The organism is Pseudomonas macauensis, from assembly GCF_047902425.1.
Lineage (GTDB): Bacteria > Pseudomonadota > Gammaproteobacteria > Pseudomonadales > Pseudomonadaceae > Pseudomonas.
Map to the genome: position 1 here is coordinate 620,511 of NZ_CP138377.1, position 221,261 is coordinate 841,771.

General features: G+C 64.8%; 218 protein-coding genes, 6 tRNA genes, 3 rRNA genes and 5 riboswitches (2 of these 232 cut by a window edge). Of the genes, 143 read left to right on the top strand and 84 right to left on the bottom strand.

Annotated elements, in window-relative coordinates:
• The 3 genes from SD196_RS02870 to erpA all read left to right on the top strand — a co-directional run.
• A protein-coding gene (locus SD196_RS02870) for a chloride channel protein (protein WP_416311045.1) crosses the window boundary here: on the top strand, nucleotides 1-1,224 show its 3' portion. It extends 150 nt beyond the left edge of the window; 1,224 of the gene's 1,374 nt are visible here — the last part of the coding sequence; its start codon lies beyond the left edge, outside the window; its stop codon occupies nucleotides 1,222-1,224.
• 83 nt (nucleotides 1,225-1,307) lie between these two features.
• Nucleotides 1,308-2,342: an N-acetyl-gamma-glutamyl-phosphate reductase gene (gene argC / locus SD196_RS02875; RefSeq protein WP_275609969.1), complete on the top strand. Its 1,035-nt coding sequence runs from the start codon at nucleotides 1,308-1,310 to the stop codon at nucleotides 2,340-2,342.
• Nucleotides 2,343-2,477: 135 nt separating this feature from the next.
• Entirely contained in the window at nucleotides 2,478-2,828 is a 351-nt protein-coding gene (gene erpA, locus SD196_RS02880) for an iron-sulfur cluster insertion protein ErpA (RefSeq protein ID WP_275609970.1), read from the top strand.
• Nucleotides 2,829-2,885: 57 nt separating this feature from the next.
• On the opposite strand, the gene SD196_RS02885 is transcribed toward erpA, so the two are convergent.
• Nucleotides 2,886-3,977: an anhydro-N-acetylmuramic acid kinase gene (locus SD196_RS02885; RefSeq protein ID WP_275609971.1), complete on the bottom strand. Its 1,092-nt coding sequence runs from the start codon at nucleotides 3,975-3,977 to the stop codon at nucleotides 2,886-2,888.
• Between the two features lie 3 nt (nucleotides 3,978-3,980).
• The gene (locus SD196_RS02890; RefSeq protein ID WP_331319956.1) at nucleotides 3,981-5,426 is read right to left on the bottom strand and encodes a peptidoglycan DD-metalloendopeptidase family protein; all 1,446 of its coding nucleotides are present in this window, start codon (nucleotides 5,424-5,426) and stop codon (nucleotides 3,981-3,983) included.
• Nucleotides 5,427-5,608: 182 nt separating this feature from the next.
• On the opposite strand from SD196_RS02890, the gene tyrS reads away from it, so the two are divergent.
• From tyrS to bfr, 56 genes are all read left to right on the top strand, one after another.
• Nucleotides 5,609-6,808, top strand: coding sequence for a tyrosine--tRNA ligase (gene tyrS, locus SD196_RS02895; protein WP_370600610.1), 1,200 nt, complete (start codon nucleotides 5,609-5,611; stop codon nucleotides 6,806-6,808).
• A gap of 545 nt (nucleotides 6,809-7,353) precedes the next feature.
• Nucleotides 7,354-8,889, top strand: a 16S ribosomal RNA gene (locus SD196_RS02900).
• A gap of 64 nt (nucleotides 8,890-8,953) precedes the next feature.
• Nucleotides 8,954-9,030: transfer RNA gene (locus tag SD196_RS02905), tRNA-Ile, on the top strand.
• 27 nt (nucleotides 9,031-9,057) lie between these two features.
• Nucleotides 9,058-9,133, top strand: a tRNA-Ala gene (locus SD196_RS02910).
• Nucleotides 9,134-9,365: 232 nt separating this feature from the next.
• A 23S ribosomal RNA gene (locus SD196_RS02915) occupies nucleotides 9,366-12,257 on the top strand.
• Between the two features lie 131 nt (nucleotides 12,258-12,388).
• Nucleotides 12,389-12,504: ribosomal RNA gene (gene rrf, locus SD196_RS02920) — 5S ribosomal RNA — on the top strand.
• The 16S, 23S and 5S rRNA genes sit together here with 2 tRNA genes alongside, the layout of an rRNA operon.
• A 135-nt stretch (nucleotides 12,505-12,639) precedes the next feature.
• Entirely contained in the window at nucleotides 12,640-13,584 is a 945-nt protein-coding gene (gene birA, locus SD196_RS02925; RefSeq protein ID WP_331320200.1) for a bifunctional biotin--[acetyl-CoA-carboxylase] ligase/biotin operon repressor BirA, read from the top strand.
• On the top strand, nucleotides 13,574-14,323 hold the full coding sequence (locus SD196_RS02930) for a pantothenate kinase (protein ID WP_275609975.1): 750 nt from the start codon (nucleotides 13,574-13,576) through the stop codon (nucleotides 14,321-14,323). Before birA ends, SD196_RS02930 begins: the two co-directional genes overlap by 11 nt.
• A 9-nt stretch (nucleotides 14,324-14,332) precedes the next feature.
• Nucleotides 14,333-15,010, top strand: coding sequence for an SPOR domain-containing protein (locus SD196_RS02935; RefSeq protein ID WP_275609976.1), 678 nt, complete (start codon nucleotides 14,333-14,335; stop codon nucleotides 15,008-15,010).
• A 141-nt stretch (nucleotides 15,011-15,151) separates the two neighbouring features.
• Nucleotides 15,152-15,236, top strand: a tRNA-Tyr gene (locus tag SD196_RS02940).
• A 25-nt stretch (nucleotides 15,237-15,261) separates the two neighbouring features.
• A tRNA-Gly gene (locus SD196_RS02945) sits at nucleotides 15,262-15,335 on the top strand.
• A gap of 19 nt (nucleotides 15,336-15,354) precedes the next feature.
• Nucleotides 15,355-15,430: transfer RNA gene (locus tag SD196_RS02950), tRNA-Thr, on the top strand.
• An 83-nt stretch (nucleotides 15,431-15,513) separates the two neighbouring features.
• On the top strand, nucleotides 15,514-16,707 hold the full coding sequence (gene tuf, locus SD196_RS02955; protein ID WP_152219891.1) for an elongation factor Tu: 1,194 nt from the start codon (nucleotides 15,514-15,516) through the stop codon (nucleotides 16,705-16,707).
• Nucleotides 16,708-16,760: 53 nt separating this feature from the next.
• Nucleotides 16,761-16,836: transfer RNA gene (locus tag SD196_RS02960), tRNA-Trp, on the top strand.
• Nucleotides 16,837-16,880: 44 nt separating this feature from the next.
• A complete protein-coding gene (secE, locus tag SD196_RS02965; protein WP_275609977.1) occupies nucleotides 16,881-17,249 on the top strand; it encodes a preprotein translocase subunit SecE in 369 nt (122 codons plus the stop codon).
• Nucleotides 17,250-17,258: 9 nt separating this feature from the next.
• Nucleotides 17,259-17,792 (top strand): transcription termination/antitermination protein NusG, encoded by a 534-nt coding sequence (nusG, locus tag SD196_RS02970; RefSeq protein ID WP_015475310.1) that lies wholly within the window; start codon nucleotides 17,259-17,261, stop codon nucleotides 17,790-17,792.
• 119 nt (nucleotides 17,793-17,911) lie between these two features.
• Nucleotides 17,912-18,343 carry a 50S ribosomal protein L11 gene (gene rplK / locus SD196_RS02975; protein WP_275609978.1) on the top strand — a complete coding sequence of 144 codons (432 nt, stop codon included), beginning with the start codon at nucleotides 17,912-17,914 and terminating at the stop codon, nucleotides 18,341-18,343.
• Nucleotides 18,343-19,038 (top strand): 50S ribosomal protein L1, encoded by a 696-nt coding sequence (rplA, locus tag SD196_RS02980; RefSeq protein WP_275609979.1) that lies wholly within the window; start codon nucleotides 18,343-18,345, stop codon nucleotides 19,036-19,038. Before rplK ends, rplA begins: the two co-directional genes overlap by 1 nt.
• Before the next feature lie 202 nt (nucleotides 19,039-19,240).
• On the top strand, nucleotides 19,241-19,741 hold the full coding sequence (rplJ, locus tag SD196_RS02985) for a 50S ribosomal protein L10 (protein ID WP_015475313.1): 501 nt from the start codon (nucleotides 19,241-19,243) through the stop codon (nucleotides 19,739-19,741).
• A 76-nt stretch (nucleotides 19,742-19,817) separates the two neighbouring features.
• Complete coding sequence (gene rplL / locus SD196_RS02990; protein WP_275609980.1) at nucleotides 19,818-20,189, top strand: 50S ribosomal protein L7/L12; 372 nt, start codon at nucleotides 19,818-19,820, stop codon at nucleotides 20,187-20,189.
• Nucleotides 20,190-20,411: 222 nt separating this feature from the next.
• Entirely contained in the window at nucleotides 20,412-24,485 is a 4,074-nt protein-coding gene (gene rpoB / locus SD196_RS02995) for a DNA-directed RNA polymerase subunit beta (RefSeq protein ID WP_275609981.1), read from the top strand.
• A gap of 66 nt (nucleotides 24,486-24,551) precedes the next feature.
• Entirely contained in the window at nucleotides 24,552-28,751 is a 4,200-nt protein-coding gene (gene rpoC, locus SD196_RS03000; protein WP_275609982.1) for a DNA-directed RNA polymerase subunit beta', read from the top strand.
• 154 nt (nucleotides 28,752-28,905) lie between these two features.
• Complete coding sequence (rpsL, locus tag SD196_RS03005) at nucleotides 28,906-29,277, top strand: 30S ribosomal protein S12 (protein ID WP_015475317.1); 372 nt, start codon at nucleotides 28,906-28,908, stop codon at nucleotides 29,275-29,277.
• 84 nt (nucleotides 29,278-29,361) lie between these two features.
• On the top strand, nucleotides 29,362-29,832 hold the full coding sequence (gene rpsG, locus SD196_RS03010; protein ID WP_275609983.1) for a 30S ribosomal protein S7: 471 nt from the start codon (nucleotides 29,362-29,364) through the stop codon (nucleotides 29,830-29,832).
• Between the two features lie 30 nt (nucleotides 29,833-29,862).
• Nucleotides 29,863-31,992 carry an elongation factor G gene (fusA, locus tag SD196_RS03015; RefSeq protein ID WP_275609984.1) on the top strand — a complete coding sequence of 710 codons (2,130 nt, stop codon included), beginning with the start codon at nucleotides 29,863-29,865 and terminating at the stop codon, nucleotides 31,990-31,992.
• A 30-nt stretch (nucleotides 31,993-32,022) separates the two neighbouring features.
• Complete coding sequence (gene tuf / locus SD196_RS03020; protein WP_152219891.1) at nucleotides 32,023-33,216, top strand: elongation factor Tu; 1,194 nt, start codon at nucleotides 32,023-32,025, stop codon at nucleotides 33,214-33,216.
• Between the two features lie 155 nt (nucleotides 33,217-33,371).
• Complete coding sequence (gene rpsJ, locus SD196_RS03025; protein ID WP_003243886.1) at nucleotides 33,372-33,683, top strand: 30S ribosomal protein S10; 312 nt, start codon at nucleotides 33,372-33,374, stop codon at nucleotides 33,681-33,683.
• An 82-nt stretch (nucleotides 33,684-33,765) separates the two neighbouring features.
• The gene (gene rplC, locus SD196_RS03030; RefSeq protein ID WP_275609985.1) at nucleotides 33,766-34,401 is read left to right on the top strand and encodes a 50S ribosomal protein L3; all 636 of its coding nucleotides are present in this window, start codon (nucleotides 33,766-33,768) and stop codon (nucleotides 34,399-34,401) included.
• Between the two features lie 14 nt (nucleotides 34,402-34,415).
• Nucleotides 34,416-35,018 (top strand): 50S ribosomal protein L4, encoded by a 603-nt coding sequence (rplD, locus tag SD196_RS03035; RefSeq protein WP_017521904.1) that lies wholly within the window; start codon nucleotides 34,416-34,418, stop codon nucleotides 35,016-35,018.
• Nucleotides 35,015-35,314: a 50S ribosomal protein L23 gene (gene rplW, locus SD196_RS03040; protein WP_015475322.1), complete on the top strand. Its 300-nt coding sequence runs from the start codon at nucleotides 35,015-35,017 to the stop codon at nucleotides 35,312-35,314. Before rplD ends, rplW begins: the two co-directional genes overlap by 4 nt.
• 11 nt (nucleotides 35,315-35,325) lie before the next feature.
• Nucleotides 35,326-36,147 (top strand): 50S ribosomal protein L2, encoded by an 822-nt coding sequence (gene rplB / locus SD196_RS03045; RefSeq protein ID WP_416311046.1) that lies wholly within the window; start codon nucleotides 35,326-35,328, stop codon nucleotides 36,145-36,147.
• Between the two features lie 16 nt (nucleotides 36,148-36,163).
• The gene (gene rpsS / locus SD196_RS03050) at nucleotides 36,164-36,439 is read left to right on the top strand and encodes a 30S ribosomal protein S19 (protein WP_015475324.1); all 276 of its coding nucleotides are present in this window, start codon (nucleotides 36,164-36,166) and stop codon (nucleotides 36,437-36,439) included.
• Between the two features lie 12 nt (nucleotides 36,440-36,451).
• On the top strand, nucleotides 36,452-36,784 hold the full coding sequence (gene rplV, locus SD196_RS03055; RefSeq protein ID WP_015475325.1) for a 50S ribosomal protein L22: 333 nt from the start codon (nucleotides 36,452-36,454) through the stop codon (nucleotides 36,782-36,784).
• 13 nt (nucleotides 36,785-36,797) lie between these two features.
• Nucleotides 36,798-37,484, top strand: a complete 687-nt coding sequence (rpsC, locus tag SD196_RS03060) for a 30S ribosomal protein S3 (RefSeq protein WP_015475326.1) — start codon at nucleotides 36,798-36,800, stop codon at nucleotides 37,482-37,484.
• Between the two features lie 11 nt (nucleotides 37,485-37,495).
• Nucleotides 37,496-37,909 carry a 50S ribosomal protein L16 gene (gene rplP / locus SD196_RS03065; protein ID WP_009617163.1) on the top strand — a complete coding sequence of 138 codons (414 nt, stop codon included), beginning with the start codon at nucleotides 37,496-37,498 and terminating at the stop codon, nucleotides 37,907-37,909.
• Complete coding sequence (gene rpmC, locus SD196_RS03070; RefSeq protein WP_003093720.1) at nucleotides 37,909-38,100, top strand: 50S ribosomal protein L29; 192 nt, start codon at nucleotides 37,909-37,911, stop codon at nucleotides 38,098-38,100. The genes rplP and rpmC overlap by 1 nt, the downstream gene beginning before the upstream one ends.
• Before the next feature lie 2 nt (nucleotides 38,101-38,102).
• The gene (rpsQ, locus tag SD196_RS03075) at nucleotides 38,103-38,369 is read left to right on the top strand and encodes a 30S ribosomal protein S17 (RefSeq protein WP_152219907.1); all 267 of its coding nucleotides are present in this window, start codon (nucleotides 38,103-38,105) and stop codon (nucleotides 38,367-38,369) included.
• 16 nt (nucleotides 38,370-38,385) lie between these two features.
• Nucleotides 38,386-38,754 carry a 50S ribosomal protein L14 gene (rplN, locus tag SD196_RS03080; protein ID WP_003093714.1) on the top strand — a complete coding sequence of 123 codons (369 nt, stop codon included), beginning with the start codon at nucleotides 38,386-38,388 and terminating at the stop codon, nucleotides 38,752-38,754.
• A gap of 12 nt (nucleotides 38,755-38,766) precedes the next feature.
• Nucleotides 38,767-39,081, top strand: a complete 315-nt coding sequence (gene rplX / locus SD196_RS03085; RefSeq protein ID WP_015475328.1) for a 50S ribosomal protein L24 — start codon at nucleotides 38,767-38,769, stop codon at nucleotides 39,079-39,081.
• A 19-nt stretch (nucleotides 39,082-39,100) separates the two neighbouring features.
• The gene (gene rplE / locus SD196_RS03090; protein WP_275609986.1) at nucleotides 39,101-39,640 is read left to right on the top strand and encodes a 50S ribosomal protein L5; all 540 of its coding nucleotides are present in this window, start codon (nucleotides 39,101-39,103) and stop codon (nucleotides 39,638-39,640) included.
• Nucleotides 39,641-39,653: 13 nt separating this feature from the next.
• Entirely contained in the window at nucleotides 39,654-39,959 is a 306-nt protein-coding gene (gene rpsN, locus SD196_RS03095; RefSeq protein WP_152219911.1) for a 30S ribosomal protein S14, read from the top strand.
• Nucleotides 39,960-40,148: 189 nt separating this feature from the next.
• Nucleotides 40,149-40,541, top strand: a complete 393-nt coding sequence (gene rpsH, locus SD196_RS03100) for a 30S ribosomal protein S8 (protein WP_084313379.1) — start codon at nucleotides 40,149-40,151, stop codon at nucleotides 40,539-40,541.
• An 11-nt stretch (nucleotides 40,542-40,552) separates the two neighbouring features.
• Nucleotides 40,553-41,086: a 50S ribosomal protein L6 gene (rplF, locus tag SD196_RS03105; protein ID WP_275609987.1), complete on the top strand. Its 534-nt coding sequence runs from the start codon at nucleotides 40,553-40,555 to the stop codon at nucleotides 41,084-41,086.
• Between the two features lie 10 nt (nucleotides 41,087-41,096).
• Nucleotides 41,097-41,447, top strand: coding sequence for a 50S ribosomal protein L18 (rplR, locus tag SD196_RS03110; protein ID WP_152219916.1), 351 nt, complete (start codon nucleotides 41,097-41,099; stop codon nucleotides 41,445-41,447).
• 3 nt (nucleotides 41,448-41,450) lie between these two features.
• Nucleotides 41,451-41,951, top strand: a complete 501-nt coding sequence (rpsE, locus tag SD196_RS03115; RefSeq protein WP_009617173.1) for a 30S ribosomal protein S5 — start codon at nucleotides 41,451-41,453, stop codon at nucleotides 41,949-41,951.
• Nucleotides 41,952-41,953: 2 nt separating this feature from the next.
• Complete coding sequence (rpmD, locus tag SD196_RS03120; RefSeq protein ID WP_016490545.1) at nucleotides 41,954-42,130, top strand: 50S ribosomal protein L30; 177 nt, start codon at nucleotides 41,954-41,956, stop codon at nucleotides 42,128-42,130.
• Between the two features lie 3 nt (nucleotides 42,131-42,133).
• Nucleotides 42,134-42,568 carry a 50S ribosomal protein L15 gene (rplO, locus tag SD196_RS03125; RefSeq protein WP_152219918.1) on the top strand — a complete coding sequence of 145 codons (435 nt, stop codon included), beginning with the start codon at nucleotides 42,134-42,136 and terminating at the stop codon, nucleotides 42,566-42,568.
• The gene (gene secY / locus SD196_RS03130; RefSeq protein ID WP_207884734.1) at nucleotides 42,569-43,900 is read left to right on the top strand and encodes a preprotein translocase subunit SecY; all 1,332 of its coding nucleotides are present in this window, start codon (nucleotides 42,569-42,571) and stop codon (nucleotides 43,898-43,900) included.
• 24 nt (nucleotides 43,901-43,924) lie between these two features.
• Nucleotides 43,925-44,041 carry a 50S ribosomal protein L36 gene (rpmJ, locus tag SD196_RS03135; RefSeq protein WP_002555468.1) on the top strand — a complete coding sequence of 39 codons (117 nt, stop codon included), beginning with the start codon at nucleotides 43,925-43,927 and terminating at the stop codon, nucleotides 44,039-44,041.
• 130 nt (nucleotides 44,042-44,171) lie between these two features.
• Nucleotides 44,172-44,528, top strand: coding sequence for a 30S ribosomal protein S13 (gene rpsM, locus SD196_RS03140; RefSeq protein WP_017521894.1), 357 nt, complete (start codon nucleotides 44,172-44,174; stop codon nucleotides 44,526-44,528).
• 18 nt (nucleotides 44,529-44,546) lie between these two features.
• Nucleotides 44,547-44,936 (top strand): 30S ribosomal protein S11, encoded by a 390-nt coding sequence (gene rpsK, locus SD196_RS03145; RefSeq protein WP_003093689.1) that lies wholly within the window; start codon nucleotides 44,547-44,549, stop codon nucleotides 44,934-44,936.
• Between the two features lie 16 nt (nucleotides 44,937-44,952).
• Nucleotides 44,953-45,573, top strand: a complete 621-nt coding sequence (gene rpsD, locus SD196_RS03150) for a 30S ribosomal protein S4 (RefSeq protein ID WP_275609988.1) — start codon at nucleotides 44,953-44,955, stop codon at nucleotides 45,571-45,573.
• A gap of 22 nt (nucleotides 45,574-45,595) precedes the next feature.
• Nucleotides 45,596-46,597 carry a DNA-directed RNA polymerase subunit alpha gene (locus tag SD196_RS03155; protein WP_009617182.1) on the top strand — a complete coding sequence of 334 codons (1,002 nt, stop codon included), beginning with the start codon at nucleotides 45,596-45,598 and terminating at the stop codon, nucleotides 46,595-46,597.
• Between the two features lie 43 nt (nucleotides 46,598-46,640).
• Nucleotides 46,641-47,030 carry a 50S ribosomal protein L17 gene (rplQ, locus tag SD196_RS03160; RefSeq protein ID WP_015475338.1) on the top strand — a complete coding sequence of 130 codons (390 nt, stop codon included), beginning with the start codon at nucleotides 46,641-46,643 and terminating at the stop codon, nucleotides 47,028-47,030.
• Between the two features lie 275 nt (nucleotides 47,031-47,305).
• On the top strand, nucleotides 47,306-48,754 hold the full coding sequence (katA, locus tag SD196_RS03165) for a catalase KatA (protein ID WP_343575486.1): 1,449 nt from the start codon (nucleotides 47,306-47,308) through the stop codon (nucleotides 48,752-48,754).
• Between the two features lie 133 nt (nucleotides 48,755-48,887).
• Complete coding sequence (gene bfr / locus SD196_RS03170; RefSeq protein ID WP_015475340.1) at nucleotides 48,888-49,352, top strand: bacterioferritin; 465 nt, start codon at nucleotides 48,888-48,890, stop codon at nucleotides 49,350-49,352.
• 217 nt (nucleotides 49,353-49,569) lie between these two features.
• Here bfr and uvrA read toward each other — a convergent pair whose 3' ends face one another.
• Nucleotides 49,570-52,404, bottom strand: coding sequence for an excinuclease ABC subunit UvrA (uvrA, locus tag SD196_RS03175; protein WP_275609990.1), 2,835 nt, complete (start codon nucleotides 52,402-52,404; stop codon nucleotides 49,570-49,572).
• 214 nt (nucleotides 52,405-52,618) lie between these two features.
• Here uvrA and SD196_RS03180 point away from each other — a divergent pair, with 214 nt between their 5' ends.
• The 3 genes from SD196_RS03180 (at nucleotide 52,619) to SD196_RS03190 (ending at nucleotide 54,889) form a co-directional block, all read left to right on the top strand.
• The gene (locus SD196_RS03180) at nucleotides 52,619-54,007 is read left to right on the top strand and encodes an MFS transporter (protein ID WP_343575479.1); all 1,389 of its coding nucleotides are present in this window, start codon (nucleotides 52,619-52,621) and stop codon (nucleotides 54,005-54,007) included.
• An 18-nt stretch (nucleotides 54,008-54,025) separates the two neighbouring features.
• Nucleotides 54,026-54,523, top strand: a complete 498-nt coding sequence (ssb, locus tag SD196_RS03185; RefSeq protein ID WP_207884728.1) for a single-stranded DNA-binding protein — start codon at nucleotides 54,026-54,028, stop codon at nucleotides 54,521-54,523.
• A 177-nt stretch (nucleotides 54,524-54,700) separates the two neighbouring features.
• Nucleotides 54,701-54,889, top strand: a complete 189-nt coding sequence (locus tag SD196_RS03190; protein WP_275609992.1) for a hypothetical protein — start codon at nucleotides 54,701-54,703, stop codon at nucleotides 54,887-54,889.
• 52 nt (nucleotides 54,890-54,941) lie between these two features.
• Here the strand turns inward: SD196_RS03190 and SD196_RS03195 are convergent, their stop codons facing one another.
• From SD196_RS03195 to cobG, 8 genes are all read right to left on the bottom strand, one after another.
• Nucleotides 54,942-56,270, bottom strand: coding sequence for an MFS transporter (locus tag SD196_RS03195; protein WP_275609993.1), 1,329 nt, complete (start codon nucleotides 56,268-56,270; stop codon nucleotides 54,942-54,944).
• Between the two features lie 173 nt (nucleotides 56,271-56,443).
• Complete coding sequence (locus SD196_RS03200; RefSeq protein ID WP_416311047.1) at nucleotides 56,444-58,888, bottom strand: TonB-dependent siderophore receptor; 2,445 nt, start codon at nucleotides 58,886-58,888, stop codon at nucleotides 56,444-56,446.
• 189 nt (nucleotides 58,889-59,077) lie between these two features.
• Nucleotides 59,078-60,043, bottom strand: coding sequence for a FecR family protein (locus SD196_RS03205; RefSeq protein WP_331319845.1), 966 nt, complete (start codon nucleotides 60,041-60,043; stop codon nucleotides 59,078-59,080).
• On the bottom strand, nucleotides 60,040-60,537 hold the full coding sequence (locus SD196_RS03210; RefSeq protein WP_275609996.1) for a sigma-70 family RNA polymerase sigma factor: 498 nt from the start codon (nucleotides 60,535-60,537) through the stop codon (nucleotides 60,040-60,042). Before SD196_RS03210 ends, SD196_RS03205 begins: the two co-directional genes overlap by 4 nt.
• A gap of 148 nt (nucleotides 60,538-60,685) precedes the next feature.
• On the bottom strand, nucleotides 60,686-62,335 hold the full coding sequence (gene cobJ, locus SD196_RS03215) for a precorrin-3B C(17)-methyltransferase (RefSeq protein WP_343575470.1): 1,650 nt from the start codon (nucleotides 62,333-62,335) through the stop codon (nucleotides 60,686-60,688).
• Complete coding sequence (locus SD196_RS03220) at nucleotides 62,335-63,078, bottom strand: precorrin-2 C(20)-methyltransferase (protein WP_331319843.1); 744 nt, start codon at nucleotides 63,076-63,078, stop codon at nucleotides 62,335-62,337. The genes cobJ and SD196_RS03220 overlap by 1 nt, the downstream gene beginning before the upstream one ends.
• Complete coding sequence (locus SD196_RS03225) at nucleotides 63,075-63,701, bottom strand: precorrin-8X methylmutase (RefSeq protein ID WP_416311048.1); 627 nt, start codon at nucleotides 63,699-63,701, stop codon at nucleotides 63,075-63,077. Before SD196_RS03225 ends, SD196_RS03220 begins: the two co-directional genes overlap by 4 nt.
• Nucleotides 63,694-65,034 (bottom strand): precorrin-3B synthase, encoded by a 1,341-nt coding sequence (gene cobG / locus SD196_RS03230; protein ID WP_416311049.1) that lies wholly within the window; start codon nucleotides 65,032-65,034, stop codon nucleotides 63,694-63,696. The genes SD196_RS03225 and cobG overlap by 8 nt, the downstream gene beginning before the upstream one ends.
• An 86-nt stretch (nucleotides 65,035-65,120) precedes the next feature.
• A riboswitch (cobalamin riboswitch) is annotated at nucleotides 65,121-65,362 on the bottom strand.
• 70 nt (nucleotides 65,363-65,432) lie between these two features.
• Between cobG and cbiE the strand changes: the two genes are divergently transcribed.
• From cbiE to SD196_RS03250, 4 genes are all read left to right on the top strand, one after another.
• Nucleotides 65,433-66,644, top strand: coding sequence for a precorrin-6y C5,15-methyltransferase (decarboxylating) subunit CbiE (gene cbiE / locus SD196_RS03235; protein WP_416311050.1), 1,212 nt, complete (start codon nucleotides 65,433-65,435; stop codon nucleotides 66,642-66,644).
• Between the two features lie 3 nt (nucleotides 66,645-66,647).
• Nucleotides 66,648-67,745: a cobalt-precorrin-5B (C(1))-methyltransferase gene (locus tag SD196_RS03240; RefSeq protein WP_343575465.1), complete on the top strand. Its 1,098-nt coding sequence runs from the start codon at nucleotides 66,648-66,650 to the stop codon at nucleotides 67,743-67,745.
• On the top strand, nucleotides 67,742-68,464 hold the full coding sequence (locus SD196_RS03245; protein WP_370600619.1) for a cobalt-precorrin-6A reductase: 723 nt from the start codon (nucleotides 67,742-67,744) through the stop codon (nucleotides 68,462-68,464). Before SD196_RS03240 ends, SD196_RS03245 begins: the two co-directional genes overlap by 4 nt.
• Nucleotides 68,465-68,530: 66 nt before the next feature.
• Nucleotides 68,531-69,154, top strand: a complete 624-nt coding sequence (locus tag SD196_RS03250; RefSeq protein ID WP_275610004.1) for a glutathione S-transferase family protein — start codon at nucleotides 68,531-68,533, stop codon at nucleotides 69,152-69,154.
• A 26-nt stretch (nucleotides 69,155-69,180) separates the two neighbouring features.
• Here SD196_RS03250 and SD196_RS03255 read toward each other — a convergent pair whose 3' ends face one another.
• Entirely contained in the window at nucleotides 69,181-69,864 is a 684-nt protein-coding gene (locus SD196_RS03255; protein ID WP_416311711.1) for a vWA domain-containing protein, read from the bottom strand.
• Nucleotides 69,846-70,853, bottom strand: coding sequence for an ATP-binding protein (locus tag SD196_RS03260; RefSeq protein WP_416311051.1), 1,008 nt, complete (start codon nucleotides 70,851-70,853; stop codon nucleotides 69,846-69,848). The genes SD196_RS03255 and SD196_RS03260 overlap by 19 nt, the downstream gene beginning before the upstream one ends.
• 143 nt (nucleotides 70,854-70,996) lie before the next feature.
• On the opposite strand from SD196_RS03260, the gene SD196_RS03265 reads away from it, so the two are divergent.
• Nucleotides 70,997-71,131: a hypothetical protein gene (locus tag SD196_RS03265; RefSeq protein WP_263866027.1), complete on the top strand. Its 135-nt coding sequence runs from the start codon at nucleotides 70,997-70,999 to the stop codon at nucleotides 71,129-71,131.
• 295 nt (nucleotides 71,132-71,426) lie between these two features.
• Nucleotides 71,427-72,524, top strand: coding sequence for a 3-deoxy-7-phosphoheptulonate synthase (locus tag SD196_RS03270; protein ID WP_343575457.1), 1,098 nt, complete (start codon nucleotides 71,427-71,429; stop codon nucleotides 72,522-72,524).
• Between the two features lie 158 nt (nucleotides 72,525-72,682).
• On the opposite strand, the gene cobN is transcribed toward SD196_RS03270, so the two are convergent.
• Together cobN and cobW are read right to left on the bottom strand one after the other, a co-directional pair.
• The gene (gene cobN, locus SD196_RS03275) at nucleotides 72,683-76,414 is read right to left on the bottom strand and encodes a cobaltochelatase subunit CobN (RefSeq protein ID WP_416311052.1); all 3,732 of its coding nucleotides are present in this window, start codon (nucleotides 76,412-76,414) and stop codon (nucleotides 72,683-72,685) included.
• A gap of 108 nt (nucleotides 76,415-76,522) precedes the next feature.
• Nucleotides 76,523-77,575, bottom strand: coding sequence for a cobalamin biosynthesis protein CobW (cobW, locus tag SD196_RS03280; protein ID WP_331319834.1), 1,053 nt, complete (start codon nucleotides 77,573-77,575; stop codon nucleotides 76,523-76,525).
• 234 nt (nucleotides 77,576-77,809) lie between these two features.
• Nucleotides 77,810-78,005: riboswitch (cobalamin riboswitch) on the bottom strand.
• Nucleotides 78,006-78,076: 71 nt separating this feature from the next.
• Nucleotides 78,077-78,290: riboswitch (cobalamin riboswitch) on the top strand.
• Between the two features lie 104 nt (nucleotides 78,291-78,394).
• Here cobW and SD196_RS03285 point away from each other — a divergent pair.
• From SD196_RS03285 to cobM, 4 genes are all read left to right on the top strand, one after another.
• Nucleotides 78,395-78,583, top strand: coding sequence for a CbtB domain-containing protein (locus tag SD196_RS03285; RefSeq protein ID WP_275610010.1), 189 nt, complete (start codon nucleotides 78,395-78,397; stop codon nucleotides 78,581-78,583).
• A gap of 115 nt (nucleotides 78,584-78,698) precedes the next feature.
• Nucleotides 78,699-79,403 (top strand): CbtA family protein, encoded by a 705-nt coding sequence (locus SD196_RS03290; protein ID WP_331319833.1) that lies wholly within the window; start codon nucleotides 78,699-78,701, stop codon nucleotides 79,401-79,403.
• A gap of 71 nt (nucleotides 79,404-79,474) precedes the next feature.
• Nucleotides 79,475-79,888 carry a cobalamin biosynthesis protein gene (locus tag SD196_RS03295; protein WP_331319832.1) on the top strand — a complete coding sequence of 138 codons (414 nt, stop codon included), beginning with the start codon at nucleotides 79,475-79,477 and terminating at the stop codon, nucleotides 79,886-79,888.
• Nucleotides 79,885-80,640: a precorrin-4 C(11)-methyltransferase gene (cobM, locus tag SD196_RS03300; RefSeq protein ID WP_331319831.1), complete on the top strand. Its 756-nt coding sequence runs from the start codon at nucleotides 79,885-79,887 to the stop codon at nucleotides 80,638-80,640. The genes SD196_RS03295 and cobM overlap by 4 nt, the downstream gene beginning before the upstream one ends.
• Nucleotides 80,641-80,729: 89 nt before the next feature.
• Here cobM and SD196_RS03305 read toward each other — a convergent pair whose 3' ends face one another.
• From SD196_RS03305 to ccoG, 3 genes are all read right to left on the bottom strand, one after another.
• Nucleotides 80,730-82,508, bottom strand: coding sequence for a hybrid sensor histidine kinase/response regulator (locus SD196_RS03305; RefSeq protein WP_416311053.1), 1,779 nt, complete (start codon nucleotides 82,506-82,508; stop codon nucleotides 80,730-80,732).
• 291 nt (nucleotides 82,509-82,799) lie between these two features.
• Nucleotides 82,800-84,215 (bottom strand): GntR family transcriptional regulator MpaR, encoded by a 1,416-nt coding sequence (gene mapR, locus SD196_RS03310; RefSeq protein WP_275611874.1) that lies wholly within the window; start codon nucleotides 84,213-84,215, stop codon nucleotides 82,800-82,802.
• An 86-nt stretch (nucleotides 84,216-84,301) separates the two neighbouring features.
• Nucleotides 84,302-85,711: a cytochrome c oxidase accessory protein CcoG gene (gene ccoG, locus SD196_RS03315; RefSeq protein WP_416311054.1), complete on the bottom strand. Its 1,410-nt coding sequence runs from the start codon at nucleotides 85,709-85,711 to the stop codon at nucleotides 84,302-84,304.
• Nucleotides 85,712-86,056: 345 nt separating this feature from the next.
• Here ccoG and SD196_RS03320 point away from each other — a divergent pair, with 345 nt between their 5' ends.
• The 4 genes from SD196_RS03320 to SD196_RS03335 all read left to right on the top strand — a co-directional run bounded on the left by SD196_RS03320 (nucleotide 86,057) and on the right by SD196_RS03335 (nucleotide 90,226).
• The gene (locus SD196_RS03320) at nucleotides 86,057-87,721 is read left to right on the top strand and encodes a nitrite/sulfite reductase (protein ID WP_416311055.1); all 1,665 of its coding nucleotides are present in this window, start codon (nucleotides 86,057-86,059) and stop codon (nucleotides 87,719-87,721) included.
• Nucleotides 87,718-88,281, top strand: coding sequence for a DUF934 domain-containing protein (locus tag SD196_RS03325; RefSeq protein ID WP_416311056.1), 564 nt, complete (start codon nucleotides 87,718-87,720; stop codon nucleotides 88,279-88,281). The genes SD196_RS03320 and SD196_RS03325 overlap by 4 nt, the downstream gene beginning before the upstream one ends.
• 120 nt (nucleotides 88,282-88,401) lie before the next feature.
• Nucleotides 88,402-89,286 carry a sugar nucleotide-binding protein gene (locus SD196_RS03330; RefSeq protein ID WP_275610018.1) on the top strand — a complete coding sequence of 295 codons (885 nt, stop codon included), beginning with the start codon at nucleotides 88,402-88,404 and terminating at the stop codon, nucleotides 89,284-89,286.
• Nucleotides 89,279-90,226 carry an NAD-dependent epimerase/dehydratase family protein gene (locus tag SD196_RS03335; protein WP_370600629.1) on the top strand — a complete coding sequence of 316 codons (948 nt, stop codon included), beginning with the start codon at nucleotides 89,279-89,281 and terminating at the stop codon, nucleotides 90,224-90,226. Before SD196_RS03330 ends, SD196_RS03335 begins: the two co-directional genes overlap by 8 nt.
• Here the strand turns inward: SD196_RS03335 and SD196_RS03340 are convergent.
• The 6 genes from SD196_RS03340 to SD196_RS03365 form a co-directional block, all read right to left on the bottom strand.
• Complete coding sequence (locus SD196_RS03340; protein WP_275610020.1) at nucleotides 90,207-90,563, bottom strand: SirB2 family protein; 357 nt, start codon at nucleotides 90,561-90,563, stop codon at nucleotides 90,207-90,209. The two genes, SD196_RS03335 and SD196_RS03340, sit on opposite strands and share 20 nt — an antisense overlap.
• A gap of 57 nt (nucleotides 90,564-90,620) precedes the next feature.
• Nucleotides 90,621-91,340 carry an OmpW/AlkL family protein gene (locus SD196_RS03345; protein WP_275610021.1) on the bottom strand — a complete coding sequence of 240 codons (720 nt, stop codon included), beginning with the start codon at nucleotides 91,338-91,340 and terminating at the stop codon, nucleotides 90,621-90,623.
• Nucleotides 91,341-91,473: 133 nt separating this feature from the next.
• The gene (locus SD196_RS03350) at nucleotides 91,474-91,992 is read right to left on the bottom strand and encodes a DUF3299 domain-containing protein (protein WP_416311057.1); all 519 of its coding nucleotides are present in this window, start codon (nucleotides 91,990-91,992) and stop codon (nucleotides 91,474-91,476) included.
• A 9-nt stretch (nucleotides 91,993-92,001) separates the two neighbouring features.
• Nucleotides 92,002-93,267, bottom strand: a complete 1,266-nt coding sequence (locus SD196_RS03355; RefSeq protein WP_416311058.1) for an ABC transporter permease — start codon at nucleotides 93,265-93,267, stop codon at nucleotides 92,002-92,004.
• A 2-nt stretch (nucleotides 93,268-93,269) separates the two neighbouring features.
• Entirely contained in the window at nucleotides 93,270-93,977 is a 708-nt protein-coding gene (locus tag SD196_RS03360; RefSeq protein ID WP_416311059.1) for an ABC transporter ATP-binding protein, read from the bottom strand.
• A 9-nt stretch (nucleotides 93,978-93,986) separates the two neighbouring features.
• A complete protein-coding gene (locus SD196_RS03365) occupies nucleotides 93,987-94,541 on the bottom strand; it encodes a DUF2796 domain-containing protein (protein WP_331319824.1) in 555 nt (184 codons plus the stop codon).
• Between the two features lie 128 nt (nucleotides 94,542-94,669).
• On the opposite strand from SD196_RS03365, the gene SD196_RS03370 reads away from it, so the two are divergent.
• Entirely contained in the window at nucleotides 94,670-95,014 is a 345-nt protein-coding gene (locus tag SD196_RS03370; RefSeq protein WP_416311060.1) for a hypothetical protein, read from the top strand.
• A 113-nt stretch (nucleotides 95,015-95,127) separates the two neighbouring features.
• Here SD196_RS03370 and trxA read toward each other — a convergent pair whose 3' ends face one another.
• From trxA to SD196_RS03385, 3 genes are all read right to left on the bottom strand, one after another.
• A complete protein-coding gene (gene trxA, locus SD196_RS03375; RefSeq protein ID WP_275610027.1) occupies nucleotides 95,128-95,997 on the bottom strand; it encodes a thioredoxin in 870 nt (289 codons plus the stop codon).
• A 204-nt stretch (nucleotides 95,998-96,201) separates the two neighbouring features.
• Nucleotides 96,202-96,858: a class I SAM-dependent methyltransferase gene (locus SD196_RS03380; RefSeq protein ID WP_275610028.1), complete on the bottom strand. Its 657-nt coding sequence runs from the start codon at nucleotides 96,856-96,858 to the stop codon at nucleotides 96,202-96,204.
• Complete coding sequence (locus SD196_RS03385) at nucleotides 96,855-97,310, bottom strand: YbaY family lipoprotein (RefSeq protein ID WP_416311061.1); 456 nt, start codon at nucleotides 97,308-97,310, stop codon at nucleotides 96,855-96,857. The genes SD196_RS03380 and SD196_RS03385 overlap by 4 nt, the downstream gene beginning before the upstream one ends.
• A gap of 139 nt (nucleotides 97,311-97,449) precedes the next feature.
• Between SD196_RS03385 and nrdR the strand changes: the two genes are divergently transcribed.
• The 13 genes from nrdR (at nucleotide 97,450) to SD196_RS03450 (ending at nucleotide 107,168) form a co-directional block, all read left to right on the top strand.
• Nucleotides 97,450-97,914, top strand: a complete 465-nt coding sequence (nrdR, locus tag SD196_RS03390) for a transcriptional regulator NrdR (RefSeq protein WP_207884752.1) — start codon at nucleotides 97,450-97,452, stop codon at nucleotides 97,912-97,914.
• A gap of 14 nt (nucleotides 97,915-97,928) precedes the next feature.
• Nucleotides 97,929-99,029 carry a bifunctional diaminohydroxyphosphoribosylaminopyrimidine deaminase/5-amino-6-(5-phosphoribosylamino)uracil reductase RibD gene (ribD, locus tag SD196_RS03395; protein ID WP_331319860.1) on the top strand — a complete coding sequence of 367 codons (1,101 nt, stop codon included), beginning with the start codon at nucleotides 97,929-97,931 and terminating at the stop codon, nucleotides 99,027-99,029.
• Nucleotides 99,030-99,141: 112 nt separating this feature from the next.
• Nucleotides 99,142-99,304, top strand: a riboswitch (FMN riboswitch).
• A 156-nt stretch (nucleotides 99,305-99,460) separates the two neighbouring features.
• Nucleotides 99,461-100,129 (top strand): riboflavin synthase, encoded by a 669-nt coding sequence (locus SD196_RS03400; protein WP_275610030.1) that lies wholly within the window; start codon nucleotides 99,461-99,463, stop codon nucleotides 100,127-100,129.
• A 16-nt stretch (nucleotides 100,130-100,145) separates the two neighbouring features.
• A complete protein-coding gene (gene ribBA / locus SD196_RS03405) occupies nucleotides 100,146-101,243 on the top strand; it encodes a bifunctional 3,4-dihydroxy-2-butanone-4-phosphate synthase/GTP cyclohydrolase II (RefSeq protein ID WP_275610031.1) in 1,098 nt (365 codons plus the stop codon).
• 97 nt (nucleotides 101,244-101,340) lie between these two features.
• Nucleotides 101,341-101,817, top strand: coding sequence for a 6,7-dimethyl-8-ribityllumazine synthase (gene ribE, locus SD196_RS03410; RefSeq protein ID WP_081517125.1), 477 nt, complete (start codon nucleotides 101,341-101,343; stop codon nucleotides 101,815-101,817).
• A 50-nt stretch (nucleotides 101,818-101,867) separates the two neighbouring features.
• Nucleotides 101,868-102,290 (top strand): transcription antitermination factor NusB, encoded by a 423-nt coding sequence (gene nusB / locus SD196_RS03415; protein ID WP_275611876.1) that lies wholly within the window; start codon nucleotides 101,868-101,870, stop codon nucleotides 102,288-102,290.
• A 3-nt stretch (nucleotides 102,291-102,293) separates the two neighbouring features.
• A complete protein-coding gene (gene thiL, locus SD196_RS03420; RefSeq protein ID WP_331319820.1) occupies nucleotides 102,294-103,253 on the top strand; it encodes a thiamine-phosphate kinase in 960 nt (319 codons plus the stop codon).
• A 2-nt stretch (nucleotides 103,254-103,255) separates the two neighbouring features.
• The gene (locus tag SD196_RS03425; RefSeq protein WP_331319819.1) at nucleotides 103,256-103,771 is read left to right on the top strand and encodes a phosphatidylglycerophosphatase A; all 516 of its coding nucleotides are present in this window, start codon (nucleotides 103,256-103,258) and stop codon (nucleotides 103,769-103,771) included.
• A 9-nt stretch (nucleotides 103,772-103,780) separates the two neighbouring features.
• Nucleotides 103,781-104,524: a transporter substrate-binding domain-containing protein gene (locus SD196_RS03430; protein WP_343575409.1), complete on the top strand. Its 744-nt coding sequence runs from the start codon at nucleotides 103,781-103,783 to the stop codon at nucleotides 104,522-104,524.
• A 5-nt stretch (nucleotides 104,525-104,529) separates the two neighbouring features.
• Entirely contained in the window at nucleotides 104,530-105,177 is a 648-nt protein-coding gene (locus SD196_RS03435; RefSeq protein ID WP_275610035.1) for a retropepsin-like aspartic protease family protein, read from the top strand.
• Between the two features lie 141 nt (nucleotides 105,178-105,318).
• Nucleotides 105,319-105,948: a GTP cyclohydrolase II gene (ribA, locus tag SD196_RS03440; RefSeq protein ID WP_275610036.1), complete on the top strand. Its 630-nt coding sequence runs from the start codon at nucleotides 105,319-105,321 to the stop codon at nucleotides 105,946-105,948.
• Nucleotides 105,945-106,361, top strand: a complete 417-nt coding sequence (locus SD196_RS03445) for an MFS transporter (RefSeq protein ID WP_275610037.1) — start codon at nucleotides 105,945-105,947, stop codon at nucleotides 106,359-106,361. Before ribA ends, SD196_RS03445 begins: the two co-directional genes overlap by 4 nt.
• Complete coding sequence (locus tag SD196_RS03450) at nucleotides 106,362-107,168, top strand: cobalamin-binding protein (protein WP_275610038.1); 807 nt, start codon at nucleotides 106,362-106,364, stop codon at nucleotides 107,166-107,168. It abuts the gene before it with no gap.
• A 109-nt stretch (nucleotides 107,169-107,277) separates the two neighbouring features.
• On the opposite strand, the gene SD196_RS03455 is transcribed toward SD196_RS03450, so the two are convergent.
• Complete coding sequence (locus SD196_RS03455; protein ID WP_343575404.1) at nucleotides 107,278-108,291, bottom strand: zinc-binding alcohol dehydrogenase family protein; 1,014 nt, start codon at nucleotides 108,289-108,291, stop codon at nucleotides 107,278-107,280.
• A gap of 11 nt (nucleotides 108,292-108,302) precedes the next feature.
• The gene (locus tag SD196_RS03460) at nucleotides 108,303-108,590 is read right to left on the bottom strand and encodes a putative quinol monooxygenase (protein WP_275610040.1); all 288 of its coding nucleotides are present in this window, start codon (nucleotides 108,588-108,590) and stop codon (nucleotides 108,303-108,305) included.
• Nucleotides 108,591-108,692: 102 nt separating this feature from the next.
• Here SD196_RS03460 and SD196_RS03465 point away from each other — a divergent pair, with 102 nt between their 5' ends.
• The gene (locus SD196_RS03465; protein ID WP_275610041.1) at nucleotides 108,693-109,607 is read left to right on the top strand and encodes a LysR family transcriptional regulator; all 915 of its coding nucleotides are present in this window, start codon (nucleotides 108,693-108,695) and stop codon (nucleotides 109,605-109,607) included.
• Between the two features lie 3 nt (nucleotides 109,608-109,610).
• Here the strand turns inward: SD196_RS03465 and SD196_RS03470 are convergent, their stop codons facing one another.
• Together SD196_RS03470 and SD196_RS03475 are read right to left on the bottom strand one after the other, a co-directional pair.
• Entirely contained in the window at nucleotides 109,611-110,927 is a 1,317-nt protein-coding gene (locus SD196_RS03470; protein WP_343575400.1) for a bifunctional DedA family/phosphatase PAP2 family protein, read from the bottom strand.
• Nucleotides 110,924-111,643, bottom strand: a complete 720-nt coding sequence (locus SD196_RS03475) for a DNA-3-methyladenine glycosylase (protein WP_275610043.1) — start codon at nucleotides 111,641-111,643, stop codon at nucleotides 110,924-110,926. Before SD196_RS03475 ends, SD196_RS03470 begins: the two co-directional genes overlap by 4 nt.
• 63 nt (nucleotides 111,644-111,706) lie before the next feature.
• On the opposite strand from SD196_RS03475, the gene SD196_RS03480 reads away from it, so the two are divergent.
• Entirely contained in the window at nucleotides 111,707-112,561 is an 855-nt protein-coding gene (locus SD196_RS03480) for a class I SAM-dependent methyltransferase (RefSeq protein ID WP_416311062.1), read from the top strand.
• 208 nt (nucleotides 112,562-112,769) lie between these two features.
• On the opposite strand, the gene SD196_RS03485 is transcribed toward SD196_RS03480, so the two are convergent.
• Nucleotides 112,770-113,996, bottom strand: coding sequence for an alpha/beta hydrolase (locus SD196_RS03485; protein ID WP_343575393.1), 1,227 nt, complete (start codon nucleotides 113,994-113,996; stop codon nucleotides 112,770-112,772).
• A gap of 360 nt (nucleotides 113,997-114,356) precedes the next feature.
• Between SD196_RS03485 and SD196_RS03490 the strand changes: the two genes are divergently transcribed.
• The 17 genes from SD196_RS03490 (at nucleotide 114,357) to SD196_RS03570 (ending at nucleotide 131,856) form a co-directional block, all read left to right on the top strand.
• Nucleotides 114,357-115,622, top strand: coding sequence for a glutamate-5-semialdehyde dehydrogenase (locus SD196_RS03490; protein ID WP_343575390.1), 1,266 nt, complete (start codon nucleotides 114,357-114,359; stop codon nucleotides 115,620-115,622).
• Nucleotides 115,622-116,278, top strand: coding sequence for a nicotinate-nucleotide adenylyltransferase (nadD, locus tag SD196_RS03495; RefSeq protein ID WP_275610047.1), 657 nt, complete (start codon nucleotides 115,622-115,624; stop codon nucleotides 116,276-116,278). The genes SD196_RS03490 and nadD overlap by 1 nt, the downstream gene beginning before the upstream one ends.
• 20 nt (nucleotides 116,279-116,298) lie before the next feature.
• A complete protein-coding gene (gene rsfS / locus SD196_RS03500) occupies nucleotides 116,299-116,652 on the top strand; it encodes a ribosome silencing factor (RefSeq protein WP_275610048.1) in 354 nt (117 codons plus the stop codon).
• A 7-nt stretch (nucleotides 116,653-116,659) separates the two neighbouring features.
• Nucleotides 116,660-117,127, top strand: a complete 468-nt coding sequence (gene rlmH / locus SD196_RS03505) for a 23S rRNA (pseudouridine(1915)-N(3))-methyltransferase RlmH (RefSeq protein WP_205338922.1) — start codon at nucleotides 116,660-116,662, stop codon at nucleotides 117,125-117,127.
• 15 nt (nucleotides 117,128-117,142) lie between these two features.
• The gene (gene mrdA / locus SD196_RS03510; protein WP_331319811.1) at nucleotides 117,143-119,032 is read left to right on the top strand and encodes a penicillin-binding protein 2; all 1,890 of its coding nucleotides are present in this window, start codon (nucleotides 117,143-117,145) and stop codon (nucleotides 119,030-119,032) included.
• A 44-nt stretch (nucleotides 119,033-119,076) separates the two neighbouring features.
• On the top strand, nucleotides 119,077-120,180 hold the full coding sequence (rodA, locus tag SD196_RS03515) for a rod shape-determining protein RodA (RefSeq protein ID WP_275611877.1): 1,104 nt from the start codon (nucleotides 119,077-119,079) through the stop codon (nucleotides 120,178-120,180).
• Between the two features lie 8 nt (nucleotides 120,181-120,188).
• On the top strand, nucleotides 120,189-121,211 hold the full coding sequence (gene mltB, locus SD196_RS03520; RefSeq protein WP_275611878.1) for a lytic murein transglycosylase B: 1,023 nt from the start codon (nucleotides 120,189-120,191) through the stop codon (nucleotides 121,209-121,211).
• On the top strand, nucleotides 121,208-122,236 hold the full coding sequence (locus SD196_RS03525; RefSeq protein ID WP_331319810.1) for a septal ring lytic transglycosylase RlpA family protein: 1,029 nt from the start codon (nucleotides 121,208-121,210) through the stop codon (nucleotides 122,234-122,236). The genes mltB and SD196_RS03525 overlap by 4 nt, the downstream gene beginning before the upstream one ends.
• Before the next feature lie 100 nt (nucleotides 122,237-122,336).
• Entirely contained in the window at nucleotides 122,337-123,494 is a 1,158-nt protein-coding gene (locus SD196_RS03530; RefSeq protein ID WP_275610051.1) for a D-alanyl-D-alanine carboxypeptidase family protein, read from the top strand.
• A 190-nt stretch (nucleotides 123,495-123,684) separates the two neighbouring features.
• The gene (locus SD196_RS03535; protein ID WP_275610052.1) at nucleotides 123,685-123,996 is read left to right on the top strand and encodes a DUF493 domain-containing protein; all 312 of its coding nucleotides are present in this window, start codon (nucleotides 123,685-123,687) and stop codon (nucleotides 123,994-123,996) included.
• Nucleotides 123,996-124,649 carry a lipoyl(octanoyl) transferase LipB gene (lipB, locus tag SD196_RS03540; protein WP_343575375.1) on the top strand — a complete coding sequence of 218 codons (654 nt, stop codon included), beginning with the start codon at nucleotides 123,996-123,998 and terminating at the stop codon, nucleotides 124,647-124,649. The genes SD196_RS03535 and lipB overlap by 1 nt, the downstream gene beginning before the upstream one ends.
• Nucleotides 124,646-125,641, top strand: coding sequence for a lipoyl synthase (gene lipA, locus SD196_RS03545; RefSeq protein WP_275610054.1), 996 nt, complete (start codon nucleotides 124,646-124,648; stop codon nucleotides 125,639-125,641). Before lipB ends, lipA begins: the two co-directional genes overlap by 4 nt.
• Before the next feature lie 383 nt (nucleotides 125,642-126,024).
• Nucleotides 126,025-126,531: a fimbrial protein gene (locus SD196_RS03550; RefSeq protein WP_331318500.1), complete on the top strand. Its 507-nt coding sequence runs from the start codon at nucleotides 126,025-126,027 to the stop codon at nucleotides 126,529-126,531.
• Nucleotides 126,532-126,621: 90 nt separating this feature from the next.
• Nucleotides 126,622-127,371: a molecular chaperone gene (locus SD196_RS03555; protein ID WP_331318498.1), complete on the top strand. Its 750-nt coding sequence runs from the start codon at nucleotides 126,622-126,624 to the stop codon at nucleotides 127,369-127,371.
• A 139-nt stretch (nucleotides 127,372-127,510) separates the two neighbouring features.
• Nucleotides 127,511-130,183, top strand: a complete 2,673-nt coding sequence (locus SD196_RS03560; RefSeq protein WP_275610057.1) for a fimbria/pilus outer membrane usher protein — start codon at nucleotides 127,511-127,513, stop codon at nucleotides 130,181-130,183.
• Between the two features lie 134 nt (nucleotides 130,184-130,317).
• The gene (locus SD196_RS03565; RefSeq protein WP_275610058.1) at nucleotides 130,318-131,307 is read left to right on the top strand and encodes a fimbrial protein; all 990 of its coding nucleotides are present in this window, start codon (nucleotides 130,318-130,320) and stop codon (nucleotides 131,305-131,307) included.
• A gap of 30 nt (nucleotides 131,308-131,337) precedes the next feature.
• Complete coding sequence (locus SD196_RS03570; RefSeq protein WP_275610059.1) at nucleotides 131,338-131,856, top strand: fimbrial protein; 519 nt, start codon at nucleotides 131,338-131,340, stop codon at nucleotides 131,854-131,856.
• 65 nt (nucleotides 131,857-131,921) lie between these two features.
• On the opposite strand, the gene SD196_RS03575 is transcribed toward SD196_RS03570, so the two are convergent.
• From SD196_RS03575 to arfA, 3 genes are all read right to left on the bottom strand, one after another.
• Nucleotides 131,922-133,181 (bottom strand): lytic murein transglycosylase, encoded by a 1,260-nt coding sequence (locus tag SD196_RS03575; protein ID WP_416311063.1) that lies wholly within the window; start codon nucleotides 133,179-133,181, stop codon nucleotides 131,922-131,924.
• A gap of 164 nt (nucleotides 133,182-133,345) precedes the next feature.
• Nucleotides 133,346-133,645, bottom strand: a complete 300-nt coding sequence (locus SD196_RS03580; RefSeq protein ID WP_275610061.1) for a hypothetical protein — start codon at nucleotides 133,643-133,645, stop codon at nucleotides 133,346-133,348.
• A 72-nt stretch (nucleotides 133,646-133,717) separates the two neighbouring features.
• Nucleotides 133,718-133,870: an alternative ribosome rescue factor ArfA gene (arfA, locus tag SD196_RS03585; RefSeq protein ID WP_275610062.1), complete on the bottom strand. Its 153-nt coding sequence runs from the start codon at nucleotides 133,868-133,870 to the stop codon at nucleotides 133,718-133,720.
• A 178-nt stretch (nucleotides 133,871-134,048) separates the two neighbouring features.
• Here arfA and SD196_RS03590 point away from each other — a divergent pair, with 178 nt between their 5' ends.
• On the top strand, nucleotides 134,049-134,399 hold the full coding sequence (locus SD196_RS03590) for a YciI family protein (RefSeq protein WP_275610063.1): 351 nt from the start codon (nucleotides 134,049-134,051) through the stop codon (nucleotides 134,397-134,399).
• Nucleotides 134,400-134,654: 255 nt separating this feature from the next.
• Nucleotides 134,655-135,884 (top strand): MFS transporter, encoded by a 1,230-nt coding sequence (locus SD196_RS03595; protein ID WP_416311064.1) that lies wholly within the window; start codon nucleotides 134,655-134,657, stop codon nucleotides 135,882-135,884.
• Between the two features lie 94 nt (nucleotides 135,885-135,978).
• On the opposite strand, the gene holA is transcribed toward SD196_RS03595, so the two are convergent.
• The 3 genes from holA to leuS form a co-directional block, all read right to left on the bottom strand.
• Nucleotides 135,979-137,016, bottom strand: coding sequence for a DNA polymerase III subunit delta (gene holA, locus SD196_RS03600; RefSeq protein ID WP_275610065.1), 1,038 nt, complete (start codon nucleotides 137,014-137,016; stop codon nucleotides 135,979-135,981).
• Nucleotides 137,017-137,051: 35 nt separating this feature from the next.
• Nucleotides 137,052-137,666 carry an LPS assembly lipoprotein LptE gene (gene lptE, locus SD196_RS03605; protein ID WP_275610066.1) on the bottom strand — a complete coding sequence of 205 codons (615 nt, stop codon included), beginning with the start codon at nucleotides 137,664-137,666 and terminating at the stop codon, nucleotides 137,052-137,054.
• An 80-nt stretch (nucleotides 137,667-137,746) separates the two neighbouring features.
• Complete coding sequence (gene leuS, locus SD196_RS03610) at nucleotides 137,747-140,368, bottom strand: leucine--tRNA ligase (protein WP_370600647.1); 2,622 nt, start codon at nucleotides 140,366-140,368, stop codon at nucleotides 137,747-137,749.
• Between the two features lie 234 nt (nucleotides 140,369-140,602).
• Here leuS and SD196_RS03615 point away from each other — a divergent pair, with 234 nt between their 5' ends.
• Together SD196_RS03615 and SD196_RS03620 are read left to right on the top strand one after the other, a co-directional pair.
• Nucleotides 140,603-141,043 (top strand): hypothetical protein, encoded by a 441-nt coding sequence (locus tag SD196_RS03615; RefSeq protein WP_275610068.1) that lies wholly within the window; start codon nucleotides 140,603-140,605, stop codon nucleotides 141,041-141,043.
• 45 nt (nucleotides 141,044-141,088) lie between these two features.
• Nucleotides 141,089-141,850 (top strand): YdcF family protein, encoded by a 762-nt coding sequence (locus SD196_RS03620; protein ID WP_275610069.1) that lies wholly within the window; start codon nucleotides 141,089-141,091, stop codon nucleotides 141,848-141,850.
• A 169-nt stretch (nucleotides 141,851-142,019) separates the two neighbouring features.
• Here the strand turns inward: SD196_RS03620 and lnt are convergent, their stop codons facing one another.
• The 5 genes from lnt to miaB form a co-directional block, all read right to left on the bottom strand.
• The gene (gene lnt, locus SD196_RS03625; protein WP_416311065.1) at nucleotides 142,020-143,552 is read right to left on the bottom strand and encodes an apolipoprotein N-acyltransferase; all 1,533 of its coding nucleotides are present in this window, start codon (nucleotides 143,550-143,552) and stop codon (nucleotides 142,020-142,022) included.
• Nucleotides 143,553-143,770: 218 nt separating this feature from the next.
• Nucleotides 143,771-144,610 carry an HlyC/CorC family transporter gene (locus SD196_RS03630; RefSeq protein ID WP_275610071.1) on the bottom strand — a complete coding sequence of 280 codons (840 nt, stop codon included), beginning with the start codon at nucleotides 144,608-144,610 and terminating at the stop codon, nucleotides 143,771-143,773.
• 20 nt (nucleotides 144,611-144,630) lie between these two features.
• The gene (gene ybeY, locus SD196_RS03635) at nucleotides 144,631-145,092 is read right to left on the bottom strand and encodes an rRNA maturation RNase YbeY (protein WP_275610072.1); all 462 of its coding nucleotides are present in this window, start codon (nucleotides 145,090-145,092) and stop codon (nucleotides 144,631-144,633) included.
• Entirely contained in the window at nucleotides 145,085-146,086 is a 1,002-nt protein-coding gene (locus SD196_RS03640) for a PhoH family protein (protein ID WP_275610073.1), read from the bottom strand. Before SD196_RS03640 ends, ybeY begins: the two co-directional genes overlap by 8 nt.
• A gap of 106 nt (nucleotides 146,087-146,192) precedes the next feature.
• Nucleotides 146,193-147,530 (bottom strand): tRNA (N6-isopentenyl adenosine(37)-C2)-methylthiotransferase MiaB, encoded by a 1,338-nt coding sequence (miaB, locus tag SD196_RS03645; RefSeq protein WP_275610074.1) that lies wholly within the window; start codon nucleotides 147,528-147,530, stop codon nucleotides 146,193-146,195.
• Between the two features lie 138 nt (nucleotides 147,531-147,668).
• Between miaB and SD196_RS03650 the strand changes: the two genes are divergently transcribed.
• Both SD196_RS03650 and SD196_RS03655 read left to right on the top strand, forming a co-directional pair.
• A complete protein-coding gene (locus tag SD196_RS03650; RefSeq protein WP_416311066.1) occupies nucleotides 147,669-148,001 on the top strand; it encodes a DUF1820 family protein in 333 nt (110 codons plus the stop codon).
• 47 nt (nucleotides 148,002-148,048) lie between these two features.
• Nucleotides 148,049-148,489, top strand: coding sequence for a hypothetical protein (locus tag SD196_RS03655; protein WP_416311067.1), 441 nt, complete (start codon nucleotides 148,049-148,051; stop codon nucleotides 148,487-148,489).
• On the opposite strand, the gene SD196_RS03660 is transcribed toward SD196_RS03655, so the two are convergent.
• From SD196_RS03660 to SD196_RS03675, 4 genes are all read right to left on the bottom strand, one after another.
• Nucleotides 148,486-149,031, bottom strand: coding sequence for a tetratricopeptide repeat protein (locus SD196_RS03660; protein WP_207884645.1), 546 nt, complete (start codon nucleotides 149,029-149,031; stop codon nucleotides 148,486-148,488). The two genes, SD196_RS03655 and SD196_RS03660, sit on opposite strands and share 4 nt — an antisense overlap.
• A 215-nt stretch (nucleotides 149,032-149,246) precedes the next feature.
• A complete protein-coding gene (gene hemL, locus SD196_RS03665) occupies nucleotides 149,247-150,533 on the bottom strand; it encodes a glutamate-1-semialdehyde 2,1-aminomutase (RefSeq protein ID WP_343575347.1) in 1,287 nt (428 codons plus the stop codon).
• Between the two features lie 46 nt (nucleotides 150,534-150,579).
• Nucleotides 150,580-151,209: a thiamine phosphate synthase gene (gene thiE, locus SD196_RS03670; RefSeq protein ID WP_343575345.1), complete on the bottom strand. Its 630-nt coding sequence runs from the start codon at nucleotides 151,207-151,209 to the stop codon at nucleotides 150,580-150,582.
• A 28-nt stretch (nucleotides 151,210-151,237) separates the two neighbouring features.
• The gene (locus tag SD196_RS03675) at nucleotides 151,238-152,035 is read right to left on the bottom strand and encodes a hydroxymethylpyrimidine/phosphomethylpyrimidine kinase (protein ID WP_275610078.1); all 798 of its coding nucleotides are present in this window, start codon (nucleotides 152,033-152,035) and stop codon (nucleotides 151,238-151,240) included.
• A 208-nt stretch (nucleotides 152,036-152,243) separates the two neighbouring features.
• Between SD196_RS03675 and SD196_RS03680 the strand changes: the two genes are divergently transcribed.
• Nucleotides 152,244-154,634, top strand: coding sequence for a 7TM diverse intracellular signaling domain-containing protein (locus SD196_RS03680; protein WP_416311068.1), 2,391 nt, complete (start codon nucleotides 152,244-152,246; stop codon nucleotides 154,632-154,634).
• 263 nt (nucleotides 154,635-154,897) lie between these two features.
• On the opposite strand, the gene SD196_RS03685 is transcribed toward SD196_RS03680, so the two are convergent.
• Entirely contained in the window at nucleotides 154,898-155,917 is a 1,020-nt protein-coding gene (locus SD196_RS03685) for a branched-chain amino acid aminotransferase (protein WP_275610080.1), read from the bottom strand.
• A gap of 382 nt (nucleotides 155,918-156,299) precedes the next feature.
• On the opposite strand from SD196_RS03685, the gene SD196_RS03690 reads away from it, so the two are divergent.
• The 7 genes from SD196_RS03690 (at nucleotide 156,300) to SD196_RS03720 (ending at nucleotide 162,923) form a co-directional block, all read left to right on the top strand.
• Nucleotides 156,300-156,968, top strand: a complete 669-nt coding sequence (locus SD196_RS03690) for a TetR/AcrR family transcriptional regulator (protein ID WP_416311069.1) — start codon at nucleotides 156,300-156,302, stop codon at nucleotides 156,966-156,968.
• Nucleotides 156,965-158,614 (top strand): acyl-CoA dehydrogenase family protein, encoded by a 1,650-nt coding sequence (locus tag SD196_RS03695; protein WP_416311070.1) that lies wholly within the window; start codon nucleotides 156,965-156,967, stop codon nucleotides 158,612-158,614. The genes SD196_RS03690 and SD196_RS03695 overlap by 4 nt, the downstream gene beginning before the upstream one ends.
• Before the next feature lie 182 nt (nucleotides 158,615-158,796).
• A complete protein-coding gene (locus tag SD196_RS03700) occupies nucleotides 158,797-159,048 on the top strand; it encodes a type II toxin-antitoxin system HicA family toxin (protein ID WP_416311071.1) in 252 nt (83 codons plus the stop codon).
• The gene (locus SD196_RS03705) at nucleotides 159,045-159,386 is read left to right on the top strand and encodes a type II toxin-antitoxin system HicB family antitoxin (protein ID WP_275610084.1); all 342 of its coding nucleotides are present in this window, start codon (nucleotides 159,045-159,047) and stop codon (nucleotides 159,384-159,386) included. The genes SD196_RS03700 and SD196_RS03705 overlap by 4 nt, the downstream gene beginning before the upstream one ends.
• A gap of 537 nt (nucleotides 159,387-159,923) precedes the next feature.
• A complete protein-coding gene (gene amn, locus SD196_RS03710) occupies nucleotides 159,924-161,408 on the top strand; it encodes an AMP nucleosidase (RefSeq protein ID WP_370600657.1) in 1,485 nt (494 codons plus the stop codon).
• A gap of 58 nt (nucleotides 161,409-161,466) precedes the next feature.
• Nucleotides 161,467-162,243 (top strand): deoxyribose-phosphate aldolase, encoded by a 777-nt coding sequence (deoC, locus tag SD196_RS03715; protein WP_343575328.1) that lies wholly within the window; start codon nucleotides 161,467-161,469, stop codon nucleotides 162,241-162,243.
• A gap of 116 nt (nucleotides 162,244-162,359) precedes the next feature.
• Nucleotides 162,360-162,923 carry a hypothetical protein gene (locus SD196_RS03720; RefSeq protein WP_275610087.1) on the top strand — a complete coding sequence of 188 codons (564 nt, stop codon included), beginning with the start codon at nucleotides 162,360-162,362 and terminating at the stop codon, nucleotides 162,921-162,923.
• Between the two features lie 84 nt (nucleotides 162,924-163,007).
• Here SD196_RS03720 and SD196_RS03725 read toward each other — a convergent pair whose 3' ends face one another.
• Nucleotides 163,008-164,054 (bottom strand): MBL fold metallo-hydrolase, encoded by a 1,047-nt coding sequence (locus tag SD196_RS03725; protein ID WP_343575325.1) that lies wholly within the window; start codon nucleotides 164,052-164,054, stop codon nucleotides 163,008-163,010.
• A 147-nt stretch (nucleotides 164,055-164,201) separates the two neighbouring features.
• Between SD196_RS03725 and SD196_RS03730 the strand changes: the two genes are divergently transcribed.
• Nucleotides 164,202-164,768 (top strand): pseudouridine synthase, encoded by a 567-nt coding sequence (locus SD196_RS03730; protein ID WP_343575616.1) that lies wholly within the window; start codon nucleotides 164,202-164,204, stop codon nucleotides 164,766-164,768.
• Nucleotides 164,769-164,795: 27 nt separating this feature from the next.
• Here the strand turns inward: SD196_RS03730 and SD196_RS03735 are convergent, their stop codons facing one another.
• Complete coding sequence (locus tag SD196_RS03735) at nucleotides 164,796-164,999, bottom strand: DUF2788 domain-containing protein (RefSeq protein ID WP_015475469.1); 204 nt, start codon at nucleotides 164,997-164,999, stop codon at nucleotides 164,796-164,798.
• A 936-nt stretch (nucleotides 165,000-165,935) separates the two neighbouring features.
• Nucleotides 165,936-166,415: an Lrp/AsnC family transcriptional regulator gene (locus SD196_RS03740; RefSeq protein WP_152220126.1), complete on the bottom strand. Its 480-nt coding sequence runs from the start codon at nucleotides 166,413-166,415 to the stop codon at nucleotides 165,936-165,938.
• A gap of 439 nt (nucleotides 166,416-166,854) precedes the next feature.
• Here SD196_RS03740 and SD196_RS03745 point away from each other — a divergent pair, with 439 nt between their 5' ends.
• Nucleotides 166,855-167,976 carry a DUF6515 family protein gene (locus SD196_RS03745; RefSeq protein ID WP_343575317.1) on the top strand — a complete coding sequence of 374 codons (1,122 nt, stop codon included), beginning with the start codon at nucleotides 166,855-166,857 and terminating at the stop codon, nucleotides 167,974-167,976.
• Here the strand turns inward: SD196_RS03745 and SD196_RS03750 are convergent.
• The 3 genes from SD196_RS03750 to SD196_RS03760 are packed head-to-tail and all read right to left on the bottom strand — an operon-like array spanning nucleotide 167,969 to nucleotide 169,792.
• Nucleotides 167,969-168,865, bottom strand: a complete 897-nt coding sequence (locus SD196_RS03750; RefSeq protein ID WP_275610090.1) for a cation diffusion facilitator family transporter — start codon at nucleotides 168,863-168,865, stop codon at nucleotides 167,969-167,971. The genes SD196_RS03745 and SD196_RS03750 overlap by 8 nt on opposite strands.
• Nucleotides 168,862-169,374, bottom strand: a complete 513-nt coding sequence (locus SD196_RS03755) for a DinB family protein (protein WP_343575314.1) — start codon at nucleotides 169,372-169,374, stop codon at nucleotides 168,862-168,864. Before SD196_RS03755 ends, SD196_RS03750 begins: the two co-directional genes overlap by 4 nt.
• A 1-nt stretch (nucleotide 169,375) precedes the next feature.
• A complete protein-coding gene (locus SD196_RS03760; RefSeq protein WP_275610092.1) occupies nucleotides 169,376-169,792 on the bottom strand; it encodes a polyribonucleotide nucleotidyltransferase in 417 nt (138 codons plus the stop codon).
• 191 nt (nucleotides 169,793-169,983) lie between these two features.
• On the opposite strand from SD196_RS03760, the gene hrpB reads away from it, so the two are divergent.
• Nucleotides 169,984-172,515, top strand: coding sequence for an ATP-dependent helicase HrpB (gene hrpB / locus SD196_RS03765; protein ID WP_343575311.1), 2,532 nt, complete (start codon nucleotides 169,984-169,986; stop codon nucleotides 172,513-172,515).
• Nucleotides 172,516-172,724: 209 nt separating this feature from the next.
• Here hrpB and SD196_RS03770 read toward each other — a convergent pair whose 3' ends face one another.
• Together SD196_RS03770 and SD196_RS03775 are read right to left on the bottom strand one after the other, a co-directional pair.
• Nucleotides 172,725-173,489: a bifunctional lytic transglycosylase/amino acid ABC transporter substrate-binding protein gene (locus SD196_RS03770; protein WP_343575308.1), complete on the bottom strand. Its 765-nt coding sequence runs from the start codon at nucleotides 173,487-173,489 to the stop codon at nucleotides 172,725-172,727.
• A gap of 103 nt (nucleotides 173,490-173,592) precedes the next feature.
• Nucleotides 173,593-174,675, bottom strand: coding sequence for an endonuclease/exonuclease/phosphatase family protein (locus tag SD196_RS03775; RefSeq protein WP_275610095.1), 1,083 nt, complete (start codon nucleotides 174,673-174,675; stop codon nucleotides 173,593-173,595).
• Nucleotides 174,676-174,799: 124 nt separating this feature from the next.
• Between SD196_RS03775 and SD196_RS03780 the strand changes: the two genes are divergently transcribed.
• Both SD196_RS03780 and SD196_RS03785 read left to right on the top strand, forming a co-directional pair.
• A complete protein-coding gene (locus SD196_RS03780) occupies nucleotides 174,800-175,039 on the top strand; it encodes a CDGSH iron-sulfur domain-containing protein (protein ID WP_275610096.1) in 240 nt (79 codons plus the stop codon).
• Nucleotides 175,040-175,049: 10 nt separating this feature from the next.
• Entirely contained in the window at nucleotides 175,050-175,886 is an 837-nt protein-coding gene (locus SD196_RS03785) for an SDR family oxidoreductase (RefSeq protein ID WP_275610097.1), read from the top strand.
• A gap of 106 nt (nucleotides 175,887-175,992) precedes the next feature.
• Here the strand turns inward: SD196_RS03785 and SD196_RS03790 are convergent, their stop codons facing one another.
• Entirely contained in the window at nucleotides 175,993-176,433 is a 441-nt protein-coding gene (locus tag SD196_RS03790; RefSeq protein ID WP_343575303.1) for a VOC family protein, read from the bottom strand.
• A gap of 87 nt (nucleotides 176,434-176,520) precedes the next feature.
• Complete coding sequence (locus tag SD196_RS03795; protein WP_331318525.1) at nucleotides 176,521-177,189, bottom strand: YciC family protein; 669 nt, start codon at nucleotides 177,187-177,189, stop codon at nucleotides 176,521-176,523.
• Between the two features lie 143 nt (nucleotides 177,190-177,332).
• Between SD196_RS03795 and SD196_RS03800 the strand changes: the two genes are divergently transcribed.
• The 9 genes from SD196_RS03800 to SD196_RS03840 all read left to right on the top strand — a co-directional run bounded on the left by SD196_RS03800 (nucleotide 177,333) and on the right by SD196_RS03840 (nucleotide 187,009).
• Entirely contained in the window at nucleotides 177,333-178,019 is a 687-nt protein-coding gene (locus tag SD196_RS03800; RefSeq protein ID WP_416311072.1) for a DUF2076 domain-containing protein, read from the top strand.
• Nucleotides 178,020-178,110: 91 nt separating this feature from the next.
• Nucleotides 178,111-178,587, top strand: a complete 477-nt coding sequence (locus SD196_RS03805) for an NYN domain-containing protein (protein ID WP_331318437.1) — start codon at nucleotides 178,111-178,113, stop codon at nucleotides 178,585-178,587.
• 50 nt (nucleotides 178,588-178,637) lie between these two features.
• Nucleotides 178,638-180,023, top strand: coding sequence for a DEAD/DEAH box helicase (locus SD196_RS03810; RefSeq protein WP_416311073.1), 1,386 nt, complete (start codon nucleotides 178,638-178,640; stop codon nucleotides 180,021-180,023).
• A gap of 158 nt (nucleotides 180,024-180,181) precedes the next feature.
• Nucleotides 180,182-181,000, top strand: coding sequence for a LuxR C-terminal-related transcriptional regulator (locus tag SD196_RS03815; RefSeq protein ID WP_331318432.1), 819 nt, complete (start codon nucleotides 180,182-180,184; stop codon nucleotides 180,998-181,000).
• Between the two features lie 334 nt (nucleotides 181,001-181,334).
• Nucleotides 181,335-182,450, top strand: a complete 1,116-nt coding sequence (locus SD196_RS03820; RefSeq protein WP_331318430.1) for an ABC transporter ATP-binding protein — start codon at nucleotides 181,335-181,337, stop codon at nucleotides 182,448-182,450.
• A gap of 54 nt (nucleotides 182,451-182,504) precedes the next feature.
• A complete protein-coding gene (locus SD196_RS03825; protein WP_275610105.1) occupies nucleotides 182,505-183,647 on the top strand; it encodes an ABC transporter substrate-binding protein in 1,143 nt (380 codons plus the stop codon).
• Nucleotides 183,648-183,779: 132 nt separating this feature from the next.
• A complete protein-coding gene (locus SD196_RS03830) occupies nucleotides 183,780-184,691 on the top strand; it encodes an ABC transporter permease (protein ID WP_275610106.1) in 912 nt (303 codons plus the stop codon).
• A gap of 1 nt (nucleotide 184,692) precedes the next feature.
• Nucleotides 184,693-185,511, top strand: a complete 819-nt coding sequence (locus SD196_RS03835) for an ABC transporter permease (RefSeq protein ID WP_275610107.1) — start codon at nucleotides 184,693-184,695, stop codon at nucleotides 185,509-185,511.
• Nucleotides 185,512-185,536: 25 nt separating this feature from the next.
• On the top strand, nucleotides 185,537-187,009 hold the full coding sequence (locus SD196_RS03840; RefSeq protein WP_343575287.1) for an aldehyde dehydrogenase family protein: 1,473 nt from the start codon (nucleotides 185,537-185,539) through the stop codon (nucleotides 187,007-187,009).
• Nucleotides 187,010-187,461: 452 nt separating this feature from the next.
• Here SD196_RS03840 and SD196_RS03845 read toward each other — a convergent pair whose 3' ends face one another.
• On the bottom strand, nucleotides 187,462-188,067 hold the full coding sequence (locus SD196_RS03845; protein WP_331318421.1) for a GNAT family N-acetyltransferase: 606 nt from the start codon (nucleotides 188,065-188,067) through the stop codon (nucleotides 187,462-187,464).
• A gap of 59 nt (nucleotides 188,068-188,126) precedes the next feature.
• Complete coding sequence (locus tag SD196_RS03850) at nucleotides 188,127-189,302, bottom strand: TIGR03862 family flavoprotein (protein WP_416311712.1); 1,176 nt, start codon at nucleotides 189,300-189,302, stop codon at nucleotides 188,127-188,129.
• 409 nt (nucleotides 189,303-189,711) lie between these two features.
• Here SD196_RS03850 and SD196_RS03855 point away from each other — a divergent pair, with 409 nt between their 5' ends.
• Nucleotides 189,712-190,212, top strand: coding sequence for a hypothetical protein (locus SD196_RS03855; protein ID WP_343575281.1), 501 nt, complete (start codon nucleotides 189,712-189,714; stop codon nucleotides 190,210-190,212).
• Here the strand turns inward: SD196_RS03855 and SD196_RS03860 are convergent.
• The gene (locus SD196_RS03860) at nucleotides 190,197-191,120 is read right to left on the bottom strand and encodes a histone deacetylase (RefSeq protein ID WP_416311074.1); all 924 of its coding nucleotides are present in this window, start codon (nucleotides 191,118-191,120) and stop codon (nucleotides 190,197-190,199) included. The two genes, SD196_RS03855 and SD196_RS03860, sit on opposite strands and share 16 nt — an antisense overlap.
• 87 nt (nucleotides 191,121-191,207) lie before the next feature.
• Nucleotides 191,208-192,413 (bottom strand): MFS transporter, encoded by a 1,206-nt coding sequence (locus tag SD196_RS03865; protein WP_370600666.1) that lies wholly within the window; start codon nucleotides 192,411-192,413, stop codon nucleotides 191,208-191,210.
• A gap of 211 nt (nucleotides 192,414-192,624) precedes the next feature.
• On the opposite strand from SD196_RS03865, the gene SD196_RS03870 reads away from it, so the two are divergent.
• The 4 genes from SD196_RS03870 to SD196_RS03885 are packed head-to-tail and all read left to right on the top strand — an operon-like array spanning nucleotide 192,625 to nucleotide 196,280.
• A complete protein-coding gene (locus tag SD196_RS03870) occupies nucleotides 192,625-193,176 on the top strand; it encodes a GNAT family N-acetyltransferase (RefSeq protein ID WP_416311075.1) in 552 nt (183 codons plus the stop codon).
• Nucleotides 193,173-194,789 carry a nitroreductase family protein gene (locus SD196_RS03875; RefSeq protein WP_416311076.1) on the top strand — a complete coding sequence of 539 codons (1,617 nt, stop codon included), beginning with the start codon at nucleotides 193,173-193,175 and terminating at the stop codon, nucleotides 194,787-194,789. The genes SD196_RS03870 and SD196_RS03875 overlap by 4 nt, the downstream gene beginning before the upstream one ends.
• 13 nt (nucleotides 194,790-194,802) lie before the next feature.
• Nucleotides 194,803-195,672 (top strand): acyl-CoA thioesterase II, encoded by an 870-nt coding sequence (gene tesB, locus SD196_RS03880; protein WP_275610116.1) that lies wholly within the window; start codon nucleotides 194,803-194,805, stop codon nucleotides 195,670-195,672.
• Entirely contained in the window at nucleotides 195,669-196,280 is a 612-nt protein-coding gene (locus tag SD196_RS03885) for an HAD family hydrolase (RefSeq protein ID WP_343575266.1), read from the top strand. The genes tesB and SD196_RS03885 overlap by 4 nt, the downstream gene beginning before the upstream one ends.
• A gap of 175 nt (nucleotides 196,281-196,455) precedes the next feature.
• Here SD196_RS03885 and SD196_RS03890 read toward each other — a convergent pair whose 3' ends face one another.
• Entirely contained in the window at nucleotides 196,456-198,327 is a 1,872-nt protein-coding gene (locus tag SD196_RS03890) for a TonB-dependent receptor domain-containing protein (protein ID WP_416311077.1), read from the bottom strand.
• A gap of 87 nt (nucleotides 198,328-198,414) precedes the next feature.
• Nucleotides 198,415-198,615: riboswitch (cobalamin riboswitch) on the bottom strand.
• A 28-nt stretch (nucleotides 198,616-198,643) separates the two neighbouring features.
• Nucleotides 198,644-200,548: a 1-deoxy-D-xylulose-5-phosphate synthase gene (dxs, locus tag SD196_RS03895; RefSeq protein ID WP_416311078.1), complete on the bottom strand. Its 1,905-nt coding sequence runs from the start codon at nucleotides 200,546-200,548 to the stop codon at nucleotides 198,644-198,646.
• Between the two features lie 254 nt (nucleotides 200,549-200,802).
• Between dxs and SD196_RS03900 the strand changes: the two genes are divergently transcribed.
• Nucleotides 200,803-201,807: an Ldh family oxidoreductase gene (locus SD196_RS03900; protein ID WP_343575258.1), complete on the top strand. Its 1,005-nt coding sequence runs from the start codon at nucleotides 200,803-200,805 to the stop codon at nucleotides 201,805-201,807.
• Between the two features lie 193 nt (nucleotides 201,808-202,000).
• On the opposite strand, the gene SD196_RS03905 is transcribed toward SD196_RS03900, so the two are convergent.
• The 20 genes from SD196_RS03905 to SD196_RS04000 all read right to left on the bottom strand — a co-directional run.
• Complete coding sequence (locus SD196_RS03905; RefSeq protein WP_416311079.1) at nucleotides 202,001-203,587, bottom strand: aldehyde dehydrogenase (NADP(+)); 1,587 nt, start codon at nucleotides 203,585-203,587, stop codon at nucleotides 202,001-202,003.
• 13 nt (nucleotides 203,588-203,600) lie between these two features.
• Nucleotides 203,601-204,974, bottom strand: coding sequence for a fosfomycin efflux MFS transporter AbaF (gene abaF, locus SD196_RS03910; RefSeq protein ID WP_416311080.1), 1,374 nt, complete (start codon nucleotides 204,972-204,974; stop codon nucleotides 203,601-203,603).
• A gap of 158 nt (nucleotides 204,975-205,132) precedes the next feature.
• Entirely contained in the window at nucleotides 205,133-206,050 is a 918-nt protein-coding gene (locus SD196_RS03915) for a dihydrodipicolinate synthase family protein (protein WP_343575251.1), read from the bottom strand.
• A 116-nt stretch (nucleotides 206,051-206,166) separates the two neighbouring features.
• Complete coding sequence (locus tag SD196_RS03920) at nucleotides 206,167-207,198, bottom strand: trans-3-hydroxy-L-proline dehydratase (protein ID WP_275610124.1); 1,032 nt, start codon at nucleotides 207,196-207,198, stop codon at nucleotides 206,167-206,169.
• A gap of 159 nt (nucleotides 207,199-207,357) precedes the next feature.
• Complete coding sequence (locus tag SD196_RS03925; RefSeq protein ID WP_275610125.1) at nucleotides 207,358-208,080, bottom strand: amino acid ABC transporter ATP-binding protein; 723 nt, start codon at nucleotides 208,078-208,080, stop codon at nucleotides 207,358-207,360.
• Nucleotides 208,073-208,723, bottom strand: a complete 651-nt coding sequence (locus tag SD196_RS03930; protein ID WP_275610126.1) for an amino acid ABC transporter permease — start codon at nucleotides 208,721-208,723, stop codon at nucleotides 208,073-208,075. Before SD196_RS03930 ends, SD196_RS03925 begins: the two co-directional genes overlap by 8 nt.
• 12 nt (nucleotides 208,724-208,735) lie before the next feature.
• Nucleotides 208,736-209,401 carry an amino acid ABC transporter permease gene (locus SD196_RS03935; protein WP_331318390.1) on the bottom strand — a complete coding sequence of 222 codons (666 nt, stop codon included), beginning with the start codon at nucleotides 209,399-209,401 and terminating at the stop codon, nucleotides 208,736-208,738.
• Nucleotides 209,401-211,167, bottom strand: coding sequence for an aconitase X (locus SD196_RS03940; protein ID WP_416311081.1), 1,767 nt, complete (start codon nucleotides 211,165-211,167; stop codon nucleotides 209,401-209,403). The genes SD196_RS03935 and SD196_RS03940 overlap by 1 nt, the downstream gene beginning before the upstream one ends.
• Nucleotides 211,168-211,189: 22 nt before the next feature.
• Nucleotides 211,190-212,002 (bottom strand): transporter substrate-binding domain-containing protein, encoded by an 813-nt coding sequence (locus SD196_RS03945; protein WP_275610129.1) that lies wholly within the window; start codon nucleotides 212,000-212,002, stop codon nucleotides 211,190-211,192.
• Between the two features lie 240 nt (nucleotides 212,003-212,242).
• Nucleotides 212,243-213,022 carry a helix-turn-helix domain-containing protein gene (locus SD196_RS03950; RefSeq protein ID WP_416311082.1) on the bottom strand — a complete coding sequence of 260 codons (780 nt, stop codon included), beginning with the start codon at nucleotides 213,020-213,022 and terminating at the stop codon, nucleotides 212,243-212,245.
• Between the two features lie 158 nt (nucleotides 213,023-213,180).
• On the bottom strand, nucleotides 213,181-214,428 hold the full coding sequence (locus SD196_RS03955; RefSeq protein WP_416311083.1) for an FAD-dependent oxidoreductase: 1,248 nt from the start codon (nucleotides 214,426-214,428) through the stop codon (nucleotides 213,181-213,183).
• A complete protein-coding gene (locus tag SD196_RS03960; RefSeq protein ID WP_343575238.1) occupies nucleotides 214,425-214,661 on the bottom strand; it encodes a 2Fe-2S iron-sulfur cluster-binding protein in 237 nt (78 codons plus the stop codon). The genes SD196_RS03955 and SD196_RS03960 overlap by 4 nt, the downstream gene beginning before the upstream one ends.
• Entirely contained in the window at nucleotides 214,654-215,766 is a 1,113-nt protein-coding gene (locus SD196_RS03965; RefSeq protein WP_343575236.1) for an FAD-dependent oxidoreductase, read from the bottom strand. The genes SD196_RS03960 and SD196_RS03965 overlap by 8 nt, the downstream gene beginning before the upstream one ends.
• Entirely contained in the window at nucleotides 215,763-216,707 is a 945-nt protein-coding gene (locus SD196_RS03970; protein WP_343575233.1) for a 4-hydroxyproline epimerase, read from the bottom strand. The genes SD196_RS03965 and SD196_RS03970 overlap by 4 nt, the downstream gene beginning before the upstream one ends.
• Before the next feature lie 112 nt (nucleotides 216,708-216,819).
• Nucleotides 216,820-217,488: a GntR family transcriptional regulator gene (locus SD196_RS03975; RefSeq protein ID WP_275611880.1), complete on the bottom strand. Its 669-nt coding sequence runs from the start codon at nucleotides 217,486-217,488 to the stop codon at nucleotides 216,820-216,822.
• Nucleotides 217,489-217,624: 136 nt separating this feature from the next.
• A complete protein-coding gene (ispA, locus tag SD196_RS03980) occupies nucleotides 217,625-218,512 on the bottom strand; it encodes a (2E,6E)-farnesyl diphosphate synthase (protein WP_343575230.1) in 888 nt (295 codons plus the stop codon).
• Nucleotides 218,509-218,754 (bottom strand): exodeoxyribonuclease VII small subunit, encoded by a 246-nt coding sequence (locus SD196_RS03985; RefSeq protein ID WP_024764669.1) that lies wholly within the window; start codon nucleotides 218,752-218,754, stop codon nucleotides 218,509-218,511. The genes ispA and SD196_RS03985 overlap by 4 nt, the downstream gene beginning before the upstream one ends.
• A 438-nt stretch (nucleotides 218,755-219,192) precedes the next feature.
• Complete coding sequence (gene ppa / locus SD196_RS03990; protein ID WP_254471204.1) at nucleotides 219,193-219,723, bottom strand: inorganic diphosphatase; 531 nt, start codon at nucleotides 219,721-219,723, stop codon at nucleotides 219,193-219,195.
• Nucleotides 219,724-219,803: 80 nt separating this feature from the next.
• Nucleotides 219,804-220,622: a zinc-dependent peptidase gene (locus tag SD196_RS03995; protein WP_275610158.1), complete on the bottom strand. Its 819-nt coding sequence runs from the start codon at nucleotides 220,620-220,622 to the stop codon at nucleotides 219,804-219,806.
• Nucleotides 220,623-220,629: 7 nt separating this feature from the next.
• Nucleotides 220,630-221,261 carry the 3' portion of a DedA family protein gene (locus SD196_RS04000; RefSeq protein ID WP_275610159.1) on the bottom strand. 28 nt of this gene lie beyond the right edge of the window, so only the last 632 of its 660 coding nucleotides appear in the window; its start codon lies beyond the right edge, outside the window; its stop codon occupies nucleotides 220,630-220,632.

Genomic DNA, 221,261 nt, shown 5'->3' on the forward strand with positions numbered 1-221,261 from the left:
TTGGTGGCGCTGGTCTTCGCGCATCTGGCGGACCTCGCCAGTGCGACGTTTCGCGGTGTGGTCGCGCACAGCCAGTGGTGGCCGTGGCTGGTCTGTCCGCTGGGTTTCGCCGGATTGGTCTGGCTGACCCAGGGGGCGCTGAAAAATACCCGTGGCAGCGGCATTCCGCAGGTCATCGTGGCCCTGGAACAGCGCAGCAGCCGGACCCGCAATGCCCTGCTGTCGTTGCCGATCGCCGTGGGCAAACTGTTCCTCACCCTGTTGGCACTGCTGGTAGGTGCCTCGGCCGGGCGCGAGGGGCCTACGGTGCACATCGGCGCCGCGCTGATGTATTCCCTCGGCAGACGGCTCGGTCTCTATGGCAAGCGTACGGTTTCCGGGCTGATCATCGCCGGTGGCGCGGCAGGCATCGCGGCGGCTTTCAATACGCCGTTGGGCGGTGTGGTGTTCGCCATCGAGGAGATGAGCCGCAGCTTCGAGCAGCGCTTCAGCGGCCTGGTGCTGACTGCGGTCCTGCTTGGCGGCATGGTTACGCTCGGCCTGATGGGCAGCTACAGCTATTTCGGTCGGCTATCCGAGAGCATGCCGTTGGGGCCCGCCTGGATTGCCGTGGTGGCCTGCGGTGTTCTGGGCGGGCTGCTCGGCGCTCTGTACTGTCGCTTGGTCCTGCCTGCCCAGCAGGGACCCCTGAGCTTCATCAGCCGCTGGCGCGGGCGCTGGCCGCTCCGTTTCGCTTTCGTTTGCGGTCTGCTGCTGGCGCTCCTGGGCCTGCTGTCGGGGCAGCACGTGTTCGGCACCGGCTACGCCGAGACCCGCTCCATTCTGGATGGCCAGCCGGTGGTGGGGCATGACTTCCTGCTGTGGAAGTTCACCGCCAACGTGGTGTCCTTCATTGCGGGGATTCCCGGTGGCTTGTTCTCGCCTTCGCTCACCGTTGGTGCCAGCCTTGCCCCCTGGCTTACGCCATTGATTCCCGGCGCGAGCCTGTCGGCGGTGGGGCTGCTGGGAATGTCCGCGTACCTTGCCGGTGTGACGCGCACGCCCCTGACCGCCACAGTCATCACGGTGGAAATGTCCCACAGCCCGGACATGCTGATTCCAATCCTCGCTGCGACCCTCCTGGCCAGCGGCATTTCCGGTCGGTTTACCCCGTTGCCCATTTACCACGCACTCGCCCGTCAGATGCAGGAAACCCTGGCCCCGACCAAAGGGTCTGCCTCCTAGGCACATTCGCTCTGTTCAGCGGGGGCAGCGGCTCATATCATGACTGCCCCTGAATTTGGCCCCATAGGTGGAGTGACAGGTAGATGATCAAGGTCGGTATCGTAGGTGGTACGGGTTATACGGGCGTGGAACTGCTGCGCCTGCTGGCACAGCATCCCCAGGCGCACGTCGAGGTGATTACCTCGCGTTCCGAGGAGGGCGTGAAAGTCGCCGATATGTACCCGAACCTGCGAGGCCACTATGACGGCCTGGCGTTCAGCGTGCCGGACGTGAAGCGCCTGGGCGAGTGTGACGTGGTGTTCTTCGCCACGCCTCATGGCGTCGCTCATGCCCTGGCCGGCGAGCTGCTGGCCACCGGCACCCGGGTGATCGACCTGTCCGCGGACTTCCGCCTGCAGGACGCCGAAGAGTGGGCCAAGTGGTACGGCCAGCCTCATGGCGCGCCCGAACTGCTGCCCGAAGCCGTCTACGGCCTGCCGGAAGTGAATCGCGAGGCCATCAAGTCAGCGCGCCTGATCGCCGTGCCCGGCTGCTATCCGACCGCCACCCAGCTCGGTTTCATCCCGCTGCTGGAAAACGGTCTGGCCGATGCCAGCCAGCTGATCGCCGACTGCAAGTCCGGCGTCAGTGGCGCCGGCCGTGGCGCCAAGGTCGGCTCGCTGTTCTGCGAGGCCGGCGAGAGCATGATGGCCTACTCGGTCAAGGGCCACCGTCACCTGCCGGAGATCAGCCAGGGCCTGCGTCGTGCAGCGAAAGGCGATGTCGGCCTGACCTTCGTACCGCACCTGACCCCGATGATCCGTGGTATCCACGCGACCCTGTATGCCCGCGTCGCCGACCGTGGCGTGGACCTGCAGAAGCTCTATGAAGAGCGCTACGCCAACGAGCCGTTCGTCGACGTGATGCCGGCCGGCAGCCATCCGGAAACCCGCAGCGTGCGCGGCGCCAACGTTTGCCGCATCGCCGTGCACCGTCCGCAGGGTGGCGACCTGGTGGTGATCCTGTCGGTGATCGACAACCTGGTGAAGGGCGCATCCGGCCAGGCGATCCAGAACATGAACATCCTGTTCGGCCTGGACGAGCACATGGGCCTGTCCAACGTCGCGCTGCTGCCGTAAGGACGGATTGCCCCGGAAAGCAGCCGATTGATCTGGACCAAAGGATGAGTTGGATTAGTTGACCGTTTTTCTGGGGTAAGCGGATAATAGCCCGCAATGTTGTAACGTACGGCCTCGGCCGGGAGAGTTGTCACCATGACCATCGAAACCTTCACCCCCACCCCGCTGGTGTTTTCCCACGGCGCTGCAAACAAGGTGAAGAACCTGATCGACGAAGAAGGCAATCCGCGTCTGAAGCTGCGGGTGTTCGTCACGGGCGGTGGCTGCTCGGGCTTCCAGTACGGGTTCACCTTCGATGAGGACACCGCGGACGACGACACCATCGTCGAGCGCGACGGCGTCAGCCTCGTGGTCGATCCGATGAGCTTCCAGTACCTCGCCGGTGCGGAAGTGGACTACCAGGAAGGCCTCGAAGGTTCGCGGTTCGTTATCAAGAACCCGAACGCAGCGACCACCTGTGGCTGCGGCCAGTCCTTCTCGATCTGATGCCGTAGTAATGAAAACGCCGCGCAATAGCGCGGCGTTTTTGTTTGTGCAGTCGGTTCAGGCAGGGTAGAGCGCGCCTAGAATGCGAGGCCCCCGGGCGGCGGTGACCTCCGGGCAGTTGCCGGGCAGGCGCTCGAGGAATCGATGGGCCAGCCAGGCGAAGGCCATGGCTTCCATCCACTCCGGCGGCACGCCGCGGTCGATGCTGCTGATCACGTCTGCGCCAGGCATATGCGCGGCCAGGCGTTGCATAAGGGTGGTGTTGAACGCTCCACCACCACAGACCACCACTTCCTCGCAGCCCGGCTGCGCATCCAGAAGCGCGGCAGCAATGCTGTGTGCCGTCAGCTCCAGCAGGGTCGCCTGCACATCTTCGGCTTTTACCGGGCCGTGATTGGCCAGCAGCGATGTCAGCCAGTTCAGGTTGAAGCGTTCGCGGCCGGTGCTCTTCGGGCCCTTCGCGGCAAAGAAGTCGTCCGCCAGCATCACCCGTAGCAGAGACTGGTCGATACTGCCGCTGGCTGCCCACGCGCCATCACGATCGTAGGCTTCGCCGCGTTGTTCCTGAATCCAGGCATCCAGCAGCACATTGCCCGGGCCGCAGTCGAACCCACGGACGGGCTTGCCGGGGCTGAGCAGGGAGACGTTGCTGAAGCCGCCGACATTGAGGATCGCGCACTCGCGGCTGTCGCTGCCGAACAAGGCCTGGTGGAAGGCCGGGACCAAGGGCGCACCCTGGCCGCCGGCAGCGACATCGCGACGACGGAAGTCAGCCACCACATCGATACCGGTCAGCTCGGCGAGCAGTGCCGGATTGCCGATCTGTACGGTGAAGCCCAGATGCGGCTCGTGGCGAATGGTCTGGCCGTGGCTGCCGATGGCGCGAATCGCACTGGCATCCAGCGTTTCGCGGGCCAGGAGTTCGTTGATGCCTTGGGCCGCCAGGCGAACCCAGTTGTTTTCCGCGAGGGCGGAGCGGGCGACTTCGTCAGGGCCGGAGGAGCAGAGCGACAGGAGGTCGGCGCGAAGAGCTGGCGGCATGGGGAGGTAATGGGACGCGAGCAGCGTGGTCTGCTCGCCTTGCTCGATCAGGGCGATGTCCAGTCCGTCGAGACTGGTGCCGGACATCACCCCAAGATAGAGCGGCATGGCTCAGCGCTTGTTCAGGGCCAGGAAGGTTGCCTTCTCCTGGTCCATGCGAGCGATCAGCGGTTGGGTCTGAGCGAGGAAGCGCTTGCGTTCCGGACCACTCAGCGGGTCGGCCGTCGGCAGTTTGGCGCTCAGCGGATCGACGTGCTGGCCGTTGACCTGGAACTCGTAATGCAGGTGCGGGCCGGTGGCCAGGCCGGTCATGCCAACGTAACCGATGATCTGGCCCTGCTTCACCGCTACACCGGAGCGGATGCCCTTGGCGAAGCGGCTCATGTGGCCGTACACGGTGCGATAGCGCTGGCCGTGCTGGATCACGACGGCGTTGCCGTAACCGCCCTTGCGGCCGGCTTCGAGGATCTTGCCGTCGCCGGTAGCCTTGATCGGCGTGCCGATGGGCGCCGCGTAGTCCACGCCCTTGTGTGCACGAATCTTGTTCAGGATGGGGTGGAAACGCCCGATCGAGAAGCGCGAACTGATGCGGGCGAAGTCCACCGGAGTTCGGATGAACGCCTTGCGCATGCTGCTGCCGTCGGCGCGCAGGTAGCTGGTGTTGCCCTGCTTGGTGGTGTAGCGCACCGCGGTGTATTCCTTGCCGCGGTTGACGAAGCGGACAGCGAGGATGCTTCCGGTGTTGACCTGCTTACCGTTCACCTGCTGGGATTCGTAGATCACATCGAACTCGTCGCCTTCGCGAATATCCTGGGCGAAGTCGATGTCGTAGCCGAGGATGTTGGCCATCGACATGATCAGGTCGTGGGACAGGCCTGCGTTCTTGCCGGCGGCGAACAGCGAACTGTCGATGCGGCCGTGGGCGTAGTTGGCGTGCACCGACGGTTTGACCAGGTCGCGCTTGAAGTCATACCCCTTGGCGGACTTGCTCAGGCTGATGGTCTCCATGTCGCTGCGCTTGACCTTCAGGCCCTGCAGGTCGCCCTTGGCGTCAATGAGGAAATCCACGTCCTGGCCGACATCGAGACGAGTGAACTGCTTGGCGTCCTTGTTGGCGGCAAGCATGTCGTGCACGACGTTCGCCGGCAGGCCGGCCTTCGCGAACACGTTGGAAAGAGTGTCGCCCTTGCCCACGGTCACGCTCTTCCACGCAGGCTCTGCGGGGGCGGAGGGGGAGGCTTGTTTACTCGAGTCGGCGAGATCGTTCTTCTTTTCCGCGTCTTTTCCGGCGCTGTTCTGGTTATCGGACGAACCTTCTATCTGTGCAAAGGGAGAAGAGCCGTCGTCTTCCGTGACCGGGTTGGGTCGAAGATCGTCTTTTTCCTGAATGATGCGGTCTGTGCCGCTCTCCAGCTCCAGATTGAGCGTGGTCTTCTTCGCCTCGACCTCGGCCGAGGGGAACACCAGCAGAGCCAGGCTGAGGAGCGCTGCTACACCGCTTGCGGCCAGTAGATGGCTCTTCGGGTAGTACGGCGCTTTCTGATCGGATTGCGTCATGGCGTGAGTGGTGTTTTGGGAATGTGAAATAACTGCCTAAAATATAACCAAATTCCTTCAGAGGCAACCCTGCTGACGGGCTTCTGACGTCCTGTCCTCTGGCGCCGGGCAAAACTTGTTTTTAGTGCCTGTTCTTGTATCGTTGGTTCCCTTTCGCAATTCGCAACGTACAGGAAACTGCAATGAAGTCGGTCGAAGAGCAGCTGGCGCTGATCAAGCGCGGAGCGGACGAAATTCTCGTGGAGGCCGAGCTGATCGAAAAGCTCAAGCGCGGCCAGCCCCTGCGTATCAAGGCCGGCTTCGACCCGACCGCCCCCGATCTGCACCTCGGTCACACCGTTCTAATTAATAAGCTGCGCCAGTTCCAGGATCTGGGGCATCAGGTGATCTTCCTGATCGGTGACTTCACTGGGATGATCGGTGACCCCAGTGGGAAAAGTGTTACCCGTCCTCCCCTCACTCGCGAGCAGGTTCTCGAGAACGCCGAGACCTACAAGGCACAGGTTTTCAAGATCCTCGACCCCGCGAAGACCGAAGTGGCCTTCAATTCCACCTGGATGGACCAGCTTTCCCCCGCTGACTTCATTCGCCTGGCTTCCCAGTACACTGTTGCCCGTATGCTGGAACGCGATGATTTCAGCAAGCGCTATGCCAACAACCAGTCCATCGCCATTCACGAGTTCCTTTATCCGCTGGTTCAGGGCTACGACTCGGTAGCGCTGCGCGCGGACGTGGAGCTTGGCGGCACCGACCAGAAGTTCAACCTGCTGATGGGGCGTGAGCTGCAACGTGCGTACGATCAGGAGCCGCAGTGCATCCTGACCATGCCGCTGCTGGAAGGTCTGGATGGCGTGAAGAAGATGTCCAAGTCCCTGGGCAACTACATCGGCATCCAGGAAGCGCCGGGCGTCATGTACAGCAAGCTGGTCTCCATCCCGGACACCCTGATGTGGCGTTACTTCGAGCTGCTGAGCTTCCGCTCCATGGAAGAGATCGAAGGCTTCAGGAAGGATGTAGAGGCAGGCGCCAACCCGCGCGACATCAAGATCAAGCTGGCCGAGGAAATCGTTGCTCGCTTCCATGGCGAAGAGGCTGCCGCTTCGGCGCACAAGTCCGCCGGTAACCGTCTGAAGGAGGGCGAGCTGCCGGAAGACCTGCCGGAAGTGGAAGTCGCTGCGGCCGAAGACCTGCCGATCGGCGCAGTCCTTAATAAGGCTGGCCTGGTGAAGAACTCCGCAGTCGCTCGCGATCTGCTGTCTTCCAGCGGCGTGCGTGTGGACGGCGAAGTCGTGGATCGCAGCTTTGTCTTCAAGATCGGCGCTACCCACGTTCTGCAGGCCGGCAAGAAGGCCTTCGCACGTGTCACCCTGGTCGCCGAGTAAAGAAAGTTTAAAAAAGTCGTTGACGGGTCTTTTTAAGTCCCTATAATGCGCACCACTCCCAGCGACGAAGCGCTGAAAGAGCTTGAAAATCAAGCACTTACAAAGATTCGAAGCTGAGAGTGGTGGTCCGGCAGGTGAATCACTTGCCACTGTTCATTCGCTGCTCCGGCAGTGAGTCGAAAAGAAGATCATCGAGGTGCTTGACAGTGAGTTTGATCACTGTAGAATGCGCCTCCCGCTGGTGAGAAGGTTTCCTTCTCCGAAGCGCAAGCGGTTGAGTAGAAAAGAAAATTTTCGAAAACAACGCTTGACAAGATGAGGTGCTGCTGTAGAATGCGCGCCTCGGTTGAGACGAAAGCCTTGACCAACTGCTCTTTAACAAGTCGAATCAAGCAATTCGTGTGGGTGCTTGTGATGTAAGACTGATGATCGACTGATTATCAGCAACGCAAGTAACACTCGTGAATTCGAGAGTTTTAGCTCTTTAAATAGAGCATGCGATTGCTGAGCCAAGTTTAGGGTTTTCGCAAAACCCAAGCAGTATTGAACTGAAGAGTTTGATCATGGCTCAGATTGAACGCTGGCGGCAGGCCTAACACATGCAAGTCGAGCGGATGAGTGGAGCTTGCTCCATGATTCAGCGGCGGACGGGTGAGTAATGCCTAGGAATCTGCCTGGTAGTGGGGGACAACGTTTCGAAAGGAACGCTAATACCGCATACGTCCTACGGGAGAAAGCAGGGGACCTTCGGGCCTTGCGCTATCAGATGAGCCTAGGTCGGATTAGCTAGTTGGTGGGGTAAAGGCCTACCAAGGCGACGATCCGTAACTGGTCTGAGAGGATGATCAGTCACACTGGAACTGAGACACGGTCCAGACTCCTACGGGAGGCAGCAGTGGGGAATATTGGACAATGGGCGAAAGCCTGATCCAGCCATGCCGCGTGTGTGAAGAAGGTCTTCGGATTGTAAAGCACTTTAAGTTGGGAGGAAGGGCAGTAAGTTAATACCTTGCTGTTTTGACGTTACCAACAGAATAAGCACCGGCTAACTTCGTGCCAGCAGCCGCGGTAATACGAAGGGTGCAAGCGTTAATCGGAATTACTGGGCGTAAAGCGCGCGTAGGTGGTTTGGTAAGATGGATGTGAAATCCCCGGGCTCAACCTGGGAACTGCATCCATAACTGCCTGACTAGAGTACGGTAGAGGGTGGTGGAATTTCCTGTGTAGCGGTGAAATGCGTAGATATAGGAAGGAACACCAGTGGCGAAGGCGACCACCTGGACTGATACTGACACTGAGGTGCGAAAGCGTGGGGAGCAAACAGGATTAGATACCCTGGTAGTCCACGCCGTAAACGATGTCGACTAGCCGTTGGAATCCTTGAGATTTTAGTGGCGCAGCTAACGCGATAAGTCGACCGCCTGGGGAGTACGGCCGCAAGGTTAAAACTCAAATGAATTGACGGGGGCCCGCACAAGCGGTGGAGCATGTGGTTTAATTCGAAGCAACGCGAAGAACCTTACCTGGCCTTGACATGTCCGGAACCTTGCAGAGATGCGAGGGTGCCTTCGGGAATCGGAACACAGGTGCTGCATGGCTGTCGTCAGCTCGTGTCGTGAGATGTTGGGTTAAGTCCCGTAACGAGCGCAACCCTTGTCCTTAGTTACCAGCACCTCGGGTGGGCACTCTAAGGAGACTGCCGGTGACAAACCGGAGGAAGGTGGGGATGACGTCAAGTCATCATGGCCCTTACGGCCAGGGCTACACACGTGCTACAATGGTCGGTACAGAGGGTTGCCAAGCCGCGAGGTGGAGCTAATCCCACAAAACCGATCGTAGTCCGGATCGCAGTCTGCAACTCGACTGCGTGAAGTCGGAATCGCTAGTAATCGTGAATCAGAATGTCACGGTGAATACGTTCCCGGGCCTTGTACACACCGCCCGTCACACCATGGGAGTGGGTTGCTCCAGAAGTAGCTAGTCTAACCGCAAGGGGGACGGTTACCACGGAGTGATTCATGACTGGGGTGAAGTCGTAACAAGGTAGCCGTAGGGGAACCTGCGGCTGGATCACCTCCTTAATCGAAGATCGCAGCTTCTTCATAAGCTCCCACACGAATTGCTTGATTCACTGGTTAGACGATTGGGTCTGTAGCTCAGTTGGTTAGAGCGCACCCCTGATAAGGGTGAGGTCGGCAGTTCGAATCTGCCCAGACCCACCAATTGTTGTGGTGTGCTGCTGATCCGATGGGGCCATAGCTCAGCTGGGAGAGCGCCTGCTTTGCACGCAGGAGGTCAGGAGTTCGATCCTCCTTGGCTCCACCATCTCTAAATCGTCGAAAGCTCAGACAGGAATGTTCGGTGTAACGAACCTTGCTGTCTGGACTTTGTGCCAGAACTGTTCTTTAAAAATTTGGGTATGTGATAGAAGTAGACTGAATAATCTCTTTCACTGGTGATTATTCAAGTCAAGGTAAAATTTGCGAGTTCAAGCGCGAATTTTCGGCGAATGTCGTCTTCACGTTCGAGACAATAACCAGATTGCTTGGGGTTATATGGTCAAGTGAAGAAGCGCATACGGTGGATGCCTTGGCAGTCAGAGGCGATGAAAGACGTGGTAGCCTGCGATAAGCTTCGGGGAGTCGGCAAACAGACTTTGATCCGGAGATCTCTGAATGGGGGAACCCACCTAGGATAACCTAGGTATCTTGTACTGAATCCATAGGTGCAAGAGGCGAACCAGGGGAACTGAAACATCTAAGTACCCTGAGGAAAAGAAATCAACCGAGATTCCCTTAGTAGTGGCGAGCGAACGGGGACTAGCCCTTAAGCTTCTTTGAATCTAACAGAACGCTCTGGAAAGTGCGGCCATAGTGGGTGATAGCCCCGTATGTGAAAGGTTCTTTGAAGTGAAATCGAGTAGGACGGAGCACGAGAAACTTTGTCTGAATATGGGGGGACCATCCTCCAAGGCTAAATACTACTGACTGACCGATAGTGAACCAGTACCGTGAGGGAAAGGCGAAAAGAACCCCGGAGAGGGGAGTGAAATAGAACCTGAAACCGTATGCGTACAAGCAGTGGGAGCCTACTTTGTTAGGTGACTGCGTACCTTTTGTATAATGGGTCAGCGACTTATATTCAGTGGCGAGCTTAACCGTATAGGGAAGGCGTAGCGAAAGCGAGTCTTAATAGGGCGATTTAGTCGCTGGGTATAGACCCGAAACCGGGCGATCTATCCATGAGCAGGTTGAAGGTTAGGTAACACTGACTGGAGGACCGAACCCACTCCCGTTGAAAAGGTAGGGGATGACTTGTGGATCGGAGTGAAAGGCTAATCAAGCTCGGAGATAGCTGGTTCTCCTCGAAAGCTATTTAGGTAGCGCCTCACGTATCACTCCAGGGGGTAGAGCACTGTTTCGGCTAGGGGGTCATCCCGACTTACCAAACCGATGCAAACTCCGAATACCTGGAAGTGTCAGCGTGGGAGACACACGGCGGGTGCTAACGTCCGTCGTGAAAAGGGAAACAACCCAGACCGTCAGCTAAGGTCCCAAAGTTGTGGTTAAGTGGTAAACGATGTGGGAAGGCTTAGACAGCTAGGAGGTTGGCTTAGAAGCAGCCACCCTTTAAAGAAAGCGTAATAGCTCACTAGTCGAGTCGGCCTGCGCGGAAGATGTAACGGGGCTCAAACCACACACCGAAGCTACGGGTGCATCGCAAGATGCGCGGTAGAGGAGCGTTCTGTAAGCCTGTGAAGGTGAGTTGAGAAGCTTGCTGGAGGTATCAGAAGTGCGAATGCTGACATGAGTAACGACAATGGGTGTGAAAAACATCCACGCCGAAAGACCAAGGGTTCCTGCGCAACGTTAATCGACGCAGGGTTAGTCGGTCCCTAAGGCGAGGCTGAAGAGCGTAGTCGATGGGAAACAGGTTAATATTCCTGTACTTCTAGTTACTGCGATGGAGGGACGGAGAAGGCTAGGCCAGCTTGGCGTTGGTTGTCCAAGTTTAAGGTGGTAGGCCGAACACTTAGGCAAATCCGGGTGTTCAAGGCCGAGAGCTGATGACGAGTCGTCTTTTAGATGATGAAGTGGTTGATGCCATGCTTCCAGGAAAAGCTTCTAAGCTTCAGGTAACTAGGAACCGTACCCCAAACCGACACAGGTGGTCGGGTAGAGAATACCAAGGCGCTTGAGAGAACTCGGGTGAAGGAACTAGGCAAAATGGCACCGTAACTTCGGGAGAAGGTGCGCCGATGAGGGTGAAGCATTTACTGCGTAAGCCCATGTCGGTCGAAGATACCAGGCCGCTGCGACTGTTTATTAAAAACACAGCACTCTGCAAACACGAAAGTGGACGTATAGGGTGTGACGCCTGCCCGGTGCCGGAAGGTTAATTGATGGGGTTAGCGAAAGCGAAGCTCTTGATCGAAGCCCCGGTAAACGGCGGCCGTAACTATAACGGTCCTAAGGTAGCGAAATTCCTTGTCGGGTAAGTTCCGACCTGCACGAATGGCGTAACGATGGCGGCGCTGTCTCCACCCGAGACTCAGTGAAATTGAAATCGCTGTGAAGATGCAGTGTATCCGCGGCTAGACGGAAAGACCCCGTGAACCTTTACTGTAGCTTTGCACTGGACTTTGAGCCTGCTTGTGTAGGATAGGTGGGAGGCTTTGAAGCGTGGACGCCAGTCTGCGTGGAGCCAACCTTGAAATACCACCCTGGCATGCTTGAGGTTCTAACTCTGGTCCGTCATCCGGATCGAGGACAGTGTATGGTGGGCAGTTTGACTGGGGCGGTCTCCTCCTAAAGAGTAACGGAGGAGTACGAAGGTGCGCTCAGACCGGTCGGAAATCGGTCGCAGAGTATAAAGGCAAAAGCGCGCTTGACTGCGAGACAGACACGTCGAGCAGGTACGAAAGTAGGTCTTAGTGATCCGGTGGTTCTGTATGGAAGGGCCATCGCTCAACGGATAAAAGGTACTCCGGGGATAACAGGCTGATACCGCCCAAGAGTTCATATCGACGGCGGTGTTTGGCACCTCGATGTCGGCTCATCACATCCTGGGGCTGAAGCCGGTCCCAAGGGTATGGCTGTTCGCCATTTAAAGTGGTACGCGAGCTGGGTTTAGAACGTCGTGAGACAGTTCGGTCCCTATCTGCCGTGGACGTTTGAGATTTGAGAGGGGCTGCTCCTAGTACGAGAGGACCGGAGTGGACGAACCTCTGGTGTTCCGGTTGTCACGCCAGTGGCATTGCCGGGTAGCTATGTTCGGAATAGATAACCGCTGAAAGCATCTAAGCGGGAAACTAGCCTCAAGATGAGATCTCACTGGGAACTTGATTCCCCTGAAGGGCCGTCGAAGACTACGACGTTGATAGGTCGGGTGTGTAAGCGCTGTGAGGCGTTGAGCTAACCGATACTAATTGCCCGTGAGGCTTGACCATATAACACCCAAACAATTTGTGTGTTCGATGGTGAAGTCGACGAACCGAAAGTTCGTGTGAACCGCAAATGACTGTCACATACCCGAATCTGGATGAGCGTGTGCGAATGCCACGAGCGTCCTAAAGAATTGCTTGACGACCATAGAGCGTTGGAACCACCTGATCCCATCCCGAACTCAGCAGTGAAACGACGCATCGCCGATGGTAGTGTGGGGTTTCCCCATGTGAGAGTAGGTCATCGTCAAGCGCCTATCCCAAAGCCCCTGGTTAGCGAAAGCTGGCCGGGGGCTTTGCTTTTGCGCGCGGGAAAACCGGTGTTTTGCTGCATAGGCAAGTCCGGCATGCCTCTATATGATGCGTGCCTGAATATTGCGGGGGTGATATGCAGACCTTGCTGACATTGCTGAGCGATGGCCGCTTCCATTCAGGAGAAGAGCTCGGTGCTCTGCTCGGGGTAAGCCGAAGTGCCGTCTGGAAACGCCTCGAAGGTCTCGAGCGCGACTACGGGATGGTCGTGCAGAGAGTGCGCGGTCGTGGCTATCGCCTGGAAGAGCCACTGAGCATCATCGCGCCCAGGCAGGGCTTCGGCCCCTGGCCGCTGGATGTGCTTTTCTCCATCGACTCCACCAACGCTGAAGTGCTGCGGCGCCTAGCCGCGGGCGCGGCTGCGCCGTTCGCTATTCTGGCGGAGCGCCAAACCGCCGGCCGCGGCCGGCGTGGGCGTCAGTGGGAAAGCCCATTCGGTGCCAACATCTATTACACCCTTGGCATTGCTGTTCGAGGTGGCGCGAAGGAGCTCGAAGGGCTGAGCCTTGTGGTAGGGCTTGCTGTTGCGCGCGCCATTCGCTCCCTGGGTGTTGCCGATGTCGGGCTCAAGTGGCCCAACGACGTCCTGGTCGGCGGCAGGAAGATCGCCGGCATACTGCTGGAGCTCACGGGAGATCCCGCCGATATCTGCAGCGTCGCCATTGGTATCGGCATCAATGTGAATATGCGCAAAGCCGAGACTATTGATCAGCCCTGGACGTCGCTGCGTGAGGCGCTGGGTGTGTTGCTCGATCGTAATGCGCTGCTCGCAGAGTTGGAGTTGGAGCTTGCCCAGGTGCTTTCCCGCCACCGCGAGCAAGGTTTCTCTGCCAGCCTCGAGGAGTGGGAGTCTCTTCATCTTTGGCAGGGGAAGCAGGTCATGCTATCCACTGCCGCCAATAATATCGTTGGGCGCGCGTTGGGCATCGATGAGCGAGGCGCTTTGCGCCTTCTGGTCGATGGGCAGGAGCAGCGTTACAGCGGAGGCGAGCTGAGCCTGAGGTTGTCTGATGATTCTTGAATTGGATTGCGGTAATAGCCTGATCAAGTGGCGTGTGGTCAGAAAACACGATCTGGTGACTGTTGCCGGGGGCGTGGCCGATTCTGATCCGGCGCTGCTTGCACAGTTGCAGGCAAACGGCGCTCTGGATATTCGCTATTGCCGCATGGTGAGTGTGCGCAGTGAGCAGGAAACCGAGGCGCTGCGCAGCTCGCTCGAAAATGCGTTTCCCGTCTCAGTCCAGGTTGCCGCGCCGGCGAAAGAGCTCGCTGGCGTCGTGAACGGCTATCGCGAATACCAGCGTCTGGGTATGGATCGTTGGCTTGCACTGGTGGCAGGGCATTGTCTGGCGGGGCGTGGTTGTCTGGTGATCGATCTGGGCACCGCGGTGACTTCCGATCTGGTTGATGCCTCCGGGCGCCACATGGGCGGTTACATCGCCCCTGGGATGCCGCTGATGCGTAGCCAGTTGCGGACGCATACACGCCGTATTCGCTATGACGATGAGGCGGCCCATGAGGCGTTGCAGAATCTGTTGCCGGGTCAGGAAACCTCTGAAGCGGTGGAGCGTGGTTGCGTTCTGATGCTTCGGGGTTTCGTGCGCGAACAATGCGCCCTGGCCAGCCAACTGCTGGGCGACGAATGTGCGGTGTACCTCACCGGGGGGGATGCCGAGCTGGTGAAGGACGAGCTTGCGCGCGCCGTGGTGCTTCCGGATCTGGTGTTTCTCGGCCTGGCGCTCGCCTGCCCGATTGAGTGAGTCTGATTGATGCGTTGGTTCTTTCTGTTCCTGTTGGCATTGAACGTCTTTTATTACGTATGGCATCAGCAGCAGGCGCCGCTCCGTCCCAAGGAAGTTGCGCCCCTGAGTCTGTTCCATAGTGAGCAGAAGAATATTCGCCTGCTGAGCGAGTCGAGCGAGGCGCCCCAGCGCCGGCAGGCTGATGAAAAGCCGGCGGCCCCGGCGTCGGCCTGCCTGTTCCTGGGGAGCTTCCCGGCCGAGGAGCGCGCCCGGCTGCTGGCGCAGCGACTTATCAGTCTGGATGTGCAGGCGTCGGTGCAGACGGTGGATGCGGCTGCCGGTATGGATTATTGGGTATATCTGCCGCCCCTGGCTTCACGTCAGGCATCGCTGTGGCAGCTGCGCGAGCTGCAGGCGCGAAAGATCGACAGCTACATCATTACTGAGGGTGACCTGGCGGATGGCATCTCGCTAGGGATCTTTCAACGCAAGGACTCCGCGGACAGTATCGTGGAGCGCCTGAAGTCGGCAGGCTATGACGCGCTGATCCGCGAACTGGCGCGCTCGCAGCACGATTATTGGGTGCAGGTCGCCCCCGATAGCAGTCGCCTGGTGGACGATTCCCTGGTGCGCCAATTGGCTCCGGATTTCCCTGAACTGCAAAAACAAACAATGCCATGCAAAAGCGTTGCAAGCCCTCAATAGTTTGAATAGAATGGCGCCCGCTTCACAGGGGTGACCTGAAAAGGGAAAACACTGGAAGCCGTTGTCGAAGAGCTAAGCTCAAGTTTTTTAAAGAAAAACAGTTGACAACGCGGTGGCAGGCTGTAGAATGCCGCCTCACTCGGAGGGGTTCCCGAGCGGCCAAAGGGATCAGACTGTAAATCTGACGTCTCAGACTTCGAAGGTTCGAATCCTTCCCCCTCCACCAGTTTCAAGCGTGAGCCTCAAGCTCCGCGGGTATAGTTCAGTGGTAGAACCTCAGCCTTCCAAGCTGATGATGCGGGTTCGATTCCCGCTACCCGCTCCAAGTTTGTTGCTTATGTCTTGCTCATGTAGCTCAGCTGGTAGAGCACACCCTTGGTAAGGGTGAGGTCAGCGGTTCAAATCCGCTCATGAGCTCCATCTCGCAAAGGCAGATATGAAAATATCTGCCTTTGTTTTAATGGTGGCGTGACTTTCTCAATTCCTTACGGGAGGCGGTCAAGATGGCTAAAGAAAAGTTTGAGCGTAACAAGCCGCACGTAAACGTCGGCACCATCGGTCACGTTGACCACGGTAAAACCACTCTGACCGCTGCTCTGACCAAGGTCTGCTCCGAGACCTGGGGCGGCTCCGCTCGCGCTTTCGACCAGATCGACAATGCGCCGGAAGAGAAGGCTCGTGGTATCACCATCAACACCTCTCACGTTGAATACGACTCGCCCGTTCGCCACTACGCGCACGTAGACTGCCCGGGCCACGCCGACTACGTGAAGAACATGATCACCGGTGCTGCCCAGATGGACGGCGCGATCCTGGTTTGCTCCGCTGCTGACGGCCCCATGCCGCAGACCCGTGAGCACATCCTGCTGTCCCGTCAGGTAGGCGTTCCTTACATTGTCGTGTTCCTGAACAAGGCCGACATGGTTGACGACGCCGAGCTGCTGGAACTGGTCGAGATGGAAGTTCGCGACCTGCTGAACACCTACGACTTCCCGGGCGATGACACCCCGATCGTCGTGGGTTCCGCTCTGATGGCTCTGAACGGCCAGGACGACAACGAGATGGGCGTTTCCGCCGTGCGCAAGCTGGTAGAGACCCTGGACTCCTACATCCCCGAGCCGGTTCGTGCAATCGACCAGCCGTTCCTGATGCCGATCGAAGACGTGTTCTCGATCTCCGGTCGTGGCACCGTGGTAACTGGCCGTGTTGAGCGTGGCATCGTCAAGGTTCAGGAAGAAGTGGAAATCGTCGGCATCAAGGCGACCACCAAGACCACCTGCACCGGCGTTGAAATGTTCCGCAAGCTGCTCGACGAAGGTCGTGCTGGTGAGAACGTCGGCGTCCTGCTGCGCGGCACCAAGCGTGAAGACGTAGAGCGTGGCCAGGTTCTGGCCAAGCCGGGCACCATCAAGCCGCACACCAAGTTCGAGTGCGAAGTGTACGTGCTGTCCAAGGAAGAAGGTGGTCGTCACACCCCGTTCTTCAAGGGCTACCGTCCGCAGTTCTACTTCCGTACCACCGACGTAACCGGCAACTGCGAACTGCCGGAAGGCGTTGAGATGGTAATGCCGGGCGACAACGTGAAAATGGTTGTCACCCTGATCGCTCCGATCGCCATGGAAGATGGCCTGCGCTTCGCGATCCGCGAAGGCGGCCGTACCGTTGGTGCCGGCGTGGTTGCCAAGATCATCGAATAATCGATTGATCTTTTCCCCTCAGGCCGGCATAATGGTCGGCCTGACTTTGTTCTAGGCCAGTAGCTCAATTGGCAGAGCGGCGGTCTCCAAAACCGCAGGTTGGGGGTTCGATTCCCTCCTGGCCTGCCAGATTCCTCAAGATCTGGCACTTCTTTAAACGGGATTCCTAGCAGATGAATGCGAAGGTAGAAGCCAAAGAGTCGCGTCTTGATCTCTTGAAGTGGCTTGTGGTTGCGGTGCTGGTTGTGGTGGCGGTGGTTGCCAACCAGTATTACTCGGCGCAACCGATCTTCTATCGCGTTCTCGGTATTCTCGTAATGGCTGCTGCTGCAGGTTTCACTGCGCTGCAGACCGTCAAGGGGCGTGCATTCTTTACTCTCGCTAAAGAAGCTCGCGCCGAGATTCGCAAGGTTGTATGGCCGTCTCGTCAAGAGACAACTCAGACCACGCTGATCGTAGTGGCAGTAGTGCTGGTAATGGCGCTGGTGCTTTGGGGGCTCGACTCCCTGCTGGGTTGGCTGGTTTCCATGATCGTAGGTTAAGGGTGTTCCGTGGCTAAGCGTTGGTACGTTGTGCATGCTTACTCGGGTTACGAGAAGCATGTCATGCGCTCGCTGATCGAGCGGGTCAAACTGGCCGGCATGGAAGACGGGTTTGGTGAGATTCTCGTCCCCACCGAAGAAGTCGTGGAGATGCGGAACGGCCAGAAGCGCAAGAGTGAGCGCAAGTTCTTCCCCGGCTATGTCCTGGTGCAGATGGAAATGAACGAGGGTACTTGGCACCTGGTCAAGGATACTCCTCGCGTCATGGGCTTCATTGGTGGTACTGCCGACAAGCCGGCTCCGATCACCGATAAGGAAGCTGACGCCATCCTGCGTCGCGTTGCCGATAGCGGTGACAAGCCGAAGCCGAAGACCCTGTTCGAGCCGGGCGAGACCGTTCGTGTGATCGATGGTCCGTTCGCTGATTTCAACGGCGTCGTCGAAGAGGTTAACTACGAAAAGAGCCGCATCCAGGTCGCTGTGCTCATTTTCGGTCGCTCTACCCCGGTAGAGCTGGAGTTCAGCCAGGTAGAGAAAGTTTAACTGGCACAATGAATCCCACACCCCGCAGCCCTAGGCTGCGGGGTTTTGTCGTCATTGGGATAAACGCGAAAGCAACCGGGGAGCCCGTCAGGGCGCTTGACCCGAATTTGGAGTAGCAAATGGCTAAGAAAATCCAGGCTTACATCAAGCTGCAAGTAAAGGCCGGCCAGGCCAACCCGTCGCCGCCCGTCGGCCCGGCTCTGGGTCAGCACGGCGTGAACATCATGGAATTCTGCAAGGCGTTCAACGCCAAGACCCAGGGCATGGAACCTGGTCTGCCGACTCCTGTGATCATCACCGTTTACAGCGACCGCAGCTTCACCTTTGAAACCAAGAGCACCCCGGCATCCGTTCTGCTGAAAAAAGCAGCCGGCATCTCCAGCGGCTCCGCTCGTCCGAACTCCCAGAAAGTGGGCACTGTTACCCGTGCTCAGCTGGAAGAGATCGCCAAGGCCAAGCAGGCTGACCTGACCGCTGCTGACCTGGACGCTGCCGTACGTACCATCGCTGGCTCCGCGCGCAGCATGGGCCTGAACGTGGAGGGTGTGTAATGGCTAAGCTGACCAAGCGTCAAAAGGCTATCGCCGAGAAGGTTGAAGCTGGCAAGCAATACGGCTTCGAAGATGCCGCCAAACTGCTGGCCGAACTGTCGACCATCAAGTTCAAGGAATCCGTAGACATCGCCATCAATCTGGGCGTTGATCCGCGTAAATCCGACCAGGTCGTACGTGGCGCCACCGTTCTGCCGAACGGTACCGGCAAATCCGTACGCGTTGCCGTCTTCACCCAGGGTCCGGGCGCTGAAGCTGCTCTGGCTGCCGGTGCTGACAAGGTCGGTATGGACGAACTGGCTGCCGAAATGAAGGCCGGTGACCTGAACTACGACGTCGTCATCGCTTCCCCGGACGCCATGCGCGTTGTTGGCCAGCTGGGTCAGGTACTCGGCCCGCGCGGTCTGATGCCGAACCCGAAAGTCGGCACCGTGACTCCGGACGTCGCCACCGCCGTCAAGAACGCCAAGGCCGGTCAGGTACGTTTCCGTACCGACAAGAACGGCATCATCCACGCTTCTGTTGGCAAGATCGACTTCGAGCCGGCCAAGCTGAAGCAGAACGTGGAAGCGCTGCTGAGCGATCTGAAGCGTCTGAAGCCGTCCTCCTCGAAGGGCGTGTACGTTCAGCGCGTAACCCTGAGCACCACCATGGGCCCGGGTCTGCAGATCGATCAGGCTTCGCTGGAAGGCTGATGAACTAAGTCGAACAGTGGGTTCGCCCACTGTTCGCAGGTATTGGGGTCCCTGCCTGGCGGGGGCTGTCCAAGACCGTAGGCGGCGCAAGCCTTAAACCTCAAGCCTACGCAGATGGTGCTCCCGATTCGTTAACCGAATCAGACACCAAAACGCCGTCCGGCTCCGGCTGGACGAATCGGTAACATCCAGGAGTAAACCCGTGGCAATTAAACTCGAAGACAAGAAGGCCATCGTCGCTGAAGTCAACGAGGCTGCCAAAGCCGGTCTGTCCGCTGTCGTGGTTGATGCACGCGGCGTGACTGTCGGCGCAATGACCGGACTCCGTAAAGAGGCCCGCGCAGCTGGTGTGTACGTGAAAGTCGTACGTAACACCCTGCTCAAGCGCGCCGTTGAAGGCACTCAGTTTGAAGTGCTCAACGACGTGTTCAAGGGCCCGACCCTGATTGCTTTCTCCAACGAACATCCGGGCGCTGCCGCTCGTATCTTCAAGGAGTTTGCCAAGGGTCAGGACAAGTTCGAGATCAAGGCGGCCGCGTTCGAGGGTCAGTTCCTCGCAGCCAACCAGATCGACGTGCTGGCGACCCTGCCGACCTACAACGAAGCTGTTGCGCAGCTGATGAGCGTCATTCAGGGCGCTACCAGCAAGCTGGCTCGTACTCTGGCGGCAATTCGCGATCAGAAAGAAGCTACCGCAGCCTAAGGCTCGGCAACTCCTTTCAACCTTTTTTGTTTAATTCGATGGCCTTAGGCCGTCACCCAATACAGGAATTAGAGTCATGGCTCTGACCAACGAAGACATCATCAACGCCGTATCCGAAATGTCCGTCATGCAGATCGTTGAACTGATCAAGGCGATGGAAGAGAAGTTCGGCGTTACCGCTGCTGCTGCTGTTGCTGCTGGCCCGGCTGCTGGCCCGGCTGCTGCTGCTGAAGAGCAGACCGAGTTCACCATCGTCCTGGCCGAAGCTGGCGACAAGAAAGTGAACGTGATCAAGGTCGTTCGTGAACTGACCGGCCTGGGCCTGAAAGAAGCCAAGGCTGTCGTTGACGGCGCCCCGGGCGTGGTCAAGGAAGGCGCTTCGAAAGAAGAAGCCGAAGCTGCCAAGAAAGCCCTGGAAGAAGCAGGCGCCAAGGTCGAGCTCAAGTAAGTTCGGACCTTGCGTCTACAGCCCGAGCGTTAAGCGACAGGCTGATGGCTGGTGGCAATTGCCACCGGCCTTTTTCCGTTATGGGTGGGGTGCCGTAGGTGCCCCTCCATAACGCGAAAATCCCGCCCGAGTGGCGGCGCAAACCTAGGGTTTGCACGATTTTTGGGCTGCTCCCTGCGAGGGAGAGGCCAAACAAGCAGGTGACCAAGCTGGGGAACGCTGATGGCTTACTCATACACTGAGAAAAAACGTATCCGCAAGGACTTTAGCAAGTTGCCGGACGTCATGGATGTGCCGTATTTGCTGGCCATCCAGCTGGATTCCTATCGCGAATTCCTGCAGGCCGGCGCGAGCAAGGACCAGGTTCGAGACATCGGCCTGCATGCGGCCTTCAAGTCCGTTTTCCCGATTATCAGCTATTCCGGCAATGCTGCCCTGGAATACGTCGGCTACCGTCTGGGTGAGCCGGCATTCGACGTCAAGGAATGCGTGCTGCGCGGTGTGACCTTCGCCGTCCCGCTGCGTGTGAAAGTGCGCCTGATCATTTTCGACAAAGAATCGTCGAACAAAGCGATCAAGGACATCAAGGAACAGGAAGTCTACATGGGGGAAATCCCCCTGATGACCGAGAACGGTACCTTCATCATCAACGGTACCGAGCGCGTCATCGTTTCCCAGCTGCACCGTTCCCCGGGTGTGTTCTTCGACCACGACCGTGGCAAGACCCACAGCTCCGGCAAGCTGCTGTACTCCGCTCGCATCATCCCCTACCGCGGCTCCTGGCTGGACTTCGAGTTCGATCCGAAGGACTGCGTGTTCGTCCGTATCGACCGTCGCCGCAAGCTGCCGGCGTCCGTCCTGCTGCGCGCGCTGAACTACAGCACCGAGGAAATCCTCAACGCGTTCTATGACACCAACGTCTTCCAGATCAAGGGCGAGACCCTGAACCTGGAGCTGGTGCCGTCGCGTCTGCGTGGCGAGATCGCCAGCTTCGACATCAAGGATGCCAGCGGCAAGGTCATCGTCGAAGCGGGTCGTCGTATCACTGCGCGCCACATCAACCAGCTCGAGAAGGCGGGTATCACCCAGCTGGAAGTGCCGTTCGACTACCTGATTGGCCGTACCGTGGCCAAGGCCGTCGTGCACCCGGCTACCGGCGAGATCATCGCCGAGTGCAACACCGAGCTGACCGTCGACGCCCTGGCCAAGATCGCCAAGGCCCAGGTCGTGCGTCTGGAAACCCTGTACACCAACGACATCGACTGCGGTCCGTTCATCTCCGACACGCTGAAGATCGACTCCACCAGCAACCAACTGGAAGCGCTGGTCGAGATCTATCGCATGATGCGTCCTGGTGAGCCGCCGACCAAGGAAGCTGCCGAGACCCTGTTCGGCAACCTGTTCTTCAGCGCCGAGCGTTACGACCTGTCGGCCGTTGGCCGCATGAAGTTCAACCGTCGTATCGGTCGCACCGAGATCGAAGGCCCGGGCGTACTGAGCAAGGAAGACATCGTCGAGGTCCTCAAGACCTTGGTTGCCATCCGTAACGGTAAAGGCATCGTCGACGACATCGACCACCTGGGTAACCGTCGTGTCCGTTGCGTCGGCGAAATGGCCGAGAACCAGTTCCGCGTTGGCCTGGTGCGTGTAGAGCGCGCGGTCAAGGAACGCCTGTCGATGGCCGAAAGCGAAGGCCTGATGCCGCAGGACCTGATCAACGCCAAGCCGGTGGCTGCTGCGATCAAGGAATTCTTCGGTTCCAGCCAGCTGTCGCAGTTCATGGACCAGAACAACCCGCTCTCCGAGATCACCCACAAGCGCCGCGTCTCCGCACTCGGCCCAGGTGGTCTGACCCGTGAGCGCGCAGGCTTCGAGGTTCGTGACGTACACCCGACCCATTACGGCCGCGTGTGCCCGATCGAAACCCCTGAAGGTCCGAACATCGGTCTGATCAACTCCCTGGCTACCTACGCCCGCACCAACAAGTACGGCTTCCTGGAAAGCCCGTACCGCGTGGTGAAGGAAGGTCTGGTCACCGACGACATCGTCTTCCTCTCCGCGATCGAAGAAGCTGACCACGTCATCGCTCAGGCGTCCGCGACCCTGAACGAAAAAGGTCAGCTGATCGACGAACTGGTAGCCGTACGTCACCTGAACGAATTCACCGTGAAGGCGCCGGAAGACGTCACCCTCATGGACGTTTCGCCGAAGCAGGTTGTTTCCGTCGCTGCCTCGCTGATTCCGTTCCTCGAGCACGACGACGCCAACCGTGCGCTCATGGGTTCGAACATGCAGCGTCAGGCTGTACCGACCCTGCGCGCTGACAAGCCGCTGGTAGGTACCGGCATGGAGCGCAACGTCGCCCGTGACTCCGGTGTCTGCGTGGTTGCTCGCCGGGGCGGCGTGATCGACTCCGTCGATGCCAGCCGTATCGTGGTGCGCGTGAACGACGACGAAGTCGAGACTGGCGAAGCCGGCGTCGACATCTACAACCTGACCAAGTACACCCGTTCCAACCAGAACACCTGCATCAACCAGCGTCCGCTGGTGCAGAAGGGTGACAAGGTTTCGCGCAGCGACATCCTGGCCGACGGTCCGTCCACCGACATGGGTGAACTGGCTCTGGGTCAGAACATGCGCGTAGCGTTCATGCCCTGGAACGGCTTCAACTTCGAAGACTCCATCTGCCTGTCCGAGCGCGTGGTCCAGGAAGATCGTTTCACCACGATCCACATTCAGGAACTGACCTGCGTTGCCCGTGACACCAAGCTCGGCCCAGAAGAAATCACCGCGGACATCCCGAACGTGGGTGAGGCTGCGCTGAACAAGCTGGACGAAGCCGGTATCGTCTACGTCGGCGCCGAAGTGCAGGCCGGCGACATCCTGGTCGGCAAGGTCACCCCGAAAGGCGAGACCCAGCTGACTCCGGAAGAGAAGCTGCTGCGCGCGATCTTCGGTGAGAAGGCGTCCGACGTGAAGGACACCTCCCTGCGCGTGCCGACCGGCACCAAGGGTACCGTCATCGACGTACAGGTCTTCACTCGTGATGGCGTAGAGCGCGACAGCCGCGCCCTGTCCATCGAGAAGATGCAGCTGGACGAGATCCGCAAGGATCTGAACGAAGAGTTCCGCATCGTCGAAGGCGCGACCTTCGAGCGTCTGCGTTCCGCTCTGGTCGGTGCCAAGGCCGACGGCGGTCCTGCCCTGAAGAAAGGCGCAGAGATCACCGACGAGTACCTGGACGGCCTCGAGCGCGGCCAGTGGTTCAAGCTGCGCATGGCGGAAGACGCTCTGAACGAGCAGCTGGAGAAGGCCCAGGCCTACATCAGCGACCGCCGTCAGATGCTGGACGACAAGTTCGAAGACAAGAAGCGCAAGCTGCAGCAGGGCGACGACCTGGCTCCGGGCGTACTGAAGATCGTCAAGGTCTACCTGGCCATCAAGCGCCGCATCCAGCCGGGCGACAAGATGGCGGGCCGCCACGGTAACAAGGGTGTGGTCTCGGTGATCATGCCGGTCGAAGACATGCCGCACGACGCCAACGGTACTCCGGTCGATATCGTCCTGAACCCGCTGGGCGTACCGTCGCGTATGAACGTCGGTCAGATCCTCGAAACCCACCTGGGCCTCGCGGCCAAGGGTCTGGGCGAGAAGATCAACCGCATGCTCGAAGAGCAGCGCAAGATCGCCGAACTGCGTGCCTTCCTGAACGAGATCTACAACGAGATCGGCGGCCGCCAGGAGAACCTGGACGAGCTGAACGATAACGAGATCATCGCTCTGGCCAACAACCTCAAGGGCGGCGTGCCCATGGCTACCCCGGTGTTCGACGGTGCCAAGGAACGCGAGATCAAGGCCATGCTGAAGCTGGCCGATCTGCCGGAGAGCGGCCAGATGCGTCTGTTCGATGGCCGCACCGGCAACCAGTTCGAGCGTACGACCACCGTTGGTTACATGTACATGCTCAAGCTGAACCACCTGGTCGATGACAAGATGCACGCGCGTTCCACCGGCTCCTACAGCCTGGTTACCCAGCAGCCGCTGGGTGGTAAGGCGCAGTTCGGTGGCCAGCGTTTCGGGGAGATGGAGGTCTGGGCTCTGGAAGCCTACGGTGCCGCCTACACCCTGCAGGAAATGCTGACCGTGAAGTCGGACGACGTGAACGGCCGTACCAAGATGTACAAGAACATCGTGGACGGGGATCACCGCATGGAGGCCGGCATGCCCGAGTCCTTCAACGTGCTGATCAAAGAGATACGCTCGCTCGGCATCGATATCGAACTGGAAACCGAATAACACGTGACGTCAGAACGGTGCGGCTGGTCAAGGCCAGTCGCACCGGGTCCGTGAGGAGGAAAGGCCTTGAAAGACTTGCTCAATCTGTTGAAAAACCAGGGTCAAATCGAGGAGTTCGATGCCATCCGTATTGGTCTGGCCTCGCCCGAGATGATTCGTTCCTGGTCCTTCGGCGAAGTTAAGAAGCCGGAGACCATCAACTACCGTACCTTCAAGCCGGAGCGCGATGGCCTGTTCTGCGCCAAGATCTTCGGCCCGGTGAAGGACTACGAGTGCCTGTGCGGTAAGTACAAGCGCCTCAAGCACCGCGGTGTGATCTGCGAGAAGTGCGGCGTTGAAGTCGCCCTGGCCAAGGTGCGCCGTGAGCGCATGGGCCACATCGAACTGGCCTCGCCGGTCGCCCACATCTGGTTCCTGAAGTCCCTGCCGTCCCGTATCGGCCTGCTGCTGGACATGACCCTGCGTGACATCGAGCGCGTGCTCTACTTCGAGAGCTACGTGGTGATCGATCCGGGCATGACCACCCTGGAGAAGGGCCAGCTGCTGAACGACGAGCAGTACTTCGAAGCCCTCGAAGAGTTCGGTGACGACTTCGACGCCCGCATGGGTGCGGAAGCCGTTCGCGAGCTGCTCAACGCTATCGATCTGGAGCACGAGATCGGCCGCCTGCGCGAAGAGATTCCGCAGACCAACTCGGAAACCAAGATCAAGAAGCTGTCCAAGCGCCTGAAGCTGATGGAAGCCTTCCAGGGCTCCGGCAACCATCCGGAGTGGATGGTGCTGACCGTCCTGCCGGTGCTGCCGCCGGACCTGCGTCCGCTGGTTCCGCTGGATGGCGGCCGCTTCGCGACTTCGGATCTGAACGATCTGTATCGTCGCGTGATCAACCGTAACAACCGTCTGAAGCGTCTGCTCGACCTGGCCGCTCCGGACATCATCGTGCGCAACGAAAAGCGCATGCTGCAGGAAGCCGTCGACGCCCTGCTGGACAACGGCCGTCGAGGCCGTGCCATCACCGGCTCGAACAAGCGCCCGCTGAAGTCCCTGGCTGACATGATCAAGGGTAAGCAGGGGCGCTTCCGTCAGAACCTGCTCGGTAAGCGCGTGGACTACTCCGGCCGTTCGGTAATTACCGTAGGTCCGACCCTGCGTCTGCACCAGTGCGGTCTGCCGAAGAAAATGGCCCTGGAGCTGTTCAAGCCGTTCATCTTCGGCAAGCTGGAGGGTCGTGGCATGGCCACCACCATCAAGGCCGCCAAGAAGATGGTCGAGCGCGAGCTGCCGGAAGTATGGGACGTTCTCGCTGAAGTCATCCGCGAACACCCCGTACTGCTGAACCGTGCGCCGACTCTGCACCGTCTGGGCATCCAAGCGTTCGAGCCGGTACTGATCGAAGGTAAAGCCATCCAGCTGCACCCGCTGGTCTGCGCCGCATACAACGCCGACTTCGACGGTGACCAGATGGCCGTGCACGTTCCGCTGACCCTCGAGGCTCAGCTGGAAGCGCGCGCGCTGATGATGTCCACCAACAACATTCTGTCGCCCGCCAACGGCGAGCCGATCATCGTTCCGTCGCAGGACGTGGTAATGGGTCTGTACTACATGACCCGTGAAGCGATCAACGCGAAGGGCGAGGGCATGGCTTTCGCAGACCTGCAGGAAGTTGACCGCGCGTACCGCAGCGGCCAGGTGTCCCTGCACGCCCGCGTGAAAGTGCGCATCAACGAGAAGATCAAGAACGAAGACGGCTCCCTGACCGCCAACACCCGCATCGTCGACTCCACCGTCGGCCGTGCGCTGCTGTTCCAGGTTGTCCCGGCCGGCCTGCCCTTCGACGTGGTCAACCAGTCGATGAAGAAGAAGGCGATCTCCAAGCTGATCAACCACTGCTACCGCGTGGTGGGTCTGAAGGACACCGTCATCTTCGCTGACCAGCTGATGTACACCGGCTTCGCCTACTCGACCATCTCCGGTGTGTCGATCGGCGTGAACGACTTCGTCATCCCGGACGAAAAGGCCCGCATCATCGATGCCGCCACCGAGGAAGTGAAGGAGATCGAGAGCCAGTACGCCTCCGGCCTGGTAACCCAGGGCGAGAAGTACAACAAGGTGATCGACCTCTGGTCCAAGGCCAACGACGAAGTGTCCAAGGCGATGATGGCCAACCTCTCGAAAGAGAAGGTGACCGATCGCGAAGGCAAGCAGGTCGACCAGGAGTCCTTCAACTCCATGTACATGATGGCGGACTCCGGTGCGCGGGGTTCCGCGGCCCAGATCCGTCAGCTGGCCGGTATGCGTGGCCTGATGGCCAAGCCGGACGGCTCCATCATCGAGACCCCGATCACCGCGAACTTCCGTGAAGGCCTGAACGTACTCCAGTACTTCATCTCCACTCACGGTGCTCGTAAAGGTCTGGCGGATACCGCACTGAAGACCGCGAACTCCGGTTACCTGACCCGTCGTCTCGTCGACGTGGCCCAGGACCTGGTCGTGACCGAGATCGATTGCGGCACCGAGCATGGCCTGGTCATGTCTCCGCACATCGAAGGTGGCGACGTGGTTGAGCCGCTGGGTGAGCGTGTACTCGGCCGTGTGATTGCACGCGACGTGTTCAAGCCGGGCAGCGACGACGTCATCGTCGAAGCTGGCACCCTGATCGACGAGAAGTGGGTCGATTTCCTCGAGCAGATGAGCGTCGACGAAGTTGTTGTGCGCTCGCCGATCACCTGCGAAACCCGTCACGGCATCTGCGCCATGTGCTACGGCCGCGATCTGGCCCGTGGTCACCGCGTGAACATCGGTGAAGCTGTCGGCGTTATCGCCGCCCAGTCGATCGGTGAGCCGGGTACCCAGCTGACCATGCGTACCTTCCACATTGGTGGTGCGGCCAGCCGTACTTCCGCCGTGGACAACGTACAGGTCAAGAACGGCGGCACCATTCGCCTGCACAACCTGAAGCACGTAGAGCGTGCCGACGGCGCCCTGGTAGCGGTTTCCCGTTCCGGTGAGCTGGCGGTAGCCGACGACTTCGGTCGTGAGCGCGAGCGCTACAAGCTGCCGTACGGTGCGGTGATTTCCGTGAAGGAAGGTGACAAGGTCGATCCGGGCGCCATCGTCGCCAAGTGGGACCCGCACACCCACCCGATCGTCACCGAGATGGACGGCACCGTGGCCTTCGTGGGCATGGAAGAGGGCATCACCATCAAGCGCCAGACCGACGAACTGACCGGTCTGACCAACATTGAAGTGATGGATCCGAAGGATCGTCCGGCTGCCGGCAAGGACATCCGTCCGGCCGTGAAGCTGATCGACGCCGCAGGCAAGGATCTGCTGCTGCCGGGTACCGACGTACCGGCCCAGTACTTCCTGCCGGCAAACGCACTGGTCAACCTCAACGATGGCGCGAAGGTGCGTATCGGTGACGTTATCGCGCGTATCCCGCAGGAAACCTCGAAGACCCGTGACATCACCGGTGGTCTGCCGCGCGTTGCCGACCTGTTCGAAGCTCGTCGTCCGAAAGAGCCTTCGATCCTGGCGGAAATCAGCGGCACCATTTCCTTCGGCAAGGAAACCAAGGGCAAGCGCCGCCTGGTCATCACTCCCACCGACGGTAGCGATCCGTACGAGGAGCTGATTCCGAAGTGGCGTCACCTGAACGTGTTCGAAGGTGAACAGGTAAGCCGTGGTGAAGTGATCTCCGACGGCCCGAGCAACCCGCACGACATTCTGCGTCTGCTGGGTGTCAGCTCGCTGGCCAAGTACATCGTCAACGAGATCCAGGACGTTTACCGTCTGCAGGGCGTGAAGATCAACGACAAGCACATCGAGACCATCCTGCGTCAGATGCTGCGCAAGGTCGAAGTGGCCGAGTCGGGCGATTCGTCCTTCATCAAGGGCGACCAGGTCGAGCTGGTACACGTGCTGGAAGAGAACGAAGTACTGGGTACCCAGGACAAGTTCCCGGCCAAGTACGAGCGCGTCCTGCTGGGTATCACCAAGGCCTCGCTGTCCACCGAGTCGTTCATCTCGGCGGCATCCTTCCAGGAGACCACCCGCGTTCTCACCGAAGCGGCGGTCACCGGCAAGCGCGACTTCCTGCGCGGCCTGAAGGAAAACGTGGTCGTGGGTCGTCTGATCCCGGCAGGTACCGGCCTTGCTTACCACAGCGAGCGCAAGCGTCAGCGCGATCTCGGCAAACCGCAGCGCGTCAGCGCGAGCGAAGCCGAAGCTGCACTGGCCGAAGCGCTCAACCTGAGCGGTAACTAAGCCTCAAACGAAGCCCCGGTTGTCTTGACAACCGGGGCTTCGTCTTGACGGTGTACAGGAAGCTCTTTAGTATCTTGTACCCCGAAAATTGGCAGGGCTCACGCTCTGCCCATTTTCGTTTTTAAGTGTCGTAAGACAATCAGTGGAGCTATAGATGGCAACTATCAACCAGCTGGTGCGCAAACCGCGCAAGCGCCTGGTAGACAAGAGCGGCGTTCCTGCCCTGCAGAACTGCCCTCAGCGTCGCGGCGTATGCACCCGCGTATACACCACCACCCCGAAGAAGCCGAACTCCGCACTGCGTAAAGTGTGCCGTGTTCGTCTGACCAACGGTTTCGAGGTTTCCTCGTACATCGGTGGTGAAGGTCACAACCTGCAAGAGCACAGCGTAGTGCTGATCCGTGGCGGTCGTGTAAAGGACCTCCCGGGTGTGCGTTACCACACCGTGCGCGGTTCGCTGGATACCTCCGGCGTTAAAGACCGTAAGCAGGGTCGTTCCAAGTACGGCGCCAAGCGTCCGAAGTAATTTTGTTTTCCTATTTGCTGAGTCGATAAGAGTAAGGTCGGGCCTGGTCCCGAGCTAACCTGAAGACCGTTTGAGGGCTTATCAATGCCAAGACGTCGTGTAGCGGCCAAACGTGAGATCCTGGCCGATCCGAAATACGGAAGCCAGATTCTGGCCAAGTTCATGAACCACGTGATGGAAAGCGGCAAGAAAGCCGTTGCCGAGCGTATCGTTTACGGTGCTCTGGACAAGGTCAAAGAGCGCAGTAAAGGTGACCCCCTGGAACTCTTCGAAAAAGCACTCGACGCCATCGCTCCGCTGGTCGAAGTGAAGTCCCGCCGTGTTGGCGGTGCTACCTACCAGGTTCCGGTCGAAGTACGTCCGTCCCGTCGTAATGCACTGGCCATGCGTTGGCTGGTGGACTTCGCCCGCAAGCGTGGCGAGAAGTCCATGGCCCTGCGCCTGGCTGGCGAGCTGCTGGATGCCGCTGAAGGCAAAGGCGCTGCCGTCAAGAAGCGTGAAGACGTGCACCGTATGGCTGAAGCCAACAAAGCGTTCTCGCACTACCGCTTCTAATTACGGCATCAATACTTCTGCGAGGGCTTTATGGCTCGTAATACAGCAATCAACCGCTACCGGAACATTGGTATCTGCGCCCACGTTGACGCGGGCAAGACCACCACTACCGAGCGGATCCTGTTCTACACAGGTCTCAGCCACAAGATGGGTGAGGTACACGACGGCGCTGCTACCACCGACTGGATGGTGCAGGAGCAGGAGCGTGGTATCACCATTACTTCCGCTGCGATCACCACCTTCTGGGAAGGTTCGCGCGGCCAGTACGACAAGTACCGCGTAAACGTCATCGACACCCCCGGCCACGTAGACTTCACCATTGAAGTTGAGCGCTCCCTGCGCGTACTGGACGGCGCCGTCGTTGTGTTCTGCGGCACCTCCGGCGTTGAGCCGCAGTCCGAAACCGTATGGCGTCAGGCCAACAAGTACGGTGTTCCGCGTATCGTTTACGTGAACAAGATGGACCGCGCTGGCGCCAACTTCCTGCGCGTCGTCGGTCAGATCAAGAACCGTCTGGGCCACACCCCGGTTCCGGTTCAGCTGGCCATCGGTGCAGAAGATGACTTCCAGGGTCAGATCGACCTGATGAAGATGAAGGCCATCTACTGGAACGAAGACGACAAGGGCACCTCTTACCGTGAGGAAGAGATCCCTGCCGAGCTGGTCGATCTGGCCAACGAGTGGCGCAACAACATGGTCGAGGCTGCTGCCGAAGCCAACGAAGAGCTGATGAACAAGTACCTGGAAGAGGGCGAGCTGTCGATCGAAGACATCAAGGCCGGCCTGCGTCAGCGTACTATCGCCTGCGAAATCGTTCCGGCTGTCTGCGGCTCCTCCTTCAAGAACAAGGGCGTGCCCCTGGTTCTCGACGCCGTTATCGACTTCCTGCCTGCTCCGACCGAGATTCCGGCGATTCAGGGCGTCCACCCGGACAGCACTGATGACAACGAAATCCACGACGAGCGTCCGGCTGACGACAACGCTCCGTTCTCCGCTCTGGCGTTCAAGATCGCTACCGACCCGTTCGTAGGTACTCTGACCTTCGTTCGCGTCTACTCGGGCGTTCTGGAGTCCGGCCAGTCGGTCGTCAACTCCGTCAAGGGCAAGAAAGAGCGCGTTGGTCGTATGGTGCAGATGCACGCCAACCAGCGTGACGAGATCAAAGAAGTACGCGCTGGCGACATCGCGGCTCTGATCGGCATGAAGGACGTCACCACCGGTGACACCCTGTGCGACATCGAGAAGCCGATCATCCTCGAGCGTATGGACTTCCCGGAGCCGGTAATCTCGGTAGCTGTAGAGCCGAAGACCAAGGCTGACCAGGAGAAGATGGGTATCGCCCTTGGCAAGCTGGCCCAGGAAGACCCGTCGTTCCGCGTCAAGACCGACGAAGAAACCGGCCAGACCATCATCTCCGGTATGGGTGAGCTGCACCTGGACATCCTCGTCGACCGCATGAAGCGCGAGTTCGGCGTCGAGGCCAACATCGGCAAGCCGCAGGTTTCCTACCGTGAAACCATCTCCAAGGACAACGTAGAGATCGAAGGCAAGTTCGTTCGCCAGTCCGGCGGTCGCGGCCAGTTCGGTCACTGCTGGATCCGCTTCTCGACTCCGGATGTGGACGAGAAGGGCAACATCACCGAAGGTCTGGTATTCACCAACGAAGTCGTGGGCGGTGTGGTTCCGAAGGAATACATCCCGGCGATCCAGAAGGGTATCGAAGAGCAGATGAAGAACGGCGTTGTTGCCGGCTATCCGCTCATCGGCCTGAAGGCTACCGTGTTCGATGGTTCCTACCACGACGTCGACTCCAATGAGATGGCGTTCAAGATCGCTGCTTCCATGGCGACCAAGCAACTGGCCCAGAAGGGTGGTGGTAAGGTGCTTGAGCCGATCATGAAGGTAGAGGTGGTGACTCCTGAGGACTACATGGGCGATGTGATGGGTGACCTGAACCGTCGTCGTGGTCTGATTCAGGGGATGGAAGACTCGGTCTCCGGTAAGGTGATTCGTGCCGAGGTTCCGCTGGGCGAAATGTTCGGTTACGCAACCGACGTGCGTTCCATGTCCCAGGGTCGCGCAAGCTACTCTATGGAATTCTCCAAGTACGCCGAGGCTCCGTCGAACATCGTCGAAGCTCTCGTTAAAAAACAAGCTTGATTCAGCCCTTTAAGTACGAGGTTTACTGTCGTGGCTAAGGAAAAATTCGAACGTAACAAACCGCACGTCAACGTTGGCACCATCGGTCACGTTGACCACGGTAAAACCACTCTGACCGCTGCTCTGACCAAGGTCTGCTCCGAGACCTGGGGCGGCTCCGCTCGCGCTTTCGACCAGATCGACAATGCGCCGGAAGAGAAGGCTCGTGGTATCACCATCAACACCTCTCACGTTGAATACGACTCGCCCGTTCGCCACTACGCGCACGTAGACTGCCCGGGCCACGCCGACTACGTGAAGAACATGATCACCGGTGCTGCCCAGATGGACGGCGCGATCCTGGTTTGCTCCGCTGCTGACGGCCCCATGCCGCAGACCCGTGAGCACATCCTGCTGTCCCGTCAGGTAGGCGTTCCTTACATTGTCGTGTTCCTGAACAAGGCCGACATGGTTGACGACGCCGAGCTGCTGGAACTGGTCGAGATGGAAGTTCGCGACCTGCTGAACACCTACGACTTCCCGGGCGATGACACCCCGATCGTCGTGGGTTCCGCTCTGATGGCTCTGAACGGCCAGGACGACAACGAGATGGGCGTTTCCGCCGTGCGCAAGCTGGTAGAGACCCTGGACTCCTACATCCCCGAGCCGGTTCGTGCAATCGACCAGCCGTTCCTGATGCCGATCGAAGACGTGTTCTCGATCTCCGGTCGTGGCACCGTGGTAACTGGCCGTGTTGAGCGTGGCATCGTCAAGGTTCAGGAAGAAGTGGAAATCGTCGGCATCAAGGCGACCACCAAGACCACCTGCACCGGCGTTGAAATGTTCCGCAAGCTGCTCGACGAAGGTCGTGCTGGTGAGAACGTCGGCGTCCTGCTGCGCGGCACCAAGCGTGAAGACGTAGAGCGTGGCCAGGTTCTGGCCAAGCCGGGCACCATCAAGCCGCACACCAAGTTCGAGTGCGAAGTGTACGTGCTGTCCAAGGAAGAAGGTGGTCGTCACACCCCGTTCTTCAAGGGCTACCGTCCGCAGTTCTACTTCCGTACCACCGACGTAACCGGCAACTGCGAACTGCCGGAAGGCGTTGAGATGGTAATGCCGGGCGACAACGTGAAAATGGTTGTCACCCTGATCGCTCCGATCGCCATGGAAGATGGCCTGCGCTTCGCGATCCGCGAAGGCGGCCGTACCGTTGGCGCCGGCGTGGTTGCCAAGATCATCGAGTAATCGCTGATCCGCTCCAGAAAAAGGGACCCTTCGGGGTCCCTTTTTCGTTGAGTTGGTTAAATATTGACACCCCCAAGGTGCATCCGTACAATTGCGCCTCCTTTTAACGGGCGGAGTCCGTCCGTTGGGAATGGCAACTTGGAGTCTGAGGTCAAATGCAAAATCAACAAATCCGTATTCGGTTGAAGGCTTTTGACCATCGCCTGATCGACCAATCTACCCAGGAAATCGTGGAAACCGCGAAACGTACTGGCGCTCAGGTGCGTGGTCCGATTCCTCTGCCGACCCGCAAGGAACGTTACACCGTGCTGATTTCCCCGCACGTCAACAAGGACGCTCGTGACCAGTACGAAATTCGTACCCACAAGCGTGTTCTCGACATCGTTCAGCCGACCGACAAAACCGTCGACGCGCTGATGAAGCTCGACCTTGCTGCTGGCGTCGAAGTACAGATCAGCCTCGGCTAATGCCTTCGGCATTGGTCGTGTAACGCTCTGAAATGGGCGGCCATAGCGGGTGAAAGCCCCGTACACTAAAGAGGTTCTAAAGATGACAATTGGTGTTGTCGGTCGTAAGTGCGGCATGACCCGCATTTTCACCGAAGATGGTGTCTCCATTCCGGTCACGGTCATTGAGGTCGAGCCGAATCGCGTCACCCAGTTCAAGAACGAAGAGAGCGATGGCTACCGTGCGGTCCAGGTGACTGTCGGTGAGCGTCGTGCTTCCCGTGTGACCAAGGCGCAAGCCGGTCACTTCGCCAAGGCGAATGTCGCCGCCGGTCGCGGCGTGTGGGAATTCCGTCTGGACGAGGAAGCCTACAACGCCGGTGATGCAATCACCGTCGAGCTGTTCCAGGCTGGCCAGCTGGTAGACGTTACCGGCGAGTCCAAGGGTAAAGGCTTTGCCGGTACCATCAAGCGCTGGAACTTCCGTGGTCAAGATAACACCCACGGTAACTCCGTTTCCCACCGCGTCCCGGGTTCTATCGGCCAGTGCCAGACTCCTGGTCGAGTGTTCAAGGGCAAGAAAATGTCCGGCCACCTGGGTGCTGAGCGTGTAACCGTTCAATCCCTGGAAGTCGTACGTGTCGATGCAGAGCGCAATCTGCTGCTGGTCAAAGGTGCCGTTCCCGGCGCTACCGGTGGTGATGTGCTGGTGCGTCCGGCAGCCAAGGCTCGCGGTTAAGAGAGGAAGCTGAGATGCAACTGAATGTAAATGGCGCTCAGGCGATCGAAGTTTCCGAGCGTACCTTTGGCAGCGAATTCAACGAGACTCTGGTTCACCAGGCTGTCGTCGCCTACATGGCTGGCGGTCGTCAGGGCACCAAGGCTCAGAAGACTCGTTCCGAAGTCTCCGGCGGTGGCAAGAAGCCGTGGCGTCAGAAGGGCACCGGTCGTGCTCGTGCTGGCACCATTCGCAGCCCCATCTGGCGTGGCGGCGGCGCGACCTTCGCAGCCAAGCCCCAGGATCACTCCCAGAAGCTCAACAAGAAGATGTACCGCGCTGCTCTGCGCTCCATCCTCTCTGAGCTGGTTCGTCTGGATCGTCTGGTTGTCGTTGCCGACTTCGCTGTCGATGCGCCGAAGACCAAAGGTCTGGTCAGCAAGCTGGAAGGCCTGGGCCTGAAAGATGTACTGATCGTCACCGAAGGCGTCGATGAGAACCTGTACCTGGCAGCTCGCAACCTGGCCCACGTCGATGTACGTGACGTCCAGGCTTCCGATCCGGTCAGCCTCATTGCCTACGACAAGGTGCTGGTCACCGTGTCTGCCGTGAAGAAGTTCGAGGAGCTGCTGGCATGAACCAGGAACGCGTATTCAAGGTGCTGCTGGGCCCGCATATCTCCGAGAAGGCCACTGGCCTGGCGGACGGCAACAGCCAATTCGTTTTCAAGGTTGCCACTGATGCAACCAAGCTGGAAATCAAGAAGGCCGTAGAAAGCCTGTTCGGCGTGAAAGTACGTCGCGTCACCACCCTGAACGTTCAGGGCAAGACCAAGCGTACCGTTCGCGGCCTGGGCAAGCGTAACGACTGGAAAAAAGCGTACATCGCTCTCCAGCCGGGCCAGGATCTCGATTTCGCAGCTGGCGCTGAGTAAAGGGGTGCATCATGGCAATCGTTAAATGCAAACCGACTTCCGCTGGTCGTCGTTTCGTCGTCAAGGTAGTGAACCAGGACCTGCACAAAGGTGCTCCGTTCACTCCCCTGCTCGAGAAGAAGTCCAAGTCGGGCGGCCGTAACAACAACGGTCGTATCACCACCCGTCATATCGGTGGTGGCCACAAGCAGCACTATCGTCTGGTCGACTTCCGCCGCAACAAGGATGGCATCCCTGCCATCGTTGAGCGCGTTGAATACGATCCGAACCGTACTGCTCACATCGCTCTGCTGAAATATGCGGACGGCGAGCGTCGCTACATCATCGCTCCGAAAGGCGTGGTGGCTGGTGATCAACTGATCTCCGGTATCGGCGCTCCGATCAAGGCCGGCAACAACATGCCGCTGCGCAACATCCCGGTGGGTAGCACCATCCACGGTATCGAACTGAAGCCTGGTAAAGGCGCTCAGATCGCTCGCTCCGCTGGCGCTTCGGCTCAGCTGGTTGCCCGTGAAGGTGCATACGTAACCGTACGTCTGCGTTCCGGCGAAATGCGCAAAGTCCTGGCTGACTGCCGTGCGACCCTGGGTGAAGTCTCGAACTCCGAGCACAGCCTGCGTTCGCTGGGTAAAGCTGGTGCCAAGCGCTGGCGTGGCGTTCGCCCGACCGTTCGTGGTGTTGCCATGAACCCGGTCGACCACCCGCATGGTGGTGGTGAAGGTCGTACCTCTGCTGGTCGTCATCCGGTATCGCCGTGGGGTCTTCAGACCAAGGGTAAGAAGACTCGCGCGAACAAGCGTACCGACAACATGATCGTCCGTCGCCGCAAGTAAATAGAGGGATACGACAGTGCCACGTTCTCTGAAAAAAGGTCCTTTTATCGATCTTCACCTGCTGAAGAAGATCGAAGTGGCGGTGGAAAAGAACGACCGCAAGCCGATCAAGACCTGGTCGCGCCGTTCGATGATCCTGCCGCACATGGTTGGTCTGACCATCGCTGTCCACAACGGCCGTCAACACGTGCCGGTCCTGGTCAACGAAGACATGGTCGGTCACAAACTCGGCGAGTTCGCTGCTACCCGCACTTATCGTGGGCACGCTGCGGACAAGAAAGCCAAGCGTTAAGGGGTAAGGAAGATGGAAGTAGCCGCTAAGCTCTCGGGCGCTCGTATCTCCGCCCAGAAAGCCCGCTTGGTCGCCGACCAGATCCGCGGGAAGAAGGTGGGCGATGCGCTCAACCTCCTGGCTTTCAGCAACAAGAAAGCCGCCGAGATCATGAAGAAAGTGCTGGAGTCGGCCGTGGCCAACGCCGAGCACAACGAAGGCGCCGATGTGGATGACCTGAAGGTCTCCACCGTCTTCGTCAACGAAGGTCGTTCGCTCAAGCGCATCATGCCGCGTGCCAAAGGCCGTGCTGATCGCATCGTCAAGCGGTCTTGCCATATCACTGTCAAGGTTGCGGACAAGTAACGGAGTCGATCAGATGGGTCAGAAAGTACATCCCAATGGCATCCGCCTGGGTATCGTCAAGGAGCACACCTCCGTTTGGTACGCAGATAAGCGCACTTACGCCGATTATCTGTTCGCCGACCTGAAGGTACGTGAGTATCTCCAAGACAAACTAAAAAGCGCGTCCGTAAGCCGTATCGATATCCATCGTCCGGCTCAAACTGCACGCATCACCATCCACACCGCTCGTCCCGGCATCGTGATCGGCAAGAAAGGTGAAGATGTTGAGAAGCTGCGTCAGGACCTGACCAAGCAAATGGGTGTGCCTGTGCACATCAACATCGAAGAGATCCGCAAGCCGGAACTCGACGGTATGCTGGTTGCGCAGAGCGTAGCTCAGCAGCTGGAGCGTCGCGTTATGTTCCGTCGTGCCATGAAGCGCGCTGTACAGAACGCCATGCGCATTGGTGCCAAAGGCATCAAGATCCAGGTAAGCGGTCGTCTGGGCGGCGCTGAAATCGCTCGTACCGAGTGGTATCGCGAAGGTCGTGTGCCCCTGCACACCCTGCGTGCCGACATCGACTACGCAACCTACGAAGCGCACACCACCTACGGTGTGATCGGTGTGAAGGTTTGGATCTTCAAAGGCGAGGTCATTGGTGGCCGCCAGGAAGAGCTGAAGCCTGTAGCGCCCGCTCCTCGTAAAAAAGCTGCTAAGTAAGGAGTACGCAAATGCTGCAACCTAAGCGTACGAAGTTCCGCAAGCAAATGACCGGTCACAACCGTGGCCTGGCTCATCGCGGTTCCAAAGTCAGCTTCGGCGAGTTCGCCCTCAAGGCAACCAGCCGTGGCCGTCTCACCGCGCGTCAGATCGAGTCCGCACGTCGTGCGCTGACCCGTCACGTTAAGCGTGGCGGCAAGATCTGGATTCGCGTATTCCCCGACAAGCCTGTTACCAAGAAGCCCCTGGAAGTACGTATGGGTAAAGGTAAGGGCGGCGTCGAGTACTGGGTAGCCCAGATTCAACCGGGCAAGGTCCTGTACGAGATCGAGGGTGTATCCGAAGAGCTGGCGCGTGAGGCATTCGCCCTGGCTGCTGCAAAGCTGCCGCTCGCCACCTCCTTTGTTAAGCGGACGGTGATGTGATGAAAGCGAATGAACTTCGTGAAAAATCCGTTGAGCAGCTGAACGAGCAACTGCTCGGCCTGCTGCGCGACCAGTTCAATCTGCGCATGCAGAAAGCAACTGGCCAGTTGGGGCAGTCTCACCTGCTCTCGCAAGTGAAGCGCGACATCGCTCGCGTTAAAACTGTGCTCAACCAGCAAGCAGGTAAGTAATCATGGCTGAAGCTCAGAACACCGTCCGTACGCTGACTGGCCGCGTCGTCAGCGACAAGATGGACAAGACCGTTACCGTTCTGATCGAGCGTCGCGTAAAGCACCCGATCTACGGCAAATACGTGAAGCGTTCGACCAAACTGCACGCCCACGACGAAACCAATCAGTGCCGCGTTGGTGACCTGGTCACCATCCGCGAGACCCGTCCGCTGGCCAAGACCAAGGCCTGGACCCTGGTTGATATCGTCGAGCGCGCGGTTGAAGTCTAAGGGTCGGAGATAGAAGATGATTCAGACTCAATCCATGCTCGATGTCGCTGACAACAGCGGCGCGCGTCGCGTAATGTGCATCAAGGTACTCGGCGGTTCCCACCGTCGTTACGCCGGCATTGGCGACATCATCAAGGTCACCGTCAAGGAAGCGATTCCGCGTGGCAAGGTGAAGAAGGGCCAGGTAATGACTGCCGTGGTCGTTCGCACCAAGCACGGCGTACGTCGTACCGACGGTTCCATCATTCGCTTCGACGGCAACGCCGCCGTCCTGCTGAACAACAAGCAGGAGCCGATCGGCACCCGTATCTTCGGGCCGGTGACTCGTGAACTTCGTACCGAGAAGTTCATGAAGATCGTCTCCCTTGCCCCTGAAGTGCTGTAAGGAGTAGCCGTCATGCAAAAAATTCGTCGTGACGACGAAGTCATCGTCATTGCCGGCAAGGACAAGGGCAAGCGTGGCAAGGTGCTGAAAGTTCTCGCTGACGACCGTCTGGTCGTTGGCGGTGTGAACCTGATCAAGCGCCACACCAAGCCCAACCCCATGCTCAACCAGCAAGGCGGGATCGTCGAGAAGGAGGCGCCTCTGCACGTCTCCAACGTCGCCATCTTCAACGCTGAAACCAACAAGGCTGACCGCGTTGGCTTCAAGGTCGAAGACGGTAAGAAGATTCGTGTCTTCAAGTCGACCCAGAAACCGGTTCAGGCTTGAGGGAGCTAGGTAGATCACCATGGCACGATTGAAAGAAATTTATCGGAAGGAAATCGCTCCCAAGCTGAAGCAAGAGCTTCAGCTGGCGAACGTGATGGAAGTTCCGCGCGTTACCAAAATCACCCTGAACATGGGTCTTGGCGAAGCTGTTGGTGACAAGAAAGTCATCGAGAGCGCCGTAGCCGATCTGGAAAAGATCGCGGGTCAAAAGCCGGTCGTGACTTACGCTCGTAAGTCCATCGCTGGCTTCAAGATCCGTGAAGGCTGGCCGATTGGCGTGAAAGTCACCCTGCGTGGCGACCGCATGTACGAGTTCCTGGACCGTCTGCTGTCGATCTCCCTGCCGCGCGTACGTGACTTCCGCGGTCTGAACGCCAAGTCCTTCGACGGTCGTGGCAACTACAGCATGGGCGTCAAAGAGCAGATCATCTTCCCGGAAATCGATTACGACAAGATCGATGCCCTCCGCGGTATGGATATCACTCTGACCACCACCGCTCGTACGGATGATGAAGGTCGTGCCCTGCTGCGCGCCTTCAACTTCCCGTTCCGCAACTGATTGGAGTAGGACCATGGCTAAAGAGAGCATGAAGAACCGTGAGCTGAAGCGTCAGCAAACGGTAGCCAAGTACGCCAAAAAGCGTGCCGAGCTGAAAGCGATCATCGCTAATCCGAACTCCTCCGCGGAAGAGCGTTGGAATGCCCAGGTCGCCCTGCAGAAGCAGCCCCGTGACGCGAGCGCCAGCCGCCTGCGTAACCGCTGCCGTCTGACCGGTCGTCCGCACGGCTTCTACCGCAAGTTCGGTCTGAGCCGTAACAAGCTGCGCGAAGCTGCAATGCGCGGCGACGTACCGGGTCTGGTGAAAGCCAGCTGGTAAGTCGTTAGCGGAGCCGGCAACGGCTCCGTTGATCGCTTAACGAATCAAGCCCCCTCGTGGGGCTTGATTCGTTTTTGAGCGATCTCTAGAATACCCGGCTCCCCCGAGCCAGGGTTTTTGTGCGCCTGGTGTTTTGAGGGCGAGTAAAGAAGTTGAAGGCTTATCTTTTGTATCAGGAGCATTAAGCCCATGAGTATGCAGGACCCGTTAGCAGACATGCTAACTCGCATCCGTAATGCCCAGATGGCTGAGAAGACCGTCGTGAGCATGCCGTCTTCCAAGCTGAAAGCGGCAGTCGCCAAAGTCCTCAAGGACGAAGGTTATATTGCGGATTTCCAAGTCAGCGCCGAGGCCAAGCCTCTGCTGTCGATCGAGCTGAAGTACTTCGAAGGCAAGCCTGTCATCGAAGAAGTGAAGCGAATCAGCCGTCCTGGCCTGCGCCAGTACAAATCCGTAGACCAGCTGCCGAAAGTACGCGGTGGCCTGGGTGTGTCGATCGTCTCCACCAACAAGGGTGTGATGACTGATCGTGCTGCCCGTGCCGCTGGTGTTGGTGGCGAAGTGCTCTGCACTGTGTTCTAAGGGGAATCAGCATGTCTCGCGTTGCTAAGAACCCCGTCAAGCTGCCCGCCGGCGTTGAAATCAAGCTGGCTGGCCAGGAGCTTTCGATCAAGGGTGCCAAAGGCGCTCTCGAGCTGAAAGTCCATCCGTCCGTCGAAGTCATTCAGGACAACGGTGAGCTGCGTTTCGCTGCGCGTAACGGCGACCAGCAGACCCGTGCCATGGCCGGTACCACCCGCGCTCTGGTCAACAACATGGTGATCGGCGTCAGCCAGGGCTTCGAGCGCAAGCTCCAGCTGGTCGGCGTTGGTTACAAGGCGCAGGCCAAAGGCCAAGTGCTGTCCCTGGCTCTCGGCTTCTCCCACCCGGTTGATTACGAACTGCCTGCCGGCATCGTAGCGGAAACCCCCAGCCAGACCGATATCCTGATCAAGGGCATCGACAAGCAGCTGGTGGGTCAGGTAGCTGCGGAAATCCGCGACTTCCGTCCGCCGGAGCCGTACAAAGGCAAGGGCGTGCGTTACGCCGACGAAGTCGTCCTTCGTAAAGAAGCCAAGAAGAAGTAGGGCATAGCAAATGAGCGTCAAGAAAGAAACCCGTCTGCGCCGCGCTCGCAAGGCACGCCTGAAGATGCGCGAACTGGAAGCCGTACGCCTCTGTGTGTACCGCTCCGCCCAGCACATCTACGCCCAGGTCATTGCGGCCGATGGCGGCAAGGTCCTGGCCAGCGCCTCGACCCTGGACAAGGAACTGCGCGAAGGTGCCACCGGCAACATCGACGCAGCCAAGAAAGTTGGTCAACTGGTCGCCGAACGCGCCAAGGCTGCCGGCGTCACTCAGGTGGCGTTCGACCGTTCTGGCTTCAAGTACCACGGCCGTATCAAGGCCCTGGCTGATGCCGCTCGCGAAGGCGGTCTGGAGTTCTAAGTTATGGCAAACAACGATCAAAAGCGCGACGAAGGCTACATCGAGAAGCTGGTTCAAGTTAACCGCGTCGCCAAAACCGTTAAAGGTGGCCGTATCTTCGCCTTCACCGCGCTGACCGTGGTTGGCGATGGCAAGGGCCGTGTTGGCTTCGGTCGTGGCAAGGCGCGTGAAGTGCCGGCCGCCATCCAGAAAGCCATGGAAGCTGCTCGCCGCAACATGATCCAGGTTGATCTGAACGGCACCACTCTGCAGTACCCGACCAAGTCCGCCCATGGCGCCTCCAAGGTGTACATGCAGCCGGCTTCCGAAGGTACCGGTATCATCGCCGGCGGCGCCATGCGTGCTGTCCTGGAAGTGGCCGGTGTGCAGAACGTTCTGGCGAAGTGCTACGGCTCCACCAACCCGGTGAACGTGGTCTACGCAACCTTCAAGGGCCTGAAGAACATGCAGTCCCCTGAGTCGGTAGCGGCCAAGCGTGGCAAGAGCGTCGAGGAGATTCTCTAACCATGGCAACTGTCAAAGTTACCCTGATCAAGAGCGTGAACGGCCGTCTGGCCAATCACAAGGCTTGCGTCAAAGGCCTGGGCCTGCGTCGCATTGGTCACACCGTTGAGGTTCAGGACACTCCTGAAAACCGCGGCATGATCAACAAGGCCTACTACCTGCTGCGTGTGGAGGGTTAATCCATGCAACTGAACGATCTGCGTTCCGCGCCGGGTGCCCGTCGCGAAAAGCACCGTCCGGGCCGTGGCATCGGTAGCGGTCTGGGCAAGACCGGTGGCCGTGGTCACAAAGGTCAGACCTCCCGCTCCGGTGGCTCCATCGCTCCGGGCTTCGAGGGTGGTCAGCAGCCGCTGCACCGTCGTCTGCCGAAGTTCGGCTTCAACTCGCTGAAGGCCCTGGATCGCGCAGAAGTGCGTACCTCCGAGCTGGCCAAGGTCGAGGGTGATGTCGTAACCGTGCAGGCCCTGAAGGATGCCAACGTGATTAACCAGAACGTACAGCGTGTGAAAGTCATGCTGTCCGGCGAAGTTACTCGCGCAGTCACCCTGAAAGGCATCGGCGCCACCAAAGGCGCTCGTGCGGCTATCGAAGCAGCTGGCGGCAAAATCGAGGACTAAATGGCTAAGCAAGGTGCTCTCTCTGCGCTGAGCAACGGTGGTGGTTTGTCCGAGCTCTGGGCACGTCTGCGTTTCCTGTTCCTGGCGATCATCGTCTATCGGATCGGCGCGCACATCCCAGTCCCGGGCATCAACCCCGATCGCTTGGCGGCACTGTTCCGGCAGAACGAGGGGACCATTCTTAGCCTCTTCAACATGTTTTCCGGCGGCGCGCTGGAGCGCATGAGTATCTTTGCACTGGGGATCATGCCGTACATCTCGGCATCGATCATCATGCAGCTCATGACCGCTATCAGCCCGCAGCTGGAGCAGTTGAAGAAAGAGGGTGAGTCTGGGCGTCGCAAGATCAGCCAGTACACCCGCTACGCAACTCTCGCTCTGGCACTCGTCCAGGCCATCGGCATGTCCGTTGGTCTGGGCAGCCAGGGTGTGGCCTTCTCCAACGACTTCGGCTTCTACTTCGTGTCGGTCACCACCTTCGTGGCGGGTGCACTGTTCATGATGTGGCTGGGTGAGCAGATCACCGAGCGGGGTGTCGGCAACGGCATCTCCATGTTGATCTTCTCCGGTATCGTCGCAGGCCTGCCCCGAGCAATCGGTCAGTCCTTCGAGTCTGCGCGTCAAGGTGACATCAACATCTTCGCCCTGATCGCCATCGGCCTGCTGGCCGTGGCCATCATCGCGTTCGTTGTATTCATCGAGCGTGGTCAGCGCCGTATCGCCGTGCATTACGCCAAGCGCCAACAAGGCCGCAAGGTGTTTGCCGCCCAGACCAGCCATCTGCCGCTGAAAGTGAACATGGCGGGTGTAATCCCCGCGATCTTCGCCAGCAGCATCCTGCTGTTCCCGGCATCCCTGGGTGCCTGGTTCGGCCAGTCGGAAGGCCTGGGTTGGCTGCAGGACGTCGCGCAAGCGATCGCGCCTGGTCAGCCGCTGAACATTCTGCTGTTTAGTGCAGGGATCGTCTTCTTCTGCTTCTTCTACACAGCGCTGATGTTCAACCCGAAGGACGTGGCGGAAAACCTCAAGAAGTCCGGTGCATTTATTCCGGGTATTCGTCCGGGCGAACAATCGGCTCGCTACATCGATGGCGTGTTGACTCGTTTGACCATGTTCGGTGCCCTGTACATGACGGCTGTGTGCCTGCTGCCCCAGTTCCTGGTCGTAGCTGCCCACGTACCGTTCTACCTTGGCGGGACCTCGTTGCTGATCGTGGTCGTGGTTGTGATGGACTTTATGGCCCAAGTACAATCGCACCTCGTTTCTCACCAGTACGAATCCCTCATGAAGAAAGCCAACCTGAAGGGCTATGGCAGCGGCCTGCTGCGCTGACCCGTAAGGTTCGAGGAGTCACTGATGAAAGTTCGTGCATCGGTAAAGAAGCTGTGCCGTAACTGCAAGATCATCCGTCGCGAAGGCGTCGTTCGTGTGATCTGCAGCGCGGAGCCGCGTCACAAGCAGCGCCAAGGCTGAGTGTGAACCACGCGTTATAACCCGGCAGCTAGTGTGCTGCCGGGTTGATTATTTGTTTTTACAGCGCTAATATCCGCGCCCTTTCTTGGCTTCCTGGGCGCCGGGTAGCTGTCAATTGGAGTTTTTCTGAATGGCCCGTATTGCAGGCGTAAACATTCCGGATAACAAGCACACTGTTATCTCGCTGACCTACATCTATGGTGTCGGTCGCACTACCGCACAGAGCATCTGTGCAGCCACCGGCATCAGCCCGGCTGCAAAGATCAAGGACCTGAGCGAAGAGCAGATTGATTCGCTGCGTACCGAGGTGGCCAAGCTGACCACCGAAGGTGACCTGCGTCGCGAAATCAACATGAACATCAAGCGTCTGATGGACCTCGGTTGCTACCGCGGTCTGCGTCATCGTCGCGGTCTGCCGGTTCGCGGTCAGCGTACCAAGACCAACGCGCGTACCCGTAAGGGCCCGCGTAAGCCGATCCGCAAGTAATCGCTTAGGAATTTAGTCATGGCAAAACCTGCTGCTCGTCCTCGTAAGAAAGTCAAAAAGACGGTGGTTGACGGGATCGCGCATATCCACGCGTCCTTCAACAACACCATCGTTACCATCACCGACCGTCAGGGCAACGCCCTGTCCTGGGCTACCTCCGGTGGTTCGGGTTTCCGCGGCTCGCGTAAGAGCACTCCGTTCGCTGCCCAGGTAGCGGCCGAGCGTGCCGGCCAGGCTGCTCTGGAATACGGTCTGAAGAACCTCGACGTCAACGTCAAGGGCCCGGGCCCGGGCCGCGAATCGGCTGTACGTGCGCTGAATGCCTGCGGTTACAAGATCGCCAGCATCACCGACGTAACCCCGATCCCGCACAACGGCTGCCGTCCGCCGAAAAAGCGTCGCGTGTAATAGGAGACAGTGAGAAATGGCTCGTTACATTGGTCCCAAGTGCAAACTGTCTCGCCGCGAAGGCACTGATCTGTTCCTGAAGAGCGGCGTTCGTGCCCTCGACTCGAAGTGCAAGGCAGAAAACGTTCCTGGCCAGCATGGTCAGCGTCGTGGTCGTCTGTCCGACTACGGTCTGCAGCTGCGCGAGAAGCAGAAAGTCCGCCGCATCTACGGCGTTCTGGAACGTCAATTCCGTGGCTACTATCAGGAAGCGTCCCGCCGCAAGGGCTCCACTGGTGAGAACCTGCTGCAGCTGCTCGAGTGCCGTCTGGACAACGTCGTCTACCGTATGGGCTTCGGTTCCACTCGTTCCGAATCCCGTCAGCTGGTGTCCCACAAGACCATCAGCGTGAACGGTCAGACCGTTAACATCCCGTCCTACCAGGTCAAGGCTGGTGACGTCGTTGCTGTTCGCGAGAAGTCGAAGAACCAGCTGCGTATCGCCCAAGCCCTGGAACTGTGCGCCCAGCGCGGTCGCGTTGAGTGGGTCGAAGTGGATAGCGACAAGAAGTCCGGCACCTTCAAGAGTGTCCCGGCTCGTGCCGATCTGTCCGCCGACATCAACGAAAACCTGATTGTCGAGCTCTACTCCAAGTAAGGGCTAGAAAATAGGTGCATCCATGCAGAGTTCGGTAAATGAGTTCCTGACCCCCCGCCACATCGATGTGCAGGTGGTCAGCCAAACCCGCGCCAAGATCACCCTCGAGCCCCTCGAGCGTGGTTTCGGCCATACCCTGGGCAACGCGCTGCGTCGCATCCTGTTGTCCTCCATGCCTGGCTGTGCAGTGGTCGAGGCCGAGATCGACGGCGTACTCCATGAGTACTCCGCCATCGAAGGTGTGCAGGAAGATGTCATCGAGATCCTGCTCAACCTGAAAGGCCTGGCCATCAAGCTGCACGGCCGTGACGAAGTGACGCTGACCCTGGCGAAAAAGGGCTCGGGTGTGGTGACCGCTGCCGATATTCAGCTGGATCATGATGTCGAGATCGTCAACGGTGACCATGTTATCGCCCACCTGGCCGATAACGGCGCGCTGAACATGAAGCTGAAAGTCGCTCGTGGCCGTGGCTACGAGCCGGCTGATGCCCGTTCGAGCGATGAAGACGAAAGCCGTAGCATCGGCCGTCTGCAGCTCGACGCCTCGTTCAGCCCCGTACGTCGTGTTGCCTACGTGGTCGAGAACGCCCGTGTCGAACAGCGTACCAACCTGGACAAGCTGGTCCTCGATCTGGAAACCAACGGCACCCTGGACCCTGAAGAGGCTATCCGTCGCGCCGCTACCATCCTGCAACAGCAGCTGGCAGCGTTCGTGGACCTCAAAGGCGACAGCGAGCCCGTCGTTGAAGAGCAGGAAGACGAGATCGATCCGATCCTGCTGCGTCCGGTCGATGACCTGGAGCTGACCGTCCGTTCGGCTAACTGCCTGAAGGCAGAGAACATCTACTACATCGGTGACCTGATTCAGCGCACCGAAGTAGAGCTGCTCAAAACGCCGAACCTGGGCAAGAAGTCCCTGACCGAAATCAAGGACGTTCTGGCCTCTCGCGGTCTGTCCCTCGGTATGCGCCTCGACAACTGGCCGCCGGCAAGTCTCAAGAAAGACGACAAGGCTACTGCCTGATCGTCGTAGCTACCGAACGTAAAGTTTGGAAAGGAATTGAACCATGCGCCATCGTAAAAGTGGTCGTCACCTGAGCCGCACCAGCGCGCACCGCAAGGCTATGTTCCAGAACATGGCTGTGTCGCTCTTCGAACACGAACTGATCAAAACCACCCTGCCCAAGGCCAAGGAACTGCGTCGCGTTGCCGAGCCGCTGATCACCCTGGCTAAAGTGGATAGCGTTGCCAACCGTCGTCTCGCTTTCGATCGCACCCGTTCGAAAGAAGCCGTAGGCAAGCTGTTCAACGAACTGGGCAAGCGCTACGCCAACCGTCCGGGCGGCTACCTGCGCATCCTGAAGTGCGGCTTCCGCGCTGGCGACAATGCCCCCATGGCATACGTCGAACTGATTGACCGTGCTGTTGGCGGCCAAGCAGTAGAAGCTGCAGAGTAAGGTTTACGCCTTACTTATAAGAAACCGGGCCTTGTGCCCGGTTTTTTATCGCCTATCGAAAAGTATTTCTCTATCGACGGGCTCGAATCAATAAATTGGCTCATTACCCCTCTCCTCGACGATCCTGACTTCGCCGACTTCCACCGCTAGCTGAGCTGGATCAACAGCCGCAACGCCGGTGGAGGCGCTTAATTGTCCGATCGGGATGTCGGGCAGCGCTCACCCTTCCGGTGACGCATTGGCTGCCGCACAGACCGCCGTTTAGGAGAGTAACGATGAGCGACAAAACCCGCCTGACGACCGCTGCCGGAGCGCCGGTCGCCGATAACCAGAACGTCCAGACCGCCGGCCCGCGGGGTCCGATGCTGCTGCAGGACGTCTGGTTCCTGGAGAAACTGGCGCACTTCGACCGCGAAGTGATCCCTGAGCGCCGCATGCACGCCAAAGGCTCGGCCGCCTATGGCACCTTCACCGTCACCCACGACATCACTCGCTTCACTCGTGCCAAGCTGTTCTCCCAGGTCGGCAAGCAGACTCCGCTGTTCCTGCGCTTCTCCACCGTGGCCGGCGAGCGCGGCGCGGCGGATGCCGAGCGGGATATCCGTGGCTTCGCCCTGAAGTTCTACACCGAGGAAGGCAACTGGGACCTGGTGGGCAACAACACCCCGGTCTTCTACTTCCGCGACCCGCTGAAATTCCCTGATCTGAACCACGTGGTGAAGCGTGACCCGCGCACCAACCTGCGCAACGCCACCATGAAGTGGGACTTCTTCTCGCATCTGCCTGAAGCACTGCACCAACTGACCATCGACTTCAGCGACCGCGGCTTGCCGCGCAGCTACCGTCACGTTCACGGCTTCGGCAGCCACACCTTCAGCTTCATCAACGCCAGCAACGAGCGCTTCTGGGTGAAGTTCCACTTCAAGACCCAGCAGGGCATCGAGAACCTGAGCAACGAGGAAGCGGCGAAGCTGGTCGGGGCCGACCGCGAGAGCTCGCAGCGTGACCTGTACGACGCCATCGAGCGTGGTGACTTCCCGCGCTGGACCATGTACGTGCAGGTGATGCCGGAGAAGGAAGCGGCGACCTACCGCTACAACCCGTTTGACCTGACCAAGGTCTGGCCGCATGGTGATTATCCGCTCATCGAGGTGGGCTACTTCGAGCTGAATCGCAACCCGGCGAACTACTTCGCCGAGGTCGAGCAGTCCGCGTTCAGCCCGGCGAATATCGTCCCCGGGATCGGCTTCTCGCCGGACAAGATGCTCCAGGGGCGCCTGTTCTCCTACGGCGATGCGCACCGCTACCGTCTGGGCGTGAACCACCACCAGATCCCGGTTAACGCCGCGCGCAACAATCCGCGCATCTACCACCGCGACGGCGCCATGCGGGTGGACGGCAACAATGGTGACATGACCGTCACCTACGAGCCGAATAGCTTCAGCCAGTGGCAGGAGCAGCCGGACTACTCCGAACCGCCGCTGACCCTGGAAGGCACCGCCGATCACTGGAACCACCGCGTCGATGACGATTACTACAGCCAGCCGGCCGCGCTGTTCCGCCTGTTCGACGAGGCTCAGCGGCAGCGGCTGTACGCCAACATCGCCGGTGACATGGCAGGCGTGCCGGAAGCCATCCAGCGTCGTCAGCTCGCGCTGTTCTTCAAGATCGACCCGGCCTACGGCGAAGGTGTCGCCAAGGCGCTCGGTCTGAAGCTGGACTAAGCTCAGGCATCGGAACACGCCGCCCTCTTCGGAGGGCGGCTTTGTTTCCGGCCAATTACGGGCTTGACCCCGGTCATCCCCAGCCGGACCATAGCGCCGTTTAATTTGCTGTCACGTTCCAGGGAGAAGGCTGATGCAAGGCCACGCCGAGGTTATCGACTATCTGAACACGCTGCTGACCGGTGAGCTGGCCGCTCGCGACCAGTACTTCATCCACTCGCGCATGTACGAGGACTGGGGCTTCACCAAGCTCTACGAACGCCTCAACCACGAGATGGAAGAGGAAACCCAGCACGCCGATGCCTTGCTGCGCCGCATCCTGCTGCTCGAAGGCACGCCGCGCATGCGTCCGGACGACATCCACCCAGGCAAGACCGTACCGGAGATGCTCGAAGCTGACCTCAAACTGGAGCGCCATGTGCGCGCCGCCCTGGCCAAGGGCATCGCCCTGTGCGAGAAGCACAAGGACTTCGTTACCCGCGACATCCTCCGCGTGCAGCTGACCGACACCGAGGAAGACCACGCCTACTGGCTGGAGCAGCAGCTTGGGCTGATCCAGAAAATGGGGCTGGAAAATTACCTGCAGTCGCAGATCTGATCCGCAGCTTCGGTTCGACAAAAGCCCCCGGCGCTCAGGCTCCGGGGGCTTTTTTATTTGCGCGCGGAGCACGCTTTTGTAGGAGCGAGCTTGCTCGCGAACAGAGCTTCCCGGCGACTCCGTTGTTGGGCGGTTCGCGAGCAAGCTCGCTCCTACGAAGAGCAGAAAAAAGCCCCTGCGCCGATTGGCAGCAGGGGCTTTTTCATGCCGGCGCGGATCAGGCCCGATCGCGCTCCAGCAGCGGTTTGAGGAAGCGTCCGGTGTGCGACGCCTCCATGTCCGCGACCTGCTCCGGCGTGCCAACGGCGATGATCTGGCCGCCCTTGGAGCCGCCCTCCGGGCCGAGGTCGACCAGCCAGTCGGCGGTCTTGATCACGTCCAGGTTGTGCTCGATCACCACCACGGTGTTGCCGTGGTCGCGCAGGCGGTGCAGCACGTCGAGCAACTGCTGGATATCCGCGAAGTGCAGGCCGGTGGTCGGCTCGTCGAGGATGTACAGGGTCTTGCCGGTATCGCGCTTGGACAGCTCGCGGGACAGCTTCACCCGCTGCGCCTCACCGCCGGACAGCGTGGTCGCGCTCTGGCCCAGCTTGATGTACGACAGGCCGACGTCCATCAGCGTCTGCAGCTTGCGGGCGATGGCCGGGACGGCGTCGAAGAACTCGCGCGCGTCCTCGATGGTCATGTCCAGCACCTCGGTGATGCTCTTGCCCTTGTAGCGGACTTCCAGGGTCTCGCGGTTGTAGCGCTTGCCCTTGCAGACGTCGCAGGGGACGTAGATGTCCGGCAGGAAGTGCATCTCCACCTTGATCACGCCGTCGCCCTGGCAGGCTTCGCAGCGGCCGCCCTTCACGTTGAAGGAGAAGCGCCCCGGGCCGTAGCCGCGCGAACGGGCTTCCGGTACGCCAGCGAACAGCTCGCGGATCGGTGTGAACAGGCCGGTGTAGGTCGCGGGGTTGGAGCGTGGCGTGCGACCGATCGGGCTCTGGTCGATGTCCACCACCTTGTCCAGGTGCTGCAGGCCGTCGAAGGAGTCGTGCGGCGCGACCTCCAGGCTGGTGGCGCCGTTGAGCGCGGTGGCGGTGATCGGGAACAGGGTGTTGTTGATCAGCGTCGACTTGCCGGAGCCGGACACCCCGGTAACGCAGGTGAACAGGCCGACCGGGATTTCCAGGTTGACGTTCTGCAGGTTGTTGCCGCGCGCGCCCTTGAGCTTGAGCAACTGCTTCTTGTTGCGCGGTGTGCGCTCGGCCGGAACCAGGATCTTGGTGCGGCCGGACAGGTATTTGCCGGTGACCGAGTCCGGGTGATCCATGACCTCCTGCGGTGTCCCCTCTGCAACGATCTGCCCACCGTGCACGCCGGCGCCGGGGCCGATGTCCACCACGTAGTCGGCCAGGCGAATCGCGTCCTCGTCATGCTCGACCACGATCACCGTGTTGCCCAGGTTGCGTAGGTGGGTGAGGGTGCCCAGCAGGCGTTCGTTGTCGCGCTGATGCAGGCCGATGGAGGGTTCGTCGAGGATGTACATGACGCCCACCAGGCCCGCGCCGATCTGGCTGGCCAGGCGGATGCGCTGGGCCTCGCCGCCGGACAGGGTGTCGGCGCTGCGATCCAGGGTCAGGTAGTCGAGGCCGACGTTGACCAGGAACTGCAGGCGCTCGCGAATCTCCTTGAGGATCTTCGAGGCGATCTCGCCACGGCGGCCGGTCAGGGTCAGGCTCTCGGCGTATTCACAGGCGGTGCCCACCGGCATCGAGGTGATCGCCGGCAGCGTCTTGTCGCCCACCCACACGTGGCGCGCCTCGCGGCGCAGGCGGGTGCCGTGGCAGTCCGGGCAGGGCTGGGTGCTGAGGAACTTGGCCAGTTCCTCGCGCACGGTGGCCGACTCGGTCTCGCGGTAGCGGCGCTCCAGGTTGGGCAGGATGCCTTCGAACGGGTGCGCGCGTTTGACGATGTCGCCGCGGTCGTTGAGGTAGCGGAATTCGACGTTCTCGCGCCCCGAGCCGTTGAGGATGAACTTCTGGTGCTCCGGGTCGAGGTCCTGGAAGGGCTCTTCCAGGCTGAAGCCGAAGTGCCCGGCCAGGGAGCCGAGCATCTGGAAGTAGTAGACGTTGCGCCGGTCCCAGCCGCGGATCGCGCCTTCGGCCAGGGTCAGTTCGCCATTGACTACCCGGCGCGCGTCGAAGAACTGCTTCACGCCTAGGCCGTCGCAGGTCGGGCAGGCGCCGGCCGGGTTGTTGAAGGAGAACAGCTTGGGTTCCAGCTCGCTGATCGAGTGGCCGCAGATCGGGCAGGCGAAGCGGGCGGAGAAGATGATTTCCTCACCTTCTTCATCATCCATGGGCGCAACCAGGGCGATGCCGTCGGCCAGGTTGATCGCCGTCTCGAAGGATTCCGCCAGGCGCTGCTGCAGGTCGCCGCGCACCTTGAAGCGGTCCACCACCACGTCGATGGAGTGCTTGAGCTTCTTGTCCAGCTTGGGCAGCTCGTCCAGCTCGTAGAGCTTGCCGTTGACGCGGGCGCGGACGAAGCCCTGGGCGCGCATTTCCTCGAACACCGCCAGGTGCTCGCCCTTGCGCTCACGGATCACCGGGGCCAGCAGCATCAGCTTGCGGCCTTCGGGCAGCGCCAGCACCTGGTCGACCATCTGGCTGACGGTCTGCGCCTCCAGCGGGATGTCGTGGTCCGGGCAGCGCGGAATACCGACGCGCGCATAGAGCAGGCGCAGGTAGTCGTAGATCTCGGTGATGGTGCCCACGGTGGAGCGCGGGTTGTGCGAAGTGGATTTCTGCTCGATGGAAATGGCCGGCGACAGACCTTCGATGGTGTCGACGTCAGGCTTTTCCATCATCGAGAGGAACTGCCGGGCATAGGCCGACAGGGATTCCACGTAGCGGCGCTGGCCCTCGGCATAGAGCGTGTCGAAGGCCAGGGAAGACTTGCCGGAGCCGGACAGGCCAGTGATCACGATCAGCTTGTCGCGGGGCAGAGTCAGGTCGATGTTCTTCAGGTTGTGGGTACGTGCCCCACGGATGAGGATCTTGTCCACAGCGGCCTCGCATGGCGGGCGAAAACCGCTGAGTATACGGCCGGCCATCCGTGTGCGGCAAAGTCGCGCGAGTGTGCTGGCAGGCGGCAGGACTGGTAGAATGCGCGGCTATTTTTCGGCGTTGGCGACAGCCGGCCCTTCGCGGAGTGGAAGGGCACGCCGTCACGGGGGCACTGAAGCGCAACCCCGACATCCGTCTTCCCATGAGGGGCTTATGCACGATTCCCACACTGAGCGCATGAGTGGCACCGAAACCCGCGCGGCCGCCGGCCTGTCCCTGGTCTTCGCGTTCCGCATGCTCGGCATGTTCATGGTCCTGCCGGTCCTGGCGACCTATGGCCAGGATCTCGCTGGAGCGACCCCGGCCCTGATCGGCCTGGCCATCGGCGCCTACGGCCTGACCCAGGCCATCCTGCAGATTCCCCTGGGCACCTTGTCCGACCGCATCGGCCGCCGGCCGATCATCGTCGTCGGCCTGCTGGTATTCGCCGCCGGCGCCGCGCTGGCGGCCAACGCCGACTCCATCTGGGGCATCATCGCCGGCCGTGTGCTGCAGGGCGCCGGGGCGATCTCCGCCGCCGTGATGGCGATGCTTTCCGACTTGACCCGCGAGCAGCACCGTACCAAGGCCATGGCGATGATCGGCATGAGCATCGGTGTGTCCTTCGCCGTGGCCATGGTCGCCGGCCCGGTGCTGACCCACTGGTTCGGCCTGCACGGCCTGTTCTGGTTCACCGCCGGCATGGCCCTGGTGGGCATGCTGATCATCCTGTTCGTCGTGCCGACCCCGGACCATCGCATGCAGCACCGCGAATCCAGCGTGGCCAAGCAGTCGCTGATCCCGACCCTGAAGAACGGCGAACTGCTGCGCCTGGACGCCGGCATCCTGGTCCTGCATGCCATCCTCATGGCCAGCTTCGTGGCCCTGCCGCTGGCGCTGGTAGAGCGCGCCGGGCTGCCCAAGGAGCAGCACTGGTGGGTGTACCTGACCGCGCTACTGGTGGGCTTCTTCGGCATGGTGCCGTTCATCATCTACGCCGAGAAGAAGCGCCAGATGAAGCGCGTGCTGAGCGGTGCGGTGGCGACCCTGATGCTCTGCGAGCTGTACTTCTGGGCGTTCGGCGACAGCCTGCAGGAACTGGTGTTCGGCATCATCGTCTACTTCACCGCGTTCAACCTGCTGGAGGCCTCGCTGCCGTCCCTGGTGAGCAAGGTTTCGCCCGCCGGCGGCAAGGGCACGGCGATGGGCGTGTACTCCACCAGCCAGTTCCTCGGTGCCGCAGTGGGCGGCATTCTGGGCGGCTGGATGTTCCAGCACGGCGGCCTGAACGGGGTATTCATCGGCTGCGCGGTCCTTGCTGCCATCTGGCTGGCGATTGCTGTTACCATGCGTGAACCGCCGTATGTAACGAGCATTCGTCTGCCTCTTTCCGATGAGGCGCTGCGCGATGCCTCGTTGGCCGAGCGTTTCAAGGCATTGCCCGGTGTGAGCGATGTGATGGTGGTCATCGAAGAGGCCGCCGCTTATGTCAAAGTAGATTCCCAACAAGTGGATCGCACGTCCCTCGAGCGCCTGGCTGGCGCCGAGCCGGCGACGTGCTGAAGCCTTTAGGAGAGCGTCATGGCCCGTGGGGTTAACAAAGTCATTCTGGTGGGTAACGTCGGTGGCGATCCGGAAACCCGTTACATGCCCAACGGCAACGCGGTGACCAACGTCACCCTGGCCACCAGCGAGAGCTGGAAGGACAAGCAGACCGGCCAGCAGCAGGAACGTACCGAGTGGCACCGCGTGGTGTTCTTCGGTCGCCTGGCGGAAATCGTCGCCGAGTACGTGCGCAAGGGTTCGCAGATCTACGTCGAAGGCAGCCTGCGCACTCGCAAGTGGCAGGGCCAGGACGGTCAGGACCGCTACACCACCGAGATCGTGGTCGACATCAACGGCAACATGCAGCTGCTCGGCGGCCGTCCGGGTGCCGGTGGCGACGACGCTCCGCGCGCCCCGCGTGAGCCTCAGCAGCGTCCGCAGCAGGCGCCGCGTCCGGCCCCGCAGCAGCAGTCCCAGCCCGCTCCGCAGCCGGCCCCGGACTACGACAGCTTCGACGACGACATTCCGTTCTAAACCCAACGGTTGGAGTCACCAAGAGCGCAGCCTTCGAGCTGCGCTTTTGCGCTTCTGGGACGCTCGTTTTGGCGAAGGTCCGCAACAGTCTTTCTCGAAAGCGACTATTTAATTAGCTAGCTAATTAAATGATTCTGGAATTGCCTTGATGTGTGGCAAAACCGGAGAAGAAAAGACATGAGCATTACAGTGACCGAGCGTGACGACGACCATAAATCCCGCGAGTTCCGCGCCCTGGGCGGGCGTTGCTGGGATGTGTACCAGGAAGGCCAGTTGGTCGGCATCTTCCATACCGAGCGTGAGGCGCACGCCTACCGCACCTCTCTGGAATTGGAGACACGCCACCGCCAGGCGGCAGAGTTCTAGTCAGACCGGAGCAGAAGGCCCCGCCAAAGCGGGGCCTTCTGCCGTCGGTGGATCAGTGCGGGCGTTTTCGCAGTTGATGCGCCGGAATGCCGAGCAGCAGGATCAGCGCGCCGATTGCCAGGGTTACGCCGATCACGTCGAAGGCCAGGTACAGGCTGCCGGTGGCGGTCTTGATCGCCCCGACCACGATCTGGCTGATCACCCCCGCCAGGCCGCCGATGGCGCTGATCACCGCGATGCCGCCGGCTGCCCGTGTCGGGCTGAGCAGCGCCGGTGGGATGGTCCAGAACAGCGAGAGGGCGGACATCGCCGTCGCTGCGCCGACGGTCATCAGGATCACCGAGAGCAGCAGGTGGCCCTGGACGAGGCCGAGCAGGAAGAAGCTGCTGGCGCTGACCAGCATGGTCGCGCCGACGTGCCAGCGGCGCTCCTGGCGTTTGTCCGAGCTGCGGCCGAGCAGGTACATGCCGACGATGCCCACCGCGTAGGGCAGGCTGGCGAGCAGCCCGATGGACCTCAAGTCCTCCACGCCGAAGCCGCGGATCAGTGTCGGCATCCAGTACGACACGGTGTTCGAGCCGCTGTAGACGCAGAAGAACACCAGCCCGGCGATGTACACCCGCGGATCGCGCAGCACGTCGAGCAAGCGACCGTGGTCGCCGGATTTTTCCGGCTCGGTGGCCAGTGCGGCTTCCAGGCGGTCCTTCTCCTCGTCGCTCAGCCATTTCGCGTCGCGTGGGCGATCCGCCAGCCAGTACCAGCCGAACACCCCCAGCAGCATGGCGGGGATGCCTTCCAGGACAAACAGCACCTGCCAGTCGCGCAGACCCATCCAGCCGTGGAAGTGGGTCATGATCCAGCCGGCCAGTGGTCCGCTGGTGATGCCGGCGACCATCGCCGACATGATGAACACGGCGGTGATCCGGCCGCGCAGTTCGCTGGGGAACCAGTAGGTGAGGTAGAGAATGACGCCCGGGAAGAACCCGGCTTCGGCGACCCCGAGGAAGAACCGCGCGACGATCAGTTGGTTGGCGGTGGTGACGAAGGCGGTGGCGACGGTGACCATGCCCCACAGCACCATGATCCGTGTGAGCGTGGCGCGGGCGCCGACGCGCTGCATGTACAGGTTGCTGGGCACCTCGAAGAGGATATAGCCCAGGTAGAAGATGCCGGCGCCGATCCCGTAGGCGGCCTCGCTCAGGGCGATATCTTCGGCCATGCGCAATTTGGCGAAGGAGATGTTGAGGCGGTCGATGGCGTTGATCGCGTAGGCGACGACCAGGAATGGCAGCAGGCGCCAGATCACCTTGCGGTAAAGCGCCCGGGGCGAGGCAGGCGAGTTGGTCGTGGGCGACGCGGTCGTCTCGAACGTTTGACTCATGGTTGCTCCTGCTGGCGTGGCCAGATTGTTCTTGTTGTGTTCGCAAGCGGACAGGAGCGTCGAGGATAGGAGGGTGGTCTCGCGGCAGAACTCACCCGAAGGGGGGGTATAGGGGGGGTATTTGTAAGAGGAAGTTGCAGGGGCCGTGCCCCTGCAACGACTGGGCGGTGCGATCAGAACTGGTAGTTCACCGTTGCGGTGACGTTGCGTTTTTCGCCGAAGTAGCAGAAGTCCAGGCTGTAGCAGGACGCCACGTAGTCCTTGTCCAGCAGGTTGTTGGCGTTGAGGCTGACGTCCAGCCCCTTCAGGCCGACGCGGGACAGGTCGTAGCCGATGCGCGCATCCACCAGGGTGTAGTCCGGCACGCGCAGGGTGTTCTCCTTGTCCGCCCAGGTCTCGCCGACGTAACGGGCGCCGCCTCCAAGGGAGAGGCCATCCAGCGGGCCTGCGTCGAAGCCGTAATCGGCCCACAGCGAGGCCATGTGCTTGGGCGCCTGGTTCGGGGTGTGGCCTTGGTTGCCGTCCAGAGACTTCGCGTAGGTGATGTCGGTGTAGGTGTAGCTGCCGAGCACCTTGAGGTTGTCGGTGACCTGGGTGTGGGCTTCCAGCTCGAAGCCCTGGGAGCGCACTTCGCCCACGGAGGTGTAGAAGTTGTCCTGCGGCTCCTTGGAGGCAACGTTCTCCTGGGTGATGTGGAAGATCGAGGCGGTGTACAGGCTGCGGCTGCCCTCGGGCTGGAACTTCAAGCCGGCTTCCCACTGTTTGCCCTCGGTCGGCTCCAGCGGCGTGCCGGACTGGTCGGAGTAGGCGTTGGGGTTGAACGACTCGGAGTAGCTGATGTACGGCGCGACGCCATTGTCGAACAGGTACAGCGCACCGACGCGTCCGGTGAATTTCTTCCAGTCGTCGTCGGCCTTGCTGCCGGTGCTGCGGTTCTTGTCCTCGACCGTCACCCAGTCCTCGCGCATGCCGAGGGAGAAGCGCCAGTTGTCGATGTCGATCAGGTCCTGCAGGTAGACGCCGGTCTGTTCCAGGCGACGTGTGTGGTTGTCGTCCGGGTAGTAGCTGATGGCGTCGTTGCCATAGTGCGGATTGAACGCATCCAGCGGGGCGGCTTGGCCGGAGGACCAGTCCACGCTGGTGCGGCGGCGCTGGTAATCCAGGCCCATCAGCAAGGTGTGTCTGGCGGCGCCGGTGTCGAACTCGGCCTGGGCCATGTTATCCACGATGTACGCCTGCAGGTGCTCACGGGCGCCGGAGAAGTAGCGGTTCAGGGTGTTCTCGTCCGGCGCGCTCCAGCCGTAGGCATAGACCTGCGAGAGGTCCACGTCGGAGTCCAGATAGCGGAAGTTCTGCCGCGCGGTCCAGACGTCGTCGAAGCGGTGCTCCAGCTGGTAGCCGAACAGGCGCTGGGTGCGGTCGAAGTCGTCCTGGCTCGGCTCGCCGTCGAAGAACTCGCGGGAGATCTTCTGGCCGTTGTGGTGGAACAGCGTGCCGTCCGCCGGCACGCCGCCGTGGTAGCCACCGTTCGGGTCGTGCTGCAGGTAGCCCTGCAGGGTCAGGGTGGTGTCCTCGGTGAAGTCGATGGCCAGGGTCGGGGCGATGGCGTAGCGCTCCTCCTTGACGTGGTCGAACTGAGTGTCCGAACCCTTGCCCAGGCCGACCAGGCGGTAGGCGATGCGCTTCTCCTCATCCAGCGGGCCGCTGAAGTCGAAGCCCAGCTCCTTCTGGCCCATGTTGCCGACGGTACCGGTGATCTGGTGGTAGTCCTCGTACAGCGGCTTCTTGCTGGTCAGCGCCACCAGCCCGCCCGGCAGGCTGCGGCCGTAGAGCACTGAGGACGGGCCTTTGACCACGTCGATGCGTTCGAGGAAGTACGGGTCGATCTGCATCGAGCTGAAGGTGCCGCTGTCGCCCATGGCCTTCAGGCCGTCGAGGTAGATGTTGTCCACGCTGTTGTCGGCGAAGCCGCGCATCACCACGTAGTCGTAGCGGTTCGATGCGCCGACCTGGCCGGTGAAGATGCCGGGGGTGTAGCGCATGGCCTGTTGCACGGTCTTGGAGGCGGTGTCGTCGATCTGCTCGCGAGTGATCACCGAGACGCTCTGGCTGGTTTCCAGCAAGGACTTGGAGGTCTTGGTGGCGATCTGGCTGTGGGTCGCCAGGTAGCCGTCTTCCTCGCCCAGCGCGTTGCCCAGGGCGAACACGTCGCTGGAGGGCATGGCCAGCACGTCGGTCGGTGCGGCGGGGCGCAGTACGTAGTTGCCGTTGCCCTGGTCCGCGGCCTCCAGCGGCGTATCCACCAGCAGGCGCGACAGGCCCTGGTCTACCGAATAGGTGCCGTTCAGGCCGGCCGAGTTCAGCCCGCGCGTCTGCTCCGGGGTGGCCGACAAGGTGATCCCCGCCTTGCGGGCGAAGCTGTTCAGCACCTCGCCCAAGGGCCCGGCCGGAATGGCGTAGGCGCGGCTGTTGGTGATGGCGGCAGCGTCGGCGGCCAAGGCGGTCAGCGGCAGGCTGGCGCCCAGGCTCGCACAGAGCAGGGCGCCGCGTACGGCATGGGCCAGGCGGTTGGCGCTGGACAGGGTGGGGGACGGCATCGGGACGTGAACGGCTCGCATGGATGGGGTTCCGGAGAGGAAGGGAAATGAACGGGTTATTCCTCCTTGCCGGCCGACGCGGCGAAACCCGACAAAAATAATTCTCGATTGCGAAGAAATGTTACCCAAGGCCGAACTCGACGTGCTTTGCTACCCCGGCTAAACGGCGGATAACGTCGAACGTTATCCGCCCTACGTTCCAGCGCGGGCTCAGCTCCGTGCGCTCACCGTCACCCACCAGTCCGTACGCTTCTCCACCCGCACGGGAAGCGTCTGCGGCAGCAGGGCCAGCAATTGATCGGTGTCGTCCAGGCGGAACACCCCGGAGAGGCGCAGGTCGGCCACGCTCGCGTCGCAATGCAGATGCCCATGGCGATAGCGACCGATCTCGCCGAGGAAGTCCGCCAGGCGCATGTCGCGGGTGACGATCAGGCCTTCGGCCCAGGCGCCGCTGTCCATGTTGCTGTGCTCGGCCAGCAGGGCGCTGTCGCCGTTGATCTCGTAGGTCTGCCCGGCCTTGGCGATGGCGGTGGTCTGGCCGCGCACGCGTGGGGCGATGGCCACCGAACCGTCCGCGATGCTCAGGCGCGTGGAGCGCTTGTCCTGACGGAGCACGAAGCGCGTGCCCAGTGCTTCGAACAGGCCGTCGCGGCTGCTCACCCGCAGTGGCCGCGCGGTGTCCTTCGCCGTGCTCAGCAGCATCTCGCCGCGCTCCAGAAGCAGCAGGCGCTGGTGTGAGTCGAAGTGCACATTCACCGCGCTGTCGGTGTTCAGTTGCAGCACGCTGCCGTCGGCCAGGGTGAAGCGCTTGCGCTCGCCGGTGGCGGTGCTGTAGTCGGCCATCCAGCGTTGCCAGGGGGCGACCTCGCGGGCCAGCCACAACGCTGAGGCACCGATCGCGAGGGAGGAGAGCAGCTTCAGCGCCTGGCGCCGCTGCAAGCGCTGGGTGGTGTTCTCCAGCGCCATGCGGGCGCCCGGCACGGCCTGGTAACCGGCTGCCAGTTCGCTGTTCAGCGCCTGCACCCGCAGCCAGGCGGTTTCGTGTTCGGGGTTGGCCTGGCGCCAGTGCTGGCAGGCGCTGAGCAACTCAGGGGCGGGATCGCCGTTCAGGCGCAGGGTCCACTGGATCGCCTGTTTCACCACCCGTGGATCGGGCGCGAGGCTGGCGCCGTTCATTCGGCGTACCGCAGCTGGTAGCAGTGGAACAGCGCTTCGGCGACGTAGCGCTCCACCGAGCGCACGGAGACGCCGAGCTGCTTGGCGATCTGCGCATGGGGCAGGCCCTCGCATTGGGCCAGCAGGAAGGCGCTGCGCACCTTGGGCTTGAGGCCGTCGAGCAGGCGGGCGATGTTTTCCAGCAACTGCAGGATGCTCTGCCGTGCCTCTGCCGAGGGCACTTCCGCTTGAGGCAGATGGGCGATGGCGTCGAGGTAGGCGCGCTCGAGTTCCTCGCGCCGCCAGTGGTCGATCACCAGGCCGCGAGCGATGACCCGCAGGAAGGCGCGCGGCGTGTGCAGTTCGATGCGCTCGGGCTTGAGCAGCACGCGCACGAAGGTGTCCTGGGCCAGGTCTGCGGCATCGGCGGCATTGCCCAGCCGGCTGCGCAACCAGTTGTGCAGCCAGCCGTGGTGGTCACTGTAGAGCGCGTGGACATCGAACGTGGATGACATGGGCGAGCGAAATGCTGCAAATGATAATTTGTCGCATTTTCAATAAGCCATTGGCCATTTGCAAGCGTGCTCGCCGGATCGGTGTTGTTGCAGGAGCGAGCTTGCTCGCGAGCAAGCTCGCTCCTGCGAAAAGCGGCCATGCCGGCCTTCAGCGGTACCAGCGCGGCGTATACACCCAATCGCCGCCCCCTGCGCGGGGGAAGCGGCGGGTCAGGGACGAGCCGACGATTACCAGGGTGCGCATATCCACCATCTCCGGCACCAGCTCGCCGAGCGTCAGCACCCGCAGTGCCTCGGCTGGGCGGCCGATATCGCGGCCGAGCACCACCAGGGTTTCCGGCGCGCGGTGCTGGCGGACGATCTCCAGTGCGCGCCCCAGTTGCCATGGGCGTGCCTTGGAGATGGGGTTGTAGAAGGCCATGGCCAGGTCGGCGGCGCCGGCATGGTCGAGTCGCTTCTCGATCGTCTCCCAGGGCTTGAGGTTGTCCGACAGCGAGATCAGACAGAAATCATGCCCCAGCGGCGCGCCGGCCTTGGCGGCGGCGGCCAGGGCGGCGGATACACCCGGCAGCACCTCCAGCTCCACGCCGTGCCAGTGCGGATCGCTGCTTTCATGCAGTGCTTCCATCACCGCAGCGGCCATGGCGAACACGCCGGGGTCGCCGGATGAAATCACCACCACCCGCCGTCCGCTGGCGGCCAGCTCGAAGGCGTGGCGGGCGCGCTGCATTTCTTCGCGGTTGTCGGTGCAGTGGCGTACCTGGTCGTCGCGCAGTGGCTCGGCCATGTTCACGTAGGTTTCGTAGCCGAGCAGGTCCTGCGCCTCGTCCAGTGCGCGCCGCACGGCGGGGATCATGAAGTCGCTGGCGCCGGGGCCGAGGCCGATCACGCTGAGCCGCCCGCGCGGCTGGCCGATGCGCTCGGCTTCGGCGGGCGTCGCGGCGCGGAGCAGATGGAAGGAGTCGCCGTGCAGCACGTCCGGCGGCAGTGCTTCATCTTCGTGGATAAAGCGCAGTGGAACGCCCAGCTCGGCGGCGGCACCAGCCAGGGCGGGATCGGCCATGCGGCAGCGCGGCGCCACCAGCGCGGCCAGTGATGCCTCGGCCAACCCGGCTTGCACCATACCCTGGCGGATGCGCTGGGGTAACTGCGAATCCACCAGCGTGACGTGGGCGAGCACGATGCGCGGATGGATACGCAGCTCATTCTGTGCAATGCCAGTGGCGCGCGCGTCGATGCGCAGGGTGTGCGCGGCGTCCTCGGCCAGCGGCAGGTCCAGCTCGTCCAGCCAGGGCGCGTCGCCTTCGATGCGCAGGGTATCGCCGCCCAGCAGGTCGGAGACGAAGCGTTTGCCTTGCTCGATATCGGCCAGGGCATAGCCTTGGGGCGGGTCGAGCAGGCAGGCGCCGAAGCGCAGTTCGCCGCTGGTAGTGATCGCTGGCGCCACATCCAGCGCGGCGGCGATCTCGCGGGCCATGCGGTTCACCCCGCCCAGGCCGCCGAGCAACGGCACCACGGCGCTGCCGTCTTCGGCGACGGCCAGCACGGGAGGCTCCGCGCCCTTTTCGACGAGCAATGGGGCGAGGGTGCGGATGACGATGCCGGCGGCGCACAGGGCGATGATCGGGGTGTTGTCGCGGTACAGCTGGCGCAGGGTATCGCCGAAGTTTGCGTAGGACTCGTCGGCGCCTTTGACGCGGTCCTTCAGGCCCAGCACGCGCGCCTGCGGATAAACGCCCTGGAGGCGTCGCGCGGTGGCCAGCGCTCCCTGGCCGAGAATAACGATGGCGGCGCGCATCAGCCGTTCCACCGCTGGCCGGGGATGACGATCATCGAGAAGTAGGGCGAGGCCATCGGGTCCACGTCATCCAGCGCGACGATGCGCTGCTCGCGCATGGTGGCCCGCTCGACGTAATGGGCGCCGCCGTCGCGGCCCAGTTCGCGCAGCACGCGGCGGACCTTGTCGAAGTTGCGCCCGAGCTTCATTACCACTGCCGCATCGGCGTCAGCCAGGCGGCGCTTGAGCTCGTCTTCGGGCAGCACGCCGGACAGCACCGAAAGGCTCTGGTTGCGGTATACCAGCGGCACGCCGAGCACCGCTGCGCTGCCGAGCATGGAGCAGACACCGGGTACGACTTCGGTGTCATACCGCTCCGAAAGACGGTCGTGCAGGTACATGTAGGAGCCGTAGAAGAACGGGTCGCCCTCGCAGATCACTGCCACGTCGCGACCGGCGTCCAGGTGCATCGCCACCTGCTCGGCAGCGGTGTCATAGAAGTCGCTGATCACCCCCTCGTAGGTTAGCGGCGGCTCCAGCTTCTCGGTGGTCACCGGGTAGACCAGCGGCAGGCGTTGCTGCGTTTCCAGCAGGTGCTCCTCGATGATGGCAAAGGCATTGCCGCCCTGGCCGGCATGGTGCTTGGCCTTGGCCACGAAGTAGCCGATCACCGGGGACGCGCGCAGCAGGCGCAAGGCCTTGAGGGTCAGCAGTTCCGGGTCGCCCGGGCCGACGCCCAGGCCGATGAGACGGCCAGCCATCATTCCACCTCCGTGGCCAGGGCGTTCACCGCGGCGGCTGCCATCGCGCTGCCGCCGCGGCGACCGCGGACGATCACGTAGGGCACGCCACGGCTGTCGGCGGCGAGGGCGTCCTTGGACTCCATGGCGCCGACGAAGCCCACCGGGAAGCCGAGGATCAGCGCCGGTTTCGGCGCGCCCGCATCGAGCATTTCCAGCAGGTAGAAGAGGGCGGTCGGCGCGTTGCCGATCACCACCACGCTGCCTTCCAGGTGCTCGCGCCAGTGCTCCAGCGCCACCGCCGAGCGGGTGTTGCCCAGCTCGCGGGCGAGCGTCGGAACGTCCGGATCGTTGAGCGTGCAGATCACTTCGTTGTGGGCCGGCAGGCGCGCGCGGGTGATGCCCTCGGCGACCATCCGCGCATCGCAGAGGATCGGTGCGCCGTTGGCCAGGGCTGCACGGCCGATGGCACCGGCACCTTCGGAGAAGCGCAGGTCCTGCACCACATCGACCATGCCGCAGGCGTGGATCACCCGGACGGCGAGCTTTTCCAGATCGGCGGGAATGCCGGACAGGTCGGCTTCGGCGCGGATGGTGGCGAAGGATTGGCGATAGATCGCCTGGCCGTCGCGGATGTAATCAAGCATCGGTGGGGACTCCGGGCGCGGCGAGCAGGTCGCCGGCGGCATCGAGGGAAAGGTTGCGCGCCAGCGGCTGGCCGAAGCCGGCCACGCCATCGGCGCGACGGAACAGGTCATAGCGGCCGTCGGCGACGGCCAGCAGGGTGTAGGGCGCGACGTGGGCGGCGGCGCAGGAACGTGGGCAACCGCACAGGTGCACGCCGGCCGGAGGCGCGTGGCGCAAACGCTCGGCCAGGCGCAGGGCATCGGCCTTGGTGTCGGCCAGTCCGCGCGCGCAGCCGCTGGAACCGCTGCAGGCGACGATGCGCGACAGCGGCTGTGCGGCTTCGGTCATCAGCCCGAGGTTCGCCAGCGCAGCGAGCACGACGGCAGCGTCGGACTGGGCCACATCGGGGAGGATCAGACTTTGCCAGGGCGTCAGACGCAGTTGTCCGCCACTGAAGCGCTCGGCGAGATCGGCCAGGCCGAGCAGCAGGGTGCTGTCGAGCCGTCCGAGGACGAATCCTGCGCCGACCATGGCGCGGTCCGGCTGGCGCTGCGGATGAATCCCGAGGTGCGCGAAGGCTGTCGGCGCAGGACGACGCCAGTTATCCACAACCGGGCCGAGTTGCAGGGCGAAGGGCAGGCGTTGCTGCAGGTGCTCCAGCAGCGTCTTGTCGCCGAGCGTTTCGCGCAGATGGCGCATGCGCGTCTGGCCATCGCCGGCGAGATCGAGGAACAGGTGCAACAGGGTTTCCACCAGCAGTGGCACCTGCTCGGCGGTGACAGCGGCGAGGGCGGGGCGATCCGTCTCGTTTCGTGGTGGGCAACCGGCCAGGCCGAAGGCGAACAGCGGCGCCGCAGCGTCGGAAATCGCCGACAGCCAGATATCGTTGGGATGCTCCAGCATTGCCAGCGCTTCGCCGCCGTCCAGCTGGATGCCGAACTTGGGTGACAGGCTGTGGAAGCGCGGGGTGTCTTCCAGCAGATCGAGCAACTGGTGAGCCAGTCGCCTGGCGTCGAATGCCATGTCCAAGCCGAGGGCCGGGCTGACCAGCAGGTTGCGCACGTCGTCGGCCGCCAGCTCGCGCGGGCCGAGGCCAGCGGCCAGCAGCTCGCGGCTCAGCGTGTTCTCGATACCGGCGTGTATGCCACGGATCTGCAGGTTGGCGCGGTTGGTCGCTTCCAGCATGCCGTCGGCATGGCGCTTGGCTGCCTGGGCGATGGCGCGCGCGGCGCGGGCATCGAGTTGTCCACAGGGCAGCTTGATGCGGCAGATGCCGCCATCGCGGGAGGGCACGATGCGCAGCAGGCCGGGGCAGGCTGACGGACGGACGGGCAGAACGGAGGATTCGTGCACTGAGGTCACCAGGGCTGGGTCGCGGTGACCTGCGAATCCCCCACTGGGGACTTCACGACACCGATACACCCCGCTCGATGTCCGCACGCGCGACTGGTCTCGTCGGCAGGTCTCCTGGCTGACAGGTCGTCATCCTGCGCGGCCTTCCCGGTTACCCAGTGGCCTGATCGACTGCATGAAAAAGATCATCATGCGGTCGGATTGCGCGGACTCGCTGCTTACAGTTGCGGGGGCAGCCACGGTTCAACCGTGTTCCCTCTTCGGCTCTCGGATGCATCGCCTTCAAACAGCGAAGCGTCCTACGAGCACCGACGATGCGGGTATTATGCCTGCTTTGCCCGAGGGCGGGACAAGCCTGCCCGTCGGATCGATCGCCGCACCCCTTCAGAGGAATTCCCATGACGCCTTGGCTGACCATCGTCGGCATCGGCGAGGACGGTTACGCCGGCCTCGGCAAGGCCGCGCGCCGTGCGCTGCTCGGCGCCAGCGAGGTGATCGGCGCGCCGCGCCAGCTGGAGCTGCTGCCGCACTGCCTGCGGGCCAATCGCCAGGCCTGGCCGAGCCCGTTCAGCCTGGAGCCGGTGCTGCGCCGGCGTGGCCAGCCGACCTGCGTGCTGGCCAGCGGCGACCCGATGTGGTTCGGGGTTGGCGCGAGTCTCGCCCGTCAGATTCCGGCTGAGGAGGTGCTTGTGCTTTCCGCGCCGTCCTCCGCTTCGCTGGCCGCCGCGCGGCTGGGCTGGGCGCTACAGGAGTGCACCTTGCTGTCCCTGGTGGCTCGCCCCTTGGCGGCGCTCAATGCGCAGATTCATGATGGTGCGAAGCTGCTGGTCCTCAGTAACGACGGCAACAGCCCGGCCGCCATTGCCGCGCTGCTGCGCGAACGCGGTTTCGGCCCGAGCCGGATCAGTGTGCTGGAACACCTGGGTGGCGAATCCGAGCGGCGTATCGATGGCCTGGCCAGCGATTGGTCGCTGAACAGCAGCGCCGCCCTGAACCTGGTGGCGGTGGAATGCGTGGCTGGCGCCGATGCCGTTCGCCTGCCGCTGACCACCGGCCTGCCGGATGACGCCTTCCGCCACGACGGCCAACTGACCAAGCGCGACGTGCGCGCCGTGACCCTGGCGCGCCTGGCGCCCAGGCCGGGCGAGCTGCTCTGGGACGTCGGCGCCGGCTGCGGCTCCATCGGTATCGAATGGATGCGCGCCCATCCGAGTTGCCGCGCCCTGGCCATCGAGGCGAACGATGGGCGCCAGGAGCACATCCGCTTCAACCGCGACGCCCTCGGCGTGCCGGCGTTGCAGCTGGTCTGCGGCGCGGCGCCGGAGGCGCTGCAAGGGCTGGAACGCCCCGACGCGATCTTCATCGGCGGCGGCGTGACCGTGCCGGGCGTCCTCGAACATTGCTGGGAGCAGCTAAAGCCGGGCGGCCGTCTGGTCGCCAACGCCGTCACCCTGCAAAGCGAGGCGCTGTTGGTGAGCTGGCGCGAGCGCATCGGTGGCGAACTGACTCGTCTTGCCGTGGCCCAGGCCCTTCCGCTGGGTGGTTTCGATACCTGGCGCGCGGCATTGCCGATTACCCTGTTGGAAGTCTGGAAACCGCTGGCCGACTGAACCATGCGTGACGAAACCCCCGAGGAACCCCGCCCACTACGCAGCGGCTACACCACCGGCAGCTGCGCCACCGCCACCAGCCTTGCTGCGGCGCGCCTGCTGCTGACCGGCGAAGCCAGCGACGCGGCGCAGATCGCCTTGCCCAAGGAACGTCTCGCCACCCTGCGCCTGGAGTTCTGCCGGTTGACTGCCGAGGGGGCGGAGGCGGGCACCCTGAAGGATGCTGGAGACGACCCTGATGTCACCCACGGCGCGCTGGTCTTCGCCCGCGTTGCTCTGAGCGCCGAAGCGGGAGTGCGCTTCCATGCCGGAGAAGGCGTCGGCACGGTGACCAAACCCGGCCTGGTGCTGGCGGTGGGCGAACCGGCGATCAACCCGGTGCCGCGTCAGATGATGCACGACAACCTCGCGGCCCTGGCCGCCGAATGTGGCTACACGGGCGGCTTCGAGGTCACCCTCGGCGTCGAGGGCGGCGCCGAGCTGGCGCTGAAGACCATGAACCCGCGCCTGGGCATTCTCGGCGGGCTGTCCATCCTCGGTACCACCGGGATCGTCCGGCCGTTTTCCTGCTCGGCCTACATTGCCTCGATCCAGCAGGGTATCGACGTCGCCCGCGCCAACGGCTTCCGCCATCTCGCCGCCTGTACCGGCAACGCCAGCGAGGACGCCATGCGCCGCCGCTATGGTTTCGACGACACCGCGCTGATCGAGATGGGCGACTTCGCCGGCGCCGCCCTCAAGCACCTGCGCAAGGCGCCGGTGGAGCGCTTCAGCGTCTGCGGCGGCTTCGGCAAGATCAGCAAGCTCGCGGCCGGCCACATGGACCTGCACAGCCGACACTCCAGCATCGACCTGCCACAGCTGGCGGAGTGGGCGGCGGAGATTGGCGCGTCGGCGGACCTGCAACAGCGCATGCGCGAGGCCAACACCAGCCAGCAGGCGCTGGCGCTGTGCCGCGAAGAAGGAATTGCCCTGGGGGACGCCGTTTGCGCCCGCGCACTGGCGTTCGCACGGCGTATCGTGCCGGCCGAAGTACGGCTGGAAGTCTTCGCCATCGACCGCCAGGGCAACCTGGTCGGCGAGTCCCTGGAGGCTCGATGAAGCGTGTCCTGCTGCTGGGTGGCATCGGCGAGGCGCTGGCCGTTGCGCGTCGGCTGGGACCGCGACACCTGTACAGCCTCGCCGGGCTGGGCAAGGTACCGGACGACCTGGCCTGTGAAGTGCGCGTCGGCGGCTACGGCGGCGCGGAAGGATTGGCTGCGTTCATCCGTGAACAGGGCTTCGACCTGCTGCTCGACGCGACCCATCCCTATGCCGCGCAAATCAGCGCCAACGCCGCCCGCGCCGCACAACTTGCCGACGTGCCCTGCTGGGCGTTGCGCCGTCCCGGTTGGCAAGCCGGTGCCGGAGATGACTGGCGCGAGGTGGCCGGCTGGCCGGCGCTGATTGCCGCGCTGGAGCGCTTCCGCCGGCCGCTGTTGACGATGGGCCGCGAGCCCCTTGAGCACCTCGACGAGATTCCCGTGCACCAGCACTGGACCGTACGTTGCCTGCAAAGCCTGCCGGGCAACGGGCGCGCCGAGGTGCTGGGTGCGCGCGGGCCCTTTACCCTCGACGGCGAGCGCGAACTTTTCGAGCGTCTGGGCACCGACGTGCTGGTCAGCAAGAACAGCGGCAGCCAGGCCACCGAGCCGAAGCTGCAGGTCGCCCGCGAGCGGGGAGTGCCGGTGTTGATCCTGGCGCGGCCGCCGTTGCCGGAGGTGGATCGGACATTCGAGAGCGTCGATGCGCTGTGGGCTGCGCTGGAGCCGTTCGCCTAGCGCCGGGTTTCGCCGGCATTACGTCGCGCTCTATGCTGTCTGCCATTTTCACAGGGAGTGACGATCATGCTGCGAATCCTCGGACGCGCCTCTTCGATCAACGTGCGCAAGGTGCTCTGGACCTGCGCCGAGCTGGATCTGCCCTACGAGCGGGAAGACTGGGGCACGGGCTTTCGCTCCACCGCCTCGGCGGAATTCCTTGCGCTCAATCCCAACGCCATGGTGCCGGTGATCGTCGACGGCGACTTCGTGCTCTGGGAGTCCAATGCCATCTGCACCTACCTGGCCGGCCAGTACCCGCGCAACGACCTGCTGCCGACCTCGCCGCGCGAGCGGGCGCGGGTGGAGCAATGGATGGGTTGGCAGGCCACCGAGCTGAACAACGCCTGGCGCTATGTATTCATGGCCAAGGTGCGCAACAGCCCGAGCCACACCGACGAATCCGCCGTCGCCCTGAGCGAGGCGCAGTGGAACCACTGCATGTCGATCCTCGACCAGCAGTTGCAGAACACCGGTGCTTTCGTGGCCGGTGAGCGCTTCACGCTTGCCGACATCGTGCTCGGTTTGTCGGTGAACCGTTGGTACCTGACGCCCATGCAGCGTCCTGACCTGCCTGCCGTGGCCGCGTACTACGAGCGGCTCAGCGAGCGACCGGGGTTTCTTCTGTATGGGCGGAATGGGGAGCCTTGAGGGCTGGGGAGAGGCGGCTCTCAGCGCTAGACCGCTGATGCTTCGTCGATGCGCCGATACTCCGCCCCCAGCTCGTCCGCCAGCTTCCGCGCGCGTCCGAGCCGCACCGCGCCACCTTCGATATCCACCAACAGACTCGGGCAGGGCAGGGGCTGCAACGCCGGCCAATCCCGCAAGCGGCCATCGGTGAGCACCAGCAGCCGCTGATGCTCGCCCGGCTTCTGCCGCTGGCGCTTTTCCAGCCAGTCGCGGGCCTGCTGCAGTGCTTCGATCAACGGAGTGCCGCCGCCGGCACCGAGCTGTTCCAGCCAGGTCTGCAATTGCGCCGAAGCTTTCTGACCTTGCCACAGCCAGCGCGGCTGAGCGCCCGTGGCGTGGAGTACGGCGAGGCGGGCGCGTTGGCGGTAGGCTTGTTCGAAGGTCTCGGCGAGCAAGCCTTTGGCCTGTGCCAATGCGCCGTGGCGGCGGGTGCTGGCGGAGGCGTCGACTATCACCAGCCAGAGTTCGGCGGGCTTGCGGCTGCGGGCGCGCAGCACCAGGTCGGCGCGATGTTGCGGGCGGCCGTTACGCAGAGTGGCGGGCCAGTCGATGCAGCCGAGCGCGCCCTGTTGGCGGGCGCCGCTGCGGCCGCCGGCGAGCTGGCCGGGTCGGGGGGGGGCATCCGCGCCTGGGGCCGGGCGCGGGCGGATGCTCAGGGCTTTTTTGGCCAGCCCGTCAGTTGCCGGCGTTCGCCCATGGCGACGCTCTGGGCAGGCATTTCGCCCCACTGGCCTTCGCCGTTGGAGGCGCTGGACGGCGCCTGGGCCTGGCTGGAAGAGGACTGCGGCGGCGTAGTCGATTGCGGCGGTGCATGGCGACGGCGGTGGGCGAGGGCGAAGTGCTCGACCGCGTCGATGTCCTGCGCCTCGATGGCGTTGGCACCGCGCCAGGCGGCATGGGCACGGGCGGCGCGCAGCCAGACCAGGTCGGCACGCAGGCCGTCGACGCCGGCGGCGTGGCAGCGCTCGGCGATCTCGTTCAGCGCAGCGTCATCCAGGGCAATCGCGGCAAGGCGTTGGCGTGCCTCGACGCAGCGCTGTTGCAGTGCCTGCTGGGCTTCCTGCCATTGATCGAGAAAGGCCTGCGAATCGCCATCGAAGGCTAGTCGGCGACGGACGATCTCGGCGCGCTCGCTCGGCGCCGGCATACCTTGCAGCTGCACCTTGAGACCGAAGCGATCCAGCAGTTGCGGGCGCAGTTCGCCTTCCTCGGGGTTCATGGTACCAATCAGCACGAAGCGCGCCGGGTGGCTGTGGGACAGGCCGTCGCGCTCGATCAGGTTGATGCCGCTGGCGGCCACGTCGAGCAGCAGGTCGACGAGGTGGTCGGGCAGCAGGTTCACTTCATCCACATAGAGCACGCCGCCATGGGCGTGGGCCAGCACGCCGGGGGAGAACTGTGCGCGGCCTTCACCCAGCGCGGCGTCCAGGTCGAGGGTGCCGACGATGCGCTCCTCGCTGGCGCCCAGCGGCAGGGTGACGAAGTGCCCGCCGTCCAGCAGGTCGGCCACGCCACGCGCCAGGGTGGACTTGGCCATGCCGCGCGGCCCTTCGATCAGCACACCGCCGATGGCCGGATCGATGGCTGCCAGGCACAGGGCCAGCTTCAGCTCATCGGCGCCGACGACGGCAGCCAGTGGGAAATGGGGAAGGGCGATCATGGGGATTTCCTGCGGATTTCGTCCGTGCATGGTAGCGAACCGGGCGTACGACGCGCGACTCATGTCCATCGCCTTCATAGAGACAAGTCATTGATCGGCGCGCCGCGATGCAGTAAGTTGAGTCCCATTCCACGGAGAACATCATGCCGTCCAGCCTGTCCATCCAGTCCCTCGCCCGCCTCGGTGCCATCGGCTCCGCGGTCGCTCGTGCGCAGGTTCTGGCCGCGGCTGCCGGCTATTTCTTCTATGGGTATTGGTTTAGCCAAAGGCGCGCCTGATACCCCACAGGCGCCCTAGCAAGCAGGGTCGCCAACCAGACAGATTCACGAAACCCCGGTCGGCAACCCGACCGGGGTTTTTGTTTTTCCGGCCCACAAGGCCCACCGCATCGAAACGAGCGAAAACGCTCAGACAGAGGATCGACACATGAACACCACTTATTACCGCTATTACCGCAACTCCGACTGGCGATTTAGCAGCGCGCTGCGTGCCACCCAACGAGCCTTGCCACGAACACTTAGATAGAGCGCCGAGCGCGGAAAGAACACCGCGCCGGCCAAGGATGCCAGTCAGATGAACGCTTCCACCTCCACCCTGATCCGCCACGATATCCAGCAGTCCGCCGAAGTCCTGGACCTGCCCTTGCCCTCCGCTCGCCGCCGCGAACAACCGCTGCCGAGCCCCGTCGAACTGCGCCAGCGCCTGCCGCTGTCCGCCGCCATGGCCCACCGCGTCCGCGAAGGCCGGGAGGCGATCCGCGCCGTACTCGACGGCCGCGACCCGCGCCTGCTCGTCGTCATCGGCCCCTGCTCGCTGCACGACCCCGTTTCCGCCCTCGAATACGCCGACCGCCTCGCCGAACTGGCGCCACAGGTGAGCGACCAGCTGCTGCTGGTAATGCGCGCCTACGTCGAGAAACCACGCACCACCATCGGCTGGAAAGGCCTGGTCTACGACCCGCAGCTGGACGGCACGGGCGACATGGCCGGCGGCCTGGAACTGTCGCGCCGGCTGATGCTGGGCATGCTCGAACGTGGTCTGCCGATCGCCACCGAACTGCTGCAACCGCTGGTGGCTGGCTACTTCGACGACCTGCTGGGCTGGGCCGCCATCGGCGCGCGCACCAGCGAATCCCAGGTGCACCGCGAGATGGTCAGCGGCCTCGACCTGCCGGTGGGCTTCAAGAACGGCACAGACGGCAGCATCGGCATCGCCACCGATGCCATGCGCTCGGCCGCTCACCCGCACCAGCACTTCGGCATCGACGCGCTGGGCCGGCCTTCACTGGTGCAGACCCAGGGCAACCCGGACACCCATCTGGTGCTGCGCGGCGGCCACGCCGGGCCGAACTTCGATGCGCAGAGCGTGCAGCAGATTCGCCAGGGGCTGGAGAAGCTCGGCATCGAGCCGAGCATCATGGTGGATTGCAGCCACGCCAACAGCGGCAAGGACCCGCTGCGCCAGCCGGCGGTGCTGGACAGTGTGCTCGACCAGCGCCTGGCCGGCGATGCATCGCTGCGCGGAGTGATGCTGGAGAGTCATCTGTTCGACGGTTGCCAGCCGCTGTCCGGTGAGTTGCGTTACGGGGTGTCGATCACCGACGGTTGCCTGGGTTGGAGTGGCACGGAGGCGCTGTTGTTGAACGCGGCCGAGCGCCTGCGTCGCGGCTGAGGCTTTTCCTGTAGGAGCGAGCTTGCTCGCGAACCAGTTTTCCGGCAGCACTGAAGCCGGGCGGGTTCGCGAGCAAGCTCGCTCCTACACGTCAATGCGCCACACCGCGCTGGAGGTAGGCTTTAACGAAATCCGCTCCTACGAAAGCCGGAAATCCCTCACTGCTCCTCGCTATCCACCAGCAGGTTCTCCAGCGTCTCGCGATACTCCCCCGGCTCCTCCCACAACCCGCGCTGCTGCGCTTCCACCAGGCGTTCGGCGATGTCGCGCAGGGCTTCGGGGTTGTGCTGTCGGATGAATTCGCGGGTGTCGTCGTCCAGCAGGTAGGCGTCGGCCAGCAGGCGGTACTGGTGGTCGTCGACCAGCTCGCTGGTGGCGTCGAAGGCGAACAGGTAGTCCACCGTCGCGGCCAGTTCGAAGGCGCCCTTGTAGCCGTGGCGCTTCATGCCGGCGATCCATTTCGGGTTCACCGCGCGCGCGCGCACCACTCGGCCGAGTTCTTCCTTCAGGGTGCGGATGCGCGGGTTGTCCGGCTGGCTGTGGTCGCCGTGGTAGCTGGCCAGCGCCTGGCCCTGGATGACCTCGGCGGCGGCGAGCATGCCGCCCTGGAACTGGTAGTAGTCGTTGGAATCGAGGATGTCGTGCTCGCGGTTGTCCTGGTTGTGCAGCACCGCCTGCAGGCCGGACAGGCGCTGGGCGAAGCGCTCGCGCGCCGGGGTGCCGTCGTCGCCGCTGCCGTAGGCGTAGCCGCCCCAGTTCAGGTAGGCCTCGGCAAGGTCGGCGCGGCTGTCCCACTGGCGCGATTCGATCACGCCCTGCACGCCGGCACCGTAGGCGCCGGGTTGGGCGCCGAAGATGCGCCAGCCGGCCTGGCGGCGGGCTTCATCAAGCGCCAATCCCTCGGCTTGCAGGCGTGCCTGATCGGCCCGCACGCGAGCGGCCAGTGGGTTCAGGTCGTCCGGCTCGTTCAGCGCGGCGACGGCCTGCACGGCGGCGTCGAACAGGCGGATCAGGTTGGCGAAGGCGTCGCGGAAGAAACCCGAGACGCGCAGCGTCACGTCGACCCGCGGGCGGTCGAGCAGGCTGATCGGCAGGATCTCGAAATCCTCCACGCGCTGGCTGCCGGCCTGCCACACCGGACGCACGCCGAGCAGTGCGAGGGCCTGGGCTATGTCGTCGCCACCGGTGCGCATGGTCGCCGTGCCCCACACCGACAGGCCGAGCTGGCGCAGGTGATCGCCGTGATCCTGCAGGTGGCGTTCGAGCAGGCGGCTGGCGGACTGGAAGCCCAGGCGGAAGGCGGTCGGCGTGGGCAGGTTGCGCACGTCCACGGTGAAGAAGTTGCGCCCGGTGGGCAGCACATCGACGCGCCCGCGACTGGGTGCGCCGCTGGGGCCGGGCGGGACGAAGCGGCCGGCGAGACCGGCGAGCAGGTGGCCGATTTCACTGGCGCCGCAGGCGTCGAGCGTCGGCGCGATCTGCTGCTGAAGTTGCGTGAGGACCGCCGCGCTGGCGCTGCCGGGCGCGCTGACCGAGCCGTCGATCAGGCGCAGGGCGAACAGCTCCAGGCGCTCGCGGGTGTCACCGTTGCTGCGCCAGGGCTCGTCGCTGACGGCGGTCAACAAGTCAGGGCGCAGACCTTCCCACGGCTCGGCGAAAGCTTCGTCCAGCGGGTCGCGACCCAGCTGCAAATCCTCGCTCAGTGCGCGCAGCAGGCTGGCGTTGCCGCCGCGTCCGTCGCCGCGCGGAATGCGTACCAGCGACAGCAGCGTGTCGCGGCGCAACTCGCCCACGGGCGATTCGCCGAACACATGCAGACCGTCGCGAATCTGCGATTCCTTGAGGTCGCAGAGGTAGGCGTCCAACTGCGGCAGCCAGCTTTCCGGGTCGTCGCTCAGTTGCAGGCCCAGCTCGCGGTCCAGCGCGGTCTCGCGCACCAGCGTGAGGATGTCGCCACGCAGCTCGCTGGCGCGGCGTGGGTCGAGCAGGGAGGCGTCGTAGTATTCGTCGGCCAGGCGTTCGAGGTCGCGCAGCGGGCCGTAGTTTTCCGCGCGGGTCAGTGGCGGCATCAGGTGGTCGATGATCACCGCCTGGGCACGGCGCTTGGCCTGCGCGCCTTCGCCGGGGTCGTTGACGATGAAGGGGTAGAGGTTGGGGAGCGGGCCGAGGATCGCGTCCGGCCAGCACTCTTCCGAGAGCCCGACGCCCTTGCCCGGCAGCCATTCCAGGTTGCCGTGCTTGCCGACGTGGATCACAGCATCGGCGCCGAACACTTCACGCAGCCAGAAGTAGAAGGCGAGGTAGCCGTGGGGCGGCACCAGTGACGGGTCGTGGTAGATCGCTGCCGCGTCGAGCTGGTAGCCGCGCGCTGGCTGGATGCCGACAAAGCCCAGGCCGAAGCGCAGGCCAGCGACCATCATCCGGCCGCTGCGGAACATCGGGTCCTGTTGCGGCTCGCCCCAGCGCTCGCGCACGGCTTGCTGGTTGGCCGCGGGCAGGCGCGCGAAGCAGGCGAGGTAGTCGTCCAGCGCCAGGCTCTGCGCGCAGGGGCGCAGGTCGAGGCTGTCGAGGTCGTTGCTGACGCCGCCGAGCAGTTGCTGGATCAGCGCCGTGCCGGAATCGGGCAAACCGGCGACCGGATAACCCTGAGCCTCCAGCGCACTCAGGATGTTCAATGCGGCGGCCGGCGTGTCGAGGCCGACGCCGTTGCCGATGCGGCCATCGCGGGTTGGATAGTTGGCCAGGATCAGCGCCACGCGCTTGTCGGCATTGGCCTTGCGCGCCAGCAGCATCCAGCGCCGCGCCAGCTCGGCGACGAAGTCCATGCCTGGCAGGTGCGGCAGGTAGCAGACCACGTCGCTCTGGCTGCGCTCGCTGCGCCAGGCCAGGCCCTTGAAGCTGATCGGCCGGGTGATGAGGCGGCCATCCAGTTCCGGCAGCGCGATGTGCATGGCCAGGTCGCGCGGGCCGAGGCCCTGCGGGTTGGCGCGCCAGAGGTCGAGGTTATCCAGCGAGCAGATGGCTTGCAGCACTGGCACATCGCGCCGGAAAGGACGCTCCTGTGGGGCTTCCGGGTTCGACTGGGCGAAGCCGGTGGTGTTGATGATCAGCTCGGCGTCGGCGCTATCGAGCAGGCTTTCTACCGTCGCCAGGCACGCGGCTTCCTTGAGGCTGGCCACGGCGATGGGCAGTGGGTTGATGCCCTGGGCCTGCAGGCGTTCGCAGAAGGTGTCGATAAAACCGGTGTTCGCCGCTTGCAGGTGCGTGCGATAGAACAACAAGGCGGCCACCGGGGACTCGGGGTGCCAGTCGACCTGCCAGTGGGCGAGGTCGCTGCTGCCAATCTGCGGGTGATAGACCGCCACGCGCGGCAGGGTTTGTGGCTCGCTCCAGGCGTAATCGCGTTGCAGGTGACGGTTGGCGAGGCAGGCGAAGAACTGCCGGGCGTTATCCATGCCGCCCTGGCGCAGGTACTGCCAGAGGCGTTCGGCATCCTGCGGCGGGACGCTGCACAGGGCGCTGAGCTCGGGGTCGGGTTTGTCGTCGCCGGGTACCGCGATCAGCGTGACGCCGCGCTCGGCCAGCGCCACCAACTGCTCCATGCCGTAGCGCCAGTAACCGACTCCACCGTGCACGGAAATCAGGATCACCTTGGCGTGCTGCAGCACCTCGTCGACGTAGAGGTCCACCGAGGCGTGGTTCTGCAACTGCATGGGGTTGGCCAGGCGCAGGCTCGGGTAATCCTCCGGCAGTTCGCGGGCGGCCTCGGCGAGCAGCGCCAGGTGCGAGTCGCCGCTGCAGAGGATCACCAGGTCGGCGGGCGTCTGGGCCAGGTCGGCGATGCCGTCGTCGGGGACGAAGCCGCCGGGTTGGGTGCGCAGCAGGTGCATGGAACTCGCTCTGTGGTGGCTATCTGTAGGAGCGAGCTTGCTCGCGAACCAGCCCGGCTTTGGTATCGCCGGGTAACGCTGTTCGCGAGCAAGCTCGCTCCTACAAGATCAGGAGAGGGCGGTACGCAGCTCGTTGGCGATGGTGGCCTGGTCCAGTTCCTGGCCGATCACTACCAGGCGCGTGGCGCGGTTTTCATCGCTGCGCCAGGCGCGGTCGAAGTGCTTGTCGAAGCGCTTGCCGACACCTTGCACCAGCAGGCGCATGGGTTTGCCGGGGATGGCGACGAAGCCCTTGATGCGCAGCACGGCGTGGCGTTCGACCAGCGCGTTCAGTGCATCCAGCAGGGCGCGCTCTTCTACTTCCGGGAGGTCGACGTGGAAGGAGTCGAACTCGTCATGGTCATGATCTTCATGGCCCTCGTGGTCGTGATGCGTCGGGCGGCTGTCGATGTGCAGCTCGGCCTCGGCATTCAGACCCAGCAGCACGGAGAGCGGCAGTTGGCCGGAATTGGCTTCGACGATCTTCACTGCCGGCGGCAGTTCCTCGGCGACTTCGGCGCGCACGCGGGCCAGGGCGTCGGCGTCCAGCAGGTCGGCCTTGTTCAGCACCACCAGGTCGGCGCTGGCCAACTGGTCTTCGAAGAGTTCGTGCAGCGGCGATTCGTGGTCCAGGTTCGGGTCCTGCTTGCGCTGCTCGTCGACCTGCTCGGGATGGGCGGCGAAGGTGCCAGCGGCCACTGCCGGGCTGTCGACCACGGTGATCACCGCATCCACGGTGCAGGCGTTGCGGATTTCCGGCCACTGGAAGGCTTGCACCAGCGGCTTGGGCAGGGCGAGGCCCGAGGTCTCGATGAGGATCTGGTCGAGGTCGCCGCGGCGCGCCACCAGCTCGCGCATCACCGGGAAGAATTCTTCCTGCACGGTGCAGCACAGGCAGCCGTTGGCCAGTTCGAAGACGCGGCCGACCGCTTCTTCTTCGCTGCAACCGATGGAGCACTGCTTGAGGATTTCACCGTCGATGCCCAGCTCGCCGAATTCGTTGACGATCACCGCGATGCGGCGGCCTTCGGCATTGTCGAGCATGTGGCGGAGAAGGGTGGTCTTACCGGCACCGAGGAAGCCGGTGACGATGGTGACGGGGAGTTTGGCCAGGGTTTTCATGCGCGCCTCGCAAGCGGAAGTTGGAAGGCGGATGAAGGGCGCGAGCGCGGGTTCGCCGCGCAACGAAGGTCGCCACCGGATCACCCCGCCCGGTTGTCTGTTGATAACGAACCGGTTCTGGATCTCGCGAGCTAGAGCCAGGCAAGGCGGAGGATCGCCGGGGACGCGGAGTTGACTGTAGTCAATGAGCAGTCCACGGCGATCCTCCAACGCAGCATGGCCGACGCGCAGCAGATCGAAAACCAGTCACGAGGCAGGTCTCCTGGCTCACAGCCCTCTGTCGTCCCTTCGCCTTCCCGCCCGAATCGGCAGTGGCGCGTGAAGAGACAGGCTGTTCACAGTTGCGGGGGCAGCCGTGGCGCATCCGAAGATTTCCACGTTCCCTCTTAGCTCCGGCCAGCGCCGGAGAACCTCGAAGGGCAGAAGGCTACGCAGCGATGACGGGGCGGTCAATCGCCGGGGATCGGTTGCCGCGCGGTTGACGCTCGCGGGGCTTCGTGGTCAGCTAGCGCGGTTTCAGGTGTCTCGCGCCGTCGCGCGCGAGGTGAAACGGGAAGCCGGTGCGTCCACAAGGACCAGTCCGGCGCTGCCCCCGCAACGGTAGGCGATCGTAGGGTCATCAGTAGTCACTGTGCGCACGCATGGGAAGACTGACCCGCTTGGCCACGAGCCAACGTCGCAAGCCCGGAGACCGGCCTGGAATGCTTCGTTTTTTGGCAAACCCGCGGTGGGCGGGCGCAGGCCGTGGCGCGACCTTTTGGCGCGTTCGAATGCGTTCAACCTCTGCGTTCTCTACTTTGATTTCTAGAGGGAACGTTCATGTCCAGCAGTATCCTGACGCAACAGGCGTCGAGCACTTCCATCCCCCTTTCCAAGCGCATCGCCCTGGCCGTCGGCGCCAGCCTGCTCGGTGCGCTGCTGGTGTATTTCGCCGGTTTCTCGCATCTGGAAGCGGTGCACAACGCTGCCCACGATACCCGTCATAGCGCGGGCTTCCCCTGCCACTGATCTGTGTGGGCTGCGTGTAGACGCGGCTGAGTTGAAGCGTCCCTGACTGCTCGTTCGATGCGGTCACGGACATGCTTTGCCTGCCATACGCGGCCCGAGAGTCCGGAGAACTGCAATGATCAAACGTATCGCCCAGACCGCCGGTTTCGCCGGTCTGATCGCGGCGCTGGTGCTGACTGTCGTCCAGTTGCTGTGGGTATCCCCGCTGATCCTCAAGGCGGAGACCTATGAGAAATCCGAGCCGGTAGCGATGGCCGAACACAGTCATGAGCACGCCGACGGTGCCGCCGCTGGCCACCATCACGACGCGGAAGCCTGGGAGCCGGAAGACGGCTGGCAGCGCATCCTCTCCACCACCGGCGGCAACCTGGTGGTCGCCGTGGGCTTCGCCCTGATGCTGGCCGGCCTGTTCACCCTGCGCGAACCGGGCAAGACCTCCGAAGGCCTGCTCTGGGGCCTGGGCGGTTTCGCCGTGTTCACCCTGGCGCCGTCGTTGGGGCTGCCGCCGGAGGTTCCGGGCACCGCCGCCGCTGAGCTGACCCTGCGCCAGACCTGGTGGATCGGCACCGCCGCGTCCACCGCCGCCGGCCTCGCACTGTTGGTGTTCGGCCGCAACTGGGCACTGAAGATCGTCGGTGCCGCGCTGTTGGTGGTACCACATGTGATCGGCGCGCCCCAGCCGGACGTGCATTCCAGCCTCGCGCCGGAAAGCCTCGCCCATGAGTTCATCATTGCCTCGCTGGTCACCAACGCGGTGTTCTGGGTGGCGCTCGGCCTCGTTGCGGCCTGGCTGTTCCGCCGCTTCGCGCCGTCGGCCTGATCCACGCGCTATGCTCGACCCCGCAGCCGGCCCAGCCGACTGCGGGGTTTTTCATTTGGAGGAGAGTGACGATGACGCTGGTTGCTGGCCTCGGTTGCCGCCGGGGCTGCCCGCTCGATGAACTGCGTGCCTTGCTGCGGGAGACGCTGGCCGAGGCCGGGCTCGACGAGTCGAACCTCACCGCGCTGGCCAGCGCCACGCTGAAGGCCGACGAGGAAGGACTGGCCGCCCTGGCCGCCGCGCTCGACCTGCCGCTGGCGCTGTTCACGCCGCAACAACTGGCCGCTTGCGAGAAACACCTGGGCGAGCCCTCCGACGTGGTGCGCGCGGCGACAGGCAGCGCCAGCGTGGCCGAGGCCGCGGCACTGCTGCAGGCCGAAGCCCAGGGCGGTGCCTCGGCACGCTTGCTGGTGGGCAAGCGCCGCAGCGAGCAGGCCACCTGTGCGCTGGCCTTTGTCCCCGTTGAGCCCCAGGAGCAACCATGACGGTCTACTTCATCGGCGCCGGTCCGGGCGATCCGGAACTCATCACGGTCAAGGGCCAGCGCTTGATCCGCGCCTGCCCGGTGATCCTCTACGCAGGCTCCCTGGTGCCGCCGGCGGTACTGGAAGGGCACAACGCCGAGCGCGTGGTGAACACCGCCGAGCTGAATCTGGAGGAGATCGTCGCGCTACTGGCGCAGGCCCACGCCGAGGGCAAGGATGTGGCGCGCGTGCACTCCGGCGACCCGTCGCTGTACGGCGCCATCGGCGAGCAGATTCGCCAGCTGCGCGAGCTGGATGTTCCCTACGAGATCATCCCCGGCGTCACCGCCACCTCCGCCTGTGCGGCGATTCTCGGCTGCGAGCTGACTCTGCCGGACATTTCCCAGACGCTGATCCTTACCCGCTATGCCAGCAAGACGCGCATGCCCGAAGGCGAATCCCTCGCCGAGCTGGCGCAACATCGCGCAACCCTGGCGATTCACCTGGGCGTCGGCCAGCTGGAATCCATCGTGGCCGAACTGCTGCCGCACTACGGCGCGGATTGCCCGATCGCGGTGATCCATCGCGCCAGTTGGCCGGATCAGGACCAGGTCACCGGTACTCTGGGCGACATCCTGCCCAAGGCTGCCGCCAAGGGCTTCCGTCGCACGGCGCTGATTCTGGTCGGCAAGGTGCTGGGGGCAGAGGGCTTTGCCGATTCGTCGCTGTACAGCGCAGGGCATGCGCATCTGTATCGAGGCGGCTCTTTGTAGGAGCGAGCTTGCTCGCGAACCTGCCCAGCGTTGGTATCGCCGGGTAACGCTGTTCGCGAGCAAGCTCTCTCCCTCAGAGGCCATCAGGTTCAATCGTCCAGCGGCTCCAGCTCGCTGAGCTGTTCGTCAATCATCGCCTTCAACTGTTCTGCCGCCAGCGGCTTGTGCAGCAACGGCCAGCCGTGGGCGGCGGCCTGGGCGAGCAGGTGCGGGTCGGTGTCGCCGGTGACCAGCACGGCGGCGATCCAGTCGTCGTCATAGTGGGCATGCAGACGGGTGATGGCGTCGATGCCGGTCTGGTGGTCGCGCAGGCGATAGTCGCTGATGATCAGGTCCGGTTTCTCCCGCGCCGCCGGGTCGTCCAGCAGGTCGGCGACGTCGGCGACGATGACGTGGCGGTAGTCCCAGCTCTGGAACAGCAGACGCAGGCCTTCGCGGTTTTCCGCGTCGTCCTCGATCACGTAGATCAGCTTGTCCGTGCCGACCACCGTGCGTGGCGGTGGGATTTCCTCTTTGCGCGGCTGCACGGCGGTGGCGCGGGGCAGGCTGATCATGAAGACGCTGCCGTGGCCTTCGCGCGAATGCAGCGCCAGCGGGTGATCGAGCAGGCGAGCGGTGCGCTGGACGATCGCCAGGCCCAGACCGAGGCCCTTGCTGCGGTCGCGCTCGGGGTTGTTGAGCTGGTGGAATTCCCAGAACACCTTCTGTCGCTCGCGCTCGGGAATCCCCGGCCCGCTGTCCCAGACCTCCACACGCACCAGGCGGCCACGGCTACGCCAGCCGATCAGCACGCCGCCGCGGTCGGTGTAACGGATGGCATTTTCCACCAGGTTGCGCAGGATGCGTTCGAACAGCGCAGGGTCCGACTGTACGAACGGCGCGCCCGGCCGCACGCGCAGGCTCAGGCCCTTGTCGGCGGCCTGCACGCTGCATTCCTGCTGGATGCGTTCGAGCAGTTCGGCGAGGGAGAACGTCTGCAGGCTGGGCTGGACGATGCCGGCATCCAGGCGCGAGATGTTCAGCAGCGCGTCGAACAGCGAGCCCTGCGCGGCGAGGGCACGGGAGATGTGGTCGACGAGGTGCTCGCTGGCCTCGTTCAGTGGCTGTTTCTTCAGCGCGCCCAGGTACAGGCCCAGGGCGTAGGTCGGCTGGCGCAGGTCGTGGCTGGCGCTGGCGAGGAAGCGGGTCTTGGCCTGATCGCTACGTTCGGCGGCCTCTTTTTCGATGCTCAGTTTCTGCAGCAGTTCGATGTTCTCGAAGCGCAGCAGCAGCGAGTCCACCAGGGTCGCGTGGAAGCGGTAGGCGAAGGCGATGATGGTGAAGGCGTAGAGCAACGCCGCCGCGCCAAGGGTCTTGCTCAGGGCGTCGGGCAGCAGCACCAGCAGGCTGGCGAAGGGCAGGGCGAAGGCCGGCAGGATGAACAGGTAGAACAGCGGCAGGACGATGCTGTAGGCGTTCATCACGCCGGTGCCCAGGCCCAGCAGGACGACCACCACATACATCTGCATCGACGGCGGCAGCACGGTCATCCAGTAGGCGGCGGGCAGGCCCCAGAGCAGGCCGGACAGCCCGGTGGTGATCATCACCTGGATCAGCCAGCGGCGCCGGGGTTCGGTGCCGCTGTCGCGCAACTGGTCGTAGCGCCGCAGCAGCCACAGGCGGGCGCCGCCGAGCAGGGTTTGTGCAGCGAACCAGGCCAGCAGCGACTCCAGCGGCAGAGCGCCCTTGAGCACCCAGGTGGTGAGGCCGGCGACCAGGTAGGCAGCGATGATGGAGAAGGGCGAGTTGCGCCGCAGCACGTCGAACTGTTCGGCGCGCACCGCTTCGGCGTAGGGGGATTGGCTGAGATCGCGCTGCCAGAGGTTCATCGGGCCGTCCGTGGACTGTCAGTGGGCACTGACTGTATAGCAACGACGGTCGGGCAAGCCCAGCGCTTTCAGGCCCGCCAGTGGTCGCCGCGCGACGCCATTCCCCGCCGCAGGTACCAGCGCACGCCCCAATGCACGCCAAGGGCGGCGCACACCGTCAACAGTATCGTCAGAGTTTCCGCATCCATGACCGTTTCCCTCGTCCGGGTTCCTGCCTGACAGGGTATTCCTGCGACAAACCGCCGCACAGGTACAGATTCTTTCCGAATGTGCGGAGCAGTCCTGCAACGATCAGCCTTGCAGCGAGTGAATGATCCGTCCGAGGGTTTCCATCGCCTGCTCGCTACGGGCTGTCCACGGGTGGCCGTAGTTCAGCCGCAGGCAGTGGCCGAAGCGTCTGGTGGCCGAGAAGATCGGCCCCGGCGCGAGGCTGATGCCCTGGGCGAGGGCGAGCTGGAACAGCTTGAGCGCGTCGATCTGCTCGGGCAGCTCCAGCCACAGGAAATAGCCGCCGCTGGGGCGGGTGACCCGGGTGGCGGCGGGGAAGTGCCGGGCCACGGCGGCGAGCATTGCGTGCTGCTGGCTTTCCAGGGCGTGGCGCAGCTTGCGCAGGTGACGGTCATAGCCGCCGTGCTGGAGGTAGTCGGCGATGGCGGCCTGGGCCGGCACCGAAGCTGACAGGCTGGTCATCAGCTTGAGCCGTTCGATCTGCTCGGCGTAGCGCCCGCCGGCCACCCAGCCGACCCTGTAACCCGGCGCCAGGCTCTTGGAAAACGAGCTGCAATGCATGAACAGGCCTTCGCTGTCGAAGGCCTTCACCGGCTTGGGCGCCTGGGCGGCGAAGTACAGTTCGGCGTAGACGTCGTCCTCGATCAGCGGCACCTGGTGCTTTGTCAGCAGGGCGGCGAGGGCGCGTTTCTTGTCCTCGGCCATGCTGGCGCCCAGCGGATTCTGGAAGTTGCTCATGAACCAGCAGGCCTTGATCGGCAGGCGCTCCAGGCTGTCGGCGAGCACGTCGAGGTCGATGCCCTCGCGCGGGTGCACGGGAATTTCCACCGCCTTCAGTTTCAACCGCTCCAGCACCTGCAGGCTGGCGTAGAAGGCCGGCGCCTCGATGGCCACCAGGTCGCCCGGCTGGGTCACCACTTGCAGGCACAGGTTCAGCGCTTCCAGTGCGCCGTTGGTGACCACCAGCTCCTCCACCGGCAGCGGCATGCCGCCGACCATGTAGCGCAGGGCGATCTGCCGGCGCAGCGCGTGGCTGCCCGGCGCGAGGTCGGCGACCACCGAGCGCGGGTCCATGTCGCGCACGGCGTGGGCCATGGAGCGCGCCAGGCGCGGCAGGGGGAAGAGTTCCGGTGCGGGGAAGGCCGAGCCGAAAGGCACGGTGTCCGGGTCCTTGATGGAACTGAGTACCGAGAATACCAGTTCGCTGACGTCCACTTCGGTGGTCTGCGCGTCGTGGCGGGCGATTTCCGGCTCGGCCAGGGCGCGCTGCACGTGCTCGCGAACGAAGTAGCCCGAGCGCGCGCGGGCGACGATCAGGCCGCGATCCTCCAGCAGGTAGTAGGCCTGGAACACGGTGGAAGCGCTGACCCCGTAGGTGCGGCTGGCGTGCCGCACCGAGGGGACTTTCTGGCCGGGGGCGAGCACACCGCTGCGGATCAGGCCGGCGATCTCGTCGGCGAATTTCTCGTAGCGCTTCATCTTGTCCTGCACGGCGGCCTGAGGGGCGGAAGAATCCGCCCACTCTAGGCGCTGTGCCGAGGTCACGCCAAGCTCCCGCGCCATCTTCAGCGCCTCGGTGAGACGAAGGTGCTGGCGGCGTCGATCACCTCATTGCCGTCGCTGACCCTGAAGTGCAGCGGCACCGAGCCGCCGGTGCTGCTCTGCGCCAGGCTTGCCACCGAGATGGCGAAGTCACGGATCTCGCCCGGCTGCAGCGTCAGCTCGGGCACGCCCTGCAGTCGGTAGCCGGCGCCGTCGGCGAGGCTCAGCTGGTAGTGCTGCGGCTGCTGGGTCTTGTTGATCAGCTTGAGGTTGTAGATGTTCTCGATCTCGCCGGCGGCGTTCTCGCGGAACAGGCCACGGTCGCGGGCGATGTCGAGGTTGATCAGCGGCCGCGCTTCCAGCGCCCAGACGAACGCGCCGATCATCACCAGCAGCACCGCCGCGTAGCCGATCAGGCGCGGGCGCAGCAGGTGGGTCTTGCCGCCTTCCAGCGCGCGCTCGGAGGTGTAGCGCACCAGGCCGCGGTCGTAGCCCATCTTGTCCATCACCGAGTCGCAGGCGTCGATGCACGCGGCGCAGCCGATGCAGGCGATCTGCAGGCCGTCGCGGATGTCGATGCCAGTGGGGCAGACCTGCACGCACTGCTGGCAGTCGATGCAGTCGCCCAGGCCGAGGGCCTTGGGATCGGCGTCCTTCTTGCGTGCGCCGCGGGATTCACCGCGTGCCGCGTCGTAGGAAATGATCAGGGTGTCCTTGTCGAACATCACGCTCTGGAAGCGCGAGTACGGACACATGTGGATGCACACCTGCTCGCGCAGCCAGCCGGCGTTGGCGTAGGTGGCGGCAGCGAAGAAGGCGACCCAGAAGGTGCTTTCCAGGTCGAGCCTGAGGGTGAACAGGTCTGCCACCAGCGGCCGCACCGGCGTGAAGTAGCCGATGAAGGTGATCGCCGTGACCAGGCTGATCAGCAACCAGAGGCCGTGCTTGGCGCCCTTGCGCAGGACCTTCTCGGCGCTGACCGGGCCCTTGTCGAGCTTCATGCGCTGGTTGCGGTCGCCTTCGGTGACCTGCTCGGCCCACATGAAGATCCAGGTCCACACGCTCTGCGGGCAGGTGTAGCCGCACCAGACGCGGCCGGCGAACACCGTGATGAAGAACAGGCCGAAGGCGGCGATGATCAGGATCGCCGAGAGCAGGATGAAATCCTGCGGCCAGAAGGTCGCGCCGAAGATGTAGAACTTGCGCTCGGGCAGGTCCCAGAGCACCGCCTGGCGGCCGTTCCATTGCAGCCACAGGGTGCCGAAGAACAGCAGGAACAGCAGCGCGCCGCCCAGCCGGCGCAGGTCGCGGAAGCGTCCGGCGAAGCGCTTGGTGTAGACCGTCGGGGTGACGGCCGACAGTGGTTTCGGCGGCGGGGTGAAACGTTGCGGTGCGTCGATCTCGATGACCTTCGCGGGGATTCTTTCGCTCATTGTCGTGGCCCATCAGGCAGAAGAGGCGCCGCGACTGTACGAACCGTTCTGCACCCGAAACAGATTCAGGTTCGCCGGAAAAAACCATATCAGATGGCGAAATCCGCCCTGTGCCGCGTCGCTGCGGGGTTGGCGCCATACGTGATAAAGCGCCTGATCGGGCCTGTTGCGGCAACTGGTCGCAGGCCCGTCGGGGCAAGCATCGCTCGCATCTGATCCGGTTTTTCCCGTTCGATCTGCCGCTGTTTTGCACAACAGGCGCCGGCCATAGTTCGGTCAACCGAAAAGTGGCGCGTCCGACGACAGAAGCAGGCCGCCACGCAACGATCCGAAGGTGGCCTGGCGATGTACCGATACGACGATTACGACCGCGCCCTGGTGCGCGAACGGGTGGCGCAGTTCCGCGATCAGGTGCAGCGGCGCCTGAGCGATGAGCTGAGCGAAGAGGAATTCCTGCCACTGCGCTTGCAGAACGGCCTGTACCTGCAGAAACATGCCTACATGCTGCGGGTGGCGATTCCCTACGGCACTCTGTCCAGCGAGCAGATGCGTACCCTGGCCTGGATCGCCCGCGAGCACGACCGTGGCTATGGCCACTTCACCACGCGGCAGAACATCCAGTTCAACTGGGTGGAACTGGCGCGTGTGCCGGACATCCTCGAACGCCTCGCCGATGTCGAGATGCATGCCATCCAGACCTCCGGCAACTGTGTGCGCAACATCACCACCGAGGCTTTTGCCGGGGTTGCCGCCGACGAGTTCCTCGATCCGCGCCCGCTGGCGGAAATCCTTCGCCAGTGGTCCACGGTGAACCCCGAATTCCTGTTCCTGCCGCGCAAGTTCAAGATCGCGATCTGCGCCGCCGAGGAGGACCGCGCGGCGGTGATGATGCATGACATCGGCCTCTACCTGCGCCGCGCAGAGGACGGCGAGCTGCGTCTGAAGGTGCTGGTCGGCGGCGGGCTGGGGCGCACGCCGATGCTCGGCCAGGTGATCCGCGACGACCTGCCCTGGCAGCACCTGCTGTCCTACGTCGAAGCCATCCTGCGCGTGTACAACCGCCACGGCCGGCGCGACAACAAGTACAAGGCGCGGATCAAGATCCTGGTGAAGGCGCTGGGCATCGAGGCGTTCTCCCGTGAAGTGGAGGAGGAGTGGCAGCACCTGCGCGACGGCGAGGCGCAACTCACCCTCGACGAATACGAGCGCGTGGCGGCCGCATTCGATCCGCCGGTCTACGCTCCTGCCGACGAACTTGCCTACGGCACGGCGCTGGCCGCCGACGCCGCATTCGCCCGCTGGGTTTCGCGCAATGTGCGCCCGCATCGCGTGCCGGGTTATGCCAGCGTGGTGCTGTCCACCAAACCGGGCGCCGAGGCGCCGCCGGGGGATGTCACCGCCTCGCAGATGGAGCGCGTGGCCGACTGGGCCGAGCACTTCGGCTTCGGCGAAATCCGCGTCGCCCACGAACAGAACCTGGTGCTGCCGGACGTGCGCAAGGCAGACCTTTACGCACTCTGGCGCGAGGCCTGCGACGCCGGGTTGGGCACGCCGAACCAGGGCCTGCTCACCGACATCATCGCCTGCCCCGGCGGCGACTTCTGCGCACTGGCCAACGCCAAGTCGATCCCCATCGCCCAGGGCATCCAGCAGCGCTTCGAGGACCTCGACTACTTGCACGACCTGGGCGACCTCAGCCTGAACATCTCCGGCTGCATGAACGCCTGCGGACACCACCATATCGGCAACATCGGCATCCTCGGCGTCGATAAGAACGGCAGCGAGTGGTACCAGATCACCCTCGGTGGCGCGCAGGGCGTGAACAGCGCACTGGGCAAGGTGATCGGCCCGTCCTTCAGCGCCGCCGAGGTGCCGGACGTGATCGAGGCGCTGGTCCAGACTTACGTGGCGCAGCGCGGTGCTGGTGAGCGCTTCGTCGAGACGGTGGAGCGCATCGGCCTGGAGCCGTTCAAGGCGCGGGTCTACCGCCAGACGGAGGTGCCGGCATGAAGAACCTGATTCGCTTGCAGGATGGCGTGGCGCAAATCGATGCCGAGGATGCCTGGACTCTGCTGCGCGAGGTTCCCGAGGCATTGCCCGAGGGCCAACTGATCCTGCCACTGGAGCAGTGGCTGGCTGGAACACCCTGTAGGAGCGAGCTTGCTCGCGAACAGAAAATCCCGGGTGCACCGGAGCTGGGCGGTTCGCGAGCAAGCTCGCTCCTACCAACTCATGGCGTCTGGCTGTCGCCGGACGATGATCCACAAAGACTGATCGGCCGGCTGGACGAGCTTGCGCTGATCGCCATCGACTTCCCCAGCTTCCGCGATGGCCGCGGCTACAGCCTGGCCTATCTGCTGCGCAGCCGGCTGGGCTGGCGCGGCGAACTACGCGCCGTGGGCGACGTACTGCGCGACCAGTTGGCGCACATGCGCCAGTGCGGTTTCGACGCCTTTGCCGTGCGTGAGGACAAGTCCGTGGAGGACGCCCTGAAGGGTCTTGCCGGCCTCAGCGTCCTCTATGGGCGCTCGGTCATCGAGCCGCGCCCGCTGTTCCGGCGCCGCTCCTGACGAGGCGCAGCGGGTCGGCCACGCTTGACGCTATGCCGGGGCACAGGAAAAATGCGGGCATCACCCTCCGGCGCCCGTGCGTGCCGGCGGTAACCCACGGATTCGAGTGACCCCCAGAATATGCGCATGCGCCTGATGCTGTTGGGTGGCGGTAATGCCCTTGGACAGGCGCTGATCCGCCTTGGCGCCGAGGAGGACATCGGCTTCCTCGCCCCCCGGCCGCCCGAAGGGGGCTGGGACGCTTCCAGCCTCACCGTCCTGCTGGATGAGACCCGCCCCGACGCGGTGATCAACCTTGCCTACTACTTCGACTGGTTCCAGGCCGAGAGCGTCAGCGATGCCCGCCTGGCCAGCCAGGAGCGCGCGGTGGAGCGCCTGGCCGAACTCTGCCAGCATCACGAAATCCTGCTGATCCAGCCCTCCAGCTACCGCGTATTCGATGGCGCCCGCGCCACCGCCTACAGCGAGAAGGACGAGCCGCTGCCGCTGGGCCCTCGCGGCCAGGCGCTGTGGCGCATGGAGCAGTGGGTCCGGGCGACCTGCCCGCGCCACGTACTGCTGCGCTTCGGTTGGCTGATCGACGATAGCCGCGAAGGTTCGCTCGGTCGTTTCCTCGAGCGCGCCGAAAAGGAGCAGGTGCTGTTCCTCGCCGACGACCGCCGTGGCAACCCGACGCCGGTGGACGACGCCGCCCGGGTGATCCTCTCGGTGCTCAAGCAGCTCGATTGCCAGGCGCCGCTCTGGGGCACCTACCACTACGGCGGCCTGGAGGCCACCACCACCCTGTCCCTGGGCCAGGTGGTGCTGGGCGAAGCCCGCGCTTTCCATGCCCTGGCCGTACAGGAACCGAGCCCGCAGGCCCACGCCGCGCGCCCGGACGCCAGCGACGAGCCGCAGCACGCGGTGCTCGCCTGCAAGAAGATTCTTCATACCTTCGGCATCAAGCCGCGCGCCTGGCGCGCCGGCCTGCCGGCCCTGCTGGATCGATACTATCGCCATGTCTGAACGTCTTTCCCCTTCCGCGCAGCCGATCCTCATCACCGGCGGTGCGGGGTTCATCGGTTCCCACCTGGCGGACGCGCTGCTGGCGCGGGGCTTCGCCGTGCGGGTGCTGGACGACCTGTCCACCGGCAAGCGTGAGAACCTGGATGCGCGCGTCGAGCTGGTGGTCGGCAACGTCGCCGACGAAGAGCAGCTTCGTCGCGCGGTGAGCGGGTGCCAGGCCGTGGCGCATCTGGCGGCCGTTGCCTCGGTGCAGGCGTCGGTGGACGACCCGGTGGCGACCCACCGCAGCAATTTCATCGGTACCCTGAACCTCTGCGAGGCCATGCGCCTGGAAGGCATCCAGCGCGTGCTGTTCGCCTCCAGCGCCGCTGTCTACGGGCAGAACGGCGAAGGCGCGGCCATCGACGAGGACACCGCCAAGGCGCCGCTGACGCCCTACGCCTCGGACAAGCTGGCCAGCGAGTATTACCTGGACTTCTATCGCCGCCAGCATGGCCTGGAGCCGGCGATCTTCCGCTTCTTCAACGTCTACGGGCCGCGCCAGGACCCGTCGTCGCCCTACTCGGGGGTGATCAGCATTTTCGCCCAGCGCGCCGAGCAGGGCCTGCCGATCACCGTGTTCGGCGATGGCGAGCAGACTCGTGATTTCATCTATGTGGGCGACCTGGTCAAGCTGCTGGTGCAGGCGCTGCTGGCCGATGATGTGGCCGAGTCGGCGATCAACGTCGGGCTGGATCAATCCACCAGCCTGAACCAGCTGCTGGCCGAGATCGGCAAGCTCACCGGCGGCCTGCCGCAGGTCACCTACGCAGCTCCGCGTGCCGGCGATATCCGCCATTCCCGTGCGAACAACCGCCGTCTGCGTGAACGCTTCCAGTTGGACGAGCCCACGCCGCTGGCGGAAGGTCTCGCCCAACTGATCACCACCAGGGTTTGTTGATCGCCAGCACGAAGATGCCGGCCAGCGAGCCCAGCGCCAGAACACTGAGCGCCGCCTTGCGCGGTCTCGATGCGCTGCGCAGGGCGAATGCCGCCAGCACGATGTAGAACACCAGCAGGCCGATCTTGGCCTGCAGCCACACCGGCAATGGCCAGGGCATCGCCAGATGCACCAGGCCCAAGGCGCTGAGCAGCAGCAGGGTATCGATCAGGTGCGGCAGGCCGCGCTGCCAGCCCGAGGGGCGCTTGCCCCACCAGCTCAGCCCCAGGCGCAGGACGAAGAGCAGGCTGCTGATGATCGCAAGGCTGACGTGCAGTGCTTTGAGTTCGAGGTACATGGCAATTCCCTGAAGACGAAAAAGGCGCCCTTGGGCGCCTTTTTCATGTTTGCTCCGTCAGAAACGGTAGCCGAAACCGACCATGTAAACCCAGGGGTCGACGTCAACATCGACCTTGGTTTTCTTCACACCCAGAGCGGACGGGCCGTCGACGCTGGCCTTGGTGTCGATGTCCATGTACCAGACCGCGGCGTTGACGAAGGCGTGCTCGTTGAGCATGTAGTCCATGCCCAGTTCGGCGGCCAGGCCCCAGGAGTCCTGCAGCTTCAGGTTGCTGAAGCCCTGGTCCTTGCGGTTGCTGGCCAGGTCTTCGTCGAAGAAGGTGGTGTAGTTCACGCCCAGGCCGCCGTAGGGCTGGAAGGCGGAGTTGGTGCCGCCCATGGGGTAATACTGCAGCAGCACGGTCGGCGGCAGCTGCTTGATGTCGGCCAGCTTGCCGTCCAGGCCGGAGAGGCCGGTAGCCTTGTTCAGGCCCTTGACGTCGACCTGGTGCTTGAACGGAGTGGCGGCGACCAGCTCGACGCCGATCTTGTCGGTGAGCAGGTAGGCGAAGGTCAGGCCCAGCTGGGTGTCGCTGTCGACGGTGGCCTTGGTGCCGCTGACCTTGGCGCCGTCGAGCTTGATGTCGGAACTGCTGTCGTCCGGGGCTACGGTGGCGATACCGCCGCGAACGAGGAAGTCGCCCGCCTTGTGGCCGCGGATGGTGTCAGCCTGGGCCACGACGGGGGCTGCGACGGCGAGTGCAAGAAGCGAGGTGGTGAGCCAGGACTTACGCATGATGAGCTCCATATCTCTTTGGTATAAGTGTTGGTGCCCAGAATAGTAGAGAGTGCTAAAAGCGCACTTTTGATTTGGCTCAATAAAGCCCGCAGGCTTCGCAGGATATAGGGGTGCGGCGAAGTGTCGCGCCCTATTCTCCGGTGTATTCGTAGGGCTCGATGAGGCTCGCCTGCATCTGGTAGCCCGCCTCGGCCAGGTCGCTTTCCACGGCCTTCACGCTGAGCTTGCCGATGACCCAGAAGGGCTGGTACAGCTCGTCGACTTTTACGCCCTTGCCGCCTCGAACATAGACGATCTGGTTGGACGGAGGCGGCGGCACGTGGATACAGGCGCCGTAGTAAGGCACCAGCAGGAAGTCGCGCACGCTCTGGCCGTCCTCTTCCACTTCCAGCGGCACGATGTAGCCCGGCATCTTCACCTCCTGGCCGTCGAGGGCCTGTACCACCGGGGCGTTGGGCGTCTGCTGCTTCACCGCCGGGCCGCTCTCCGAATTGAGTACATCGGAGAGCTTGGACAGGTCGTGCAGCGGCACGGGCGGCGGGGGCGGCGGCGCGCCCTCGGGGATCAGCTCGGGCCAGGTCAGCTCGCGCGGCGCCGCCCACACGGCGGCGCTGGTCAGCATCAGCAGCAGGAACAACAGGCGGCGCATGGGGCTTCCTCAGAGGCGGATCGAGAGGCCATCGGCCAGCGACTGCCGATAGGCGCGCCACGCCGGCACACAGCCGATCAGCAGCGCGGCCAGGAGTATGCCGCCCAGCAGGGTCCATTCATAGGCGCTGGGCAGCGCCAGTGGCAGGAAAATGCCGTAGTTCGCCTGTACATATGCCTGGCTGCCGGCGATGCCGGCGTAGAGCAGCCCGACGCCCAGTGCCACGCCCGCCAGCGCCAGGGCGAAGGCTTCGGCCACCAGCAGGCTGAAGATGTGCCAGGGCCGCGCGCCCACCGAGCGCAAAATGGCCATTTCGCGGCGGCGCTCGTTGAGGCTGGTGAGGATCGCCGTGAGCATGCCGATCAGGCCGGTCAGCACCACGAACAGCGAGACCACGAACAGCGCCTTCTCCGCCGTACCCATCAGGCCCCAGAGCTCCTGCAGCGCCACGCCCGGGAGGATCGCCATCAGCGGCTCGCCGTCGTATTCGTTGATCTGCCGCTGCAAGGTGAAGGTGGCGACCTTGCTCTTCAGGCCGAGCAGGAAGGCAGTGATCGCCTTGGGCTGCAGGTCCATGCTGCGTGCCTGGTCTTCACTGATGCGCGCCGCGCCGCGTGCGGGGACGCCGTTCTTCCAGTCGACGTGCAGCGCCTCCATGCCCTGCAGCGAGATGTGCAGGGTGCGGTCCACCGGCGTGCCGGTGCGTTTGAGGATACCGACCACGGTGAACGGCTTGTCGTCGTGCTGCACCAGGGCGATGGTGCTGACGCCGTGGGCCAGCACGATCTTGTCGCCCAGCTTGTAATGCAGCGCTTCGGCCACTTCGGCGCCGAGCACCACGTCGAACAGGTCCTGGCCGAACGCCCGGCCCTCGGCCATCTCAAGCGTTTGCCCACGGCCGAAGCGGTAATGCTCGAAATAGCCGGTGTCGGTGCCCATCACCCGGTAGCCGCGGTGGGAGTCGCCCAGCGAAATCGGGATCGCCCACTTCACCAGCGGGCTGTGGGTGACCGTCTCGTAGCTTTCCCAGCGGATGTTGTTGGTGGCGTTGCCGATGCGGAACACCGAGTACAGCAGCAGGTTCACCGAGCCGGAGCGTGCGCCGACGATCAGGTCGGTGCCGGAAATGGTGCTGGCGAAGCTGGCCTTGGCCTCGGTGCGCACGCGCTCCACCGCCAGCAGCAGGCAGGCGGAGAGGGCGATGGCGAAGATGGTCAGCAGCGCGGTGAAGCGGCGGTTGGAAAGGCTGGCGAGGGCCAGGCGCAACAGGTACATGCTCAGATTCCCGGAGCGCGGGCGGCGCGGTTGAGGTCGGCGAGGGAGACACTGCGGTTGAACAGCGGCGCCAGGCTCTGGTCATGGCTGACGAACAGCAGGCTGGCGCCAGCCTCGCGGCATTCGGCGAACAGCAACTGGAGGAAGGCTTCGCGGGCGTCCGCATCCAGGGCGGAGGTCGGCTCGTCGGCGATCACCAGCTCCGGCTGGCCGATCAGTGCGCGCGCTGCGGCAACGCGTTGCTGCTGGCCGATGGAGAGGCTATCGGCGCGGCGCTCGATCAACGCCGCGTCGCCCAGGCCCAGGTGCTTGAGCAGCGTTTGCGCCGCCTTGGCCACGCTGCCGTGGCGCAAGGTGGCACGTTCGGCCCGACTGCGTGAGAAGTGACAGGGCAGCTCGACGTTCTCCCGCACCGAGAGGAACGGCAGCAGGTTGAACTGCTGGAAGATGTAGCCGGTGTGGTCGACGCGAAAATGATCCCGGCGCGCCGACTTCATCTGCGCAATGTCCTCGCCCAGCAGCTTCACGCTGCCGCGTTGGGGGCGCTGCACGCCGCCGAGCAGGCCGAGCAGGGTGGTCTTGCCGCTGCCTGACGGGCCCTTGAGGAACAGGGTTTCGCCAGGGGCCAACTGGAAGGCGGGGATATCCAGCAGCTCCACCTGGCCGGGCCAGGCGAAGCCGAGGTTGTCGAGTTCGAGCAATGCGGTCATTTCGGCGATTCAGAAGTTCAGGGTCGGGTTGGCAGCGGTCAATTCTGCACCTTGCTGGCCGCTCGGGCCGATCAGTTGTACCTGAATTTTCTGGGTCGTCGGGAAGCGCTTGAACAGCGGGGCGAAGTCGAGGGTGGCGAGCTCCTGCGGTTGGGCGCAGGTCAGTTGGTAGTGGGCGTGGATATCGGCGTGCTGATGGCCGTCGTGCTCGTCGTGGTCATGATCATCGGCCTCCGGTGCATTGCCGAACAGCGGGCTCGACAGCTCCACCGACTGCACGCTGCATTGAGCCGAAGCGGGGAGCTTGACCAGTTGCAGCGGTTGTTTGAGCTGGGCTTGTGTCGTAGCGACGGTGGCCTTGTCGGCATCGCTGGCGGCGGCGTGCTCGAAGCCAACGAGGTTCATTGCCGGGCTGTCCAGTTCCAGCTCCAGGGTCTTGCCGTCGAGGGCGGCGTTGAGCTGGGCTACGCCATGCTCGTGCTTGCCGAGGCTGCCGTGTTCATGTTCGTCGTGGGCTTGTGCGGCAAAAGGCAGCAGGGCGACAGCGAGGAGCAGGGGGCGCATGGGAGAACTCCACAGATGAATGATTTCGTTACGTTATAACAGATGAATTATTAACGCCAGCTTAGCGTGGGTTTGGCGTGGCGCCGATGCCGTGGGAGCATGCGCGAAAGGCCGCGAGGAGAAGGGCGATGCTGAAAATCAAAGGCACCATCGGCGATTGGCCGGTGGACCTGACCGTGGAGATGGACGATGCCGATTGGGCGCGTCTGGCGCAGAACCTGCCGACAGCGGCCGTTGCGCCCGCCGCACCGGCAACGGTGTCGAGCGGTCCGGCTGATCAGCTGTGGCTGGCCGCGCAGGACCTGCTGCGTCGCAGTGGCAGCAGCGAAGGTCCGCAGTTGATGAATGAGCTGGAAGCGCTGGCCGGCAGCGCGGGGGCGGCGAAGGGCTTGCTGGTGCGCCTGCGGCATAGCCCGAAGGTGAAGATCGAGGTGCGCGAGGGCGTGCAGGTCTTCAACTGGGCGGAGGAGTAGAAGCTTTTCGTAGGAGCGAGCTTGCTCGCGAACAGCCCCGCTGCGGGTTTGGTTCGCGAGCAAGCTCGCTCCTACAAGGTCGATTTCCCGCCGCGAACGCGGCGGCGGATCGATCAATACAACACGTTCGCCAGTTTGCGGCGGTAGGCGATCACCAGCGGGTGGTCGTTGCCCAGCAGGTCGAACACCTGGACCAGCGTCTTGCGCGGCAGGTCTTCGCCGTAGCTGCGGTTGCGCACGAACAGCTTGAGCAGGGCGTCCATGGCCGCCTCGTACTGCTGGCGGGCCAGTTGCTGGATGGCCAACTGGTAGGTGGCCTCGTCGTCGTTGGCGTCGGCGGCCAGGCGGGTCTTCAGCGCGGCGGCGTCGGGGAGGTCGGCGGCCTGGCGCAGGAAGGTCAGCTGCGCCTTGGCAGCGGCCAGTGCCTGCTTGTGGTCGTCGCTCTTCACCGCGTTGAGCACGGTTTCGGCTTCACCCAGCTCGCCGCGCTCGGCGAGGCAGCGGGCGTACAGGATCAGTGCGGCGGCGTTGGTGTTGTCTTCGCCCAGCAGAGCCTTGAGCTGGGCTTCGGACTCGGCGAAACGGCCTTCGTTGAAGGCGGTCTGTGCGGCCTCCAGCGGATCGGCGGCGGCCGGCGCCGGGGGCTGCACGTGCTGTTCGAGCATCTGGCGGATTGCCGACTCGGGCTGCGCGCCGGCGAAACCGTCCACCGGCTGGCCGTCCTTGAACAGCACCACGGTGGGCAGGCTGCGGATACCGAAGCGCATCACGATGTCCTGCTCGACGTCGCAGTTGACCTTGGCCAGCAGCAGCTCGCCCTGGTAGGACTCGGTGATCTGCGCCAGCAGCGGCATCAGCGCCTTGCACGGCGCGCACCAGTCGGCCCAGAAGTCCACCAGGACCGGCTTGACGAAGGAGTTCTCGATGACGACCTGATCGAAGTTGGCGATGCTGGCGTCGAAGATGTAGGGCGTATCGCTCATGGGGGATCTCGGGCGAGTGGGGCGATGAAGAGGTTGCCACTATAAGTGGGGGCGGTGGGGAACGGAAACAAGCTCCCGGTTAGCGCCCGGCATGAATCAACGCACCAACGTGGATGGGTGGAGCCTAGGCGATACCCATGCTGTCGGAGCGCTAATTGATGGTTATCGCTTCGCTCCACGCCATCCTACAGAAGCGTTCCCGGTTCAGCCGCGCCGCGCGTGATACAGGCTGACGTGCCTGAACTCCGCCGGTTCCGCCAGGTCCGGCCAGGTGCAGCCTTCGAGGATTCCCAGGCGCTGGTACAGCGGATGGCTGAAGTCGCGCACCCGAGAGTCGGCCACCAGGGCTTCGCGGCCACGGCTGAGGAATTCGTCCAGTAGCGGCAGGTTGGCGCGGTCGTAGAGCACATCGGCAACGATGATCAGGTCGAAGCGGTCGGCTTCCTTGAAGAAGTCGTCCGAATAGCTCAGCTCAACGCCGTTCAGCTCGGCATTGGCGCGGCAGGCTTGCAGCGCCAGCGGGTCGAGGTCGCAGGCCACCACTTCGGCGGCACCTGCCTTGGCGGCGGCGATGGCGGCGATGCCGGAGCCGGCGCCGAAGTCCAGCACGCGCTTGCCCCTCACCCATTCCGGCTGTTCCGCCAGCCAGTGCGCCAGCACCAAGCCGCTGGCCCAGCAGAAGCACCAGTAGGGCGGTTCTTCGAGGATGCGCCGGGTTTCGTCCGGGCTGAAGGCACGATCCATGTTCTGCGCGTCGATCAGCCAGAGGTCGATGTCGGTGCCGGGCAGACGCTCGGCCGCCAGGCGGGCGTCGCCCAGCAGGTCGCTCAGCGCTTGCTGTAGTGGCAGCGGCGCGGTCACGGCGCGCGCTCCAGGCGCAGCTCACCGAGGGCCTGGGTTTCCGGCTGGGTGATGCGCACCGGCGGCAGGCGCCAGGCGAGCTGGCCGGACTGCGAGACGCGGGCGTGCAGTTCGACACGGGCGCCGGTCGGGAAGGATTGCGGGTTGAATACCAGGCGGAAGGGCAGGGCCTGGCCGGTGGCAATCAGCTTCTCGCTGGAGAGCAATTGTTGCGGGCGGTCGCGCTCATCGATCACCAGCAGGGCCAGTTCCACTTCGCCTCCGGCGGGCAGGTAGCCCTGGCGGCTGCTGAGCAGGCCGGTCAGCGCGCGCATGTTGGCCGGCACCGGGGCTTCGGCCGCGGCGGCACGGGCGGGCGCGGATTGCGGGGCCTGCGACGGGGGCGCCGGCTTGTCGCTGGAACAGGCAGCGAGCAGGGTAACGAGGGACAGGCAGAGAAGACGGGCGGACATGGGCGGACTCCATCGCGGCACATTTCCAGGCGGGCGCCTGTATAGCCTAAAGCGTCCGGCTTGTCTCGGGGAGGCCAGGGTTTCATTGGCAGAGCGATGCGCTACCATGAGCCTTTCCCTCATTCGTACAAGACCCGCCATGCATTGTCCCTTCTGCGGCGCCCACGACACCAAAGTCATCGATTCGCGCCTGGTCGCCGAAGGCGATCAGGTCCGCCGGCGCCGTGAGTGCCTGAACTGCGGCGAGCGCTTCACCACCTTCGAGACCGCCGAACTGGTCATGCCACGCCTGATCAAGCAGGACGGCAGTCGCCAGCCGTTCGACGAGGACAAGCTGCGCGCCGGCATGCAGCGCGCGCTGGAGAAGCGTCCGGTGAGCATCGAGCGGCTGGAGGAGGCGCTGGCGCACATCAAGCACAAGCTGCGCGCCACCGGCGAGCGCGAAGTGAAGTCGCGGGTGCTGGGGGAACTGGTGATGGCCGAGCTGCAGAAGCTCGACGAAGTCGCCTACATCCGTTTTGCCTCGGTCTATCGCCGCTTCCAGGACCTCAACGAGTTCCGCGAGGAGATCGAACGCCTGGCCCGCGAGCCCTCGAAAGAATGAGCGATCTTGACCCGATGAACACCCTGGACGAGACCTGGATGGCCCGTGCCATCGAACTGGCGCGCAAGGGCTGGTATTCCACCCATCCCAACCCCCGGGTCGGCTGCGTCATCGTGCGTGACGGCGAAGTGGTCGGCGAGGGCTGGCACGTGCGCGCGGGCGAGCCGCATGCCGAGGTCCACGCACTGCGCCAGGCCGGCGACAAGGCCCGTGGCGCCACCGCCTACGTCACCCTGGAGCCGTGCAGCCACTTCGGCCGCACGCCGCCCTGCGCGGATGCGCTGGTGAAGGCCGGCGTGGCGCGGGTGGTGGCGGCCATGCAGGACCCTAATCCGCAGGTTGCCGGCAACGGCATGCGGCGCATCGCCGACGCGGGCATCGCGGTGCGTTCCGGCGTGCTGGAGAGCGAAGCCCGTGTGCTGAACCCCGGCTTCCTCAAGCGCATGGAAACCGGCTTGCCCTTTGTGCGGGTGAAGCTGGCGATGAGCCTGGATGGCCGCACCGCGATGGCCAGCGGCGAGAGTCAATGGATCACCGGCCCGGCGGCGCGACGGGCCGTGCAGCGGTTGCGCGCGCAGTCGAGCGTGGTGCTGTCCGGCGCCGATACCGTGCTGATGGACGATGCGCGACTGACCGTCCGCCCCGGCGAGCTCGGGCTGGATGCCGAGCAGACCGAACTGGCGACGCGCCGTCCGCCGTTGCGGGTGCTGATCGACGGGTGCCTGCGCGTGCCGTTGACTGCCGCGTTCTTCCAGGCGGGGCCGGCACTGGTGGTCAGCACGCGGGAAGCCTCGGACTATGCCCTCGCCGGTCACGAACAGCTGGTGCTGGCCGGTGATGACGGTCGGGTCGACCTGCCTGCCCTGATGGCCGAGCTGGGCCGCCGTGGCGTCAATGAAGTGCTGGTGGAAGCCGGCCCGCGCCTGGCCGGAGCATTCGCCCGCCTGGGTCTGGTCGACGAATACTGCATCTTTATGGCGCCCAAGCTGCTCGGTTCGTCCGCGCGCCCGTTGCTGGAGCTGCCGCTGGAGCGCATGGCCGAATCCCGCGAGCTGAAGATCAGCGACATCCGCGCGGTGGGCGACGACTGGTTGGTCACGGCCCGCCCGCGCTGACGGCCGCATTCGTCGCCCGGCGAATGCGGGTGACTGAATAAACAGAACCTTCCGACTTGTGCCGGCCTGTGGTAAAACGCCACACGCGGTTGACGTTGTAAACGACCGCGATTGACGTTCTCAGGGCGGGGTGCAAGTCCCCACCGGCGGTAATGGCGTGCAATACGCCTAGCCCGCGAGCGCTTGTCACGACCGGTTCGCCGGATGTGCAAGGTCAGCAGACCCGGTGTGATTCCGGGGCCGACGGTAACAGTCCGGATGAAGAGAGAACGGGATGAGCCAACGGGGCGTGCCTGTGCACGTCCGCGAAATCCCTTCGATCCGATACGCCCTGTTTTCTAACCAAAACAGGAGTTCGCCACTATGCAACATCTTTCCCAGTTGGCTTCGCGGGCCTGCCGGCCAGCCGCCTTCGTCGTGCGGGAGGCAACATGTTCACCGGCATAATCGAATCCATCGGCAGCATCGCCTCCATCACCCCCAAGGGCGGTGACGTCCGGCTGTACGTGAAGACCGGCAAGCTCGACCTCGCCGACGTCAAGCTCGGCGACAGCATCGCGGTCAACGGCATCTGCCTGACCGCGGTGGACCTGCCCGGCGACGGCTTCTGGGCCGACGTCAGCCGCGAGACCCTGGCGCGCACCGCTTTCGCGCAGCTCAAGGTCGGCAGCCGGGTGAACCTGGAAAAGGCCCTGACCCCGACCACCCGCCTGGGCGGCCACCTGGTCAGCGGTCACGTCGACGGCGTCGGCGAGATCGTCAAGCGCGAGGAAAACGCCCGCGCCATCCAGTTCACCGTGCGCGCGCCGCGCGAGCTGGCCAAGTACATCGCGCTCAAGGGCTCGATCACCGTGGATGGCACCAGCCTGACGGTGAACGCGGTCAATGGCGCCGAGTTCGAGCTGACCATCGTTCCGCACACCGTGCAGGAAACCATCATGGCCGACTACCGCCCCGGGCGCCTGGTCAACCTGGAGGTCGACCTGCTGGCGCGCTACCTGGAGCGCCTGCTGCTGGGCGACAAGGCCGCCGAACCCGCTGCCGGCTCGACCGGCATCACCGAAGCATTCCTGGCCGAAAACGGCTTTCTGAAACACTGATAAGGCTTGTCCCCGTATGGCACTCAACAGCATTGAAGAACTGCTCGACGACATGCGTCAGGGCAAGATGGTCATCCTCATGGATGACGAGGACCGCGAGAACGAAGGCGACCTGATCATCGCCTCCGAGTGCGTCCGCACCGAAGACATCAACTTCATGGCGCGCTTCGCCCGTGGGCTGATCTGCATGCCGATGACCCGCGAACGCTGCGAACGCCTCGGCCTGCCGCTGATGGTGCAGCGCAACGGTTCCGGCTTCGGCACCAAGTTCACCGTCTCCATCGAGGCCGCCGAGGGCGTCACCACCGGCATCTCCGCCGCTGACCGCGCCCGCACCGTGCAGGCCGCCGCGGCGAAGAACGCTGTCGCCGCCGACATCGTCAGCCCCGGCCACATCTTCCCGCTGATGGCCCAGCCTGGCGGCGTGCTGGCGCGCGCCGGCCACACCGAGGCGGCCTGCGACCTGGCGCGCATGGCCGGTTTCGAGCCCTCCGGCGTGATCTGCGAGATCATGAACGACGATGGCACCATGGCCCGCCGCCCGGAACTGGAAGAGTTTGCCCAGCAGCACGGCATCAAGATCGGCACCATCGCCGACCTGATCCACTACCGCCTGATCCACGAGCGCACCGTCGAGCGCCTCGCGGAACAGCCGCTGGACACCGAACTGGGCCAGTTCAAGCTGATCACCTACCGCGACTCAGTGGAAGGCGACGTGCACCTGGCACTGACCCTGGGCAATGTCTGCGCGGAAGAGCCGACCCTGGTTCGCGTGCACAACCCCGACCCGCTGCGCGACCTGCTGATGGTCAACCAGGCGGGCCGCTGGAGCCTGCGTGCAGCCATGGCCAAGGTGGCCGAGGCCGGCACCGGCGTAGTCCTGCTGCTGGGCCACCAGGTTGGCGGCGAGGACCTGCTGGCGCACGTCCGCGAGATCACCAACGCCCATGCTCCGGTGCAGAAACCGACCACCACCTACAGCACCGTGGGCGCCGGTTCGCAGATCCTGCGCGACCTGGGTGTACGCAAGATGCGCCTGATGTCGGCACCGATGCGCTTCAACGCGATATCCGGTTTCGACCTCGAAGTAGTAGAATACCTGCCCGCTGAATGAACCCTACCGCCGTGCCCTGGCACGGCGGTGCCGTTCTTCTACCCTATTTGCGGAGCGTCACGAGACGCTCCGGCTCTTTAACAGACGAGACCTGCCCATGACCCTGAAGACCATCGAAGGTACCTTCATCGCCCCCAAAGGCCGCTTCGCCCTGGTGGTTGGCCGCTTCAACAGCTTCGTGGTGGAAAGCCTGGTGGAAGGCGCCATCGACGCGCTGGTGCGCCATGGCGTCGCCCAGAGCGAAATCACCGTGATCCGCGCTCCGGGCGCCTTCGAAATCCCGCTGGTAGCGCAGAAAGTTGCCCAGCGCGGTGAGTTCGACGCCATCATCGCCCTCGGCGCGGTGATCCGTGGCGGCACCCCGCACTTCGAATACGTAGCCGGCGAATGCACCAAGGGCCTGGCGCAGGTTTCCCTGCAGTTCGGCGTGCCGGTCGCCTTCGGCGTGCTGACCGTAGACTCCATCGAACAAGCTATCGAGCGCTCCGGCACCAAGGCCGGCAACAAGGGCGCCGAAGCTGCCCTGTCCGCCCTGGAAATGGTGAGCCTGCTGTCGCAGCTGGAGGCCAAGTGAGCCAGGACAGCGGTACTCCGGCAAAGCCCGCCAAGCCCAACAAGATCGCCATGCGTCGCAAGGCTCGCAGCCTCGCGGTGCAGGCCCTGTATTCCTGGCAGATGGCGGGCCAGCCGCTCAACGAGATCGAGGCGGCCTTCCGTGTCGATAACGACTTCAGCGATGTCGACGGCGCCTATTTCCACGAAATCCTCCACGGCGTGCCGCGCCTGAAGGGCGAGCTGGACAAGGAGTTCACCCCTTGCCTGGACCGCGCGCTGGAAGAGATCGACCCGGTCGAGTTGGCGATCCTGCGCCTTTCCACCTACGAGCTGCGCAACCGCCTGGACGTACCCTACAAGGTCGTCATCAACGAAGGGATCGAGCTGGCCAAGACCTTCGGCGCCACCGACGGACACAAGTTCGTCAACGGCGTGCTGGACAAGCTGGCCCCGCGTCTGCGCGCGGCGGAACTGCGCGGCGCCAAGCGCTGAGGCATGGGTGAGTTCGAGCTGATCCGTCGCTACTTCGCCTCGGCCGCCTGTGCGGCCGGCGGCGAGGCAGTGGCATTGGGGATCGGCGACGACTGTGCGCTTCTTGCGCCCAAAGCCGGCGAACAGCTGGCGATTTCCACCGATACCCTGGTCGCTGGCGTGCATTTTCCCGCCGTCTGCGATGCCTTCCTGCTCGGCCAGCGCGCCCTGGCGGTGTCCGCCAGCGACCTGGCCGCGATGGGCGCTTCGCCCATCGGCTTCACCCTGGCGCTGACCCTGCCCGAGGCTGACCCGGCCTGGCTCGAGGGTTTCGCCCGTGGCCTGAACCTGAAGGCTCAGGAGTGCGCCATGGCGCTGATCGGCGGCGATACCACCCGTGGCCCGTTGTCCATGACCATCACCGTGTTCGGCGCCGTGCCCGCCGGGCAGGCGATCACCCGTGCCGGCGCCCGGCCGGGCGACCTGCTCTGTGTCGGCGGTGCGTTGGGCGAAGCGGGCGGCGCGCTGCCGCTGGTGCTGGGGGAGCTTTCGGCCGAGCCGGCCATCGCCGAGCCGCTGCTGGCGCGCTACTGGTCGCCCCAACCGCAACTGGCGTTCGGCCAGGCGCTGCGGGGCATGGCCAGTGCGGCGCTGGATGTTTCCGACGGACTGCTGGCCGACTGTGGGCATATCGCCCGAGCTTCCGGTGTGGCGCTGGTCATCGAGGCCGAGCGTTTGCCCGCGAGCGCGCCGCTGGAGGCGCTGCTGGGTGCCGAGCGCGCACGACAACTGAAGCTCGGCGCGGGGGATGATTACGTACTGGCCTTCACGCTGCCGCCCGAGCACTTGCCCGTTCTTTCCGCGAACTGGCCGCAGCTCTGTGTGGTCGGTAGGGTGGAGGCCGGCTCCGGCGTTCGCGTGCTGGACGCGCAGGGGGCCGATATCACGCCGCGCCAGGGCGGCTACCTGCATTTCATGGAGTGACCGTGACAGAACACCCCGACCAGGCTCCCGCACAGCCCGTGCCCCATTCGGTATGGAGCAATCCCTGGCATTTCCTGGCCTTCGGCTTCGGTTCCGGCACCCTGCCCAAGGCGCCCGGCACCTGGGGCTCGCTGGTTGCGCTACCCTTCATGCCACTGTGGCAGATGCTCCCGGACTGGGGGTATTGGCTGATGCTGGGCGTGACCATGCTGTTCGGCTTCTGGCTATGCGGCAAAGTGGCGGACGACCTGCGGGTGCATGACCACGAAGGGATTGTCTGGGACGAGATGGTCGGCATGTGGATCACCCTCTGGCTGGTGCCGGAAGGCTGGTGGTGGCTGCTGGTCGGGTTCGTGGTGTTTCGCATCGTCGATATTTCCAAGCCCTGGCCGATCAGTTGGGTCGACCGCAACGTCCATGGCGGCGTGGGCATCATGCTCGATGACGTGCTGGCCGGCGTGTTCGCCTGGCTGGTGATGCAGGGGCTGACCTGGGGTTGGGCCCGCTGGCTGATCTGAGGAAGATCGATGCGCCGACTGCTGTACCTGCTTTGCGTACTGTGGTGGCTGCCGGCATGGGCGGATGGCCCGCCCACTGAAATCCGTGTCGCCAGCGAAGCCTGGGTCAACTACACCCAGGCCGATGGCCGTGGGTTGGCCTGGGATCTCCTGCGTGCCTTGTACGAGCCGCAGGGCGTGCGCCTGGTCCCGCGCAGCGAGCCTTATGTGCGCTCGGTCGGCCTGGTGCAGCGCGGCGAGGCGGACGCCTGGGTTGGCTCCTATCGTGACGAAATCAGCAACGTCATCTACCCGCGCTGGCCCTACGACGTCGACCCCATCGGCGCGCTGGGGCGCAAGGATTCCCCGGCGCCGACGTTGGCCGACCTGGCCCGCTTCCGCCTGGCCTGGATGCGCGGCTACGCCTTCGACCGCTACCTGGATCACCTGACACAGCGCAACGAATTGCAACGCCGCAGCTCGGCATTGCCGATGCTCGCTAGCCGGCGAATCGACTATTTCATCGATGCCCGCCCCGAGTTGGAGGAAATGCTCCAGGGCAAGGGCGTCGATGCCAGCGTCTACCGGATCACCGATATCGCCTCGATTCCGCTGTATCTTGGCTTTGCCAACAACGAACGCGGCCGCGCGCTGGCGCAGCTGTTCGATGCGCGTATGCAGGTGCTCTATCGGAGTGGCGAACTGGAGCGCCTGTTCAAGCGCTGGCATTGGCCCTATGCCCCGTTGAAGCCGCTGCTGCCACCCAAGGAGTGATCGTGATGCCGCGCCTGTTCCTGCTGTTCTGCCTGTCCTTCTGCTCCGCGCTGGCGCTGGCTGCGCCCCAGGTGCGCGTGGTGGGGCTGTTCCCCGGAGCGGCGGTGCTCAACATCGATGGCCAGCGCAAGCTGCTCAAGGTGGGCCAGACCGGTCCGGAAGGCATCCAGTTGATCAGTGCCGACGCCCACAAGGCCGTGCTGCGCGTCGGCGGCATGGAGCAGAGCTACGCGCTGGAGCGCGAGTACAACGACGGCGGTTATTCGGCGCCGGCGGCGCGCACCGAGATGAGCATCGCCCGCGGCAACGGAGGCCACTACTGGGTCTCCGGGACCATCAACAACCAGAGCGCGCAGTTCCTGGTGGACACCGGCGCCACCTCGGTGGCGATGAACGAAGGCCAGGCACGCCGCCTGGGTATCGACTACCGCGCCGTTGGCACACCCATGATGGCCTCCACCGCGAGCGGCACAGCCAGGGGCTGGAAGGTTTCGCTCAACAGCGTGAAGCTCGGTGGCGTCGAGGTGCTGGGCGTGGAAGCGGTGGTGCTGGAAGGCGAATTCCCCACCGAAATCCTGCTCGGCATGAGCTACCTCAACCGCGTGGGTTGGCGTGAGGATCAAGGGATGATGTACATCCAGGCCAAGCATTGAGAGCTTGCCCAGAATCTGCTGCGCGCCGCTTCCATCGATAGCGTCGATGCTTATCTTGCAGAATTCGCAATGACGGTGCGGCCGGCGCTGCTGCTACAATGCCGGTCCTCCTTCCTTAGATAAATCTTTCAGGAGTTTCCGGTGTCTGTCGTTTTCGTCGCCGCCTCCAAGCTGCCCACTCCCTTCGGCGAGTTCACCATGCATGGCTTCCTCGATGAGGAAACTGGCAAGGAACACGTCGCCCTGACCATGGGCCAGCTCGACGACGGCCTGCCGGTGCTGGGACGTCTGCACTCCGAGTGCCTGACCGGCGATGCGCTGTTCAGCCTGCGCTGCGACTGCGGTTTCCAGCTCGAAGGCGCACTCTCGGCCATCGCCAAAGAAGGTCGCGGCGTGCTGCTGTACCTGCGTCAGGAAGGCCGTGGCATCGGCCTGCTCAACAAGATTCGCGCCTACGCCCTGCAGGATGAGGGTGCGGACACCGTGGAAGCCAACCTGGCCCTGGGTTTCGGCGCCGACCAGCGCGACTACGCCATGTGCCTGCCGATGCTCAAGCACCTGGGCGTCTGCTCGCTGAAGCTGATGACCAACAACCCGCGCAAGGTGAAGGCGCTGGAAGGCTACGGCCTGACCGTTGCCGAGCGGGTGCCGCTGCAGAAGGGCCTGAACCCGCACAACAAGCGCTACCTGGCGACCAAGGCCGGCAAGCTCGGCCACATGCTGGGCAACATGCATCAGGGCGAAGCCGAGGCCGAGGTCGAAGCTTCGTGAACCGCGCCGTCGCGCGGCGCCGGCTGAATCTGATCTGGTGGCTGCTGCTGGCCCTCGCGCTGGCGCCGCAGCATCTGCTGCTGGCGCTGGTGGGTGAAACGGGCTGGTCCGAACAGCTGGCCACGCCGGTTTTTGTCGCCGGGCTGATCTCGATGTTCTTCACCCTGCCGCTGTTCCGTGGCTACAAGCGCGCGCTGGTCGCCGCGCAGAACGCCCGTGACTCCGCCGAAGAGCCCGCGGCCTGGCAGGCGCTCGGCGCCGCGCAACGCCGTGGCGTGCTGGTCGGCAGCCTGCCGGCCTGGCTCGGTGCTCTGGCGGTGCTGGTCGACCTGAGTGGCGTCGCCGTCCTGCTGCTGGGGCTGGCCAGCCTGGTCATCCTCTGGCTGTACCGCATTCCCCGCCAGCTCGTCTGAATGCGTCGTCTCCTCTGCCTGCTTTCACTGCTGCTGGCGCTGCCGTTGGCGGCGGCGGAGCGGGTGGTCAGCCTGGCGCCGTCCCTCACCGACATGGTGCTCGAACTCGGCGCGGCCGACCGGCTGGTCGGCGTGCTCGATGGTGGGCCGCGTCCGCCGGGGCTGGATGGCCTGGCGTCGGTGGGGCGTTATGGGCAGGTGAATCTGGAGCAGGTGCTCAACCTGCGCCCCGATCTGCTGCTGGTGTGGCCCGGCGCCGTGCCGGAAGCGCAGTTGGCGCGGCTGAAATCCTTCGGTATTCCCCTCTACATCGCTGATCCCCATCGCCTGGAGGACGTCGCGCGGCAACTGCGCGAGCTGGGCGAGCGCCTGGGCCGGCAGGAACAGGGACAGGTGCTGGCGAAGCATTTCGAAGAGCGTTTGCAGACGCTGCGTAGCCAGTTCCACCGGGAGCGGCCGCTGAAGGTGTTCTATCAGGTCTGGAATCGCCCGCTCTACACGCTGGGCGGCAACCAGATCATCAGCGATGCGCTGGGCGTCTGCGGCGGCCGCAACCTGTTCGCCGACCTCAGCCTGCCGGCGCCGCAGGTCAGCCAGGAGGCCGTGCTGGCGCGCGATCCGGAGGTGATCCTGGGGGGCAGCCATGCCGAGCTGCAATCCTGGACACAGATGCCGCAGCTCACCGCCACGCGCCTGGGCCAGCTCTGGCCCATCCCCGACAAGAATCTGGAGCGACCGAGCTACGCGATGCTCGATGCCACCGAGAAGCTCTGCCGGTTGTTGGCGGGGGCCAAGGTCACGGACTGAGTGGGGTGGGTTCGCGAGCAAGCTCGCTCCTACGAAGAGCGACTCCGGTGTATCCGGGAGCCTGTAGGAGCGAGCTTGCTCGCGAACCATGCGGATCAGAGTGCCTGTATCAGAACCCCTCCAGCACGATCTTGCCCTTGGCCGTATTGCTCTCCAGCAGCGCGTGGGCGCGGCGCAGGTTGCCCGCGTCGATCCGGCCGAAGTGCTCGCCCAGGGTGGTCTTCAGCACGCCGCTGTCGATCAGCCCGGCCACGCGTTGCAGCAGTTTGTGCTGCTCGATCATGTCGTCGGTGTGGAACATCGAGCGGGTGTACATGAACTCCCAGTGCAGCGACAGGCTCTTCTGCTTGAGCAGGCGCACGTCGAGGTTCTCCGGGTCGTCGATCAGCGCCAGGCGGCCTTGCGGGCGCAGGCTGGCGACGATCTCGGCCAGGTGCTGCTCGGTCTGGTTCAGGCTGGCCACGTGGGTAACTTCGCCGATGCCGATGCGTTTGAGCTCCTCGCTCAGCGGTTTGCGGTGATCGATCACGTGGTGCGCGCCGAGGTTGCGCACCCATTCCTGGGTTTCCGGCCGCGACGCGGTGCCGATCACGGTCATGCCGGTGAGCTGGCGCGCCAGTTGGGTGAGGATCGAGCCAACGCCGCCGGCGGCGCCGACGATCAGCAAGCTCTGGCCCTTGCTGGCGCTGCCCTCGGCCACCTGCAGGCGGTCGAACAGCAGTTCCCACGCAGTGATGGTGGTCAGCGGCAGGGCGGCCGCATGGGCGAAGTCGAGGTTCTGCGGCATGTGGCCGACGATGCGTTCATCCACCAGCTGCAGCTCGGCGTTGCTGCCGGGGCGGGTCAGGTCGCCGGCGTACCAGACCTTGTCGCCCGGCTTGAACAGGCTGACTTCGCTGCCCACCGCGCGGACCACGCCGCTGGCGTCCCAGCCGAGCACCTTGTACTGGCCTTCGGCGGGCTGGGCGCGCAGGCGCACCTTGGTGTCCACCGGGTTGACGGAAATGGCGCGGACCTCCACCAGCAGGTCGCGCGGGCCGGGCGTGGGCTCCGGCAACTGGATGTCGATCAGGGCGTTCGGGTCGCTGCTGGGCAGGCTCTGGGTGTAGCCGATGGCTTTCATGGGCGTTCCTTTCAGTCGATGCGGTTCATCAGGCGAATGTCGAGTTCCGCCAGGTCAGGTTCGGAGGCCTTCAGCAGGGCCTGGAAGTGCGGGCTCGCCTCGTGTTCGGCGAGGGCGTCTTCATCACGCCACTGCTCGATCATGTAGATCAGATCGGCGTCCTTGATGTCGCGGTGCAGGTCGTACTGCAGGCAACCGGCTTCGGCGCGGGACGGCGCGAGCATGTCGTGCAGGTGCTGCTGCAGGCTGTCCGCGCGGCCGGGCTTGGCGCGAATGATGGCGATCAGGGTCAGGCTCATCCGTAAGGTCTCCAGGTGCGTTGAAGGTGAAGGCATGCTGCTCTCTTTCGCCATCAAGAAAAACCGCGTAAGTAGAGAGTCTCTTTCAAAGGAATTTTGAAAATGTTGCGTTTCGACGACCTGCAGATCTTCGTCCGCACCGCCGAACACGGCAGTCTCTCGGCCGCGGCCCGCGAGCTGGAACTATCGCCGGCGGTGGCCAGCGCGGCGCTCAAGCGCCTGGAAAGCGAGTTGGACGTGCGGCTGTTCGCCCGCTCCACCCGCAGCCTGCGCCTGACCGCCGAGGGCGAGCTGTACCTGGCCCATGCCCGCGCGGCGTTACAGAGCCTGGATGATGGCCGCCAGTTGCTGGCCGGCGGCAAGAGCGAGATCGCCGGCAACTTCCAGGTCTCAGCGCCTTCGGATTTCGGCCGCAACGTGCTGCTGCCCTGGCTCGACGAGTTCCAGACACTGCATCCACGGATGAACCTGCGCCTGCTGATCAGCGACCGCCAGGCCGATCTCTACCGCCAGCCGGTGGACGTGGCGTTCCGCCTGGGCTTGCCGGGGGATTCGAACCTGGTGGCGCTGCCGCTGGCCCCGGACAACCGCCGGGTACTCTGCGCCGCGCCGGACTACTTCACCCGCCACGGCAAACCCAGGCATCCGGACGAGCTGCAAAAGCACAACTGCCTGCTCTACATGCTCGGCGGCCGCGCCCATGAACGCTGGCGCTTCAGCGACAGCCGCAAACAGCACGAGGTGACGGTGCGCGGTGACCGCCTCTGTGATGACGCGGACGTGGTGCGCCGCTGGGCGGTCTCGGGGCAGGGCCTGGTGTACAAGTCCTGGCTGGACGTGGCGGCCGACGTGCGCGCCGGTCGCCTGGAAGTGGCGTTGGCGGACTACCTGGGCGAAGCCACGCCGATGAACCTGTTCTGCACCCACCGCGCGCAGCTCAGCCGGGCGGTGACTCAGCTGCGCGAGTTCATCCAGTTGCGCTGCGCCGAGCTGATGCGGGATCGGCCCTGGGCGTAAACCCTAGAGGGGCTGGTAGCGATGAATGGCGCTGCCCAGGCCCCAGATGCTGGCGAAGGCCAGCAACATCAGGATGGTTGGCAGCAGGCTCCACCAGAGGCGTGGCGCAAGGGCCGACAGCTCCAGGCGGCGCTGGCTTATCCACAGGCTGGCGGCGCACACCGAGGCGCCGAGCAGCGCGCCGGCCGTGATGTCGCTGGGCCAATGGGCGCCCAGGTAGACCCGCGAAATGGAGATGAAGGCCGCCGGGATGACTGCCAGCAGCATCCAGGTCAGGCGCACGCGCGGGCTTTTCTCGCGGCTGGCCAGCACGCCGAGCACCAGGAAGAAGGCGAAGGAGGCCGATGCGTGGCCGCTGGGCATGCTGAAGGCCGACAGCGGGTCGGCGATCACCTCGGGGCGGGCGCGGCCGAAGAGATGCTTGAGCGTCGTGTTGAGCAGCGCCGTGCCGACCAGGGTGCCGGCGGCGAAGATGGCGTGGCGCCACAGGCGCAGCACGGCGAGGAGCAGGGCGAGGAGGGCGCCGGCGATGAACTGGGTGCGGAAGTCGCCGACTCGGGTGACGGCCACCATCACCTCATCCAGCCAGCCCTGGCGATGCTCCTGCACCAGCGCCATCAGGCCGTGGTCAAGGGCGTCCAGGTGCGGCCAGCCGACCAGCATGGCGATCAGCAGGGCGAAGCAGCCAATGGCGCCGATCAGCGGTGCGTTGCGTTCCTTGCGCAGTTCGGCGTGGATGATCAGCGCCAGCACCGCCGCGATGCACGCGGCAACCACCCCGGCCTCCGCCCAGAAACCTTCCGGCAGCGGCAGCCGCATGGCGGCGCCGGTTGCCCAGCCGGGCACCAGGTAGGCGATGGACCAGCCGGCAGCGGCGACGATCGAGACGGCGAGGAAGCGGCCGAAGGGCATGTCGAGCATGCCGGCGATCATCGGCAGGAACGGCCGCAGCGCGCCGATGAAGCGGCCGACCAGCAGGCTGGCGACGCCGTAGCGGGCGAAGAAGCCCTCGGCGCCGGCCAGCCATTCCGGGCGATGGCGCAGCACAGGCAGGCGGCGGATGTCCTGGTGGAAGTGGCGGCCGATCCAGTAGGACGAGATATCGCCCAGCAGGCCGCCGAAGAACGCCAGCGCCAGGGTTTCGCCCAGGCCCAGGATGCCGCTGCCGGCCAGCACGGCGATGGCGAAGAGCATCACCACGCCGGGCAGGAGGATGCCGATGATGGCGGCGCATTCGAGGAAGGCGACCAGGAACAGGACCCCGGCAAGCCATTGCGGGTGGGTGGCCATCCAGGTGTTGAAGGCAGCGAGGTCGATCATCGCAGTGGGGCGTCCTGAGTTTCGAGCAGGTGGTAGTCGCGTCCTTCGACCTGTCCGCGACGCAGCGGGTTGCGCGTGCAGAAGGGGGCGAAGGCGGCATCGACGAAGCGGTATTGCAGGTGTTCGTCGCGGCCGTGGGGAATGCCCAGGCGCGCGGCCTGGATGACTTGCGCGGGGTGCTCGCCGAGGTCGTCGACGAACAGTCGCTGCGGATCGAAGCGCTGGGCGTCCCAGTCCGGCACCTTCAGGCCCATGGCGCGGCAGAGCAGGGTCTGGCCGGCGCAAAGCTTGCCGATGGGGCGCTCGCTGCCGTCGGCGGCCGGGTTGAGCTGGCGCATGCAAGCCAGAGCGGCGTCGCCGGAGATGCGGTCCATCCAGGGGTGTCCGGACTTGATCAGCACCGCGTTGCCGGCGCCGCCGGCGCTGAAGTTGAGCGAATCGCCGCCGCGCGCGTAGTACATATAGATGTGCCCGCCGTCGAGGAACAGCGCCTTGCGCTTCTCGGTGTAGCCGAGGGATGCGTGGCTGCCTTTCTCGGCCAGGTAGTAGGCTTCGGTCTCGATGATCCGCGCCGACAGCCAGAGGTCGCCGACCCGGTGGCGGATCACCTTGCCCAGCAGTTCCCGGGCGACGGTGAGCGCATCGCGGTTGAAGAAGGTATCCGGCAGGGGATTGGCGTCGGGCCAGGGCAAACTTAGGTTGGGTTCGTCGGGCATCGGATTGTCGGGCCAGGAGAGCCGGTCTTAGGCTGGCGAATCATAACAACAAGAATCTTAACCATGGCTGAACGCGTCCGGGCCGACAGCGCCCACATCACTCCAAGCGCGCACTACACCGGTTACGTGTGGTTCCGCCATCAACTGGCCGAACCGGCCTTCGCCACGACCTTCGGCCGCTGGGTGCATGGCTGCGTGGCGCCGATCAACTGGGGCGCGCGCATCGGCTTCGGCCTGAATATCGAAGACTTCCTGCTGCAGCGTCATTTGCTGATCGACGCCCGGCTCTCCCAGGCCATCGAGCAGTGCGGGGTCACCCAGGTTGTGGAGATCGCCTGCGGGCTGTCGCCCCGTGGTCGGCGCTTCCGCCAGCGCTATCCGCAGCTCACTTACCTCGAGGCCGACCTGCCGCCCATGGCTGCGCGCAAGTCGGAGCTGCTGCAGGCGCAGGGCTGGCTCGACGGCAAGCACCGCGTGCGGCCCGTGGATATCCTCGCCGAGCACGGCGAGCAGAGCCTCGGCGCCCTGCTGGCCGGGCTCGACCCGAGCCGTCCGGTGGTGGTGATCACCGAAGGGCTGGTGAACTACTTCCAGCGGCCGGTGATCGAGGGCTTCTGGCGACGGCTGGCGGAGGCGCTGCGGGTATTCCCGGAGGCGACCTACCTGACCGAGCTCTATCCTGACCTGCGCGAGCATCCGCGCTACCGGCAGATTCGCTGGGGTGTGGGGCTGATCGGGCGGCTGACGCGGGGCGGGTATCCGCTGCATTACCGCAGTGCCGGGGAGATCGGCGAAGCATTCCGCGGCTGCGGGTTCGGCCGGGTGTCGGTGCTCGATCCGCAGGTGGATGGCGCGGGGTTGGGCTTGCCGAAGGGGCGGATGCCGAGTCTGGTGCGGGTGATCGAGGCGCGGGTTTAGATTCTGGGCCGGGCGGTTCGCGAGCAAGCTCGCTCCTACAGGGTCCCGGATGCACCGGAGCCGCTTTTTGTAGGAGCGAGCTTGCTCGCGAACGGTGCCAGGTCGTAGGGCGGATAAAGCGGAACGCTTTATCCGCCACCTCTCTTCGATTGACCCGGCTGATGGCGGATAACTCCCGAGGCGTCATGCGCCCTACGGGGATTATTTATCAGGCTGCGAAGGCCCCCTGCTGCATCGGCACGACCATCGCCGCCAGCGCTGCGCTGGCCTGTGGGTCGCCGTGGGCGAAGATGAAGGCCAGGCCGTCGCCGCTGTAGCGCAGCGGCAGGATATCCAGCTCGGGCAGGCCGGCGGAGGCCAGCTTCCATCCCCGTGCCGGGCGCTCGGCTGGCAGTTGGACGCGAATCAGCCCGCCGAAATACCCCAGCTCCGCCAGCTCGCAGCGCCATTCGCCGCCTTCGCCATTGCGCAGCACGGCACGGGTGTCGGACGGCGCCAGGCGCGCTTCGAAACGGCGCTCCAGATGCAGCAGTTGCTGACGCTGGAAGCGTGTGCTGCCCGCCGCGCTGCGGGGCAGGGCTTCACCTCGCAGGAAGGGGTTGTACAGCCGGGCGCAGGCGTCGCGGCGTTCGAACTGGGCCAGGTGGTCGGCGTTGTGGATCAGGGCGAATTGCGCGTCCGCACAGGCGTGGGCGAACTCGGCGTGCTCCCACGGCTGGGTGAAGTGATCGTATTCGCCGGCCAGCACCAGGGTCGGGCACTGCGGATGGCGGTCGAAGCCGCCGAAGGCCAGCAGGCGCTGGCTGTTCTGTCGGTAGCGCTCGATTTCCGCCGGGGTCAGGCGCTGCAACTGCCGCAGCAGGGCCTTGCGAAATACCGGGGAGACACCGGTATCGGCCAGGCGCAGCGGGTTGATCAGGCCGGTCAGCACGCCGTAGGCGAAGGGCTCCTGCTCGCCCAGCTCCAGGCGGGCCAGGGCCTCTTCCAGCAAGGCGCGGGCGCCGGGACGGCCGAAGGCGGTGATGCCGGCCAGCAGCAGGCGCGCGCAACGCCGTGGGTGGCGGGCGGCGAACAGCGCCGCCAACGCAGAGCCGTAGGACAGCCCGATGGGCATCAGCGGCGGCAACTGCAGGGTCTCGGCGAAGGCGGCGATCAGGTCAGCCAGGTCTTCCAGGCTCAGCTCTGGCGCCAGTTGCAGGTTGCCGCCCTGGCTGGGCAGGTCGAGCAGGATCACCGGATGCCCGGCGAGCAGCTCGGAGACCTCGCTGGCGAAGGAGCGGAAGCTCTGGAACGCGCCCCCCAGCAGCAGTACCGGCGGCCTGGGGTCGTCTTCCCGCGAGGAGAAGGCCTGGTAATGCAGTTGCCAACCGTCCAGATCGAGCACCGCGGGAGCGGCGCTCAGCGTCTGGGCGCTGTAATCGGTGCGATAGCGCATGGCAGTTCTCCGGCGGTGGGCCGCCTCTTGTTGTTCTTCCCTGGCGCCGTGTGATGGAGGCACGGGGGCATTTCGCACCAGGGCCTGCAGCCGTTCAGGCGAGGCCGATGCGAAACGACTGCAGGCCCTGAGCAAAGTAAACAGTGGATACGAATTTGTTTACCCAACCTTCGGGGGGCGATGTGCGAGGGGAACGGCCTGGGTGTCACCGTTTCGCCGCCGGGCGCCTGGGTGTGCGCAGGGATGGCGTTACCCGGATGGGCGTGAAACGGCCTGTCTACCGGCCGGCTGCTGTGGCTGGCCGGTAAGGGCGCGGTCCCGCTATAATCGCGCATTTCCCTCACGCAGACGCGTTAGATCATGACCGAGTCCGTTCTCGACTATATGAGCCGCCTGGGCCGCGCCGCCCGTGAAGCGTCGCGCGTTGTCGCGCGCGCCACGACCGCGCAGAAGAACCAAGCCCTGCTGGCCGCTGCCGATGCCCTGGACGCCGCCCGCGCCCAACTGACCGAAGCCAACGAAAAGGACTTGGCCAACGGCCGCGCCAATGGCCTGGAACCAGCCATGCTGGACCGCCTGGCCCTGACCCCGGCGCGCATCGACGACATGATCGAGGGCCTGCGCCAGGTCGCGTCGCTGCCGGACCCCATCGGTGAGATCCGCGACATGCGCTACGTGCCGTCCGGCATCCAGATCGGCAAGATGCGCGTGCCGCTGGGCGTGGTGGGGATCATCTACGAATCCCGTCCGAACGTGACCATCGACGCCGCCAGCCTGTGCCTGAAGTCGGGCAACGCGACCATCCTGCGCGGAGGCTCCGAGGCGATCCATTCCAACCAGGCCATCGCCGCCTGCATCCAGCAGGGCCTGGCCGCCGCCGGTCTGCCGGCGAGCGCCGTGCAGGTGGTGGAAACCACCGACCGCGCTGCCGTCGGCGCGCTCATCACCATGCCCGAGTTCGTCGACGTGATCGTTCCGCGCGGCGGCAAGGGCCTGATCGAGCGCATCAGCCGCGACGCCAAGGTCCCTGTGATCAAGCACCTGGACGGCATCTGCCACGTCTACATCGACGTTGCCGCCGACCTGGACAAGGCGATCCGCGTCGCCGACAACGCCAAGACCCAGCGCTACGCGCCGTGCAACACCATGGAGACGCTGCTGGTCCACTCCGGCATCGCCGACCGCGTGCTGCCGCCGCTGGCCGCCATCTACCGCGACAAGGGCGTGGAGCTGCGCGGCGACGCCGCCACCCGCGCGCTGCTGGGCAACGACGTGCTGGAAGCCACCGAGGAAGACTGGCGCACCGAGTACAACGCGCCGATCCTGTCGATCCGCATAGTCGATGGCTTGGACCAGGCCATCGAGCACATCAACACCTACGGCTCGCAGCACACCGACGCGATCATCACCGAGAACTTCACCGACGCCCGCCGCTTCCTCACCGAAGTGGATTCGGCCTCGGTCATGGTCAACGCCTCGACCCGCTTCGCCGATGGTTTCGAGTACGGCCTGGGCGCGGAGATCGGCATTTCCACCGACAAGCTGCACGCCCGCGGCCCGGTCGGCCTGGAAGGCCTGACCAGCGAGAAGTACGTGGTGTTCGGCGACGGGCACGTGCGCACCTGATGAAGAAGGCGCGTCCCCGGCGGATCGGCCTGTTCGGCGGCACCTTCGATCCGGTGCACATCGGCCACCTGCGCAGCGCGGTGGAGATGGCAGAGCAGTTCGAGTTCGACGAACTGCGCCTGATGCCCAACGCTCGTCCGCCGCACCGCGACACCCCGCAGGTGAAGCCGGCGCAGCGGCTGGCGATGGTCGAGCTGGCGGTGGCCGGCGTGGCCCCGCTGGTGGTCGACGACCGCGAGCTCAAACGTGACAAACCCTCCTACACCATCGACACCCTGGAGTCGCTGCGTGGGGAGCTGGATGAGCAGGACCAGTTGTTCCTGCTGGTCGGCTGGGACGCATTTTGCGGTCTGCCGACCTGGCATCGCTGGGAAGAGTTGCTGGAGCACTGCCATGTCGTCGTGCTGCAGCGCCCGGATGCCGACAGCGAGCCGCCGGAAGACCTGCGCGACCTGCTGGCGGCGCGCAGTGTTGCCGACCCGAAGGCGATGACCGGCCCGGCCGGGCAGATCACCTTCGTCTGGCAGACGCCGCTGGCAGTTTCCGCCACCCAGATTCGCCAACTCCTGTCGCAAGGGCGCTCGGCGCGCTTCCTGGTGCCGGACGCGGTGTTGAACTATATCGAGGCACACGGCCTGTACCAGGCGCCTCACTGATCAAGTTAGAGAGTCATTCAATGCAAACCGAACAACTGGTCGAGCTGGCCATCGCCGCTCTGGAAGATCTCAAGGCGCAGGACATCACCGTCATCGATGTGCGCGAGAAAACCAGCATCACCGACGTCATGGTCATCGCCACCGGCAGCTCCGGCCGCCAGGTCAAGTCGCTGGCCGACAACGTGCTGGAGAAGGTCAAGGAACAGGGCGTCAAGCCGATTGGCAGCGAAGGCCAGGAAGGCGGCGAGTGGGTTCTGATCGACCTCGCCAACGTCGTGGTCCACGTCATGCAGCCGGCCACCCGCCAGTTCTACGACCTGGAGCGCCTGTGGCAGGGCGCCGAGCAGAGCCGCGCACACCACAGCGCCGAGTAAGTCCGCCGTGCGTCTGCGTCTGATCGCGGTCGGCTCGCGCATGCCGCGCTGGGTGGAAGAGGGCTGGCAGGAGTACGTCAAGCGCCTGCCCTCGGAGCTGTCCCTGGAACTGGTGGAAATCCCGCTCAACACGCGTGGCAAGAATGCCGACGTGGCGCGGCTGATCCGCCAGGAAGGCGAGGCCATGCTGAGCAAGGTCCAGCCCGGGGAACGCATCGTCACCCTGGAAGTCGAAGGCAAGCCCTGGAGCACCCCCCAGCTGGCGCAGGAGCTCGACCGCTGGCGCCTGGACGCGCGCACCGTCAACCTCATGGTCGGCGGGCCGGAAGGCCTGGCGCCGGAGGTCTGCGCGCGCAGCGAACAGCGCTGGTCGCTGTCGCCGCTGACCCTGCCGCATCCGCTGGTGCGCATCCTGGTTGGCGAGCAGATCTACCGCGCCTGGACGGTTCTGTCCGGGCACCCTTACCACAAGTAGTCGTAGCCGTTTTCGATGCCGCAGCCGATACAGCTCAAGGACCACGAGAAGGACGCCCGCCTGGTCCGCGCCCGCGTCATCGTCGGCGGGGTGGCGATCTTCCTGCTGGCGCTGGTGCTGGTGGCGCGCATGTATCACCTGCAGGTGACGCAGTACGACTACCACTCGACGCTGTCGGAAAACAACCGCGTCCACGTCCAGCCGATTCCGCCCAACCGCGGGCTGATCTTCGACCGCAACGGCGTGATCATCGCCGACAACCGTCCCAGCTTCAGCCTGACCATCACCCGCGAGCGCACCGAGAACCTCAAGGACACGCTCAAGACCCTGGTGGACATCCTCGGCCTCACCGAGGAAGACCAGGCCATCTTCGAGAAGCGCATGAAGCAGGGCCGCAGGCCGTTCGAGCCGGTGCCGATCATGTTCGAGCTGTCCGAAGAGCAGATCGCCCGCATCGCGGTGAACCAGTACCGCCTGCCCGGCGTCGATGTGGCCGCGCAGTTCGTCCGCCATTACCCGCTGGGCGAGCACTTCGCCCACTCGGTCGGCTACGTCGGGCGGATCAACGAGGCGGAGCTCAAGAAGCTCGACCCGGTGGCCTATTCCGGCACCCACCACATCGGCAAGACCGGCGTGGAGAAGTTCTACGAGAACGAACTGCACGGCACCGTGGGTTACGAGGAAGTAGAGACCAACGCCCGTGGCCGCGTGCTGCGCGTGCTCAAGCGCACCGAGCCGGTGTCCGGCCGCGACATCGTACTGAGCATCGACAGCAAGCTGCAGGCCAAGGCCGAGGAGGCACTGGCCGGCCGTCGTGGCGCCATCGTGGCGATCCAGCCGTCCACCGGCGACGTGCTGGCGATGGTCAGCCAGCCGAGCTACGACCCCAACCTGTTCGTCACCGGCATCAGCTTCAAGGACTATTCCGCCCTGCGCGATTCCGAGGACCGCCCGCTGTACAACCGCGTGCTGCGCGGCCTCTATCCGCCGGGCTCGACGGTGAAACCGGCGGTGGCCATCGCAGGCCTCGACGCCGGCGTGGTGACGCCCGCCACCCGTGTGTTCGACCCCGGCTACTACCAACTGCCGAACTATGACCACAAGTACCGCAACTGGAACCGCTCGGGCGATGGCTGGGTGAACCTGGAAACCGCGATCATGCGGTCCAACGACACCTACTTCTACGACCTGGCCCACAAGCTGGGGATCGACCGCCTGCACGACTACATGAGCGAGTTCGGCTTCGGCCAGCGCGTGGCCCTGGACATGTTCGGCGAGGCCGAGGGCCTGATGCCCTCGCGCCAGTGGAAGCGCGCCCTTCGCCGCCAGGCCTGGTTCCCCGGCGAGACGCTGATCCTCGGTATCGGCCAGGGCTACATGCAGGCCACGCCGCTGCAGCTGGCGCAGATGACCTCGCTGATCGCCAACAAGGGCAAGTGGATCCGTCCGCACCTGGCCAAGACCATCGACGGCCAGCCGCCGGTGGACCCCGAACCGATGCCGGACATCCTGCTCAAGGACCCGAACAACTGGAGCCTGGTCGACAATGGCATGCAGCAGGTGGTCCACGGTGCCCGTGGCACCGCGCACAAGGTCGGCGCCACCGCCGTCTATCGCATCGCCGGCAAGTCCGGTACGGCGCAGGTGGTGGCGATCAAGCAGGGCGAGAAGTACGACCGCTCCAAGCTCCTCGAACGGCACCGTGACCACGCCCTGTTCGTCGGCTTCGCCCCGGCGGACAACCCGCAGATCGCCGTGGCAGTGATGGTGGAGAACGGCGAGTCCGGCTCCGGCGTCGCCGCACCCGTGCTCAAGCAGGTGATGGACGCCTGGCTGCTCGACGAGAACGGCAAGCTCAAGCCTGAATACGCGCCCCAGGCCACGGCGGAGGCCGCCAAGCCATGACCAAGAACGGCAATTTCGACCGCACCTTGTCCAACGAAGACGTGATGAAGCGGCGCTCCAGCCTGTTGCAGCGCCTGCACATCGACGGCCTGCTGCTCCTGCTGCTGGTGACCCTGGTCTCCGTCGGCCTGTTCGTCCTCTATTCGGCCAGCGGCAAGAGCTGGGACCTGCTGATCAAGCAGGCGTCATCCTTCGGCCTGGGCCTGGGGGCTATGTTCGTACTGGCGCAGATCGAGCCGCGCTTCCTCGCCCGCTGGGTGCCGCTGGGCTACCTGATCGGCGTGGCGCTGCTGGTGGTAGTGGACGTGATGGGCCACAACGCCATGGGCGCGACCCGCTGGATCAACATCCCGGGGGTGATCCGCTTCCAGCCGGCGGAGTTCATGAAGCTGCTGATGCCCATGACCATCGCCTGGTACCTGTCCAAGCGCTCGCTGCCGCCGGGCTTCAAGCACAGCGTGGTGGGCCTGGCGCTGATCGTGGTGCCCTTCGTGCTGATCCTCAAGCAGCCGGACCTGGGTACCGCCATGCTGGTGCTAGCCTCCGGCGCCTTCGTGCTGTTCGTCGGCGGCCTGCGCTGGCGCTGGATCATCATGGCCGTGTCGGCGGCGGTGCCGGTGGCGGTGGCCATGTGGTACTTCGTCATGCACGACTACCAGAAGCAGCGCGTACTGACCTTCCTCGACCCGGAAAGCGACCCGCTGGGCACCGGCTGGAACATCATCCAGTCCAAGGCCGCCATCGGCTCGGGCGGGGTCTTCGGCAAGGGCTGGCTGCTGGGTACGCAGTCCCATCTGGATTTTTTGCCCGAAAGCCACACGGACTTTATCATTGCCGTGCTCGGCGAAGAGTTCGGCCTGGTCGGGGTGTGCCTCCTGCTGGTGCTGTACCTGCTGGTGATCTACCGGGGGCTGTGGATCACCGCCCAGGCGCAGACGCTGTTCGGCAAGCTGCTCGCCGGCAGTATCACCATGACCTTCTTCGTGTATGTGTTCGTCAACATTGGTATGGTCAGCGGGTTGTTGCCAGTGGTGGGGGTTCCGCTGCCCTTCATTAGTTACGGCGGAACTTCACTGGTGACCCTGATGTCAGGGTTCGGGGTTTTGATGTCGATCCATACCCATCGCAAGTGGATCGCCCAGGTTTGATGACAAGAGTGAAGAAAGGGATGCAAGTATTGCGCGCCTGGGCTGCCAGGGGAGTGCATTGGGTCGGAATCGCGGGGGCGATCGGCATGTCCGGTGCCGCTGCCGCGGGCGACTACGATGGCTCGCCGCAAGTGGCCGAGTTCGTCAGCGAAATGACCCGTGAGTACGGCTTCGCCGGCGAACAGCTCATGGCGTTGTTCCATGACGTGGAACGCAAGCAATCGATCCTCGACGCCATCTCCCGCCCTGCCGAACGGGTCAAGACCTGGAAGGAATACCGCCCGATCTTCGTCACCGACGCGCGCATCAACCGTGGCGTGGACTTCTGGAACCAGAACGCCGAGGCCCTGGCTCGCGCCGAGCAGGAATACGGCGTGCCGGCCCAGTACATCGTCGCCATCATCGGCGTAGAGACCTTCTTCGGCCGCAACACCGGCAACTTCAAGGTGATGGACGCCCTGTCCACCCTGGGCTTCGACTACCCGCCGCGCGCCGACTTCTTCCGCAAGGAACTCAAGCAGTTCCTGCTCCTGGCCCGCGAACAGCAGGTCGACCCGCTCAGCCTGACCGGCTCCTACGCGGGCGCCATGGGCCTGCCGCAGTTCATGCCAAGCAGCTTCCGCGCCTATGCCGTGGACTTCGACGGCGACGGCCACATCAACATCTGGAGCGACCCGACCGATGCCATCGGTAGCGTCGCCAACTACTTCAAGCAGCACGGCTGGCACACCGGCGAACCGGTGGTGTCGCAGGCCGAGCTGGGCACCTCCACCGCCGAGGATGCCATCACCCAGGGCCTGGAGCCGCAGTTGAACCTCGGTCAGCTACGCTCTCAGGGCTGGCGCACCCATGACGTACTGCGCGACGACCTGATGGTCACCGCCATGCGCCTGGAAGGCGACCAGGGCTCCGAATACTGGGTCGGGCTGCCGAACTTCTATGTGATCACCCGTTACAACCGCAGCGCCATGTATGCCATGGCGGTCCATCAGCTGGCTGGCGAGATCGCCAAGGCGCGAGGTGTCCATTGAGCAAGCGAATCGCAAGTCCCGGCCTCTGGTCGCTGGCCGCCTGCGTTGGCCTGAGCACTGTGTTCCTCGCCAGTTGTACGGGTAACCGCGCGCCGCAGCAGCAGCCAGTCGCCAGCAGCGGCATTTCCGGCCCTTACGACTACAACCGCCCGCATCGCGACGGCGCGCCCTGGTGGGACGTCGACGTTTCGCGCATCCCTGATGCCGTGCCGATGCGCCACAACGGGCCGGTGAAGAACAACCCCTACACCGTGCTGGGCAAGACCTACTACCCGATGAACGACGCACGTACTTACAACGTGGTAGGCACCGCGTCCTGGTACGGCACCAAGTTCCACGGCCAGGCCACCGCCAACGGTGAGCAGTACGACCTGTACGGCATGACCGCCGCGCACAAGACCCTGCCGCTGCCCAGCTACGTGCGCGTCACCAACCTGGACAACGGCAAGAGCGTGATCGTCCGGGTCAACGACCGTGGTCCGTTCTATTCCGACCGGGTGATCGACCTGTCCTTCGCCGCGGCGAAGAAGCTCGGTTACGCCGAAACCGGCACCGCGCGGGTCAAGGTCGAGGGTATCGACCCGGATCGCTGGTGGGCCTCCCAGGGCAAGTCGCAGCCGATGATCATGGCGCTGCCGAAAATGGCCCCGCAGCAGCCGGCCGCCGCGCAGCCACAGGCCGTGGCCATGGCGCAACCGATCGAAACCTACACCCCGCCGCCCACGCAGCACGCAGCGCCCGTGGCGCCGGTTCAGATCGACTCAAAAAAAAACGCTTCATTACCAGCCGATGGCCTGTATCTCCAGGTGGGTGCCTTCGCCAACCCGGACGCTGCGGAGCTTCTCAAGGAGAAGGTCGGCAGCCTGACGGGGGCGAAATCCTTTATCAGCTCGGTCGTGGTCAACCAGCAGACCTTGTACCGAGTGCGCCTGGGGCCGATCAACACGCAGGATGAAGCAAGCCGGATGCAGGACAGCATCCGCGTGGCCAATCTTGGCCAACCCAAGCTCGTGCATCTGGACTGAGTCTCCACGGCACGAGCCGCAGTGGTCCGTAGAGGCCGCGGCATGAGTTCCCCCACGAGGGGATTGTTTGTTTGACCATTAGTGAACCCCAGAGAAACGGATGAACATCTTCAACATCGCCAAACGCCTGTCATTGCTTGTGCTGCTCAGCGCCCCCGTGGCCAGCTGGGCCGCTGAAGTCGTTCCCGCCGCGCCGCAACTGGCGGCCAAGGCCTGGGTCCTGATGGACGGCGCCAGCGGCCAGATTCTCGTCGAGAACGCCGGCGACGAGCGCCTGCCCCCGGCCAGCCTGACCAAGCTGATGACCGCCTACATCGCCACCAAGGAAATCGAAGGCGGCCGCATCGCCGAATCCGACATGGTCACCGTCAGCGAGCATGCCTGGCGCACCGGCGGTTCGCGCATGTTCATCAAGGTCGGCTCCCAAGTTTCGGTGAGTGACCTGCTGCACGGCATCATTATCCAGTCGGGTAACGACGCCTCTGTCGCCCTGGCCGAGCACATCGCCGGCAGCGAAGACGCCTTCGCCGACATGATGAACACCACCGCGCAGAAGCTGGGCATGACCAACTCCCACTTCATGGACGCCACCGGCCTGCCCAACCCGGACCACTACTCGTCCGCCAAGGACATGGCCGTCCTGGCCCGCGCCATCATCTACGGCGAGCCGACCCACTACGCCATCTACGCGCAGAAAGAGTTCTTCTGGAACAACATCAAGCAGCCCAACCGCAACCTGCTGCTGTGGCGCGACAAGACCGTCGACGGCCTGAAGACCGGCCACACCGACGAAGCCGGCTACTGCCTCGTGGCCTCCGCCGTGCGTGACGGCCAGCGCATGATCGCCGTGGTGTTCGGCACCAACAGCGAACAGGCCCGCGCCGCCGAGACCCAGAAGCTGCTGACCTACGGCTTCCGCTTCTTCGAATCGCAGACCTTCTACAAGAAGGGCGCCGAGCTGACCAAGGCCATGGTCTGGAAGGGCTCCGAGCACGAAGTCAAAGCCGGCCTGGCCGAAGACCTGACCATGACCGTACCGCGCGGCCAGCTCAAGCAGCTGCAGGCCAACATGGTTGTCGAGCCGAGCCTGATGGCCCCGATCCAGCAGGGTCAGGTGATCGGCAAGGTCGAGGTCAAGCTGGGTGACAAGGTCGTCCGTACCTCCGACCTGGTCGCACTGAACGCCGTTGAAGAAGGCGGCTTCTTCCGCCGCATTTGGGACAGCCTGCGCCTGTTCTTCTACGGCCTGTTCAACTGACCGCCCGTCCCGGCCTTGTACTTTTGTATACAAAGCCGGGATTGATCCTCACGCGCAGTCGCAAACTCGGGTAAAATGCCCGCCTGCGACTGCGCGGTCCCCCCGTGGCCCGGCAGCCGTCGTCCGATCCACCCGGAGCGACCTCATCCAGGGCGCTCATGCGGAGGCGGGCCACCCGCCCGCGAGTGCCATGACTGATACCACCAATACCGTCGACCCCCTCAATTCCGGGAACGAGCAGCCCGCGCCGAAGATCGAGTTCCCCTGCGAACGCTATCCGATCAAGGTCATCGGCGATGCCGGCGAAGGCTTCTCCGACCTGGTCGTCGAAATCATCCAGCGCCACGCGCCTGACCTCGACGTCACCACCCTGGTCACCCGTGACAGCCGCAACGGCCGCTTCCTGTCCGTGCAGGTGTTGATCACCGCCACGGGCGTCGACCAACTGCAGAACATCCATAAAGACCTGCGCGCCACCGGTCGCGTCCACATGGTGCTCTGATGGGCGAAACGCTGGGATTTCGTGAGTTGGGCATGTTGCCCTACGAGCCGACCTGGCACGCCATGCAGCGCTTCACCGCCGAGCGCGGGCCCGCTACGCCCGACGAAGTCTGGCTGCTCGAACACGAGCGCGTCTTCACCCAGGGGCAGGCCGGCAAGGCCGAACATGTGCTGTTCCCCGGCGATATCCCGGTCGTTCAGGTCGACCGCGGCGGCCAGGTCACCTACCACGGCCCCGGCCAATTGGTGGCTTACCTGCTCCTCGACGTGCGCCGTTCCGGCATCGGCGTGCGCGATCTGGTCTCTCGCATCGAACAGAGCCTCATCGGTCTGCTGGACAGCTACGGCGTGAACGCTGTGTCCAAACCCGATGCTCCGGGCGTCTATGTCGACGGTGCGAAGATCGCATCCCTCGGCCTGCGCATCCGCAACGGCCGCTCCTTCCATGGCCTGGCGCTGAACGTGGACATGGACCTGGAACCCTTTCGACGCATCAATCCCTGCGGTTACGCAGGCATGGCCATGACCCAGCTGCGAGAGCTGGCGGGCCCCATCGCATTGGCCGATGTGCGCGAGCGCCTGCGTGGCGAACTCGTCCAGCGCCTTGGCTACGCAGCACAGAAGACCCTAACGGGCGGGATCGAACCTAGATGAGCACTGTTGTGGACAACCCAGGTCAGGCTGCCCCGGCCGCCAAGCCGGGCAAGGTGGAAGTCGGCGTGAAGCTGCGCGGCGCGGAAAAGGTCGCGCGCATTCCGGTGAAGATCATCCCCACCGAGGAACTGCCGAAGAAGCCCGACTGGATTCGCGTGCGCATCCCCGTTTCCCCCGAGGTCGACCGTATCAAGCAACTGCTGCGCAAGCACAAGCTGCACAGCGTCTGCGAGGAAGCCTCCTGCCCGAACCTCGGCGAGTGCTTCTCCGGCGGCACCGCCACCTTCATGATCATGGGCGACATCTGCACTCGACGCTGCCCCTTCTGCGACGTCGGCCACGGCCGGCCGAAGCCGCTGGACGTCGACGAGCCGAAGAACCTCGCCATCGCCATCGCCGACCTGCGCCTGAAATACGTGGTGATCACCTCGGTGGACCGCGACGACCTGCGTGACGGCGGCGCCCAGCACTTCGCCGACTGCCTGCGCGAGATCCGCAAGCTGTCCCCGGGCATCCAGCTGGAAACCCTGGTCCCGGACTACCGCGGCCGCATGGATATCGCCCTGGAAATCACCGCCAACGAGCCGCCGGATGTGTTCAACCACAACCTGGAAACCGTGCCGCGCCTGTACAAGTCCTCCCGTCCGGGGTCCGACTTCGAGTGGTCGCTGGACCTGCTGCAGAAGTTCAAGCAGATGGTCCCCCACGTACCGACCAAGTCCGGCCTGATGCTCGGCCTGGGCGAAACCGACGAGGAAGTCATCGAAGTCATGCAGCGTATGCGTGAGCACGACATCGACATGCTCACCCTCGGCCAGTACCTGCAGCCCTCGCGCAACCACCTGCCGGTGCAGCGCTTCGTCCACCCGGATACCTTCGCCTGGTTCGCCGAGGAAGGCGCGAAGATGGGCTTCAAGAACGTCGCTTCCGGCCCGCTGGTGCGTTCCTCGTACCATGCCGACCAGCAGGCGCACGGGCACAAGATCGGCTGATCGAGCCTGTTCCAAACAAGGCCGCCTCCCGCCAGGGACGCGGCCTTTTGTTTTATCTCAGCCCAGCATCGGCATCGCTGAACTGCCCGCCGCGCTTCGCCCCTCCACATAACGGTTCATATCACGCGAGGCCATCGCTAATCATCAATGCCCCCGGAAATACTGAAATCTTTGAATTTCAGCTCGATTCGCTTCGAACAAGAAAATTCTGATAGGCCATGAAGAGTGAGCCGACATCGCCCAGGTTCTCCAGTCCGGAAAATGGCCCGTGTCGCGAGCCCCCATCCAACGGGGAGCGACATGTGCCACGGGGGAACAACGATGTGGCTCGACTCCCTGGAAGGAGCACCCCCGGCCTCCCAGAACACTGCTGAGAAATTCAAATGAAAAAGCTGCTCGTAGCTGCCCTGGTCTCCGCTGCTTCCATCAGTGCTTACGCCGCTGACGTCAAAGTCACCTTCGACGGCGAAGTGGTTGACCAGACCTGCAAGATCAATGGTTCCGACCCGATGGTCGACGTCGCTGTCACCCTGCCGAAGGTCGGTGCGACCTCCTTCTCTGTCAACTCCCGAGTTTCCGGCGCGAAGAAGTTCGACCTGACCCTGACCGACTGCACCGCTGCCCCGACTCTGCGTTGGGAGCCGCTGCCGAACGTTGACCTGACCACTGGCGCCCTGAAGAACCTGTCCACTGGCGGTTCCAACGTCCAGGTCCAGGTTCTGAACCAGGACCAGCAGGTGATCGACCTGAACAACGACGCTGGCTTCCCAGTGACGCTGGACGCTTCCAACAGCGCCACCGTGAGCTACTACGGCCAGTACTACGCCAACGTGCTGCCGGCCACTACCGGTCTGGTCAACACCTACGGCTACATCACCCTGACCTACTAAGGTCGTGCGGCCGCTGTGCCGCATCGGGTGGCTGCAATACCCGTCGGGAGCGCTTCGCTCCCGACGTCCCTTCTCAAAGGTTGGTGTGTGATGTTCAAGCTCTCTTCCAGATCCCTGTGGTTTGCCGGCTGCATGGGCGCAGTCGTCCTGTGGTCCAGCATGGTCAGTGCTGGCATCGTGATCACTGGCTCCCGCGTTGTTTACCCCGCCAAGGACAGAGAAGTGACGGTCAAGATGACCAATAACGCAGAAGAGCCGTCACTCGTTCAAGCCTGGGTCGACAAAGGCAATTCCAAGCTGACGCCCGACAAGGCCGATGGCCCGTTCCTCATCACGCCACCCATTACCCGGGTGGAGCCGAAGAAAGGGCAGGCGCTGCGCCTGGTCTACACCGGCGATGACGCTGCTTCCAAGAAGCAGGAAACCGTTTTCTGGCTGAACGTGCTCGACGTTCCGCCCATGCCCAAGGACAAGGAAGCCAACTTCCTCCAGGTGGCAGTCCGTTCGCGCCTCAAGATCTTCTATCGCCCTGACGGCCTACCCGGCTCCCCGGCTGAATCGGCCCAGGGCCTGAAATGGTCAGTGGTCCAGACAGGCGGCGGCTATGCCGTGCGCGCCACGAACGGCGGTGCCTTCCACGTCTCGCTCTCGACCATCACTGTGCAGACCAATGGCAGGTCGTATCAGGTCAAGCCTGAGGACGTGAAGATGGTCGCTCCCGGTGCCAGCGAGACCTTCCCGGTTCAAGGGCTGAATACCGCACCCGGTGCTGGAACCCAAGTCGACTACCAATGGGTGAACGACTGGGGTTCCCCGCAGAAGGTTGAAGCCAAGCTCTGACCGCCTGATTCCGCCAGTTGAGCCAAGCGCCGGCTGGCGGCCCTAGCGAACCAAATGCGTTTCCACCCTGCACACCCAGCCTTCGTCCGGGTGTGGACTTGCTCGTCCGCAAGAAGACGGATCAACAGAGAAAACGATTATGGATATCACGCAAGGCCCCTTCACCCAGCAACGTACCCCATTGGCGGCAGCGATCGCCATGGGGTCGACTTGGCTCCCTGTCGCCATGGGATGTTGTCTGCTGTACGGAGTCTTGCTCGCTTTTGGCGTGGCCTCCGCCCTGGCGGATGACGCGCCTGCCGTAAAGCGGAGTTCCAGCTCCCTGGAGGTCGCTGAATTCAACCCGAGCTTCTTCGACCATGGCGGCAGCGTGCCGAGCGTGGACGTTTCCCGTTTCGAGAAAGGGACACCCGTCGAGCCCGGCGTCTATCGCCTGGACATCTACGTCAACCAGTCCTGGGTGGGACGGATGCCGGTACGCGCGGTGTCTGAAGGTAGCGGCCGGGACGCCACCTCGACCTATTGCATCAAGAGCTCCCAGTTCGCCGAACTGGGCGTCGATGTCAGCAAGCTTCCGCCAGAAAAGCAGAAGTTGATTACCGGTGACTGCGTTGATTTCAATGCGGTCGTCCCTTCGGGCAAGCTCGATGTGGACCTCTCCGAACTCTCCGCCAGCATCTCCGTGCCGCAACTGTATCTGGGCCGGCAAGTCCACGGTTACGTCGACCCATCAGAGTGGGACAGTGGCGTAACCGCCGGCTTCCTCATGTACGACACCAACGTCTACAAGAGCGATAGCCAGGGTTCCGACTCGACCAACTATTACGCGGGCATCAACGCGGGTGTGAACCTGGGCGAATGGCGTGCCCGCTATAACGGTAGTTACAGTCGCAACGAAACGGATAAAAGCAAGACCACAAGCAACTACAACTCCATCAGTACCTACGTCCAACGTGACGTTACACCGTTGAAGGCGCAGTTCACCGCCGGTCAGTATTACACCGACAGTGCCGTGTTCGACTCCGTGCCCTACACCGGCGTGCAGCTCGCCAGCGACGATCGCATGTTGCCGGATTCTCAGCGGGGCTTCGCGCCCAACATCCGTGGCGTGGCGGATACCAATGCGCGGGTGCGGGTAAAGCAGGGCGACAACGTCATTTATGAAACCAGCGTCGCTCCCGGTCCGTTCGAGATCAACGACCTTTACAACACGGGATATTCCGGCGACCTGACGGTGGAAATCACCGAGGCCGATGGACGCGTGAAATCGTTCCTGGTGCCGTTCGCGTCGATCAACCAGCTCGTCCGCCCAGGTATATCCCGGTACAGCGTAACGGCGGGCAAGTATCGCGATGACAACCTGGATCGTGAGCCCAACTTCGCTCAGGGCACGTACCAGTACGGTATCAGTAACTACTTGACTGCCTATACCGGCGGCATCGTTGCTGAGGACTACGCGGCGGCCCAGGGTGGCTTGGCGTTGAGTACTTCGCTGGGGGCCCTGGCGGCGGACGTAACACAGTCCAAGGCCAAAGACCTGAATGACAGCCAGTACGGCCTGAAAAAGGACATGAGCGGCCAGAGCTACCGCGTGACCTACAGCAAGCTGCTGGAACCGACGAATACCAACTTCACTATCGCTGCCTATCGCTTCAACAGCGAAAACTACCTGAGCTTCCAGGACTTTGCCCAGGCTTGGGGTACTGACCACCAGAACAACTACAACCTGTATCGCCAGCGTAACCGTTATCAGCTAGGTATCAACCAGCCGCTTACGGATCGCAGCTCCTTGTACTTCAGTGGTTCGAAGCAGAACTACTGGAACAAGGGCAGCAGTGATGCCAGTTTCCAGGGTGGCGTCAACACGGGCTTTAACTGGGGATCGATGTCGCTATCGGCCTCACGTACCAGCAACCAGGACGGTGAATACGACAACACCTATATGCTGAGTGTGACCGTTCCCATTGGTTTGGGTAATCGCCATCCGATGTCGCTGACGAGTAACGTCAACTTTACCAACGGCAAGAACAACAGCATTCAGACCAGCCTGAACGGCTCGGCAGGTGACGACAACCAGATTGCCTACGGTGTTTACGGGTCCGGTAACAAGTATGACGGCGACCGCACCTACAACAGCGGCGCAAACATTTCCTACAGCGCGCCGGAAGCTATTTACAACGCCAACTTCAGTACAGGTGACGGATACAAGCAAGTAGGACTTGGCGCTCGCGGATCGGTCGTCGCACACCCTGGTGGCATCAACTTCTCGCAGAACCAGAGCGAAACCATGGCCGTGGTCGAGGCCAAGGGGGCTGAAGGTGCGTCCATCAGCACCAACGTCGGTGCCAAGGTTGCCAAAAACGGCTATGCCGTCGTTGGCGGGCTGACACCCTACCGTCGTAATGACATTGACTTGGATCCTAAGGGTACTTCCAAGGATGTTGAGCTTGAGGTGACCTCCCAGCAGACAGCGCCGCGCTATGGCTCGGTGGTCATGCTGAAGTATTCCACCATCACCGGTGCCCCTGTCCTCATGCAGGTGGTGCGGGATAGTGGGGAGGCCATCCCCATGGGCGCCGAAGTGTTGGATGCGAAAGGCAACAATCTGTCCATGGTTGGTCAAGGCGGCAGGATATTCCTGCGGGGCCTGGAGCCGAAGGGCCGTTTGTTCGTCAAGTGGGGGGATGGCTCCGGGCAAACTTGCCAGATCGATTACTCGTTGCCAGCTCAGAGCGATGACAAGCTCCCCTTCATGAAGGTGAGTTCGACCTGCCGGGCGATTCTGGATGCACCTAAAGTTGCCGGGCGCTAATTACTGATCGTAATTGTCTGAATTGTTAATTCGGAAGTAGGTGTTCAATGGGTTTGCATGAGATATATGGGAAGAGGTGGTGGTTCAGCGATACGCTGCTGCGGGTAATCCTTGTCTGTTCGATTGTGGCTCTCATGTCGGGCAAGGCAGTGGCTGCAGCCACCTGTAGTGGCAATCCAGCACCGGATACGTTCAATTTTCCATCGGCAATCTCCGTGCCTCGTGATAGTACACAAGTGACGGCCCTTACCGGTTGGGTTGCGGGCCCATCCGCTACAAACTGGTGGAATTGTAATACTTCTAATAACTCTAATACCGGTTCTGCTGTTTTTAAGCCTGCCAGCGCAAATGCTTCCTACTCGGATGGCAGCGGTACGTACACAGTCTGGAAAACCAGCAAGGATGGGGTTGGCTTTGTACTTAAATATAATGTCTATGCGAATGGTTGCGGGTGGGCTGGCTGGAATGGGCTGGTTTCAAGTACGTATCCCTATGGATATAACGCCTGTAACGCTGATGGAGCTATAACCAACGGTGGCCAAGTACAGATTCGTCTCGTTCAATATGGACAAATCACTGCGGGGATGCTCGTTGGCGGCGAGTTAACACGTGCGGTGGTTTATGTGGATGGAAGTTATGGGGCGCAAGGCGGCCCAAAACAATTTATGACATCTCCGGTACAGTTCAACGTACTGATGTGCCAAGTGGACTCTGTGGATCTGCAATTGGCCGACTCGTATGTGTGGGACTACGCCTCGACGACAGAGGTTAAGAAGAAGCCGCTACAGATCCAGGTCAAGAATTGCCCATCGGGCATGAATGTTATTCGCTACGAACTGGAGCCCATTGGAGCGAGCATCATCAGTTCTACAAACGGTACTTTCAGCAACCAATCCGGCCCAGGAATGGCTGGTGGAGTGGGAATTAGGATCACCGATAGTACCGGAACCAACCCGATCAGGTTTGCAGACTCCAGCTATACGTTGGCGGGCTACAGTCCGACCAGCGGAAACTCAATGTTGCCGATCAACCTGAATGTGGCTTATTACAGAACTGGTACTGCGGCGCAAGTAACGCCCGGGCAAGTGGTCGGGCTTGTCCAATTGACGATGCTTTATCTTTAATACGTAAAATTCAAGAAAGGTGAGGTTGATATGAAAAAAATTCTTGCTGCTGCTGGGATATTTTCCTGCGCCGCCAACGTATACGCGGCAATACCGGACGCGCAAATCAATATTACTGGTAAGGTTATCGACGGAACTTGCACTATCGCAGGCACTGGAAGCGCCCCGACTCAGATCAACGTACCGCTGAGTTCGGTCATGAGCAGTGATTTTGCGGCAGTGGGCGCGCTGAGCAAGAATCAGAAGTCGTTCGATATCGTATTGACCAACTGCCCGACGGCCACCACCACAATGAAGTGGGACGCGGCCGTGAACGTCGATGCCGCTGCCGGTACGCTGAAGAACACCAACTCGAGCGGCACCAGTGCACAGATTCAGTTGTTCAAGAGTGATGGCACTACCGCCATCAACCTGGTGAACGATCCGGGCGTCAGCTTCACTACCACCAGCCAGACGTTCACCTATGTAGCCAAGTACTATGCCAAGGCGCTGCCGGTGACTGGCGGGGATCTCTCGACATTTACCTACCTGTACCTTACGTACAATTGACCTATCGGCGTGCGTCGATAAGCCAGGTGAAAAAGGGCCCTTTCAGGGCCCTTTTTCTGCGCCTTTCAATCGCGCAGACGGTCCAGCAGTGCTTGGGTCGGATAACCGTCTGCCGGCCAACTGATGGTTTTCTGGAAGGCGCGAATCGCCTGCCGGGTATTGGCGCCGATAATGCCGTCTACGGAACCGGGGTTGAAGCCGCGATCCATCAGCTTCTGTTGAAGTTCGATACGCTCGCTCCGGCTGAGTGGCGCCTCATCGACTGGCCATTGTCCCGCCAACTGTCCGCCGCCCTTGAAGCTGTCAGCCAGCAGACCGACAGCCAGGGCGTAGGAGGTTGAATTGTTGTACTTGAGGATGGCGCGGAAATTGTCCGTGACCAGGAAGGCCGGGCCGCGATGGCCTGCCGGCAGTAGCAGCGAGGCGTTGGTGGCCGCGATGGGCTGATTGGCGCTCACTGGCCGCACTCCCAGGCGCTGCCATTCGGCGATGGGTTTGCGGATGCCCATGTCCGCTTCGGCGTAGTCGAAGCCTTGGGGCAGGCTTACTTCGAAGCCCCAGGTCTGGCCACGCTGCCAGCCCGAAGCGTGCAGGTAGTTAGCAGTCGAAGCCAGGGCGTCGCTGGATGAGCCCCAGATGTCGCGTCGGCCGTCCCCGTCGAAATCCACCGCGTAGCGGTTGTAGGTGGTGGGGATGAACTGGGTCTGGCCCATTGCGCCGGCCCAGGAGCCAATCATGTTGCTCGCCGGCACGTCGCCGTGCTGGAGAATCTGCAGGGCGGCGATCAGCTGGTCGCGGCCGAATTCCGGGCGGCGACCTTCGTAGGCCAGGGTGGCCAGCGAGCGGATCACGTTCTTGCTGCCCATCTGCTGGCCGAAGTTGCTCTCCATGCCCCAGATGGCCATTACCGCTTCGCGGTCGACACCGTAGGTGCTGTCGATGCGTTGTAGCGCATCGGTGTTCTGCAGAAGCCGGTCCTGGCCGTTACGCACCCGCGCCGCTGAAACGGCACCTTCCAGGTATTGCCAGATCGGGCGGGTGAACTCGGGCTGGCTGCGGTCGGCGGTAATCACGGAATCATCCGGCTCGATGCCAGCGAAGGCCGTATCGAAGGTGTGGGCGCTGATGCCGGCGGCCATGGCCTGGCTGCGGAAATCGTCGCGCCACTGGGCGAAGCTTTGTGTCGGTTGCGTGGCGGATGGGGTGCCAGGCGTGCCTTGGGGTGGCGCCTCGGCACAGGATGACAGCAGGCCGAAGGTGGCCAGGGACAGAGCGGCGACGAGCAGGCAGCGTTGGCCGACAACAGATGGAACGGGCTTGCGCATTGCTCTCCTCGAGTACTGGCAGGGGAGCGGCCACCATAGCATGGCCACTGTGAAGCGTCTGCGCTGGGCAGAAGCAACGGGTCTGCAGGCTTCGATGGCAACGGTAAAGGAAAATTCCCGAGGTCGCGCAGTGCCCGCCGGGCGGCACGGGGGTGGCCAAGCCGCTATTGCTTGGGCTGGGTTCCGTTTTCCTGATCGACCTTGGGCGCACTCTGGTCCAGTTCCTTGAGCATATCGTCATAGGCGGCGCAGTCGTCCGGGCGTTGCTCGCTGGAGCGAGATTTCTTCATTTCCGCGAGTTTTTCGTTGAGCTTCTGCGCACGCTGGGGATCGCTGCGGGTGACTTCGGTGACCTTGGCGGCGACTTGCCTGCCCTTGGCTTCGGCTTCCTGATCGGAGCAGAACGCATGGGCGGATAGGCTGAAGGGTAGGGCGAGGATGGCGACGATCAGGGGCGCTTTCATGTGCGGACCTCCTTGGCTTGGCTGTCCGGTTGAAAGCTAAAGGGTGCGGAGGGTTCAGGTTTTCTGACGTTTTCAGGCCGCCAGAAGCGAAGAAGCCTCCCAATTGTGGGAGGCTTCGCGGCGGTAGCTGCCTTTGCCTTTGAGGGGCTTTTCCTGGCGGCTGCGGAACAGCGGTTGCGCGACCAGGGATTTGGCCTTGTTCGGCCGTTTGGAGTGCTTTGCCATCATGATGTCCTCATCGAGACCGGCCTCTTGCCGGCGCGCGAATGTTCTGCCTATTTGGCACGTATGTCCAACGCCTTTGGTCAGTCGATGGGCAGACCAAGGCCGGCAGGTGGCATTTGGGGCTACTCTGGCAGCGGCGTACCTTTTGACGTAATGGACAAGAACGAGGACAAGGGCGATGAAGTTTCTCTGCATGATCTACTTCGACGAGCGCAAGGCGGCTGAATTGCCGGAGGCCGAGCTGCGCGGCATCGTCGATGAATGCATGACCTACAGCGAGCAATTGCGACGCAGCGGCAACTACATCGCCGCCAACGCGCTGCTACCCACGCCCACGGGCCGGACCCTGCGCGGTCAGGGCGAGCGGCTGGCAATCACTGACGGTCCCTTCGCGGAGACCAAGGAACAGCTCGGCGGCTTTTACCTGATCGAGGCTACCGATATGGAAGAGGCCCAGCGCATCGCTGCGAAGATTCCGCCAGGGCGACTGGGCTGCGTGGAGGTTCGGCAGGTGCGGGAATGGGAATGACGCTGATTGGCCGGCCGGCTTAGCGCACTACGGGGGCGATTCGGGGGCATCGGCTGGAAACGAAAAACTCCAGGCGTTTGCTGTGCAGGCAACAGCGAGCGCATGGCGAAGGAGGCTGTGGGATTGTCGCCAACGTTGTAACAGTCCTTTTCGGGCGCACGGCTATGGGCGAGCCAAGGGCTGAGCTAGGTTAATAGCTAGCCAACTATCGCCACGGCGCGCAGGGACTGCCTCGCCATCGGCTGGAGATGTCTCATGCAGCAATGGTCCCCGACCCAGCGCAATGTGGTGATCGCTTCGGTGCTCGCCTGGACGCTGGATGCTTTCGATTTCTTCCTGCTGGTCTTCGTTCTCACCGACATCGCCCAGACCTTTCACGTCGATCTGCCGCAGGTCTCGCTGGCGATCCTGCTGACCCTGGCGGTGCGGCCTATCGGCGCGCTGCTATTCGGCCGCTCCGCCGAGCGATACGGCCGACGGCCGGTGCTGATGATCAACATCCTGATCTACTCGCTGCTGGAGTTGGCTTCGGCTTTCTCACCAAACCTGACGACTTTCCTCATCCTGCGCGTGGTTTACGGCGTGGCGATGGGGGGGATCTGGGGCGTGGCGTCGTCACTGGCGATGGAGACCATCCCAGAGCGCTCCCGCGGCATGGTGTCAGGGTTGTTCCAGGCCGGTTACCCGGCCGGCTACCTGATTGCCTCGATCGTCTACGGTCTGTTCTTCGTAGTCCTGGGGTGGCGCGGGATGTTCATTCTCGGCTGTCTGCCGGTGGTGCTGGTAGCGTTCATTTGGTTCAAGGTGCCGGAGTCACCAATCTGGCAGGCGGCGCGTGAGCGCAAGGAGTCGACGCCGTTGTGGCCGGTACTGCGCAAGCAATGGAAGCTGTGCCTGTACGCGGTGCTGCTGATGGCGTGCTTCAACTTCTTCAGCCATGGCACCCAAGACTTGTACCCGACCTTCCTGAAGGTGCAGCACGGGTTCGATCCGCACACGGTCAGCCTGATCGCGGTGGCCTATAACATCGCTGCAATCCTGGGCGGTATCCTGTTTGGCAGCCTGTCCGAGCGTATCGGGCGGAAGAAGGCGATCATCTGTGGCTCGCTGCTGGCGCTGCCAGTCCTGCCGCTGTGGGCCTTCAGCCATGGCGCGGTGGCGCTGGGTCTGGGCGCCTTCCTCATGCAGTTCATGGTGCAGGGAGCTTGGGGTGTGATTCCCGCGTACCTCAACGAGCTCGCTCCGGTGGGTACGCGGGCAGTATTGCCGGGGTTCGTCTACCAACTAGGCAATCTGGTCGCTTCGGTGAACGCCCCGCTGCAGGCGGAGATTGCAAAGAGCTACAGCTATGGCACGGCAATGGCCATTGTGGCCGGAGTCGTGGCGGTGTTGATCTGCATGCTGATCAGCACCGGGCGCGATACACGGGGAGTGGCGCTGGATCGGGGCGGGGAGTCGCGTCGGGCGCCGCTGGTACATTCTTGATGGATGGGCGGTGCGAGCAAGCTCGCTCCTACGATGAGCCTGTACGCATTCCTTTAGAAGTGAGCTTGCTCGCGAACCCGTCGTAGACCGGATATCAGGCCGATGGCAGGCTGATGCGCTGTCCGGCGACCAGCAGCGCGAGGCGGGCGAGACCGCTCCAGGGATCGCCCTGTGCCTGCCCCTTGATCTGCGCATCGATCAGCTGAGCATCCTGCAGCATCTGGTTCCAGCGGCTGCCGGTGTGGCGCTGCAGGGCGCGGGTCATCAGTGGGCGGCGTTTGTCCCAGATGGGGGGGCGGGCCTGGCTGAAGGCCTTGTCCAGCGGCACACCCTGGCTGAATTGTTGCGCCAGGGCCGCGAGCACGCGGATTTCCCGGGCCAGGGCCCAGAGAATCACCGGGGGCTCCACGCCCTCGCCGCGCAGGCCCTCGAGCATGCGCAAGCAATGTGCCGCTTCGCCGCCGAGGGCTGCATCGATCAGGCCGAAGACGTCGAAGCGCGCACTATCGGCCACCGCCGCCTGGACGGTGGCGGCATCGATCTGCTGACCTTCGGCCAGCAGCTTGAGCTTTTCGATTTCCTGGGCGGCGGCCAGCAGGTTGCCTTCCACCCGGGCGGCGATCAGGTCTACCGCTTCCTGGCTGGCGGCCAGTCCCGCCTGGGACAGGCGCTGGCGAATCCACTGCGGCAGCTGGTGCACGTCGATCGGCCAGATCTGGATGAACTGGGCGCCGTCGCCATCGATCAGTGCCTTGGCCCACTTGGTCTTCTGCGTGCTGCCGTCGAGCTTGGGCAGGCTGACCAGCAGGACGGTGTCCTCCGGCGGGCGTTGCAGGTATTCCAGCAGGATAGCCGCGCCCTTGTCGCCGGGCTTGCCGGATGGCAGGCGCAGCTCGATCAGGCGCTTTTCAGCGAACAGCGAGAGGCTGGCGCCGGCTTCGAGCAGCTGGCCCCAGTCGAAGTTGGCTTCGGCGTTGAATACCTGGCGCTCGCCGAAGTCACGCTGGCGGCAGGCCGCGCGAATGGCGTCGCAGGCTTCCTGGCAGAGCAGCGGTTCGTCGCCGCTGACCACATAGACGGGGGCCAGGTTGCCTTGTAGGTGCTTGGCGAGTTGTCCGGGATTGAGCTTCATGATGAAAAAGGGGCCGGTTGTCCGGCCCCTGTCTGTCACTCGGCTTTCGGGAATTCGATCGGCGACTGCTGCGGCTGGGCCTTGGCGGCATCCTCCGCGGCTTTCTGCGCGTCCGCTTCGGCCTTGGCCTTGGCATCGGCCTTGCGTTGCAGCTCATCCAGCTGGGCCGGGGTGATCATCTGCAGGCGCATGGCCATCTGCTGGACCAGGTCGCGGCGCATTTCTTCGCGGATCTGCGCGGCTTCCTGATCGGAGCCGACCAGGTTGTTCTCGTCCTGTACGTAGACCTTGCGCACCTGCACCTGGCCATTCATCAGCAGCAGGTTGTTGGTACCGCGGATTTCATAGTCCAGGGTGTTGGTCAGCTGGTTTTCCGCGCTACGTGCCGAGCTGGTGTAGCTGACGGTACGATTGGTCACGTCTTCGCGCGCGAGGATGACGTGGTAAGGCGCGCGGGAGACGACTTTCACGCCGCTGCCTTCGAGCACTTGCTGGAGCTGCTTGACCGTTTCGCCATAGGCATTGCGGGCGGTCAGGTCGACTTCCTTGAGCGCAAAGTTCGTATCGCCCATGCCGCGCAGGTGGAAACCGCAGGCGGTCAGCACGCTGGCCAGGCCGATCAGCGCGAGGCTGGTCAGGATACGTTTCATCAAGCTTCCCTCACTCCTGTTGATCCGGGGTGCCCGTGGCCAAGGTGCCACGGGCGAATAGGTCTTTTCCAGCGTTGGTGTTAGTTGGCCACGATGTTGACCAGCTTACCCGGAACCACGATCACCTTGCGGATGGTCAGGCCGTCAGTGAAGCGCAGTACGTTCTCGTTGGCACGCGCCGAGGCTTCCACCTCTTCGCGGCTGGCGCTGGCGGGCACTTCGATGTGGCCGCGCAGTTTGCCGTTGACCTGCACCACCAGTTGCAGGCTGTCCTGCACCAGGGCGGCTTCGTCGACCTGCGGCCAGCTGGCGTCGATCACTGCGCCGTCCTTGCCCAGCTCCTGCCAGATCACGTGGCAGATGTGCGGGGTGATCGGGGCGAGCAGCAGGGTGACGCTTTCCAGGCCTTCCTGCAGCAGAGCGCGGTCGGCGTCGGTGGCGGTGGGGGCCTTTTCCAGTACGTTCATCAGGGTCATCACGGCGGCGATGGCGGTGTTGAACTTGTGGTTCTGGCCCACGTCCTGGCTGGCCTGGCGGATGGCTAGGTGGATGGAGCGGTGGATGGCCTTCTGCGCGTCGTCCAGGACGGATTTGTCTACGGCGCCGGCGGGGCCTGCGTTGACGTGGGCCTGGGCCAGGCGCCAGACGCGGCGCAGGAAGCGGCTCGCGCCTTCGACGCCGGAGTCGGACCACTCCAGGCTCATGTCCGGCGGCGAGGCGAACATCATGAACAGGCGGCAGGTGTCGGCGCCATAGGCGTCGATCATGGCCTGCGGGTCCACGCCGTTGTTCTTGGACTTGGACATCTTCTCGGTGCCGCCGATTTCCACCGGCTGGCCGTCGGTCTTCAGGCGCGCGCCGATGACCTTGGCCTTGGCGTCACGCTCGACTTCCACGTCGGCCGGGTTGAACCAGTCCTTGCTGCCGTTCGGGTTGGTGCGGTAGTAGGTCTCGGCGACGACCATGCCCTGGGTCAGCAGGTTCTTGAACGGCTCGTCGGAGTCGATCAGGCCTTCGTCGCGCATCAGCTTGTGGAAGAAGCGCGCGTAGAGCAGGTGGAGGATGGCGTGCTCGATGCCGCCGATGTACTGGTCAACCGGCAGCCAGTAGTTCGCGGCCTTCTTGTCCAGCATGCCGTCTTCGAACTGCGGGCAGGCGTAGCGGGCGAAGTACCAGGACGACTCGACGAAGGTGTCCATGGTGTCGGTTTCGCGCTTGGCCGGCTGGCCACATTTCGGGCAGCTGCAGGAGTAGAACTCGGGCATCTTGGCCAGGGGCGAGCCGGCGCCGTCCGGCACCACGTCTTCAGGCAGGACGACCGGCAGCTGGTCGGCCGGGACCGGTACGTCGCCGCAGGCGTCGCAGTGGATGATCGGGATCGGGCAGCCCCAGTAGCGCTGGCGGCTGATGCCCCAGTCGCGCAGGCGGAACTGGGTGCGCGCCTGGCCCAGGCCCTTGGCGGCGAGGTCGGCGCCGATGGCGTCGAATGCGGCCTGGTAGCCGAGGCTGTCGTACTTGCCAGAGTTGACAGTGACGACGGTGTCGTCCTTCAGGCCGTACCACTCTTTCCAGACGGTCGGCTCGAAATCATTGTCGGCGCCAACCTGGGCGATCACCTGCTTGATCGGCAGGGCGTACTTGTTGGCGAATTCGAAGTCGCGCTCGTCGTGGCCCGGCACGGCCATCACGGCGCCTTCGCCGTAGGTCATCAGGACGTAGTTGGCGATCCAGACCGGCAGCTTCTCGCCGGTCAGCGGGTGCTCGACGAACAGGGAAGTGGCGACGCCTTTCTTCTCCTGGGTGGCGATGTCGGCTTCGGCGACGCCGCCGCGCTTGCACTCGTCGATGAACGCCTGCAGCGACGGATCGCGCTGGGCGGCGAGGGTGGCCAGGTGGTGCTCGGCGGCCACGGCGACGTAGGTGGCGCCCATCAGGGTGTCCGGACGGGTGGTGAAGACCTTCATCTGGCCGGCTTCGCCGATGGAAGCCTGGTCATAGGGGAAGGCGATCTCCATGCCGCGGGACTTGCCGATCCAGTTGCGCTGCATGGTCTTGACCTGTTCCGGCCAGCCCGGCAGGTGGTCGAGGCTTTCCAGCAGCTCTTCGGCGTAAGCGGTGATCTTGAAGTAGTACATCGGGATTTCGCGCTTCTCGATCAGCGCGCCCGAACGCCAGCCACGGCCGTCGATGACCTGCTCGTTGGCCAGCACGGTCTGGTCCACCGGGTCCCAGTTCACGGTGCCGTTCTTGCGGTAGATCACGCCTTTCTCGAACAGGCGGGTGAACAGCCACTGTTCCCAGCGGTAGTAGTCCGGCTTGCAGGTGGTGACTTCGCGGGACCAGTCGATCGCCAGACCCAGGCTGTTGAGCTGGGACTTCATGTAGGCGATGTTGTCGTAGGTCCAGGCCGCCGGCGCGACGTTGTTCTTCATCGCGGCGTTTTCCGCCGGCATGCCGAACGCGTCCCAGCCCATCGGCTGCAGGACGTTCTTGCCCTGCATACGGTGATAGCGGCTGATCACGTCACCGATGGTGTAGTTGCGCACGTGCCCCATGTGTAGCTTGCCGCTCGGATACGGGAACATCGACAGGCAGTAGAACTTCTCCTTGCCGGCGACTTCGTCGACGCGGAAGGAGTTGTGTTCGTTCCAGAACTTCTGGGCCTGGGATTCGATCTCGAGAGGCTGATATTGCTCGTGCATGGCGCGATTTGAACCTGTACGGAAAAGAAGTGTGCGGCCGGGGAGGTCGAGTGGCCCTCCGCTCACCGACCCCTGAGAAGACATGGGCCGGGTGGCTACAGAAAGCCTCGTAGCATACATGACCCCCACCCGAGCCGGTAGCCCGCGCCGTTTGTCGCACGCTCGGTGTGGCGCAGGGTGGGCCGCTAAGCTTTGGCTGAGGGCGGGAGGTTTCCGCCTGTCTTGAGGTGACTGATGGCTGAGTTGCATCGCGCAAGTGCTTCGGGTTCCGGTCTGTATGAACGGTTGTTGCAACGACTGGCGCTGGCTCTGGATGAGGCCGATACCGCTGAACGTTTACGAGACGAATGCCCGGTCGAGCTGGAGCTGCGCGGCCTGAGCAGTGCGGAAATGCAGCTGATCCGTGCCTATCTCGATCAGGATGTGAACTGGCTGCGCGGCTGGCATGCCGCCGCAGAGGAGTTGGCGCTACTGGAACAGGGTCCGGCACGGACATCCCGCCCGCCGCGCCACGTCACGCCGCCCAGCAGCCGCCCACGGCTGATAGGGCGTCCGCATCCGCAGCAGCTGCAATGCGCGTTGTGCGGCACGCCGGTGGCCTGGAGTCGTAGCCAGGGCGTGCTGCCTTGCACGTCCTGCGGTTCCCAGTTGTTCCGCAACGCAAAGGCGCGCTGATCGCGCGGTGATCCGTTAGGCTTGGCGCTCGACAAGGAGTCGCCAATGCCGCTTCGCTACGTTCTCAAACAGATTCTGATGCCGCCAGGACTGCTGCTTCTGCTGCTGCTCCTGGCCTTTGTCCTGCGCCGACGTTTTCCCCGTTTCTCGGTCCTGTGCTTCTTCACCGGCTTTCTTGGCCTGTTGGCGATGAGCCTGCCGGTGACCGTGGAGTGGGGCGCGCGCCAGCTGGAGCAGCAGGCGCCGCTGAAACAGGCGGACTGGGCGGGGCTGGCGCAGCGCGCCGACGCCATCGTGGTGCTGGGGGCCGGCCGGGTGCGCGGCGACCGCGCCTGGGACGAGGACCAGCCCGGCCTGATGGCCCGCGAACGGTTGCGCTACGCCGCCCGCCTGGCCAAGGCCAGCGGCTTGCCGGTGCTGACTTCTGGCGGCCTGCACTACGGCACGCCGCCCACGGAGGCCGACATCATGGCCCGCAGCCTGAGCGACGACTACGGCGTCGAGGTGCGTTGGCAGGAAGGGGCGAGCCGCACGACCTGGGAGAATGCCCAGCTCAGCGCGCCTATCCTGCGGGAGGCCGGCATCCGGCGCGTGGTTCTGGTGACCCAGGCGGCGCACATGCCGCGCGCGATGTGGAGCTTCGAGAAGGCGGGTTTCGAGGTGGTTCCGGCGCCGGTTGGCTATATCGGCGTGGACAACGCCCGGCCGCTGGGCGGCTGGCTGCCGGAAGGGCGCGCCATCTGGCAGAGCGAGCAGTTGCTCAACGAGGCGATCGGGTTGGTGGGTTACCGGGTGTTTTATCGGTAGGGCACGCCGATTGGCCTTGGTTTCAGATCGCTCCGGGCTCAGCCACGGAGCCGGTCGAGGGGCCGGGTGTATCGGCGAACAACCGCGAACGGTTGTTCGCCCTGCGTTCGGGTGAGCTTCTGACTTCACTAAGGAAAAGGGCCTCTCACGAGGCCCTTTCTTTGTGCGGTCAGCGGAACAGGCGGCGCTCTTCCGGATGCGTCTTCCGCCGCACCAGTGCCCATACCAGCAGCACCGAACCCAGGATCACCAGCGGCCAGACGCGCCACTTGAGATAGGGCGTCAGGCCCTGCATCGGTACCACTTCGCCGTGCAGCACGCCTTGCTGGAACTGCGGGATCTGCACCGCCAGCTTGCCGAACGGGTCGATCAGCGCGGTCACGCCGTTGTTGGTGCCGCGCACCATCCAGCGGCCGGCTTCGAGGGCGCGCATCTGTGCCATCTGCAGGTGTTGCAGCGGGCCGATGGAGGTGCCGAACCAGGCGTCGTTACTGATGGTCAGCAGCAGCTGGCTCTGCGCCGCCAGTTCAGCGGCGAACTCCGGATAGACCACTTCGTAGCAGATGTAGGGCGCGATGCTGTAACCCTTGGCCTTGAGCAGCGGCTGGTCGGCCGGCCCACGGGCGAAGTCGGACATCGGCAGGTCGAAGAAGGCGATCAGGCCGCGCAGCAGGTCCTGCAGGGGCACGTATTCGCCGAAGGGCACCAGCTTCTGCTTGAGGTAGTCGCCGCTGCCGTCGCCAACCACGGTGATGCCGTTGTAGTAGCGCACGCCCTCGGCCGCCTTCTGGCGTACGGGCACGCCGGTGATGAGCGCGGCCTTCTTGGCGGTGGCAACTTCGTTGATCATTGCCAGGTAGCCGGTGGCCTGGTCCTTGAGCACGGGCACGGCGGTTTCCGGCCAGATGATCAGGTCGAAGCCGTTCTGCTCGGCGGTCAGGTCGCGGTACAGCTCCAGCTGATGGGTTACGGCCTTCGGATCCCACTTCATTTCCTGGGCGATGTTGCCCTGTAGGGCGGCGACCTTCAGAGGGGCGCCGGCCGGGGTGGTCCAGGCGTGGCCCTTGTAGGCAATGCCGACGGCCCAGGGGGCGATCAGCAGGATCAGGCCGGCGACTAGGCGTGCGGGGCGCTGGGTGAGTGCTGGGATGTTGATGATCAGCGCGCCGGTGAGGGCGATGCTGAACGACACCAGCCACACGCCGCCGATGGGCGCGAGCCCTGCCAGCGGGCCTTGCAGCTGGCTGTAGCCGGCGTAGAGCCAGGGGAAACCGGTGAGGAACCAGCTGCGGAACAGCTCCAGCACCACCCATAGCGCGGCGAAGGCCAGCGCGTCGCTGACTGGCGCGTTGTTGCGGCGGAACAGGCGCGCCCAGGCCCAGGCGGGCAGGGAGAAGAAGAAGGCAACGCCAGCACTGAAGCCGATCACCAGGAAGGCGGCCAGGGGCCCTGAGGCGCCACCGAAGTCGTGGATGCTGAAGTATATCCAGCTGGTGCCGGCGATGAACGCGCCGAAGCCGTACCACCAGCCGCGCCACAGGGCGGAGCCGGCGGTGGTGCCGCGCAGGCCGAGGTAGAACAGGGCGAGGGACAGCAGCGCCAGCGGCCAGTAGCCGAACGGAGCCAGGGCCAGCGGGGTGAGCGCGCCAGCGGCCAGGGCGAGCAGATGGCCTGGCAGGCCGGGGCGGGTGATCCAGCGCATCGGGAATCCTTGTTGCGGTTAAGCGATGCGCAAGAGTAATGGAGAGACGAACGGTAGGCTATGGGGATGCAAGCCAAAAGCCATGAGCCGGTTGCGGCAGGGTGTTGCAGGAAACGTCGGAGTTATTTGTAGGAGCGAGCTTGCTCGCGAACCATCCCCACTGCGGGACATGTTCGCGAGCATCGGCGTACAACCGCGAACGGTTGTACGCCCTACGCTCAGTCCTGCAGCGGGGTCAGGCGCAGCAGGTGCAGGCGGCGGCTGTCCGCGTTGAGCACGCGGAAGCGGAAGCCGCCCAGTTCGGTGGTCTCGTTGCGCTTGGGCAGGTGGCCGAAGGCACTCATCACCACGCCGCCAACGGTGTCGAACTCCTCGTCGGAGAATTCCGCGCCGAAGAAATCGTTGAAGGCTTCCACCGGGGTCAGCGCCTTGACGATGAAGTCGCCGCTGGGCAACGGCTTGATGTAGCTGTCTTCCTCGACGTCGTGCTCGTCCTCGATGTCGCCGACGATCTGCTCCAGCACGTCCTCGATGGTCACCAGGCCCGCCACGCCGCCATATTCGTCGATGACGATGGCCATGTGGTTGCGGTTGGCGCGGAACTCACGCAGCAGCACGTTCAGGCGCTTGGACTCGGGCACGAAGGTGGCCGGGCGCAGCAGGTCCCTGATGTTGAAGGCGTGGTTCTGGTCGTGGAGGATCAGCGGCAGCAGGTCCTTGGCCAGCAGGACGCCCATGATGTCGTCCAGGCTCTCGCCGATCACCGGGTAGCGCGAGTGCGCCGCTTCGATGATGGCGGGGAGGAAGTCGGCGGGCTTCTGCGTCGACTTGATGGTGATCATCTGCGAGCGCGGGATCATGATGTCGCGGACCTGGAGGTCCGCCACCTGAATCGCGCCTTCGACGATGGACAACGCTTCGCTGTCCAGCAGCTTGTTGTCGTGGGCTTCGCGCAGCAGCTCAAGCAGCTCCTGGCGGTTTCTCGGCTCATGGGCAAAAGCCTGGGTGATCTTGTCCAACCACGACTTGTGCCCATTGCTCGATCGGTCTTCGCTCATCTTTCCTTGCTCAGTGGCGTTTATTCTTCATCGGCCGCGTACGGGTCCGGGTGACCCAGTTCGGCCAGCAATTCCCGTTCCAGGCCTTCCATTTCCTCGGCTTCGGCATCTTCGATGTGATCGTAGCCGAGCAGGTGCAGGCAACCATGGATGACGAGATGGGCCCAGTGGGCCTCGAGGGATTTGCCCTGTTCGGCGGCTTCGCGCTGCACCACCGGGGCGCAGATCACCAGGTCGCCGAGCAGCGGGATGTCCAGCAGCTCGTCGGGAACGTCGGCGGGGAAGGACAGTACGTTGGTGGCGTAGTCCTTGTGTCGCCAGGTCTTGTTCAGTTCGCGGCCTTCGCTTTCATCCACCAGTCGGATGGTCAGCTCCGAGTCGTTCTGGCGCTGGCGCAGGGCCAGTTCGCACCAGCGGCGGAAGTCGGCTTCGCTCGGCAGGCCGGGCGCTTGCGAGGCGACCTGCAGGTCCAGTTCAAGCATGCTTGTTGCCTTGGCTTTCGACGCCGGTCAGGCGGTTCTCGTAGGCGTCATAGGCATCGACGATGCGCTGCACCAGCGGGTGACGCACGACGTCCTTGGACTTGAAGTGGGTGAAGCTGATGCCGGGCACGTCGCGCAGCACTTCCATCACGTGCTTGAGGCCCGAACGGGTACCGCGCGGCAGGTCGACCTGGGTGACGTCGCCGGTGATCACCGCGGTGGAGCCGAAGCCGATGCGGGTGAGGAACATCTTCATCTGTTCCATCGTGGTGTTCTGGCTTTCGTCGAGGATGATGAAGCTGTTGTTCAGCGTGCGGCCGCGCATGTAGGCCAGCGGCGCAACTTCGATCACCTGGCGCTCGATCAGCTTGGCCACGGTCTCGAAGCCGAGCATCTCGTACAGCGCGTCGTAGAGCGGGCGCAGGTATGGGTCGATCTTCTGCGACAGGTCGCCCGGCAGGAAGCCGAGTTTCTCGCCGGCCTCGACTGCCGGGCGTACCAGCAGGATGCGGCGGATCTGCTCACGCTCCAGGGCGTCCACGGCGCAGGCCACGGCGAGGTAGGTCTTGCCGGTGCCGGCCGGGCCGATGCCGAAGTTGATGTCGTGATCGAGGATGGCCTTCACATAACGCTGCTGGTTGGCGCCGCGCGGACGGATGTGCGCCTTGCGGGTCTTGAGCGTTACCAGGGGCGCTTCGGGGGCGTTGACCAGGTCTTCCAGGCCGGATTCCTGCAGGAACAGGTGGACCATGTCGGGCGTCAGTTCGGTGCCGTTCTGGGCCTCGCGGTAGAGGCGCTGCAGAAGGTTTTCGGCCGCTTGGGTGCGGTCCGGTTCACCGACCAGCTCGAACTGGTTGCCGCGGTTGCGGATCTCGATGTCGAGGCGCTTCTCGATCTGGTGCAGATGCTCGTCGAACTGCCCGCACAGGTTGGCAAAGCTGCGGGCCTCGAAAGGTTCGAGCATGAAACGATGAATATCCAGAGGGGCGTTCAAGGTGTTGTCTAAGTCGCCATGTTGCGAAAGGGGATGGTCGAAGAATAACCCCGGGCGAGCGAGTACGAAAGTTCGGACGCCATCGGGGGTATTCAGCGGTCGATGATTAGTGGCGTGCTTCCACGAGGGTGGCGCGCAGCGAGTTGGGCAGCGCCTCGTAGATTTCCACGTCGACGAACTGGCCGATCAGGCGCGGGTTGTCGCTGCGGAAATTCACCACGCGGTTGTTCTCGGTGCGGCCCTGGAGCTGGCCGGGGTCGCGCTTGGAGTAGTCGGTGACGAGGATGCGCTGGACGGTGCCGACCATCCGTCGACTGATCTCGAAACCCTGCTGTTGCAGGCGGCTGTTGAGGATCAGCAGGCGCTGCTTCTTCACCTCTTCCGGGGTGTCGTCCACCAGGTCGGCGGCCGGGGTGCCCGGGCGCGAGCTGTAGATGAAGGAGAAGGAGAAGTCGAAACCGACGTCCTCCACCAGCTTCATGGTCTGCTCGAAGTCCTTGTCGGTCTCGCCGGGGAAGCCGACGATGAAGTCCGAACTGATGCAGATATCCGGCACCGCCGCCTTCAGCTTGCGGATGCGCGACTTGTACTCCAGCGCGGTGTGGTTGCGCTTCATCGCCGCGAGGATGCGGTCGGAACCGGCCTGCACCGGCAGGTGAACGAACTTCACCAACTGCGGCACTTCGGCGTGGGCGGCGATCAGCGCGTCGGAGAATTCCAGCGGGTGCGAGGTGGTGTAGCGGATGCGCTCGATGCCATCGACCTCGGCGACCACGCGGATCAGCTCGGCGAAGTCGGCGATGCGGCCGTCATGGGTCTGGCCGCGGTAGCCGTTGACGTTCTGCCCCAGCAGGGTGACTTCCTTCACACCATTCTCGGCCAGGTGGATCACCTCGGCGAGCACGTCGTCGAACGGGCGGCTGACTTCCTCGCCACGGGTGTAAGGCACCACGCAGAAGGTGCAGTACTTGCTGCAGCCCTCCATCACCGAGACGAAGGCGGTGGGGCCGTCGACGCGGGGCTCAGGCAAGCGGTCGAACTTCTCGATTTCCGGGAAGGACACGTCCACCTGCGGTTTGCGGGTGGCGCGGGCGGCGTCGATCATTTCTGGCAGGCGGTGCAGGGTCTGCGGGCCGAACACCACGTCGACGTACGGCGCGCGCTCGCGGATCGCCGCACCTTCCTGGCTGGCCACGCAGCCGCCGACGCCGATCACCAGGTTCGGATTCTGCTGCTTGAGCACGCGCCAGGCGCCCAGCTCGGAGAATACCTTCTCCTGGGCCTTCTCGCGGATCGAGCAGGTATTGAGCAGGATCACGTCGGCTTCTTCAGCCTTCTCGGTGATTTCCAGGGCCTGGTGTTCACCCAGCAGATCGGCCATTCGCGAGCTGTCGTACTCGTTCATCTGGCAACCGTGGGTCTGGATGAAAAGCTTCTTGGCCATGGAGTCTTTCTTGAGCTGGTTAAAAAATGACCGCGCATTATATGCCTCGGCGCGGGTGTCTGCCACCGCTGGCTGAGTGGGGCGGGCGCGGCTGTGCTATGCTGCGTGCCCATTCTGCAAAGCTGTCATCCTTCGTTCATGAGCAAGCGCGAGAACCCGATCTACAAGGTAGTCTTCCTCAATCAGGGCCAGGTGTACGAGATGTACGCCAAGCAGATCTACCAGAGCGATCTGTGGGGTTTCCTGGAGATCGAGGAGTTCGTCTTCGGCGAGCGCACCCAGGTGGTGGTGGACCCCAGCGAGGAGAAGCTGAAGGCGCAGTTCGATGGCGTCATCCGCAGCTTTGTGCCGCTGCATTCGATCATCCGAATCGACGAAGTGGAGCGCCTGGGCACCGCGAAGATCAGCGAGGCCAAGATGAGCGGTAACGTGATGCCGTTCCCCATGCCGATGCCCGGGAAGGACAGCTGATTCCTTTTCCAGTGGTTCGGTGGCTGCAATCCGCCGCGCTGACTGCTGTGCTGCTGGTAGTGAGTTGCTGGCTGATTTTTGGCTTTTCCCCGCAACGGGGATTCCCTGATCCTGCCTCTCTGCAATCGCTGACGGAGCAGGTGTCCTGGGTTGAAACGTCGAGGAATTCGGTGTCTTTCGGCCTGAAAGGTCACGACCTTCGATTTATCTACCCCAAGAGCGCAGGGGAGGTGTCCCGTGTGCTGAGCCATCTTCGCTCCGGCCTGCCGGTCACTGTGCGCTATGCAGAACCCGCATCTGACGACGAGAGCGTCCTGGTTTGGGGGTTGCTCGGAAGAAACGTCAGCATCCGATCATTCGACGAGATTGCGGAGCGCCGCAAGCGAGACAATTACCTCGCTATTCCGCTGGGATTGCTGTGCCTTGTGGCAGCTCTGTACTACTTCGATCGATCATGGCGCCTGTACGAAGGCAGGTCCTTCGATTAAGGCAGCGGCGAGAACGGCGAGTTGCCGGCGGTCTGCAGTTCGATCAGGTAGTTGCGGAAGATCTGGCCGAGCACCTTGGTGGCGATGTCCAGCTCGTCCTTGTTCATCTGCTCGGCGACCAGGTCGGCGCTGTCCATGGCGTCTTCGGCGCCGTTCACCGCCGCCATCTTCAGCACGATGTAGGCCTGCACGTTGTTGGCCTTCACCCCTTCACCGCGGAAGAACATGGTGCCCAGGCGCAGTTGGGCATTGGCGTGGCCTTGCAACGAGGCTTTCTCGAACCAGTGCAGCGCGGCCTGGAAGTCGCGCGGGGCGAGGTCGCCGGTGTAGTAGAACTCGCCCAGTTCGTACTGCGCTTGCGCATCGCCGCCATTGGCTGCCTGCTGGCAGCTGGCCAGAGCCTGTTGCAATTGCTCGGGGACGGTGTTGAGGACGCAGCGGCCGGTCGCCGGAATCAGCAGCGAGTTACCGCCCGCCTGGGTCAACAGGGGGAAGGCGAGCAACAGGCAACCCAGTAGCAGGGTACGACCGGTGCGGTACATGGGGAACAGCGGCCTCCAGAATCGGGGCGGGCAAAGCCCGGCCGGCGAAATGCGCCAGCTTTCACATTATGAAATAAGCGGGCGCTTCCTTACAAAGTCTTTACCTTCTTTTCTGTTTTTTCTGCAGAAGCGGTGAAGGCGGGGGAGGAAGGCGTAACGCGGGAATAAAGGCGGGGTAGAGCGGAAGGCGCCCGTTCGGGCGCCTTCACAGGGACTTACTTGAGCGCGGCGAAGGCGCGCTCGGCGGCGTCCAGGGTCAGCTTCAGCTCGGTTTCGCCGTGGGCGATGGAGGTGAAGCCGGCCTCGAAGGCGCTCGGCGCCAGGTACACGCCAGCGTCCAGCATCAGGTGGAAGAAGCGCTTGAAGCGTTCCACGTCGCTGCCCATCACGTCCTCGAAGGTCACGATGTCGTCCGCGCCGGTGAAGTACAGGCCGAACATGGCGGCGCCCGCCTGGGTGGTCACGAAAGGCACGCCGGCGGCGTCGGCGCGCTCCTGCAGGCCCTGCAGCATGCGGGTGGTGTAGGTGGTCAGCTCGTCGTGGAAGCCCGGACGGCTGATCAGGCGCAGGGTGGTCAAGCCGGCGGCCATGGCCAGCGGGTTACCCGACAGGGTGCCGGCCTGGTAGACCGGGCCGAGCGGGGAAATCTGCTCCATGATCTCGCGCTTGCCGCCGAAGGCGCCCACCGGCATGCCGCCGCCGATGATCTTGCCAAAGGTCGACAGGTCCGGGGTGATGCCGTAGTGAGCCTGGGCGCCGCCCAGGGCGACACGGAAGCCGGTCATCACTTCGTCGAAGATCAGTACCACGCCGTGCTGGTCGCACAGGCTGCGCAGGCCTTCGAGGAAGCCCGGGGCCGGCGGTACGCAGTTCATGTTGCCGGCAACCGGTTCGACGATGATGCACGCCACGTCCTTGCCGACCTCGGCCAGGGTCTTCTCGACCGCGGCGATGTCGTTGAACGGCAGGGTCAGGGTGTGTTTGGCAAAGGCCGCCGGCACGCCCGGAGAGTTCGGTACGCCGAAGGTCAGGGCGCCGGAGCCGGCTTTTACCAGAAGGCTGTCGGAGTGGCCGTGGTAGCAGCCTTCGAACTTGATGATGCTGTCGCGGCCGGTATAGCCACGGGCCAGGCGGATGGCGCTCATGGTGGCTTCGGTGCCGGAGCTGACCATGCGCACCATGTCCATCGACGGAACCAGGGAGCAGACCAGGTCGGCCATTTCCACTTCCAGCGCGGTCGGTGCGCCGTAGGACAGGCCGTGGTCGAGCTGCTTGCGCACCGCGTCGAGCACGTCCGGGTGGCTGTGGCCGAGGATCATCGGGCCCCAGGAGCCGACGTAGTCGACGTAGCGCTTGTCATCCTCGTCCACCACATAGGCGCCTTCCGCATGCTTGAAGAACAGCGGGGTGCCGCCGACGCTCTTGAACGCGCGCACCGGCGAGTTCACGCCACCGGGGATGTGTTTCTGGGCATTGGCGAAAAGCGTTTCGGAACGGGACATGGGTGTACCTCGCGAAGCTGTCGGGTGCCGGGCGCGGATGGCGCGCTCAGCGGGTTTCGAAGAGTTGGCTGAAGGCGCGGGCGCGCTGTTCGACCTCGGCCGGGGTGTCGGCGGCGAACAGCGCGTGGATCACGGCGATCATGTCGGCGCCGCGGGCGATCAGCTCGGGCGCGTTGTTCAGGGTCACGCCGCCGATGGCCACCAGCGGCACGTTGAAGCGGGCCTTGGCCTGTTCCAGCAGTTCGACGCTGGCGGCCGGGGCGCCGGGCTTGGTCTGGGAATTGAAGAAGCGGCCGAAAGCGACGTAGCTGGCGCCTTCGGCGATGGCCTGCTCGGCCAGTTCCAGGCTGGCATGGCAGGTGCCGCCGATCACCGCGTCGCGGCCGAGCAGGGCGCGTGCGGCGGCCAGCGAGCCGTCGGTCTGGCCCAGGTGCACGCTGACGCCCAGACGCGCGGCCAGTTCGGCGTCGTCGTTGATCAGCAGCGTGGCGCCGTAGCGCGCGCAGAGTTCGCGCAGGGCCTCGGCTTCACGCAGGCGGCGCGAGGCGTCGTCGGACTTGTCGCGGTACTGCAGCAGTTTCGCGCCGCCTTTCAAGGCCGCTTCGACGTAGGGCAGCAGGCGGCCGCCGTCGAGCAGCTGGCTGTCGGTGATGGCGTAGAGTCCGCGCAGTTTCATCAAGGCCTCGATCTTCTGGTGCGGTGGATCAGTTGCAGTAGTCCAGCGGCAGGCGGCGCGGCACGTACTGGCCGTGGCCGGGTGCTTCCGCGTCGCGCAGGGTGCGCCAGGTGTAGTCCAGGGCGCTGCGCACCGCGCTCACCAGTTCCTCGCCCAGGGCCAGGCGGCCGGCGAGGGTGCTCGCCAGGGTGCAGCCGGAGCCGTGATAGCTGCCGGGCAGGCGCTGGCAGGTGAAGGTGTGGCGCTGGCCGTCGCGGGTGTACAGGCGGTTGTGCACTTCGGATTCGTCACCATGGCCGCCGGTGATCAGCAGATGCTGGATATAAGGCAGCAGCTTCTCGGCGCACTCGTCCGCCGTGCCCTCGGGCAGTTCGGCAAGGATGCGCGCTTCGGGCAGGTTCGGCGTGGCGATGGCGGCGATCGGCAGCAGCCGCTCGCGCATGGCGTAGCCAACATCATCCTTGCCCAGTGAGCCGCCGCCACCGGCGCGCAGTACCGGGTCGCAGACCAGCGGCACGCCCGGCAGGGACTGCATGATCTCGACGACCGTGTCGACCATCTGCACCGAGCCGAGCATGCCCAGCTTGACCGCGGCCACCGGCATGTCGGTGATCACGGCGTTGGCCTGGGCCAGCACCCACTCGCGGTCGAGCACGCGGAAGTCGGAAACGTTGACGGTATCCTGAACGGTCAGCGCAGTGACGGTCGGCGCCGCGTGGCAGCCTTGGGCGATCAGGGCTTCGATATCGGCTTGCAGGCCGGCACCGCCACTGGGGTCGTGGCCGGACAGGCAGAGCACTACGGGACGGGAGGTTGGCGTTTTCATGGCGCGGGAGCTTATCACCAAAACGTGGCCTTGAGCTGACCGAACGGTCCGATCCGCATCGCCCGGCCGAACCCTGGCCGGAGGGTCGAATGCCACGTGGCACAAGGCCTGTGCTAGAGTTCGCCGATTCCAACACAACGCCTCTACGGCGCGCCGAAGCGGGAGATGGGGCTCCCCGGCGCGGCTGTCGGTGGCACTGCGGGGCACCATGCGGCATTGGCTGATCTTCCTGATCCTTCTCATCCTCTCGCCAGTGGCGAGCGCCATCAGCTTCGACGAACATGTCGGGCGATTGCCCCTGGGCCGGGCAATGGATGTCTTCGAAGACGTGCGCGGCACGGCCGATATCTCGGAGATCAGTTCTCCGGCGCTGGCGGCCAGCTTCCGCCGGCACGAGCGCGACGTGCTCAACGCCGGCTACTCGCGTTCGGTGTTCTGGCTGCGCCTGGACCTCGACTACCAGCCCCAGGCTTCCCGAGACCCCGCCAACTGGCTGCTGGAACTGGCCTACCCGCCGCTGGACAAGCTCGACCTCTACCTGCCCGACGGCAAGGGCGGCTTCCAGCTGGCGCAACGCACCGGCGACACCCTGCCCTTCGCCAGCCGGCCGATCCGCCAGAACAACTACCTGTTCGACCTCAAGCTGGAGCCCGGCAAGCCGCTGCGGGTGTACCTGCGCCTGGAAAGCCAGGGCTCTATCCAGGCGCCGCTGACGCTCTGGTCGCCCAAGGCCTACCTGGAAGAGCAGCCGGGGCGCATTTACGTGCTGGGCATCATCTATGGCGTGCTGCTGGTGATGCTGATCTACAACCTGTTCATCTTCCTCAGCGTCCGCGACACCAGCTACCTCTACTACATCCTTTATATCGCCTCGTTCGGCCTCTACCAGATCTCGGTCAACGGCGCCGGCATCGAGTACTTCTGGCCCAACAGCCCCTGGTGGGCCAATGCCTCCACGCCTTTCCTGATCGGCTCGGCCGGGCTGTTCGGCTGTCAGTTCGCCCGCAGCTTCCTGCACACCCGCGAGCACAGCCTGTGGATCGACCGCCTGCTGCTGGTGCTGATGGGGGTTGGGGCGCTGGTGATGACCCTCGCGCTGACCGTCAGCTACGCCGTCGCCCTGCGCCTGGCCACCTACCTGGCGCTGGCCTTCACCGTGGTGATCTTCACCGCCGGCATCCTCGCCTGGCTGCGCGGCATGCGCGTGGCGCGCTACTTCATCTTCGCCTGGAGTGCCTTCCTGCTCGGCGGGGTGGTCAACACGCTGATGGTGCTCGGCCTGTTGCCCAACGTCTTCCTCACCATGTACGCCAGCCAGATCGGTTCGGCGCTGGAGGTCGGCCTGCTGTCCCTGGCGCTGGCGGACCGCATCAACGCCATGAAGGAAGAACGCACGCGCATCCTCCAGGAGACCAGCCGCAAGCTGGAGCAACTGAACCTGGAGCTGGCCAGCAGCAACCGCCTGAAGGACGAATTCCTCGCCACCGTCACCCACGAACTGCGTACGCCCATGAGCGGGGTGATCGGTTCGCTGGAACTGATGCAGACGGTGCCGATGGACATCGAGCTGGCCCAGTACCACAAGACCGCCACCGGTTCGGCGCGGGACATGATGCGCATGGTCAACGACATTCTCGCACTGCTCGAACTGCAGGCCGGCAAGCTCTACCCGCGCCGCGAGCCGTTCAGCCTGCGCGGGCTGTGCGATGGTCTGCGTGCGCAGTACGCGCCGCGCGCCGAGGAACGTGGCCTGCGCTTCGTGCTGCAACTGGACGAGAGCCTGCCCGATACCCTTGAAGGTGACGCCGGCAAGCTGGCCCAGGCGCTGGGCTACCTGATCGACAACGCCATCAAGTTCACCCATCACGGCGGCGTCAGCCTGCGCGTCAGCGGCGAGCCCAATGCGGAAGGCCTGGCACTGCGCCTGGAGGTCCAGGACAGCGGGATCGGCTTCGCCACGCCCTCGGATGGCGCGCTCTACCAGCGTTTCTACCAGCTCGACGGTTCGCTGACCCGCGAGTACGGCGGCCTGGGCATCGGACTGGCGCTGTGCCGCAAACTGGTCGCCTTGCTGGGCGGCGAGCTGTCCCACGAGTCCACGCCTGGACAGGGCAGCTGCTTCAGCCTGACCCTGCAGGTCGGCCAACCGGTGCAGAGCATCGCCCCGCCGCCGCGCCGCGCGGGAGGGCAGGCGCTGCGTAGCCCGGACCAGTGCACCGTGCTGGTGGTGGAAGACAATGCCATCAACCAACTGGTTATCCGCGGCATGCTGCTCAAGCTCGGCTACCGCGTGCGTACCGCCGACAACGGCGCCGAAGCCATCGAACTGCTGCGCCGCGAGGTCGTCGATGCCGTGCTGCTCGACTGCCAGATGCCGGTGATGGATGGCTTCGCCACCTGCCGCGCCCTGCGCACCCTGCCGCGCTGCGGCGACCTGCCGGTGCTGGCGATCACCGCCCACAGCCATAGCGGTGACCGCGAGCGCTGCCTGGCCGCCGGGATGAGCGACTACCTGGCCAAGCCGGTGAAGTTCGAGGAATTGCAGACGCTGCTGCATGACTGGTTGCTGTGCCAGCCTGCGCTGCCGAGTCACGCCTGAGGCCTGGCTTGCGTAGGAGCGGGCTTCGTCGGCGATAGCTTCGTACTGCTTTGTGCCGTGGGGTTCGCGAGCAAGCTCGCTCCTACAGGTCTGCTCCGGCGCGCTCTTCGTAGGAACGAGCTTGCTCGCGAACCGTTCCCATGCCGGAGGCATGGCCCCTCACCCCGGCCCAAATAAAAACGCCGCGATACCAACAGGCATCGCGGCGCTCTTTGGGGCGAACGGTCCCCCAGCCGAAGCTGGGAGGCCGCTGCGGGTCAGGTTCAGACCTTGACGACCCAGCCTTCCGGGCCTTCCACGTCGCCGGTCTGGATGCCGGTCAGCTCTTCATAGAGACGACGGGTTACCGGGCCGACGTCTTCGCGGCTGTAGAACACGTGCAGCTTGTCGTTGTACTGGATGCCACCGATCGGAGTGATCACCGCAGCAGTACCGCAGGCGCCGGCTTCCTTGAAGCGCGCCAGGTCGTTGATCTCCACGTCGCCTTCGATCACCTTCAGGCCCAGGCGGTCAGCCGCCAGCTCCATCAGCGACAGGCGGGTGATACCCGGCAGCACCGAGCTGGAACGCGGGGTGACGAACTCGTTGTCGTGGGTGATGGCGAAGAAGTTGGCCGAACCCACTTCCTCGATGCGGCTGTGGGTGGCCGGGTCGAGGTAGATGCAGTCGGCGAAACCGGCCTTCTTGGCCTGGGAGCCCGGCAGCAGGCTGGCGGCATAGTTGCCACCGACCTTGGCGGCGCCGGTACCGTGGGGTGCGGCGCGGTCGTAGGTGGAGATCATGAAGTCATGGGGCTTCATGCCGCCCTTGAAGTAGGCGCCGACCGGGATGCAGAACACCGAGAAGATGAACTCCGGAGCCGGGCGCACGCCGATGTTTTCGCCCACGCCGATCACGAACGGACGCAGGTACAGGGCGCCACCGGAACCGTACGGCGGAATGAAGCGCTCGTTGGCGCGGACGACCTGCTTGCAGGCGTCGATGAACTGCTCTTCGGAGACCTGCGGCATCAGCACGCGGGCGCAGCTGCGCGCCATGCGCGCGGCGTTCTGGTTCGGGCGGAACAGGTTGATCGAGCCATCCTTGCAACGGTAGGCCTTCAGGCCCTCGAAGCACTGCTGGCCGTAGTGCAGTGCCGTGGAGCCCTCGCTGATGTGCAGGGTGTTGTCCTCGGTCAGCTTGCCGTCGTCCCACAGACCATCGCGCCAATGGGAGATGTAGCGGAAGTCGGTCTTGATGTAATCGAATCCGAGCGAGCCCCAATCGATGTCTTTTTGTTCCATGGTTGCCTCATTCAATGGGATTACCGAAGGCTCGCCTGCAAGGGAGCGGCAGGCGAGCATCCGGACAGATGATTTCGGGACCCTGGCGGCGGGCGCGGCCTGAATCGACCAGGATTCGGCTGCGCGGCGGGGACGGCGTCCTCCGCTTGATGGTCACCACCAGGACTCCACCAAGACTTGCCATGATACCGGCGATATTCGCGGCTGTGGGCACTTGCAGGCGAATATCCCTGCCATCAGTCGCATCGGGAACCGAGCGACACCCCTGATCGGACGTTGCGTGGGGTTGTCCTGATAGTCGCTACCGCTGGCGCTTTTGCCCCTTTGGCCAAGTCCTGAAGCATGGTTCACTGCTTGAAAGTCCTGAATCCGGGTTCAGAGCATGGCTTACCGTGTCACCGAAGCGCGCCTGCGCCGAGACGTCGAGGAGCGCGAGCGGATTCTTTCCCTGGCGCTGGCCCGCGTGGCCGACGGTGGTTTCGCCGCGCTGACCATGCAGACCTTGGCCGAAGACGCCGGCATCGCCACCGGCAGCCTGTACCGGCACTTTCGCGGCAAGGGCGAGTTGGCCGCCGAGGTCTTCGCCCGCGCCAGCCAGCATGAAGTCGATGCCCTGGCCGAGGCGCTCCACGCGCCTGAAAAGGCCGCCAAACGCCTGGAGCTCGGCCTGCGCCAGTTTGCCGCGCGGGCCTGGGGCAGCCGCCAACTCGCCTTCGCGCTGATCGCCGAACCGGTCGATCCCGAAGTCGACGAACAGCGCCTGATCTACCGCGAAGCCTACGCGGCGTTGTTCGTGCAGCTGCTGGAGCAGGGCATCGCCCAGGGTGAATTCCCGCCCCAGCCCGTTCACCTGGTCGCCGCCTGCCTGGTCGGCGCCATCGCCGAAGCCCTGGTCGGGCCTCTGTCGCCGCCGGCGCGCGCCGCACGGGATGCCGGCCAGTCCGGTGCGTCGCTGGCGCATGTCAGCGACGCCCTCGTCCATTTCTGCCTGCGCGCCGTCGGTGCGTCCCTTTCCGCTTTGCCAACGCCTGCCAAGGAGGATCAGCCATGAGCCTGCACCAGTACGCCGAAACCCACGAAGTGACCAACCAGGTGCCGCCGCTGGACGGCGCCAACCTCTACCGCGTCGACCTGCCGCTGCAGGAGTGGGTACGCCGTTACGAGGGCGGCTGGGCCGAGCAGAAACTCGATGCCTACGGCGCGCTGGCCGGCGGTCCGTTGATGGCGGCGGGCTTCCTGGCCAATGAGAACAAGCCGGTGTTCAAGTCCCACGACCGCTACGGCCACCGCATCGACCTGGTGGAATTCCACCCGGCCTACCATGAACTGATGCGCGCCTCGATCGAAGCCGGTATCCCGTCCATGCCCTGGACCGATCCGCGCGCCGGTGCCCAGGTCGCCCGCGCCGGCCTCAGCTACCTGCACAGCCAGGCCGAAGCCGGCACCGGTTGCCCGCTGACCATGACCTTCGCCAGCGTACCGGCCCTGCGCCTGCAAGCGGACATCGCCGAGAAGTGGCTGCCGAAAATCCTCTCCACCCAGTACGACCCGCGCAACCTGCCCATGGAGCAGAAGAGCGGCGTGACGATCGGCATGGCCATGACCGAGAAGCAGGGCGGCACCGACGTGCGTGCCAACACCACCCGCGCCTACCCGGTGGGTATCCCCGGCCCGGGCCAGGCCTACGAGCTGGTCGGCCACAAGTGGTTCTGCTCGGCGCCCATGTGCGACGCCTTCCTTACCCTGGCCTACACCGACAAGGGCCTGACCTGCTTCCTGCTGCCGCGCCACCGCCCGGACGGCAGCCGCAACGAGTTCTACATCCAGCGCCTGAAGAACAAGCTGGGCAACTGGTCCAACGCCTCCAGTGAAGTGGAGTACCGCGGCGCGCTGGCCTGGATGATCGGCGAGGAAGGCCGCGGGGTGCCGACCATCATCGAAATGGTCGCCATGACCCGCTTCGACTGCATGATCGGCTCCAGCTCGCTGATGCGCCAGGCACTGACCCAGGCCGCGCACCACTGCGCTTACCGCCAGGTCGGCGGCCGCGTACTGGCCGAGCAGCCACTGATGCAGAACGTGCTGGCCGACCTTGCCCTGGAAAGCGAAGCCGCGCTGGCCCTGACCATGCGCATGGGCCGCGCGCTGGACCGGCTGCACGACGAGCAGGAAGACAAGTTCGCCCGCCTGGTCACCGCCGTGGGCAAATACTGGATCTGCAAACGCGCCCCGGCGATGATCAACGAAGCCGCCGAATGCCTGGGCGGCGCCGGCTACGTCGAGGACACCATTCTTCCGCGCCTGTACCGCGAGGCGCCGGTCAACTCCACCTGGGAAGGTTCGGGCAACGTGCAGTGCCTGGACGTGCTGCGCGCCCTGTCCAAGGAGCCCGGCGTGCTCGACGCGCTGTTCGCCGAACTGGGCGACGGCCACGGCGATGCGCGGCTCGCGTCCTTTATTGGCAACCTCAAGGCGTCCTTCGCCGACACCCACGACATCCAGTACCGCGCCCGCCAGCTCACCGAAAACGTGGCGGTCGCCCTGCAGGCCAAGCTGTTGCTTGAGGCGGGCAACGCGGCGGTTTCCGACGCCTTCATCGCCAGCCGCCTGAGCGACGGCGGCCGCGTCTACGGCACCCTGCCGCGCGGGGTGGATGTGGCGGCGCTGGTGGCGCGCTCGACGCCGCATCTGGTCTGAGGAAATTTCAGTAGAAGCTTTCGGGTTGAACAGTTGTTTGTCGATCAATAGGTTGCACGGGGAGGATTCTTCGCTGGTGCCGGGATGAGTCTCGCTGGTCTTCATTTCCGTGCAGGCAGCTCAGCAGTGAGATTGCCTTGGTTTATAACTGCAACTAAAATTAGTTGCAGCTGGGAGGGGGTATGTCTCAGCATGAGAAGCTGCTGGCAAAGCTATTGAACAAGCAGTCCGTGCTTACCTGGCAGGAACTGGTGGTGTTGCTCCACGGGCTTGGCAATCGGAAGCTCGAGGGCGATGGCAGTCGGGTCAAATTCGATAATGGCGACCCGCGAGCAATGATCAACCTGCACAAACCCCATCCCGGCAATGAATTGAAGGCCTATGCCAGGCGCCAGGTGATCGAACATCTGAAAAGCGGAGGACTGATTCGATGAACAACCTGCTACAGCACCGAGGCTATTACGGGTCCATCGAGGCCAGCCCCGAGGACAACTGCCTGTTCGGCAAGCTGCTGTTCATCCGGGCCCTGGTCAATTACGAGGGCGAGACGGTCGCCGAGCTGGCCGGCGCGTTCCGCGCTGCGGTCGATGATTACCTGGCCGACTGTGCTGCAACGGGCGTAGAGCCTGAGATTCCCTGCAAGGGATCTTTCAATGTTCGCGTAGGGCATGAACTGCATATGGCGGCCAGCATCGCGGCTATCCAGCAGAACATCACACTGAACGATCTGACCCGCCGGGCGCTGAGCGAGTACATCGAGCAGCACGCCTGAGAGCTTTCTCCCGTTTCGTCGGGCGCATAACGCGCTAGCGGCTATCTGTCGGGAGGGTTCCGGCGGATAACCAGTTCCAGGTTATGCGCTCTACGGAATCGACAGGCGCCAACGTAACGAGCGCCACCAGCCGGTTAGTGAGCGTTTGTCGTGCTTGGGCTGCAGTAGTTGCGGCACATTGGTGTAGCGGACCCAGAGCGGGTCGTTCCATTCTGTTCGCCAGCTTCACATGCGTCGCTAGACGCAAGCGCGCCCAAATGATCGGGCCGTCAAACCCGGCTGCGGGATTGACCGCAGCGCCGGCCAATCTACCGAGGGCGCCTGGGCAAACAAGGCACCGCCGGCAGCTTGGGACGCCCCGTCACGCGATATGCGAAAACGGAACAGGCACCGGTTCATTGGCGCTGTCATCCGCACTTGCAGGCGCGGATTCTGTCATAAGGTTTATTCAACCTTTCCGCTCATCCTGCCGGTACGAAATCTGTCATCCCTTTCCGTGACGGAAGCAGGCAAGATGGAGCTGATCGTTCAGACAGGATGCCCACCATGAGTCTTTCGACTGGCGACGAGCTCTTCGTCGCCCAGACCGCCGAAGAGGCCGTCGACCAACTGGCCGTGCTGCACGAGCGGGCCACCGGCGCCCTGAACCAGGCGCTCAAGCGCTACCTGAAGGAGCGCGTGGTGCCTGACGCCGAGCAGCGCAGCCTGTTCCGTTACCCGGAGTTGCGGGTGATCTACCTGTGTCAGGGCGAGGTGCCTTCCACCACCCGCGCCTACGCCAAGGTCCAGGTGCCCGGCACCTACGCGGTGACCATCACCCAGCCCAAGGCCTTTCGCAAATACCTGCTGGAGCAGCTGCGTCCGCTGATGGAAGACTTCACCGTGCGGGTGGAGGTCGGCGTCAGCGACCAGAACATTCCTTACCCGTACGTGGTGGAGCAGGGCGACGAACTGGGCGGCTCCGGGGTGACCGCCGCGGAGCTGGCGCGGGTGTTCCCCAGCACGGACCTGTCCGCCACCTCCGATGGCATCGCCGACGGCCTCTACGAGTGGGAGGGCGCCGACCCGATGCCGCTGGCGCTGTTCCACGCCGCGCGTACTGATTTCTCCCTGCGCCGCCTGGTGCACTACACCGGTAGCGACTGGCGCCACGTGCAGCCGTGGATCCTGCTGACCAACTACCACCGCTACGTCGACCAGTTCATCCACCTGGGGCTGGAGCGGCTGCGCGACGATCCGCGTTTCGTGCGCATGGTGTTGCCGGGCAACGTGATCATCGAACGCGGCATGGACGAGGGCGAGGCCAATGCCATAGTCGCAGGTGTCGAATGGCACCGCTTCCAGATGCCGGCCTATCACCTGATCGCCGAGGATGGCGACGGCGTGACCCTGGTGAACATCGGCGTCGGCCCGTCCAACGCGAAGAACATCACTGACCACCTGGCCGTGCTGCGTCCGCATTGCTGGTTGATGGTCGGCCACTGCGGCGGCCTGCGGCAGTCGCAGACCATCGGCGACTACGTGCTGGCCCACGCCTACATGCGCCGCGACGGCATCCTCGACCGGGTGTTGCCGCCGCACATCCCGATCCCGGCGTTGGCCGAGGTGCAGTTGGCGCTGCAGGAAGCTGCCGCCCTGGTGACCGGCGAGCGCGGCGACCAGCTCAAGCGCCGCCTGCGCACCGGCACCGTGCTGACTTACGACGACCGCAACTGGGAGCTGCACTGGGCCCAGGAGCGCCCGCTGATCAACCTTGCGCGGGCCATCGCCGTGGACATGGAGAGCGGCACCATCGCCGCCCAGGGTTACCGCCTGCGGGTGCCCTACGGCACGCTGCTGTGCGTCTCGGACAAGCCGCTGCACAGCGAGATCAAGCTGCCCGGCGCCGCCACGGCCTTCTACCAGCGCGCGGTAAGCCAGCACCTGTCCATCGGCATCGCCGCCGTCGACCTGCTGCGTACCCAGCTCAACTCGCTGCACTCGCGCAAGCTGCGCAGCTTCGACGAGCCGCCGTTCCGCTGATCCCAAAGCGCGGCGGGGCACCGCTTGCCCCGCCGCCAGCCGCAGGAGGTGGCTGCCGATGACCGATCCTCGCAAGACACCGGCGGGCCGAGTGCTCGCCCTGCTGGACCTGACCTCGCTGAACGATGGCGATGACCTGCAAAGCACCGTCGACCTCTGCCGCCGGGCGCTGACGCCCTATGGCGAAGTGGCGGCGGTGTGCGTCTGGCCGAAGCTGGCGCACATCGCGCGGCGCACGCTCAACACCCTGGGCGGACGCGGTGTGAAAGTTGCCAGCGTGTGCAACTTCCCCGCCGGCAGCGCGTCCCTGGCCGACGTGGTGGAGGAGGTGCGCAGGACGCTGGCCGAAGGCGCCGACGAGATCGATCTGGTCTACCCGTGGCGCCGGCTCATGGCGGGCGGCCCCTCCGGTGCGGTGGAGCTGATTCGTGCCTGCAAGACGCTGTGCGGCCCTTATCATCGGCTCAAGGTGATCCTCGAAACCGGCGAGCTCGCCGATCCGGAGCTGATCCGCACGGCCTGCCGCGAGGCCATCGCCGGCGGCGCCGACTTCCTCAAGACCAGCACGGGCAAGGCGGCGGTGAACGCTACGCCGGAATCCGTACGGGTGATGCTCGAATGCATCGGGGAAGCCGGTGGCAAGGTGGGCCTGAAGGTTTCCGGCGGCCTGCGCACCCTGGCCGATGCGCAGCGTTACCGGACGCTGGTGGAGGAACGCTTCGGCGCTGCCTGGATCACCCCGGAGCACCTGCGTTTTGGCGCCTCGTCGCTGCTGGATGATCTGCTGCGCGAGTTGGGTGTGGATGCGCAACCCGTGTCCACTCGCAACTATTGATCGGCGTGCGTTGACGAGTTTCGGGGCGCGCCTAGAATTCTCGCCTCGCGCGCCATTGGGAACCGTGGCGCGGCCCTTCGGTCGGACCTTCGCCGACCCTTTCTGCTGGTGACCCCATGTCCTTCCGCGCCCCCTCGCACCTCACCAATCCTTTGCGCCGATTCGCCCGCCGGCTGGTGGAAGGCGGCACCCCGGAAGTCGCCGCGCCATTGCCGCTGCCGGAAAGCCTGGCCGGCGAGCCCTGGTTCTCGGTGGGCAAGGCGGTGGAAGGTCTCGGTGGCGAGCGCGTCGACGGCTGGTGCCTGGAAGAGTGGCCGGGCCTGGCCCTGCGCGCCCGCTTCAGTGCCTGCTGGCGCGATGCCCAGGGACGGCTGTGGAACGTGCTGCCCGGTGGTGGGGCGATCGCCTTCCTGCCCGATCCGAAACGCCGCTACGAAGGTGTGCCGCTGGCCGAGCAGTTCCACGCCCTGGAACGCGACGAGTTGCTGGAGGACTACCTCTGGCTCTGCCGCGAACTGGCGCGCAACCCGCTCGACGACGAGCAGCGGGAAATCCGCGAGGGCATGCGCCTGCGTCTGGAAAGCTGGCTGGAGTTGGGCGGCCGGGGTGACAAACCGTGTCCGTGCAACAGCGGCAAACGCTATCGCAGCTGTTGCAGCAAGCGGGTGCGCGAGAGCTGAGGCGGCTCTTTGTAGGAGCGAGCTTGCTCGCGAACGAACTTGCCGGCGGCTGCGGCGTTGTGCGGTTCGCGAGCAAGCTCGCTCCTACAATGTCACCCACGGCAGCGGTGCTATGTGCCACTGGTCCCCCGGCTTGGGCGCCCGGAAGCGCTCGGTCGCAACGCCGTGCTGCTCCAGCGCCCGAGCCAGGTCGCTGACCGGCGTGAACTGCCCTTCGTCGCTCAGGCGGAAGGTGCCGAAGTGGATGGCCATGCTGCACTGCGAGTCGAGCTGCTGGTGCGCCTGCACGGCGTCATCCGGGTTCATGTGGTGGTGGCGCATGAACCAGCGCGGCTCGTAGGCGCCGATGGGCAGGGCGGCAAAGCGCATCGGGCCGAAGCGCTGGTGCATCAGCTTGAACTCCTCGCCCAGGCCGGTATCGCCGGGGAACAGCACCGGGCCGTCCGGCGATTCCAGCACGAAGCCCAGCCACAGGGTGCGGTTGGTGTCGCGCCGCGAGCGCGCCGACCAGTGCTGCGCGGGCACGCCGGTGAGCAGCATGCCTTCGGGCAGCGGCAGGCTTTGCCACCAGTTCAGCTCCGACACGTCATTGAAGCCGCAGGCGCGGATCAATTCGCCGTTGCCCAGGCCGGTTACCACCTTTGCCTCCGGGAAGCGCCGCGCCAGTTCGCGCAGGCTGCCGATGTCCAGGTGATCGTAGTGGTTGTGGCTGACCAGGATCAGGTTGATCGGCGGCAGTTCGTCCAGCGCCAGTCCCGGCGGGTGATGGCGGCGCGGACCGATGAAGCTGAACGGGCTGGTGCGTTCGCACCACAACGGGTCGGTGAGAATGTTCAGCCCACGATGCTGGATCAGCAGGGTGGCATGGTTGATGTAGGTGACGCGCAATTCCTCGCCGCTGACCTGGGCCTGTACGTCCGGCCGCGTGGCCGGGCCCGGCTGGTCGATCCAGGGCGTCTGTCGTCCACGCTCGCGCTGCCATTTGAGGAAGGCGCGCAGGCCGTGGTGCGGCTGGCGGTCGAGGTTGTGGAAGCGTTGGCCGTCGAAGTTCGCGGTTTGCGGGCCACGGTAACGGGCGCCGAGGCGGCCGCTGAGATTGCGCAAGGTGATCAGCCAGGTGGGGTGGCTCATGGGCGTGCTCTTGCAGGGAGGGCTCGGCACAACCTAGCATGCCGGGCAATCGCTTCACCCCCATCTCCGGTTACCAGTCTTTTCACCATGCCCCGTCCGCCTCGTCCAGTTTCCCGTCGTTCCGCTCCCCGTCCTGCGCCGCGCCGCGTGGCCAAGGCGCCGCCGGCACAGCCACGGCTGATCCTGCTGAACAAGCCGTTCGACGTGCTGACTCAATTCAACGATAGCGAGGGCCGGGCGACCCTGAAGGATTTCGTCGAGGTACCGGGCGTCTATCCCGCCGGACGGCTGGACCGCGACAGCGAAGGCCTGTTGCTGCTGACCAACGACGGCCGCCTGCAGGCGCGCATTGCCGATCCCAAGCACAAGCTACCGAAGACCTACTGGGTACAGGTGGAAGGGGAGCCGAGCGACGAGCAGCTCGAACAACTGCGCAAGGGCGTGCAACTCAACGACGGCCCGACCTTGCCGGCCGAAGCGCGGCGGCTGGAGGCGCCGCAGCTGTGGGAGCGCAACCCGCCGGTACGGTTCCGCAAGTCGGTGCCCACGGCCTGGCTGGAACTGGTGATCCGCGAGGGCCGCAACCGCCAGGTGCGGCGGATGACGGCGGCCGTTGGCCTGCCAACCCTGCGTCTGGTGCGCGTGCGGATCGGGCCGTGGAGCCTGGACGGCCTGCAGCCGGGGCAGTGGCGGGAAGTCAGCCCCGATCTCTGACGACCGGGGCGGGCGCGGGAGCGGGCGTCAGAAGCCGCCTTCGAGCCCCGCGACGACGACGGACTTGATCAGGAAACCCAGTACACCCAGGCCCAGGGCGAAGAACAGCACCATGGTGCCCATGCGGCCGGCTTTGGACTTCTTCGCCAGATCCCAGACGATGAAGGCCATGAACAGGATCAGGCCGGTGACCAGGCCGTACATCATCCAGTCTTCGAAACTTTCGTTCATTGCTGCTCCTGCCCGGTGCGGAGGTTGTCCGAGGGACGCCGGGGCTGAGGGTGGTGGTGGAGAAGGCGCGCATTATACGCATCTGGTTGTTTGATGATCAGGGGTGTTCAGAAATTGATCAGTTCTTGCTGTGGGAGGGGGGGAACGCCCCGAAAATTCCCGCTGCGGCGCGGCTGGCGGGGAAATTTCCGGTAATGGATTGGTCTTGCGGGACGCGGGGTGCGGTGCTGTGTCGCAGGGGAGGCGGAGGTTGTAGGAGCGAGCTTGCTCGCGAAGGGGCTGGCGCCGGGTTTGCGGCCGAATCGCGGACAGAGTCCGCTTCTACGTAGGCGCCATGCATCGGCATCCACCTGTGGGGTTGGATTCCTTAGCGATGGATTTCGCGGACAAGGTCCGCTCCTACGGGAGCCCAGCTCGCCCTTTGTTCTGGTTTCGCCCTTGAGGATTTCCAGAGAAATATCCGCACACGCCGGAGCGCCCCTTCAGGAGGCCGAGTGGGATCGGAGTTTCAGGGGTTGAGCGGCATGGATGCCGCGAGAGCGTCGTTGGGCCATGGATGGCCCGTCAAGGGGGACGCCTAGTTCGTGCCCCTGAAACTTCGATGGAACGAGGGAAACGGAGCGAAGCGAAGTAACAGCCGAAGGCTGGCCCGAAGGGTGAGCGAAGCGAATCAGTCCCGCGAAGCGGGACCCGGATGATGGGGCAAAGACCTTTGGTTACTTTCTGTGGGGCGGCCATCCGTAGTTTGAGAAAGTGACTCGCCCGAGGGGGCGAAACAAGAAATCCCAGCGCGCGCCGAAGCGGCGCAGAAACGCCGAGCAGGAATCGAGGGCCTCGCGGGCCATGCCTGCGAGCGGAGGTGAGGCAGGCGATAAGGCACCAGCCAGGCTCGGTTCGCGAGCAAGCTCGCTCCTACGAAGAACGTCAACTCTGCGATCAAACCCGCAAGTGATCCAACGGCAACTCGGTACTGGCCAACACATTGCGTAGCACGAAGCTCGATCGCACGCTGGTCACCCCTTCGATGCGGGTCAATGTGCCGAGCAGGAAGTGCTGGTAGCGTTCCATGTCTGGCACCATCACCTTGAGCTGGTAGTCCGCGTCCATCCCGGTCACCAGGCTGCATTCCAGCACTTCCGGGCATTTGCCGATGATCTGCTGGAAGTGCTCGAAGCGCTCCGGGGTGTGGCGGTCCATGCCGATCAGGACGAAGGCGGTGAGGCTCAGGCCGAGCTTCTTGCTGTCGAGCAGGGCGACCTGGCGGACGATGTAGCCGTCGTCTTCCAGCTGTTTGACCCGCCGCGAGCAGGGGGAGGGCGACAGGCCGATGCGTTCGGCGAGCTCCTGGTTGGAGATGCGCGCGTCGCGTTGCAGTTCGGCAAGAATGCGCAGGTCGTAGCGGTCCAGCTTGTCCATGAAAGCCTCGTATATCTATTCAATTGCGCTTGTGGCGTAATTTTTAGCTATTTATTGCTCGGCTAGTGCCTTTATGAGCAATCTTAGCAATCATTTCCCCGCTCTGTCGCCGTAGTATTTCTTCCAGATTCACAGCCCGGACATCACGTCCCCTGCGATCCGCCCAATCAGGCGCTTCGCGGCCCGCCGACCCAACAGGATCGCGCCGGCCACCGGGCTACGCACTGCCCAGAAGGCGGAGCGAGGTGAGCCGGCGCCAACAGCGACGAGCAGGACGAGATTCCGAAAGGGAGGCTGACGAGCCTCCCTTTTTTCTTGCCCGCGATTTCTCTGCCATCTTTACCCTGACTTTACTCAGCGCCTTGCAATACGCGGTCTGTGCCGTGGTCTATGGCATTGTCGCATCACTGTTTTCGGCCGAGGCCGAAGTGAGGGTTCCATGAAGTCGGGCATCTGGCCGTTCGCCGGGGTTGCCATGCTCTCCCTGGCCATTGCTGCCCAGGCGTTGGCAGCCGAGCCGCCGGACCTCTCCGGTCAGTCCCAGGGGCGGCCTGCCGCCGGCCAGGGCAACAATTCCGGAGGCGGGCGCACGCCCATGTCCCATGAGGGACCGGGCCGGCCCATGGGCAATTGGCAGCAGCGGCCGCCGGAGAGCTCCGGCGGGCAATGGCAGGGCCGCCCGCAAGGTAACGGCAACGGCCAGTGGCAGGGCCACCCCCAGTGGAATGGCAACGGCCAGTGGCAGGGGCGTCCCCCCGTCAACAACGGCGGGCATTGGCAGGGTAATCCAGGGGGCGATCATGACTGGCATGGCAACCCACCGGGCAACAACGGTGGGCAATGGTCTGGACGTCCGCCCGTCAATAACGCCAATCCAGGGATTCGCCCGCCGAGCGGAAACGACCAGTGGAAAGGCCGTCCCATCGGCGCTGGCACCACCCAATGGCAGGACGATCATTCCGATCGACCGGGCTGGCAGGGAGGCTCGCGTCCACCGCCCGGTGGCTGGCAGGGGCGCCCGCCGCCGTCCCATGGCAACTGGGGGCCGCATCCCTCGTACTGGCGTCCGGGCTACGTGGTGAACAGCGTGCCGGCGGGGCATTACCGGGTGCCTTATCGCGGGTCCGATTACTTCTTCGGTGACGGCTACTGGTATCGCCCCTATGGTTCGCGCTACGTGGTGGTAACGCCGCCTTATGGAGTGCGGGTGCGCTATCTGCCGTCGTACGCCGAGCAGGTCTGGATCGGCAGCATCGGCTACTTCCTGGTGGCGGGGACCTATTACCTGTGGCAGGCCGGTTCGCAGGAGTACGAGGTGGTGGCGCCGCCGATGGAGCAGCCGCTGGTGGCGCAGTCGTCCTACGACGTGATCGCCTACCCGCTGTATGGCCAGGGGCCGGAACAGCAGAATCGCGACCGCTACGAATGCCACCAGTGGGCCGCCAGCCAGAGCGGCTTCGACCCGGCCTCGGCGACCTACGCGCCGCCGGCCTATGTCGCCGACAACTACCGCCGCGCCCTGGGCGCCTGCCTGAGCGGACGCGGCTACAGCATCAACTGATGGTCTCTTTGCCCACCACTTCCTGCGGGTCGGCGTGCACCAGCACCTCGGCTCGCGGGAATTCCTTGTGGATCGCCAGCACCGCCTCGTCGCACAGCTGATGCGCCTTGGACAGGGTCAGCTCGCCGGGCAGTTCCAGATGCAACTGGACGAACCAGTGGGTGCCGGAAATCCGCGTGCGCAGGTCGTGGGCGCCGAGCACGCCGGGCACTTCGCGCACCAGTTCGAGCATCCGCGTGCTGACGTCCGGCGGCAGCTCCTCGTCCATCAGCACGGCAACGGATTCGCGGGCGATCTGGAAGGAGCTCCAGAGGATGTACAGGGCAATGCCCAGGCCGAAGATCGCGTCCATCTGCTGCCAGCCGAATTGCGCCAGCAGCAGGGCGACCAGGATGCTGCTGTTGAGCAGCAGGTCCGAGCGGTAGTGCAGTGAGTCGGCGCGAATGGCGTTGGAGCCGGTGATCTTCACCACGTACCCCTGCACCGCCAGCAGGGCAGCGGTGAGCGCCAGGGACAGCAGCATCACCGCGATGCCCCAGCCGGCCGATTCCACCGGTTGCGGATGCTGCAGGCGGTCGATGGCCTGGGTGCCGACCAGCACCGCGCTCACCGCGATGAACAGTGCCTGGGCCAGCCCCGAGAGGGACTCGGCCTTGCCGTGGCCGTAGCGGTGATCGTCGTCAGCCGGGCGGATGGCGTAGTGCACCGCCAGCAGGTTGAGGAAGGAGGCTGCACCGTCGAGCAGCGAGTCGGTCAGGCCGGCGAGCAGGCTGACCGAGCCGCTGAACCACCAGGCGATGGCCTTGGCCACCACCAGGGTGATGGCCACGCCGAGCGACGCGAAGGTCGCCAGCCGCAGCAGTTGGGAGTGGCTGGCGTGGGTGATCATGTGTCCATGCGGTTGGGTAGGAAGTAGATGTAATCCAGCAGCGGCGCCTTCTGGCCGATGGCGGTCAGCGCCGCGCTCATCTGGCCTCGGTGGTGGGTGCCGTGGTTGACCAGGTGCTGGACGATGTTGGCCAGGCTCTGGCGGTGCGCCTGGCCGGCCATGTTGCGGTAGTCCAGCGAGCTGCCGAGGGTGGCGTCGGTCTGCTTGTCGAGCCACAGCCGCCAGGCGTCGACGCCCTCCTTGAGGAATACTGCGAGGCCATCGCGGTCAGGGGCCGCCTCGGCATCCAGCCGCTCGAACTGCCAGGGCTCTCGCTGCACACGGGCGAACCAGATGCGATCGACCACCGCCAGATGGTTGAGGGTGCCGTGCAGGCTGTTGAAGAACAGCCCGCGCGGCGCGCGATAGGCCGCCTCGTCCAGAGGCTCGACGGCCTCCAGGATGCGGTCGTAGGCCCACTGGTGGTACGCCAGGAGTTGACGAAGGTGTGAAGCGAGAGCGCCGTGCATATCAGGCCTCCGGGTGCAGACCCAGGCTGGCGAGTTGTTGGAGGCTGCCGCTGCGCTGGATCAGACGCGGGTCGTCCAGGGGCAGGCTGCGGCCGGTTTCACGCTCTAGGATCGCCTTGAGTTTAGCCTTGTCCACGGTGCCGTCTTCACTCACTGCATCCTTGAGCTTTTCCGGCGCGACCGAGTACTTGGCATCGGGCAGGTAGATGGCGCCGGTAGCGAAGTCTACGCCGAAGGCGATCAGGCCCGGGATGATGTAGAACAACAGACCGATGGCGTCGAAGGCGACGATGGCCGGGTCGACACGACCGTCGATCTGGCCGCGGCGATCGGGGTAGAACAGGGTGCCGCAGGCCGTCAGCTGACTGAACAGGGTGGCGCAAAGAACCGCGCAGGACACACGGGTGGCGAGACGCATGGAGAACCTCCGGGAGGATGATGCGAATAACTATATCAACGAGCCCATGGCCATTGCTGGTGGATTCGCACGCTGTGGCGGGCTCGTTGCTTCTAAGACTGCCAAGTCGACCTTGCGGTTCGCCCGGTATAATCGCCGGCCCCCGCGTCAGCCGGGTTACCGCACCGTGAAAGCTTGAATCAGGAGCCGGCATGAACGCCCTTCCCATCGACAGCGTCCTCCCCGAGTTGCGCCAGGCACTGGCCGCGCGCCACGAGGTGGTGCTGGAAGCGCCACCCGGCGCGGGCAAGACCACCCGCGTGCCGCTGGCGCTGCTCGATGAGCCATGGCTGGCCGGGCAGTCGATCCTGATGCTGGAGCCGCGCCGCCTGGCCGCCCGCGCCGCCGCCGAGCGCCTGGCCGCCGAGCTGGGCGAGAAGGTCGGCGAAACCGTTGGCTACCGTATCCGCCTCGACAGCAGGGTCGGCCCGAAGACGCGCATTGAAGTGGTCACCGAAGGCATCCTCGCCCGTCGCCTGCAGGACGACCCGGCGCTGGACGGCGTCGGCCTGGTGATCTTCGACGAATTCCACGAACGCAGCCTCGACGCGGATCTGGCCCTGGCGCTGACCCTCAACGGCCGCGCACTGCTGCGCGACGAGCAGGCGCTGAAGGTGCTGGTGATGTCCGCCACGCTCGAAGGCGAGCGGTTGTCCGCATTGCTCGATGACGCGCCGGTGGTGCGCAGCGAGGGCCGCATGTTCCCGGTGGATATCCGCTGGGGCCGGCCTTGGCAGGCCGGCGAATTCATCGAACCGCGCGTGGTGCAGACGGTACAGCAGGCGCTGGCCGACGAGAGCGGCAGCCTGCTGGTGTTCCTGCCCGGCCAGGCGGAGATTCGCCGGGTGGCCGAGCAACTGGGCGAGGCGCTGGCCGGTCGCCCGGAAATCCTGATCTGTCCCCTGCATGGCGAGCTCGATCTCGACGCCCAGCGCGCCGCCATCGAGCCCGCGCCGGCGGGCAAACGCAAGGTGGTGCTGGCGACCAACATCGCCGAGACCAGCCTGACCATCGACGGTGTGCGCGTCGTGGTGGACGCCGGGCTGGCGCGGGTGCCGCGCTTCGACCCGGGCAGCGGCATGACCCGCCTGGATACCCAGCGCATCTCCCGCGCCTCCGCCACTCAGCGCGCCGGCCGGGCCGGGCGCCTGGAGCCGGGCGCCTGCTACCGGCTGTGGTCCGAAGCCCAGCACGAGCAACTGCCGGCCTATGGCACGGCGGAAATCCTCCAGGCTGATCTCGCCGGACTGGCCCTGCAACTGGCGCGCTGGGGCGTCGCCCCGCAGGAACTGGCCTGGCTCGACCTGCCGCCGGCGGCCGCTTATGCCCAGGCACTCGATCTGCTGGAGCGTTTGGGCGCGCTGGCCTCCCGCGCCGGTGGCGGCAGCCTGACGCCTCACGGCCAGGCCATGGCCGAGGTGCCGGCGCACCCGCGCATCGCCCATCTGCTGCTACGCGGCCATGCGCTGGGGCTGGGCGCGCTGGCCTGCGATCTCGCCGCGCTGCTCAGCGAGCGTGACATCCTGCGTGGCAACGACGCCGACCTGCACCACCGCATCGCCCTGCTGGCCGGCGAGCAGAATGCCCCGCGCGCCAGTCGCGGTGCGGTGCAGCGGGTGCGGCAGCTGTCCCGGCAATTCAAGGGTTACCTGCGCGGCCCGGCCCGCGAGCCGGTGAGCGATCCGGATCATCCCCGTTGGCTCGGCGGCCTGCTGGCCTTCGCTTACCCGGACCGAATCGCCCGCCAGCGTCGCGCCGGTGGTGGCGAATACCGCCTGGCCAACGGCCGTGCCGCGTTGTTCGGCGAGCCGGACGCGCTGATGAAGGAGCCCTGGCTGGTGATCGCCGACCTGGGCAGCCGACAGGGCCAGCGCGAGGAGCGCATCTACCTGGCGGCGGCGTTGGAGCCGGCATTGTTCGAGTCGATCCTGGCCGAGCAGGTCAGCGTCCACGACGAATTGGACTGGGACGAGCGCGAAGGCGTGCTGCGGGCCGAGCGCCAGCGCAAGGTCGGCGAGCTGGTGCTGGCCACGGAAGCCTTGCCCTCGCTCGACGAGGAGGCCCGCAGCCGCGCATTGCTCGGACTGGTGCGGCGCAAGGGCCTGGAGCTGCTGCCGTGGACGCCGGAACTGCGCCAGTGGCAGGCGCGGGTCGCGCTGCTGCGGCGACTGGATATCGAGGGCAAGGGCGAGAGCGAGTGGCCGGACGTCAGCGATGCCGCGCTACTGGACTCGCTGGAGGACTGGCTGCTGCCGTACCTGGGCAAGGTTTCGCGGCTGGCGCACTTCGCCAACCTGGAGCTGGCCGGGATTCTCCACAGCGTGCTGCCCTGGCCGCTGCCACAACGATTGGACGAGCTGGCGCCGCGCACCTTGCAGGTGCCGTCCGGCTCGAATATCCGCCTGGACTACACCGAGTCCCCACCAGTGCTCGCGGTTCGACTGCAGGAGCTGTTCGGCCTGGCCGACACGCCGCGCATCGCCAATGGCCGGGTGGCGGTGAAGCTGCACCTGCTGTCGCCGGCGCAGCGGCCGGTGCAGGTGACCCAGGACCTGGCCAACTTCTGGCGCAGCACCTATGCCGAGGTGAAGAAGGACCTGAAGGGACGCTATCCGAAGCATTACTGGCCGGATGATCCGCTGATCGCCGAGCCGACGGCGAGGGCGAAGCCGCGCAAGGGGTGAGACCGGTGCGCTGGATTGCCCTCATCCCAGCCCTCTCCCAGAGGGAGCTGTCCGTGCCGGCGGATGATGCGGTTCAAGCCGGAGCGTAGGGCGTATAACGTTCGACGTTATACGCCGTTTGACCTTGATATCGGGGCTCTCCGAGTTCAGCCCCGGCACCAGCGACGGGACAAGGTGAATCGGCGTACAACCGCGAACGGTTGTACGCCCTACGGCAACTGCATTTCATATCCCGCTGCCTGCAACTCGTCGTAGGCGTGGTCCAGTTGTTCGCGCAGCCGTTCGGCATCGGGCGCGTGGCGGGAGACGATCAGCTTGGTCGGCACGCTGTACAGGGTGTCGAAGGCCAGCGGCGCCATGTTCAGCTCCCTTCGGGCCTGCTCCACAGGCGCCTGGTAATCGATGAGGTAATCGCCTCGGTCGCGCTCGAGCATCTGCAGCGCCGCCACATGGGTGCTGGTGCGGTGCAGCTCCAGTTTCAGGTGCGGGTCGTCCAGCAGGTCGGTGATCGGCTTCCAGTAGCTGTAGCCGCTGATCAGGATGATTCGGCTGCCGGTCAGGCCCTGCGGCAGTCGAGGCGCGGCGTGTGATGGCAGTCGGTAGAGGTTGAGGTCGACGTGGCCGAGCGTGCGCTCGCACTCAAGCGTACTGCCGACCAGCTCGGGCTTACCGGGGGCGCCGGCCCACAGCTGTACGCTGCCGTCCTGCAGACCGAGGTACAGGCGCGCGCTGGGCAGCGAGCGGAAGTTGGCGCGGTAGCCGGCCTTGAGCAGGATGCGCCGGACCAGGTCGGCGCCGCTGCCGCGGGTACTGCCGTCCGGGGCGGTGTAGGTGTAGGGCGGGAATTCGTAGTAGCCGACGTCCAGCACCGGCAGCGGGCGCGGCAGGCGGTTGGCCAGGGTCGGAAGGCCACTGGCGCTGGCGTGTAGGCAGAACAGCATGGCGATCAGCCAGGCGATACGGCGAAAAAGCATGGCTACCTGCGGTGGGGCTTGTCGTTATTGTGCGCGGCTGGCGCAGCATGCGTCGGTGCCTGCGTGCTGTCCAGCGCCGGCCGGCGCGGGCGTGCGGCAACACTCAGTGCGGCAGCAGGAAGCGCCCATTGAGCGGCAGGTGGTTGGAGATGCGCAGGGTGTCGTTGCGCCGCACGCTGGCGTCGAGGCGGCTCAGGCGGGGGCTGTAGAACAGATAGTCGAGGGTGCGGTCGGGGTTGTGCACGCGCGGGTCGTTGGGGAAGTGGGTGTACCACTGCGCCTGCTCGGCGCCGCTGGATTCCTGCACCGCCGGGATCACCGGGTAGCGCGCCGCCAGCAGGTTCAGCTCGCTGTTGGCGCGGTAGGGCGCGCGCAGCACCTCGGGCAGGTAAGGGTACTGGCCCAGCGGCAGCAGGCCGAGGTCGCCGCCCAGCAGCCAGGGGCTGCCGGTGGTCTGCAGGGCGTTGAGGTGGGCTTCCAGGGCTTCGACCTGGCGCTGCGGGGTGTCGTCGCCGTTGGGACGCTCCAGGCGGGTATTGATCACCGTGAGCTGGCCGCCGCCGCGGATCGGCAGCGTGCTTTGCAGCAACGCGGGTTGCGGGGCGAACAGGCGTAGCAGTGGGATCGACGAACGCTGCGGCAGGGCGATGCGCTCGCCGCCGGCGATCTGGAAGCGGCTGAAGGTCACCAGCTTGCGCCCGGCGCTGCCGAACACGTGAGGGTTGGGATCGAAGCGCGCCTTCCAGTCGAAGGCGGCGGTGGAGCAGGGGTAGAGGTCGGTCAGGCGGTCGCCGATCAGTGCCTGCTGGTCCTGCTTGCCAGTAGCCGCCGCGCCATCGTCGACCTCCTGCAGCAGCACGATGTCCGGCGCTTCCTCGCGAATCACCCGCACCACCTCGTCGAGGCTGTAAGCGATGTCTTCGGCGCTGGGTTTGTCGTCCGGGCCGACGGTGTCGGGCAGGTCGTCCCAGAAGATGTAGCGCTTGCCGGCCAGGTACTGGACGTTCCAGGTCATCACCTTGAGCATCTGCCCTGGTTGCAGCTGCGGCGCCGGTGCGCGGCATTGCGCGGCCACCGCCTCTCGTTCGGCGGGACGCCAGGCCAGCAGCCAGGCGCCGGCGGTAGCGGCGAGTAGCAGGAGGATGAGCAGCAGGAACAGGATGCGGCGTGGCAGCGAGAGGTTCATACAGCCTAGGGACTATCCTTGATGTGCGAGAGGATAGTGTTTGTGACCGCGCATTTCACCTGCGCGTTTCCTTCGCGAAGCATCCTGCAACCTTGAGGCGTGGCTGCGCCGGGAGGTTCGTTCCATGACCGAGGCGCTGATTGCCCAGCGCGGACCCTATGCGGTGGAGGTCCACGCCGGCGAAGACTATTTCTGGTGCCGCTGCGGCCGTAGCGCCAACCAGCCGTTCTGCGACGGCTCGCACAAGGGCACCGGCCTGTTTCCGCTGAAGTACCACGCACCGCGGGACGAGCTGCTGTTCTTCTGCGGCTGCAAGCACACCCACACGCCGCCGTGCTGCGACGGGACCCACGCATCCCTCTGAGGAGGTCGGCATGCCGCGCAAGCTCTTCACCCATCAGGCCTATCGGCACAAGGTGGTGCTGGTCACCGGCGGCTGCTCGGGGATCGGCCGTGCCCTGGCGTTGCGCTTCGCCCAGGCCGGCTCGCACCTGGTGATCCTCGACCTCGATCAGGCGGCGCTGGACAGCCTGGTCCAGCACCTGCGCGAGCACCACAACATCGAGGCGCTCGGCCTGCGCTGCGACATTGCCGACGCCGAGGCGGTGCGCCGCTGCATAGCGCTGGCCATCGAGCGCTTCGGCGGCATCGACGTGCTGGTGAACAACGCCGGCATCACCCACCGCAGCCAGTTCGCCGACACGGACCTGACGGTGTTCCAGCGGGTCATGGCGGTGAATTTCTATGGCGCGCTGCACTGCACCCAGGCGGCGTTGCCCAGCCTGCTGGCGCGGCGCGGGCAGATCGTCGTGCTCAGCTCGCTGACCGGCTTCGCGCCGCTGCTCTACCGCAGCGCCTACAACGCCAGCAAGCATGCGCTGCACGGGCTGTTCGATACGCTGCGCATGGAGCTCGACGGCACGGGCGTGGCGATCACCCTGGCCTGTCCGGGCTTCACCGCCACCGACCTGCGCAAGAACGCGCTGGTGGGCGACGGCTCGGTGATCCGCCAGCCGGCGGTGGTACTGGGCGCCGAAGTAGCCTCGCCGCGCGACGTGGCCGAGGCCATCTACCAGGGTGCGCTGCGCCGCAAGCGGCTGCTGGTGCTGTCCAACGTCAACTGGCGGGCGCGGGTGCTGGCCAGGTTCTTCCCGCGGCTGTTCGAGAAGCTGCTGGTGCCGAAGATGTCGGGGCTCAAGCCGGGGCATTGATCCCCGACCGGGTACGAACCCTTGTAGGAGCGAGCTTGCTCGCGAAGCTTTTGGAGCGCCAGTTGGCGCTCTTCGCGAGCAAGCTCGCTCCTACAGGTAGAGCCGCTCAATGCGAGTGCGAGTCGAATCCGCCGCCCGCCAGCGCCATGTCCCAGAACGAGGCTTCGACCTTGTGCCCGTCCAGATCGCGGATGAAGCAGCCGTAGTAGGGATCGCCATAGAGCGGACGCGGGCCGGGGGCGCCTTCGTCGGTGGCGCCGGCGGCTATCGCCGCGCGGTAGAAGGCGTCCACTTCTTCGCGGGAGTTGGCCAGGAAGCCGACGTGGGTGCCGTTGCCGACGCTGGCGGGTTGCCCGTCGATCGGTGTCTGCACCCAGAACTCCGGGAACACGCGGCCGTAGGCCACGGCGCCGGGGTGTTCCATGATCTGCTGGCAGCCCAGGCTGGGCAGCACCGCGTCGTAGAACGCCTTGGCGCGGGCGTAGTCATTGGTGCCAATGGAAATGTGCGAAATGCAACTGGGCGGGTAGCTCGGTTGGTCGCTCACGGGAGTCTCCGGTCGAAGGCAGAAGACTCCAGCGTAGAAGGCGACCAGTGCGGTCGCCGTGCAATGTGTTGCCGATTGCTGCGGGCCTCAGGCCTCGCGCCCCTCGTTTTCCTCGCGCCCGGGGCCGAGGATGAAGATGCGGTAGGCCGCCACCGTCACCAGCAACTGGAAGAAACCGCTGAGCGAGTGCAGCAGCACGCCCAGGCCGGGCGAGTCCTGGGCGACCTGGCTGATCCAGCCCTCCGCCATCCAGACCGGCGCGAGGATCACCAGGGTGGTGGTGAGCAGCAGGAAGAAGTGCCCGGTGGTCAGGCGGAAACTCTCGCGCATGGCGTCGATGGGCGAGTTGCCGCGCTGCACCAGGAGGAATTCGGAAAAGGTCATCTTGACCATGAAGAACAGCCCCGGCAGCACGTAGAGGGCAAGGCCCACCAGGATCAGCAGCGAGCTCAGCGCCGAGAGCAGGGCGAACGCCGGCCACAACCGCAACGCCGCATTCCATAGCTCGCGGACTCCTCGCTCGCGCCCTTCGCCGGCATCGATCATGAAGAGGATCAGGCTGGCCGTGTACAGCGGATAGAACACCAGCCCGGCGGCCATGCCCCAGGGTGCGAAGTTCTGTGAGTCGACGTTGACGTCGATCTGCTGCTGGACCAGCGTTTCCACGATGATCCACGGCAGGCACAGCGGTAGCAGCTTGCCGATGTGACGGGAGAAGAAGAACCAGGTGTCGCGCAGGACTGAGATGGGATTCATCGGCATGGGAGACGGATCGACGGGCCTCGACTCTAACTTAAGCAAACCTTCAGTTGAAGGTAGGACATTTCCGTCACCGGAACTTGTTTTTTGCCGTCCCGATCCAATCTTCTGTTCAACACCCCGCTCACTCGAGGCCCGCCATGAATTCCGAAGAGCAATCCCTGATCGATGGTCTGTTCGCCCGCCTGCGCGACGCCGAGGCGCAGACCGCGCCGCGCGACGCCCAGGCCGAGGCGCAGATCAACCGGCATCTGGTGCAGCAGCCGGCGGCGCCTTATTACATGGCCCAGGCGATGCTGATCCAGGAAGCGGCGATCAAGCGCCTGGACCAGCGCGTCAAGGAGCTGGAAGCCGAGGCGAAGGACAGCCGTCCGAGCAGCGGCGGCTTTCTCGCCGGCCTGTTCGGCGGTGGCCAGAGCCAGGAGCCGCGCCCGGCGCAAACCCAGCAGCGCCCCGACGGCTGGGGGCAGACGCGTTTCTCCCAGCCCGGCGGTAATGCGAGCTACGCCAGCAACCCCAACGACTTCCGTCCGGCACAGCCTGCCCAGGCCGCTCACCAGGGCGGCGGTTTCCTGCGCGGCGCGCTGCAGACCGCGGCTGGCGTGGCCGGCGGCGTGATGGTGGCGGACCTGCTGACCAGCATGTTCCACCACAACCAGCCGCAGGAAATCGTCGAGGTGATCCAGGAGCAGGCGCCGGTGCAGCCGGAGCCGTCGAATTTCGATGACTCGCTGGGCGAAGGCGATCGCTACGCGGACAACGGCGACAACTACAACGATGGCGACGACACCAGCTTCTTCGACGACGACGGCGACATGTTCAGCTGATCGGGACTGAACTGTCCCGCCCGCCGGGACTGGCGGGGGCCGCGCACTGTGCCGATAATGCGCCCCCGCTGTTCGTGTCCCGGAGTCACCGTTGAAGACCATCGCCCTGTTCGCCGACGTGCAGAACCTCTACTACACCGTGCGTCAGGCCTACGGCTGCCACTTCAACTATGCCGCGCTGTGGGCCGAGCTGAGCGCCCAGGGCACCATTGTCCAGGCCTACGCCTACGCCATCGACCGGGGCGACGCGCGCCAGCAGCAGTTCCAGCAGATCCTGCGCAAGCTCGGCTTCACCGTGAAGCTCAAGCCCTACATCCAGCGCGCCGATGGCTCGGCCAAGGGCGACTGGGACGTCGGCATCACCATCGACATCCTGGATGCCGCGCCGAACGTGGACGAGATCGTCCTGGCCTCCGGCGACGGTGATTTCGACCTGCTGCTCGACCGCGTCCGTGCCGGCGGCACCGACGCCACCGCCTATGGCGTGCCGGGCCTCACCGCCCAGGCGCTGATCCGCGCGGCCAGCCGCTACGTGCCCATCGAAGGCGCGCTGCTGCTGCGTTCCTGACCCTTGCGACTACAATGCCGCCCATTCCGATTCGTTTCTGCGAGCGCTCCATGACCTTCGCCACCCTCGGCCTGATCGATCCTCTCCTGCGCGCCCTCGACGGGCTCGGCTACCAGAACCCGACGGCGGTGCAGGCCCAGGCCATCCCGGCCGTGCTCAAGGGGCGCGACCTGCTGGCCGCCGCCCAGACCGGCACCGGCAAGACCGCCGGCTTCGCCCTGCCGCTGCTGCAGAAGCTGTTGCAGGAAGGCCCGCAGGTGGCGGCCAACTCCATTCGCGCGCTGGTGCTGGTGCCGACCCGCGAGCTGGCGGAGCAGGTGCACGAGAGCTTCCGCGCCTACGGCCAGCACGTGCCGCTGCGCACCGCCGTGGCCTACGGCGGGGTCAGCATCAACCCGCAGATGATGAAGCTGCGCAAGGGCGTCGACGTGCTGGTGGCGACTCCCGGCCGCCTGCTCGACCTCTATCGGCAGAACGCCCTGAAGTTCACCCAGCTCCAGGCCCTGGTGCTGGACGAAGCCGACCGCATGCTCGACCTGGGCTTCGCCCGCGAGTTGGATGAAGTCTTCGCCGCGCTGCCCAAGCGCCGGCAGACGCTGCTGTTCTCCGCGACCTTCTCCGACGCCATCCGCCAGATGGCGCGCAATCTGCTGCGCGACCCGCTGACCATCGACGTGGCGCCGCGCAACACGGCGGCCAGGACGGTGAAGCAGCATCTGGTCACGGTGGACAAGAAGCGCAAGGCTGAACTCTTCCTGCACCTGCTGCGCGAGCAGGGTTGGCGCCAGGCGCTGGTGTTCGCCAAGACCCGCAAGGGGGTCGACGAACTGGTCGGCCTGTTGCAGCAGGAGGGCATACGCGCCGACTCGATCCACGGCGACAAGCCGCAGCCGGCGCGCCTGCGCGCCCTGGCGCGGTTCAAGGCCGGCGAGGTGGACTTCCTGATCGCCACCGACGTCGCCGCCCGCGGCCTGGACATCGAGGAGATGCCGCTGGTGGTCAACTTCGACCTGCCCATCGTCCCCGAGGACTACGTGCACCGCATCGGCCGTACTGGCCGCGCCGGCGCCACGGGGCAGGCGATCTCGCTGGTCTGTGCTGACGAAGTACAGCAACTGGCGGCCATCGAGACGCTGATCGGCCAGACCCTTCAGCGCCGCGGCGAGGACGGCTTCGAGCCCGACCACCGGGTGCCGGTCACCGCGCCGGGCGGCCAGGTGCTGAAGAAGCCGAAGAAGCCCAAGCAACCCAAGGTGCCGGACGGCAAGCAGGGCAAGGTGCACCTGGGCTCGCTGCTGGATGACAAGCCGCAGGTCAAGGCGGTGCGCAAGGCGCCGGGGTTCGGGCTCGGTGGCAAACCGGCAGGCGGCAAGCCCGCCGGTGGCAAGTCGTCTTCTGGCAAGCCGGGTGGCGGCAAGGGCGGTCGCCGCCCGTGAGCCGATAAGGCGCGCGCCTGCTCCATTGCGGTGCGAAGCAGGGGGCTGAGTCCGGGAAATTCGTGGCGTTCGGCGGTGTGGCGCAAAAGCTGCATTTCCGTGTGGAATCCCGAACGCCTATAGTGTGCCCATCGCGCACACAACAAGAACGACAGCCCATGCGCCACAAGGAACTCAAAGCCTGGACCGGCGGAGTCGCCCACCTGCTCCCGCTGGCCCCCGGTCGCCCGCGTCTGCTCGGCCTCAGCCAGTGGCTGCAACAGGTCTGCGCGGTGGATAACTTCGTGCTCTTCGTCTACGAAGGCAACCACCGGCCGCTGGACCTGTTCGATACCTTCCCGGCCGATGTCCGCCACGTCTATGTCGAGGATTACCAGGTCGGCCCCTACCTGCTCGATCCCTTCTACCTCGCCTGCACGCGCAACCAGGCACCGGGGCTATGGCGTCTGCGCCAGTTCGCACCGGACCACTTCTACCTGGGCGAGTACTACCAGACCTACTACCAGCAGACCGGCCTGACCGAGGAGATCGCCTTCTTCGTCGATCTGGCCGACGGCGCCACGGCGGTGCTCTCGCTGATGCGCAAGACCTCCAGCCCCGCCTACAGCCGCGACGAGATGCAGTTGCTGGAGTGCGCGCGCCCGGTGGTCGAGCAGGTGGTGCGCGAGGCCTGGGAGCTGCGGCGTGCGCAACCGCGCCCGGCGCAGGACCTGGACTACCAGATCCGTGAGGCCTTCGACCAGTTCGGCGCCCAGGTGCTCACCGCCCGCGAGCAGGAAATCGTCCAGCTGCTGCTGCGCGGCCACTCCAGCGCCTCGGTGGCCGAGCAACTGGACATCAGCCCCGGCACGGTGAAGATCCACCGCAAGAACATCTACGCCAAGCTCGGCATTGGCAGCCAGTCCGAGTTGCTCGGGCTGTTCATCCGCGAGCTGGCGGGGCGGGATGGGGCGGGCGGGATGCGCGCGGTCGGCTGACCGTGGGGTGAATAACCGTTCGCGGTTATCCGCCGTTGCCTCTGGTTGCGTTGCTCGTGGCGGGCCAGCGCCCGAACTGCCGACGGCTCTCTTTTGTAGGAGCGAGCTTGCTCGAGAACCGCTCAACACTGGAGCGGCCGGGGATTCCGTTCGCGAGCAAGCTCGCTCCTACAGGGATATCCCGTGCCGTTGTCACAGCTCGCTCTGTCCGGAGAGGGGCGTTTGATCCGCCCTGTGGGCGCCAATCCCGCCATCTATCCCCCGAGGGATATATACACCCCGAAAGCCCCATTGCTAGCGTGACCACCAACAAGAACAAAGTGGGAGCGCGGTGATGGAGAGCGGTCAGGACTTCGATATCGAATTCCGTAACGTGGTCAAGCGCTACGGCAGTGTGCCGGCGGTGAACGGCCTGAGCTTCAAGGTGAAGCGCGGCGCCTTCCATTCTTTCCTCGGCAGCTCCGGCTGCGGCAAGACCACCACCCTGCGGATGATCGCCGGCTTCGAGCAGCCCAGCGAAGGCGAGGTGCTGCTGGCCGGCAAGGCGGTGGCAGGCGTCCCGGCGCACCAGCGCCCGGTGAACATGGTGTTCCAGCACTACGCGCTGTTCCCGCACCTGACGGTAGCCGAGAACATCGCCTACGGCCTGCGCTATCGCACGCCGCGCCCGGACCGCGCGCAGCAGCGCCGCATGGCCGACGAGGCGCTGGAGATGGTGCGCCTGTCCGGCTTCGGTACGCGCAAGCCGCACGAGCTTTCCGGCGGCCAGCAGCAGCGCGTGGCGCTGGCTCGCGCGCTGGTGAACAAGCCCACCGTACTGCTGCTCGATGAGCCCTTGGCTGCGCTCGATCGCAAGTTGCGCAAGGAGATGCAGTCGGAGCTGCTGCGCTTGCAGCGCGAGGTCGGCATCACCTTCGTGCTGGTTACCCACGACCAGGAAGAGGCGCTGTCGATGAGCGACAGCATCAGCATCATGAAGGACGGCCTGATCATCCAGACCGCCACCCCCGAAGCGCTCTACGAAACCCCGGCGAGCCGCTACGTGGCCGACTTCATCGGCGAATCCAATCTGTTCTCCGGCACCGTGCGCCGCTTCGACGGCGAGCGTGTGGTGCTGAGCACCTCGGCTGGCCTGGAGTTGAGCAGCCCGCCGACACCCACCGGCCCCTCGCTGGCGCCCCAGGCCGAGGGCTGCATCGCGGTGCGCCCCGAACTGGTCGGCATCGCCGCCGCCGATTCGGACCTGCCGCGCGAGGTGCGCCTGAAGGGCCGTGTCGAGGACCGCATCTACCTGGGCAACCTCACCGAATACCGCGTGCGCACCGACGCCTTCGGCATCGTCTGCGTGCGCGTGCCGCGCCAGGCCGGTGGTGCTGGCGATGGCTTCGAACATGGCGCGCCGGTGCAGGTCGGCTGGAACCAGGCCAGCGGCCTGGCCATGGCCCTGTGAGTTCAACGATCCAATCCTAACGACAAAAAATCAGCAGACAGGCGGGGAGTGACGATGGACAAGAAAAGCTTCATCAAGACGATGCGCAGCTGGGAGAACGGCTCCATCACGCGGCGCGAGTTCCTTGGCAAGACCGGCCTCGGGCTGGCGATGGCGGTGGTCGCCGCCAACACCCCCGGTCTGCTGACCGGCAAGGCCTATGCCGGCGAGAGCACCGCCATTGGCGACCGTCTGGCCCTGGCCACCTGGCCGAACTACCACAGCCAGGAAAACTTCGACGCCTTCGCCAAGGCCACCGGCGCGCGGGTGCAGATGAACGTGTTCGGCTCCAACGAGGAGATGCTCGCCAAGCTGCAGGCCGGCGGCAGCGGCTGGGACGTCTTCGTGCCGACCAACTACACCATCAGCACCTACGTGAAGCTCGGGCTGATCGAACCGCTGGACCTCTCGCGCATCCCCAACTTCGACCCCAAGGCCTTCCAGGAGCGCTTCATGGCCCAGGGCACGGTGGACGGCAAGGTCTACGCGGTGCCGAAGAACTGGGGCACCACCGGCATCGTCTATGACGCCAGCAAGGTCAAGGGCAATCCGGATTCCTGGAAGCAGTTCTGGGACCTGACGCTGACCAGCGCCTCCGGCCGCACCATCGTCCACGACTACCAGCTCACCGCCATCGGCAACGCACTCAAGTACTACGGCTACAGCTTCAACTCGCTCGACCCGAAGGAGCTGGCCGAGGCCGAGAAGCTGCTGATCCAGGCCAAGCCGCACCTGTTCGCGATCAACTCCGACATCCAGCCTTCGCTGCGTAATGGCGACGCCTGGATGGCCATGGCCTGGACCGGCGACGCCTCCCAACTGCACCGCGACAACCCGGACATGACCTTCGTGCTGGGCAAGGAAGGCGGCGAGATCTGGAGCGACTTCTTCGCCATTCCCAAGGGCGCCGAGCACAAGGACGCCGCCTACGCGTTCATCAACTACCTGCTCGACCCGCAGCACAACAAGCTGGAGGTGCTCGCCCACGGCTACCCGAGCGGGGACAAGCGCGTCGATGCGCTGCTCTCCCAGTCGATGCTCGACGACCCGATCATGTACCCGGCGGCCGAGCGTCTGGCGCCGCTGGAATTCGGCGCTGCGGCGACTCTCACCAGCCCGGCGCGCGCCGAACTGATGGCGCGGTTCAAGGCCGCCTGACGGGGTCTTCATGTAGGAGCGAGCTTGCGCGCGAACCCGCCCAGCTCCCGAGCTGCCGGGAAACTCATTCGCGAGCAAGCTCGCTCCTACAGGAGAGGGCTCCGAGCAACTCCTATGCGTAGGGAATCGAACATGAACATCGCTGTCAGCGCTCCGTTGCCGCAGACCCGGGCGGCCCCCACGGTCTCGCGCGCGAAAAGCCTCGGCCGTCGCGTCACCTTGCTGCTGCTCTTGCCGTCCACACTATGGTTCCTGCTGCTTCTGCTGATGCCGCTGGTGATCATCCTGGTCTTCAGCTTCGGCGAACGCAGCGCCGTGGGCGGCTACGGTGGCGGGCTGACGCTGGAGAACTACCTGAACCTCGGTTCCCGTGCCCAGGCCTTCTGGAACACCCTGACCCTGGCGCCGCTGGGCACCCTGGCCTGTCTGCTTGCGGCCTATCCACTGGCCTACTTCCTCGCGGTGAAGGTGCGGCGCAACAAGTCGCTGCTGCTCACGCTGGTGATCGTGCCGTTCTGGACCAGCTTCCTGATCCGCACCTACGCCTGGATCTTCATCCTCAGCGGCCGGGGCATCCCGGCGCTGCTGGAGAGCTTCGGCATCGCCGACGTGCGCCTGATCAACACGCCCTACGCGGTGCTGATCGGTATCGTCTACGGCTACCTGCCGCTGATGGTGTTCCCCATCTACGTGACCCTGGAGAAGCTCGACAAGCGCCTGCTGGAGGCCTCCGGCGACCTCGGCGCGAGCGCCTTCGAGACCTTCCGCCGGGTCACCCTGCCGCTGTCCGCGCCGGGGGTGATCACCGGGGTGATGCTGGTGTTCATCCTGCTCATGGGCGAGTTTCTGATCCCGGCGATCCTCGGCGGCGGCAAGGTGTTCTTCGTCGGTAACGCCCTGGTCGACCTGTTCCTGCAATCGCGCAACTGGCCCTTCGGCAGCGCGGTGGCGATGACCCTGGTGGCGATGATGCTGGTGATCATCGGCGTCTACCTGAAACTCGTGGCCCGCTTCGGCGGCTCGCGCAACGACGGGGTGCTCTGACATGTGGCTGCGCAGTTACTCCACCTCGGTCTACCTGTTCCTCTATGCGCCCATCGCGCTGATCATGCTCTTCGCCTTCAACGCAGGGCGCAGCGGCCTGAGCTTCCAGTGCTGCTCGGTGCAGTGGTTCGGCCGCGCCTTCGGCAACCCGTTCATCATGGAGGCCCTGGGCAACAGCGCCATGATCGCCACCTGCTCGGCGCTGATCGCCACGCTGTTCGGCACTCTCGCGGTGTTCGGCCTGCAGCGGGTCGGCAAGCGTGTGCGCCTGCTGTTCGACGCGCTGACCTACTGCGCGATCATCGTGCCGGGCATCGTCATTGGCATCGCCACGCTGATCGCCTTCATTACCCTGTTCGACGTGATCAACCCGCTGTTGGCGCTGCTGGACATCGGCCTGCCGAAACTCAACATGGGCTTCGGCACCGTGGTGGCGGCGCACTCGCTGTTCACCATGGCGCTGGTGATGGTGATCGTTCGCACCCGCGTCGAAGCGATGGACAAGTCGCTGCTGGAAGCCTCCGCCGACCTCTACGCGCCGCCGCTGGACACCTTCTGGCGGGTGACCCTGCCGCAGATCGCCCCGGCCATCCTCGCCGGCTTCCTGCTGGCGTTCACCTTCAGTTTCGACGATTTCATCATCGCCTTCTTCGTCGCCGGCTCGGAAACCACGCTGCCGATCTACATCTTCTCGTCGATCCGCCGGGGCATCACGCCGGAGATCAACGCCATCTCCACGGTGATCATCTGCGCCTCCCTGGCGCTGCTGTTCACCTCCCGCTACCTGCAGAACCGCCGCACCGGCGTTCAGGCCGCCTGAGGGCCGACTTCAAGGAGACTCGAGGATGCGCGACCAGCTCTACATCAACGGGCAATGGGTCAGGCCGGACCTGGGCGGCGGCTTCACCAGCTTCGACCCCGCCACCGGGCAGCCCCTGCAGGAAGTGCCGGCGGCGACCGAGGAAGACATCGACCACGCGGTACGTGCGGCCCGTACGGCGTTCAATCGCGGCTGGGGCCAGAGCCGTGGCGCCGAACGCGCCGAGTGGCTGGAAGCGCTCGCCGCTGAACTGGAACGCAACCAGGAGTCACTGGCCGAACTGGAGGTGCGCGACAACGGCAAGCCGCTGCCCGAGGCGCAATGGGACGTGGCCGACGCCATCGGCTGCTTCCGCTACTACGCGGAGCTGGCGCGGGAACTGGACGAGCGCCAGGACCAGGTGCTGGCGCTGCCCGACGAGCGCTTCCGCTGCCGCATCCGCCAGGAGCCGGTGGGTGTGGCCGGGCAGATCATTCCCTGGAACTACCCGCTGTTGATGGCTTCGTGGAAGGTCGCCCCGGCCCTGGCTGCCGGCGCCACCTGCGTGCTCAAACCCTCCGAGCTGACGCCGCTTAGCGCACTGGAGCTGGCCGCTGCGGCGGACGCCGTGGGGCTGCCGGCGGGCGTGCTCAACGTGCTGCCCGGCCTTGGCGCAGAGGCCGGCGGGCCGCTGAGCCAGCATCCGGGCGTGGACAAGCTGGCCTTCACCGGCAGCGTGCCGACCGGCTCGCGGATCATGTCGGCGGCGGCCCAGGACATCAAGAACGTCAGCCTGGAGCTGGGTGGCAAGTCAGCCTTCATCGTCTTCGACGACAGCGATGTCGAGGCGGCGGTGGAGTGGATTCTGTTCGGCATCTTCTGGAACCAGGGCCAGGTGTGCAGCGCCACCTCGCGCCTGCTGGTGCAGGAGGGCATCGCGCCGCGCCTGATCGAGCGCCTGGTGGAAGCGACCCGCGCGATTACCATCGGCAATGGCCTGGAGCCGGGCGTGCTGCTCGGCCCGCTGGTCAGCCAGGGGCAGCATGAGAAGGTGCTGGGGTTCGTCGAGAAGGGCAGCGTCGGTGGCGCCCGGTTGCTCACCGGCGGCAAGCGCCCGACGGGGCTGGACCAGGGCTGGTTCATCGAGCCTGCGATCTTCGACGAGCCGACCGAGGGCGCGCTGATCTGGCGCGAGGAAATCTTCGGCCCGGTGCTCTGCGTGAAGCGCTTCAAGACCGAAGCCGATGCCCTGCGCCTGGCCAACGACAGCCGCTTCGGCCTGGCCGGTGCGGTGATGTCGGGCGACCCGCAGCGCGCTGCGCGGGTGGCTGATGGGCTGCGCGCGGGGATCGTCTGGGTCAACTGCTCGCAGCCTACCTTCACCCAGGCGCCGTGGGGCGGCATGAAACAGAGCGGCATCGGCCGCGAGCTGGGCGTGTGGGGACTGGAGAATTACCTGGAGGTGAAGCAGGTGACCGAGTACGTCTCGGAGCAGCCGTGGGGGTGGTACTTGAAGTAGGCGAGAGCGTAGGGCGAATAACGCCTAAGGCGTTATCCGCCACGGTGTTCGGTGTGTCTGCGCCGCTTCGGCGTACTCGGATGTTTCTTGTTTCGCCCCCTCGGGCGAGTCACTTGTCCAAGCGCCGAAAAGTAACCAAAAGGCTTGCCCCTCCATCCGGTTTTTCGCTTGGGGCGAAAAATACCCTCGTCGAATCGAAGTTTCAGAGGCACGCTGCGAAGGGCCATTCCTGGCCCATCGCAGCTCTCGCGACATCCATGTCGCTCAACCCCTGAAACTTCAATTCAACGAGGCCTCCTGAAAGGGGCCGGCCGGAGTGATCGGATATTTCTCTGGAAGTCTTTAAGAGCGAGAGCCAGGGCGGAAGGTGCGCTCCCGTAGGAGAGACGGGGGCGCCTAGGCGTCCCCTCGATCCTACGAAGAGCCTTCCAGGCACTATGCCCAGGCAGGGCTCACAGCGGCCGCTGCATGTAGCGGTGGCTGGAGACGCCGGGCAGCGTCGAGGTACGCTCGACCTGCACGTTGAAGCCGAGGCGCTCGTAGAGTGCCTGGGCCCTGGGATTGGCCACCGAGACATCCAGCGCCGCCATCGGCAGGCCGAGGTGGCGGCCTTGCTGCAGGAAATGGTCGATCAACTGGCTGCCCAGCCCTTCGCCGCGTAGGTCCGGGGTGACGCCCAGGTGCGCCAGGTACAGCGTGCGCCGGGGCGGCGGGCAGATGATCCGTTCCAGTTGCAGGCCGCGGACTATCACCCGCGGCGAGGCGAGCCCGAAGTAGCCGAGGATCTGCCGGGTCGCCGCGAGCATGTAGCCCAGGTTCACTTCGCCGCCGAACACCGTTCCCGCCGCCACCACCTCACCGTCCCGCTCACCGACCCAGTGCTGGCGCCAGCCGAACTGGCCACCGCCCTGGAGAAAGGCGTAGCGCAGGAAGTCCTGAGCGCTGTTGCGACCGGGGCGAGCGAAGGCGTAGTCGAAGGCGTCGGGGCCGGAGCTGTAGATCAGTGGGATGGCGGCGTCGACGTCGGCAGGGCAGGCACGGCGGAAGGTCAGTGGCATGCAGGCGACTCCTGGGTGGGAGTCTGCAATCTAGCACCATAGTTCCAGTTGTGCCGTGCTCAGTTTTCCCGCTGCAACCAGCGCAGGGCGCCGAGCCCGGCGGCGCGGCCACTGGCGAAGCAGGCAGTGAGCAGGTAGCCGCCGGTGGGCGCTTCCCAGTCGAGCATCTCGCCGGCACAGAACACGCCCGGCAGTGCCTTGAGCATCAGGTTTTCGTCCAGTGCCTCGAAGGTCACCCCACCGGCGCTGCTGATGGCCTCGTCCAGCGGACGGGTGCGAACCACGGTCAGCGGCAGGGCCTTGATCAGTGTGGCCAGGCGTTGCGGGTCGGCGTAGTCGGCGGCTGTGGACAACTCCCGCAGCAGCCCGGCGCGCACGCCGTCCAGACCGAGGCGGCCACGCAGGTGGTTGGCCATGGACTTGGAGCCGCGCGGCTGCGCTACGGCCTTCGCCACCTGCTCCTGGTTGCGGTTGGGCAGCAGATCGAGATGCACCGTGGCGCGGCCGTGCTGTTCGATGCGCTCGCGGATCGCGGCGGACAGTGCATAGACCAGGCTGCCTTCGACGCCGCCGGCGGTGACCACGAATTCGCCCTGGCGGGGTTCGCTGCCGGCGATGGACATGGCTACCGGTTTGACCGGCGCGCCGGCGAACTTGTCGCGGAAGAACTCGCTCCAGCCCTCTACCTCGAAACCGCAGTTGGCTGGACGCAGCGGCGAGATATCCACAGCGCGCTCGACCAGCAGTGGTACCCAGGCGCCGTCAGAGCCCAGGCGCTGCCAGCTGCCGCCGCCCAGGGCGAGCACGACGACGTCGGCGCTGACACTTCGCTGACCTTCCGGGCTGTCGACCAGCAGGGCGCCCTCGGCAGCCCAGCCCAGCCAGCGGTGGCGGGTGTGGATAACCACGCCGGCGTCGCGCAGGCGCTTGAGCCAGGCGCGCAGCAGCGGCGCGGCTTTCATGTCGGTGGGGAAGACGCGGCCCGAGGTGCCGACGAAGGTGTCGATGCCCAGGCCGTGAATCCACGCGCACAGCGCCTGGTTGTCGAAGGCATCGATCAGCGGCGCGAGAATTTGCGCGCGTTTCCCGTAGCGCGAGAGGAAAGGCTCGCGCGCCTCCGAATGGGTGATGTTCATGCCGCCCACGCCGGCCAGCAGGAACTTGCGCCCGACCGACGGCATGGCATCGAACAGCTCGACCTTCACGCCGGCGCCGGCCAGGATTTCGGCGGCCATGAGGCCGGCGGGGCCTCCGCCGATGATGGCAGCGGTGCGGGGAGCGGGGGCTGGGGTGTGGGTCATGCGGTGGCCAGGCGGGAAGGTGCGATCGGGGCGCAATTCTAGCGCAGCGGCCTCGTCCGGCGGCTGAACATTTTCCAGCCAGTGCCGCGGAACGCCGGGCGCATCGGCGCTGCACGCGCTTTCCCGCAGCTTATCCACAGGCTGCTCCACAGTTGCCGTGGACAACCGCGGGCGTGCGGAGGGGGGCGGATCATCCACGGAAGCGGATCGCTCTGCCGTTCCGTGGTTCTCAGTTGGAGGTGATTACGAGAATTCCTACAAGGGATCGGGAGGGCGCCTAGTTCTGGCGCTTTTGTGAATCCATCAGCATGCCGGCCTGTTGCAAAAACGGTCCTGTCTGTCGATGAAAGTGCGTGATTATCTCCGTTCCCATGAAGCTCACCTGTGGAGTGAAGGCAACGATACCCGAGTGCGCGTCAATGGCGTCGATATCGTCATTCGACGGCTGCCCAGCGATGAGATTCGCGGCCTGTTGAACGAAGCCGTGGCGCACATGCTGGTGCGCCTGGAAAAGAACATCCGGCCATCGAAGCTGAAGTTCGAGCAGAAGCTGCTCGAACGTATCTCGCTGCAGGTGGCGTTGCACAACCTCTATGTGTTCACCAACTGGAGCCGCTTCCTGCCGCGTTATCTGGATTACTCCGGCCCGCTGCGGGCTCAGGAGCTGCTCAAGCACCATGTGCCGGAACAGGTGCTGGGCGTCTGCGAGAAGGTCTTTGGCGCGGATGCCCGGCAGCGTGCGGCGGTCCTGCTGGGGTTTTCCGAGCAGGAGCTGACGCGCTGGGAGCAGCAACGCCTGCCTTCGCGCATGTGCACCAACAACTCGCGCTACCGCGTGAGCTGAAACTCCCTCGCCACCCGGCTGGCGCTGTGGTGCAGGATGCCATGGCGCCGCGCCAGGGCCTGGCGGTCCTTGTCGTAGCCGCCGCCGATCACGCCGACCACCGGGATGTCGCTGGAAAGACAGCGGCGGATGACATGCTCGTCACGCGCGGCCAGCCCGGCATCGGTGAGTTGCAGGTAGCCCAGGGCGTCGTCCTTGTGCACGTCCACGCCGGCGTCGTAGAGCACGATGTCCGGCTGGTACAGCGGCAGCAGGTAGTCCAGCGCCTCCTCGACCACCTTCAGGTACTGGGCGTCGCCCAGGTGCAGCGGCAGGGGAATGTCCCAGTCGCTCTGCGCCTTGCGCGCGGGGAAGTTCTTCTCGCAATGCAGTGACACCGTCACCGCATCCGGCAAGTTCTCCAGAATGCGCGCGGTGCCGTCGCCCTGGTGCACGTCGCAGTCGAAGATCAGCACGCGGTTGGCCTTGCCGCTTTCCAGCAGGTACAGGCTGATCACTGCCAGGTCGTTGAAGATGCAGAAGCCCGAGGCATGGTCGTAGTGCGCGTGATGCGTGCCGCCGGCCAGGTGGCAGGCCAGGCCGTGCTGCAAGGCCAGCTCCGCGCTCAGCACCGAGCCGCCGACCGCGCGTACGGTGCGACGGGCCAAGGCTTCGGTCCAGGGCAGGCCGAGGCGGCGCAGTTCCTCACGACTCATCTCGCCGCTGCAGTAGCGCTCGATGTAGGCGCGGTCGTGGGCCAGGGCGAGGATGTCCACCGGGCAGAGTTCCGGGCGCAGCAGTTCGGCATCGCCGACCAGCCCGCTGTCCACCAGATGGTCGCGCAGCAAGCGGAACTTCTCCATGGGGAAGCGGTGGTTGTCCGGGAACGGCGGACTGTAGTCGTCGTGGTAGACCAGGGGCAGTGGCATGGTGTCGGCAGATCGGAAGAGACACCACAGGTTACGTCGGCGGAGCGCGCAGACGAAAGGGCCGGCAGTGCGCCGGCCCTTTTGCGTTCAACCTTCGCTGGACAGTGCCGCGCCGCGGCGCTCGTTGCGACTGGTGGCCACCGCGACCGACCACAGCACGAAGCCGCCGATGGCCAGCAGGCTGCCGACCCAGCCCGGCGAGGTCCAGCCGTAGCCGGCCGCCAGGGCCAGGCCGCCCAGATACGGGCCGAGAGCATTGGCGAAGTTGAATGCCGAGTGATTCAGCGCCGCTGCCAGGCCCTGGGCGTCTTCGGCGACGTCCATCAGGCGTGTCTGCAGCACGGTGCCCAGGGCGCCGCCGAAGCCGACGAAGAACACGCAGATGGCGATGGTCCAGATGTTGCCGGCGGTGAACGGGAAGATCGCCAGCACCACCGCGCTCCACACCAGCAGGCCGCCGGCGGTGGGCATCACGGCGCGGTCGGCGAGCACCGGGATGAACAGGTTGCCCAGGGTCATGCCGACGCCGAACACCGCCATCACCAGCGGCACGACACTCGGCGAGACGTGGGTGACGGCGCCGAGGATGTCGGCCAGGTAGGTATACACCGCGAATAGCCCGCCAAAGCCGATGGCGCCGATGCCCAGGGTCAGCCAGACCTGCCCGCGCTTGAGCGCGCCCAGCTCGCGCAGTGGGCTGGAGTCCGGCTCGGCCGGCGAGTACGGGGCGAACAGGCGCACGCAGATCATGGTGGCGACGCCCAGGGCGGCGACCAGGGCGAAGCTCCAGCGCCAGCCCACGGCCTGGCTCAGCCAGTTGGCCAGCGGCACGCCGATGATGGTGGCGACGGTGAGGCCGAGGAACATCCGCCCGACCGCCACGGTGCGCCGGTGCGCCGGCACCACGGAGGCGGCGACCAGCGCGGCGATGCCGAAGTACGCGCCGTGGGGCAGGCCGCTGATGAAGCGGAACAGCAGCATCCAGTGGTAGGTCGGCGCCAGGGCGCTGAGGCCGTTGCCGAGGGCGAACAGCGCCATCAGCAGCACCAGCAGGGTGCGCCGCGGCAGGCGCGCGCCGAGCACCGCCAGCAGCGGCGCGCCGACGACCACGCCCAGGGCGTAGGCGCTGATCACGTGGCCGGCGGTCGGGGCATCGATGCCCAGGGCCGGGGCGAAGTAGGGCAGCAGGCTCATGGTGGCGAATTCGGTGGTGCCGATGGCGAAGCCGCCGACGGCAAGGGCGAAAAGCACCAGGGCCGTACTGCGTTGCAGTCCGGTGGTGGAGGTGGTCATGGGGTTTCCTTGGTCTTTTTCGAGGTGCGCCGTGGCGGCGCGGCTGTCTGCTCAGGGCACGGTCAAGGCAGTGACCGACAGCGAGGGTGCGATAAAAATACCAGATGCGGGCGAGGATGTGCTGAATCGATTGCGCTGGCCGGACGGACTGCGTCCGCCAGACACGTCTGCGGGTATCATGGGGCTCCCGATTAAAACCGAAGGCCCGTCGATGGATATTCCCAGCCTGACCACCGAGCGCCTGCTACTGCGACCCTGGCGCGCCGCCGACCTGCCGGCTTTCGCCGCGCTGAACGCCGACGTCGAGGTGATGCGGCACTTCCCCGCCTGCCTGAGCCGTGAGGACAGCGACCTGCTGGCCGCGCGCATCCTGCTGCACTTCGACGAGCACGGCTTCGGCCAATGGATCGTCGAGCGCCGCGAGGACGGCGCCTTCATCGGCGTGCTCGGGTTGGCGCGGGTGTCCTTCGACGCACCCTTCACCCCGGCGGTGGAAATCGGCTGGCGCTTCAATGCCGCCTATTGGCGTCAGGGGTACGCGCTGGAAGCGGCCCGCGCGGCGCTGGCGTTCGCCTTCGAGCGACTGGGGCTGGATGAAGTGGTGGCCTTCACCGTGCCGGCCAACCTGCCGTCCCAAGGGCTGATGCAGCGCCTGGGCATGCAGCGCGATGAGGCCGGTGATTTCGAACATCCGCGCCTGCCGGAAGGCCACGCGTTGCGTCAGCACGTGCTGTACCGAATCCGCCGGGAAGATGCGGCATGACTCCTGAAGACGGCGTGCGCGTCTACCACGAACTGAGCCGGCACCGTCCGGAGCGCTTCGCCCCCGGCCCAGGCCAGCTCGACTGGGCGACCCAGCCGGCGCCGTTTCGCCGCTATGCCGGTGCCCGCCTCATCGAGTTGCTGCACCGGCCGCAGGAGGAATCGCCCGGCTACGACGAGGTGTTCGCCGGGCCCATCGGCCAGCCGGCGCCGCTGAGTCTCCAGGCCGTCTCGCAACTGCTCTACGACAGCCTGGCGATCTCCGCCTGGAAAGAGGCCGGTGGCAGTCGCTGGGCGCTGCGGGTCAACCCGTCCAGCGGCAACCTGCACCCGACCGAAGCCTATCTGCTGTTGCCTTCCGGGGCTGTGGATAACGCCGCGCTGCTGGCGCACTACAGCGCCGACGAGCATGTGCTGGAGGTGCGCGCCGAGCTGCCCGCGACCCTGGCCGAGCAACTGGACGCCGCGCTGCCCGCCGGCGGCTTCCTGCTGGCGCTGGCCAGCATTCCCTGGCGCGAGGCCTGGAAGTACGGCGAGCGCGCCTACCGCTACTGCCATCACGACCTTGGCCACGCGCTGGCCTGCCTGAGCATCGCCGCGGCGATCCAGGGCTGGGAGGTTCGCCTGCTGCGAGGCGCGGCCGAGTCGCGGCTGGATGCGCTGATCGGCCTGGACCGCGAAGGCTTCAGCGAACGCGAATGCGCCGACGCGCTGCTGTGGATCGGTCCGGCGCAGGCGGCCGAGTTCCCATTGCCGGAGACCCTGCTCAAGGGGCTCGCCGCACTGCCGCTGGCCGGCGTGCCGAATCGCCTGTCGCGGGACTATCGGCACTGGCCGGAGCTGGAGCGCGTGCACCACCTGTGTCGCGCGCCGATGTTGCCGGCGCGTGAATGGCGCGCCGCGAACGCCGATCCGGCTGTGGATAATCCCGGCCTGCCGCTACGCCCGATCCTGCATCGCCGGCGCAGCGCGCAGTCCATGGATGGGCGTAGCGGCATTCACGCCGAGCTGCTGTATGCCTGGCTGCGCCGCCTGCTGCCGGAGCGCTCGCCCGTACCGTTCGCCTGCACGGGCGAGCCGGCGCGCATCGACCTGCTGATCTTCGTCCACCGCGTCCAGGGCCTGGAACCAGGGCTGTACTGGCTGGGCCGCAGTGGTCGCGAGCCAGGCGGGTTGCGTGAGGATTACCTGTGGCAGCCGGTGACGGAGAGCGGTGCGCCGCTGTACCGCCTGCTGTCCGGCGATGCGCGCGGGCTGTCGGCCTTCCTGTCCTGCGGGCAGGACATCGCTGGCGACGGCTGCGTCGCCTTCGCCATGCTCGTTGATCTCGACGCCGCGCTGGCCGAGGGCGCCTGGACCTATCCGCGCCTGTACTGGGAGGCCGGGCAGGTCGGCCAGCTGCTCTACCTGGAAGCCGAGGCGGCGGGCCTGTCGGGCACCGGCATCGGCTGCTATTTCGATCCGGCGCTGGACGAATTGCTCGGTGGTGGTCCGGACTGCCCGGTCAGCCTCTATCATTTCACTATCGGCCGCGCGGTCTGGGATGAACGCCTCACCAGCCTTCCCGCCTACAGCGCGCCACGCCGCCTCCCACTTCAGCAAGACCGCAATTGAGGAAACAACGCGCATGACCCAGATCCTGGACAACCTGGTGGCTCTGCTGAGCCTGGAACAGATCGAAGAGAACCTGTTCCGCGGCATGAGCCAGGACCTCGGGTTCCGCCAGCTCTACGGCGGGCAGGTGCTCGGCCAGGCGCTGTCGGCGGCCAGCCAGACCGTCGATCCCGAGCGCCACGTACACTCGATGCACGGTTACTTCCTGCGTCCGGGCGATGCCAGCAAGCCGGTCGTCTACCAGGTCGACCGCGTGCGCGACGGCGGCACCTTCAGCACCCGCCGCGTCACCGCGATCCAGAAGGGCCAGCCGATCTTTGCCCTGAGCACCTCGTTCCAGACTGACGAAGGGGGCTTCGAACACCAGATCACCATGCCCGACGTGGTCGGCCCGGAGAACCTGCCGACCGACCTCGAGCTCAAGCAGCGCAGCGCCCAGCAGTTCCCCGAGCGCATCCGCGACAAGCTGCTGTACCCCAAGCCCATCGAAATCCGCCCGGTCACTCAGAACGACCCTTATGACCCGGTGGTCGGCGAGCCGATCAAGTACCTCTGGCTGCGTGCCGACGGCAAGCTGCCGGACGTGCCGGCGCTGCACAAGTACATCCTCGCCTACGCCTCGGACTTCGGTTTCCTCACCACCTCGCTGCTGCCCCATGGCCGCTCGGTGTGGCAGAAGGACATGCAGGTCGCCACCATCGACCATTCCGTGTGGTTCCACCGCGACCTGCGCGCGGACGAGTGGCTGCTCTACGCCATCGACAGTCCCTGGGCCGGCAATGGCCGTGGCTTCGTTCGCGGCAGCGTGTTCAACCGTGACGGCCAATTGGTCGCTTCGGCGACCCAGGAAGGCCTGATCCGCCACCGCGAGGATTGGTCGTGAGACTCGACGAGATACGCCACTGGGTGTTCGACATGGACGGTACCCTGACCCTGGCGGTGCACGACTTCCCGGCGATCAAGCGGACCCTGGGCATTCCCCAGGAGCACGACATCCTCTCCCATCTCGCGGCACTGCCAGAGGACGAGGCGGCGGCCAAGCATGCCTGGCTGCTGGAGCACGAGCGCGAGCTGGCGGTGGCCTCCACCGCAGCGCCCGGTGCGGTGGCGCTGGTACGGGCGCTGCATGGCGCGGGCTATCGCCTGGGTATCCTGACCCGCAATGCCCATGAGCTGGCGCTGATCACTCTGGAGGCCATCGGCATTGGCGATTGCTTCGCCGCCGAGGATGTTCTCGGCCGTGGCGAGGCTGATCCGAAGCCCAGCCCGGACGGCTTGCTGCGTTTGGCGTCGCGTTGGGATGTGGCGCCGCAGCGGATGCTGATGGTCGGCGACTATCGCTTCGATCTCGACTGCGCCCGCGCGGCTGGTGCGTGCAGTGCGCTGGTGAACCTGCCGGATCATCTGCCGGAAAATCCCTGGCCGGAGCTGACCGACTGGCATGCGCGTGATTGCGCGGAGTTGGGGCGGATGGCGGGGGTGTTGGGCTAGGCCCTCAGACGGGTGAACAGGGATATTCAGTGCTTTGGCGCAGAAACACCCAAATCCCACAACGGCGGATAACGCCAGAGGCGTTATTCGCCCTACGAACTGCTCCTTGCCCGGGCTTTGGCGCCGACGGCGTACAACCGCGAACGGTTGTACGCCCTACGGTCGGGGCAGGCCCTTACAACTCCGGCGTCCAGGTCACCGCCAGCAGCGCGGTGCGGCCCGGTTCGCGGTAGGGGCGGGCTTCGCCCATGAAGTCCATCGGGCTGGTCGGGCGCAGGTAGTCGCCCAGGGCGTAGTTGCGGTCCAGGGCGTTATCCAGCTTCAGGTCGAAGCGAATCTCATCGCTGGCCAGCCAGCTGGTGCGCAGGTCGAGCACGCCGTAGCCGGCGAGTTCGCGGGTATTGGCGGCGTCGTCATAACGCTGGCTGACCGCGCGCCAGGAGCCGCCGACGCCGTAGGCGCCGAACTGGCGGTCGAGGTCCAGGCTCAGGGTGCGGCGCGCGCGCGTGGGCAGGGTGTGGCCGGTGTCGCGGTCGCGTGGGTCTATCAGGCTCAGGCCGAGGTTCGCCTGCCAGCCCAGCACCTCGCGGGCGACGCTGGCCTCGAAGCCATTGATGCGCGCCTTGGCGATGTTCTCTGGCTGGTTGCTGGTGCTGTCCCAGGCGATCAGGTCGTCGACGTCGGTGCGGTACAGCGAGGCCTCCAGATGGGTGCCGGAAAAATCGCCGCGCCATTGCAGCTCGTAGGTCTTCGAGGTCTCGGGCTTGAGGTTGGGGTTACCGGCGCCGGGGTAGTAGAGGTCGCTGAAGGTCGGCGCGCGGAAGCCTTCGCCGTAGCTGGCGATCCAGCTCTGGTTGTCGCCCACCGGCAGGCTGAAGGCGGCGTTCCAGCTGTTCTGGGTGCCGTAGACCTGGTTGTCGTCGTGGCGCAGGCCCAGTTCGGTGCCGAAATGTTCGCCCTTGAAGCTGTGCTGGGCGAAGAAGGCGTGGTTCTCGCGCTGGTCCTGGGCGAACTCGGTGCTGCCTTCGACCCGGTCTTCGTACCAGTCGGCACCCAGGGCGAGCTGGTTGGCGGCGTCCAGTTGCAGGCGGTTGATCCAGCCGGCCGAGTGGCGGGTGGTTTCCAGGGTGCCGTTGTTCCAGCTGTCGGCGGCGCCCACGGCCTTGTTGCGGTCGAAGCTGCGGCCCAGTTCCAGGCGGCTGTTCCAGATGTCAGTGAGCTGTCCTTCGAGGTAGCCGCTGTAGCTGCTGACGCGGAATTCGTCGCGCGGCAGGCCCGGCTCGAAGTTGTAGGCGTCGTCGTATTCGTTCTTGCCGCGCTGGTCGTTGAGGTTCAGGCCGGCCTTCCAGTCCTCGTTGAAGCGGTGGTCGAGGTTCAGGTGCACGGCCTTGTTGCGCTGGGCGTCGTCGTCGCTGTCGGCGCCGACGTTGTCGCTGGTGCGGTCCCAGCCATCGCTCTCGTCTAGGCTGCCGCCCAGGTTGAAGGTGGTGCGCTCGTCGCCGCCGGAGAGATTCACGCTGCGTTCGAAGGTGCCGTGGCTGCCGGCCGCCAGGCGCACTTCCGGGTGCAGCCCGGCCTCGCCACGGCGAGTGAAGATCTGGATCACCCCGCCGATGGCGTCGGCGCCGTACAGCGACGAGCGCGGACCGCGGGTCACTTCCACGCGTTCGATGTTGTCGATGCTCAGGTAGTCCAGGCGGGCGATGCCGGTGCTGGCCGAGGCAACGCGCTGGCCGTCGACCAGGACCAGCGTCTGCGCGGTGCTGGTGCCGCGAACGGAGTAGGAGACCACCCCGCCGGAGCTGCCCATCTGCACACCGGGCACGCGCTTGAGCAGTTCGGGCACGCTGCGTACCTGCAGGCGTTCGATGTCCTTGCGGGTGAATACGCTGTTGGCGGCGGTGGCCTGGGCGCGCGGCTGGACGTGGCGGCCCGAGGTGATCACCAGGGCGGGCATGGCGTAGACGTCGCCGGTCGGAACGGTGGTTTCGGCGAAGGCCAGGCCGGGCAGCAGGCCGGTGGCCAGGGCGAGTCGGGTCAGTTTCATGGATCGTCCTCAAAAGCGGTCGGATGACTTTCGAGGAGGGCGTGGCAAGGGCGGCGGGCCGCACTTGACGGTGCGGCCCTCCGCAACACCTGTCGGGGCGTACGAGGGCGGTCTCCGGGCTGCCGACACTCACGTCTGCGGCCTTCCCATGCGGATGCACAGTGGCGGTTCGCAGCGCTGCAGGCCGGGGCCTGCGGTCGGTTACCGTTGCGGGGGCAGCGCAGGTCTTTCACCTGCTTCCCGTTACCTCGAACGAAAACGGGCGCACCTTAGTGGGTGCGCCCGTCACTGGCAATACTCCGGGAGAGGCATGCGCTCAGCGGTTGCCGAGCGCCTCCAGGCGAGCGCTCACCGAGCGTTCGATGCCGGCAGCGTCAAGACCGCACTCGGCGAGCATCTGTGCGGGCTTGGCGTGCTCGACGTAGTAGTCCGGCAGGCCCAGGTGCAGGATCGGCTGCAGGATGTTCTCGCGGGCGAGGAATTCGCTGACGGCGGCACCGGCGCCACCCATCACGGCGTTTTCCTCGAGGGTCACCAGCAGGTCGTGGCTGGCGGCCAGCTGGCGTACCAGTTCCTCGTCCAGCGGCTTGACGAAGCGCATGTCGGCGACGGTGGCGTCGAACTGCTCGGCGACTTTCAGCGCCTCGGCCAGTTGCACGCCGAACACCAGGAAGGCGACCTTGCCGGCCTTGCCTTCGCGGCGCACCACGCCCTTGCCGATCTCGACCGGTTCCAGCGCCGCCTCGATGAGGGCGTTGGGGCCGGTGCCGCGCGGGTAGCGCACCGCCGCCGGGCCTTCGAAGTGATGGCCGGTGGTGAGCAGCTTGCGCAGTTCGTTCTCGTCGCTGGGGGTCATCACCAGCATGCCGGGGATGCAGCGCAGGTAGGAAAGGTCGAAGCTGCCGGCATGGGTCGGGCCGTCTTCGCCCACAAGACCGGCGCGGTCGATGGCGAACAGCACGTCGAGGTTCTGCACCGCGACGTCGTGGATCAGCTGGTCGTAGCCGCGCTGCAGGAAGGTGGAGTAGATCGCCACCACGGGCTTGGCGCCGTCGCAGGCCATGCCGGCCGCCAGGGTCACGGCGTGCTGCTCGGCGATGGCGACGTCGAAGTAGCGGTCCGGGAATTTATCCGCGAAGGCCACCAGGTCCGAGCCTTCCTTCATCGCCGGGGTGATGCCGACCAGGCGCGGGTCCTGGGCGGCCATGTCGCACAGCCACTGGCCGAACACGCTGGAGTACTTGGGACCGGATGGCTTCTTCGGCTCCGCCGGGGCCTTGATCGGCTCCAGCTTGGTAATGGCGTGGTAGCCGATGGGGTCGATCTCGGCCGGGCCGAAGCCCTTGCCCTTCTTGGTCACCACGTGGAGGAACTGCGGGCCGTCCAGGTCGCGCATGTTGCGCAGGGTGGCGATCAGGGTCGGCAGGTCGTGGCCGTCGATGGGGCCGACGTAGTTCCAGCCCAGCTCCTCGAACAGGGTGCCGGGGACCAGCATGCCCTTGGCATGTTCCTCGACCTTGCGCGCGATCTCCCAGGCGCCCGGCAGGCGCGAGAGGATCTTCTTGCTGCCCTCGCGCATGCTCGAATAGGTGCGGCTGGAGATGATCTTGGCCAGGTAGTTGGACAGGCCGCCGACATTCTTGGAGATCGACATGTCGTTGTCGTTGAGGATCACCAGCATGTTGGCCTTCACGTCCGACGCGTGGTTCAGCGCCTCGAAGGCCATGCCGGCGGTCAGCGCGCCGTCGCCGATCACCGCCACCGACTTGCGGCCCGAGCCCTGCATGCGCGCGGCGATGGCCATGCCCAGTGCGGCGCTGATGGAGGTGCTGGAGTGGCCGACGCCGAAGGTGTCGTACTCGCTCTCCGAGCGGCGCGGGAAGGCGGCCAGGCCGTCCTTCTGGCGCAGGCTGCCCATGCGCTCGCGGCGGCCGGTGAGGATCTTGTGCGGGTAGGCCTGGTGGCCGACGTCCCACACCAGGCGGTCGTCCGGGGTGTCGAAGACGTAGTGCAGGGCGACCGTCAGCTCGATCACGCCGAGCCCGGCGCCGAAATGGCCGCCGGTCTGGCCAACGCTGTACAGCAGGTACTGGCGCAGTTCGTCAGCGAGGGTCAGCAGCTCCGCTTCGCCCAGCCGGCGCAGTTCGACCGGCGTGCTGGCGCGGTCGAGCAGGGGCGTGGCGGGGCGCTCGCGGGGAATCTCGTGGAACGTCGTGGGCATCAGGCTGATCGTTATGAGAAGGCAAAAGATGCGGGAGTTTACCTGATGCTTGGGATTGGCCCAAGCAACGTGGGGCCAATCCATCGGCTGACCGGATGGTCGGATCGCAGTCGCGGGCTGTGCCGAAATCGTCGTCGGGCTAGCCGATTGTGCGCAAGCGGTGGGAGGCCGGAGCGGCCACTGTAGGCCGGAACGGTCCGGCGGCGGATTGCCGCATCGGACGCAGACGACGGGTAAGGATTGAGGAGGACGGCGTGACCCGATTGAGCCTGGAAGAATTGCGCGAGCTGTCGGTGGCGATCCTGCGCCACCACGGTTTCAGCGAACCCCACGTGCAGGCAGTGACCGACACCGTGCTGGCCGGTGAGCGCGATGGCTGTACGTCCCATGGCGTCTGGCGGTTGCTGGGTTGCATCCATACGGCGCGCGCCGGCAAGGTGTCGCTCGATGCCGTGCCGGAGCTGTCGGAGCCCGCGCCGGCGCTGGTGCGCGTCGATGCCAAGGGCGGCTTCTCGCAGTGCGCTTTCGATCTTGGCTTGCCGAAGCTGGTGGAGAAGACGCGCAGCCAGGGCATCGCCGCATTGGCGATCAATCATTGCGTGCACTTCTCGGCGCTCTGGGTGGAGATCGAGCGGATCACCGCCCACGGCCTGGTGGCGCTTGCGGTCACGCCGGCCCAGGCCTACGTGGCACCGGCGGGTGGAACGCGGCCGTTGTTCGGCACCAATCCCATCGCGTTCGGCTGGCCGCGGGCCGGGCAGAACCCCTACGTCTTCGATTTCGCCACCACGGTCGTGGCGCGTGGGGAAATCCAGCTGCACGAGCGCGAGGGCAAGGCGATTCCGCTGGGCTGGGGCATCGATGCCGACGGCAACCCCAGCACCGACCCTGGCGCCGTGCTCGAGGGCGCCATGCTGACCTTCGGTGGGCACAAGGGCTCGGCACTGGCGACCATGGTCGAGCTGATCGCCGGGCCCTTGATTGGCGACCTGACCAGTGCCGAGTCCTCGGTCTTCGATGCCGGGACGAAGTCGTCGCCTTATCACGGCGAACTGCTGATCGCCATCGACCCCACGCGCTTCCTTGGCGCCGATGCCGCGCAGCACCTGGCGCGGGCGGAGACGCTGTTCGAATCCATCGTCGACATGGGCGCGCGCCTGCCCTCGCAACGCCGCTTCGCCGCGCGTGAGCGCAGCCTGGCCGAGGGCGTGGAGATCAGCGATTCGTTGTATGCCGATCTGCGTGGGCTGCTGGAGTAACGCGGGGTACATTCTCTGTAGGAGCGAGCTTGCTCGCGAACCTGGGCCCGCAGCGGTGGTTGGTTCGCGAGCAAGCTCGCTCCTACGAAAAGCCCCTTGGTTCTCCACCCGCGCATAAAAAAGCCCCGGCGCCAGGCCGGGGCTGATCGTCGGTGCGGGACTGGCCGACATTCACTCCCTCACCGACGAACCCTCAACGGGACAACGGCTCCCGTGTCGTCTCGCCATCCACCAGCCGGGCGATGCCCAGCGGGTTGGCGTCCTTCAGCGCATCGGGCAGCAGCGCGTTGGGGTAGTTCTGGTAGCACACCGGACGCAGGAAGCGGTCGATGGCCAGGCTGCCCACCGAGGTGCCGCGCGCGTCGGAGGTGGCCGGGTAGGGGCCGCCATGGACCATCGCGTCGCAGACTTCCACACCGGTCGGGTAGCCGTTGAGCAGCAGGCGGCCGGCCTTGCGTTCCAGCAGCGGCACCAGTGTGGCGAAGTGTGCGAGGTCGGCGGGCTCGGCGATCAAGGTTGCGCTGAGCTGGCCGTGCAGGCCCGCCAGGGCGCGGCGCAGTTCGGCCTCGTCGGCGACTTCCACCACTACGGTGGTCGGGCCGAAGACCTCCTCCTGCAATAGCTCGTCGCCGTCCAGCAGCAGCCGGGCGTCGGCCTGGAACAGTTGCGGCCGTGCCTGCCGGCCTTCCTGCGCCTGTCCGGCGAGGTGGCGCACGCCGGGGTGGGCGTGCAGGCGCGCCAGGCCCCGTTCGTAGCTCTTCAGGGTGCCGGCGTTGAGCATGGTCTGCGCCGGGCGCTGGCCCAGTTCGGCGATCAGCTGGGCGGTGAACAGGCTGAAGGCCGGCGAGGCGATGCCGATGACCAGCCCGGGATTGGTGCAGAACTGGCCGCAGCCGAGCACCACCGAGTCTGCCAGTTCACGGGCGACCTGTTCGCCACGCGCTTGCAGTGCGGCTGGCAGGACCAGCACGGGGTTGATGCTGCTCATCTCGGCGAACACCGGAATTGGCTGCGGGCGGGCGGCGGCCAGATCACAGAGCGCACGCCCACCTTTCAGCGAGCCGGTGAAGCCCACGGCCTGGATCGCCGGGTGCTTCACCAGCGCTTCGCCGACGCCAGCGCCATAGATCATGTTGAACACGCCGGCCGGCATGCCGGTGGCTTCGGCCGCGCGAACGATCGCTTCGGCGACCCGCTCGGCGGTCGCCATATGGCCGCTGTGGGCTTTCACCACCACCGGGCAGCCGGCGGCCAGCGCGGCGGCGGTGTCGCCGCCGGCGGTGGAGAAGGCCAGCGGGAAGTTGCTGGCACCGAACACTGCCACCGGGCCGACGCCGGTGCGGTACTGGCGCAGGTCCGGGCGCGGCAGCGGCTGGCGCTCGGGCAGCGCGCGGTCGATGCGGGCGCCGTGGAAGTCGCCGCGGCGCAGCACCCTGGCGAACAGGCGCATCTGGTTGGCGGTGCGGCTGCGCTCGCCCTGGATGCGTGCGGCGGGCAGGGCGGTTTCGCGGCAGACGATGGCGATGAAGTCGTCGTCCAGTGCCTCCAGTTCGCGGGCGATGGCGTCGAGGAATTCGGCGCGGCGCTCGGCGGGCAGGTTGCTGTAGATAGGGAAGGCGGTCTCGGCGGCGAGGGCGGCGGCGTCCACTTCCTCGGGTGTGGCTTGCAGGAAGGTCCGGGGCAGTGCTTCGCCGGTGGTGGCATCGAGGCTTTGCAGGCGGATGCTGCCGGCGCCGCTGCGGCGGGCGGCGATGAAGTTGCGGGCGAGTTCGGATGTCATCGGGGGCTCCGGATCAGGATTTGGCGTGGCGGGAGGCGGCTTCGGCGTCCACTTCGCGCAGCGACTTGCCGCGGGTTTCGCGGGTCAGGCCGACGGCGACCAGGGAGATGAGCGAGGCGGCGACCAGGTACCAGGCGATCGGGGTGGAACTGTTGTATTGCTTGAGCAGGCTGACGGCGATCAGCGGCGCCAGGGAGCCGGCGAAGATCGGCGCCACCTGGTAGCACAGCGACAACGCGGTGTAGCGCACGTGGGTGGGGAACAGCTCGGCCATCAGCGCGGAGTAGGGCGCATAGGTCATCGATTCGATGGCCAGGCCCAGGGCGATGGCGGCCATGATCAGCCAGTCGTTGCCGGTGTCCATCATCGGAAAGCCGACGAAGCCCCACAACGCGGTGAGCAACGCGCCGGTCAGGTACACCGGCTTGCGCCCGACGATGTCGGACAGGTAGCCCATCAGCGGGATCATGAAGAAGTGCAGCAGGTGCGCGCCGAACATCAGCAGGAGAATCTGCGAGGTGTCCTTGTGTACCACGAGCTTGAGGTAGGTGATGGAGAAGGTCACCACGGTGTAGTAGAGGATATTCTCGGCAAAGCGCGCGCCGATGCCGACCAGCACTGCGCGCCAGTGGCGGGTGACGACTTCCACCACGCCCAGTTGAGCCTGCTGGACGTGCTGCTGACGCGCCTGGGCCTCCTTGAAGATCGGCGCGTCGTCGACGCGGCTGCGAATCCAGTAGCCGATCAGCACTACCACGGCGGAGAACCAGAAGGCTACGCGCCAGCCCCAGTCGAGGAACTGCTGTTCCGACAGGCCACTGGAAAGCAGCAACAGGGCGACGGTCGCCACCAGGTTGCCGGCCGGCACCCCGGCCTGTGGCCAACTGGCCCAGAAGCCCCGGCGATCGTCCGGGCTGTGTTCGGAGACGAGCAGGATTGCGCCGCCCCATTCGCCGCCGAAGGCGAAGCCCTGGATCAACCGCAGCAGCACCAGCAGGACCGGCGCGGCATAGCCGATGGTCTCGAAGGTGGGCAGGCAGCCCATGATGAAGGTGGTGATGCCGACCACGATCAGGCTGATCTGCAGCAGGTGCTTGCGGCCCAGCTTGTCGCCGTAGTGGCCGAACACCAGGCCGCCCAGCGGGCGGGCGAGGAAGCCCACGGCGTAGAGGGCGAACGCGGCGATGATGCCATCGATGGGGCTGTCGGTCTGGCGGAAGAACAGCTGGCCGAAGACCAGCGCCGAGGCGGTGCCGTAGAGGAAGAATTCGTACCACTCGGCCACGGTGCCAGCCATGGCGGCGGCGACCACGCGTTTCAGGCCGGCGGGTGCGTGGGTGGTTTCGCGGGGCAGATCACGGGATGCGGCGGTCGTCGTGGAGGTCATGGCGGTGGGGCTCCGTTGGTCCGCGGTGGGAAGAGGGGGAGGTTCTCCGCGCCTTCGCCCTGTCCGAGGGAGGGGGCGTTCGTGAAGGCTTCAAGCCGGCACGAACAGTCCCCTCTCCCTCAAAGGGAGGGCTGGGGCGAGGGCTGTCTCGAATGAACTCAGAGGCCCACGTCAGGCAGCTTCGGCCGGGTGGCCAGGGCCTTGGCCATGATTCGCTCGACGTGCTCGCGGTCGGCCCCTTGCAGTGCCAGGCGTGGCGGGCGGGTGAGGGCGGTGCCACGGCCGGCGATCTCTTCGCAGAGCTTGATGCACTGCACCAGGTCCGGACGGGCGTCGAGGTGGAGGATCGGCATCAGCCATTCGTAGATCGGCATGGCCTCTTCGAAGCGACCGGCCTTGCACAGGCGGAAGATGGTCTCGCCTTCCTGCGGGAAGACGTTGGACATGCCGGAGATCCAGCCCTCGGCGCCTACCGCGATGCTTTCCAGCACCACGTCGTCGAGGCCGGCGAAGAGGATGAAGCGGTCGCCCACTTCATTGCGCACGTCGATGAAACGGCGGGTGTCGCCGGAGCTGTCCTTGAAGCAGACGATGTTCTCGCAGTCGGCCAGGGAGATGAGGATGTCCGGGGTGACGTCGTTCTTGTAGATCGGCGGGTTGTTGTAGACCATCACCGGCAGGTCGGTGCTGGTGGCCACGCTGCGGAAGTGCGCGGCAGTCTCGTGCGGCTTCGAGGAGTAGACCAGCGCCGGCATCACCATGATGCCGTCGACGCCGACCTTCTGCACCGCCTTGGCCACCTGGGAGGCGCCGTGGCTGGTGAACTCGGCGATGCCGCAGATCACCGGCACGCGACCGCCGGAGGCGTCCTTGGCGATCTCGGTGACGGCCATCTTCTCCTCGATGGTCAGCGAAGTGTTCTCGCCCACGCTGCCGCACACCACCAGCCCGGACACGCCGTCGCGCACCAGGTTGGAGATCACCTTGTGGGTGGCGTCCAGGTTGACCGAGAAATCGTCGTTGAACTGAGTGGTGACCGCAGGGAAAACACCGCTCCAATTAACCTTTTTGCTCATGTTGCCTCCAATTGGCGTATTTCGTATACGAAATGGGTTGGAGAGTTCCGCTGCATTTCGTCATTCGACCCGCTGCGCGGATCCGTTGGGTGCCGCTACGCGGCGAAAGGGGTGGGTCAGTAACCGTTGGGCCAGGTGTCGGAGAGCCGGTAGCCTTCGGGCCACGGATCGTCCGGGTCGAGCAGGTGCTGGTGGGTGCCGGTGATCCAGGCACGCCCGGCGATGCGCGGGTGGATGGCCGCCTTGCCGCCGACGTTGGTGAGGCCGTCGATGCGGCAGTGGAACTGCGAGCCGATGATCGAGTGACCGACGAAGCGGTCGCCGTCCTTCAACTGGCCCTTGGCATGCAGCACGGCCATGCGTGCCGAGCAGCCGGTGCCGCAGGGCGAGCGGTCGATCTTGCCGGGGCGGATCACCACGGCGTTGCGGCCGTGCAGTACGCCGTCGATGCGCTCCACCGGGGCGGCCAGCTGGCAGAAGGAGATGTGTGCCCAGTCGCGGTTTTCCGGATGGACGAAGCCCAGTTGCTGGTTGGCGGCGTGGGTGATCTTCAGCCCGGTGGCGACCAGGTCGGCGGCCTCCGAGGCGTGCAGGCTGAAGCCCAGCGCGTGGGCGTCGGCGATGACGAAGCTGTCGCCGCCATAGGCGGTGTCCACCTGCAGCGAGCCGAGGCCTTCCACCTCGATCCAGGCGTCGAGCTTGTCGGCGAAGGAGGGCAGGTTGCGCACTTCCACGCGCTGCACCTTGCCGTCCTTGCAGTCGGCCACGGCCTCGATCAGCCCGCCGGGAGCTTCCAGGGTCAGGCGGGTCTGCGGTTCCTGCATCGGCAGGATGCCGCTGTCGAGCAGCACGGTGCTCACGCACAGCGAATTGGAGCCGGACATCGGCGGGGTGTCCGCCGGCTCCATGATGATCCAGCCCATCTGCGCGCGCGGGTCCTTTGCCGGGACCAGCAGGTTCACGTGGCGGAACACGCCGCCGCGCGGCTCGTTGAGGACGAAGTTGCGCAGCGTGTTGTCGCTGGCGATCCAGCGCGACTGCGCCCACAGGGTGTCGCCCGGCGGCGGGGCGACGCCGCCGACGATGACGTCGCCGACCTCGCCTTCGGCGTGGCAGCTGACCACGTGGATGATCTTGCTCGAACGCATGTCTGTCTCCTGACTTTGTGCCGCCTGCCTTCCCTCACCCCAGCCCTCTCCCGGAGGGAGAGGGAGCAGGTCGTGCCGGCTGACGCTGTGGTTTCACCCTGCTCCGAACAGTCCCCTCTCCCGCTTGCGGGAGAGGGTTAGGGAGAGGGGCTCTTGTTTCTAGTTCACCGACCGAAGGAACTCCGCCGTCTCCGCCCGCTGCGGATTGCCGATCACCTGCTCCGGTGCGCCGATTTCATGCACCAGGCCATTGCGGAAGAACGCCACGCGGTCGGACACGTCGCGGGCGAAGCGGATTTCGTGGGTCACCAGCACCATGGTCATGCCTTCCTCGGCGAGCAGGCGCATGGTGTCGAGCACCTCGCCCACCAGCTGCGGGTCGAGCGCCGAGGTGGCTTCGTCGAACAGCATGTAGTCCGGCGACATGGCCAACGCGCGGGCGATCGCCATGCGTTGCTGCTGGCCGCCGGAGAGCTTGTTGGGGAAGACCTTGAGCTTGTCGCCCAGGCCCACGTGCTTGAGCTGCTTCACCGCCATCGCCTCGGCTTCTTCCTTGCTCTGGCCGAGTACCTTGCGCGGGGCCAGCATGACGTTCTCCAGCACGGTGAGGTGCGGGAAGGCGTTCCACTGCTGGAAGACGATGCCAATCTTCTGCCGCAGCCTGTTCAGGTCGGTGGTCCTGGCATGGACCTCGGTGCCGTCGACGCGGATCTTGCCGCGCTGGATCGGCTCCAGGCCGTTGATGCACATCAGCAGGGTGGACTTGCCCGAGCCCGAGCCGCCGATGATCGAGACCACTTCGCCTTTCTTCACGGTCAGGCTCACGCCCTTGACCACTTCGAGGTCGCCGTAGGCTTTGTGCACGTTGTCGATTTCAATCATTTTCCTGCCACCTTCTTTCCAGACGGGTGCCGAGGCGCGCCACCACCCAGCTCATGAGGTAATAGATGATCCCGGCGATGCACAGCACCAGCAGGGGCTCCTGAATGCGCGTGACGATGGTCTGCGAAGCGCGCAGCAACTCGACGATGCCGATCCACATGACCAGCGCGGTGTCCTTCATCACCCCCAGCACCAGGTTCAGCCAGCCGGGGAAGGCCACGCGGGTGGCCAGCGGGAGGACGATGTAGCGCAGGTCCTGCCAGTAGGAGAGGCCCAGCGAGCGGCTGGCGCGGCGCAGGTTGGGCTGCACGGCGAGGATGCCGCTGCGGACGATCTCGGTGCAGTACGCCGCCGCGTAGATGCCCAGCACCAGGCAGCCGACGGAGAAGGCGCTCCAGTTCAACCCGGCGATGCTTTTCAGCGAGTTGAACAGCACGAACTGGATCAGCAGCGGCACGCTGCGGAACAGGTCGAGGAACCAGCCCAGCGGCAGGCTGGCGCGGGGCAGGGTGGCGCGCAGCCAGCCCAGCAGCACGCCGGCCAGGGTGCCGATGAGCATGGCGGCGATGGTCAGCTTGACGGTGACCCAGGCTCCCTGGAGGAGGAACTGCAGGTCATTGGCGGTGAAGCTCGTTTCGAACATGCCGTGCCTCCCTTAGTAGCGGAACAGACGCCAGCCCAGCAGGCGGGCGGCCGCCACGATGACCTTGGCGATGATGTAATAGAGCACCGCGGCCAGGGCGAAGTACTCGAAGGTGCGGAAGGTGCGCACGTTGAAGTCCTGGGTGACGCCGGTGAGGTCGTTGTTCAGCCCCACCACCACGCCCAGGGAGGTCATCAGCACCGCCCAGACCATCTGGTTCGTCAGCGGATAGAAGACGATGCGCAGCAGCTGCGGAATGACGATCAGCCGGTACGCCTGGAAGGCGCTCATGCCCAGCGAGCGCGCGGCGCGCATCTGGGTGTCCGGCACGGCTTTCAGGCCGCCGCGGAAGTTCTCCGCGAGGTAGCCCGCGTTGTTGAAGGTGATCCCCGCCAGCAGCGCCACCCAGGAGCTGACGTGCAGGCCGAAGGACCCCAGGCCGAAGTACAGGATGTAGATCTGGAACAGCGATGGGGTGTTGCGCGCGATCGACACCCAGGTGTCGGCGAAGCCCTTCAGCCAGGGATTCTTCATCTGCCGCATGACGGTCAGCAGCAGGGCGATGAGCACCCCGAGGAGCATCGACAGGGCGGCGGTCTCCAGGGTCACCAGGGCGCCGCCGAGCATGTCCGGCAGGGCCTGAAAGGCCGAGCGCCAGTGGAAGCTGTAGTTGAACATCAGCGTGCCTCCCCGCTCAGCCAGGCCGGCACGCCACCGTCGGCACGTGCGCTGCAGGCCGCCTCGACGCACGCAGCCAGGCTGCCGAAATGCACCTGACGGCCGGCCAGGCCCGGACCGTAGTGGGCGTATTTCGCCGAGTTGGTGATCAGCGTGGTGCAGTGCGGCGGGATGATCGGCTCGCCGAGCATGCACCAGCAGGTGTCGTTGACCAGCAGTGCGCCGAAGTCCTGCAGCACCTGCACGTGTCCCGCTGCCCGCGCCTGTTCCTGCACGGCGCGGCCGAGGGTGATGACCAGCGCGACGTCCGGATGCTTGCGGCGCCCGGCCAGCAGCTGGGCGAGGCTGGCGCATTCGCTGGCGGAGAAGTGCGGGTTGCCCAGGGACACCAGTTGCACGGTCGGCTCGCTAGCGCGGTCCAGCTCGCGCCAGGTGGCGACCAGGTCTGCCGGGGTGACGCGCAACTGCTGGCGCGGCGCCTGGCCGCCGAGGGCGGTGGTCACGTCCGGCGCTTCTGGGGTCACTCCGGCAACGTGGAACATCGGCGCCGCCGAGGTGGTGGCGAAGGCCGCACCGAAGGCTTTCAGCGCGTCGCTGTCCGGGGCCAGCGCTTGCAGGCCATCGACCACCGGGATGCGGCTGCCGCACAGCGAACCGATGTGATAGCCCAGCAGCGGGTAGATCGACTCGTCATGGGCCGCCGGCAGTTCGACGTCCACCCGCAGCGTGGCCAGCCGGCCCTCGTCGCGATGGCTGCCGACGTTCGGCGCGCGGCCGGTGAGGGCGATGCAGATATCGAGGTAATCCGGGTACTTCAGGGTGCGCGCGCCGAGCACGCTGTTGGCGTACACCACGGCGTTGGACTCGGCCCAGACCACCTGGTCGCCGAGGCCCGGCGCGCTGTCCAGCAGGTAGGGCGCGCAGGTGTAGCTGAGCTGCGCGCCCATCGCCATGTAGGCGTCGCCCACCGCACTGGCGGGCTCGCCGAAGTCCTTGTCTACCCCCAGCTCGCGCCAGCGGCGGTGGTCCACGGAAATCGAATTGAGGGTGGTCGGCACGCGGACCTTGGCGCCCCATTCCACCAGTTGGCGGGCGAAGCGCAGGCTCGCGGGGCCGGTGTAGATGCAACCGTCGATGTGCGCCTGGGTCACGTCCAGCAGGTCCTTGGCGCCTTGCAATGCGGCCATGCGCAGGAGGATCTGCATGGCTGCCTGGGCCGCCTTGCCGTGCGCGCCGTCGAGCAGGGCGCGATCATCGGCGTCCAGCGCCAGGCCCTCGGGCAGTGGTCCGGCATCGCTGGCCATCACGCCCCGCCAGTCATCGGCGGGGCGCTGTGGATGGAGCGTTACCCGGTCATCTTCGATGCGCGCCCAGACACCGCCGGCGAGCCGCTCGAAGCCGTCACGCCCCAGGCACAGCACCGGGATCGCGCGGCCGAACAGCACCTGCGCCACCAGCACGCCGAGGGTGAGGATTTCGTCCGGCTCGGCCAACAGCAAGGCCGCTGGCGCGTGGCCATTGAGCAGCATTTCCAGCATCACGCTGCTGCCGGTGCAGGAGCCGCGTCCGCTGGGGATCGCCAGCACCCGGCCGGACAGCAGGCTGCCGCTGAGCGGGTGGTGGCGGTCGATGACTTCGCTCGTATAGGGATCGACGCCACCCCACAGGCTCAGCCCCGTCCCCGCGTACAACAGCGCCCCCTCGGCGCTGCCGCCCATCAGGACGCGGCCGCTGAGGGCCTCGTCCATAACGTCTGATGCATGCATCGAAGACATCATCGGTCTGCCGTCAGTAGTACACGTGGGGAACGGTGAGTTCGACCGGGGTACCACCGACCCACTTGTCGTACAGCTCGGCGTAGCGGCCGGTGCGCACCTGCTGGTTGACGAACAGGTTGAGGTAGTTGATCAGGCCGAACTCGTTGCGCTGGGCGGCCAGCGACACATAGTCGATGACGTAGGGCGCATTGCCCGCCACTTTCAGGCCCTTGTACTTGCCGGACTTCAGGGTGGAAGCGGCGACGGTGTTGGTGACCACGGTGGCGTCGATGTGGCCCTGGGCGACGGCGAGGATGGTGTCGTTCTGGGTCTGGTAGGCGCGGAAGCTGCCGTTGCCCCACTTCTTCACGTCCTTCTCCAGGGCGATGGCTTCATAGGTGCCGCTGGTGTTGCCCACCGGACGGCCCTTGATGTCGGCGTAGCTGTTGATGCCGGTGTCTTCGCGGGTCAGCACTACCATCTGGAAGGCGAAGTAGGGCACGGTCATGCCCACGGTCTTGGCGCGCTCCAGGGTGTCGGAGGTGGAAGCGACGATGACGTCGGCGCGGCCGGAGACCAGCGCCGGAATGCGGTCGGGGAAGGGCGTTTCGACGACTTCGGCGGTAACGCCGAGGACTTTCGCCAGGTCGTTGCAATAGTCGACGTCGAAGCCCACCGGGTTGTTCTGCGCATCGCGCGAGCCCATGGGCGGGAAGTCCAGGGTCACCGCGCAGCGCAGCTTGCCGGATTCGATGATGTCGTCGAGCTTGTCGGCCTGGGCCTGACTGATAAGGAAGGTACTGGCAACAGCGGTGAGGGCTACAGCGATTCGACTGAATTTCATGGGGGCCTCGCTCTGGTCAGTGTTGTGCAGTGATTTTTGTATTAGGGATTTCGTATACGATATTTTCTAGAGCAAGGCATGTGCCAGAAATCGTCCGAGCGGGTGTCGTGGGACGCAGGCCCCGCCGTTGAGGGGGCGGACCCTTGGTAAGCGAGGGAAGTGGCTGAAGGGATGCTTCCGAAGGCTGTTACCGAATGAAGCAGGCGAGTGTTTCGCTGCCCCGAATGGAAGCACTGCGAGTCAGCGCAGCGTGGCCTGCGACTCGCGGTACTGGGTCGGCGACAGCCCGGTGAGGGCGCGGAACTGGCGGCTGAAGGCGCTGTGGTCGGTGTAGCCGCAGCGCAGGGCGATCTCGGTGATCGGCAGGTCTTCGGCGAGCAGGCGGGTGGCGGCGCCGAGGCGCGCCTTGTGGATCATCTGCCGTGGCGTGAGCTGGAAGATGCGCTTGCAGTGACGCTCCAACTGGGCGACGGACAGACCGGCCAGCTCGGTGAGTTCACTGAGGTTGATCGGCTTGTCGAAGTGCTCGCGGATATAGGCGTCCACCGTGGCCAGGCGCTGGTATGCCGGATGGGTCGATTGCGCCGCCTGCAGGTCGCTGGAGATGCCGGCCATGCCGATGACGTTACCTTTTGCATCGCGCAGCGCCAGCTTGTGGGTCAGGCACCAGCCGGGCTGGCGTGCAGGGTAGAGGTGCAGTTCCAGCTGGTCACTGAGCTGCCCGCCGGTTTCCAGCACACGGCGATCCTGCTCGGTGTAGATCGGCCCGAAGCGGGAGGGGAAGACGTCCTCGGCGGTGCGCCCGAGCAGCTCGCCGGCGTCCTTCACGCCGCAACGCCGTGCCAGGGTCCGGTTGACCATCACGTAGCGCGCGGCGGTGTCTTTGATGAAGAACACCACGCCGGGCATGGCGTCGAGCAGCGGGGTGATCTGCTGCAGGGTCTGCAGCAGGCTGTCCAGGTCGCGGGCGCCCTGGGGAATCAGGTCTTGCATCGGGAAGCGGCTTGGCTGTCGGAGCATGGTGGAAGGTACGGTGCAAAGTGGCGAGGCCGCAGGGAGCTGTCAACTCGTAGGGCGCATAAAGCGGAACGCTTTATCCGCCGTCCGTGTTCCCATGCAGCATCGGACGGCGGATAACGCCAAAGGCGTTATGCGCCCTACAGGATGAGCGTGGTTCGTCAGTCTTCGGCGAGTTGCAGCAGCGTGTCGACGCGTGCCGGGCTGAACGGCGGGCGCGGCGCCGGCGGTTGCCAGCCGAACAGTTGCTGCGCCGCCGCGCCACACACGCGGCCCTGGCAGGCGCCCATGCCGCAGCGGCTGGCGAGCTTGGCGGCGGTCCAGTCCGGTTTGCCGGCGAGGGCCGAGTAGGGTACGTCCTCGCAGCGGCAGACCAGGGTGTCCGGCTCGGCCAGTTGGCTCAGGCGCGGGGCGAGGGCGAAGTCGCGGCGCAGTGCATCGGCGAAGCCCTGCCAGCGCTGGCGTTGCGGCCACTGCGCGCGGGCACTTTCGTGCTCGCCCACTGCAGCATGGCCGGCGATGTGGCCTTCCACCAGCGCCAGTTCGGAGCCGCCGAAACCGGTGCATTCGCCCGCCGCGTAGATACCGGCGCGGGTGCTTGCCTGCCAGGCATCGATGCGGATCGCGCCGTTCTCAATAACGCAGCCCAGTGCATGGCCGAGCTGGGTGTTGGGGACCAGGCCGAACCCACAGGCCAGTCGGTCGCATTCGATTTCCACCACCTTTCCGCCCTGGTTCAGGCGCACGGCTTCGAGACGATCGCTGCCCAGCGCGGCGACCACATGGCTGTCGGCGCGGTAGGTACGATCGTAGAGACCGAAGGACTGCAGCAGCTTGTTCGGCCATTGCGGCAGCTTCATCGCGAAGCGCGCAAGCGCAGGCCACGAAGCCTGCTCGGCGATGCGCAGGATGCGGGCGCCGTTGCTGCGGGCGGTGGCGGCGCTGGCGAGCAGCAGCGGGCCGCTGCCAGCGATCACCACGCGTTGCCCATCGACCGGCATGCCGCCCTTGATCAGCGCCTGCAAACCGCCGGCGCCGGTAACACCCGGCAGCGTCCAGCCGGGGAAGGGCAGCAGCAGTTCGCGGGCGCCGGTGCAGAGGATCAGCTTGCGGTAATCCAGCCGCCAGCCGCGCTCGGCATCTTCCAGCAGCAGACCCTGTTCGCCGGCCAGTGCCACCACGCGGGTGCCGTTGTGAATGCGGATATTGGCGCAGGCGACAACCTTCTCGCGCAATTCGATGGCCGCGCGCGGCAGATGCGCATTCGGACCGTCGCGCCAGATCTGGCCGCCGGGCAACGGATTGTCGTCGAGGATGACGATGTTGGCGCCGCTCGGTGCGGCAGCGAGGGCGGCGGACAGCCCGGCCGGGCCGGCGCCGACGATGACGATATCGGCCACTGCGCTCATGGGCGGGTCTCCACCTGCATGCCGTCGCGGCACAGGGTCTGGCAGGCCAGGCGGCGCTGGCCGTCGATGCTCACCCGGCATTCCTGGCAGACGCCCATGCCGCACAACGGCGCGCGGCGTTGGCCGCTGACCGAGGTGCGGGTGGTGCTGTCGCCACCCAGGGCGAGCGCGGCGGCCACCGTGGTGCCGGCGGCGACCCGCAGCGGGCGGCCGTCGAGGATCAGGTCAGGCATGGGCGGTGACTCCGAGGAAGCGGCGCGGGGAATAGGGTTCGGCGGCCAGCGGCAACGGCTCGTCGCACAGTTGCGCGGCGAGCAGATCGGCGGTGCCCGGCGCAGTGGTCACGCCGAGGCCTTCGTGACCGACCGCCAGCCACAGGCCGGGGCGTTGTGGGTGCTCGCCCACCAGCGGCAGGCCGTCCGGGCTGGCAGCACGAAAACCGGCCCAGCTGCGAATCACGTTGAGGTTGGCCAGGCCGGGCATGTAGTCCACGGCGCGGCGCAGCATCTTCGCCAGCATCCAACCTTCCACTTGTGGGTCGGTGGTGCCGAACTGCCGGGAAGCGCCGATGAACAGTTGCCCGGTCGGGCGCGGCTGGATATTGCAGGCCACCGACGGCCCGCTGGCGTTGTGCGCGCTGGTGACATAGCCCAGCTCCACCAGCGTGCGGCGCACCTTGCCGGGGTAGCGATCGGTGATCAGCAGATGCCCCTTCTTCGGCTCGATGGGCAGCCCCGGGCACAGCTCCCCGGCCTGGATGCCGTTGGCCAGCACCACGGCCCTGGCGCTCAACCACTGGCCATTGTCCAGGCGCACGCGGGGTTCATCGATTTCCACCACCTTGGCCTGGCGCTGGCGGATCGGCTTGCGCGCCGATTCCAGCAGCCAGGCGGCGGCGCGCGGTGCGTAGAGAATGCCGTCGCCGGTGATCTCCAGCCCGCCGTGCAGATCGGTGCGCAGCTCGGGTTCTTCCCGCTGCAGCTCCGGGCCGTTCAGCAGCCTGGCAGCCACGCCGTGCTCGCGCAGCACGGCGAACTTGCGCTCGGCTTCGGCCATCTCTTCGTCATTGGCCGCCAGCCACAGCGTGCCGTTGCTGCGATAGGCACACTCGGCGGGCATGTCGCGGCCCCACTCGCGCCAGCGTTGCAGCGAGTAGTCGCTCAGGGTCAGTTCGGCGGCGTTGCCGTCGAGCACCAGCAGGTGGCCCATGCCGACGGCGGTGGCGCCGGGCAGGCGTGCGTCCAGCACCAGCACGTCCAGCCCGCGCTGGGCGAGGGCGTGGGCGCAGGCGGCGCCGACGATGCCGGCGCCGATGACGATGATGTCGGCATCGCTCACGGGCGGATGCCCCAGGCGAAGGGATCGTCCTCTTCCAGCAGCAGGGTGGCCTCGGCGCTGATGTTGGCGCGGCCACGGATGGTCGGGATGATGCGCCCCTCGGCCGGCTCGCCAGCCCATTCGAAGCGGCCCTCGAACTGGCTGCCGATCACGCTGGCCTGGCGCCAGGCTTCGCCGGCTGCGAGCTTGCCGTCGGCGGCCAGGCACGCCAGCTTGGCGCTGGTGCCGGTGCCACAAGGGGAGCGGTCATAGGCCTTGCCGGGGCAGAGCACGTAGTTGCGGCTGTCGGCGTCGGGGTCGTCGGCGAACAGCTCGATATGGTCGATCAACCCACCGTCTTCGCCGCGGATGCCCTGGTCTTCCAGCGCCTTCTGCACGGCGACGGTGTAGGCGGTCAGCTCATCGAGGTTGTCGCCGGCCACGCGCAGGCCGTGATCGGAAATCAGGAAGAACCAGTTGCCGCCCCAGGCGATGTCGCCGCGCACCAGGCCGTGACTGGGCACTTCGACGGGAACCTGCTTGCGGTAGCGGTAGGCGGGCACGTTGCGCACACTCACCGAGCGGTCGTCGTGCAGGGTCGCTTCGACCGTACCCACCGGCGTCTCGATCTTGTGCGTACCGGGACCGATGCGCCCCAGGTGCGCCAGCGAAACCACCAGGCCGATGGTGCCGTGGCCGCACATGCCCAGGTAGCCGGTGTTGTTGAAGAAGATCACCCCGGCACAGGCGCTCGGGTCCACCGGCTCGCAGAGCAGTGCACCGACCAGCACGTCGCTGCCGCGCGGCTCCAGCAACGTGGCGGCGCGCCAGGCGTCGTGCTCCTTGGCCAGCCGCGAGCGGCGCTCGGCCATGCTGCCGTTGCCCAGATCGGGAAAGCCGTCGAGCACCAGGCGGGTGGGTTCGCCGCCGGTATGGGAATCGAGAACCTGGATGCGTTTCATGCTGCCCCCTGGGGTGTCTTGTTGTAGACCCTAGGGTGGCGCGGGGAGGTTCGGAGGGCTTGAGGGTTTTCCGCCGGGCCGATGATGAAATCGGCACAGCGGTGTCTTTCGATCAGCTCGGCGTCGGTCGGTTTGGCAGGTGCTCGTAGAGCGTGCGGCAGACGCCATTGATGTGCTCTTCCAGCAGTCGCGCCGCCAGTTCGCCGTCGCCGGCGCGGCAGGCGTCGAGAATGTCGTGGTGCTCGTGGTCAGCGCGCTCCTTGCCCGCGGACAGGCTCATCTGCATCCGCAGGTAGCGTTCGAGCTTGTCGTGGATCGAGCGGATCAGGCCGACGAGGTACGGCCGCTGCGCTGGCTCGTAAAGGCATGCATGCAGCTCCCAGTTCAGCTCGGCCCAGCGACCCACGTCATCCTCGCCGACGAACTCGGCACAGATGCGCTCGGCGCGCTCGAAGGTCTCCGCGGTCATGTTCGGCACCGCCAGGCGGATCGCCTGGGCTTCGAGGATCACCCGCACCTCGAACATCTGCGCCAGTTCCGGCTCGGAAATCTTCGTCACCAGCGCGCCCTTGTTGCGCTGGAATTCCACCAGGCCTTCGGCCTCCAGGCGCTTGAGCGCCTCGCGCACGGGAATCTTGCTGACATTGAACACCTGGGCGATATCGTCCTGGCGGATCGGCTCGTTTTCCGGCAACTGACCGGAAATGATCGCCTCCCGCAGATGCTTGGCGATGATCTCCGAGGCGGAAGGAACGATGCCCAGGTTGGGCGCGTTGCGCAGGGGTAGCGTCACGAGGCGCTCCGATCAGGTGGATAGTGTCGAATATTGTATACGAAACGGCTGAGGCACAGGGAGGGCCCGCTGATCGGGCGCTTCACGCCAATGGACACGCAAAGCGCGTGCCCGGTAACAGGGATCAGTTGCGGCGGTCGACGATATAGCGGGCCAGCGCGCGCAGCGGCTCGGCGGAGTCGCCGAAGCCTTCCAGCGCGGCCAGCGCCTGGTCGCACAGGGTCAGGGCATACGCCTTGGCGGCATCGAGGCCAAGCAGGGCGGGGTAGGTGGGCTTGTCGTGGGCCTGGTCCTTGCCCTGGGTCTTGCCGAGGGTGGTGGTGTCGCTTTCCACGTCGAGGATGTCGTCCTGCACCTGGAAGGCCAGGCCGACGGCTTCGGCATAGCGGCGCAGCGCTTCCAGATCGGCGGCGCCGGCACGGCCGCTGGCCAGGGCGCCGAGCTGCACGCTGGCCTCGATCAGAGCGCCGGTCTTGTGCCGGTGCATGGTCTCCAGCGCCGCCTGGTCGATCTTGCGGCCCACGGATTCCAGGTCGATCGCCTGTCCGCCGACCATCCCGGCGGAGCCGGCGGCGCGCGTCAGGATCAACAGCATGTCCAGGCGGGTCTGGGCGTCCTGCGGATTGAGGTCGGCGTTACCGATCACCTCAAAGGCCAGAGTCTGCAGACCGTCGCCCGCGAGAATCGCGCAGGCTTCGTCGAAGGCGATATGGGTGGTCGGCTGTCCACGACGCAGGTCGTCGTCGTCCATCGCCGGCAGGTCGTCGTGCACCAGTGAGTAGGCGTGGATCAGCTCCACCGCACAGGCCGCGCCATCGGCGCGCTCAAGCTCCCCACCCAGCGCCTCGCAGGCCGCGTAGGCCAGCAGCGGGCGCACGCGCTTGCCGCCGTTGACCACGCTGTAGCGCATGGCGGCATAGATGCGGGTGAGCTCTTCACGGGGGGCGACGAACAGGGTTTCCAGCGCAGCATCGACACGCGCCTGGCAGCGCGCCTGGTAGGCGGAAATCATGCGTCTTCGCCTTCCGGATCGAAGGGCGCTTCGCTCAGCTCGCCGTCGCGCTCCAGCAGGATCTGCACCTTCTGCTCCGCCTGGGTCAGTGCCGCCTGGCAATCACGGGTCAGGCGAATGCCCTGCTCGAAGGCACCCAGCGAATCCTCCAGCGACAACTCGCCGCTTTCCAGACGCTCCACCAGCGTTTGCAGTTCGGCGAGGGACTGTTCGAAGTCAAGGGAAGCTTTCTTGCGGGCCATGCGGACATCTCGGCGGGGTATTCGGAAACCTCGGGACACTAGCAGAGACGGGGATTGCGGGCAAATGCCATGGTCTCCGCCCAGCGCTACCTGTGCTGCTGGAGCTGGATGCAGAGGGCTAGGGCAGCCAGCAGTAGGGCAGTGTTTCATGGCAGCGGGAATCGCCCGATCCTTGACGCTATGGATGACACTGGCGCGATGGTTGGTGATCGGTGGCGAGGCTTTTCGCGGGCATTAAAAAAGCCGGCTTGTGGCCGGCTTTCAGGGGGTGGTCCAACCTTACTTCTGGTAAAGCAGACCGCCTTGATTCTGTGGCGACGCAGTGAGCTGCTCGCGGGGCGCAGATAGTAGCAAAGCCGGAACGAAAAACCTAATCCCGGTCATGAAAAAGCCCCGCCTGGGCGGGGCTTTTCGCTGCGCGGATAATCCGCGCGACCATCACTTGGCCTGGAAGGCGGCGACGGCTTTGGTGATGTAGTCGTGAGCTTGTGCGGCGTTGCCCCAGCCCTCGACCTTCACCCACTTGCCCTTTTCGAGATCCTTGTAGTTCTCGAAGAAGTGCTTGATCTGCTCCAGCAGCAGGGCCGGCAGGTCGGTGTATTCCTTCACGTCCTTGTACAGGACGGTCAGCTTGTCGTGCGGTACGGCGATCAGCTTGGCGTCGCCGCCGGCTTCGTCGCTCATGTTCAGCACGCCAACCGGACGGGCGCGGATCACGGAACCCGGAGCGACCGGGTAGGGGGTCACGACCAGCACGTCCAGGGGGTCACCGTCGTCGGCCAGGGTGTTCGGGATGAAGCCGTAGTTGGCCGGGTAGAACATCGGGGTGGCCATGAAACGGTCGACGAACAGGCAGTCGGTGTCCTTGTCGATTTCGTACTTGATCGGCGCGTGGTTGGCCGGGATCTCGATGGCGACGTAAATGTCGTTCGGCAGGTCTTTGCCAGCCGGGATGCTGCTGTAGCTCATGGACGACTCCAGATAGTGGTCGGGCCGAAAAAGTGCGGCGGATTATAGGCAGATTGCCGTGTCCAAGCCACAGACATCGCCTAGTGCGCCTGAGTTTCCTGATATTCGGGGTGCTCGGCCTGAAGCAGGTGCAGGCGCGAAAGCGGATCTTGCCGGTAGAACAGCGAAAGCTGTTCATAGACTTTGGGATAGGCCTCCTGAAGGAGGTCGGGGGCGGTGAAGAAATACTCGCTGGTGACGGCGAAGAATTCCGCTGGATTTTCGGCCGCGTAGGGGTCGATGGCGGTGTGCGCCTGCGGATCGCGGTCGAGCTGGCGGTTCATGTCGTCGTAGGCGCTCTGCATGGCGGAGGCCCAGTCGGTGACGCGCATGTCGCGGTGCAGCGGTGGCAGGCCGTTGGCGTCGCCGTTGAGCATGTCCAGCTTGTGCGCCAGTTCGTGGATCACCAGGTTGTAGGCGTCCCAGCCGCCGCCGCTTTCCACGCCGGGCCAGGCAAGGATCACCGGGCCTTGCAGCGAGGTCTCGCCGGCGCGCTCGTCGTCGAATTCGTGAATGACGCCGGCCGGGTCGCGGTGTTTCTGCGGGCTGACGAAGTCGTCGGGGTAGAGCACCAGTTCGTGGAAGCCCTGGTACCAGTTCAGCTCCGGCAGGTGCAGCAGCGGCAGTTGCGCCTGGGCGGCGAGCAGCAGGCGACGGAAGTCGTCCAGTTCGACGCCGGGCAGGGCGGAGAGGTGTTTGTCGCGCAGGAACAGCAACGCCCGCTCGCCGAGCAGGCGCAGTTCGTCATCGTTCAGGCCATCGAGGATCGGCAGGTGCCGGCGTACCTGCGCCCACAGCTGCGCATCCAGCGGATGGCGGGCGAGGAAGCGCCGGCGGCGCCAGTCGCTGAAGGACCACATGGGTGGCTCAGCGCTCGCCGGTCTGGGCCTTGGCCGACGGGCGCAGCTTGTGGCGGATGACGCCGATGATCATCGGCAGCAGGGAGAAGGCGATGATGCCGATGATCATCAGCGAGAGGTTCTGCTTGATGAACGGCACGTTGCCGAAGAAGTAGCCCAGGGTCACCAGGCCGCCGACCCAGGCCACACTGCCGGCCACGCTGAAGGCCAGGAAGCGCAGGTAAGGCATGTACGCCATGCCGGCGACGAAGGGCGCGAAGGTGCGCACGATGGGCAGGAAGCGCGCCAGGGTCACGGTCTTGCCGCCATGGCGCTCGTAGAAGGCGTGGGTCTGGTCCAGGTAGTCGCGGCGGAAGACCTTGGAGTCCGGGTTACTGAACAGGCGTTTGCCCAGGGTTCGGCCGATCACATAGTTGGTGCTGTCGCCGGTGATGGCCGCAACCAGCAGCAGGCTGCCGAGCAGCCAGGGGTCCATACCGCCGGTGGCGCAGATGGCGCCGGCGATGAAGAGCAGCGAATCGCCCGGCAGGAAGGGCGTTACGACCAGGCCGGTCTCGCAGAAAATCACCAGGAAGAGGATGGCGTAGATCCAGGTGCCGTAGTTGGCCACCAGCATCGACAGGTAGGTGTCGAGGTGGA

What these genes read in the sequence shown, in the direction of transcription:
- rplC (WP_275609985.1), top strand. Translation starts at nt 33,766, where the DNA reads ATGACAATTGGTGTTGTCGGTCGTAAGTGCGGCATGACCCGCATTTTC.
- thiL (WP_331319820.1), top strand. Translation starts at nt 102,294, where the DNA reads ATGGGTGAGTTCGAGCTGATCCGTCGCTACTTCGCCTCGGCCGCCTGT.
- ppa (WP_254471204.1), bottom strand. Translation starts at nt 219,723, where the DNA reads ATGAGCTACAGCAGCATCCCGGCTGGCAAAGACCTGCCGAACGACATT.
- SD196_RS03595 (WP_416311064.1), top strand. Translation starts at nt 134,655, where the DNA reads ATGCAGCAATGGTCCCCGACCCAGCGCAATGTGGTGATCGCTTCGGTG.
- leuS (WP_370600647.1), bottom strand. Translation starts at nt 140,368, where the DNA reads ATGCACGAGCAATATCAGCCTCTCGAGATCGAATCCCAGGCCCAGAAG.
- SD196_RS03330 (WP_275610018.1), top strand. Translation starts at nt 88,402, where the DNA reads ATGCGCATGCGCCTGATGCTGTTGGGTGGCGGTAATGCCCTTGGACAG.
- ssb (WP_207884728.1), top strand. Translation starts at nt 54,026, where the DNA reads ATGGCCCGTGGGGTTAACAAAGTCATTCTGGTGGGTAACGTCGGTGGC.
- dxs (WP_416311078.1), bottom strand. Translation starts at nt 200,548, where the DNA reads ATGCCCACGACGTTCCACGAGATTCCCCGCGAGCGCCCCGCCACGCCC.
- cobN (WP_416311052.1), bottom strand. Translation starts at nt 76,414, where the DNA reads ATGCACCTGCTGCGCACCCAACCCGGCGGCTTCGTCCCCGACGACGGC.
- amn (WP_370600657.1), top strand. Translation starts at nt 159,924, where the DNA reads ATGCCCACCATGAGTCTTTCGACTGGCGACGAGCTCTTCGTCGCCCAG.
- SD196_RS03355 (WP_416311058.1), bottom strand. Translation starts at nt 93,267, where the DNA reads ATGTACCTGTTGCGCCTGGCCCTCGCCAGCCTTTCCAACCGCCGCTTC.
- SD196_RS03325 (WP_416311056.1), top strand. Translation starts at nt 87,718, where the DNA reads ATGAAGAACCTGATTCGCTTGCAGGATGGCGTGGCGCAAATCGATGCC.
- SD196_RS03970 (WP_343575233.1), bottom strand. Translation starts at nt 216,707, where the DNA reads ATGAAACGCATCCAGGTTCTCGATTCCCATACCGGCGGCGAACCCACC.
- SD196_RS03435 (WP_275610035.1), top strand. Translation starts at nt 104,530, where the DNA reads ATGCCGCGCCTGTTCCTGCTGTTCTGCCTGTCCTTCTGCTCCGCGCTG.
- rplA (WP_275609979.1), top strand. Translation starts at nt 18,343, where the DNA reads ATGGCTAAGCTGACCAAGCGTCAAAAGGCTATCGCCGAGAAGGTTGAA.
- holA (WP_275610065.1), bottom strand. Translation starts at nt 137,016, where the DNA reads ATGAAGCTCAATCCCGGACAACTCGCCAAGCACCTACAAGGCAACCTG.
- SD196_RS03270 (WP_343575457.1), top strand. Translation starts at nt 71,427, where the DNA reads ATGAACGCTTCCACCTCCACCCTGATCCGCCACGATATCCAGCAGTCC.
- SD196_RS03905 (WP_416311079.1), bottom strand. Translation starts at nt 203,587, where the DNA reads ATGACATCCGAACTCGCCCGCAACTTCATCGCCGCCCGCCGCAGCGGC.
- SD196_RS03245 (WP_370600619.1), top strand. Translation starts at nt 67,742, where the DNA reads ATGAAGCGTGTCCTGCTGCTGGGTGGCATCGGCGAGGCGCTGGCCGTT.
- secE (WP_275609977.1), top strand. Translation starts at nt 16,881, where the DNA reads ATGAATGCGAAGGTAGAAGCCAAAGAGTCGCGTCTTGATCTCTTGAAG.
- SD196_RS03580 (WP_275610061.1), bottom strand. Translation starts at nt 133,645, where the DNA reads ATGAAAGCGCCCCTGATCGTCGCCATCCTCGCCCTACCCTTCAGCCTA.
- SD196_RS03810 (WP_416311073.1), top strand. Translation starts at nt 178,638, where the DNA reads ATGACCTTCGCCACCCTCGGCCTGATCGATCCTCTCCTGCGCGCCCTC.
- SD196_RS03285 (WP_275610010.1), top strand. Translation starts at nt 78,395, where the DNA reads ATGTCCAGCAGTATCCTGACGCAACAGGCGTCGAGCACTTCCATCCCC.
- rplN (WP_003093714.1), top strand. Translation starts at nt 38,386, where the DNA reads ATGATTCAGACTCAATCCATGCTCGATGTCGCTGACAACAGCGGCGCG.
- SD196_RS03720 (WP_275610087.1), top strand. Translation starts at nt 162,360, where the DNA reads ATGTCCTTCCGCGCCCCCTCGCACCTCACCAATCCTTTGCGCCGATTC.
- SD196_RS02935 (WP_275609976.1), top strand. Translation starts at nt 14,333, where the DNA reads ATGCGTTGGTTCTTTCTGTTCCTGTTGGCATTGAACGTCTTTTATTAC.
- SD196_RS03695 (WP_416311070.1), top strand. Translation starts at nt 156,965, where the DNA reads ATGAGCCTGCACCAGTACGCCGAAACCCACGAAGTGACCAACCAGGTG.
- SD196_RS03400 (WP_275610030.1), top strand. Translation starts at nt 99,461, where the DNA reads ATGTTCACCGGCATAATCGAATCCATCGGCAGCATCGCCTCCATCACC.
- SD196_RS03345 (WP_275610021.1), bottom strand. Translation starts at nt 91,340, where the DNA reads ATGCGTAAGTCCTGGCTCACCACCTCGCTTCTTGCACTCGCCGTCGCA.
- SD196_RS03950 (WP_416311082.1), bottom strand. Translation starts at nt 213,022, where the DNA reads ATGCTCCGACAGCCAAGCCGCTTCCCGATGCAAGACCTGATTCCCCAG.
- rpsJ (WP_003243886.1), top strand. Translation starts at nt 33,372, where the DNA reads ATGCAAAATCAACAAATCCGTATTCGGTTGAAGGCTTTTGACCATCGC.
- rplD (WP_017521904.1), top strand. Translation starts at nt 34,416, where the DNA reads ATGCAACTGAATGTAAATGGCGCTCAGGCGATCGAAGTTTCCGAGCGT.
- nadD (WP_275610047.1), top strand. Translation starts at nt 115,622, where the DNA reads ATGAAGAAGGCGCGTCCCCGGCGGATCGGCCTGTTCGGCGGCACCTTC.
- cobJ (WP_343575470.1), bottom strand. Translation starts at nt 62,335, where the DNA reads ATGCGCGCCGCCATCGTTATTCTCGGCCAGGGAGCGCTGGCCACCGCG.
- SD196_RS03250 (WP_275610004.1), top strand. Translation starts at nt 68,531, where the DNA reads ATGCTGCGAATCCTCGGACGCGCCTCTTCGATCAACGTGCGCAAGGTG.
- SD196_RS03225 (WP_416311048.1), bottom strand. Translation starts at nt 63,701, where the DNA reads ATGCTTGATTACATCCGCGACGGCCAGGCGATCTATCGCCAATCCTTC.
- SD196_RS03460 (WP_275610040.1), bottom strand. Translation starts at nt 108,590, where the DNA reads ATGAGCCTGACCCTGATCGCCATCATTCGCGCCAAGCCCGGCCGCGCG.
- rpsQ (WP_152219907.1), top strand. Translation starts at nt 38,103, where the DNA reads ATGGCTGAAGCTCAGAACACCGTCCGTACGCTGACTGGCCGCGTCGTC.
- SD196_RS03935 (WP_331318390.1), bottom strand. Translation starts at nt 209,401, where the DNA reads ATGTTCAACTACAGCTTCCACTGGCGCTCGGCCTTTCAGGCCCTGCCG.
- cobW (WP_331319834.1), bottom strand. Translation starts at nt 77,575, where the DNA reads ATGAAAACCCTGGCCAAACTCCCCGTCACCATCGTCACCGGCTTCCTC.
- deoC (WP_343575328.1), top strand. Translation starts at nt 161,467, where the DNA reads ATGACCGATCCTCGCAAGACACCGGCGGGCCGAGTGCTCGCCCTGCTG.
- rpsC (WP_015475326.1), top strand. Translation starts at nt 36,798, where the DNA reads ATGGGTCAGAAAGTACATCCCAATGGCATCCGCCTGGGTATCGTCAAG.
- hemL (WP_343575347.1), bottom strand. Translation starts at nt 150,533, where the DNA reads ATGTCCCGTTCCGAAACGCTTTTCGCCAATGCCCAGAAACACATCCCC.
- rplW (WP_015475322.1), top strand. Translation starts at nt 35,015, where the DNA reads ATGAACCAGGAACGCGTATTCAAGGTGCTGCTGGGCCCGCATATCTCC.
- SD196_RS03755 (WP_343575314.1), bottom strand. Translation starts at nt 169,374, where the DNA reads ATGCACGGCGCTCTCGCTTCACACCTTCGTCAACTCCTGGCGTACCAC.
- SD196_RS03180 (WP_343575479.1), top strand. Translation starts at nt 52,619, where the DNA reads ATGCACGATTCCCACACTGAGCGCATGAGTGGCACCGAAACCCGCGCG.
- SD196_RS03470 (WP_343575400.1), bottom strand. Translation starts at nt 110,927, where the DNA reads ATGATCGACCTCGCTGCCTTCAACACCTGGATGGCCACCCACCCGCAA.
- SD196_RS03920 (WP_275610124.1), bottom strand. Translation starts at nt 207,198, where the DNA reads ATGCGTTCGAGCAAGATCATCCACGTGGTCAGCTGCCACGCCGAAGGC.
- SD196_RS03465 (WP_275610041.1), top strand. Translation starts at nt 108,693, where the DNA reads ATGTTGCGTTTCGACGACCTGCAGATCTTCGTCCGCACCGCCGAACAC.
- SD196_RS02885 (WP_275609971.1), bottom strand. Translation starts at nt 3,977, where the DNA reads ATGCCGCTCTATCTTGGGGTGATGTCCGGCACCAGTCTCGACGGACTG.
- SD196_RS03940 (WP_416311081.1), bottom strand. Translation starts at nt 211,167, where the DNA reads ATGCATGCATCAGACGTTATGGACGAGGCCCTCAGCGGCCGCGTCCTG.
- SD196_RS03835 (WP_275610107.1), top strand. Translation starts at nt 184,693, where the DNA reads ATGTGGCTGCGCAGTTACTCCACCTCGGTCTACCTGTTCCTCTATGCG.
- SD196_RS03890 (WP_416311077.1), bottom strand. Translation starts at nt 198,327, where the DNA reads ATGAAACTGACCCGACTCGCCCTGGCCACCGGCCTGCTGCCCGGCCTG.
- SD196_RS03350 (WP_416311057.1), bottom strand. Translation starts at nt 91,992, where the DNA reads ATGCGCCGCCTGTTGTTCCTGCTGCTGATGCTGACCAGCGCCGCCGTG.
- rpsK (WP_003093689.1), top strand. Translation starts at nt 44,547, where the DNA reads ATGGCAAAACCTGCTGCTCGTCCTCGTAAGAAAGTCAAAAAGACGGTG.
- SD196_RS03685 (WP_275610080.1), bottom strand. Translation starts at nt 155,917, where the DNA reads ATGGAACAAAAAGACATCGATTGGGGCTCGCTCGGATTCGATTACATC.
- SD196_RS03430 (WP_343575409.1), top strand. Translation starts at nt 103,781, where the DNA reads ATGCGCCGACTGCTGTACCTGCTTTGCGTACTGTGGTGGCTGCCGGCA.
- rplE (WP_275609986.1), top strand. Translation starts at nt 39,101, where the DNA reads ATGGCACGATTGAAAGAAATTTATCGGAAGGAAATCGCTCCCAAGCTG.
- SD196_RS03220 (WP_331319843.1), bottom strand. Translation starts at nt 63,078, where the DNA reads ATGATGGCTGGCCGTCTCATCGGCCTGGGCGTCGGCCCGGGCGACCCG.
- SD196_RS03770 (WP_343575308.1), bottom strand. Translation starts at nt 173,489, where the DNA reads ATGCTTTTTCGCCGTATCGCCTGGCTGATCGCCATGCTGTTCTGCCTA.
- nrdR (WP_207884752.1), top strand. Translation starts at nt 97,450, where the DNA reads ATGCATTGTCCCTTCTGCGGCGCCCACGACACCAAAGTCATCGATTCG.
- mapR (WP_275611874.1), bottom strand. Translation starts at nt 84,215, where the DNA reads ATGAAGCGCTACGAGAAATTCGCCGACGAGATCGCCGGCCTGATCCGC.
- ribBA (WP_275610031.1), top strand. Translation starts at nt 100,146, where the DNA reads ATGGCACTCAACAGCATTGAAGAACTGCTCGACGACATGCGTCAGGGC.
- SD196_RS03740 (WP_152220126.1), bottom strand. Translation starts at nt 166,415, where the DNA reads ATGGACAAGCTGGACCGCTACGACCTGCGCATTCTTGCCGAACTGCAA.
- rplF (WP_275609987.1), top strand. Translation starts at nt 40,553, where the DNA reads ATGTCTCGCGTTGCTAAGAACCCCGTCAAGCTGCCCGCCGGCGTTGAA.
- SD196_RS02930 (WP_275609975.1), top strand. Translation starts at nt 13,574, where the DNA reads ATGATTCTTGAATTGGATTGCGGTAATAGCCTGATCAAGTGGCGTGTG.
- SD196_RS03385 (WP_416311061.1), bottom strand. Translation starts at nt 97,310, where the DNA reads ATGTCCGCCCGTCTTCTCTGCCTGTCCCTCGTTACCCTGCTCGCTGCC.
- lipA (WP_275610054.1), top strand. Translation starts at nt 124,646, where the DNA reads ATGAGCACTGTTGTGGACAACCCAGGTCAGGCTGCCCCGGCCGCCAAG.
- birA (WP_331320200.1), top strand. Translation starts at nt 12,640, where the DNA reads ATGCAGACCTTGCTGACATTGCTGAGCGATGGCCGCTTCCATTCAGGA.
- SD196_RS03550 (WP_331318500.1), top strand. Translation starts at nt 126,025, where the DNA reads ATGAAAAAGCTGCTCGTAGCTGCCCTGGTCTCCGCTGCTTCCATCAGT.
- katA (WP_343575486.1), top strand. Translation starts at nt 47,306, where the DNA reads ATGAGCGACAAAACCCGCCTGACGACCGCTGCCGGAGCGCCGGTCGCC.
- abaF (WP_416311080.1), bottom strand. Translation starts at nt 204,974, where the DNA reads ATGACCTCCACGACGACCGCCGCATCCCGTGATCTGCCCCGCGAAACC.
- SD196_RS03650 (WP_416311066.1), top strand. Translation starts at nt 147,669, where the DNA reads ATGAGCAAGCGCGAGAACCCGATCTACAAGGTAGTCTTCCTCAATCAG.
- mrdA (WP_331319811.1), top strand. Translation starts at nt 117,143, where the DNA reads ATGCCGCAGCCGATACAGCTCAAGGACCACGAGAAGGACGCCCGCCTG.
- SD196_RS03575 (WP_416311063.1), bottom strand. Translation starts at nt 133,181, where the DNA reads ATGCGCAAGCCCGTTCCATCTGTTGTCGGCCAACGCTGCCTGCTCGTC.
- SD196_RS03745 (WP_343575317.1), top strand. Translation starts at nt 166,855, where the DNA reads ATGAAGTCGGGCATCTGGCCGTTCGCCGGGGTTGCCATGCTCTCCCTG.
- SD196_RS03370 (WP_416311060.1), top strand. Translation starts at nt 94,670, where the DNA reads ATGCTGAAAATCAAAGGCACCATCGGCGATTGGCCGGTGGACCTGACC.
- ribD (WP_331319860.1), top strand. Translation starts at nt 97,929, where the DNA reads ATGAACACCCTGGACGAGACCTGGATGGCCCGTGCCATCGAACTGGCG.
- SD196_RS03820 (WP_331318430.1), top strand. Translation starts at nt 181,335, where the DNA reads ATGGAGAGCGGTCAGGACTTCGATATCGAATTCCGTAACGTGGTCAAG.
- SD196_RS03615 (WP_275610068.1), top strand. Translation starts at nt 140,603, where the DNA reads ATGGCTGAGTTGCATCGCGCAAGTGCTTCGGGTTCCGGTCTGTATGAA.
- secY (WP_207884734.1), top strand. Translation starts at nt 42,569, where the DNA reads ATGGCTAAGCAAGGTGCTCTCTCTGCGCTGAGCAACGGTGGTGGTTTG.
- SD196_RS03485 (WP_343575393.1), bottom strand. Translation starts at nt 113,996, where the DNA reads ATGCGCTATCGCACCGATTACAGCGCCCAGACGCTGAGCGCCGCTCCC.
- SD196_RS03480 (WP_416311062.1), top strand. Translation starts at nt 111,707, where the DNA reads ATGGCTGAACGCGTCCGGGCCGACAGCGCCCACATCACTCCAAGCGCG.
- tyrS (WP_370600610.1), top strand. Translation starts at nt 5,609, where the DNA reads ATGAAGTCGGTCGAAGAGCAGCTGGCGCTGATCAAGCGCGGAGCGGAC.
- SD196_RS03360 (WP_416311059.1), bottom strand. Translation starts at nt 93,977, where the DNA reads ATGACCGCATTGCTCGAACTCGACAACCTCGGCTTCGCCTGGCCCGGC.
- SD196_RS03760 (WP_275610092.1), bottom strand. Translation starts at nt 169,792, where the DNA reads ATGCGTCTCGCCACCCGTGTGTCCTGCGCGGTTCTTTGCGCCACCCTG.
- SD196_RS03690 (WP_416311069.1), top strand. Translation starts at nt 156,300, where the DNA reads ATGGCTTACCGTGTCACCGAAGCGCGCCTGCGCCGAGACGTCGAGGAG.
- SD196_RS03450 (WP_275610038.1), top strand. Translation starts at nt 106,362, where the DNA reads ATGCGTCGTCTCCTCTGCCTGCTTTCACTGCTGCTGGCGCTGCCGTTG.
- lipB (WP_343575375.1), top strand. Translation starts at nt 123,996, where the DNA reads ATGGGCGAAACGCTGGGATTTCGTGAGTTGGGCATGTTGCCCTACGAG.
- SD196_RS03680 (WP_416311068.1), top strand. Translation starts at nt 152,244, where the DNA reads ATGCGGCATTGGCTGATCTTCCTGATCCTTCTCATCCTCTCGCCAGTG.
- SD196_RS03365 (WP_331319824.1), bottom strand. Translation starts at nt 94,541, where the DNA reads ATGCGCCCCCTGCTCCTCGCTGTCGCCCTGCTGCCTTTTGCCGCACAA.
- tuf (WP_152219891.1), top strand. Translation starts at nt 15,514, where the DNA reads ATGGCTAAAGAAAAGTTTGAGCGTAACAAGCCGCACGTAAACGTCGGC.
- ybeY (WP_275610072.1), bottom strand. Translation starts at nt 145,092, where the DNA reads ATGCTTGAACTGGACCTGCAGGTCGCCTCGCAAGCGCCCGGCCTGCCG.
- rpmD (WP_016490545.1), top strand. Translation starts at nt 41,954, where the DNA reads ATGGCAACTGTCAAAGTTACCCTGATCAAGAGCGTGAACGGCCGTCTG.
- SD196_RS03260 (WP_416311051.1), bottom strand. Translation starts at nt 70,853, where the DNA reads ATGATCGCCCTTCCCCATTTCCCACTGGCTGCCGTCGTCGGCGCCGAT.
- SD196_RS03530 (WP_275610051.1), top strand. Translation starts at nt 122,337, where the DNA reads ATGAACATCTTCAACATCGCCAAACGCCTGTCATTGCTTGTGCTGCTC.
- SD196_RS03295 (WP_331319832.1), top strand. Translation starts at nt 79,475, where the DNA reads ATGACGCTGGTTGCTGGCCTCGGTTGCCGCCGGGGCTGCCCGCTCGAT.
- SD196_RS03205 (WP_331319845.1), bottom strand. Translation starts at nt 60,043, where the DNA reads ATGAACGGCGCCAGCCTCGCGCCCGATCCACGGGTGGTGAAACAGGCG.
- SD196_RS03490 (WP_343575390.1), top strand. Translation starts at nt 114,357, where the DNA reads ATGACCGAGTCCGTTCTCGACTATATGAGCCGCCTGGGCCGCGCCGCC.
- SD196_RS03930 (WP_275610126.1), bottom strand. Translation starts at nt 208,723, where the DNA reads ATGTTCGAAACGAGCTTCACCGCCAATGACCTGCAGTTCCTCCTCCAG.
- SD196_RS03860 (WP_416311074.1), bottom strand. Translation starts at nt 191,120, where the DNA reads ATGCCACTGCCCCTGGTCTACCACGACGACTACAGTCCGCCGTTCCCG.
- SD196_RS03875 (WP_416311076.1), top strand. Translation starts at nt 193,173, where the DNA reads ATGACTCCTGAAGACGGCGTGCGCGTCTACCACGAACTGAGCCGGCAC.
- thiE (WP_343575345.1), bottom strand. Translation starts at nt 151,209, where the DNA reads ATGAAACTGCGCGGACTCTACGCCATCACCGACAGCCAGCTGCTCGAC.
- SD196_RS03195 (WP_275609993.1), bottom strand. Translation starts at nt 56,270, where the DNA reads ATGAGTCAAACGTTCGAGACGACCGCGTCGCCCACGACCAACTCGCCT.
- SD196_RS03630 (WP_275610071.1), bottom strand. Translation starts at nt 144,610, where the DNA reads ATGAGCGAAGACCGATCGAGCAATGGGCACAAGTCGTGGTTGGACAAG.
- ispA (WP_343575230.1), bottom strand. Translation starts at nt 218,512, where the DNA reads ATGATTTCCGCCTACCAGGCGCGCTGCCAGGCGCGTGTCGATGCTGCG.
- rpmJ (WP_002555468.1), top strand. Translation starts at nt 43,925, where the DNA reads ATGAAAGTTCGTGCATCGGTAAAGAAGCTGTGCCGTAACTGCAAGATC.
- rplX (WP_015475328.1), top strand. Translation starts at nt 38,767, where the DNA reads ATGCAAAAAATTCGTCGTGACGACGAAGTCATCGTCATTGCCGGCAAG.
- SD196_RS03795 (WP_331318525.1), bottom strand. Translation starts at nt 177,189, where the DNA reads ATGAATCCCATCTCAGTCCTGCGCGACACCTGGTTCTTCTTCTCCCGT.
- rpsM (WP_017521894.1), top strand. Translation starts at nt 44,172, where the DNA reads ATGGCCCGTATTGCAGGCGTAAACATTCCGGATAACAAGCACACTGTT.
- trxA (WP_275610027.1), bottom strand. Translation starts at nt 95,997, where the DNA reads ATGAGCGATACGCCCTACATCTTCGACGCCAGCATCGCCAACTTCGAT.
- rpsD (WP_275609988.1), top strand. Translation starts at nt 44,953, where the DNA reads ATGGCTCGTTACATTGGTCCCAAGTGCAAACTGTCTCGCCGCGAAGGC.
- SD196_RS03955 (WP_416311083.1), bottom strand. Translation starts at nt 214,428, where the DNA reads ATGAGCGCAGTGGCCGATATCGTCATCGTCGGCGCCGGCCCGGCCGGG.
- SD196_RS03320 (WP_416311055.1), top strand. Translation starts at nt 86,057, where the DNA reads ATGTACCGATACGACGATTACGACCGCGCCCTGGTGCGCGAACGGGTG.
- SD196_RS03190 (WP_275609992.1), top strand. Translation starts at nt 54,701, where the DNA reads ATGAGCATTACAGTGACCGAGCGTGACGACGACCATAAATCCCGCGAG.
- SD196_RS03780 (WP_275610096.1), top strand. Translation starts at nt 174,800, where the DNA reads ATGACCGAGGCGCTGATTGCCCAGCGCGGACCCTATGCGGTGGAGGTC.
- rplQ (WP_015475338.1), top strand. Translation starts at nt 46,641, where the DNA reads ATGCGCCATCGTAAAAGTGGTCGTCACCTGAGCCGCACCAGCGCGCAC.
- SD196_RS03735 (WP_015475469.1), bottom strand. Translation starts at nt 164,999, where the DNA reads ATGAACGAAAGTTTCGAAGACTGGATGATGTACGGCCTGGTCACCGGC.
- SD196_RS03675 (WP_275610078.1), bottom strand. Translation starts at nt 152,035, where the DNA reads ATGAAAACGCCAACCTCCCGTCCCGTAGTGCTCTGCCTGTCCGGCCAC.
- SD196_RS03985 (WP_024764669.1), bottom strand. Translation starts at nt 218,754, where the DNA reads ATGGCCCGCAAGAAAGCTTCCCTTGACTTCGAACAGTCCCTCGCCGAA.
- SD196_RS03750 (WP_275610090.1), bottom strand. Translation starts at nt 168,865, where the DNA reads ATGATCACCCACGCCAGCCACTCCCAACTGCTGCGGCTGGCGACCTTC.
- hrpB (WP_343575311.1), top strand. Translation starts at nt 169,984, where the DNA reads ATGAACGCCCTTCCCATCGACAGCGTCCTCCCCGAGTTGCGCCAGGCA.
- rplR (WP_152219916.1), top strand. Translation starts at nt 41,097, where the DNA reads ATGAGCGTCAAGAAAGAAACCCGTCTGCGCCGCGCTCGCAAGGCACGC.
- SD196_RS03785 (WP_275610097.1), top strand. Translation starts at nt 175,050, where the DNA reads ATGCCGCGCAAGCTCTTCACCCATCAGGCCTATCGGCACAAGGTGGTG.
- argC (WP_275609969.1), top strand. Translation starts at nt 1,308, where the DNA reads ATGATCAAGGTCGGTATCGTAGGTGGTACGGGTTATACGGGCGTGGAA.
- SD196_RS03565 (WP_275610058.1), top strand. Translation starts at nt 130,318, where the DNA reads ATGTCGGGCAAGGCAGTGGCTGCAGCCACCTGTAGTGGCAATCCAGCA.
- cbiE (WP_416311050.1), top strand. Translation starts at nt 65,433, where the DNA reads ATGACGCCTTGGCTGACCATCGTCGGCATCGGCGAGGACGGTTACGCC.
- SD196_RS03305 (WP_416311053.1), bottom strand. Translation starts at nt 82,508, where the DNA reads ATGAACCTCTGGCAGCGCGATCTCAGCCAATCCCCCTACGCCGAAGCG.
- SD196_RS03850 (WP_416311712.1), bottom strand. Translation starts at nt 189,302, where the DNA reads ATGGCCGCCGAAATCCTGGCCGGCGCCGGCGTGAAGGTCGAGCTGTTC.
- rplO (WP_152219918.1), top strand. Translation starts at nt 42,134, where the DNA reads ATGCAACTGAACGATCTGCGTTCCGCGCCGGGTGCCCGTCGCGAAAAG.
- SD196_RS03560 (WP_275610057.1), top strand. Translation starts at nt 127,511, where the DNA reads ATGGATATCACGCAAGGCCCCTTCACCCAGCAACGTACCCCATTGGCG.
- SD196_RS03535 (WP_275610052.1), top strand. Translation starts at nt 123,685, where the DNA reads ATGACTGATACCACCAATACCGTCGACCCCCTCAATTCCGGGAACGAG.
- SD196_RS03845 (WP_331318421.1), bottom strand. Translation starts at nt 188,067, where the DNA reads ATGCCACTGACCTTCCGCCGTGCCTGCCCTGCCGACGTCGACGCCGCC.
- arfA (WP_275610062.1), bottom strand. Translation starts at nt 133,870, where the DNA reads ATGGCAAAGCACTCCAAACGGCCGAACAAGGCCAAATCCCTGGTCGCG.
- erpA (WP_275609970.1), top strand. Translation starts at nt 2,478, where the DNA reads ATGACCATCGAAACCTTCACCCCCACCCCGCTGGTGTTTTCCCACGGC.
- SD196_RS03870 (WP_416311075.1), top strand. Translation starts at nt 192,625, where the DNA reads ATGGATATTCCCAGCCTGACCACCGAGCGCCTGCTACTGCGACCCTGG.
- SD196_RS03455 (WP_343575404.1), bottom strand. Translation starts at nt 108,291, where the DNA reads ATGAAAGCCATCGGCTACACCCAGAGCCTGCCCAGCAGCGACCCGAAC.
- SD196_RS03825 (WP_275610105.1), top strand. Translation starts at nt 182,505, where the DNA reads ATGGACAAGAAAAGCTTCATCAAGACGATGCGCAGCTGGGAGAACGGC.
- fusA (WP_275609984.1), top strand. Translation starts at nt 29,863, where the DNA reads ATGGCTCGTAATACAGCAATCAACCGCTACCGGAACATTGGTATCTGC.
- SD196_RS03865 (WP_370600666.1), bottom strand. Translation starts at nt 192,413, where the DNA reads ATGACCACCTCCACCACCGGACTGCAACGCAGTACGGCCCTGGTGCTT.
- SD196_RS03925 (WP_275610125.1), bottom strand. Translation starts at nt 208,080, where the DNA reads ATGATTGAAATCGACAACGTGCACAAAGCCTACGGCGACCTCGAAGTG.
- SD196_RS03340 (WP_275610020.1), bottom strand. Translation starts at nt 90,563, where the DNA reads ATGTACCTCGAACTCAAAGCACTGCACGTCAGCCTTGCGATCATCAGC.
- rpsE (WP_009617173.1), top strand. Translation starts at nt 41,451, where the DNA reads ATGGCAAACAACGATCAAAAGCGCGACGAAGGCTACATCGAGAAGCTG.
- SD196_RS03290 (WP_331319833.1), top strand. Translation starts at nt 78,699, where the DNA reads ATGATCAAACGTATCGCCCAGACCGCCGGTTTCGCCGGTCTGATCGCG.
- SD196_RS03995 (WP_275610158.1), bottom strand. Translation starts at nt 220,622, where the DNA reads ATGTGGTCCTTCAGCGACTGGCGCCGCCGGCGCTTCCTCGCCCGCCAT.
- rpmC (WP_003093720.1), top strand. Translation starts at nt 37,909, where the DNA reads ATGAAAGCGAATGAACTTCGTGAAAAATCCGTTGAGCAGCTGAACGAG.
- rpsG (WP_275609983.1), top strand. Translation starts at nt 29,362, where the DNA reads ATGCCAAGACGTCGTGTAGCGGCCAAACGTGAGATCCTGGCCGATCCG.
- rplB (WP_416311046.1), top strand. Translation starts at nt 35,326, where the DNA reads ATGGCAATCGTTAAATGCAAACCGACTTCCGCTGGTCGTCGTTTCGTC.
- SD196_RS03855 (WP_343575281.1), top strand. Translation starts at nt 189,712, where the DNA reads ATGAAAGTGCGTGATTATCTCCGTTCCCATGAAGCTCACCTGTGGAGT.
- rplL (WP_275609980.1), top strand. Translation starts at nt 19,818, where the DNA reads ATGGCTCTGACCAACGAAGACATCATCAACGCCGTATCCGAAATGTCC.
- rpsH (WP_084313379.1), top strand. Translation starts at nt 40,149, where the DNA reads ATGAGTATGCAGGACCCGTTAGCAGACATGCTAACTCGCATCCGTAAT.
- rplK (WP_275609978.1), top strand. Translation starts at nt 17,912, where the DNA reads ATGGCTAAGAAAATCCAGGCTTACATCAAGCTGCAAGTAAAGGCCGGC.
- rpsN (WP_152219911.1), top strand. Translation starts at nt 39,654, where the DNA reads ATGGCTAAAGAGAGCATGAAGAACCGTGAGCTGAAGCGTCAGCAAACG.
- SD196_RS03555 (WP_331318498.1), top strand. Translation starts at nt 126,622, where the DNA reads ATGTTCAAGCTCTCTTCCAGATCCCTGTGGTTTGCCGGCTGCATGGGC.
- SD196_RS03830 (WP_275610106.1), top strand. Translation starts at nt 183,780, where the DNA reads ATGAACATCGCTGTCAGCGCTCCGTTGCCGCAGACCCGGGCGGCCCCC.
- SD196_RS03700 (WP_416311071.1), top strand. Translation starts at nt 158,797, where the DNA reads ATGTCTCAGCATGAGAAGCTGCTGGCAAAGCTATTGAACAAGCAGTCC.
- bfr (WP_015475340.1), top strand. Translation starts at nt 48,888, where the DNA reads ATGCAAGGCCACGCCGAGGTTATCGACTATCTGAACACGCTGCTGACC.
- rplV (WP_015475325.1), top strand. Translation starts at nt 36,452, where the DNA reads ATGGAAGTAGCCGCTAAGCTCTCGGGCGCTCGTATCTCCGCCCAGAAA.
- SD196_RS03945 (WP_275610129.1), bottom strand. Translation starts at nt 212,002, where the DNA reads ATGAAATTCAGTCGAATCGCTGTAGCCCTCACCGCTGTTGCCAGTACC.
- SD196_RS03800 (WP_416311072.1), top strand. Translation starts at nt 177,333, where the DNA reads ATGAATTCCGAAGAGCAATCCCTGATCGATGGTCTGTTCGCCCGCCTG.
- miaB (WP_275610074.1), bottom strand. Translation starts at nt 147,530, where the DNA reads ATGGCCAAGAAGCTTTTCATCCAGACCCACGGTTGCCAGATGAACGAG.
- rodA (WP_275611877.1), top strand. Translation starts at nt 119,077, where the DNA reads ATGAAGCGGCGCTCCAGCCTGTTGCAGCGCCTGCACATCGACGGCCTG.
- cobM (WP_331319831.1), top strand. Translation starts at nt 79,885, where the DNA reads ATGACGGTCTACTTCATCGGCGCCGGTCCGGGCGATCCGGAACTCATC.
- SD196_RS03960 (WP_343575238.1), bottom strand. Translation starts at nt 214,661, where the DNA reads ATGCCTGACCTGATCCTCGACGGCCGCCCGCTGCGGGTCGCCGCCGGC.
- SD196_RS03815 (WP_331318432.1), top strand. Translation starts at nt 180,182, where the DNA reads ATGCGCCACAAGGAACTCAAAGCCTGGACCGGCGGAGTCGCCCACCTG.
- SD196_RS03620 (WP_275610069.1), top strand. Translation starts at nt 141,089, where the DNA reads ATGCCGCTTCGCTACGTTCTCAAACAGATTCTGATGCCGCCAGGACTG.
- SD196_RS03570 (WP_275610059.1), top strand. Translation starts at nt 131,338, where the DNA reads ATGAAAAAAATTCTTGCTGCTGCTGGGATATTTTCCTGCGCCGCCAAC.
- rpsL (WP_015475317.1), top strand. Translation starts at nt 28,906, where the DNA reads ATGGCAACTATCAACCAGCTGGTGCGCAAACCGCGCAAGCGCCTGGTA.
- nusB (WP_275611876.1), top strand. Translation starts at nt 101,868, where the DNA reads ATGCGTCGCAAGGCTCGCAGCCTCGCGGTGCAGGCCCTGTATTCCTGG.
- lnt (WP_416311065.1), bottom strand. Translation starts at nt 143,552, where the DNA reads ATGCGCTGGATCACCCGCCCCGGCCTGCCAGGCCATCTGCTCGCCCTG.
- SD196_RS03590 (WP_275610063.1), top strand. Translation starts at nt 134,049, where the DNA reads ATGAAGTTTCTCTGCATGATCTACTTCGACGAGCGCAAGGCGGCTGAA.
- SD196_RS03240 (WP_343575465.1), top strand. Translation starts at nt 66,648, where the DNA reads ATGCGTGACGAAACCCCCGAGGAACCCCGCCCACTACGCAGCGGCTAC.
- SD196_RS03265 (WP_263866027.1), top strand. Translation starts at nt 70,997, where the DNA reads ATGCCGTCCAGCCTGTCCATCCAGTCCCTCGCCCGCCTCGGTGCCATC.
- SD196_RS03775 (WP_275610095.1), bottom strand. Translation starts at nt 174,675, where the DNA reads ATGAACCTCTCGCTGCCACGCCGCATCCTGTTCCTGCTGCTCATCCTC.
- SD196_RS03210 (WP_275609996.1), bottom strand. Translation starts at nt 60,537, where the DNA reads ATGTCATCCACGTTCGATGTCCACGCGCTCTACAGTGACCACCACGGC.
- SD196_RS03725 (WP_343575325.1), bottom strand. Translation starts at nt 164,054, where the DNA reads ATGAGCCACCCCACCTGGCTGATCACCTTGCGCAATCTCAGCGGCCGC.
- SD196_RS03840 (WP_343575287.1), top strand. Translation starts at nt 185,537, where the DNA reads ATGCGCGACCAGCTCTACATCAACGGGCAATGGGTCAGGCCGGACCTG.
- lptE (WP_275610066.1), bottom strand. Translation starts at nt 137,666, where the DNA reads ATGAAACGTATCCTGACCAGCCTCGCGCTGATCGGCCTGGCCAGCGTG.
- rpoB (WP_275609981.1), top strand. Translation starts at nt 20,412, where the DNA reads ATGGCTTACTCATACACTGAGAAAAAACGTATCCGCAAGGACTTTAGC.
- SD196_RS02890 (WP_331319956.1), bottom strand. Translation starts at nt 5,426, where the DNA reads ATGACGCAATCCGATCAGAAAGCGCCGTACTACCCGAAGAGCCATCTA.
- SD196_RS03155 (WP_009617182.1), top strand. Translation starts at nt 45,596, where the DNA reads ATGCAGAGTTCGGTAAATGAGTTCCTGACCCCCCGCCACATCGATGTG.
- ccoG (WP_416311054.1), bottom strand. Translation starts at nt 85,711, where the DNA reads ATGAGCGAAAGAATCCCCGCGAAGGTCATCGAGATCGACGCACCGCAA.
- SD196_RS03475 (WP_275610043.1), bottom strand. Translation starts at nt 111,643, where the DNA reads ATGCCCGACGAACCCAACCTAAGTTTGCCCTGGCCCGACGCCAATCCC.
- rplP (WP_009617163.1), top strand. Translation starts at nt 37,496, where the DNA reads ATGCTGCAACCTAAGCGTACGAAGTTCCGCAAGCAAATGACCGGTCAC.
- rsfS (WP_275610048.1), top strand. Translation starts at nt 116,299, where the DNA reads ATGCAAACCGAACAACTGGTCGAGCTGGCCATCGCCGCTCTGGAAGAT.
- SD196_RS03335 (WP_370600629.1), top strand. Translation starts at nt 89,279, where the DNA reads ATGTCTGAACGTCTTTCCCCTTCCGCGCAGCCGATCCTCATCACCGGC.
- SD196_RS03915 (WP_343575251.1), bottom strand. Translation starts at nt 206,050, where the DNA reads ATGAGCAAAAAGGTTAATTGGAGCGGTGTTTTCCCTGCGGTCACCACT.
- tesB (WP_275610116.1), top strand. Translation starts at nt 194,803, where the DNA reads ATGACCCAGATCCTGGACAACCTGGTGGCTCTGCTGAGCCTGGAACAG.
- SD196_RS03705 (WP_275610084.1), top strand. Translation starts at nt 159,045, where the DNA reads ATGAACAACCTGCTACAGCACCGAGGCTATTACGGGTCCATCGAGGCC.
- SD196_RS03200 (WP_416311047.1), bottom strand. Translation starts at nt 58,888, where the DNA reads ATGCGAGCCGTTCACGTCCCGATGCCGTCCCCCACCCTGTCCAGCGCC.
- SD196_RS03660 (WP_207884645.1), bottom strand. Translation starts at nt 149,031, where the DNA reads ATGTACCGCACCGGTCGTACCCTGCTACTGGGTTGCCTGTTGCTCGCC.
- ribE (WP_081517125.1), top strand. Translation starts at nt 101,341, where the DNA reads ATGACCCTGAAGACCATCGAAGGTACCTTCATCGCCCCCAAAGGCCGC.